The organism is Anaeromyxobacter sp. Fw109-5, assembly GCF_000017505.1.
Classification (GTDB): Bacteria; Myxococcota; Myxococcia; order Myxococcales; family Anaeromyxobacteraceae; genus Anaeromyxobacter.
Genome location: NC_009675.1, coordinates 2142317 through 2367379 on the forward strand (window position 1 = coordinate 2142317; position 225063 = coordinate 2367379).

Genomic DNA, 225063 nt, shown 5'->3' on the forward strand with positions numbered 1-225063 from the left:
CGACGCGAACGGCGCCATCCCGCTGCGCGACGCGGCGGGCGCCACCATCGCCCGCGGCTCGACCACGCCGTTCAGCCCCGAGCAGACCTGCGGCGGCTGCCACGACACCGCGGTGATCACGCGCGGCTACCACTTCCAGCAGGGACGCACCGGTCCGGACAACAACTTGCTCGTCTCCGACAGCTACAACCCGCAGAAGCCGTGGCTGCTGTCGCCCGGCATGTACGGCAAGACTTGACCCCCGTCGTCTGACTCGAGCCAGTTGGCTCGAAAGAGCAACACCAGCACGACGGCGATGGACAAGACCTCCTACTTCTTCACCTTCCAGTGCGGCATCTGCCACCCGGGCGGCGGCCCCACGCAGTACGACCGCGACGGCCGCAAGTACTTCGACGGCACGAACTTCGGCTACGGCGGCGGCGTGGCCGCGCTTCCCCCCGAGGCCAAGCTGGACGGCGACTACGGCTTCATCGTCCCCAAGGACTCGGCGGACGGTACCGTCCTCGCCGGCACCCCGGTGCTCGCGAACGGCTGGAAGAAGAACGGCGTCCTCGAGCCCGACTGCCTCCTCTGCCACCTGAGCGGCTACAGCTGGAAGAACCGCGCGGCGACGCTCGTCGGCGGCCAGGGGATCACCGGCGTCGCGGCGTTCAAGGTCGCGCCGGCCATGGGCGCGGGCTTCGGCAGCGTCACCGTGGCGGCCGCTCCGGCCTTCCCGCCCACGGCCTCCGCGGTCGGTCCGGTCGACTACGAGCTCGGCATCGCAGCGGGTACGCTCGAGGTGAACGGGAGCAACCAGCTGCAGATCAGGCTCGGCAAGGTCGGTCCCACGCCCGAGGCGAACTGCCGGGGCTGCCACTCGACCCCCGACACCAAGAAGTCTGGCCGCACGCTCCTCGATGCGACCGACGTGCACAAGCTGAACGCGGTGAACTGCACGGCCTGTCACACGAATGCCGGTAACGCGCTCGAGCACCAGTTCGGCAAGGGCGACGTGACCATCGGCTCGGTCCGGGACGACCTCGACAACACCGTCCGGTCCTGCGCGGACTGCCACCTGAACGGCGCCGCCCCCGCTGGGCTCATCGCGCCGGATCCCACGCGTGCCCACGCCTCCATCCCGAGCCTCCACTTCTCGGCGATGAAGTGCCAGGTCTGCCACATCCGCTACATGGAGGACGATCCCGTGACCGCCGGGATGCAGGTCCCCGAGCTCATCGTCGAGATGTCGACGAACGGCACGCAGACCATCTCGACCTGGGAGAAGTACTTCAAGACGAACCCGCTCGATCCGTCGCAGAACGACGCCGCCCTGTCGGCCGTGACGAGCACGTACCGCTGGTACCCCGCGATCCGCTGGTACAAGGGGAAGCTCCAGACGGTGAAGCCGCTCCTCACCGCCTACTACGGCGACTGGATCAGCGGCACGGGCGACACCGCCATCATCCGGCCGATCCCGCTGCGCATGGTGCGCAAGGCGCTCGGCGACAAGTACGGCGTCGGCACGCCGCGTCTCGGCACGCTGCCGGTCACGCCCGGCGGCCTGGACCCGGCGAACCCGATCCCGTTCAAGAAGGCCGAGATCAAGGCGCTGCTCGAGGCCATCGGGAACGCGAACGACACGGCGAACCCGGATCCTGCGGCGAACAACGACATCGCCGTCCGGCCGGTGCTCATCCGCGCGGAGAAGGTCTACTACCTGAACGACGTGGGCGAGGTGGAGTTCTTCGAGAGCGCGGTGGCCGAGTCGCACGACTTCGCCATCAACCACAACGTCGTGCCGAAGCGTGACCCGGCGAACCCGATCCTCAAGCCCGGTCCGTACGGCGCGGGTGGCTGCACCGACTGCCACTCCCCCAGCTCGACGTTCTTCTTCGGCAAGCAGCTGATCGAGCCCGCCGAGTACGAGTTCCTCGACGAGCACGGCACGCAGCCGAACCCGAACGCGGGCAAGCCGCACTACGTCCCGCACTACGTGGCGATGGGCTACAGCGACTACAAGGTCGCGAGCCTCACGGGCGACCGCATCGCGGTCAACGTGCGCGTCCTCGGCTGGGGTCCGGGCAGCACCGTCACCGGTGACGGCCTCGACTGCGGCTTCGGCGGCGGCCTGTGCGTCACCACCGTGGCCGAGAGCGGCACCCTCGCGCTGACGGCCAACCCCGGCGTCGGTGCGACCGTGAGCTCCTGGGACGGCTGCGCGCCGTCGGCGGACAAGCTCACCTGTTCGCTCTCCGTCGGCGGCGCGTCCGGCCTGGGCTCGACGAAGGTCGTGGTCGTGACCTTCGGTCAGCCGGCGTCCACGCCGATGCCGACCAGCTCGGGCGTCGCCCTGAGCGTGATCGGCTCCGGCTGGGGCAACGTGAGCGGCGCGGGCCTCAACTGCAACATCGGCTCGCAGGGCGCCTGCGGCGCCGAGCTCGCGAACGGCACGCTCGTGACGCTCGTCGCGACGCCTGACCGGTACACCTGGGTCGAGAGCTGGACGGGCTGCACGCCGGACGCGGTCGATCCCAACAAGTGCACCGTCAGCGTGAGCGGCGTGAACGCCGTCAGCGCGCTCCTGTCGAACGGCTCCGGCGGCGGCCCTTACTCGCCGACCCAGTCGCTCATGGTGCGCGTGTTCGGACCGGGGACCATCACGGGCCCCGGGCTCAGCTGCCGCGCCGAGAACGGCGGCTGCCGCATCGACGTGCCCACCGGTGACACGGTGACGCTGACGGCGACCGGCGACTCCGGCGCCACGTTCGCCGGGTTCGCGGGGTGCACCTCGACCACGGGGAGCACCTGCAGCATCACGATGACGGAGCCGTCCGCCGTCGTCGGCGAGTTCACGCGGTGAGGTGATCGCTAGGGCGCCGCCTCCGGGCGGCGCTCCTCTTCAGGGCCCGGCCGGCATCCGCCGGCCGGGCTTTTTTCGTGCGCCGCGCCTCGGCGCGCCGCGGGCGGCGCCGTGTGCAGCGAGAACCCCCTCCCTTCCGGTGGCCCGTTGCGTTAGAACACGCGACGTTTTCGCGGTGCGCTCGGCGGTCGCCCGCCGGCCCCACGCTCGAGGGAAGGAACGCATGTCCGATCTCGTGAAGGTGACGCTCCCAGACGGCAGCCAGAAGGAGGCGGCGCGCGGCACCACCGTGCTCGACTTCGTGAAGACGGCCATCGGGCCGGGGCTCGCCAAGGCGGCGTACTTCGCCAAGCTCGACGGCGAGCCGGTCGACCTCTCGCGCCCGCTCGACCGCGACGCGAAGCTCGAGGTCGTGACGACGAAGAGCCCGGAGGCGCTCGAGGTGGCGCGCCACGACGCCGCGCACGTGATGGCGTCGGTCGTCCAGAAGCTCTATCCGGGCACCCAGGTCACCATCGGCCCCGCCATCGAGGACGGCTTCTACTACGACTTCGCGCGCGAGACGCCCTTCACGCCGGAGGACCTCGAGAAGATCGAGAAGGCGACGAACGAGGCCATCGCGGCGGACCTGCCCTTCGTGCGCGACGAGATCTCGATGGACGCCGCGCTCGGGCTCTTCGAGGGCCTGGGCGAGAAGTACAAGGTCGAGATCGTGAAGGACATCGCCGCGCGCGGGGCGAAGACGCTCACCCTGTACCGCCACGGCGACTGGGTGGACTTCTGCCTCGGGCCGCACGGCCCGTCCACGAAGCGCATCGGCGTGGTGAAGCTCCTCAGCGTCGCCGGCGCCTACTGGCGCGGCGACTCGCGCAACGCGATGCTGCAGCGGATCTACGGCACCGCCTTCTTCGACAAGAAGGAGCTGGAGGCGCACCTCGCCAGGATGGAGGAGGTGAGGAAGCGCGACCACCGCAAGCTCGGCCCCGCGCTCGGCCTCTTCGCCTTCCACGAGGTGGCCCCCGGCGCGGCGTTCTGGCTGCCGAACGGCACCACCCTCTACAACGTCCTCGAGGACGCGATGCGCCGCCTCGTCTCGAAGGGCGGGTACCAGGAGGTGAAGACGCCGCTGCTCTTCAACAAGCGGCTGTGGGAGCAGAGCGGCCACTGGGGCGTCTACCGCGAGAACATGTTCCTCGTGTTCGACAAGGAGTCCGACCCGGCGCTCCCCGTGGACGAGCGGCTCTCGATGAGCCTGAAGCCGATGAACTGCCCGTCGCACCACCTCATCTACAAGATGGGGAAGCGCTCCTACCGCGACCTGCCCATCCGCTACTTCACGGTGGACACCCTGCACCGGAACGAGCTCTCCGGCTCGCTCGGCGGCCTCACCCGCGTCCGGCAGTTCGCGCAGGACGACGCGCACCTCTACCTCATGGAGTCGCAGATCCCGGAGGAGGTGAGCCGCATCGTCGAGCTGATGAAGACGGTCTACGGCGCGTTCGGCCTCGAGTTCTCGCTCCTCTTCTCGACCCGCCCCGTGAAGCCGGAGGACCGCATCGGCGACGACGCGCTCTGGGACAAGGCGGAGGGGGCGCTGCGGGCCGCGCTCGACCGCATCGGCCTGCCGTGGCAGCTCAACCCGGGCGACGGCGCCTTTTACGGCCCCAAGATCGACTTCGTCGTCACCGACTCCCTCGGCCGGAAGTGGCAGACCTGCACGATCCAGCTCGACTACGCGGCGCCCGAGCGGTTCGACCTCACCTACGTCGGTGACGACAACCACGAGCACCGCCCGGTGGTGATCCACCGCGCGGTGTACGGCTCGTTCGAGCGCTTCATCGCCATCCTCACCGAGCACTACGCGGGCGCCTTCCCGGCCTGGCTCGCGCCGGTGCAGGCGCGCGTGGTGACGGTGTCGGATCGCTTCGAGGGCTGGGCGCGCGAGGTCCAGGCGAAGCTGGCGACCGCCGGCTGGCGCGTGGAGCTCGACGAGTCCTCGGACAAGCTCGGCGCCAAGATCCGCAACGCCCAGCTCGCCAAGATCCCCTTCGCGCTCGTCATCGGCGAGAAGGAGGTCGAGGCGCAGGGCGTCGCGCCGCGGCGGCACGGCGGCGAGGATCTCAAGACCATGCCGCTCGACGCCTTCGAGGCGCTGCTGCGCCGCGAGGGGACGCCGCCGTATTAGGGATCGGTCACCCCGAGCGCAGGTCCCGCGAAGCGGGGCCGGAGCCGAGGGGCGCCGCCGAGGCGGGTGGGCCGCTGCCGCCGCGGGTTGACTCGCGAATCGGGCGCTGCCGCGACGGACAGTGAAGTCCCGCGCCGCGGTCGCGTCCTCCCGCGTCTCGCCACGGCCGCTCGCCGGCCCTGCGCTCGCCCCTCCGGAGGGGAGCGGGGCTGTCGCGGTGCGTCCACGTGCGTCCCCGCTTGACAGGTTCGCTCGCGGATCGCTAGGCTCCCGCTTCCGATGTTCTTCGTACGCGCGCAACGACTTCTTCGCCTGGCGGGAGAGGTATCCCGGCCAGGCTAGCTGCCGCGCCGCGACCTCTCTCGCCGAAACCGGCCGGAGAGGTTGCCCCCCGACAGGCGACGCCACTCCGGCCCCAGTGAACAGGAGCCAGGAGACCGCATGTCGACACAGCCGCCCGCCAGCCCCACCGCATCGAACGTAGCCTCCGGGAGTTCATTCACCGCCAGTTCCGAACGCAGCCCGGATCCGCGCCAGCCCCGTTCCCAGCACGACGGAGAAAGCGTTGCCGTGAGAGACGCCGACAGGGTCATCATCTTCGACACCACGCTGCGCGACGGCGAGCAGTCGCCCGGCGCGTCGATGAACCTCGGCCAGAAGCTCCAGGTGGCGCGCGCGCTGCGTGAGCTCGGGGTGGACGTGATCGAGGCGGGCTTCGCCGCCGCGTCCCCCGGCGACCTCGAGGCGATCCAGGCGGTCGGCCGCGAGATCGAGGGACCGACCATCGCGAGCCTCGCCCGCTGCACCAAGGGCGACATCGGAGCGGCCTGGCAGGCGCTCGAGGGCGCGCCGCGCCGCCGCTGCCACGTGTTCCTGGCCACCTCGCCCATCCACCGCGACTTCAAGCTGAAGCTCGCGAAGGACGAGATCATCCGGCGGGCGGTGGACGGCGTGAAGCTCGCGCGCGAGCGCTTCGACGACGTCGAGTTCTCCACCGAGGACTCCGCCCGCACCGAGCTCGAGTTCCTCGCCGAGGTGGTCGAGCGGGTGATCGAGGCCGGCGCCGGCACCGTCAACATCCCCGACACGGTCGGCTACGCGCTGCCGTCGACCTACGCGGAGACCATCCGCTACCTCAAGCAGCACGTCCGCGGCATCGACGGCGTGGTCGTCTCGGTGCACTGCCACAACGACCTCGGCCTCGCCGTCGCGAACAGCCTGGCGGGCGTGATGGCCGGGGCGCGTCAGGTGGAGTGCACCATCAACGGCATCGGCGAGCGCGCCGGGAACGCCTCGCTCGAGGAGATCGTCATGGCGTTCCGCACGCGCCACGACGTCCTCGGGGTGCGCACGGGCGTGAAGACCGAGCGGCTCTACCCGACGAGCCGCCTCGTCTCGCAGGTCACCGGGCTGCACGTCCAGCGGAACAAGGCCATCGTCGGGCAGAACGCCTTCGCGCACGAGGCCGGCATCCACCAGCACGGGATGCTCACCCACCGCGAGACCTACGAGATCATGCGGCCGGAGGAGGTCGGCTTCGCGAAGAGCCAGCTCGTGCTCGGCAAGCACTCCGGGCGCCACGCGCTGAAGGAGCGGCTGGTCGCCCTCGGCTACGGGCTCGACGACCCGACGATCGACAAGGTGTTCCAGGACTTCAAGGTCCTCGCCGACAAGAAGAAGGACATCTACGACGCCGACATCGAGGCGCTCGTGGTCCACGGGCAGATCCTCGCCCAGGGCGGTCGCGCCTGGGAGCTCGACGCGCTCTCCACCACCTCCGGCACCGGGACGCTCCCGGTCGCCTCGGTCGCCCTCCGCTCGCGCGACGGCGAGCAGCACCGCGACGCCGCCACCGGCGACGGCCCGGTCGACGCCGTGTACCGCGCCATCGAGAAGATCACCGGCATCCCGGTGAAGCTCCGCGACTACCAGATCGTGAGCGTCTCGACCGGCGAGGACGCGCAGGGGGAGGTCTCCATCGAGGTCGAGCACGCGACCGGCGTCTACCGGGGCCGCGCGCTCTCGACCGACATCGTCGAGGGGTCGGCGCGCGCGTTCCTCGACGTGGTGAACCGCATCGCGCTGAAGAGCACGCCGGCGGCCGACGAGGCCCGCCGCGAGGAGATGGGTACCGTCTGATGAGCGCCACCGACCCGCGCCCCGCGCGCACGCTGTTCGAGAAGGTCTGGGACGCGCACGTCGTCCGGGCGGAGACGCCCGAGACGCCCGCCGTCCTCTACATCGATCTCCACCTCATGCACGAGGTGACGAGCCCGCAGGCGTTCTCGATGCTGCGCGAGCGCGGCCTGAAGGTCCGGCGCCCGGACCGGACGCTCGCCACCACCGACCACTCCACGCCGACGCTGCCGCGGCTCCCCGACGGCCGCTGGCCGTTCTTCGACGCCCAGAACGAGGCGCAGGTCGCCCAGATCGAGAAGAACGCCCGCGACTTCGGGGTGGAGCTCCACGGCCTCGGCGACCCGCAGCAGGGCGTCGTGCACGTCTTCGGCCCGGAGATGGGCGCGACGCAGCCCGGGATGACGGTGGTCTGCGGCGACAGCCACACCGCCACGCACGGCGCGTTCGGCGCGCTCGCCTTCGGGATCGGGACGTCCGAGGTCGGCCACGTCCTCGCGACCCAGTGCCTGCTCCAGCGCAAGCCGCGCTCGCTCGCCATCCGGGTGGACGGGGCGCTGCAGCCGGGCGTCACGGCGAAGGACCTGATCCTCGCCATCATCGCCCAGATCGGCGTCGGCGGCGGCACCGGCCACGTGATGGAGTTCACCGGTCCGGCGGTCCGCGCCCTCACCATGGAAGGGCGCATGACCCTCTGCAACATGGCGATCGAGGGCGGCGCCCGGGCCGGAATGATCGCGCCCGACGACGTCACCTTCCAGTGGCTCGCCGGGAAGCCGCGGGTGCCGCAGGGCGCCGCGTTCGACGCGGCGGTCGCGAGGTGGCGTGAGCTGCCGACGGACGCCGGCGCGCGCTACGACCGCGAGGTGACGGTCGACGTGTCGCGGCTCGAGCCCATGGTCACCTTCGGCACCAACCCGGCGCAGGGGATCCCGGTGACCGGGCGCATCCCCGATCCGGGCGCCGAGAAGGACCCCTCGGCGCGCGCGACGCTCGAGAGCGCGCTCCGCTACATGGCGCTCGCTCCCGGCAAGCCCATCCTCGGCCAGAAGGTGGACGTCGTGTTCGTGGGCAGCTGCACGAACGGCCGGCTCGAGGACCTGCGCGAGGCGGCGAGGGTGATGCGCGGCCGCAAGGTGAAGACGCGCACGCTCGTCGTGGCGGGCTCTCACGCCGTGAAGAAGGCGGCGGAGGCGGAGGGGCTCGACCGCATCTTCCGCGAGGCGGGCGCCGAGTGGCGCGAGCCGGGCTGCTCGATGTGCCTCGCCATGAACGGCGACATGCTCGAGCCCGGGCAGTACTGCGTCTCGACGTCGAACCGGAACTTCGAGGGCCGCCAGGGGCCCGGCGGGCGCACGCTGCTCGCGAGCCCGGCGACGGCGGCGGCGGCGGCCGTCTCGGGCGCGGTCGCGGACCCGCGCCGGCTGGTGGAGGGCTAGGCCAATGGAACCGATCCGGACCATCGAGAGCCGCACGGTCGTCATCCCGCGCGAGAACATCGACACCGACCAGATCATCCCGGGGCGCTTCCTCAAGGTCACCGACAAGAAGGGGCTCGGGAAGGCGCTCTTCTCGGACTGGCGCTACGACGCCGGCGGGGGGCCGCGCGCCGACTTCGTCCTCAACGGGCCGGCGGCGGAGGGCTGCACCGTGCTGGTCGCGGGCGACAACTTCGGCTGCGGCTCGTCCCGCGAGCACGCGCCGTGGGCGCTCGTCGACTACGGCATCCGCGCCGTCGTCTCGACGCGCGTCGCCGACATCTTCCGCAACAACGCCCTGAAGAACGGGCTCCTCCCGATCGTGCTCGACCCCGCGAGCCACGCGAAGCTCCTCGCGGCGCCCGGCGCGAGCGTCCGCATCGATCTCGCCTCGCAGACGATCTCGCTCCCCGACGGCTCGACCGCCTCGTTCCCGCTGGACGGGTTCGCCAAGTACTGCCTCATGAACGGCGTCGACGAGCTGGGCTTCCTGCTCTCGCAGGAGGAGTCGATCGCCGCGTTCGAGACCCGGTCGAAGGTATAGCGGCGGGCGCCCCGCCCCTCGCGCGCGCGATGGGGCGGGGAGGGCCCGCCGTCGTCCTTGCGGCAACCGCGAACTGGCACGGAACCCCAGCACGCTTCACGAGGTACACATGGCCAAGGAGAGAATCACGGGCGCGACGGCCGTTCGACGCGCGCTCGAGGCCGAGGGCGTCGAGTACGTCTTCGGCATGCCCGGCGGGACGATCCTGCCGATCTACGACGCGCTGTGGGGCTGCGAGCGCCCGAAGCAGGTGCTCATCCGCCACGAGCAGGTGGGCGGCCACGCGGCGGAGGGGTTCGCCCACGCCACCGGGAAGGTGGGCGTGTGCTTCGGCACGTCCGGCCCCGGCGCGACGAACCTCGTCACCGCCATCGCCGACGCGTACATGGACTCGGTGCCGCTCGTCGCCATCACCGGGAACGTCGCGACCTCGCTCATCGGGTCCGACGCCTTCCAGGAGGCGGACATCACGGGCATCACGATGCCCATCACGAAGCACAACTGGCTCGTGACCGACGTCCACGACCTCCCGCGCATCCTGAAGGAGGCGTTCTACGTCGCCCGGACCGGCCGCCCGGGCCCGGTGCTCGTGGACATCCCGAAGGACATCCAGAACACCGAGTTCGAGTTCGAGTACCCGGAGACGGTGGACATCCCCGGCTACCACCCGCCGGTCCGCGAGGAGCCGCGCCTCAAGGACGCCGCGCTCCTCGTCCGCAGCGCCACGCGCCCGATCATCTACCTGGGCGGCGGCGTCCGCATCTCCGAGGCGCACAAGGAGGTCTCCGCGTTCGCCGAGCTCGTCGGCGCGCCGGTGGTCACCACCGTGCACGGGAAGGGCGCGTTCCCCGAGACGAGCCCGCAGTGCCTCGGCATGTTCGGCATGCACGGCTCGCGCTACGCGAACTACGCCGTCCAGAACTCCGACCTGATCATCGCCCTGGGCGCGCGCTTCGACGACCGCGTCACCGGCAAGCTGTCGACGTTCGCGCCCGAGGCGAAGATCGTCCACCTCGACATCGATCCCGCCGAGATCTCCAAGCTCGTCACCGCCACGGTCCCGCTGGTCGGCGACCTGAAGCTGCTGCTGCCGCAGCTCACCGAGGAGGTGCGGCGCGCCGAGGCCGCGCACGGGAAGCCCGACGTCTCGGGGTGGTGGAAGCGCATCGACGACTGGCGGAAGAAGTACCCGCTCAAGTACGAGCAGGAGGGGCAGAAGTACCTCCTCCCGCAGTACGTCATCGACACGCTCTGGAAGAAGACCGGCGGGAAGGCCATCGTCACCACCGGCGTCGGCGAGCACCAGATGTTCGCGGCGCAGTGGTGGAGGACGTCCGAGCCGCGCCAGTTCATCACCTCGGGCGGCCTCGGGACCATGGGCTTCTGCCTCCCGTCGGCCATCGGGATCCAGCTCGGCCGGCCGGGCGAGCTCGTCATCGGCATCGACGGCGACGGCTCGTTCCAGATGACCCTCCAGGACCTCGCGACGGCGGTGGACCTCGAGCTGCCCATCAAGATCTTCGTCCTGAACAACCTGTTCCTCGGCATGGTCCGGCAGTGGCAGGAGCTCTTCTACGAGCGGCGCTTCGCGCAGACGCCGCTCACCGACCGCCCGGATCTCGTGAAGCTCGCCGACGCCTACGGCTGCCTCGGGCTCCGCGCCCGCACGCCGGAGGAGCTCGACCAGGTCATCGACCAGGCCCTCGCGAACTCGAAGGGCCCCACCATCGTGGACGTCCGCGTGCGCCGCCAGGAGAAGGTCTTCCCGATGGTGCCCGCCGGCGCGCCCCTGAACGACATGATCGACGGCGGAGGTGACTAGGATGGAACGCACCGAAGAGAAGCCCAACGGGTCCACCCACACCATCAGCCTCCTCGTCGAGAACAAGCCGGGCGTGCTCCACCGCATCGCCGGCCTCTTCTCCCGGCGCGGCTACAACATCGCGAGCCTCACCGTCGGCCCGACCGAGCGGCAGGAGTACTCGCGCATGACCATCGTGGTGCGGCTGGGCTCGAAGACGGTCGAGCAGGTCGTCCGCCAGGTCCAGAAGCTCGTCCCCGTCGTCGAGGTGCGGGAGCTCTCGGCGTCGGACCTCATCGAGCGCGAGCTCATGCTCGTGAAGATCCACACCCCGGAGCGCAACCACGCCGAGCTCCGGGCCCTCGCCGAGACGTACGAGGCGACCATCGTGGACGTCTCGCCCGACGCGCTGGTCGTCGAGGCGAGCGGCAACGCCGGGAAGCTCGACGCGCTCGAGGACCGGCTGCGCCCCTTCGGCATCCAGGAGATCTGCCGCTCCGGTCGCATCGCCCTCGAGCGCGGGTTCAAGACGCTCGCCCCCCCCAGTCTGAAGTAGGAGAGGACCACCGAAATGGCTGCCACCATCTATTACGACAAGGACGCGAACCTCGAGCTGCTCAAGAAGCGGAAGGTCGCGGTGATCGGGTACGGCTCGCAGGGCCACGCCCACGCGCTGAACCTCCGCGACTCCGGCGTGGACGTCCGCGTCGGCCTCGGGCCGGGCTCGCGCTCGAAGGCGAAGGCGGAGGGCGCGGGGCTGCGCGTCGTCTCCGTCTCGGACGCCGCCCGCGAGGCGGACGTCATCATGGTCCTCATCCCGGACCAGACGCAGAAGAAGGTCTACGACGAGGAGATCGCGCCCCACATGACGAAGGGGAAGGCGCTCCTCTTCGCGCACGGCTTCAACGTGCACTTCGGCCAGATCCGCGCCGCCGAGGGCGTGGACGTGCTCCTCGTCGCGCCGAAGGGCCCCGGCCACATGGTGCGCCGCCAGTACCAGGACGGCCGCGGCATCCCCGGCCTCGTCGCGGTCCACCAGGACGCGACCGGCCAGGCGAAGCAGGTCGGGCTCGCGTACGCGCGCGGCATCGGCTGCACCCGCGCGGGCGTCCTCGAGACCACGTTCAAGGAGGAGACGGAGACCGACCTGTTCGGCGAGCAGGCGGTCCTCTGCGGCGGCGCCTCGGCGCTCGTGAAGGCGGGCTTCGAGGTGCTCGTCGAGGCGGGCTACCAGCCGGAGAGCGCCTACTTCGAGTGCCTCCACGAGCTGAAGCTCATCGTGGATCTCATGTACGAAGGCGGCCTCGCCTGGATGCGCCACTCCATCTCCGACACGGCCGAGTACGGCGACTACACGCGCGGCCCCCGGGTGGTGACGAGCCAGACCAAGGACGAGATGCGGAAGATCCTGCGCGAGATCCAGACCGGGCAGTTCGCGAAGGAGTTCATCATCGAGAACTCGGTCGGCCGGCCGATGTTCGACAAGATGCGCGAGGCGGAGGCCCAGCATCCCATCGAGGAGGTGGGCAAGCGCCTGCGCGACATGATGAGCTGGATCCGCGAGGCCAAGAAGGACTCGTCGGATCCCAACGCGAGGTAGGGGAGGGTGCGCGCCGGGCCCGCCCGAGGGGTCCTCCCCTCGGCGGCGCGCCCGGCGCACCGTCCCGTTTGACTTCGCTCGTGAAATCCTTATCCTACAGCGTCTTTTCCATGGCCCCGCAACCGGGGCCTCGTGTTTTGAGGCCTTCTGCGGAGCGAAGGCGACCGTAGTCGGAGGATCATGGCGATCCAGCAGCGAGACAGCCGAGGCGGAACGAACCGGGACGCGCGCACCAACCGCCGCATCAAGGCGCGCGAGGTCCGTGCGATCGGGCCCGAGGGCGAGCAGCTCGGCGTGCTCCCGATCGAGCAGGCGCTGGCGCGTGCGCAGGAGCTTGGGATGGACCTCGTCGAGGTCAGCCCCATGGCCAAGCCGCCAGTCTGCAAGATCATGGACTACGGCAAGTTCAAGTACCTCGAGAAGAAGAAGCAGAACGAGGCCAAGAAGAAGCAGGTCGTCGTCCAGCTGAAGGAAGTGAAGCTGCGCCCGCGCACCGAGGAGCACGACTACGCGACCAAGATCAAGAAGGTCCGCGAGTTCCTCGGCGAGTCGAACAAGGCCCGCATCACGGTGACCTTCCGCGGCCGCGAGATGTCGCATCGCGAGCTCGGGCAGAAGGTGCTGCAGCGGATCATCGAGGATCTGCGCGAGGTGGCGGTGATCGAGGCGGCGCCCCGCATGGAAGGGCGCCAGATGTTCATGATCCTCGCGCCGAACCCGAGGATGCTCCAGGCCCAGCGCGACCGCGCCAAGGCGGCGGCCCAGGCCGCCCCGGCGGCCGCGCCCCAGCCCGGGGCTCCGGCCGCGCCGCCCGCCGCGCCGGCGCCTGCGCCGGCGCCCGAGCAGACCCCGGAGGCCGGGCCGCGGTAGCCGTCAGGAGATCCGTGCTCGACCGGCTCCGCGGGACCGGACGGTCCGACGGCCGGGCACGATGAACGAAGGAAGAACGAGAAGAAAATGCCCAAGCTGAAGACGAAGAGCGGCGCGAAGAAGCGCTTCATCCCGAAGAAGAGCGGCAAGGTGAAGTTCCGCCGCGCCGGCGTCCGCCACCTCGCGACGTTCGGGAAGACGAAGAAGCAGAAGCGGCACCTCCGGGGCACGGATCACCTCGCCCCGATGGATGCGAAGAAGATCAAGGAGTGCTTCCCGTACGCCCGCTAGGGCGACGGGAGCCGTAACGCCCAAGCGGGGTCCACAAGAGTGCACGGCGCGTCACCGACGGTGACGGGTCGCGGCGCCTCCCGCCGGCAGGAGAAGGAAGATGCGCGTCAAGAAGGGATACAAGGCCCGCCGTCGTCGTAACCGCGTGCTGAAGCTCGCCAAGGGCTTCCGGGGCCGCCGCAAGAACTGCTACCGCCGCGCGAACCAGGCCGTCGAGCGCGCCCTCGACTACGCCACGCGCGACCGCCGCCAGAAGCGCCGCGACTTCCGCGCGCTCTGGATCGTCCGCATCAACGCCGCCGCCCGGCAGAACGGCACGACCTACTCGCGCCTGCTCGCGGGCCTGAAGAAGGCCGGCGTCGCCATCGACCGCAAGATCCTCGCGGATCTCGCGCTCGCGCTCCCCGGCGACTTCGCCGCGGTCGTCAAGGCCGCCAAGGCGTAGGGGAGGGGCCTTGGCCGACCTCCTCGGACAGCTCGAGGCGCTCGCGAAGGGCGCCCGAGAGGCCATCGGCTCCGCAGCCGACGAGAAGGCGCTCGAGGACCTCCGCGTCCGCTTCCTCGGCAAGAAGGGCGAGCTCTCCGCGGTCCTCCGCGGCATGGGCGCGCTCCCCGCCGAGGAGCGGCCGCGCGTCGGCGAGGTCGCGAACCGCGTCCGGGACGAGGTCGAGGCGCTGCTCGCCGGCGCGAAGGGCCGCCTCGAGGCCCGCAAGCTCGAGGCGGAGCTCTCCGGCTCGCCGATCGACGTGACGCTCCCCGGCCGCCGGCTCCTGCCGCGCGGCCACCGTCACCCCATCACGCGCGCCACCGAGGACATCTCCGCCATCTTCGCGCGGCTCGGCTACGAGGTCGCCAGCGGCCCGGAGATCGAGCTCGACTGGTTCAACTTCGAGGCGCTGAACATCCCGCCGGATCATCCCGCGCGCGACATGCAGGACACCTTCTACGTGGAGGTGTCGACGCTGGGTGACGGCGCGCCCGACGGGACGGTGCTGCTCCGCACGCACACCTCGCCCGTGCAGATCCGGGCGATGCAGCGGCTCGGAGTCCCGCCGGTCCGGATCATCTGCCCGGGCCGGGTCTACCGCTCCGACTACGACCAGACCCACTCGCCCATGTTCCACCAGGTCGAGGGGCTCTGCGTCGACGAGGGGATCACCTTCGCCGATCTGAAGGGCACGCTCGCCGCGTTCGCGCGCGCCTACTTCGGCGAGGGCACGCGCACCCGCTTCCGGCCCAGCTACTTCCCGTTCGTGGAGCCCGGCGCCGAGGTGGACGTCTCCTGCTCCATCTGCGGCGGCACGGGGAAGAGGGACGGCAGACGCTGTGGTACGTGCAAGGAGACCGGCTGGCTCGAGGTGCTCGGCGCCGGCATGGTGCACCCGAAGGTGCTCGAGAACGGCGGCTTCGACCCGAAGCGCTACAGCGGCTTCGCCTTCGGCATGGGCGTGGAGCGGATGGCCATGCTCCGCTACGGCATCGACGATCTGCGCCTCTACTTCGAGAACGACCTGCGCTTCCTCGAGCAGTTCTGAGCGCCCCGAATGCGGATCTCTCTCAAGTGGCTGTCCGAGTACGTGGAGCTCCCGGCCGCCGACGAGGTCGCGCGGCGCCTCACCGCCGTCGGCTTCGAGGTGGAGGCGATCGAGCGCGTCGGCCAGGGGCTCGCGGGCGTCGTGGCGGCGCGGATCCTCGCCTCCGAGAAGCACCCCAACGCCGAGAAGCTCTCGGTCACGAAGATCGACGCCGGCGAGGGCGAGCCGCTCCAGGTCGTCTGCGGCGCCAAGAACTACCAGGTGGGCGACGTGGTCCCGCTCGCCACCGTCGGCGCCACGCTGCCGGGCGGCACGAGGATCGAGAAGGCCAAGCTCCGCGGCGTCGAGTCCTACGGGATGCTCTGCTCCGCCCGCGAGCTCGGGCTCGCCGAGGACGCGAGCGGCCTCCTGATCTTGGACCGCGGCATCGCGCCGGGCACGCCCATCGCCGAGGCGCTGGGGCTCGAGGACGTGCTCCTCGAGGTGAACGTCACGCCGAACCGCCCCGACGCCCTGTCGCACGTGGGCCTGGCGCGCGAGGTCGCGGCGCTCCTCGGCCAGCAGGTGAGGCTGCCGCGCCCGGCGCTCCGCGAGGCCGGCGCGCCCGCGGCCGAGGCGGTGAAGGTCCGCATCGAGGCGCCGGAGAAGTGCGCCCGCTACGCCGCGCGCGTCGTCGAGGGCGTGAAGATCGGCCCCTCCCCGCTGTGGCTCGCGCGCCGGCTCGAGGCGTGCGGCGTCCGCTCGATCTCGAACGTCGTCGACGCGACGAACTTCGTGCTGCTCGAGCTCGGCCATCCGCTCCACGCGTTCGACCTCGACGAGGTGGCGGGCCACGAGATCGTGGTGCGCACCGCGCGCCCGGGCGAGAAGCTCGTGACGCTCGACGGCAAGGAGCGCGCGCTCGAGCCGGACGACCTGCTCATCGCGGACCGCGAGCGGGGAAGCGCGCTGGCGGGCGTCATGGGCGGGGACGTCTCCGAGATCTCGGCCGGGACGACGCGGGTGCTCCTCGAGTCCGCCTGGTTCACGCCGGGCGGGATCCGCCGCACCTCGCGCCGGCACGGGCTCAAGACCGAGGCGTCCTATCGCTTCGAGCGGGGGGCCGATCCCGGCATGGTGATCGCCGCGGTCGATCGCTGCGCGGCGCTGATCGCGGAGCTCGCCGGCGGGACCGTCCGGCCCGGGATCGTGGACGCCCACCCGCGTCCCCACCGCGCGCCGGAGGTGCACCTCCGCTGGCGCCGGCCCGGCGAGCTGCTGGGGATCGACGTGCCCCGCGAGGAGGCGCGCCGGATCCTCGGCGGCCTCGGCTTCGAGGAGCGCGCGAGCGACGCCGAGGGCGCCGCGTTCGCCGTGCCGAGCTGGCGCGTCGACGTCTCGCTCGAGGAGGATCTCGTCGAGGAGATCGTCCGCACGAAGGGCTACGACGCCATCCCCGAGACGCTGCCGGCCACCGCCGTGCGCACGCCCGTCGAGGCCGCGGACGCGCAGGTGACCGCGCGCGCCCGGGAGGCGCTCGAGGGGGCGGGCTTCTCGGAGGCGGTGAACTTCAGCTTCGTCGCCGAGCGCGAGCTCGCCCCGCTCGCGGATCCCGCCGCCGCCGTGCTGCGGCCCATCGCGCTCAAGAACCCCATCAGCGCGGACCTGGCGGTGATGCGCACGAGCCTCGTGCCGTCGCTCCTGCGCAACGCCTCGACGAACCGGCGCCAGCGCGTGGACGACGTGCGGCTCTACGAGATCGCGCGCGTCTACCGGCCGGCGCCCGCCGGTTCGGGCGCGCCGGCCGCCGAGGCGGGAGAGCTCGCCGGCGTGCTCGTCGGCCGCCGGAGCCCCACCGGCTGGGCGGCGGCGTCGGACCCCGTCGACTTCTACGACGCGAAGGCCGCGGTGGCGGCGGTGCTCGAGGCGCTCGGCATCGACGGGCGCTGGCGCGCGCGCGGCGGCGCGTGGCTCCACCCGCGGATCTCCGCCGAGGTGCTCGCCCAGGACGGCGAGGTCCTCGGCGAGGTCGGCGAGCTCCACCCGCGCGTCGCGGCCGCGTTCGAGCTTCCGCGCGGCGTGTTCGCGTTCCAGCTCTCCGGGGCCGCGCTCGTCCGGAGCGCGCGGCTCGTCCCGCGCTACGGCGGCATCCCACGGTTCCCGGCCGTGCTGCGCGACCTGGCCGTCGTGGTCGCGGAGGACGTCGAGGCGGGGGCGGTGCTCGCCGCCGTGCGGGAGGAGCCGCTCGTCGAGGACGCGACCCTGTTCGACGTCTACCGCGGGGCCCCCATCCCGGCGGGCAAGAAGAACCTCGCGCTCGCCATCCGCTATCGCGCCGGCGATCGGACCCTCACCGACGCGGAGGCGGACGCGGCCCACGCGCGCATCGTGGGGCGGCTGCGCGAGGCGCTCGGCGCGGAGCTGCGGGGCTAGCGGTGACCGCGGCCCGCCGGCTGCCCTTCGCGGCGCTCGGGTTCGCGGTCGCGGCCGCGCTCTCCTCCTGGAACCCGCTCTCGGCGCCGTTCGCCGTGGTGGTAGGGCTCGCTGCGGCCGTCCTGGCCGTCCGCGCAGCGGTCGAGGAACGGCGCCGCCCCGTGGCGCTCACGGCGCTCGGCCTGGCGCTCGCTGCCGCGGCCGTCGGCGGGCTGGTGCTCGCCCGGACTGCAGGTCTCGGCCGTCGCGGCCCTGGGGAAAGCCTCATCGCGCCCCCATCTGGGGAGACCGTCGAGCGCGACCTGGATGACGCTGCCGGCCGGACGCGCGCGGCGCGCGAGCGGGCGCTCGAGGAGCTGAAGGGAGTCGAGGAAGGGCAGACGCGGGCGAAGCCGCCGCCGGGCGAGCGCGATGCGGTCCGCCCACCGAACGGAGCGGGTCAGCGGTGAAGGTGCGTGGCGTTTGACAGGGTTTCCGAAATCAGCTAACGAAATCGACACTTAGCCGACCCGGGAGCGGGAGCGCGACGTGACCAAGGCCGATATCATCGAGAGCGTCTACGAGAAGGTTGGCTTCTCCAAGAAGGAGGCCGCCGAGATCGTCGAGATGGTGTTCGACACCATCAAGGAGACGCTCGAGCGCGGCGAGAAGATCAAGATCAGCGGCTTCGGGAACTTCATCGTTCGCGAGAAGAAGTCCCGCGTCGGCCGCAATCCGCAGACCGGCGAGGAGATCGAGATCAGCGCCCGGCGCGTGCTCACCTTCCGGCCGAGCCAGGTCCTGAAGAACGCGCTCAACCTGAGCGACATGGTCCAGCCGCCGGTCTAGCGTCGCCGCAGGCTGCCTCCGGAGCCGCCGGGCGCTCTCCAGAAACGTCCTCACGACCTTCTCTCGGCCTGCCGGCAGACGGCAGGCCGAGCACGCGCCCATGGGCCGGAGGGGTCAGCCTCGCCATGAACGGGTTCTCCCGCTGCGGGGCCCCCCAGGCCTAGCTTCCTGGCGAGCGCCACGGCGCGTGAGAGGCATTCAATGGACCGTTGTGCATGCTGTGGAGGCACCCTGGGGCCTCACCCCGTGGGGCTCAAGTATCGCGGACGCGAGACCACCTTCTGCTCGTTCGGCTGCGCGGTCGTGCAGGCGGCGCCGGCGTGCTACGCGTGCGGCGCCAAGGTGCTCGGGCGCGGTCACGTGGTCGGCGACCGGACGTACTGCTCGACCGACTGCGTCCCGGCGCGGCTGACGGCGAGCGCGAGGTGAGCGGAGAGGCTACGGGCCAAAGGCTCCAGGCTTCGGGAATGCCCCTGGCTTGCAAGCCTCTCCTGTTGCCCGCAGCCTGAAGCCCTCCCCGTGTCCCGCCGCGCGCGGCCGAGACGCATGCGCCCCCGAGCTCAGCTGGAGCTATAAGGGGGGTATGGCAGCGATCGACTACACGGACGGCCGCCGCATGCGGCTCGACGTCGAGTTCTACTTCGCGGCGGCCCACCGTCTTCCCCGCTACGAGGGCCCGTGCTTCCGCATGCACGGGCACAACTACCGGTTCTTCGTGGCGCTCGAGGGAGACGTCGACCCGCGCACCGGGATGATCGCCGACTTCGGCGAGGTGAAGCGCATCGTGCAGGAGCAGGTCCTGGCGCGCCTCGATCACCGGACGCTGAACGACGTGCTCGAGAACCCGACGGCCGAGAACATCGCGCGCTGGATCTGGGAGGTGCTCGAGCCGCACGTGCCGGGCCTCGCGGAGGTCCGGCTGTTCGAGATCCCCGACTCCTGCGTGACGTACCGAGGGGGCCGTGGCCGTTAGGCCCCTCCGCTCCGCGCGCGCGCGCGGCTCGAGCGCGGCGCCGGACGCCGCCGCCGCGGCGGAGGCGGTGGAGCGGTTCCTCGACGCGCTCGGATTGCCTCCGCAGGTCCGCGCCTCGCCGGATCTGCAGGGGACCCACCGCAGGGTGGCGCAGGCGTGGCTCGAGGACCTCGTGGACGGGTACCGGCGCGATCCCGCCGAGATCCTCGCCGACGCGATCCCCTCGCCGAGCCGCGATCTCGTGGCCGTGACCGGGATCGCGTTCCACTCCGTCTGCCCGCACCACCTCCTCCCTTCGCGCGGCGTCGCGCACGTCGCGTACCTGCCCGGTGGCAGGGTGGTGGGCTTCGGTCAGCTCGTCCGGCTCGTGGACGCCCTCGCGCACCGGCTGGTGCTCCAGGAGGATCTGGCCCACGGGATCGCCGACGCGCTCGTCACGCACCTGGGCGCGCGCGGCGCGGCGTGCCTGCTGGACGCGGAGCAGCTCTGCATGACGGTCCGCGGCGAGAAGCGCGGCGCGGCCCGCGCCCACGCGGACGCCTGGCTCGGCGCCCTCGCGCGCGGGGCGTCGCGGCAGCGCTTCCTCGACCTCGCCGGGCGCGCCGGCGCGACGCGCCGCCGGCCGGGCGCGGGGAGGCGCCGGAGGTGAGCGCTCGCACCGCCATCGTGACCGGCGGGGGGCGCGGGATCGGCGCCGCGATCGCGCGCGCGCTCACCGCCCGCGGCGTCGCGGTGACGGTGTTCGCGCGGACCGCGGCCGAGCTGGAGCGGGTCGTCGCCGGCGGTGGGGCCGCGCTCGCGGTGGCGGGGGACGTCTCCCGCGAGGCCGACGTGGGGCGCCTGGTCGAGGCCCACGAGCGCGCCCTCGGCCCGGCGGATCTGCTCGTGAACAACGCCGGCGTGCTGGCGCGCGGACTCGCCGAGGAGCTCTCGCCCGCCGCGTTCCGCGCGGTGCTCGAGGTGAACCTCACCGGCGCGTTCCTCTGCGCGCGCGCCGTGATCCCAGGCATGAAGGCGCGCCGGCGCGGGCGCATCGTGAACGTCGCGTCGATCTCCGGGACGATCGGCACGGAGGCGGCGAGCGCCTACAACGCCTCGAAGTGGGGGCTCATCGGGCTCACCAAGTGCCTCGCCGAGGAGCTCCGGCCGCACGCGGTGCAGTGCGTGGCGGTGTCGCCCGGCAGCACCGACACGGACCTGCTGAGGGCCACGCCCTTCGCGCCCGCCATGACGCCCGAGGACGTCGCGCGGGTGGTGGTGTTCGCGGCCCTCGACGCGCCCGCCGCCATCACCGCGGCGAACCTGGAGGTCTACGGATGACCGCCCCCGTCGCCGCCGCGCTGGAAGACCTCGCGCGGGCGTTCCCCGCCGAGCGGCTCGCGCGCGATCCCGAGCGGCTCGAGGCGTACGGGCGCGACGAGTCCGACCTCGGCTCCTACCCGCCGGACGTCGCCGTGCTCGTCGAGTCCGCCGAGGAGGTCCGGGAGGTGTTCCGCATCGCCAGCGCGCACCGCGTGCCCGTGGTGCCGGTCGCGGCGCGCAGCGGCAAGTCGGGCGGGGTGCTCGCGCTGCACGGGGGGATCGCGGTCTCGCTCGAGCGGCTGAACCGGATCCTGGAGATCTCGCCCGAGGACCTCGTCGCCCGGGTCGAGCCCGGGGTGATCACCGGCCAGCTGCAGGCGGCGGTCGAGCAGCACGGGCTGTTCTACCCGCCGGACCCGAACTCGCTCGAGATGTGCACCATCGGCGGGAACGTCGCCGAGAACGCGGGCGGCCCTCGCGCGCTCAAGTACGGCGTCACCCGCGAGTACGTGCTCGGGCTCACCGCGGTCGTGCCGACGGGCGAGATCGTGAAGGCCGGACACCGGAGCATCAAGGGCGTCGCCGGCTACGATCTGACCGGCCTGTTCGTCGGCAGCGAGGGCACGCTCGGGATCGTGACCGAGGTGACGCTGAAGCTCCTGCCCCGGCCGCGGCACGTCTCGACGGCGCTCGTGGTGTTCGACTCCGTCGCCACCGCCGCGCGCGCCGTCTCGCGCGTGCTGGCGCAGGGGGTGATCCCGCGCTGCCTCGAGCTCCTCGACGACGTGTCGCTGGCGGCGGCGGCGAAGACCTCGCCGTTCCGCTTCCCCGCCGGCGCCGGCGCGGCGCTCCTCGTCGAGACCGACGGCAACGACGAGGAGGGCGTGTTCGCCGAGATCGTCCGCGTCGCGGAGATCGTGCAGGGCGACGCCTCGGGCGAGGTCATCGTCGCGCAGAACGAGGCGCAGCGGCGCGACGTATGGGAGACGCGCCGCTATCTCTCCGTGAACCTGAAGGCGCTCCACCCGAAGAAGCTCTCGGAGGACATCGCGGTGCCGCGCTCGCGCATCCCGGAGATGGTGGAGCGCGCGAAGGGCATCGGCGCGCGCCGCGGCCTCGTCGTGGCGACCTACGGCCACGCCGGCGACGGAAACCTCCACTGCAACGTCCTCTTCGACCGCGAGGACCAGCGGCCGCAGGTGGACCTCGCGGTGGCGGAGATCCTGCGCGCGGCGGTCGACCTGGGCGGCACCATCACCGGCGAGCACGGGGTGGGGCTCGCGAAGCGGGACTTCCTCGAGTACGAGCAGGGCCGGGAGCTCGTCGCCCTCCAGCGCCGCCTCAAGGCGGTGTTCGATCCGCTGGGAATCCTGAATCCCGGGAAGATCTTCCCGGGCTGAGCGCGTTCCGGACGGCGAGATCCGATCTCCTGATCAGATTGATTGGGGACAAGCCTGGTCCACAATCCACGCGTCATTTCAGGGGGTTAGGTTTGACTTCGCCGCTCCAGTCCGGCATGTAGTCAAGACCTGTCCTGGCTCAAGTAACGGCCGGGGCCGTTTTTTTTCACGCCGCACCCTTCAGACAGAACGAAAGGACGACATGTCCACGCAAGTCTCCGTGGCAAAGCACAAGGTCGAGCAGGTCGAGACCGTCACCATCCGGTTCGTCGGCGACTCCGGCGACGGCATGCAGCTGACGGGGACCGAGTTCACGCGCGCGAGCGCCCTCGCCGGCAACGACCTCGCCACCTTCCCGGACTACCCCGCGGAGATCCGTGCGCCCGCCGGCTCGCTCGCCGGCGTGTCGGGCTACCAGGTGAACTTCGGGTCGCGGGAGATCCACACCCCCGGTGATGCCCCCGACGTCCTCGTGGCCATGAACCCGGCCGCGCTGAAGACGAACCTGGCGGACCTGAAGCCGGGTGGCATGCTGCTCGTGAACGTGGGCGCGTTCACCCCGGGCAACCTCGAGAAGGCCGGCTACAAGACGAACCCGCTCGAGGACGCGGCGCTCAAGCAGAGCTACAAGATCTTCCCGGTCGACATGAACAAGCTGACCGAGATGGCGCTGGCCGGCTCGGGGCTGTCGTCGAAGGAGGTCGCGCGCTGCAAGAACTACTTCGCGCTCGGCCTCATGTACTGGCTCTACAGCCGCCCCATCGAGGCGCAGCTCGAGTCGATCCAGCGGAAGTTCGCGAAGAAGCCGGAGTTCGCCGCGGCCAACGCCGCCGTCTTCAAGGCGGGCCACGCCTACGGCGAGACGTCCGAGGTGTTCTTCCAGCGCTACGAGGTGCCGAAGTCGAAGCTCGCGCCCGGCACCTACCGCAGCGTGACCGGCAACTTCGCCACCGCCCTCGGCTTCGCCACGGTGGCGCGGCTCACGGGCAGGCAGGTGTTCCTCGGCAGCTACCCCATCACGCCCGCCACCGAGATCCTCCAGGAGATGTCGTACTTCAAGGAGCACGGGGTGGTGACGTACCAGGCCGAGGACGAGATCGCCGGCATCGGCTCCGCCATCGGCGCCGCCTTCGGCGGCGCGCTCGCCTGCACCACCACCTCCGGCCCCGGCCTCGCCCTCAAGACCGAGATGATGGGGCTCGCGGTGATCACCGAGCTGCCCCTCGTGGTCGTGAACGTGCAGCGCGGCGGCCCGTCGACGGGCATGCCGACCAAGACCGAGCAGGCGGACCTGCTCATGGCGCTCTTCGGCCGTCACGGCGAGGCGCCCATGCCGGTCATCGCGGCGCAGAGCCCCGCGGACTGCTTCTGGGCGGCGATCGAGGCGATGAAGATCGCCACCAAGTGGATGACGCCGGTGCTGCTGCTCACCGACGGCTACCTGGGCAACGGGTCCGAGCCGTTCAAGATCCCGAGCCTCGACGAGCTGCCGAAGCTGAAGGTGAGCTACCAGACCTCGCCCAACTACGCGGACGGCACGCAGTACATGCCGTACCTGCGCGACGACAAGCTCGTGCGCCCCTGGGCGATCCCGGGCACGCCGGGGCTCGAGCACCGCGTGGGCGGGCTCGAGAAGGACTCGCTCTCGGGCATGGTGTCCTACGACGGCATGAACCACGAGCGGATGGTGAAGACCCGCGCGCAGAAGATCCGCAACGTGGTGGAGGACGTGCCGGACGTCGAGACCTTCGGCGCGGCGAGCGGCGACCTCCTGCTCGTCTCCTGGGGCGGCACCTTCGGCGCGGTGCGCGGCGCCGCCGAGGAGCTGCAGGCGCGCGGCAAGGCGGTGGGCCACGTGCACCTGCGCTGGCTGAACCCGCTCCCGAAGAACCTGGGCGAGGTGCTGAAGGGGTTCAAGAAGGTGTTCGTGCCGGAGGTGAACGACGGGCAGCTCGCCTTCTACCTGCGCGGCAAGTTCCCGGGCGTGGATCCGCTGCAGTTCAACCGGATCAACGGCAAGCCCATCAAGATCAGCGAGCTCGTGGGCAAGGTCCTCGAGGTCCTGTAGCGAGACGGAAAGGACTACTCACATGAGCACGACGAACACGACCGTGAACACCGCCCTCCCGACCTACACGAAGAAGGACTTCGAGTCCGGCGTCGACCCGCGCTGGTGCCCGGGCTGCGGCGACTACTCGATCATCAACCAGGTGCAGCGGGCGCTGCCCGCCGTCGGGGTGAAGCGCGAGAACATCGTCTTCATCTCCGGCATCGGCTGCTCCTCGCGCTTCCCGTACTACATGAACAACTACGGGATGCACACGCTGCACGGCCGCGCGCCCTCGTTCGCCTCGGGCCTCAAGGTGTCGCGGCCCGAGCTGCAGGTGTGGATCGTGACCGGCGACGGCGACGCGCTCGCCATCGGCGGCAACCACTTCATCCACGCGATGCGGCGCAACCTCGACCTGAAGATGCTGCTGTTCAACAACCGCATCTACGGGCTCACGAAGGGCCAGGTCTCCCCGACCTCCGAGCTCGGCAAGAAGACGAAGACCACGCCGCACGGCTCGCCGGACTACCCGTTCAACCCGCCGGCGCTCGCGCTCGGCTCCGGCGCCACCTTCGTCGCGCGCACCGTCGACGTCGAGGGCGCGCACATGGGCGCGGTCATCAAGGCCGCGGCCGAGCACAAGGGCAGCACGCTCGTCGAGATCTTCCAGAACTGCCCGGTGTTCAACGACGGCGCCTACGACTTCCTCACCGACAAGGCGGTGAAGGCGGACGCGCTGCTGCGGATGGAGCAGGGCAAGCCGCTCCTCTTCGGGAAGGACTCGAAGAAGGGGATCCGCTTCAACCCGCAGAGCGCCGAGCTCGAGGTGGTCACCCTCGGCGAGGACGGCGTGACCGAGAAGGACATCCTCGTCCACGACGCGAAGCGCGAGGACCCGACCATCGCCTTCATGCTGGCGAACCTCTCGACGCGCCCGGGCTTCCCCACGCCCATCGGCGTGTTCCGCGACGTCAGCCTGCCGACGTGCGAGGAGCTGACGTGGAAGCTCATCGACGGCGCGAAGGCGAAGAAGCCGGACGCGTCGCTCGAGAAGCTGCTCGACGGCGGCGACACCTGGACGATCGGCTAGTCCGCGGCGCGCTCGCCCTCCGGCACGCCCGGGGCGAGCCGGCGTGGTCGACGGCCCGCCGCGCGCGGCCAGTGGGCCCTTCCCCGCGACGGGGGAGGGCCCTCGTCTTTTCGCGCCCCTGCGGCGCCCGGGCGCGCCCGCGGGCGCTCCCGTCGCCGCTCCGGCGAGGATCGTGGAGGCGCCGAGTCGATCAAACGTCGAGCAAATGGGTCGATGAAATGCGCAATCGATTCGCGGGGAAATCTCGGCTCGATTGATCTGCGTCCAGGCACCCAAGTGCGGCGACGTAGTACTGAGCGCGGCACTCTCCCAGCGTGACCGGTCCATGGCGGCCCGGACGCTCCAGAGGAGCGCTAATGACGACAGCAGCTGCACCTGCGGCGAAGAAGGACAAGAAGTTCAAAGGCGTCGTGGTCGTGAACCGCGAGAACTGCAAGGGCTGTGGGTTCTGCGTCGAGTTCTGCCCGCTGCACGCCCTCGAGCTCGAGAAGGGCTACAACGCGAAGGGATATCACCCGCCTTTCCTCGCAAAGCCGGAGCTCTGCAATGGCTGCGACATGTGCGGGCTCTTCTGCCCCGACTTCTCGATCTACGGCTACCGCGAGAAGCTCGACTCGGCCGCCGCCTAGGAGCCACGAATGTCAAACGCGACCTCTTCCGGAACCCTCACTGGCAGCCACTACCTGGACGGCGATCACGCCTGCAGCGAAGGCGCCATCGCCGCCGGCTGCCGGTTCGCCGCCGGCTACCCCATCACGCCCTCGACCGAGGTGGTCGAGCGGCTCGCGCAGCGCTTCCCGCTCGTCGGCGGCCGCTTCCTCCAGTTCGAGGACGAGCTCGCCGCGTCGATCGCGCTGCTCGGCGGCGCCTGGGGCGGCGCCAAGGCCTGCACCGTCACGTCGGGCCCCGGCTTCTCGCTCATGATGGAGCACATCGGCCTCGCCGCGATCACCGAGACGCCGTGCGTGTTCTTCGACGTGCAGCGCGCCGGCCCGTCGACCGGTCTCCCCACGCAGCCCGCCCAGGGCGACATGATGCAGGCGCGGTTCGGGTCGCACGGCGACTACCGCCTCATCGCGCTCTGCCCGAACTCGCCGCAGGAGTGCTTCGACCTCACCGTCGACGCCTTCAACATGGCCGAGGAGTACCGCGTCCCGGTCCTCGTGATGCTCGACGAGGTCGTCGGGCACATGACCGAGAAGGTGGTCATCCCGGACGACTCGAAGCTCAAGATCACCGAGCGGCGCTGGACGAAGAAGCCTCCGGGCGAGTTCAAGCTCTTCGCGCCCGCCGAGGGCAGCCTCGTCCCCGAGATGGTGAAGCCGGGTGACGGCTACCGCATCCACGTCACGGGCCTCACGCACGACGAGCGCGGCTACCCGAAGATGACGGTCCCCGAGCACGAGAAGATGCAGATGCGGCTCTGGGACAAGATCGTCCTCAACGCCGACAAGATCGTGAAGTACGAGGCGAAGGACCTGGACGACGCCGAGGTGGTGGTCGTCTCCTACGGCATCACCTCCCGCATCGCCGAGCGCGCCATCCAGCAGGCGCGCGCCGCGGGCGTGAAGGTGGGCTCGTTCCGCCTCATCACCGCCTGGCCCTTCCCGGAGAAGGAGATCCTCCAGCTCTCCAAGAAGGTGAAGGCGTTCGTCGTCCCCGAGCTGAACCTCGGCCAGATGGTGCTCGAGGTGCAGCGCATCGTCGAGGGCCGGACCAAGGTGGTCCCGGTCCCGCACGTGGGCGGCACCGTTCACGATCCGCAGGTCATCACCAACGCCATTGTGGGAGCCGTTCGATGAGCGCGCCGGTCAAGGAGAACCCCGTCAACAAGTACCTGCGCATGGAGCGCATGCCGTCCATCTGGTGCCCCGGCTGCGGCATCGGCACGACGGTGAACTGCTTCGCGCGCGCGCTCGACGAGTCCAAGATCCCGCTCGACAACCTGGCGGTCGTCTCGGGCATCGGCTGCACCGGCCGCGTGGCGGGCTACATGAACGTGGACTCGTTCCACACGACGCACGGGCGCGCCATCCCGTTCGCGACGGGCCTGCAGCTCGCCCGCCCCGACCTGAAGGTGGTCGTGTACTCCGGTGACGGCGACCTGTCCGCCATCGGCGGCAACCACTTCATCCACGCGGCCCGCCGGAACGCCGACCTCCTCGTGGTCATGGTGAACAACTTCACCTACGGCATGACGGGCGGCCAGGTGACGCCGACCACGTTCCGCCCGGCGGTCGCCTCGACCACGCCGTACGGCGCGTTCGAGCAGACGTTCAACATGCCGATGCTCGCCGACTCCTGCGGCGCGGTGTACGTCGCCCGGTGGACGGCGTACCACGTGAAGCAGCTCGCCAAGTCGATGGCCGAGGCCATCAACAAGCGCGGCTTCCGCTTCATCGAGATCGCGGCGCCGTGCCCCACGCTGTACCTCCGCCGCAACAAGCTCGGCGAGGGGCTCGACGAGATGAAGTTCTACAAGGAGAAGAGCGTCATCCGGAACGGCGTCGACACGCGCGAGGTCGCGCTCGACTACCGCAAGGAGATCACGGTCGGCAAGTTCGTCGACCGCGAGCGGCCGACGCTCGAGGACGCGATGGAGCAGCGCTACAAGGAGGCGCTCGGCGCGAAGTACGTGCCGTACGTCTCGCCCGGCGCGAAGGCGCCCGCCACGGCCGAGAAGCCGGCCGCGTAGCTCAGGAGAACAAGGACATGGGTCCCACGGAGATCAAGATCGGCGGGCTGGGCGGCCAGGGCGTCATCCTGGGCGGCATCATCATCGGCAAGGCGGCGGCGCTGTTCGACAGCAAGCACTCGTGCCTCACGCAGGCCTTCGGCCCCGAGGCGCGCGGGTCTGCCTGCAGCGCACAGGTGGTCGTCGACAGCGAGCCGATCCTCTACCCGTACGTGCAGAAGCCGCACATCATGGTGGCGATGTCGCAGGACGCGTTCGCGAAGTTCTCGCCCGAGCTCCGGCCGGACGGGACGCTCCTCATCGAGGAGGAGCTCGTCAAGCCCAACGGCCTGCCGAGCACGGTGAAGGTGTTCTCGGTCCCGGCGACGCGCATCGCCGAGGAGCTCGGCAGGAAGATGGTGATGAACATCGTCATGGTCGGGTTCTTCACCGCCGTGACGGGCCTCGTGAGCGAGGAGGCGGCGCGGGAGGCGGTCAAGGACTCCGTCCCGCCGGCCACCATCGACCTGAACATGAAGGCGTTCCAGCGCGGCTTCGATCACGGCAAGAAGCTCGTCGCCAAGGCGTAAGCCACCGCCTCTCACGTCTCGCGGCCGCACCGGGCGCTCCGGTGCGGCCGTTTCACTTTCTCTATCGGCGCGCCCTCACTCGCAGGCGCGGGCGCCGCGCAGGCTCGTCCGGCAGGCGTCCGCGCCGGGCGACACCTCCAGGCAACGCTCGCACGCCCGGACCGCCTCGTCGCATCGCGCGAGCCGCACGAGCGAGACGCAGAGCCCGTGCAGCGCCTCGTGCGAGCCGGGCTCCAGCTCCGCGGCGCGCCGGTAGCCCGCCTCCGCCCGTTCGAAGCGCCCCTCCACGTAGTCCATGAAGGCGAGGTCGTGGTGCGCCGCGGCGCGATCGGGCGCCGCCTCGAGCAGGTGCAGGTACTCGCGGCGGGCCTCGGCCCAGCGCGCGCCGCGATCGGGCGAGTCCAGGCCGTGGCGGAGGAGGGCGCGGGCGAGGTTCTGGCGGGCGTCGGCGAGGTCGGGATCGATGCGCAACGCGGCGCGGAGCGCGTCGGTGCCGCCACCCTCGCGCCCCGCCGCGAGCAGCGTCTCTCCCAGGTTCGCGTGCCCCTCGGCGAAGTCGGGCGCGAGCCGCACCGCCCGCTCGAACCGCCGCCGCGCGGTGTCGAGGTCTCCCTCGCGGCGAGCGACGATCCCGAGGCCGTTCAGCGCCTCCGGGAAGTCGGGATCGAACTCCAGCGCGTGCGAGAAGGCGACGGTCGCGCGCTCCGGGTCGGCCGCCTCCAGGTACGCGTAGCCGCGCCGGACCTCCTCCGCCGCGCGCGGGTGCACGGCGGCGCGCCCGGCGCACGCGGCGGCGCAGCCGAGGACGAGTACGAGAGGGAGACGGAGAGCGAAGGGCCGGGACGAGGGGAGGGGGGCGTCGGGCGGGCGAGGCGCGGGCATGTCCGCCTTCCTTGCCGCGCGCGTGCCGCACGAAACGCCGGCGGCACAGTCGCCCGCGCCGTGCGCGCCGGCCGTGGCCGAGCCGTCCGGCCGCGCGACGGCCGTCCGCGGGCTCGGGGCGTCATGGGCTCAGCGCTCCGGCGCGCCGGCCTCGACCCCGTCCGGCCTGCCGTCACGGTCGGTGTCGCGCTCGACGCTCACGAGGGAGCCGCGTGCGTAGCGCTCCCAGACGTCGGGCCGCCCATCCCCGTCCGTGTCTCGCTCCTTGCGGACGAGCTCACCTCCCTCGAAGACGCTCCAGGTCGGAGGCACGCCCTCCACGCGGTGGACGAGCTCCTTCCTGGCGAGCGCGCCGCCCTCGAACACGAGCACGACGTCCGGCTCCCCGTCGCGATCGAGGTCGTAGGCGAGGCGGGAGATCGCGCCGTCGGCGCCCCGCGTCACCCACGCGTCGGTACGCCCATCTCCGTCCTGGTCCTGGGGCGTCCCGGTCGGCGCCCCGGCCGGCTCCGAGGTGAAGGGTCGGCCGGAGCTCGCCGGGGAGGAGGCGGTGGGCCGGGCTTGACGGGGCGTCGAGCAAGCGAGCCCCGACAGGGCGGCGATGAGAGCGAGGAGCTTCCGCATGACGTTATTTGACACTATATAGATGGTCACATAGGTTCGCCGTAGCCGCCATGGCCCGGAAAAAGCTCTCGACGACCGTCTACATCACGCCCGAGCAGGACGAGCGCCTCAAGCTCCTGCACGAGCGCACGCGTGTGCCCGTCGCCGAGTACATCCGGCAAGGCATCGACCTCGTGCTGGAGAAGTATCGCCAGGCGCTCCCCGGCCAGCTGACGCTCGATGACATGGGCGCCAAGAAGTAGATTGCACGAGAATGAGCGAAAAGCGCGCGGTCGTCCTCGGGGCGGCAGGGTTCATCGGGAGTCACCTCAGCGATCGCTTCCTGGCGGAGGGGTGGCGCGTCACGGGGGTGGACAACCTCATCACGGGCAACCGGCGGAACCTCGACCACCTCGCGCGCGACCCGCGCTTCGACTTCGTCGAGGCGGACATCTGCGAGCCGCTGGACCGGATCACGGGTCGCGTCGACGCGGTGCTCGACTTCGCGTCGCCCGCCTCGCCCATCGACTATCTGAAGCACCCGTTCGAGACGCTCCGCGTCGGCTCGCACGGCGTGGAGAACGCGCTGAAGCTCGCGAAGCGCGCGGGCGCTCCCTTCCTGCTGTCCTCGACGTCCGAGGTGTACGGCGATCCCCTGGTGCACCCGCAGCGCGAGTCGTACTGGGGCAACGTGAATCCCGTCGGTCCGCGCGCGGTGTACGACGAGGCGAAGCGCTTCGCCGAGGCGATCACGGTCGCGTACCGCCGCTACGAGAAGGTCGACGTGCGGATCGCCCGCATCTTCAACACGTACGGCCCTCGTATGCGGTTGGACGACGGGCGGGTCGTGCCCACCTTCGTTGCGCAGGCGCTCCGCGGCGAGCCGCTCACCGTGTTCGGCGACGGCACCCAGACGCGGAGCTTCTGCTACGTGGACGACAACGTGGAGGGGATCTGGCGGTTGCTGCACTCCCGCTTCCAGGATCCCGTGAACATCGGCAATCCGAACGAGATGACGGTGCTGCAGTTCGCCGAGGCGGTGCAGCGGCTCGTCGGGAGCCACTGCCCCGTGATCCACGAGGCGCTCCCCGAGGACGACCCGCGCGTGCGACGGCCGGACATCTCGCGCGCGAAGGAGCTCCTCGGGTGGGAGCCGAAGGTGGGATTCGATGACGGCATGCGGCGGACCATCGGGTGGTTCCGCGAGCGCGTGTGAACGGTTGGTGAAACGAGGGGAGGCGGGGTGGCGAAGCGGATTCTCATCACGGGCGGGGCGGGGTTCATCGGGTCCACCATCGCGGACCTGTTCCTCGAGGCGGGGTGGGACGTCGCGGTCCTCGACGATCTCTCGTCGGGGAAGCGCGAGAGCGTGCCGCCCGCCGCCCGCTTCTACCCGGTGGACGTTCGCAGCGCGGCGGCGCTCGAGGTGCTGAAGAAGGAGCGCCCGCAGGTGATCTGCCATCAGGCCGCCCAGATCGACGTGCGCCGCTCGATGGCGGAGCCTCGCTTCGACGCGGACGTGAACGTCGGCGGCCTGCTGAACCTCATGCAGGGCGCGGTCGAGGCGAAGAGCGTCGAGCACGTGCTCTTCGCCTCCTCCGGCGGCGCCACCTACGGCGACACCGACCGCGTGCCGACGCCCGAGGATCACCCGCAGCTGCCGGTCTCCCACTACGGGGCGGCGAAGGCCGCGAGCGAGCTGTACCTCAACGTCTACCGCGCCAACTACGGCATCCCGTTCACCGCGCTCCGCTACTCCAACGTGTACGGCCCGCGCCAGGATCCGCACGGCGAGGCCGGGGTGGTGGCGATCTTCTGCGGGCGCCTCCTCGAGGGCCGGCCCTGCACGATCTTCGGGGACGGCTCGCAGACCCGCGACTACGTCTTCGCGGGCGACGTCGCGCGGGCGAACCTGCTCGCCGCCGAGAAGCGGTACGACGGGCCGCTCAACGTCGGGACCGGGGTCGAGACCGACGTGAACGAGCTGTACGCCCACCTCGCCCGGGCGGCCGGCTCCGACCGTCCGGCGGAGCACGCCCCGGCGCGGCTCGGCGAGCAGAAGCGCTCGTGCATCGACCCCTCGCGCGCCGGCGCGGCCGTCGGCTGGAGGCCGGAGGTGAGGCTCGCCGACGGGCTCCGGCGCACCTTCGAGTGGTTCGCGGCGCGGCGCCGGGCAGCCTGAGCTCCGCCCTCGCGCCCACATCGGCGCCTTCCCTGCCACCTGCGCGCGCTGGCATGCTCCGGCGCCGATCGGGGCTGTCGCCCCAGTGGCAGGAGGAGCGATGAGGACGACGCTGGCGCTCGCCGTCGTGCTCCTCGCCGCGTGCGCGGCCGAGGTGCGGACCGACGTGGAGGGCCTGCGCGCGGCGCTGCCGGACGAGGCGGCGATCCGGATCGGGAGCCCCGCGCCCCCGCCCTCGCCGGAGGCCACCACCGCCGAGGTCATCGCGGCCGCCCCGGCGTTCGGCTCCGGCTACGCCCGGACCACCTTCTGGAGCGCCGCCACCGTGAACGCCGGGCTGGCGTGGAGTCTCGGCCGCCTCCGCCTCGTCGTCTCGCTCCCGCCGACCTCCTGTGACGAGCTGGCGTGCTCGTGGGGCCCGTGGATCGATCGGGAGGGGCTGAACGTGTGGCGGCTCGTCGCCCGCCACGACGGCGGCGGTTGGGCCTTCAACCTCGACGCGCGGCCGGGCTCGGCGCCCTCCACCCCGTTCGCGCCCATCGTCGCGGGGGTGATCCAGCGCGGCGCGCTGCCGGGGCGCGGACACGGCTCGCTCCAGATGGACTTCGAGGCAGCCGCCGCCCTCGATCACCCGCCCGGCTGGCAGCAGGAGGACTTCGGTCGCCTCGAGATCCAGTACGACGCGCGCGCGGCGCTGCGGGTGGACGCGACCGCGGTCGGGGTGAGGAGCCGGGATCCCGAGGCCCCCGAGCCCGTGAACGCGGTGTACGCTTTCCGCGCCGCGGAGGGGGGCGGGGGCGGGGAGCTGCAGCTCGCCGTCGAGACGCTGGAGGCCGCGCCGACGACCCTGTCGCTCCGCTCCCGCTGGGACGGCGCCGGCGCTGGGCGCGGAGACGCCGTCTCCTCCGCCGAGCCCGCGAGCGAGAGCGAGTGCTGGGGTGACGCCGCCTCGAGCTTCGCGCTCGTCTACGACAGCGGCGCGAGCCCGCTCGTCGGCTCCGAGGGCGCCTGCGCCTTCCTGCCGGCGCTGGCGGCCACGCTCACGCTCCCGTAGTCCCCGCGGATCGCCGTCAGCCCGCCGCGACCTCGCCACCCGCCGCCGGGGACGGGGGGGACGTCGTCGCCTCGTCTTCCGGGGGCTCGTCGCGATCGTCCGCCGGCGCTGGCCCTGCGAGGATCCGCTCCAGCTCCGCGCTCGCGTGCAGGTGCTCGTCGGCGGAGATGCGCCCGGCCGCGCGCATGCGGTCGAGGAGGCGTCTGCTGCGGCGCCTCAGCCAGGAGGAGGGATGGTCGAGGTCCACCTTCCGCGGCGCGGGGAGGATGGACGCCAGCACCACCGCCTGCGCGGTCGTGAGCGCGGCGGCGGAGACGCCGAACCTCGCGCGGGCGCCCGCCTCGACGCCGAACACGCCGTCGTCCCACTCCGCGACGTTCAGGTAGAGCGCGAGGATCCGGCGCTTCGAGAGCTCGCGCTCGAGCTTCGCAGCGAGCACCGCCTCCCTGGCCTTGCGCAGGAGGCTCTTCTCGGTCCCGAGCCACAGGTTCTTCGCGAGCTGCTGGGTGAGGGTGGAGGCGCCGCGCGCGAACCGGCGGGTCTTGAGGTCGTGCTCGGCGGCGAGGCGGATCGCCTCCCAGTCCAGCCCGTCGTGCCCGAAGAAGTTCGCGTCCTCCGAGAGCAGCACCGCCTCGACGAGCCGCGGCGACACGCGGTCGAGGCTCACCCACACCTGCCGCGCGTGGAAGGGGCGGCGCCTCGCCTTCGCCTCCGCCTGGCGCTGCGCGATGAGGGCGGTGGTGCGCGGGTTCGTGCGCGCGAGCCGCGCGACGTCGGGCGTGGCGAGCCAGAGCCCCGCGATCGAGGCGACCGCGAGGAGGACGACGACGAGGAGGACGAGGGCGATCCGGAGGAGGCGGCGGCGCCCGGGGGGGCGAACCCGGGATGGCATGCGCGGGACCTATAGCACGCGGGACGGACGAGCGTCCGGGCGCGGCGTCCGCTCCTCCGGCGTGCGGCCGATCCAGGCTACGGGCTGCGGGCTACGGGCTACGGGGCCACGGCGACGGGCTCCAGCAAGGTTCGGGATCGAGGGGCGCTTCTCCTGAAGCCCAAAGCCTGAAGCCGATGCCGAGCATTGCCTGACCGTGAATGGTGGTCCCGTCCGGGCCCCCGTTCGGCCCCTTGACGCATCCGGGGCGCGAAACTACTTCCCGCTCACCGAAACGGCACCGCATCGCCGCTCACCGGCTCTCGAGCCCACCGGAGGGAACATGGCTGACGTGAAGCGATACACCCCGCGCGACTTCTCCAAGGTCCGGGGGCTGAACGGCATCTCGGACAAGCAGCTCGAGGAGCACCTGAAGCTCTACGAGGGGTACGTGAAGCGCACCAACGCGCTCACGGAGAAGCTCCAGGCCATCTGCGCCGACGGCAAGGCCTCGGGCGCCGATCCGGTGTTCGCCGAGCTGACCCGCCGCCTGGGCTTCGAGTACAGCGGCATGGTGAACCACGAGTACTACTTCGACAACATGGCGCCCGGCGCGCAGGCCGAGCCTCCGTCCGGCGGCAAGCTCCGCAAGGCGCTCGAGGCGTCGTTCGGCAAGTACGAGACGTGGCTCGCCGACTTCCGCGCCATCGCCACCATGCCGGGCATCGGCTGGGCGATGACGTTCCAGGACCCCACGACCGGCTGGCTCTCGAACCACTGGATCAACCTGCACCAGGACAACGTGCCGGTCGGCTTCAAGCCGGTGCTGGTGATGGACGGCTGGGAGCACGCGTACATGCGCGACTACCTCGCGACGGAGCGAGCGAAGTACGTGGACGCGTTCTTCAAGAACGTGAGCTGGGAGGCGGTCGAGAAGCGCATCGCGTAGCCGGCCGGCCCGCGCACGGACCTCGGCCCGGACCGCGCCGGTTCGGGCCGTTTCTCGTCTCGGGACGCGACGTGGGGGGGAGGGGGACCTCAGCCGCCGCGGATGCGGCGGTAGCGACCCTCCACGACGGCGAAGGCCGCGTAGGCGAGCAGGCCGAGCGCCGCGAGGCCGAGCAGCACCTGCCCGAACGGCTGCCGCGCCAGGGTCTCCAGCGCGCCGTCGAGCCCGGTCGCCTCGCGCGGGTCGCGCTCGAACGCCGCCTGCCCGAAGAAGAGGCCGACGAGCACGAACACCAAGCCCTGCGTGACGAAGCCGATCGCGCCCAGGCGCGGCGCCCACCGGCGCACCCAGCGCCCGGCGGAGGTCAGCTCCACGTGCTTCAGGAACTTCCCGCCGACGGCGTTCCAGATCTGCCGCGCGCCCAGGAAGATCACGATGGCCGCGCCCGCGAAGACCAGCGCGCGTCCGGCGGGGAGCTCGAGCACGCGAGCGGTCCAGCTTCGCGCCGCGGCGTCGCCTCCCCGGCCGGCGCCCTCCCCGAACGCGAGCCGCACCGCGGCGAGCGCCAGCGACGCGTAGCCCAGCCCCGCGATCCCCTGGCCGACGCGCGACAGGATCGCCCAGGCACCCTGGCGCCGCTCGCCGTCGGGATCCGCGAACGCCTGGACCTCGAACCAGAGGGCCATGCCCACGAGGCCGAGCGCCAGGGCCGCGACGAGGGCGCCGCCGAGGGGCGCCTGGGCGACGGTGGCGAGCGCGCCCTTCGTGTCGGTGGTGCGCCCTCCCTCGCCGAGCGCGAGGCGGAGCGCGAGCACCCCGATGACGGCGTACACCGCCCCCTTCGCGACGTACCCCGCGCGCGCGAGCGTCCCGACCCACGGGTGCCGCACCGAACGGCCGCCCGCCCGCTCCAGCTCCGACCACGCCTCGCTCGCTCCTCGCATCGACTTCAACGTGGGCACCCCGCCGCCCGGCTGCCCGCGGACGCCCCCGCCGTTTGACCGCTCCCGGGAGCGGACCCTACGCTGCGCGGCGTGATCGTCCCGTCCGGCCGCCGGGCCGCGCTGCGCCGCCGCCTCCTCGCCTGGTACGACGCCGAGCGCCGCGCCCTCCCCTGGCGCTTCGCGCAGCGCGGGGCGGATCCGTACCGCGTGTGGATCTCGGAGGTGATGCTGCAGCAGACCCAGGTCGCGACCGTGGTGCCGTACTTCGAGCGGTTCGTCGCGCGGTTCCCGACGCTCGAGGCGCTGGCGGCGGCCCCCGAGGACGAGGTGCTCGCGCGGTGGAGAGGCCTCGGCTACTACGCCCGCGCCCGCAACCTCCACGCGGCCGCGCGCGCGGCGCTCGCGCGCCACGGCGCGCTGCCGTCCGCGGTCGACGCGCTGCGCGCGCTCCCCGGCTTCGGCCCCTACACCGCGGGTGCCGTCGCGAGCATCGCCTTCGCGCGGCCAGCCCCCGCCGTGGACGGCAACGTGGCGCGCGTGCTCGCGCGGCTCTTCTGCGTCGAGGGGAGCCTCGCCGCGCCGGCGACGCAGCGCCGCCTGTGGGACCTCGCCGGCGAGCTCGTCCCGCCCGATCGCCCCGGCGACTTCAACCAGGCGCTCATGGAGCTCGGGGCGATGGTGTGCCGCAAGGCCGCCCCTGGCTGCGCGCGCTGTCCGCTGCGGACGAGCTGCGCGGCGCGGAGGCTGGGACGCGCCGAGCAGGTGCCGCCCGCGCGACGGAGAGGCGCTCGCCGGGCGGTGACCATGGCGTGCGCGGTGGCGGAGGTGGGCGGCGCGCTCGTCCTGGTGCGCCGGGCCCCGGGCGGCCTTCTGGGCGGCCTGTGGGATCTCCCCGCGGTGGACTCGACCGGCGCGACGGAGGCGCACGCCGCGGCGGCCCTCCTCCGCGAGCTGCGCGGGCGCTTCGGCGCGCGCGTCGCCGTCGGAGCTCCGCGGGGCGAGGTGACGCGGACGCTCACCCATCGGACCTTGACGCTGCGCGCGCACGCGTGCGTGGTGCCGGCGCGGCGTGCGCACGGGGAGGGCGTCCGGCTCGTGCCCCCGGAGGCGCTCGCCGAGGTCGGGATGTCGGCCGCGACGCGCGCGCTCCTCGCCGCGGCCGGCTGGCCGGGCCGCTCTTCGCGCCGCTGAGGCCTCCACGCTTCCCTGCGGCGGCGCGCGGCGGCGGCGCTCGCGGCCCGCGGGCGAGCGCCTCGTCGAGGGGCCAGCGTGTTCGTCTACGGGGACGGTCGATCGCGCTGGTTCTCGTCCCGGGAGGCGCTCGCCCGCCAGCTCGATCGGAGCGGCTTCGAGATCCGCTACCCACGAGCTGCACGAGCCCTGGCGCGACAGCGTGCACGGCAGGAGGGACGTCTTCCACTGCGTCCGTTGTTCTCCCCGCGCGGGCGATCGAGCCGCGCTCCAGACGCGGTCCGGAGGGCGCCGCGCGCAAACGCGCGGAAGGGCTTGACTCCGGAACGCGCACCCGTATAATCCGCCGCCCTTACGACGGGATTTGTCCATCGCGCCCGGGTCCCACGATTCCGGCGCGTTTTTGCTGGGAAAAGAGCTCGCTCAAGATGCCGACGATCAGCCAGCTGGTGCGCAAGGGGCGCGAGAAGCTCCTCACGAAGAAGAAGGCGCCCGCGCTCAAGGAGTCGCCGCAGAAGCGCGGCGTCTGCACGCGCGTGTACACCACGACGCCCAAGAAGCCGAACTCGGCGCTCCGCAAGGTCGCCCGCGTCCGCCTCACGAACGGCTTCGAGGTGACGAGCTACATCCCTGGCGTCGGCCACAACCTGCAGGAGCACTCGGTGGTGCTCATCCGCGGGGGCCGCGTGAAGGACCTCCCGGGCGTCCGCTACCACATCGTCCGCGGGACCCTCGACGCCGTCGGCGTGCAGGGCCGCAAGCAGGGTCGCTCGAAGTACGGCGCCAAGCGCCCGAGCTAGCCCGAGAAGGATAAGGTCCGATGCCTCGTCGTCGCGAAGTCGAGAAGCGCAAGATTCTGCCCGATCCGAAGTTCCAGGACCGGATCGTGGCGAAGTTCGTCAACAACCTGATGCGCGAGGGGAAGAAGTCCACCGGCGAGCGCATCATCTACGGCGCGTTCGACCAGGTCGAGCAGAAGCTCAAGGACGATCCGCTCAAGATCTTCAAGAAGGCGCTCGACAACGTGAAGCCGGTCGTCGAGGTGAAGAGCCGCCGCGTCGGTGGCGCCACGTACCAGGTGCCCGTCGAGGTCCGCCAGGATCGTCGCACCGCGCTTGCAATGCGCTGGCTGATCGACTACTCGAAGGCCCGCGGCGAGAAGACGATGCAGGAGAAGCTCGCCGGCGAGATCATCGACGCCGCGAACAACCGCGGGAACGCGGTGAAGAAGCGCGAGGACACGCACAAGATGGCCGAGGCCAACAAGGCCTTCGCGCACTACCGGTGGTAATCGCTCGGGCTCGCGGCGGGCGGCCTTCGGGTCGCTCGCGGTGAGCGGGAAGGGTCGAGGGAGGATCGACGGAGAGCAGGGTCGGCTGTGCCGGCCGGGGTTTCGGTAGACGGGCCCGCTTCGCTCTTTGACAGCTCGGTCGGTTTGGCGGTGTCGCCGGAGCTCCGGCGCACCGGTCTTGCGCACGCACGAAGGATTCGAAGGAACGATCAGATGCCCCGTAACAGTCCACTCGAGCGCTATCGCAACTTCGGCATCATGGCTCACATCGATGCCGGCAAGACGACTACGACCGAGCGCATCCTTTTCTACACGGGCGTCACGCACAAGATCGGCGAGGTCCATGAGGGCACCACCGTCATGGACTGGATGGAGCAGGAGCGCGAGCGCGGCATCACCATCACCTCCGCCGCGACCACCGCGTTCTGGCGCGATCACCGGCTGAACATCATCGACACCCCGGGGCACGTCGACTTCACGATCGAGGTCGAGCGCTCGCTGCGCGTCCTCGACGGCGCGTGCGCCGTGTTCGACGCCGTGCAGGGCGTGCAGCCCCAGTCCGAGACGGTCTGGCGGCAGGCCGACAAGTACAAGGTCCCGCGCATCTGCTTCATCAACAAGATGGACCGCATCGGTGCGGACTACTTCCGCGCCGTCCAGACCATCCAGCAGAAGCTGAGCGCGCGTCCGGTGTCGCTCCAGATCCCCATCGGCGCCGAGGACAAGTTCCGCGGCATGGTCGACCTCGTCAAGATGAAGGGCATCACCTTCGACGACGAGACGATGGGCGCGAAGTACCAGGAGATCGAGATCCCGGAGAACCTCCGGGAGCTGGCCGCCGAGTACCGCTCGAAGCTCGAGGAGGCCGCCGCCGAGGTCGACGACGAGCTGATGCACAAGTACCTCGACGGTCGCCCGCTCACGAACGAGGAGCTCCTCCGCGGCCTGCGCAAGGGCACGCTCGAGATGAGGTTCTTCCCGGTCATCTGCGGGACGGCCTTCAAGAACAAGGGCGTCCAGCAGATCCTCGACGCGGTCGTCGACTTCCTGCCCGGGCCGCTCGACGTTCCGGCCGTGAAGGGCGTGACGCTGAAGGGTGAGGAGGTCACCCGCGCCACCTCGGACTCGGAGCCGTTCAGCGCGCTCGCGTTCAAGATCATGAACGACCCGTTCGTCGGGAACCTCACGTTCTTCCGCGTGTACTCGGGGAAGCTCGAGGCCGGGTCCTACGTGCAGAACGCGACGAAGGACAAGAAGGAGCGCATCGGCCGCCTCCTCCAGATGCACGCGAACAAGCGCGAGGAGATCAAGGAGGTCTACGCCGGCGACATCGCCGCCGCCGTCGGTCTCCGCGCGACGACCACGGGCGACACGCTCTGCGACGAGGCGAACCCGGTCGTCCTCGAGCGGATGGAGTTCCCGGAGCCGGTGATCGACGTGGCCATCGAGCCCAAGTCGAAGGCCGACCAGGACAAGATGGGCATCGCCCTGAACCGCCTGCAGATGGAGGACCCCTCCTTCCGCGTCCACACCGACGAGGAGACGGGCCAGACCATCATCGCGGGCATGGGCGAGCTCCACCTCGAGATCCTCGTGGATCGCATGTTCCGCGAGTTCAAGGTCGAGGCGAACGTCGGCAAGCCGCAGGTCGCCTACCGCGAGACGATCACGAAGCAGGTCGAGTCCGAGGGCCGCTACATCCGGCAGACCGGCGGCCGCGGCCAGTACGGCCACTGCTGGCTGCGCCTCATCCCGCAGGAGCCGGGCAAGGGCTTCGAGTTCGTGAACGCCACGGTCGGCGGGTCGATCCCGAAGGAGTTCATTAGCCCGATCCAGAAGGGCATCGAGGAGGCCATGACGAGCGGCGTGCTCGCGGGCTACCCGGTGGTCGACATCAAGGTGGAGGTGTTCGACGGCAGCTATCACGACGTCGACTCGTCCGAGATGGCGTTCAAGATCGCCGGCTCGATGGGCTTCAAGGACGGCGCGGCGAAGGCGAAGCCGATCCTCCTCGAGCCGATCATGGCGGTCGAGGTCACGACCCCCGACGACTACATGGGCGACGTCATCGGCGACCTGAACTCGCGCCGCGGCAAGATCCAGGCGATGAACCCGGGGACGGGCATCCAGGTGATCGAGGCGCTCGTGCCGCTCGCGGAGATGTTCGGCTACGCCACCGACCTCCGCTCCAAGACGCAGGGCCGCGCCACCTACTCGATGCAGTTCAAGCACTACGCGCAGGTCCCGAACAACATCGCGGAAACCATCGTCTCCAAGGCGAAGGGCACCGCCGCGGCCACCAAGTAGCCGCCAGACACTCCGAGAGGAAGAGAGGAAGCCATGGCCAAGGAGAAGTTCGAGCGCAACAAGCCGCACGTGAACGTCGGGACGATCGGTCACGTCGACCACGGCAAGACCACGCTGACGGCGGCCATCACGAAGTACTGCGCGACGCAGGGTCGGGCGCAGTTCATGGCGTACGACCAGATCGACAAGGCGCCGGAGGAGCGCGAGCGCGGCATCACGATCGCGACGGCGCACGTCGAGTACTCGACGGACAAGCGCCACTACGCGCACGTCGACTGCCCGGGCCACGCGGACTACGTGAAGAACATGATCACGGGCGCGGCGCAGATGGACGGCGCCATCCTGGTGGTCAGCGCGGCGGACGGCCCGATGCCTCAGACGCGGGAGCACATCCTGCTCGCGCGGCAGGTGGGCGTGCCGTACATGGTCGTCTTCCTGAACAAGGTCGACATGGTGGACGACAAGGAGCTGCTCGACCTCGTGGAGCTCGAGGTCCGTGAGCTGCTCAGCGAGTACGAGTTCCCCGGGAACGAGATCCCGATCGTGAAGGGGTCGGCGCTGAAGGCGCTGGAGGGGGACAAGAGCGAGCTGGGCGAGCCGGCGATCCAGCAGCTGCTGGACGCGGTGGACAGCTACATCCCGACGCCGAAGCGCGCGACGGACAAGCCGTTCCTGATGCCGGTCGAGGACGTGTTCTCGATCTCCGGGCGCGGGACGGTGGCGACCGGGCGCGTGGAGCGCGGGATCATCAAGGTCGGCGAGGAGGTCGAGGTGGTCGGCCTCAAGCCCACGGCGAAGACGGTGGTGACGGGCGTGGAGATGTTCCGCAAGCTGCTCGACGAGGGGCAGGCGGGCGACAACATCGGCGCGCTGCTCCGCGGCCTGAAGCGCGAGGAGGTGGAGCGCGGTCAGGTGCTGGCGAAGCCGGGCTCGATCACGCCGCACACCAAGTTCAAGGCGGAGGTCTACGTCCTCACGAAGGAGGAGGGCGGGCGCCACACGCCGTTCTTCAACGGGTACCGGCCCCAGTTCTACTTCCGCACGACGGACGTGACGGGCTCGGTGCAGCTGCCGGCGGGCGTCGAGATGGTGATGCCCGGCGACAACATCGGCATGGAGGTGGAGCTCATCACGCCCATCGCCATGGAGAAGGAGCTCCGCTTCGCGATCCGCGAGGGCGGCCGGACGGTCGGGGCGGGAGTTGTGGCCGAGGTCATCCAGTAGGTAGCACCGCCGGCGAACGGCGGAGCCTGACCCTGCAGCTCGGGGGGCAGGCTCCGCGCCGCGCCGAGCGACGGAGAGAAGGCTTTCCGATGGCGACTCAGAAGATTCGGATCCGGCTCAAGGCCTACGACTACAAGCTGCTCGACCAGTCGGCCGGGGAGATCGTCGAGACCGCGAAGCGCACCGGCGCGAAGGTGGCCGGTCCGATTCCGCTCCCCACACGGATCAACAAGTTCACCGTTCTCCGCAGCCCGCACGTCGACAAGAAGTCGCGGGAGCAGTTCGAGATTCGGACGCACAAGCGGCTGCTCGACATCCTCGAGCCCACGCCGCAGACGCTCGATGCGCTCATGAAGCTCGACCTCTCCGCCGGCGTCGACGTGGAGATCAAGTAGTCGAGGGACATCATGGCCAAGTTCGACGTCTACGACCTCGACAAGAAGAAGGTGGGCGAGATCGAGCTCGCCGACGCCGTCTTCGCGGGCGAGGTGAACGAGCACCTCTTCTACGAGGTGGTGAAGGCGAAGCTCGCCTCCGATCGCTCGGGCACCCACGCCGTGAAGAACCGGTCCCTCGTGTCCGGCGGCGGCAAGAAGCCCTGGAAGCAGAAGCACACCGGTCGCGCCCGTCAGGGCTCGACGCGGGCGTCGCAGTGGGTGGGCGGCGGCAAGGCCATGGGGCCGAAGCCGCGCGACTACTCCTACGACGTTCCGAAGAAGGTCCGGAAGGCGGCCCTGCGCTCGGCGCTCGCGCTCCGCAGCCAGGAGCAGAAGCTCGTCATCGTGCAGGAGTGGAAGCCGGCCGAGCCGAAGACCTCCGCCGCGGCGAAGGTGCTCGCGAAGCTCGGCGCGAGGAAGGCGCTCGTGGTGGACGCGGCCGCGAACGCCGCGCTCGCGAGGAGCGTGCGGAACCTCGACGGCTCGGACTTCCTCGCGGCCGAGGGGCTCAACGTCTACGACATCCTGAAGCACGACGCGCTCGTGCTGACGGCCGAGACCGCGAAGATGCTGGAGGCCAGCCTGTCATGAACCTCGCCATCCAGGACGTGGTGAAGCGCCCGCTCATCACCGAGAAGGCCGAGCGGAACCGGGAGGCGAACCGTCAGTTCGCCTTCGAGGTCCACCGGGACGCGACGAAGATCCAGGTGAAGCAGGCGGTGGAGAAGCTCTTCAACGTGCACGTCCTCGACGTGCGCACCGCCATCGCGCGCGGGAAGAACAAGCGCGTCGGCCGGAACGTCGGCCGCCGCCCCAACTGGAAGAAGGCCTTCGTGACCCTCAAGGAAGGCGAGACGATCGCCCTCTTCGAGGGGACGTAGAGGCGAGGGGACGGAGACCAACATGGCCCTCAAACAGTACAAGCCGACGAGCCCTGCCCGACGGGGCATGACGGTGTCGGACTTCGCGGAGATCACGAAGTCCAAGCCGGAGAAGAAGCTCACGAAGCCGGTCCGCAAGTCCGGCGGCCGCAACGCGCACGGCCACATCACGACCCGCCACATCGGCGGCGGCCACAAGCGTCGCTACCGCGTGATCGACTGGCGGCGCGACAAGGACGGCGTGCCGGCGAAGGTCGCGGCGATCGAGTACGACCCGAACCGCACGGCGCGTATCGCGCTGCTGAACTACGCGGACGGCGAGAAGCGCTACATCCTCGCGCCCGTCGGCGTGAACGTGGGCGACACGCTCGTCTCCGGCGAGACGGTCGACATCCGCCCGGGGAACGCGCTGCCGATCAAGGCGATCCCGCTCGGCACCGTGATCCACAACGTCGAGGCCCAGCCCGGCTCCGGCGGGAAGATGATCCGCTCCGCGGGCTCCTTCGGCCAGCTCATGGCGAAGGAGGGGCTGTACGCCCAGATCCGCATGCCGTCCGGCGAGGTCCGCAAGGTCCTGCAGGACTGCAAGGCGACCATCGGCCAGCTCTCCAACGTCGAGAACTCGACCGTCCGCCTCGGCAAGGCGGGCAAGAGCCGCTACCTCGGCCGCCGTCCGACCGTGCGCGGCCTCGCGATGAACCCGGTCGATCACCCGCACGGCGGCGGCGAGGGCAAGTCCGGTCAGGGCAACCCGCACCCGGTCTCGCCGTGGGGCCAGAAGACCAAGGGCCAGAAGACTCGCAACAACCGCCGCACTGACAAGTTCATCGTCTCGCGCCGCAAGCCGGGCCCGCGCAACACGCCCCAGTAGCGAGCGAGAAGGGACAGCGACTCATGGCGCGTTCGATCAAGAAGGGCCCGTTCGCGGACAAGCACCTCACGAAGAAGGTCGAGGACGCGAACAAGGGCAACAAGAAGTCGGTCATCAAGACCTGGTCGCGGCGGAGCACGATCCTGCCGGACTTCGTCGGCCACACGTTCGCGGTCCACAACGGGCGCAAGTTCGTCCCGGTGTTCGTGACCGAGAACATGGTCGGCCACAAGCTCGGCGAGTTCGCCCCGACCCGCACCTTCCACGGCCACTCGGCCGAGAAGAAGGCGGCGGCTGCGCCCGCCAGGAAGTAGCGAGGGAACGGAAATGGCCGAGACCCAGACCACGAAGAAGGGCGCCAAGCGCGTGCGCCAGCCGGTGCCCGCGCGCCGCTCCAAGCCGAACCGGCCCGCGAAGGCGGCGCCGGGCCCGCACGCCTCGCTGAGCTTCCTCCGCGTCGCGCCGCGCAAGGTGCGGCTCGTCGCGGACGAGGTGCGCGGGATGCCGGTCGGCGACGCGCTCGCGGTGCTGAAGTACACGCCGCAGGCGGCCGCGAAGCACCTCTCGAAGCTCATCCGCTCGGCGGTGGCGAACGCCGAGCAGAAGGGCGGCCGCGTGGACGTGGACGTCCTCGTCGTGAAGACCCTCACGGTCGACCAGGGCCCCAAGATGCGGCGCTTCATGCCCCGCGCGATGGGCCGGGCCTTCCGCATCGAGAAGAAGACGAGCCACGTCTACGTCGAGCTCGGGACCGCGCAGTAGCCAGGAATCGAGGAGAGCACATGGGACAGAAAGTCCATCCGATCGGGTTCCGGCTCGGCGTCATCCGGTCCTGGGATTCGAAGTGGTACGAAGAGAAGAACTACGCCAAGTGGCTGCACGAGGACATCCACCTCCGCGAGTACGTGAAGGAGAAGCTCGGCCAGGCCGGCATCTCCCGCATCGAGATCGAGCGCGCCGCGAACAAGGTGAAGATCAACGTGCACACGGCGCGGCCGGGCATCGTGATCGGCAAGCGCGGCGCGGGCATCGAGACGATCAAGAAGGAGCTGCAGGGTAAGACCGACAACGAGGTCTACCTGAACGTCGTCGAGGTCCGTAAGGCCGAGACGGACGCGCAGCTCGTCGCCGAGAACATCGCGACCCAGCTCGAGCGCCGCATCGCGTTCCGCCGCGCCATGAAGAAGTCCGTCCAGACGGCCCTCAAGTTCGGCGCGAAGGGGATCCGCGTGGCCTGCTCCGGCCGCCTCGGCGGCTCGGAGATGGCGCGGTACGAGTGGTACCGCGAGGGCCGCGTGCCGCTGCACACGCTGCGCGCGGACATCGACTACGGGTTCGCCGAGGCGAAGACCACCTACGGGAAGATCGGCTGCAAGGTCTGGATCATGCGGGGCGAGGTGCTGCCCCAGTCCGCCAGCGCGCGCCCGCCGCGCAGCGCCGGCGGCGCCCGGCCCTGATGCCGCGCCCAGCACACCTCTAGGAGACGCACATGCTTCAGCCGGCGCGAACGAAGTACCGCAAGATGATGAAGGGCCGCATGCGGGGCAAGGCCTACCGCGGCTCGGACCTGAACCAGGGCGAGTACGGCCTGCAGGCCACCGAGTGCGGCTGGCTCACCGCGCGCCAGATCGAGGCCGCCCGCGTGGCGATCACCCGCTACGTCAAGCGGGGCGGCAAGCTCTGGATCCGGGTCTTCCCGGACAAGCCGATCACCAAGAAGCCCGCCGAGACGCGCATGGGCACCGGCAAGGGCAACGTGGAGTACTACGTGGCCGTCGTGAAGCCCGGCCGCGTGCTCTACGAGCTGGCGGGCGTCGACGACGAGTCGGCGAAGAAGGCTTTCCACCTCGCCGCCCACAAGCTGCCCGTCGCGACGAAGCTCGTGAAGCGCGGCAGCACGCTGTAGGAGGGAACGAGCGATGGCGACCGTCAAGGAGCTGCGCGAGCTGGAGCGGAACGAGCTTCTCGCACGCGCGGCGGAGCTGAAGCAGACGCTCTTCGATCTCAAGAACAAGCACTCGACCGGCGTGCTCGACTCGACCGCCGATCTCGCCAAGACCAAGCGCGAAGTCGCGCGGATCCTCATGGTCGCCCGCGAGAAGGAGATCTCCGCGGCCAAGGCCGCGACCCCCCAGGGGGCCCCGAAGATGAAGGCGGCTACGCCGCGTCGAACCGATCTCGAGGCGAAGGAGTGAGCGACATGGAGCGCGGCAACCGCAAGTCCCGTATCGGCGTGGTCGTCTCGAACAAGATGGCGAAGACCGTCGTCGTCAAGGTCGAGCGCCGGGTCGCCGATCCGAAGTACGGGAAGATCGTGAAGCGCGCCGAGAAGTACAAGGCGCACGACGAGAACAACGCCTGCCAGATCGGCGACAAGGTCCGGATCGTCGAGACCCGCCCGATGTCGAAGGACAAGCGCTGGCGCATCGCCGAGACCCTCGAGAAGGCGGAGGTCTAGGTCATGATCCAGCAGCAGACCATGCTCGACGTCGCCGACAACTCCGGCGCGAAGAAGGTCCAGTGCATCAAGGTGCTCGGGGGTAGCCGCCGCAGGTACGCCTCGATCGGCGACGTGATCGTCGTCTCGGTCAAGGAGGCGATCCCCCAGGCCAAGGTGAAGAAGGGCGAGGTCGCCCGCGCCGTCATCGTGCGCACGAGCCGCGAGGTCAAGCGGCCGGACGGCAGCTACATCCGCTTCGACGGGAACTCCGCGGTCCTCATCAACAAGGACCTCGAGCCCATCGGCACGCGCATCTTCGGGCCGGTGGCGCGCGAGCTCCGCGCCCGGAAGTTCATGAAGATCATCAGCCTCGCGCCGGAGGTTCTGTAGCCATGCCGGGCATCCGCAAGGGCGACACGGTCAAGATCATCTCCGGCAAGGAGAAGGGGAAGCAGGGCAAGGTCCTCGAGCTCCTCCCGGAGAAGGGTCGCGTCCGGATCGAGAAGCTGATGCTGGTGAAGCGCCACCAGAAGAAGGGGCGCAGCCAGGCCACGCCGGAGGGCGGGATCATCGAGAAGGAGGGCACCGTCGCCATCTCCAACGTGATGGTGCTCGTGGGCGACAAGCCCGTCCGTCGCGAGAAGATCAAGCGCGAGCTCGGCGCGAAGGAGAAGGCCAGGGCCGACCGGCGCAAGACCGCGAAGTAGGCGCGGGCTCGCCAGTCGGGATTTGGACGGCAGGGGTGGTTCGTAGGAAAACGCATCGCCCGGCACGCGAAGAGGCCGGCCGAAGGCAAGGGAGAGAACGATGGCAGCGCGTCTGAGGGAGCGGTACGAGAAGGAGATCCGCTCCGAGCTGATGAAGGAGCTCGGGTTCGCGAACCCGATGCAGGCCCCGAAGCTCGAGAAGATCGTCGTGAACATGGGGCTCGGTGAGGCGATCAACAACGGCAAGATCATCGACGCCTCCGTCGAGCAGCTCTCCGCCATCACCGGCCAGAAGCCGGTCGTGACGAAGGCGCGCAAGTCCATCGCGAACTTCAAGCTGCGCCAGGGCCAGTCGATCGGGGCGATGGTCACGCTCCGCGGCGACCGCATGTACGAGTTCTTCGACCGCCTCGTCTCGATCGCGCTCCCGCGCGTGCGCGACTTCAAGGGCGTGTCGCCCAAGGCGTTCGACGGCAAGGGCAACTACACGCTCGGCGTTCGCGAGCAGATCATCTTCCCCGAGATCAACTACGACAAGGTCGAGAAGATCAAAGGGATGAACATCACGGTCGTCACGACCGCGCGGAACGACGAGGAGGGCCGAGCGCTCCTGCGCCACCTCGGCATGCCGTTCCGTCAGTAAAAGGAGATCCCATGGCGAAGCTTTCGAAGATGGCGCAGGCCAAGCGCAAGCTGAAGTTTCCGGTCCGGCAGTACAACCGCTGCCCCCTCTGCGGCCGGCCGCGCGCGTTCCTGCGCAAGTTCCAGATGTGCCGTCTCTGCTTCCGCAAGCGCGCGCTGCAGGGCGAGATCACCGGCGTCATCAAGTCGAGCTGGTAAGGGAGACGCGAGATGAGCTTCACCGATCCCATTGGCGACATGCTGACGCGCATCCGCAACGCGTCGAACGCGCGTCACGAGAAGGTCCTGGTCCCCGCCTCCCGGTTGAAGGTCCGGATCGCGGAGGTCCTCCGCGACGAGGGCTTCATCAAGGACTTCGTCCGGCACGAGGACGGGCCCCAGGGCGCGATCACCATCGTCCTCAAGTACAGCGGCGACCGCGAGCCGGCCATCAGCGACATCAAGCGGGTGTCGAAGCCGGGCCTGCGGCGCTACGTGCCGACCGACTCCATCCCGCGCGTGCTCAACGGCATGGGCATCGCGATCCTCTCCACGTCCAAGGGCGTGATGGTCGATCGCGAGGCGCGCAAGCAGAAGGTCGGCGGCGAGCTGATCTGCACCGTCTGGTAAGGGAGCGACCGAGATGTCTCGCATCGGCAAGCTGCCCGTGAAGATCCCGGAGAAGGTGAAGGTCTCCGTGGACGGCAACCTCGTGAAGGTCGAGGGGCCCAAGGGCAAGATGTCCTTCCCCACGAATCCGCGCGTGAAGGTCGCGGTGGACAAGGGCGAGGTGCAGGTCACGCGCCCCGACGACTCCCCCGAGTCGAAGGGCTTGCACGGCCTCACCCGCACGCTGGTCAAGAACGCGCTCGACGGCGTCGTGAAGGGCTACGAGCGTGGCCTCGAGATCAACGGCGTCGGCTTCAAGGCCGAGGTGAAGGGGAAGGAGATCCACTTCGCCCTCGGCTTCTCCCACCCGGTGGTGTTCAAGCTGCCGGAGGGCGTGACCGCCGAGGTCGACGCGAAGCAGACGAAGCTCACGGTGAAGGGCGTGGACAAGCACGTCCTCGGCCTCACCGCCGCGAAGATCCGCGCGCTGCGCCCCCCCGAGCCGTACAAGGGCAAGGGCATCAAGTACGCGGAGGAGATCATCCGCCGCAAGGAAGGCAAGACCGGCGCCGCCTAGGCCCGGCAACCACCCCGCTCATGCGGCGGCTGTTCCCTCGCCGCCGCAAGGAGGAACGTCATGGCGAAGCACGTCACGCCGCGCGAGAAGCGCCGGGCCCGCATCCGCCGGAAGATCTCCGGCACGGCCGCCCGCCCGAGGCTCACCATCTACAAGAGCCTCAAGCACATGTACGCCCAGCTCGTGGACGACACGACGGGCACCACCATCGTCTCGATCGCGACGAACGCGAAGGCGCTCAGGGACGAGGTCAAGGACGACGACAAGACCGCCGCAGCGAAGCGCGTGGGCGAGGCCCTCGCGAAGGCGGCCATGGCGAAGGGGATCGAGGCGGTCGTGTTCGACCGCAACGGGTTCGACTACCACGGGCGCGTCGAGGCGGTGGCCGCAGCCGCGCGCGAGGCTGGGCTCAAGTTCTAGGAAGGTAACGAATGGCTACTCCCATCAACGCGAACGAGCTCGAGCTCCAGGACAAGGTCGTCCACATCAACCGCGTGGCGAAGGTCGTGAAGGGCGGCCGCCGGTTCAGCTTCTCGGCGCTCGTCGTCGTCGGCGACGGCAACGGCTACGTCGGCGTGGGCCTCGGGAAGGCGAACGAGGTCCCGGAGGCGATCCGCAAGGGCGGCGACCAGGCGAAGAAGAACCTCTTCAAGGTTCCGCTCGTCGGGACGACCATCCCCCACGAGGTGCTCGGCCACTTCGGCGCGGGCTGGGTGCTGCTCAAGCCCGCGGGCGAGGGCACCGGCGTCATCGCCGGCGGCACCGTGCGCGCGGTCCTCGAGGCGGCGGGCATCCGGAACGTCCTCACGAAGTGCCAGGGCTCGCGCAACCCGCACAACGTCCTCAAGGCGACCGTGGCGGGCCTGAAGCGCCTGCGCTCGGCGGACGACGCCGCCCGCGCGCGCGGCAAGCAGGCCGGCGAGCTCGGCGGGGCGTAAGGAGACATCATGGCTGCCATCCAGGTGAAGCTCGTCCGCGGGCTCGCGGGTTGCCCCGCGGCCCACCGGACCATCGTCGCGGGCCTCGGCCTCAAGAAGCGCGACTCCACGAAGATCCTGCCCGACACGCCGCAGACGATGGGGATGATCGCGAAGGTCTCCTACCTCGTCGAGTGGGAGCGGGTGGACCAGCCTGCGCCCGAGGGGCGGAAGGCCAGGAAGGCGAAGGCGGCGGCCCGGCAGGGTTAGACAGCCGCGCGCCCCGTGTTAAAAGGAGACTGTTCCATGTCGCTTTCCAAGCTCAAGGCGCCCAAGGGCGCGAACCGCGAGCGCACGCGCGTCGGCCGTGGCCAGGGATCTGGCCTCGGCAAGACCGCGGGCCGCGGCGGCAAGGGCCAGAAGGCCCGCTCCGGCAACATGCACTTCGAGGGGTTCGAGGGCGGCCAGATGCCGCTCCAGCGCCGCCTCCCGAAGTTCGGCTTCAAGAACGTCTTCCGGCGTGAGTTCGAGGAGGTGAAGGTCGGCGACCTCGACGGCCTCTCGGGCGTCGTGGACCCGGCCGCGCTGAAGGGCGCGGGCCTGGTGCGCGGGAACCGGGACGGCGTGGTCGTCCTCGGCGGCGGCGAGCTCAAGAGCGCCGTCACCGTGAAGGTGCACCGCGTCACCGCCGGCGCGCGCGCGGCCATCGAGAAGGCGGGCGGCACGGTGGAGCTCATCCCCGCGCCCGTCACGATGTACGAGAAGGCCAAGGCCGCCAGGAAGGCGCAGGCGAAGAAGTAGGGCGGGACGTCGCACGGCGGCGGCGTGCCCGCGTGGCGCGCCGCCCGCCGAGCGCAGGTGAAAGGGAAGCGCATGGCAGTCAGCGGGCTTGTGAACATCTTCAAGATCGCCGAGCTGCGCAAGCGGCTCCTCTTCACCCTGGGGATGCTCGCCGTCTACCGGCTCGGCATCTACGTCACCACCCCGGGCGTCGACCGGCAGGCGATGCAGAACGTCGTCTCGTCGGGGAACCTGCTCGGCCTCCTGAACTTCTTCTCCGGCGGCGCCTTCGAGCAGCTCTCGATCTTCGCGCTCGGCATCATGCCGTACGTGTCGGCGTCGATCATCCTGCAGCTGCTCACGGTGGTCGTGCCGGCGCTCGAGAAGCTCCAGAAGGAGGGCGAGCTCGGACGGCGCAAGATCACCCAGTACACGCGCTACCTGACCGTCGTCCTCGCCGCGATCCAGGGCTACGGGATCGCCACCTACCTCGAGACGCTGCGCGATCCGTCCGGCCTCTCGGTGGTGGCAAATCCGGGCTGGGGCTTCCGGCTCCTCACCATGATCTCCCTCGCCGCCGGCACCTCGTTCATCATGTGGATGGGCGAGCAGATCACCGAGCGCGGCGTCGGCAACGGCATCTCGCTCATCATCTTCGCGGGCATCGTCGCGCGCGCCCCGTCCGCGGCGTGGGCGACGTTCCAGGGGTTCAGGGCGCCCGGCTCGCAGATGAGCGAGCTCGGCCTCGTGATCCTCCTCGGCATCATGATCGTGGTGATCGGCGCCATCGTCTTCGTGGAGCGCGGCCAGCGCCGCATCCCGATCCAGTACGCGAAGCGCGTGGTGGGCCGGAAGCTCTACGGCGGCCAGTCGACCCACCTCCCGCTCAAGGTGAACACCGCGGGCGTCATCCCGCCGATCTTCGCCTCGTCGCTGCTGATGTTCCCGGCGACGCTGGGCGGCTGGATCCCGGCGCTCAGCCAGCTCTCCAACGCGCTCCAGGCGGGCAGCTGGATCTACAACGTGCTGTACATCGCCCTCATCGTCTTCTTCGCCTACTTCTACACCGCGGTGACGTTCAACCCGGTGGACGTCGCGGACAACCTCAAGAAGTACGGCGGGTACATCCCCGGCATCCGGCCCGGCAAGAAGACGGCGGACTACATCGACTACGTTCTGTCGCGCATCACCTTCGGCGGCGCGATCTACCTCGCCGCCGTCTGCGTGCTGCCGACCATCCTCACGAACGAGTTCAACATCAACTTCTACTTCGGCGGCACCTCCCTGCTCATCGTGGTGGGCGTGGCCCTCGACACGGTCCAGCAGATCGAGGGGCACCTCATCACGCGGCACTACGAGGGCTTCACCGGTCCCCGCGGGCCGCGGATCCGGGGCCGCAGGGTCTCGACCGGGCAGGCCGTCAACGCGTGACGCGCCGCTGGGCGCCGCTCGGCGCGGGACCCAGGGCGTCTCGGAGATCGCGATGATCCTCATCCTCCTCGGCCCCCCGGGGGCCGGCAAGGGCACGCAGGCGAAGCTCCTCGCGGCCGAGTACGGCGTCCCTCACATCTCGACCGGCGACATGTTCCGCGACCACAAGGCGCGCGGGACGGAGCTCGGCAAGACCGTCCAGGCGATCATGGACGCCGGCGGGCTCGTGACCGACGACATCACGAACGAGATGGTGAAGGACCGGCTCTCCCGCCCCGACGTGGCGAAGGGCTTCATCCTCGACGGCTATCCGCGGACGAGCGCGCAGGCGGAGTACCTCGACGGCCTGCTCGCCTCGGCGGGCCGGGCCATCTCCCGCGTCCTCTCCTACGAGGTCGCCGAGGAGGCGGTCGTGGAGCGGATCAGCGGCCGGCGCAGCTGCCCGAAGTGCGGCGCCGTCTACCACGTCTCCGCCAACCCGCCGCGGCGCATGGGCTACTGCGACCGCGACGACGCTGGCCTCGTGCAGCGCGACGACGACAAGCCGGAGAACGTGAAGAAGCGCATGGCCGAGTACGCCGCGAAGACCGAGCCGCTGAAGCGCTTCTACTCGGCGCGCGGGCTGCTCGCGACCGTCGAGGGCATCGGCACGCCCGAGGGCATCCTCGCGGTCACCAAGCGGGTCCTGGCGAGCTAGCGCCGGCCCTCGCCGGACCGGTCATGGACGGGCGCGCGCGCGACCGCATCGAGCTGCGGACCCCCGGGGAGATCGCGCGTATCCGCGAGGCCTGCCTCGTGGTGAGCGACGTCCTCGACGAGGTGGCCGCGGCGACCGTGCCCGGGGTGACGACGGCGGAGCTCGATCGGCTGGCCCGGACGCGCGCGCGGGAGCGGGGCGCCCAGCCGGCGTTCCTCGGCTACCACGGCTTCCCGGCGTCGCTCTGCGTCTCGGTGAACGACGAGGTCGTGCACGGGATCCCGTCGGAGGGGCGCGTCCTGCGCGACGGCGACGTGGTCGGCCTGGACTTCGGCGTCGTGCTGGACGGCTGGTTCGGCGACTCCGCGCGGACCGTGCCGGTGGGGAGGGTGGGCGCGGGTGCGGCGGGCCTGCTCCAGGCCACGCGCGAGGCGCTCTCACGCGCGATCGCCGCGGCGGTGCCGGGCGGACGGCTGGGCGACCTCGGCGCAGCCGTCCAGGCGCACGTCGAGCCGCGCGGCTTCTCGGTGGTGCGCGACTTCGTCGGGCACGGCATCGGGCGCAGGCTGCACGAGCCGCCGCAGATCCCGAACTTCGGGGTACGCGGCACGGGGCCTGCCCTCCGTCCGGGGATGGTCCTCGCCATCGAGCCGATGGTGAACGCCGGCGACCACGGCGTGGAGACGCTCGAGGACGGCTGGACGGCGGTGACCTCCGACGGGAGCCTGTCGGCTCACTTCGAGCACACCGTGGCCATCACCGCCGCGGGGCCGGAGATCCTGTCCTCGCGCGAGGGGCTGCGAGCGGGCGCCGGGACGGGCGGGGGAGGCTAGGAGAGGCGGTGGCGGCCGCCGCGAGTCTGCACGACCCGCTTGCAGCCGCGATTCCGCTATGTTATAGGGCCGCCTTCGCGAAGCCGCTCCCGTGGGGCGGCCTTCCGGGAAAGCCCGGAGAATACGGGCGGCTAGGACGGGGGTGCGATGGAGCGCTCCCGGGCCGCCAGTCCCGCCGGCCGTAGCGGCGGGGTTTTTCGTCTTTAGGGAAAGGCGTCGGTCATGAAGGTCCGCGCGTCGGTCAAGAAGATTTGCGACAAGTGCAAGGTCATCAAGCGCAAGGGCACCGTGCGGATCATCTGCCCGGCCAACCCCCGCCACAAGCAGCGCCAGGGCTAGGGCCCGGCGAGTAACGGAGAGACGGAATGGCTCGTATCGCCGGCGTCGACCTTCCCCGCGAGAAGCGGATCGAGGTCGCCCTCCAGTACATCTACGGCATCGGCAAGACGACCGCGCAGGCCATCTGCCACCGCGCCAACGTGGATGTCACGACGCGCACGAAGGACCTCACCGACGACGAGGTCCGCCGCATCCGCGAGACCATCGAGCAGGCGGTGAAGGTCGAGGGCGATCTCCGCCGCGAGATCTCGCTCAACATCAAGCGGCTCATGGACCTCGGCTGCTACCGGGGCCTCCGCCACCGCAAGGGCCTTCCGGTCCGCGGGCAGCGGACCCACACGAACGCGCGCACGCGCAAGGGGCCGAAGAAGGGCCTCGTGCGCAAGGCGGCCGCGCCGGCGCCGAAGTAACCGCTACGTCCTCAGACCGGAGATCTCAGAGTGGCTGACGAGAAGCAGCAGACGAAGAAGCCGGAGGAGGCCGCGGCCCCCTCGGCGCCGAACCTCGGCGGCATCGAGCCGGTGACCGCCTCCCCCGTGACCCCGAAGAAGGGGAAGAAGCGGGTCAAGAAGAACATCGCGACGGGCATCGTCCACATCGCGTCGACCTTCAACAACACGATGATCACGATCTGCGACGCGTCCGGGAACGTGATCTCCTGGTCGAGCGCGGGCGCGCGCGGCTTCAAGGGCTCGCGCAAGTCGACCCCGTTCGCCGCGCAGGTCGCCGCCGGCGACGCCGCCGCCAAGGCGATGGAGCACGGCCTCAAGACCGTCTCGGTGGTCGTGAAGGGCCCCGGCGCGGGTCGTGAGTCGGCGCTCCGCGCCCTCTCGGCCGCCGGGCTCAAGATCACGCTCATCCGGGACGTGACCCCGATCCCGCACAACGGCTGCCGGCCGCCGAAGCGCCGCCGCGTCTAATCGAGGAGAACCACCACGTGGCTCGCTACAACGAAAGCGTCTGCCGGCTCTGCCGCCGGGAGAACCTCAAGATGTACCTGAAGGGCGACCGGTGCTACACCGACAAGTGCGCCATCGAGCGCCGCCCTTATCCCCCGGGCCAGCACGGCCAGGGGCGCGTGAAGTTCTCGGAGTACGGCGTCCAGCTCCGTGAGAAGCAGAAGGTGAAGCGGATGTACGGCCTCCTCGAGGCCGGCTTCCGCCACGCGTACCAGAACGCCGCCGCCGCGAAGGGCAAGACCGGCGAGAACCTGCTGCAGACGCTCGAGCTCCGGCTCGACAACGTCGTGTTCCGCCTCGGCTTCGCCGACACCCGCAACGAGGCGCGGCAGCTCGTCCGCCACGGCCACTTCAAGGTGAACGGCCGCAAGGTCAACATCCCGAGCTACCTCTGCCGCGCGGGCGACAAGGTCGAGCTGCGGGATCGCTCGAGGAAGGTCGTCCGCATCAGCGAGGCGCTCGAGGCGGTGGACCGCCGCGGCGTCCCGGGCTGGCTCGAGCTGGACAAGGGCGGCTTCAAGGGCACGGTGAGGACCCAGCCTTCGCGCGAGGACATCACCATGCCGATCCAGGAGCAGCTCATCGTCGAGCTGTACTCGAAGTAACGGCACGCACCCTCAGGCCCGCCCAGGCTCCTCGGAGCCTCGGCGGGCTCGGGCGCGGGCCAGCCACGGCTCGGGCTCGCCGGTCCTGCGACGGGGCACGGGGCGAGCGGACCGATGGCGGAGTCACCGGGCGGGCCGGGCACGAGGGGCCGGCCCGCTCATCACACAAGCAGTCGCGCGTCCCACGGATCCCCGACCGCATGGCTGAGCGGAAGCGGGGAGGGGGCGGCGGCGGAGGAGACAGCCCATGGTCGATCCCATCGTCACGAAGAACTGGCGCGACCTCATCAAGCCGCGCGGCCTGGTCGTGGACCAGGAGAGCCTCTCCAACACCTACGGGAAGTTCGTCGCCGAGCCGCTGGAGCGCGGCTTCGGCATCACGCTCGGCAACTCGCTGCGCCGCGTGCTCCTCTCGAGCCTGCAGGGCGCCGCCATCACCTCGGTGAAGATCGAGGGCGTCGAGCACGAGTTCATGACGATCCCGGAGGTGGCCGAGGACGTCACCGACATCATCCTCAACCTGAAGGAAGTCCTCCTCCAGATCCACACGAACGAGGTGAAGACCCTCCGGATCGAGGCGGACGGTCCCCGCGAGATCAAGGCGGGCGACATCATCGCCGACGGTCAGGTGGAGATCCTGAACCCCGGCCACCACATCCTCACCATCAGCGAGGGTGGTCGGGTGCGGATGGAGATGACCGCGCGCCGCGGCCGTGGCTACGTCCCGGCCGACAAGAACAAGGTGCCGGGCCAGCCCATCGGGACCATCCCCATCGACGCGCTGTTCAGCCCGATCCGGAAGGTCAACTACCAGGTCACCAACGCCCGCGTCGGCCAGCAGACCGACTACGACAAGCTGTCGCTCGAGGTCTGGACCGACGGGTCGGTGGCGCCGAACGACGCCGTCGCCTACGCGGCGAAGATCGTGAAGGAGCAGCTCTCCATCTTCATCAACTTCGACGAGGCCGAGGAGCCCGCCGAGGAGGTGAAGCCGGTCGAGGAGCAGAAGCTCAACGAGAACCTCTTCCGGTCGGTGGACGAGCTCGAGCTCTCCGTGCGGAGCGCGAACTGCCTCCAGAACGCCAACATCAAGACGATCGGCGATCTCGTCCAGAAGACGGAGGCCGAGATGCTGAAGACGAAGAACTTCGGCCGGAAGTCGCTCAAGGAGATCAAGGAGATCCTGGCCGAGATGGGCCTCTCGCTCGGGATGAAGCTCGAGAACTGGCCGCCCAAGGCGGCCCCGCAGGGCGCGCCCAAGGTCTAGCGCACCTGGACCGATAGGAGACACCCAAGATGAAGCACCGCGTCGTCGGCCGCAGGCTCGATCGCACCACAGAGCACCGCACGGCCATGCTGAGGAACATGGTGACCTCGCTGCTCCGCCACGAGCGGATCGTCACCACCACGCCGAAGGCGAAGGAGCTGAAGCGCTTCGCCGACAAGGTCATCACGCTCGCCAAGCGCGGCTCCGCGCACCACCGGCGGCTCGCGAACCGCGAGGTGAAGGACGTCGAGGTGCTGAACAAGCTCTTCGACTCCATCGCCGGGCGCTTCAAGGCGCGGCCGGGCGGCTACACGCGCATCGTCCGGGTCGGGCGCCGCGCGGGCGACAACGCCGACATGTCCGTGATCGAGCTCGTCGACCGCGCCGCCGCCGAGGCAGAGGGCGGCGAGGAGAAGGCCGAGCAGAAGACGGAGAAGAAGGCCGCCAAGGCGAAGGAGCCCAAGGCCGCGAAGGCGCCGAAGAAGGCCGCCGCGAAGCCGAAGGCGAAGGCCGAGAAGAAGGGCGCCGAGGAGTAGCCTCGGGCAGCCCCGACGGTCGAGAGGGCCGCGCGCGACTCGCTCGCGTGCGGCCCTCCTCGTTTCGGGCGGGGCGCGACCTTCCGCGCGCCAGCCTGCGCTGGTAAAACGGACCGCCCAGATGCCGCCGCTCTACGCCCAGGACCCGCTCGGCGCGGCGAACGCGGCGCTGCAGTCGCGCGCGCTCGACCTGCCCGCGGCGGCGCTGCTCGTCGCGTGCGAGCCGTGGATGCTCGTGCTGGTCGCGCTCGCCCTCTACTCCTGGCTGGACGGAGAGGTGCGCGGCGCGCTGAAGGCCTTCGCCCCCGCCGCCGCCGCCATCCTCGCGGCGGTGGCCGTGGCGCTCGTCGCGCGGGGGGCAGGCGCCGCGCCCCGGCCGCTCGAGGCGAGCGGGGTCGCGCAGCTGCTCCGGGCGGCCTTCCCCGCGCCTCACGCCGCCGGGGTCTCAGCGCTGGCGGTCTTCTCGCTCCTCGCCTATGGCCGCCGCGCGCTGCCGGTCCTCGCGCTCGCCGGGGTCTGCGCCTGGGTGCGCGTGCGGGCCGGAGCCCACTGGCCGGTCGACCTGGCGGCCGGGGGGATGCTCGGCGCCTTTTGCGCGGCGCTCACCTACGCGATCGCCCTCCGCTCGTTTCCGGCGGGCCACCTCGCCGCGCTGCGCCAGGGCCGTCTCCGGCGGGGGGAGTCCGGCGAGCCGCGCGCCGACGGCCCGCAGGAAGACGCGGGCTCGGACGCCGGCGCGGCTTGACACCCGACCTAAGTTGGCGTAAAGAAACCCACTTTTCGTGGAGCCCCCGCCGCCCCTGGCCGGGGAAAACGCTCCGCGTTCCAAGGATTTAGGAGGCGGAACTCATGGCGGTTGTTCTTCGGCTCTCGCGCGCGGGCACGCACAAGGCGCCCTTCTATCACGTGGTCGCCACCGACTCGCGCAACGCCCGCGACGGCAAGTACATCGAGGACGTGGGCATCTACGATCCGACGCAGCAGCCGGAGCGGATCGAGCTCAAGGCCGAGCGCATCGAGCACTGGCTCAAGGTCGGGGCCACGCCCAGCCAGACGGTCGCGATGATCCTCAAGCGGGCGAAGAAGACGGCCCAGCCCGCGGAGAAGAAGGCGTAGGCTCGCGATGCGCGACCTCGTCCTCTGGCTCGCCCGCGAGCTCGTCGAGAGGAAGGACGGCGTGAAGGTCGAGGTGCTCGAGCGCGATCGCTCGACGGTCCTCGAGCTCTCCGTCGCCCCCGACGATCTCGGGCGCGTCATCGGCCGGGGCGGCCGCACCGCGAAGGCGCTGCGGACCGTGCTCGACGCCGCCGCACGCCGGGAGGGACGGCGCGCGGTGCTCGACATCCTCGACTGACGTGGCGCGCATCCGGCTCGGCAAGGTCGTCCGGGCCGTCGGCCTGAAGGGCCACCTCGGGGTGGCCGGGAGCGAGGGCGCGCTCGCGACGGTGCGCAGGATCGCGCTGAGGCGCGAGGGCGAGCCGGAGCCGCCGCTGCAGGAGGTGCTCGAGGCGCGCCCGCAGGGACGCCTCTGGGCGGTGAGGATCGAGGGGGTCTCCGACCGAACGTCGGCGGAGGCGTGGGTGGGGGCGGAGGTGCTCGCGCTTCGGGAGGATCTTCCGGAGGCGGGCGAGGCGCGGCACTACTGGGCCGACCTCGAGGGGCTTCCGGTGGTGACGGTCGCGGGGGCGGCGATCGGCACGGTGACCGGGCTGTACGAGACGGGCGGCGTGGACGTGCTGGTGGTGACGACGGAGGAGGGCGGAGAGAAGCTCGTGCCGCTCGCCCCGTACGTCGAGGTGGACGTCGCGGGGCGGCGCGTGGTGGTGGATCCGCCCGAGGGGCTTCTGGACTGATCGAAGGGAAGGAGGCCGCAGGAGACGAGGACGTGCGGTTCGGCAGGTTCACGACGGGCGGGGATCCCGCGGAGGCGCGATGAGCGCGCGGCTCGAGGTGGAGATCCTGACGCTGTTCCCGCGGATGTGCGAGGGCTACCTCGCGGAGAGCATCCTCGGGAAGGCCCGCGAGGCGGGGATCGTCTCGGTGAGCGTGTCGGACGTCCGGGAGCATGCCCGGGGCAAGCACCGCGTGGCCGACGACGCGCCCTACGGCGGCGGCGCCGGCATGGTGATGAAGCCCGAGCCGCTCACGGAGGCCATCGAGGCGGCGCGGGCGCGGCTGCCCGGGGCGCTCGTGGCGCTGACGAGCCCGCGGGGCGCCCGGCTCGACCAGGCCCTGGCGCGGCGGCTCGCGACGCACGGCAGGCTCGTGCTGGTCTGCGGCAGGTACGAAGGGGTGGATGAACGGGTGCTGGCGGCGGTTGACATGGAGGTCTCGATCGGAGACTTCGTCCTGACGGGCGGCGAGCTCGCGGCGCTGTGCGTCGTGGACGCCGCCGCGCGGCTCGTGCCGGGCGTGCTCGGCAACGAGGCGTCCGCCGGCGCCGAGAGCTTCGCGGGCGAGGACACGCTCCTCGAGTACCCGCAGTACACGAGGCCCCCGGACTTCCGGGGGATGAAGGTCCCGGAGGTCCTCCTCTCTGGAGACCACCGGCGCATCGAGCGGTGGCGGCGTCGCGAGGCGCTGCGGGTCACGCGCGAGCGTAGGCCGGACCTCCTCGAGAGGGCGCGCCTCACTGAGAACGACCTCCGGCTCATCGACGCCGGAGACGACGAGCTGTAAAGGAGAGCATCGATCATGCTGCGCAAGGCGATTGCCGACATCCAGGCGAAGTACGTGCGGAAGGACGTCCCCGAGCTCCGCTCCGGGGACAGCGTCCGCGTCCACACGAAGATCAAGGAGGGCGACAAGGAGCGCATCCAGGTCTTCGAGGGCGTGGTCATCGCCTACCGGCGGGGCACCCCGGGCTCCTCGATGTTCACCGTGCGGAAGATGAGCTACGGCGTGGGCGTCGAGCGCATGTTCCCGGTCCACAGCCCGCGGATCGACCGGATCGAGGTCACGGGCCACGGCGAGGTCCGCCGCTCGCGCCTCTACTACCTGCGCGGTCTGCAGGGGAAGGCCGCCCGCCTCCACCAGGAGGAGGGCCCTTCGTCCGCCGCCCCCGCCTCGACGCCGCCTGCGGCCGCGCCGCAGGCGTGAGGTCGTGAGTCGATCTCCGGACCGAGCCAGGCCGACGAGACGCGAGCAGCGCGAGGCGCGACGACCGAGCATGCCCGCAGGGTGTGCGAGGGAGGAGCGACGAAGCGATGCGACGCGCATCGCCGGCCGCGGCGACGGAGGGGATCGCTTCACGGCCTCCTGGGTCTACCTCGGCGACGTGGTGGGAGCGCGCCCCCGGTCAGCGCTCTCGCCCTGCTCGTTCGCGCGCGTGCGCGCCTTCCCGGGCACTGCGCCGGGCGCTAACATGCGCCCCCGAGCGTGATCCTCCTCGAGTTCGCAGCGCAGGGGGTGCGTGGCGTGGCGCCGTCGGGCGGCCGCGCGACGCTCCGCCCTGGCTACAACGTCGTGGCCGCGGACGGGCCGGTCCTGCGGCGCCTGTTCGAGGCGCTGCTGTACCCGGACCCGCGCGACGCGGAGGCGCTCCCGCGCGCGAACGCGGGGCCAGCCGGCGCGCCCATGCGCGCCGGGCTCACGCTCGTCGGCGATGATCGCGTCACCTACCGGCTCGTGCGTGACTTCGCCGCCGGCTGCCAGCTGCACCGGTTCGACGCCGAGCGGCGGGCGTTCGCGCTCGTCTCGCAGGACCTCGCCGAGATCCGCGAGCTCTTCCGCTCCAGCGTCGGCGTGCCCACCCCTGGACGCCTCTCCGCGCTGCTCGCCCTCTCCGCCGCGGAGCTCCCCTCGCGGCAGGGAACGGGCGAGCTCTCGCGCGCGCCCGCGAGGGCCGCGCTCTCCCCGGACCAGGCGCGGCGCCGCATCGCGCAGCTCGAGGCGGAGCTCGTGCAGGCGCGGGCCGCGGAGGCCCTGCAGGAGCGCGTGGACGCTCTGCAGGCTCGGCTCGCGGCCGCCGGCGAGGGCCTGCGGGGCGGTGACCGGATCCGCGAGGGGCTCGAGCGCGCGCTCGCCGCGCGCGGCGAGCTCGACGGGGCCGCGCGGGCGGCCGCCGCGCTCGGCGACGCGGAGGCGAAGCTCTCCCTCTACGAGCGTGCCAGCGCGAGGCGCGCCGAGGTGCTCGCGCGCACCGCCGCGGAGCGCTCGTCGCTCGACGAGGTGGACGCGCGCGGCGCGCCGGGCGCGCCGTGGCGCGCCGCGCCGTTCTGGGGCGCCGGCGCGGCCGGCGTCGCCCTGGCGATCGCGGGCGCGGCCGCCGCCGCGGCGGGCTCGGAGCTGCGGCACGCCGCGCTGCTCGCCGTGCCCGCCTTCGGGACCGCCGCGTGGTTCGCCTGGGACTGGATCGGCCGGCTCGAGGCCTGGGAACGCGCGGCGCGCCGCCGGCGCGTGGTGGACGACTGGGAGCGCAAGGCGGTGGACTCGTTCGAGCGCGACGCCGCCGAGGTCCGCGCGGCGATCGCGGCCGCGGGCGTACCGGGGGTGGCCGAGCTGCGGGAGGCCGTCGGGCGCGTGGCCGACGCCGACGCCGTGGTGGCGGAGTGGCGCCGCCGCATGGCCGAGTGGCAGGCCTCGCCGGAGGCGATCGAGGCGGCCGCGGAGCGGCAGCGCCTGGAGGCGGAGCTGCGCCAGGCGGAGGGTAGGCTCGCCGAGCAGGTCGGCGGGTTCACGCGGGACCCGCAGTCGATCGAGAGCGAGCTCCGGCGGCTCGAGGCCGACGCCAAGGGCTCGGGCGGCGCCGCGCCGGCCCCCCTCCCGCGCGCCACCCCCGCGCCGGGAGGCGACCCCCTGCGCGCGCTCCTCGAGCGGGCGGGCGCCGAGCTCGGAGCAGCGCCGGCGGCGCTCGCGCGCGGGCTCTCCGGGAGGGCCTCCCAGGCGCTCGCCGGGCTCTCGTTCCAGCGGCTGCAGGCCCTCGCCGTCGACGACCGCGTCCAGCTCGCGGTCCAGACCGGTGGCCGCGCCGCGCCGGTGGCCTCGCTCCCACCCGCCGATCGCGATCTCGTGTACCTGGCGCTGAAGCTCGCGCTCCTCGAGCAGGCGCTCGCGGGCGGGAAGGCCGTGGCGATCCTGGACGAGGCGTTCGGGGGGCTGTCGGACGGCGCGCGCCGCTTCGCGGCGCGCCTGCTGAAGCAGCTCGCTCGCCCGGGGCAGGTCCTGCACGCGACGGCCGATCCGGCCTTCCGGGAGGCGGCGGATCACGCCGCCTGAGCGCATGACGGACGGAGAGGGAGAGGCCGGCGATCGCCGCGCCCGCGGACGCGAGGCCGAGCGCATCGCGGAGGCGTTCCTCTCGCGCGCGGGCTTCGAGATCCTGGACCGCAACCACGCCACGCGCCGGGGAGAGGTGGACCTCGTCTGCCGCGAGGGCAGCGTCGTCTGCTTCGTCGAGGTGCGGAGCCGCACCTCGACCGCCCAGGGCGGCCCCGAGGAGACGGTGGGGCGCGGCAAGGCGCGGAGGGTCGTGGCGGCCGCCACCGACTGGGCGCTCCGGAACGGCGGCCTCGAGCAGGAGATGCGCTTCGACGTGGTCGCGGTCACCTTCGAGGAGGCCGGACCGCGCGTGGCGCTCTACCGCGGGGCGTTCGACGGCGAGGGGAAGCCGGGGCTGTGGTGAGCGAGCGGGGAGAGCGGCGAGCGGCGGGGCCGGGCACGCTGTACGTGGTGGCCACGCCCATCGGGAACCTCGGGGACCTCTCGCCGCGCGCGGCCGAGGTGCTCCGGGGCGTGCGGGCCGTCGCCGCCGAGGACACCCGGCGCACGCTGAAGCTGTTCGCGCACCTCGGCGCGCCCGCGCCGGCGCTCGTCTCGCTGCCGGCGTTCGACGAGCGCGGCCGCGTCGCGACGATCGTGGAGCGGCTGCTCGCGGGAGAGTCCGTGGCGCTGTGCACGGACGCGGGGACGCCGGGCGTGTCGGACCCGGGCGCCGCGCTCGTCGCGGCGGCGTGGGCGGCGGGCGCGAGGGTCGTCCCCGTCCCGGGGCCGAGCGCGGCGCTCGCCGCGCTCGCCGCGTCCGGGTTCCCTGCCGACCGGTTCCTCTTCGCCGGCTTCCTGCCGCGGAAGGGCGCCGGGCGCGCCGAGGCGCTGGGCCTCCTCGCCGCCACCCCCGCCACGCTCGTGCTGTACGAGGCCGGCAACCGGACGAGGGAGACGCTCGCGGACCTCGGCGCGGCGCTCGGCGATCGCGAAGCCCTCGTCGCGCGCGAGCTGACGAAGCTGCACGAGGAGCTGCTGCGCGGGCGGCTGTCGGCGCTCGCGGCGCGGCTCGAGGGCGAGGTCCGCGGCGAGGTGACGCTCGTCGTCTCCGGCGAGGGCGCCGCGCCGCGCGCGAGCGCAGCCCCGGAGATCCCGCTGGAGGAGGAGCTCGCGCGCCGGCTCGCCGCGGGCGAGGCGCCGTCCGCGATCGCCCGCGAGGTCGCCCGCGCGCGCGGGCTGAAGCGCGCGGACGTGTACTCCGCGCTCGAGCGGCTGAAGAAGGGCGGGTAGCGCGCCGCCGGCGGGAACGACCTCACTCCTCGCTTCGCGGCGCGGGAGCGCGCCCGGCGGCGGCGGCGCGGTGGAGCACCATCTCCGTGGAGGGGCCGGAGCGGGGGCGGCTGGCGGCGTCCACGAACCCGAGCCCGGCGTAGAGGCCCTGCGCCTCGCGCGTCACGAGGCGCACGACCCCGGCATGGCGCACCGCCGGGTGGTCGAGGAGGAGCTCCGTCACGCGCCTGCCGAGGCCGCGTCCGCGCCAGGGCGGGGCCACCACGACGTCGTAGAGCCAGGCGCACCTCCGGTCCGCCAGCGCCCGCCCCGAGGCGATCAGCGTGCCGTCCGGCGCGCGCGCGCCGACCCACGCCGTCGCCTCGCGGTGAACGGAGGCGATGAGCGCTCGCGGATGTCCTTCCCACCAGTACTCTCCGGCCAGGAGGGCCTCCACCGCCGGGCCGTCCTCCGGCGCGAGCGCGGCGTGGAGCGTCACCCCCTCGGCGGCGAGGAAGGGCGGGTCGGCGACGCCGGGGTTCGCCTCCCGGATGGCCTCGATCGCCTCCGCGTCCCCCGGCGCGCCGCGCTCCCACAGGCCGCGCAGGACCCGCCCGATCTCCTTCGGGCCGAGGTTCTGCAGGAGCTTGAACTTGCCCTCCACCCGCTCGAAGGGCACGGCGAAGACGAGCACGCCGGCGATCGGCCCGCCGTAGAGGGGGTCCCCGGCCGCGAGGGGCCGGTAGCGGCCCTCGGGCTGCCACCGCCTCATGAGCGCCTCGAGCGCGCGGGCCTTCGCGGCGGGCTCCTCGATCTCGGTGAGCGTCCCGTGCACCTGCACGCTCCGGAACAGCGTCGTGGCGGGGCATGCGCGCACCGGATCCCGCATCCAGCTCGGGACGCGGGTCACGACCTCCTCGGCGGAGACGACCGCGGGCCGCCCGAGGCAGGCCGCCTTCTCTCCGGCGCGCGCGCCGTGGAAGTAGACGCCGTCCTCGAGCACCGCCGCGTCGAGGGCCCGCAGCACGGGAGCGCCGGCGGGGGTGGTGGTGGCGAGGTGCACGACCGGGGCGCGCGCGAGGAGCGGGAGCGCGCGGCGGGCGTCGACCCGGAACTCCGCTCGTCTCATGCCCGCAGCGTATCAGCCCACCGGCTTTGCCGGTGGGGAGGGACGCGGCCGATGGTCCACTGCTGATCGTGCCGTGGGAGGGCCCCGCGCGAAGCGCGGGAGGGGCGAAGCCCCTCCGGCGGGGAACCTGCGCGCACCCGCGCCAGCGGGCGCGCAGGTTCACGGGCCCCGCCGAGCAGGGGAGGGGCCCCACCGGCTTTGCCGGTGGGGAGGGGGACGCAGTCCCCCGTGAGATCAGAACTGCAGCACCCCGGCGACGGACAGCGCGAAGACGCTCGTCTCGCTGAAGCGGAACCGCCGCCCGGGCGCATCGTAGCGCCAGTCGAAGTTCGGGTTGAGGGCGGCGTTCGGCGTCAGGCCGGTGACGTCCCCGGCTTCGACGCCGGCGCGGCCGAGGGACTCGCCGCTCAGGAAGTGGGCGGTCTGCGTCGCGAGCGAGCCGCTCGCGTGCAGCGACACGAAGCGGGACGCGCGGAGATACAGGCCGAACAGTCCGCCCATGGTGAGGTAAGGCTCGGTGGCGTGGAGCTTGCCGCTCATGTCGCTGAGCGGGTTGTAGAAGCGCTGCGACGAGGTGTAGTCCGCGAAGGCGCGCACGTCGATCGAGACCTTCTGATCCGCGGAGCGGTTCTCGTAGGGCACGAGCTCGGTGCCGAAGGTGACGCCCGCGATCCACGGCAGCCGGGCGGCCGAGTCGTCCTCCCAGCCCTGGTCGGCGCAGTTCGCCGCGCCCGCCGGGGTGGCCTCGCCGAGCGCGGGGTCCGCGAGCGCGGCCATGCGATCGCAGTTGGAGTACGTGCCGCTCGAGCGGCGCATGCCGGTGACGTGCGCCTTGAAGTACGGATCGATGGGCCCGAGCCGCCGCGAGAGCACGGTGTAGAGGTCGTACTTCCACACCTTGTCCCCGAAGGGCGCGGGGTTGCCCGACGAGACGTGAGGCGACGCCCAGCCGGCGGACCTCGGCCCGGCCGCGGGGTCGTACATGGACGCCGTCGGGAAGGTGAGGTCGGCGCCCACGAGCCAGAACGGCTTCGTGTCGTCTCTGGCGTCGCTGAAGATCCCCCACGCGAAGCCGGCCTTCACGTCCCCGGCGCGACCGCCGTGGTAGACGGTCGTGCCCGATCCGACCGGGAAGAGGGGACAGGCGGCCCCGCTCGGATCGCACAGCTGGCCCGTCGCGTCGATGTCGTTGTTCGCGATGGTGGAGTCGCGCTCCACCGAGAACCCGTTCACGATCGCGTAGCGCCAGGAGTGATCGTCCGCGAGCACGTAGGGCAGCTCGACGTGGAACTCCACGTCGCGGTGCAGCCCCACCGCGAAGCGCGGGACGAGCGCGTTCGTCACGCGCGTGTAGCGGAGCTCGTCCACGTCCACGACCGCGCCGAAGGGCGGGTTGAGCGACGGATCGGCCTGCTCGCGGGTGATCTTCCCGCGGAGCTGGGTGCGGTCCCAGCGCAGCGACACGTGCAGGTCGAAGAGGTTCCCGCCCTCGCTCGTGGCCACGCGGGCGATCTCGGCAGCCCCGGCGGGGCCGGCGAGCGCGACGAGGGTGCAGGCCGCGAGGGCGCGCAGGCGAAGCCGCCGCATGTCTCTCCTCCGTGAGGCGAGCGAAGGCCGCGAAAACGCGGCAAAACCGCGCCGACGCTAGCAGCGGCCCCCTGGACGGTCAAGTTGGCAAGCCCCTGCCTGGTGCGTGCGAGTGCGCTCCCGGCGTCAGGCCACCGGCTCACGCCGAAGCGTTCGCTCCGGGCGGCGCCTCTCCTCGAGCCTGAAGTCCGGAGCCTGTAGCCCTGGAGCGACTACTCGTCGCCGTCCGTCGGCTCGCGGAGCCCGAGCTCCTTCATCTTGACCTGGAGCGACTTGCGGCTGATCTGGAGCCGCTTCGCCGCGCGGGTGACGTTCCCGCCGGTCTCCTCGAGGGCGCGCGTGATGAGCTCGCGCTCCAGCTCGGCCTGGGCGTGGCGCACGATCTCCTTCATCGACGCGCCGCTCGGCGCGGCGATGGCGCCGAGCGGGCCCATCGCCGCGATCGGCACCGGCGGCTGGGGGCCCCGCTCGCGCAGGGCGTCGGGCAGCGCGCTCGCCTGGATGAGCGGCCCGTCGGCGAAGAGCACCGAGCGCTCCATCAGGTTCTCGAGCTCGCGGATGTTCCCCGGCCAGGCGTAGCCGAGGAGCACCTGCAGCGCCTCGTCCTCGATCCCCTCGACCTTCTTGCCGAGCCGCTGGTCGTACTTCTCGATGAAGTGGCGCACCAGCAGCGGGATGTCCTCCCTGCGCTCGCGCAGCGGGGGCAGGGCGATGGGGACGACCGCGAGGCGGTAGTAGAGGTCCTCGCGGAACCTGCCCTCGGAGATCATCTGCTTCAGGTCGCGGTTCGTCGCAGCGATGAGCCGGACGTCCACGCGGAGGGTCCGGATGCCGCCGACGCGCTCGAACTCCTGCTCCTGGATGGCCCGGAGCAGCTTCACCTGCATCTCGACGGGGATCTCGCCGATCTCGTCGAGGAAGAGGGTGCCGCCGTCGGCGAGCTCGAACCGCCCCGGCTTCGCGCCCACCGCGCCGGTGAACGCGCCGCGCTCGTAGCCGAACAGCTCGCTCTCGACGAGGTCCTTCGGGATGGCCGCGCAGTTCACCTTGATGAGCGGCTTGTCGCGGCGCGACGAGCCGCGGTGGAGCGCCTTCGCGATGAGCTCCTTGCCGGTGCCGCTCTCGCCCGTCACCAGCACGGTCGACGGCGAGTCGGCGACGCGCGCGACCATGTCGTAGATGGCGCGCATGCACGCGGACTCGCCGACGAGCGGCGGGCGATCGCCCTCGCCGAAGCTCGAGTGCACGTTCTGGCGCTCGAGGTCGTGGGCCCGGGCCGCCTTGGCGATGACCTTCTTCAGCTCGTCCTGCTCGAACGGCTTCGTGATGTAGTCGAAGGCGCCCGCCTTGAGCGCCCCGACGGCGCTGTCCACCGAGCCGTGCGCGGTGATCATGATCACGGGCACGTCGGGGAAGTCGGCGCCGACGCGGCGGAGGAGCTCCATCCCGCCGACCTTCGGCATGACGAGGTCGGTGACCACCACGTGCACCGGCGTCTTGTGGAGGACGCCGAGGGCCTGCTCGCCGTCAGCGGCGGTGGTCACCTCGTAGCCCTCGCGCTTCAGCATGGCCGCGAGGACCCGCCGGATGTTCACCTCGTCGTCGACGATGAGGACGTGGGGCACGGAGGTGCGTTACCACAGGTGGGCCGTCTCCGCACGCGCGGCGGAGGCCGCCGTCAGGCCTGCTGCTTCCTGCGCCGCTTGCGCCGCCGGCGCAGCCGTGCCTCGGCGCTCTTGCGCCGCTGCTCGCGGACGCGCTGCCGCTCCTCCTCGTCCACCGGCGGCTTCGGCGCGTCCGGGGGGCGCTCCTCGCGGAGCCCCGGGAGCGAGACGAGGAACTCGGCCCCCTCGCCCGCCGGCGCGGGTCGCACCTGGATCGTGCCCTGGTGGGCCTTCACGAGCCGCTGGCAGATGGCGAGGCCGAGCCCGGTGCCCTTCTCCTTCGTGGTGTAGAAGGGGACGAAGATCCGGTCGCGGGCCTCCTCCGGGACGCCCGGGCCGCTGTCGCGGAAGCGCACCTCGACGAGGTCGGCCTTGCGCGACCCCTCCCGCCAGAACGCGAGCTCGTCGCGGGTGAGCCGGGTCGACACCACCAGGCGCCCTCCCGCGGGCATCGCCTGGAACGCGTTCAAGGCCAGGTTCAGGAACACCTGCTTCAGCTGCTCCGCGTCCGCGTTCACGCGCGGGAGCCACTCCGCGAGGGCCAGCTCGACCGAGATGGACTGGGGGACCTCGGCCTGGAGCAGCCTGAACGTCCGCTCGAGCACGTCGTTCACGTCGGTGGGGGCGAGCGCGGGCTTCAGCGGGCGGGAGTAGTCGAGGAACTGGGTCACCACCCCGTTCAGCCGGTTCACCTCCTCGATGACGATCTCGAGGAACTCGCGGTCGTCGCCGGGCAGCTTCGACGGATCCAGGAACTGCACGGCGCCCTTGATGGCGGCGAGCGGGTTGCGGATCTCGTGCGCGAGGCCGGCCGACATCTCGCCGAGGGCGGCGAGGCGGTCGCGCTCCTTCATGTGCTGGTAGAGCTTGGAGTTCTCGATGACGAGCGCGCAGCGGTCGGCCACCTCGATGAGGGCGGCGATCTCGTCCGACGCGAAGGCCTCGGGCACGCGCTCGTCCCAGCAGGCGAGGAACCCGACCGCCCGGTCGCCGGCGAGGAGCGGCATGCAGATGCCGGCGCGCATCGAGCTCATCACCGCCCGGGCGTCGCTGAGCCGCTTCAGCTCCTCCGCGACGGCCGCCGGCGCGCCGCGACCGCCGCGGGTCTCGTGCTCCGCCGGGCCGGGAGGAAGGAGCGCGCGCAGCTCCGCCACGCGCCGGTCGATGTTCTCGAGCAGGATGGCCTTCTGCGTCGAGGCGGAGGCGCCGAGGAGGGCGCGCGCCGTCGCGGGCTCGAGGAAGGGGACGGGCGGCGGGCCCCGGAAATCGAGGAGCCGGTACCCGGGCCGGTCGTCGGCGACGAGCCACAGGGAGGCGTGGGTCACCCGGCGCGTCTCGACGAGCCCGTCGAGGACGACCTCGGCGAGCCCGGCGGGCTCGATGACGTTCCCCGTCCGGTGGCGCAGCAGCTCGAGCTTCCGCACGAGCTCGTAGCGCTCGTGGAACAGCGTCGCCACCACCCACTCCTCGACCCGCTCCCGCAGCGGCTCGAACAGCGACAGGATCACGAACGAGGCCACGATGGTGTTGAAGTAGAAGAGCTCCGGCCTGTCGCCCACCCAGGACACGAGCCCGCCGTAGATGGCGACGAGCACCAGCCCGAGGGCGGTGACGACCACGATCTTCCCGAGGAACTCGTGCAGATCGAGCAGGCGGTGGCGCTGCAGCGTCTGCGACAGGAAGAACATGAAGACGGTGAGGGTGATCGAGCCGAGCCCCTCGGGCGGGTAGGGCAGCCCGAGGCGCGGCAGCATGTCGAGCGTCGACAGGAGCACCGCGACGAGCGCGCCGACGAAGAGGTACTGCAGGCGCGCGCGCTCGACCCGCGTCTGCGAGGCGTGCATCTTGCCCCACAGGGTCGAGAGCACCGCGGCGAGGCCGCCGACGACGTAGGCGGCGACGAGGAGCTTCGCGACCTTCACCTGCACGAGCGGCGTGGCGGCCACCACGATGCCGGTGAGCGAGCCCGCGAGCATGGTGTTCCGGGCGCGCCGGGCGGGGCGGCGCGCCACGCCGAGGAACTCCAGAAAGAAGGCGAGCGCCGCGGCGGGGACGAGGGCGCCGGAGGCGACCGCGAGCCGCTCCCACCAGCCCACCCCGAACGCCTCCGACCAGCGGAGGAAGAAGCTCGAGAGCGAGAACAGGAAGAGGTCCGCCGCGAACACCGCGAACAGCGTGAACACCCGGGAGCGGTTGTCGCGCAGGAGCGCGGCCACCGAGAGGGCGAGCGTCACGATCGCGGCGAGGAGCGCCGCCTGGGTACGGATGTCCACTCCGGGAGATCCTAGACGGTTTCGGCGCCGGTTGCCCGCCCTGGAATCGCCTGGCCGTCTCGGTGGATGCCGGCGGCGACGTGCCCTCCGGAGCGCCGCGAACGGGCGGGCCCTTGACTCGACCCCGGCGCGATCCGCACTCTGCTCCGGCCCCCCATGATCGCCGCAGCGCTCGCCGCCGTCCTCGCCGCATCGGTCAGCCCGTCCGACGCCGCCCTCGATCTCACCCCCTACTTCCGGAGCGGCCCGGCCGCCCAGGCGAAGACCGCGTTCGACGCCGGACGGTACGCCGAGGCCGCGGCGAAGCTCGCGCGCGAGGGGACGCCCGAGGCGCGGCTCCTCCGCGCGATGGCGCTCGTCGAGGCGGGCAGGGCGGCCGAGGCGGTCGAGCCGCTCGCGGCGCTGGAGGCGCGCCTCCCCGACGCCGCGGACCGGATCGCGCTGCTGCGCGGCCGCGCGCTCGAGGCGGCGGGAGCGGCGCGCGAGGCCCTGGCGTCGTTCGCGGCGGTGCCGGACGGCTCGCTCGTGTCCGGCGAGGCGAGGCTCGCGCGGGCACGGCTCGCGCGGCGGCTCGGGGAGCGCGCCCTCGCGCTCGACGCCCTCGCGCCGCTCGTCTCCTCCCCGCCGCCGGAGGCGGGCGCGGCCGACCTGGGCGCGGCGGCCCTGCTGCTCGCGGGACGGATCGCCGGCGAGGGCGAGCGCCCCGATCCCGCCGCGGCGCGGCGCGCCTTCTCGTCCTGCTGGGCGGACCACCCGCTGGCGCGCGAGGCCGGAGAGTGCCTCGCGGCGCTGCGAGGCCTGCCCGCGCCTCACGGCGGCGAGCCGGGCGTGGCCGAGCAGGTTCGGCGCGCCGAGGCGCTCCTCGAGGCGAACCTCAACGAGGCGGCGGCGGAGCTCCTCCGCCGGGCGGTGCCGGAGCTCGCCGCGGCCGCGCCAGGAGAGGACCTCGCGTGCCGTGCCCGCGCCGCCCTCGGCCGCGCGCACCGCAAGACGCGCAGCTACGCGGACGCGGTGGAGGCCCTCCGGCCGGTCGTCGAGAGCTGCGACGATCCCTCCGTGCGCGTGCGCGCGCTGTATCTCGTGGCCGGGGCGACCGCGAACACGGGGGACAAGGAGGGGGCGGTCGCCCTCTACCGGCGCCTCGCCCGCGACTACCCGCGCCACACCCTCGCGGACGACGCGCTCTTCTTCGCCGCCGACCTCCTCCTGCGCGCGGAGCGCGAGGGGGAGGCGCGCGAGGCGCTCGCCGCGATCGTCCGCGACCACCGGGGCGGCGACCACTGGGACGAGGCGCGGTTCCGGCTCGCGTGGCTCGCGCGCCGCGCGGGCGATCACGACGGCGCCGTCGCGCAGCTCCTCGCCATCGAGGAGAGCGAGCGCGAGCTCGATCCGTACGAGCACGCGCGCGCGGCGTACTGGCGGGCGCGGATCCTCTCCGCGCGCGGCGAGGCGGGCGCCCGTGCCGCGCAGGCGATCTGGGCGGACCTCTCCGCGCGCTACCCGGGCGACTACTACGGGCTGCTCGCCCGCGCGCGCCTCGCCGGCGGCGCGGACGGCGCCGACGTCGGCGCCCGCGCCGTGCCCGCGAGCGCGCAGCCGCGCGCCGGCGCGCCCTCGATCGTCCCGGCGGTGATCGGTCCCCAGCCGGCGTGGCGCGCCGGCCCGCTGGCGGCGGACGCGCACTTCCGCGCCGGCGTCCTGCTGCTGCGCATGGGCTTCCCGCGCGAGGCGAGCGCGGAGCTCGCGGCCGTCGAGCCGCTCCGCCTCGCCGATCCCGACGCGCCCGACGCCGCGCTCGTGGTCGCGGATCTGCTCGACCGCGCCGGCGACCACCGCAACGCGCACCAGCTCCTCCGCACGCGGGCCCGCGTCGCGCTCCGCCAGGTGCCCTCGTCCGAGAACCTCCGCGCCTGGCGCATCGCCTACCCGCCGGCGTTCCGGGACCACGTGCAGCGCTGGGCGCCCCCGGCGGGGGTCCCGGTGGAGCTGCTTCAGGCGCTGATGCGCGAGGAGAGTGCGCTCGATCCGCGCGCGGTCTCCCCGGTGGGCGCGGTCGGCCTCACGCAGCTCATGCTGCCGACCGCGCGAGAGGTCGCCCGGCAGCTGAAGCTCCGGCGCCCCTCGCGCGCCGACCTGATGGACGGCGCGCTCAACATCCGCATCGGCGCGCGCTACCTCGGCCAGCTGCTCCGCCGCTTCGACGGGCGCGTGGCGCTGGCGCTCGCAGCCTACAACGCCGGGGGCGGCGCGGTGTCGCGCTGGCTCGAGGCCCGGGGCGACCTCGAGCTCGACGAGTTCGTCGAGGAGATCCCCTACGAGGAGACCCGGGGCTACGTGAAGCGCGTGCTGCGCTCCTATGCGGCGTACCGGCTCCTCTACGGCGATGGAGCGCCCGCCGAGGGGTTGTTCCGCGTGGCCGGCCGCTAGCTGCGCGGCGCGCGCCCGGACGGCGCCAGGCGGGCGTGGGCAGCCCCGACGTGCGGGGGCGGGAGCGCGGCGCTAGGTTACGCAGGATGCTCGACACCGGGGTGCTCGTCCTCAACCGGGTGTACCAGCCGGTCCACGTGACCTCGGTCCGCCGCGCCTTCACGCTCCTGTACCAGGGCGTCGCGCGCGCCATCGACGAGCAGTTCCAGCTCTTCGACTTCGCGAGCTGGAGCGAGCTCGCAGCCGCCGAGCACGACTCCGTCGGCACCGTGACCCGGCGCATCCGCGTGCCGCGCGTGATCGTGCTCCTCGCCTACGATCATCTGCCCAAGGGCCGGGTGCGCTTCTCGCGGTTCAACATCTACGCCCGCGACGACAACACCTGCCAGTACTGCGGGGGTCGCTTCCGGCGGGCCGAGCTGAACCTCGACCACGTGGTGCCGCGCTCCCGCGGCGGCTCCACCACGTGGGAGAACGTCGTCTGCTCCTGCGTGTCGTGCAACCTGCGCAAGGGCGGGCGCACACCGGAGGAGGCGCGCATGCGCCTGCTCCGCGCACCCACACGTCCGCGCTGGACGCCGGTGTTCCGCTCCGCGGCGCGCCGGGCGCTGTACCGGGAGTGGCGGCCGTTCCTGTCGCTCGCGGACGCCGCCTACTGGAACGCCGAGCTTTTGGAGTAGGGGCGGGCGTTCGGCTAGGATGCGCGCGATGGGCGACGCGCCGACGCTCAAGCTGGTGAAGACCGTCCCGGAGCCGCGCCGCCACGCAGCGCCGGCGCCCGTCCGCGCGCGCCGGCTCATCTCGGTCGGCGGCGGCAAGGGGGGCATCGGCAAGAGCCTCATCTCCGCCAACCTCGGCATCGCGCTCGCGCGGCGGGGCAAGAAGGTCGTGCTCGTCGACGTGGATCTCGGCGGCGCCAACCTCCACACGACCCTCGGGATCGACGTCCCGAAGCGCACGCTCTCCGACTTCATCGATCGGAAGGTCGAGCGCATCGACGACGTCATCACCCCTGCCGGCATCGAGAACCTCGGCCTCGTCTCGGGAGCGCTCGACCAGCTCGACGTGGCGAACCCGCGCCACGCCCAGAAGATGCGGCTCCTGCGCCACGTGCAGCAGCTCGACGTCGACTACGCCATCCTGGACCTGGGCGCCGGTACCCACACGAACGTCCTCGACTTCTTCCTGGTCTCGGATCACGGCCTGCTCGTGCTCGTCCCGGAGCCCACGGCGGTGGAGAACGCCTACCGGTTCGTGAAGGCGGCGTTCTGGCGGCGCATGCGCACCGTCGCGCAGGTCTTCGGCTACGACGCGCTGCTCCGCTCGGTGATGGGCAGCGGCACCTTCAAGAGCCCCGTGGAGCTGGTGGCCACCGTCACGCAGCGCGACCCGGAGGCGGGCCGGAACCTCGCCCGGCAGCTCGCCTCGTTCCGGCCGCGCCTGGTGGTGAACCAGGCGCGCACCGGGCAGGACGCCGACGTGGGCAAGGCGGTGGTCGCCGCCTGGCGGAAGTACTTCGGGCTCGAGATGGACTACCTCGGCTTCATCCACTACGACGACGAGATGTGGCGGGCGGTGCGCGCGCGGAAGCCGCTCCTCGTCGAGCGGCCGGACGTGCCCGCCGCGCGTGCGTTCGCGGGGATCGCGGACGGATTGCTCGCGCTCGACGCCGCAGACCCGGGAGCCAGGAAGTGAAGCCGCTCGCGCAGCAGTCCCTCTACGAGATCCTGGAGGTCGCCCCGGACTCCTCCGTGGGCGAGATCGAGGCCGCCTACGCGCGAGCGCGCGAGACGTACGCGCCGGGCTCCATCGTCACCTACACGCTCATGTCGCCGGAGGACGCCGAGCTCCTCGCGGCGCGCCTCGACGAGGCGCGGACGACGCTGCTCGACCCGGCGGCGCGCGCCGCCTACGACTCCCGCCTCGGGTCGCAGGAGGAGCCCGCGCCGAGCCCCTGGCCGCCGGCGTTCCCGCCGGTCATCCCCGCGCTCGTGCTCGCGCCCTCCAGCCCGGACGACGAGGACGACGAGGACGACGCCCCCGCCGGCGACGCGGTCGGGCGAGACGGCCCGGCCCCGGCGGAGGCGCCCCCGGTTGCGCGGCCGGAGCCGATGGCACGCCCGACGCCGCTCCCCATCCGCCTCGAGCGCGAGATCCCCGCGCCGGCGCGCACGCCGCCACCGGTCCGGGCTCCGATCCCGCTCCACACGCCGGTGCCGGTCGCGTCGCCGCCGGTGGCGCGCGAGGCCGCCGTGCCCGACGGCACCGCCTGGACGGGCGAGGTGCTCCGCCAGCTCCGGGAGGCCCGGGGGATCTCCATCCAGCAGATCTCCGAGCGCACCAAGGTCACGCGGCACCACATCGAGAACATCGAGGCGGACCGCTACGGGCATCTCCCCGCGCCCGTGTACCTGCGCGGCATCCTCCTCGGGATCGCCCGCGAGCTGCGGCTCGACGGCCAGAAGGTCGCGCGCTCGTACCTGGAGCGGATGGCCGCGGCGGCGGGCAACGCGCCCGGGGCGCGTCGCTGAAGCGGCTCGTTCGTTGACCACCACCGGGTCGTCACGTACGATCCCGGTCCATGGCCCTCATCGACTCACCCGAGGCAGCGATGCGCCTGGCGCGGGCCATCTGCTCGGACGTGTCGCTCTACAACGAGGAGAAGATCGTCCGGGGGATCGAGCAGGACCGGTTCTTCGACGCGCTCCAGGACGAGCTGGAGGAGGGGCGAGAGCTGTACCGCTCCCGCGTCTCGCCCGAGCTGTTCGCGCGCACGAACTTCTACGACCGGGCCATCGTCGACGTGATCCTCCGCTCCAAGGGGCACGTGAAGTCGAAGATCTGGTAGCCGGAGACGCTCGCATCGACCGCAGGACCTTCGTCGCTCCTCCCGAGGTCGCCGGCGCGCGCCTCGACGTCGCGCTCGCGCGTCTCGCGCCCGAGCTCTCTCGCGCCCGCGTGCAGCGCCTCGTCGAGGAGGGACGCGTCCGGGTGGACGGCCGCGCGGCGAAGGCGTCGGCGCGGTTGCGCGGGGGCGAGACGGTCGACGTCGAGATCCCGCCCCCCGAGCCGAGCGGCCTCGTCGCGCAGGAGCTGCCCCTCGCGGTGCTGTACGAGGACGCCGACCTCCTCGTGCTCGACAAGGCCGCCGGCATGGTGGTGCACCCGGCCCGCGGCGCGCCCCACTCCACGGTGGTGAACGCGCTGCTCCACCGCCTCGGCGTGGGGGCCGCCGCGCCCGCCGAGGGGCTCCGCCTCGGCCTCGTGCACCGGCTCGACAAGGACACCTCCGGCTGCCTCGTGGTGGCGAAGACGGAGCCCGCGCTCGCCGCCCTCCAGGCGCAGTTCAAGGGGCGGACCGTGGAGAAGCGCTACCTCGCGCTGTGCCACGGGCTGCTCGCGCCCGAGGGGCGGCTCGACACGCCGTACGGCCGTCACCCGCGAGACCGGATTCGCTTCACGACCCGGGTGAAGAGCGCGCGGCGCGCGGTGACCGAGTGGCGCGCGCTGGAGTCGTTCCCGGCGGGAGCCACGCTCGCCGAGGTGACGCTGCTCACCGGCCGCACGCACCAGATCCGCGTCCACCTCGCGGAGGCGGGCCACCCGCTCCTCGCCGACGCCGTCTACGGGGGCACCCGCCGCGAGGCCCGGCTCCCGCCCGAGCACCCCGTGCGCCTCGCCGCCGGCGCGATCGGTCGCCAGGCGCTGCACGCCGCGCGCCTCGCCTTCGATCACCCCCGCACTGGCCGGCGCCTCGCGCTCGAGGCGCCGCTGCCCGACGACCTCCGCCGCGGCCTGCAGGTGCTCCGCGGCGCGGCGGCGACGGCGCGGCCTCGCTGAGAGGACCGAGCCAGGCCGGCGAGACCCGAGCAGCGCGAGGTCCGGCGACGGGCGGCGACGGCAAGGGGTTGTGTTTCACGGCCTCGCGGGGCCCGTCACGGGCGCGGGGAGCCGGACGCGAGCCGGCACTGCCGCGCGTAGGCGTCGAGCCGGACCGCGAGCTCGCGCCGTGCCTCCGGCGGCGCGCGCTCGGGCAGCGCGTCGATGGCGCGCTGCTGCACGGGCATGGCGGCGGCGCACTGACCGAGGTCCGACAGCACCGCAGCGAAGCCGGCCAGGATCGCGGGGCTCCACGGCGCCACGTGGACCGCGCGGCGCGCGACCGGGAGGGCCTCGCCCGAGCGGCCCTGCGCCAGCAGCTCGGAGGCGAGGTTGTGCAGCGCGGCGGCGTTGGCGGGCGCGAGGTCCGCGGCGCGGCGCAGCGCGTCCTCCCGCTCCTCGGCGCGCGGCGGGCCCCGGAGCGAGAACGCGAGGAAGGTCCAGGCGCGCGGGTCGAGCGGGTGGGCGTCGACCGCCGCGCGCGCGAGGCGCACGGGATCCTCCCCCCACAGCGCGGCGCGGTACTGGAGCGCGATGGGGTGGGCGCGGTCCTCCGCCAGGGTCTCCTCCACCTCCGCGCGCAGCGCGTCGAGCGGCTTCGCGGGCCCGTGCTGCCACAGGGCGAGGCGGATCGCGTGGACCTCCGTCGAGGGGATGCGCTGCTCGTAGTAGCCGATCGCCGCCGGCACCGGGATCTCTCGCGCGTCCGCCTCGAGCGGGCGGCGCGCGTGCGCCGCGAGCGCCGCGTCGAGCTCCTCGAGCGCGCCGGGCCGGGCCGGGTCGAGCTCGGGGAGCGCGGAGCGCCAGGCCTCCCCGGGTGAATCGCCGGAGGCGAGCCGGCGCTGGAGCGCGGTGAACGCCTCCGCGCGCTCGGACGAGAGGTAGCTCACGAGGAGCCAGCTCGCGGCGTACCAGTCGAGCACGTCGCGGGCGCCGGCGGTCCCGTCCCACGCGAGCAGCTCACGCGAGGGGACGGGGAATCGCCGCGCGCGCGCCAGCCGCGCCGCGGGGGGCGTGCCCGGCGCGGGGGCGTCGTCGCCGAGCGCCTCCATGGCGACCGCCAGCCCCTCGGCGAACCAGCGCGGCTGCCGCCGGAAGGTCCCCGCGAGGAAGTGGTGAGCGATCTCGTGCGCGAGGAGGGCGCGCTGGTCCGGGCGCAGCGTGCCAGCGAGCACGATCCGCGGCGGACCGCCCTCGCTGCGGAGGTAATAGCCCTCCGCGCCCTCGGGCGCGAACGGCGCGTACTCCGCGGCGGTGCGGAAGGCGATGACCTCGACGCGTCCCGGGGCGGGCGGCGCGGCCGGGAGCGACGCCGCCACGGCCGCGTGCATTCGCTCGAAGCGCCCGATCAGCGCCCCGGCCCCGGCGGCGTCGAGGTCGGTGCGCAGCACGAAGTGGTCGCTCGCGAGCTCGCGCCACTGCGCGCCACCTCGGTCGGGACAGCGGAACGGCCGTGGTCCACCGGCGCAGGCGCCGAGGAGCGCGAGCGAGCCGAGGACGACGAGCGCGACGCGAGGCCGCACGGAGGGATCGTAGCTCCGCCGCGGGACGCCGGCGCAAGAGGGGGCGGCCGAGCGTTACGGGGCCCCGAACGAGCTCCGGACGTCACTGCAGGCATCGATCGTCTCGAAGCCGAGGGCCACGCGGTCGTTCATGGCGGCGTGCGTCACCGCTGCGCGCGCGGCCCTCACCCCGCCGCGTCCGCCCCGGCCGGCTCGGCGGGCGGGTCCGCAGGCTCGTCCGACTCGTCCTGCTCCGCTGCAGCGGGGGGCTTCTGCGGCGAGCTGCCGGCGTCCCATCCCCTGAACTGCACCTCGACCCGGAACGTGACCGCGTACTGCGGCGCGCGGCCAGCCTCCGGAGTCCACGGCCAGAACACCTCGGGCTCGGCCTCCACGAAGAGCCAGCGCCGGTACACGTCCGTCCGGAGGCGGGTGGCCACGCGGTAGCGATCGATCTCGGGCCGCAGATCCGTGGCGCCCCTCATCCCGACGCCCACGGAGCCGAACACGGTGCGGGTGAACGCACGCAGCGCCATGAGCTCGGTGGACCACTCCACCCCGGGGCTGACCTCCGTGAGCTGGGCCGAGCCGCTGAGGCGGAGCAGCGCCGCGCGCTTGATGCCGCGCTCGAGGTGCGCGTCCACGGAGGTCCCGAAGTGCGTGTCGGTCCGCCAGAACCCGGTCGTCGCGAGCCGGGTGAGGAAGAGGTCGCCGACGGGGATGGCCCAGCGCAGGCGCGCCCGCGCGAACCCGCCGGGAGGCAGCTGCAGCAGGACGCCGGCGCCCAGATCGCCGTGCGCGATGAGCCCCTCCCAGAACCTGAGCCGTAGCTCCGCGCCGCCGGATCCGGCCGGCTCGGGCTCCTCCGTGTCCTCGCCGAACATGGTGGTGAACGCGTCGCGGGTCTGCCCCTCCACCACCAGGCGCAGCCGCCGCAACAGGCGGTTGAAGCCGGGCAAGCGGAGGTCGGCGCGCAGCGCGGTGGTGTAGGTGGGCACGCGCCCTTCCTCGAGGCGAAGCTCGTTGCGCCAGCGGAAGAACGACGTCGATCGCTCCGCGTCCAGGGCGGTCTCGTCGGAGAAGAATCGGTCGAACACCAGCACCGGCGCGAAGAGCTGCTCGGCGACGAAGGCGTGGGTCGCGTCGAGCCAGTTGTCCTCGAGGGCGGCCCGCTCCCGCGCCCGTTCCTCCGGTTGCTCCTCGGGGATGGCCGGGGGGGCGCCGGGCGCCTCCGGCGCCTCCTTGCGCGGGAGCTTCAGCCCGAACCGGGCCCTCGGGGCCGACGGGGCGACCTCTTCCACGGGGGAGACCAGCGCCGGCGGGGGTGGCGTCGCGGGCTCGACCGCGCCGGCCCTCGCCCCCGGCTGGGCGAACGCCAGCCGAGGCGCGACGATGGTGAGGGGGGCGAGGGCGGCGAGGAGGGGCAGGCGACTCGGCACGGTCGCCTGCACGTTAACCCGCGCGGGCCCCGCCGGACAGTGGAGCACCCGACCGTCGCGGCGGGACGGAGGAGGGGCACGCGCTACAGGAACAGGCGAGCGTAGACGGAGAGGAAGCGCTCGTCGCCGCGGCTGCGATTCTCGGCGAGGAGGCCGCGGGAGCGGGGGAAGCGCTCGAGCGGCAGGAATCCGGAGCTCGTCCCGTCGTCCTTCCCGACCAGGTTCGAGAACTTCACGTCGGCGCCCACCGTCACGTTGTGGACCGGGGTGAGCTCGAGCCCGGCGCTCACCGGCCCGGCCATGCGGGCGTCGAAGTCGGAGCGCTCGTTCAGGGGGATGTCCACGCCGACGTTCCCGAACGCGGAGAGGCCGGGGAAGATCTGGAGCTGCAGCCCGAGCGCGGCGGCGACGGCGTCCGTGAACGCGACGGCGTCGCGATCGTTCAGGAACGAGGTCCAGTCGACGTCGGCGAGGACGGCGAGGCTCGGCCCGAGGGTGCGCTTGTAGAGCAGCCCCACCGCGCCGGTCCAGAGGGAGTCCGAGAAGTCGAACACGTTCACGCGGGCCTCGATCGCGACCTGGGCCTCGGAACCCATGCGCACGAACCCGAAGCGGGCGCGGCCGCCGATGTCGTCGTACGTCTCGTCGCAGTCGCCATCGTCGCCGGCGAAGCACAGGCCGGTGGAGTGGATGACGCCGAGCTGCAGGTCGTCCGAGACGCCGAAGTCGATGCTCGCAGGGAGGCTCCAGTCCGCCACCCGGGGATCGTTCCTGTCCGAGATCTCGAACCGCACCGGCACCCCGAGCTCGATGAGCCCCCGTGACAGGGTGAGCGGCTGACGGACGAGCTCCTGCGTCGGGTAGGAGTCCTTGGCGTACCGTGTGCCCGCCCCCTCGTCGAGCTGCGCGCGCGCGGGTGCGGCGGCGAGCAGGAGTCCGACGGCGGCGACGGCGAAGCGCAGGTTGGCGTTCTTCACGGCGTGCTCCCTTTCTCCCAGGGTCACTTCCACGCTCGTTCTATGAAGCCGCGCACGCCTGGTCCGCAACGGCATGCGGCCGCACCCCGGCGGGCAGTCACCTCACCGGCCGCGACGGCTCCGACGCAGGCGCGCTCGCCGAGCCCTCGGGCGGCCGCGCCTCGAGGCGGCGCATGACGCCCCGTGATCGGATTGACGCAGGGTCGATCTCGAAGCCTGCGTCGTGGAGGGCACGCTCCGTCTCCCGGTTCGGGTGGCAGCCCCCCGAGATCGTGGTCCAGGCGGGCTGCGTCCGATCCTGGAGCGCGCCCAGCGCGCCGCCGCCCCGCACGTGCTCGAGCGCCCGCAGCGTGCCGGAGGGAGCGAGGACGCGGCGCACCTCGGCGAGCGCGCGCGGTACGTCCTCCACGCTGCAGAGCACGAGCCCCGAGACGACCGTGTCGAACGCGCCGTCGCGGAACGGCAGCGCCTCGGCGCGCGCGAGGACGAGGGGGACCCGGGGCGCGCGCCGCCGGGCGCGGGCCAGGTTCGCCCGGTGGGGATCGACCGCGATGGCCGCCGCGTCGCGCGGCAGGAGGGGGAGGTTCCGCCCGGTGCCCGTGCCGAGGTCGAGCACTCGGCCGCGCGCGCCGCCCGCGAGCCAGGCGCGCCACCGGCCGAGCCCCCCGCGCTCGAGGAGCGCCAGGCCGAGATCGTAGAGCCAGGGGATCTGCTCGAGGCCTCGCATGTGGGACCGCTCGCGTGGGGCTGCCGTCCGGGACGTTACTCCAGGTAGCCCTGCGCCTGCAGCCGGAAGAGGTGGGCGTAGCGGCCATGGCGCGCCACGAGCTCGCGGTGGGTGCCGAGCTCCTCGAGCCGGCCCCCGTGGAGCACGGCGATCCGATCGGCGATGCGAACCGTGGAGAAGCGGTGCGAGATGACGATGGCGGTCCGGTCCGCCGCCAGCTCCTTGAAGCGCTGGAAGAGCTCGTGCTCGGCCTCCGCGTCGATGGCGGCGGTCGGCTCGTCGAGCACGAGCACCTCGGCGTCCTCGCGCATGAACGCGCGCGCCACGGCGAGCTTCTGCCACTGGCCGGAGGAGATCTCGTGCCCCGCCTCGAACCAGCCGCCGAGCACGGTGTCGTAGCCCTGCGGCAGCGCCTCGACGAGCGCCGCGGCGCCGCCCCGGCGCGCGGCCTCCGCGATGCGGGCGCGATCCTCGACGAAGGCCGGGTTCCCGAGCCCGATGTTCTCGGCGGCGGTGAACTGGTACCGCACGAAGTCCTGGAACACGGCGCCGATGCGCTGGCGCAGGTCGGCAGGATCCATGTCGCGCAGGTCCACGCCGCCGTAGCGGATCTCCCCCTCGGTCGGATCGTAGAGGCGGAGGAGCAGCTTCACGAGCGTGCTCTTCCCGGCGCCGTTCTCGCCCACGAGCCCGAGCTTCTCGCCCGGCGCCAAGGTCAGGCACAGATCCCGCAGGGCCCAGGCGGTCTTCCCCGGGTAGCGGAAGGAGACGTGCCGGAGCTCGATCTCCGCCGGCCGGCCCCGGGGCGGCCTCCGCGGCGGCCGCTCGCGTGGCTCCTCGCCGCCGGTCGGGATGTGCAGGTACCCGAAGAGATTGGACATGAAGAGCGCGTCCTCGTACATGCCGCCGACCGCCGAGAGGATCGCCTGCACCGATCCCTGCCCCTGCCGGAACACGGCGATGTAGAGGGTGAGGTCGCCGAGCGAGATGTCGCCGCGGGCCGCTCGCCCGGCCATGAGCGCGTACATCCCGTAGAACGCGAGGAGCGAGACGAGGCCGAAGGAGAGGCCGGCGCGGAGGCGCCGGACCGCGAGGCGCCGGTCCTCGTCGAAGAACTTCCGGAAGAGCGCGCGGTAGCGGTCGAGCACGAGCGGCCCCAGCCCGTAGAGCTTCACCTCCTTCACGTGGCTGTCGCGCGTCAGGATCCACTCGAGGTAGTTGAGCCGCCGCCCCTCCGGGGCGCGCCAGGTCCAGAGCCGGAACGACTCGCCCGAGAGGCGCGCCTCGGCGAGGAAGGCCGGCACGGACGCCGCCACGATGACGAGGACGCTCACGGGCGAGAGGCGGAGCAGGAGGCTGGAGAGCGCGACCAGGGTGACGGCGTTCTGCCCGATCGCGAACGCCTGCATGACGAGCGAGAGCGGCCGCGAGGACGCCTCGCGCCGCGCGTTCTGCATCCGGTCGTAGACCTCGGCGTCCTCGAAGTGGCGCAGCTCGAGCTCCAGCGCCTTCTCCAGGATCCGCTCGTTGATGCGGTTCCCGAGCGCGCCGCGCAGGAGCTCGCGGCGCAGGGCGAGGAGGCGCCCGGCCGCCATCTGCGCGGACATGAGCCCGAGCTCGATGGCGACGAGCCACAGGACGCGCTCGCGGTCCGCGGCGAGGCCGCTGCGGGCCGCGGCGACCACCCCGTCGACGATGAGCTTCCCGGCCCAGGCGATGCCCGCGGGGAGCAGCGCGAGGACCAGCGTGAGCGCGCCGACGAGGAGCGCGCCGCGGCGATCCGCCTCCCACACGAGCCGCATGGTCCCCGGCACCTGGCGGAACACCACGCGCATCCCTTGCAGCCGCTCGCGGAGCGTCTCGCGGGTGGCGCGGGGCGGCGGCGGGAGAGGGTGGGAACGGGCGGCGGGCACGGCGCCCGCTATAACCCAGCCGACGAGCGAGATCGACGGCACACCCGCTCGATTTCTCCGGCGCGCTGTCGTAGATCAGCGGGCGATGAACATCCCGGAACGTCGGAGCGACGCGACGACGGCGATGGCACCAGCCGAATGGTCCATCGACCGCGCGACCCAGTTCTACAACATCGCCGGATGGGGGGCCGGCTTCTTCTCGGTCAACGAGAGGGGGCACGTCGTCGTCCACCCGATGGGCCAGCCCGGCCCCGTCATCGACCTGATGGACGTGGTCGAGGACATCCGCGAGCGCAAGATCGGCTTCCCCTGCGTGGTCCGCTTCCAGGACGTGCTCCGCGCGCGCGTGAAGCAGATCAACGAGGCCTTCGCGAAGGCCGTGGCGGAGATGGGGTACGGCGCGCGCTACCTCGGCGTCTACCCGATCAAGGTGAACCAGATGCGCGAGGTGGTCGAGGAGATCCTCGACGCCGGCGCGCCGTACAACTACGGCCTCGAGGCGGGCTCCAAGGGCGAGCTGCTCGTGGTCCTCGGGATGAACACCAACCCCGAGGCGCTCACCATCTGCAACGGGTACAAGGACGAGGAGTACCTGCGCCTCGCGCTCCTCGGCCGCAAGCTCGGCCGCAAGGTCATCGTCGTCATCGAGAAGCTCTCCGAGCTGCCGCAGCTCCTCAAGCTCGGAGAGGAGATGGGCGTCGAGCCGATGATCGGGCTCCGCTCCAAGCTCACCACCCGCGGCACGGGGAAGTGGGAGGGCTCGTCCGGGGACTTCGCCAAGTTCGGGCTCACCGTCCCCGAGCTCATCCACGCCGTACGGATCCTCAAGGACGCGAAGAAGGAGCACTGCGCGAAGCTGCTCCACTTCCACGTGGGCTCGCAGCTCACCGAGATCCGGGTGGTGAAGGACGCCGTGAACGAGGGCGCCCGCGTCTACGCGAAGCTCCGCAAGATGGGGCTGCCCATCGAGTACTTCGACGTCGGCGGCGGGATGGGCGTCGACTACGTCGGCGTCCAGACGAACGGGAACGCCCAGCCCGGCACCATCGCCTCTACGGTCAACTACACGCTCGACGAGTACGTCGGCGACGTCGTCTACAACGTCCAGCGCGTCTGCGTGAACGAGGGCGTGCCCGAGCCGAACCTCGTCACGGAGTCCGGGCGGGCCATCACCGCCCACCACTCCTGCATCATCATGAACGTCTTCGGCCACATCGAGATCGGGTCGGCGGAGGAGATCGCCGCCGCCTCGGCGCCGAAGCCGGACGAGCCGAAGCTCGTGCGGGAGATGCGCGAGATCGTCTCCTCGATGACGCCGCGAAACCGGGCGGAGGCGTACCACGACGCCGCGGCCAAGAAGGAGGAGGCGCTCCAGATGTTCAAGCTCGGCATCCTCGGCCTCGAGGAGCGGGCGGTCGTGGAGAGCCTCTTCTGGAAGCTGGTGCGCGGCATCGCCGACCTGAACCGCGGCAAGAAGCGGCTCCCGCGCGAGACCCGCGACCTGGCCGACAAGATCGCCGACCAGTACATGGCGAACTTCTCGCTCTTCCAGAGCGCGCCGGACCACTGGGCGTTCGACCAGCTCTTCCCCATCGTGCCCTTGCACCGGATGGGCGAGGTGCCGACGAAGGACTGCACCATCGTCGACATCACCTGCGACTCGGACGGAAAGATCGATCGCTTCATCGAGAACGACGGCGTCGACGAGACGCTCTCGCTCCACTCCCTGCGCCCCGGGGAGCCCTACTACCTCGGCATGTTCATGACCGGCGCCTACCAGGACATCATGGGCGACATGCACAACCTGTTCGGCCGGGTGAACGAGATCCACGTGTTCGTGGACGACGAGGACCCCGAGGACTTCTACATCGAGGAGGTCATCCCCGGCGACACCATCGAGAAGGTGCTCTCGCGCCTGCAGTACGAGCCCGCCGAGCTGTCGCGCCGGGTGAAGGGCGCGCTCGACGGGAAGGTGAAGGAGGGCGCCATCCGGCCGAAGGAGGGCGTGTCGCTCGCCGACTTCTACGAGTCGGTGATGAAGGGCTACACGTACCTGGGGGGCGTGTGACCCGCGCGATCGGTTGCGCCGCGGGCGTCCCGCGGTAATCGAAGCGAGGTGGCGGAGCGCTCCCGAAAGCCCGGGGAGACCTACGAGTCCTACGCCGAGCGCCTCATCCGCGAGGCGCAGGAGGAGGGCGCCTTCGACCGGCTCTCCGGGGCGGGCAAGCCGCTGCCGCTCTGCGGCGGGGCGCTCCCCGAGGCGTGGTGGATCAAGGAGAAGCTCCGGCGGGAGCAGCTGTCGAGCCTGCCGGACTCCATCGCCATCCGCCACGAGGCCGAGGCGGTGCTCGCCGCCGTGGCGCGCGAGGGCGACGAGCGGCTCGTCCGCGAGCGCCTCGAGGCGCTGAACGCCAGGATCCGCCGGCTGAACGCGACCTTCACCGGCTGGCCGCCCACCACGCTCGCGCCCCTCGACGTCGAGGAGGTCCTGCGACGCTGGCGAGCAGGGCGGCTCGACCCGGCCGCCGCGAGCGCGCCCTGATCTCGGAGGAGCTCCTCGCGTGAAGGTCCCCGCCCTCGCCTCCTCGGTGCCTCGGCGGCGGCCGGACGACGAGCTCGAGGCGGCCCGGGAGAGCTCGCTGCGCGCGCTCGGCTCGTCGCGGTGAGTGCGGGTCGGGTCCCCCACAGGGCCGCGCGCGCAGGACGTGGCGGCGCCATGGTGGGCGGACCACCACGGGCGGCGCCGCGCCGCCACGAGGAGCGCGCATGAGCGGGATCTACAAGAAGATCGAGATCGTCGGCACGTCGCCCACGAGCTTCGCCGAGGCCACGCGAATGGCCGTCGAGCAGGCGTCGAAGTCGATCCGGCACATGGCGTGGTTCGAGGTCGTCGAGCAGCGCGGGGCCATCAAGGATGGCAAGGTCTCGGAGTTCCAGGTCACGCTGCGCGTCGGGTTCAAGCTCGAGTGAGGGGATGAGCGCCGCGGGCGCCGGGAGCGCGGGCGTTCTCCCTCGGTGCATGAGGGACGTCCGCACGCGACTCTCGGTGAGCGGTGGGGGTGCTCACGCAGGGTGATCTCGGGTGGTCTCGGAGCCGACATGCCGACCCGGCCTCTGCCGCGCGACGTCTGGGCCGTAGGAGCGGCGTACGAGGCCTATGTCGGCCGCTGGAGCGAGCTCGTCGCGCGCGAGTTCGTGCGCTGGCTCGGCGTGCCCCCGCATCGCCGCTGGGTGGACGTCGGTTGCGGAGCGGGAGCGCTGGCGCGGGCGATCGTCGAGCTCGCCGCGCCCGAAACCGTGGTCGCGGTCGATCGCTCCAAGGGCTTCGTGACCCATGCACGCGCGGGCGCAGGCGATCCTCGGGTGGCGTTCCACGTCGGAGACGCGCACTGGCTGGCGGTTCCGTCGAGCAGGTTCGACGTGGCCGTCTCGGGCCTGGTGCTCAACTTCGTGGCGGACCCGGGGAAGATGGTGTCCGAGATGGCGCGCGTGGGCCGGCCGGGGGCCACCGTCGGGCTGTACGTGTGGGACTACGCCAGCGGCGTGGAGCTGATGCGCCGGTTCTGGGACGCGGCGACGAGGCTGGACCCAGCGGCGGCAGCGCTCGACGAAGCCGTCCGCTTTCCGGGCTGCGCGCCCGCGCCGCTGGCGGCGCTCCTCGGCGCGGCGGGCCTGTCCGACGTCGAGACGCGCGCGATCGACGTGCCCACCCACTTCCGCGACTTCGACGACTACTGGTCGCCCTTTCTCGGCGGGCAGGGCCCCGCGCCGGCGTACGCCATGTCGCTGTCCGAGGACCGTCGCGTCGCGCTGCGCGAGGCCATCCGCGCGTCGTTGCCGGTGGCATCCGACGGGTCGATCGCGCTCACCGCACGCGCATGGGCGGTGCGCGGATCCAAGGCGCACGTCACGGCGCCGCCGTGAGGTGAGACGGTGCGGTCCACGCGCCGAGGCCCGGACTGTGCGAGCCGGCGGGGTCGCGCTCCTCGTCGGTGGGACGCTGCGGCGCGCGTCCCGACACCCGCGCGCGCGCGGCGTTCGCGGAGTGTCATCGGCTCGCCGTTGCTGAAGCGGCGCACCACCACCACCTTCATGGAGCGGGGAGCCTTCCCGCGGCGAATCGAGCGACGTTGGAAGGGGGCGCGCGCATGACGAAGTATCTTGCTGTGCTGGCGGGCGTGCTCGCGTTGGTGAGCTGTGCCTCTTCGAAGCCGTCGGAAAGACAGGAAGCCCCTACCACCGCGGCGGCCCCTTCGGCGACGCTGCCTCGGGCGAGCGCGCCGTCTCCCTCTCCCGGCGCGCCCGATCAGGCGAACGCTGACCTCGCGAGCGCGCAGGCGCGTCTCGAGGAGGCGCAACGTGAGCTGGAGCGGGCCAGGTCCGAGTGGGCCGCTGCGGACGCGGAGGCGCAGAGCGCGAAGAACCAGATGGACATGGCGAACAAGGGCGCGGACAGCGTGGCTCAGGCGCGCGCCGCCGAGCTCGCCCGCGCCGCCGAGGCGCACCAGCGCAGCGCCACCACGCACCTCGACTACGCGAACAAGCTCGTGGCAGCGCGCCGGGCCGACGTGGAGGTCGCGCAGCTCCACCTGCGCACCGTCGAGGCGGGAGGCGACGCCGCCGCGTCGACCTACCCGAGCCAGCAGACCGATCCGAAGCTGGTGGCCGCTCAGGACGCGGAGAAGGCCGCGCGCACCCGGGCATCGGAGCTCGGCCGGGCAGCGCTCGCCGCCCAGCGCGCGTGGGAGGACGCGGCCGGTCGCGCACGCGCCGGCGCCCCGACCGATGTGACGACCAGCGGCACGGGGCTCGGTGACGCGACGGACACCGGCGGGCTCGGTGAAGGCACGGACACCGGCGGGCTCGGTGAAGGCACGGACACCGGCGCAGCCACTCCCGCGCCGAGCCCTCCGGCGCCGGAGCCGGGGCGCTGAGCGGCATAGGGTTCCGACGTTCGTTGCGGCCGCACCAGCGGCGCGAGGCGGGCCGGCGCGGCCGGTAGAGCGAGACGAGCGCGGGCATGCGCGCTGCTCGCCTACGTCTGCGTAGCACAGCACGCTCGGGTCAGGTCGCGTCGGGATTGACGGCAGAGCAGGGGAATCGAACCCCCCAACAGCGCCTCTCAGCACCATCCACCGGTTTTGAAGACCGGGCCCGGCACCAGCCTAGGACGCTCTGCCGCCCGTGGGTTTACGCGCGCCCCGCGGCAGCGTCAAGCGGCGGCGCGCCCTACTTCGACGCCTTCGACACGCGCGAGGGCCGGTCGCCGGCGACCGGGGCGGCGTGCTCGTCGCCCCACGGCGAGATGCGGGTGGGCGCGGCGCGCTCGTGCGGCATCGCGGCGCGGGGTGAGCGGAAGTACTGGATGGGCGAGTAGAAGACGAAGTTCGAGGCGCGGCTCGTGTACACGCAGGCGTAGTTCTCGACCTGCTCGGCGAAGCGCGAGTTCTCGTGCCCTTCCTTGAAGGTGAGCCCCCAGTAGGCGTTGAAGCCCTCCTCCACGGAGCGCTGCAGCTCGCGGATCCGGTCGTCGGCGTCCCGGCGGGCGTGCCGGAGCACCTCGAGCTCGGCCTTGTCGTGCCGCCGGGTCTCCTGAAGCCGCTCGCGCGCGCGGGGGTCGGGGGCGCGATCGATGCGCCGGTCGAGCGCGTTCAGCGCGGCCCGGTGCACCGAGATCTCGTCCTCGACCCGCACGCGCACCGCCTCGAGGCGCGCCAGCTCGGCCAGCGCGTCCTGGCTCTTCTCGAGCCAGGCCAGCTCCCGCTCGAGCTCCTCGACGACCATGCAGGTCCGCCAGAGCGAGCTCTTCTTCGACCGCAGGATGTCGCCGTAGATGTGGTCGCCGACGTACAGGATGCGGTCGCCGCCGATGCCGATGAGCCGCTCCAGCGTGGGCAGGTCGCCGCCCTCGTACCAGCGGCCGCGCTCGAGGGCGGTGGCCTCCCCCGCGCGCGAGCCGTCCGGCGCGAGCGCGTAGAGCGGCCGCCGGTCCGAGAAGAAGGCCGGCTTCGCCGCGCCGGTGATCACCGCGTCGAAGTAGTTCCGCCAGCTCGGGTACTCGGGCAGCACGCCGTCGAGGATGTACGACATCACCGCGTCGGTGTAGTCCCACAGGGAGTTCGTGAGGACGAAGAGCTTCTTCCCGCCGGAGCGCAGCTTGTGCAGCGCCGGCCCGAGCTCGGGGTCCTTCAACAGGTATCGAGGCAGGTCCTTCTTCACCTCCGCCTTGAGCGTGCCGTCGCGGTGGACCGTGTCGATCGACTCGCGGATGTCGTCCCAGAGCTTCGAGTAGTCGACGCGCTGGCCGCCACCCTCGAGCAGCTCGATGATCTCGGCGAAGAGGCACGCCTCGGGGAGCGCGAAGAGCGTGTCGATCCAGGCGAAGCGGGGGGAGGAGAGGTGGACCTTCTCGTCGCGGTAGAGGCGCCGCTTCTCCTCGGGCGGCAGCGGCCGCCGCCCGTGGTAGCAGCGGCCCACGTGGTTGTGGCGATCCATCTTGAAGATGTTGCCGTGCAGCTTGTCCATCACGAGCCCGCGGATCACGAAGACGGGGTCGTAGCGGAGCGCGCCGATCTGCGCGGGGTAGCCGAGCGCGGAGATCATGCGCGCGAGGGTCATCCCGAAGGCGAGCTCCTCGAGCCGCTGCAGGTGGTACATCGCGAGCGTGTAGTCCATGTCGAAGCCGACGAGCTCGATCTTGTCCATCCGGAGGTTCCGGTTGACGAAGATCTCCCGCGCGCGCGGCACCTCGCGGCCGGCGTGCGGCGTCTCGAGCAGCCTCAGGATCTCGGGCGCGTCGTACGCGCGCCCGCCGGCCGGCGCGACGGGCGCGTCCTGCAGGCCCGCGCCGGCGTGCGGCCCCCCTCTGGTGGTCGACATGTGAGACCGTGATAACCCGTCGCGGGCACCTGCTCAACGGCGGCGTTTCCCGGCGTCGCGCGGCGCGACCGGGAAAGTTGACCGCGCGGCCGCGCGTGGCAGCCTCGGACACCGTGCCGAGGACGCGCCCCACGCTCGCCGAGCTTCTCGCCCGAGTGGAGGCGCTCGAGGATCGCGTCGCGCGGCTCGAGGCCGGGCGGGCACCGCCGGGCGACGGGCGCGCGGCCAAGGTGAAGCGGGAGCGCGAGGTGAAGCGCTGCCCCGGCTGCGGCCTGCCGCTGCGACGGCGCGCCGGCCGCTGCGCCGAGTGTGGCCGCCCGCTCGACTCCCTGTGACGGACCCTAGTCGTCGGCGACGATGCTGGAGGCGGGGATCCCCAGCGCCCGCGCGATGGCGACCACGGTGGTGTAGGGCGGGTTCCGGCCGCCGCGCTCGATGAGGCTCACGTACGCCACGGACAGGTCGAGCGCCTCGGCGAGCGCCTCCTGCGTCAGCCCGCGCGTCCGGCGCTGCTCTCTGACGCGCTCCCCGAATCGGCGCAGCTCGTCGCGGCGGGGGTCTCGCTGTGACTTCGTCTTGGCCATGCTGGGAGGCGATCTCCTGAGGTGTTGGGAAACACCATAACGATCCGATACACCAACGGACCGCTCCTTTAGGGCCAGTTCCGGGCTGGCGTCCACGGACCCTCCGTTCAGCCTCCGCCGAGGTGCGCCACGTTCGGAGCGCCCCGCGCTCGCTCGATTTCGCCGCGGGTTCACGGCCTCTCGCGTGGACGCTGCGCCGCACGGCGGCTATGTTCGCGCGCGTACATGGCCACCCACCGCGCGCACACGCGCGTCCTCGACCTCGACAAGGTGAGGGCGCACACCCTCCCGAACGGCCTCCGCGTCCGGCTCCTTCCCGACCGGAGCGCACCCACCGCGAGCTACTACACCTTCTTCCAGGTCGGCTCGCGCAACGAGCGGCTCGGCACCACCGGCATCAGCCACCTCTTCGAGCACATGATGTTCAACGGGGCGGCCAAGTACGGGCCGAAGGAGTTCGACCGCGTCCTCGAGTCGCGCGGCGGCCACTCGAACGCGTACACGTCGAACGACGTGACCGCGTACTACGAGGACTTCGCGCCCGACGCGCTCGAGACGGTCATCGATCTCGAGGCGGACCGCATGCGGTCGCTCCGCCTCACCGCCGAGTCGCTGGAGCAGGAGCGCGAGGTGGTGAAGGAGGAGCGTCGCCTCCGGACCGAGAACTCCATCTTCGGGCTCATGGAGGAGCAGCTCGAGGCGCTCGTCTTCCTCGCCCATCCCTACCGCTGGCCGGTGATCGGCTGGATGGACGACATCGAGCGGATCACGCGCGACGACTGCGAGGCCTTCTTCCGGACCTACTACGCGCCGAACAACGCGGCGATCTACGTGGTGGGCGACCTCGACCCGGACGCCACGCTCGCGCTCATCGAGGGGCACTACGCCGACATCTCGGCCGGCCCGCGGCCCGCGCCGGTCGCGCAGGGGGAGCCCCCGCAGCGCGGCGAGCGGCGGGCGGTGGTCCGCTACCCGGCCCAGGCCCCGGCGCTCCTCGCCGGCTGGCGCGGCCCCGCGGCGCGCAGCCCCGACTCCGCGGCCCTGGACGTCCTCCAGGTGTGCCTGGCGGTGGGGGAGTCGTCCCGGCTCCGCCGCCGCCTCGTGCAGGACGAGGAGGTCGCGGTCTCGGTGTCCATCGGCTGGGGGTGGCGCATCGACCCCGGGGTGTTCCTCGCGTTCCTGGAGCTCGCGCCGAAGGTGAAGAGCGCCCGCGCGGAGGCGATGCTCTGGGAGGAGATCGACGAGGTCGCGACGAAGGGCGTCGCCACGGCGGAGGTGCGCCGCGCGCAGGCGCTGCTGCGCAGCTCGGTCCTGCACGAGCTCGCCACGCACCACGGCGTCGCCCACGCCCTCGGCCAGGCCGAGGCCCTGCTCGGCGACTGGCGCGAGGCCGCGCGCGCGCTCGAGCACTACGCGGCGGTCGGCCCGCGCGACGTGAAGCGCGTCGCGGCCGAGTACCTCGACCCGGCGAGGCGCTGCGTGGTCGCGCTGGATCCCGAGGTGAAGCGGTGAGCGCGCCCATCACCCTGCCGCCCATCCACCGGGAGAGCCTGCCGAGCGGCCTGTCGGTCGTGATCGCCCAGCGGCCCGGCGTGCCGCTCGCGGCGGTGCGCCTCGTGCTGCGCGGCGGCTCCTCGCTCGACCCCCCGCGCCGCAGCGGCCTCGCCCACCTCGTCGCGCTCGCCGCGCGCCGGGGCACCCGCCGCCGCACCGGCCCCGAGATCGATCTCGCGGTCGAGTCGCTCGGGGCGGAGATCGGCGCCGGGGTGGACGAGGACGCCACGTACTTCGGCCTGTCCGCGCCGCTCGAGGAGCTGCCGCGCTGCACGGACATCCTCGCCGACCTGGCCACCCGCCCGACGTTCCCGCCGGCGGAGGTGAAGCGGCTCCAGCGGCGCGAGATCGCCGCGCTCGCGCACGACCTCGACGAGCCCTCGGTGGTCGCCGACCGCGCGATGCTCGCGGCCGCGTTCGGCGATCATCCCTACGGCCACCCGCCCGAGGGGCGCGTGCGCGATCTCTCCGACGCGCGCCGCGCCGACGTCGTCGCCTTCCACGGCCACCACTACCGGCCCTCCGAGGCGATCCTCGTGGTGGTCGGGAAGGTCGAGGTCTCCGAGGTCCTCTCGCTCGTCCGGCGCCGCTTCGGCGCGTGGCGCGGGCCCGACGGCGCGGCGACGCCGGTGCGCGCCCCGGCGCCGCCGGAGACGCAGGTCGTCGTGGTGGACAAGCCCGACGTCACGCAGTCGCAGGTGCGCATCGCGTCGCCCGGCTTCCCGCGGAAGAGCCCGGACTACGTCCCCGGGATCGTCGCGAGCGCGCTGCTCGGCGGCGGCTTCACCTCGCGGCTCATGGAGGCGATCCGCGTGAACCGCGGCCTCTCCTACGGCGTGCGCAGCCGCTTCGCCACGAGCGCGTCGGGCGGCGTCTTCTTCGTCTCCACCTTCACGAAGGTGGAGACCACCGCCGAGATCGTCCAGGTCGCCCTGGACGAGACGGCGCGCTTCGCCGAGGAGGGCCCCACCGGCGACGAGCTGGAGCGCACGAAGAGCTACCTCTGCGGCCTCTTCCCGCTCTCGCTCGAGACGCACGATCAGCTCGCCGAGAAGCTCGCCGACCTCGCGCTGTTCGATCTCCCCGACGACGACGTCCGGCTGTTCCGCGATCGCGTCCGGGCGGTCGGGCCGGACGAGTGCCGGCTCGCCGCGCGCCGCTACTTCCCCCTCGAGCGGCGGGTCGTCGTGGCGGTCGGCCCGGCGAAGGCCATCGCGCGCTCCCTCGAGCGCTTCGGGCCGGTGACGGTGATCCCCGCGAGGAAGATGGTGTGATGGTGGCGCCATGAGCGCGGGCGCGGAGGCGGGCGGGCCGCGGGTCCTCCTCGCGGACGCGGCGCTGCTCGTCGTGGACAAGCCGGCGGGGCGCCTCGTCATCCCCGGCCGCGGCGGCGACGAGCTCAGCCTGCGCGAGGAGCTCGAGGCGGCGCACGGCCGGCTCTGGGTGGTGCACCGGCTGGATCGTGGCACCACCGGGGTGCTCGTGTTCGCGCGGACGGCGGAGGCGCACCGCGCGCTGAACCTCGCCTTCGATCGCGGGGAGCCGCGCAAGCGCTACGCCGCGATCGTGCGCGGCGATCCGCCCGCCGAGGCGTGCCTCGACGCACCCATCGCGCCCGCGCGGCGCGGGCGGATGCGCCCCGCGCGCCCGGGAGACCCGCGCGCCAAGGCCGCGGTGACGCGGATCCGGACCCTCGAGACCTTCCCGCCGCGCGCCTGGGCGGGCGGCGCGCTCGCCCTCGTCGAGGCGGCCCCGGAGACGGGGCGCACCCACCAGATCCGCGTCCACCTCATGCACGCGGGGTACCCGCTGGCGGTGGACCCGGACTACGGCGACGAGGGCCCCTTGCACGGCCCGGACGCGCGCGTGCTCCTCTCCCGCACGCCGCTACACGCCTCCCGGCTGGAGCTCCGGCACCCCTCGACCGGCGCGACGCTGGTGCTGGAGGCGCCGCTCCCGGCCGACATGGCGGAGGCGCTCCAGGCGCTGCGGGCGGGGTGAGCGTCGTACGCGGGCGCGATCCGGGATCACCCGCGGTGCCACACGGTGCGACGCGGAAGCTCAGGCGCGGCCGTGCACGAGCACCTTCACGTCCGAGCGGAACGTCACCTCGATCTTGCCCGCGTCGCGGACCGCCGAGACGAAGCCGCGGCCGAAGGTGGGATGATCGACCACGTCGTTCTCGGCGTAGGTCCGCTTGGGCGAGTACGGCTGGGCGCCGGAGAGATCCTTGCCGGCGAGCAGGTCCTCGAACGCGACCACCGCCGCCTTCTGGCGCGGGAGGCGCTCGGCCCGCGCTCCGGCCGGACGAGGGGTCGCGCGCCCGGGCGGATCCCGGTAGCGGTGCACCCCGTGGCAGGTGTTGCATTCCACCTTCACAGGTCGCCCGGAAACCACAGCGTGCACCGTGTGCGCGAGCGTGAGCTGGCACTTCGTGCAGAACGCATCGACCTCGCCGCCGACCTTGACCATGGGGCGCGGGAGTATAGCGATGGGCCCGCGCGCTGCAACCGGCTCCCCGGAAAGCGGCGCGCCGAGCGCCGGCGTGCGATAGTGCGCGCCGATGGGTCGCCTCAAGGCCGGGCTCGAGGACCTCGGGCGGATGCTCATGTTCGCGGGCGAGATGGTCGGATGGGCCGTCCGGCCGCCGTTCCGGCTCGAGCTCGTGCTCGCCCAGATGGCCTTCATCGGGGTGGGCTCGGCCTTCATCGTCGGCGTCACCGGGACCTTCGCGGGGATGGTGTTCGCCTTGCAGATGAACTTCGCGATGAAGCAGTTCGCCGCCGAGGGCTACGTCGGAGGCTCGGTCGCCTTCTCGCTCGCCCGCGAGCTCTCGCCCGTGTTCACCGCGCTCATGGTGACGGGCCGCTCGGGCAGCGCCATCGCGACGGAGCTCGGCACCATGCGCGTCACCGAGCAGATCGACGCGATGGAGTCGATGGCGGTGAACCCCATCCAGTACCTGGTGGTGCCCCGGGTGATCGCCTCGCTGATCATGTTCCCGTTCCTCACCATGCTCTTCAACTCGCTCGGCTACGCGGGCGGGTTCGTGATGGGCGTGTACGTGGCGGGGATCCCGATCGGCCCGTACCTCGCGCACACCCAGGAGTTCATGGACGTCGGGGACATCCTCCACGGCCTGTTCAAGGCGGTGGTGTTCGGGCTCATCGTCTCGGTCATCACCACCTGGCGCGGCTACGCCGCGTTCGGCGGCGCGAAGGGCGTGGGCGAGGGCACGACGCGCGGGGTGGTGGCGAGCTCGATCACGATCCTGCTCGCCGACTACGTCATCACGTTCATCTCGGTGGGGACCTGAGGCGTGATCGAGGTCCGCGATCTGTGGAAGTCCTTCGGGGACAACCAGGTGCTGAAGGGGATCGACCTCACCATCCCGGAGGGCACCACCTTCGTCGTGCTGGGCGGCTCCGGCTCGGGGAAGACCGTGCTCATGAAGCACGTCATCGGCCTGCTCAAGCCCGACCGCGGCACCGTGCGGGTCGGCGGCGTCGAGATCTCGGCGCTCCACGGGAAGGAGCTCACCGAGGCGCGGCAGATGTTCGGGATGGTGTTCCAGGGCGCGGCGCTCTTCGACTCGATGACGGTGTTCGAGAACGTCGCCTTCCCGCTCACGGAGAAGCGCCGCGGCGAGCGGATCCCCGCGGCGGAGGTCCGGCGCCGCGTCATCGAGAAGCTCCGCGTGGTCGACCTGGGGGAGGAGGTCCTCGAGCGCTGGCCGTCCGAGCTCTCCGGCGGCATGCGCAAGCGGGTCGCGCTCGCGCGCGCGCTCGTGTCGGACCCGCAGGTGGTGCTCTACGACGAGCCGACCACGGGGCTCGATCCCATCACCACCGACTACGTGGACGGCATGATCCTCAACGCGAAGCGGGCCCTGGGGATCACGAGCATGGTCATCTCCCACGACATCGCGAGCGCCTTCAAGGTGGCCGACCGGCTCGGGGTGCTCTACGATGGGCACCTCGTCGCCGAGGGTACCCCCGCCGAGGTGCGGGAGAGCCAGGACCCTTTCGTGCAGCGATTCCTCTCGTTGTGGTTCGAGAAGCAGTAGGAGTCCACGAGGACGCATCGTGAAGCCGGCCGTCAACAGGGCGCTCGCCGTAGGCATCCTCGCAGCCGTCACCGGCCTCGCGTTCCTCGTCGCCATCACCTTCTTCCGCAAGGGTGGGTTCTCCGATCGCGACAGCTACCTCGTGCACGCGTACTTCCGGGACGCGACCGGCCTCACCTGGAAGAGCCGCGTGCAGATCGCCGGCATCCAGATCGGCGAGGTGGACGACATCCGGCTCGAGGGCGCCCGCGCGCGCCTCGACATCCGGGTGAAGAACGACGTCGAGCTCCACAAGGACGCCTGCCTCACCAAGATCTACCCGTCCGCGTTGCTCCCGGACGCCGTCCTCGAGGCGGTCCCCGGCTCCGACGCGTCCCCGAAGCTCAAGGACCTGCCCGAGGAGGAGCGCGAGATCGCGTGCGCGCGGGCGGCGGCGACGGCGCAGGAGCTCATGGACTCGATGGCGAAGATCGCCTCGGACGTCCAGACGATCACGGGCGACCTGGCGGACACGGTCAAGGGAGACCAGGGGAGCCTCCGCGAGATCGTGGAGAACCTCGCCCGCATCACGCGCCAGGTGGACCAGGTCGTCGCCGAGGAGGGCCAGACGATCTCGGAGATCCTGGCCAACACCCGGGAGTTCACGGGCGCGCTCGCGGAGATCTCGGCCCGCGACAAGGAGCGGATCCACAACATCGCCCGCAACGTCGAGGACCTCACCTCGCGCCTCAACGTGGTCCTCGCCAGCGTGCAGGACATCCTCGACCCGCAGGGCGGCGGGGCGCCGGGGACGCCGGGGGCGAAGGGCGTGCCGGGAGCGCCTGGTGCGCCGGGCACGCCTGGGGCGCCGGGTGCTCCGGGGACGCCGGGGGCTCTCGCCGGCACTCCCGAGCAGCGCGCGCAGGCGCAGGCCGAGGCGCGCGGCGTGAAGCAGGCGGTGGATCGGCTGAACACCAGCCTCGCGAGCCTCGACAGCATGCTCGAGAAGGTGAACGAGGGGAAGAGCCCGGCGGGCAAGCTCCTCGTGGACGAGCGGCTCGGGCGCAAGGTCGGGGAGGCCGTCGAGGGGATCAGCGACTACGTCGATCGGCTCGTGAAGCTGCAGATCCAGCTGCAGCTCCGCTCCGAGTGGCTGCTCAACCAGACCGTCTCCGAGGGTCGCCCCGGCTCCAAGATCTACTTCGGCGCGCGGCTCATGCCCCGGCCGGACAAGTACTACCTCATCGAGCTGGCCTCGGATCCGCGCGGCGTGAACACCGTCACGACGGAGACGATCACCACGCGCCCTCCGGGCACGAACGTCGAGACCACCACGCTCGTCACGCGCACGCTGAACGAGGAGAAGCTCACCTTCTCGCTGCAGCTCGCGAAGCGCTACGGAATGGTCACCTTCCGCGCCGGCCTCATCGAGGGCTCGGGCGGCGTCGGCTCCGACCTGCACCTCCTGAACGACGCGCTTCAGCTGTCGGTGAACATGTACCAGTTCTCGCGCCCCGGCCGCTCCGTGTACCCGCGCGCGAAGATCTGGGCGAACTACCACTTCTTCCAGCACTTCTACGTGACCACGGGCGTCGACGACTTCCTGAACCAGTGGGAGACGGGCAACTACCCCGGCGGCCGGAGCTTCAACATCGGCAGCGACGTCTTCTTCGGCGGCGGCCTGTACTTCACCGACGACGACCTCAAGACGCTCATCTCCACGGGCGCGGCGTCCGCGGTGCCGTGAGCGCGGGCCTCCGGCGGCGACCGCGTGCCGCGACGCGGCAGCGCGTCACCGCGGGCGGGCCGGCACGTCGCGCGCGAGCCACGCCTCGCCGCCGCGACCGTCGCGCAGGATGACCCAGATGGTGAACGGCCCGTCGGGCGCCTCGAACTCGACCGGATCCCCGGTGGCGTTCCCGACGCCGTTGAACTCGGGGAACTTCCCCGCGGTCACGTACCACTGCCAGTCCATGGACTCGAAGTACGGCGTGCGAGAGCCGTCGGGCGCGCACTGGTTGTAGGGCGGATCGACCGCGCCGGGATCGGGGCGCGCGCAGAGCACCCCGCGGCCCTGCGGGAACGTGCCCGCGCAGTAGCCGTCCGGGCCGCAGGCCAGCCCGCCGCAGGGGGTGTCGTCCCGGCACGGCACGACCACCGGCGCGCCCTCGCCGCAGGGAACGTCCTCGTTCGCGACGCGGCGCACCGCCAGGGGGGCCGGATTCGAGTTCTTCACGTAGGCGCCGGCGAGGTCCGTCCCGTCGATCTCGCGGCCGGGCGTGAGCCGGACGCGCTTCACCGCCACCTGCTGCGCCTCGCCGGCCTCGGCGACCACGAGCACGGGCAGCTCGAGGTACAGGCTGCAGGCGTAGGCGGGCTCCGCCTCTGCGCGGGCGATCAGCCGATCGAACGCGCCGCTCACCTGCGGCACGCTCACCTCGATCTCGGCGCCCTCGCCGAGCGCGACGACGCCCGGTTCGGCGAGCAGACGGTCCACGTCGCGGAGCGCGTCGGGGTCGAGGCAGGGGGGGAGCGCCTCCGTGCCGTCCGGGATGCAGGTCGCCCAGCGCACGCGCACCGGGGATCGCCCGAGCGGGTTCGCGACGAGCGCGGTGAGCCGCACGGTCTCGCCGAGGTCCGCGTCGGCGGCGAGGCTGCCCACCACCTGAGCGCGGACGGCCAGGATGCGGAGATCCTCCACCCGGTACTGCGGGGCGAACCCGGTGTCGCACGCGGAGGCGGCGAGGGCGAGCGCGAGGGCGAGCGGCAGAGCGGGGCGGGCCATGGGTCACCACTCGGCGCGCAGGCCGAACGCGGGCAGCACGGGGACGGAGGGGATGGCGTAGGTCTGCGAGCAGTCGTAGCTCGGGAAGCGGAACTCGGCGTTCTCGCGGTTCGTGACGTTCTGCACGTCGAGGTACACGGACAGCATCCAGGAGCCGTACACGAAGCGCTTGTCGACGCGCGCGTCCGCCTGGAAGAAGCCCGGCAGGCGGCCCGCGTAGCGCCGCGCGGAGGGGATGCACTGGTAGCGGCCGGAGTCGGCGTCGTAGACGCTCCCCTCGAACGGCGTGTAGGGGTTGCCGCTCACCCCGCGCACCCGCGTCCCCAGGATCCAGTCACCCGGCAGCCGGTAGCTGAGCACGAGGGAGAAGATGTGCGTCTGGTCGAGAGGGAAGGGGTGCCACTCCGGGTACGAGGGCATGCTCGGATCGTCCTGGCGGATCGAGCGCGACCACGTGTACGAGAGCCAGCCGAAGAGCCCGCGCGCGAGCTCCCGCCGGGCCATCACCTCGAGCCCGAGCACCTCGCCGCGTCCCTCGTTGGACACCTGCTGCAGGTCCCCGTTCTCGTCGGTGGCGCGGGTGACGACCACGAGGTCCCACAGCCGCTTGTAGAAGCCGGTGACCTCGAGCCGCGCGGACCACGGCAGCGCCTGGCGCACCCCGAGCGCGAGGTGGAGCGCGCGCTGCGGGCCGACGTCGGGGTTGCCGAACGTCTCGGTGGCGTCCTGGGGCTGGGGCGCGGAGCCGAACAGGCCGGCGGCGGCGGAGAGCGTGGTGCCGGGCCGGAGGTCATAGAAGGCCGAGGCGCGCGGGTCGACCCAGGCCCTCCGCCCGCGCAGGCGCGAGTCCGCGTCCACGCGCAGGCCCGCCACGAGCCGGAGCCGCCCGGTCGCGCGCCAGTCCGCCTCGACCCAGCCGCCCGGCGCGAGCCACGAGATGCGCGTGCTCTCGCCGACGGTGGTCTCGGGACGCTCCTCGTCGAACTCGCCGATCGTGCCGGGCGCCGAGAGCGGCGGCGCGTAGATGGAGTAGTCGAGGGAGCGGAGGATCGCGTCCACCCCGGCCTCGAGCGTGAGCCGCTCGGAGGCGCGCCAGGCGAGCGTGTCGCGGACCGTCAGGGAGCGGACCTCCGTCAGCACGCCGAAGTTCGACGACTGGAGCACGTCGAAGCTCTCGCGCCCGAGGGCGAGGACCAGATCGTTGTTGGCCGCGCCGAGGGGCCTTCGCCAGCGCGCGCCCAGGCGGTGGAACACGGTGGAGAGGTAGAACGTGGGGCGCCCGCTCGACTCGCCGCTCTCGACGAACTCGAGCTTGTCGTCGGAGCCGTAGGCGAGGAGCGTCACGGTGCCGCCGAGCGCGGGCCGCGAGAGCTTCGCCTGGTAGTCCCAGTAGCGCGGCGCGACGCGCAGCTCGTCCGCCGTGTCGGGCGCCACACGCGGGAGCGCCAGGGCGAGCACCGCGTCCACCCAGCTGCGCCGGACCGCGACGAAGCCGGTCCCGCCCGCGACGGGCCCCTCGATCTCGAGGCGCCCGTCGAACAGATCGAGCTGCGCCGCGCCGTGAAAGGCGTCCCGGCCCTCGCGCGTGCGGAGGTCGACGGTGCCACCGAGCGCGCGCCCGAAGCGCGCCGCGAAGTTCCCGGGGAGGAACTCGAGCGTCTCGATCACGTCGGAGGAGACGACGGAGGTGACCCCGCCGAAGTGGAAGAGCAGGGGGACGGGGATGCCGTCCAGGTAGACGTTGGTCTCGGACGGCTCCGAGCCCCGCACGACGAGCAGCCCGATGCCGAACGGGCTGCGGGCGACGCCGGGAAAGTTCTGGAGGACCTTGAGCGTGTCGCCCTGCGTGCCGGGGAGGGTCCGGATCTCCTCGACCTCCATCGTGTGGACGCTCACCTCGCGGCGCGGGCGCTCGCCCCGGACCACCGACTCGTACGGATCGTAGCTGCGCCTGGACAGGCGGTACTCGACCTCGCGGCGCTTGCCCGCCTCGATGAGCTCCTCCAGCTGAAGGGGCTCGTGCTCGGGGGCGACCACGCGCACGCGCGCGACGCCGGGGGCGACGCCGCGCACCTCGAAGCGGCCGTCGGCGTCGGTCTCGGCCGCGACGCCGCTCACGTCGATGGAGGCGCCGGCCACCGGTGCCCGCGTGCCGCGCTCGATGACCCGGCCGCTCAGCACGAGCGGCGCCGGCGCCGGCGGGGGAGGCGGGGCGCGGCGCAGCACGAAGTCGTAGCGGTAGGTGATCTCCACCGGCGCCGGAGCGCCGTCGATCTCGGCGGGGCGGAAGCGGAACTGCTGGACCGCGTGCAGCGCCGCCGGCGCGAAACCCGGGTGCGGGCCCGGATCGATCACCACGGCCTGCTGCACCTCGCCACGCTCGTCGATCACGATCGCGAGCTCGACCGACCCCTCGATTCCCTTCTCCTCCGCGTCCGGCGGGTACTCGGCGGGGACGAACGCGAGGAGCTCGGGCGCGCGCGTCAGCACGCCCGCGGCCGGAGGCTCCTCGGCGCTCGGCGTCTGGGCCGCGGCCGGGAGGGCCGCGAGTGCCGCTCCGAGGAGTAGCGCGTGAATCCTCATCGAGCCGCGTGGATCTTACGGTCTGGCGCACGGAGGCGCCTATACTTTCCTGCCCATGCGGAACTGGACCAAGCTCGCCATCCTCGCCGTCGCCGCGCTGCTGGTGACGCAGCTCCTGCTGCGCAAGTCGGCCCCGCCGGTCGCCTCGGGGGAGCCTTCGCCCCCGCTCGTCCTGCCGGACCTGGCGGGGCGCTCCGTGGATCTGGCCGCGCTGCGCGGCAAGGTGGTGGCAGTGAACTTCTGGGCGACCTGGTGCGGCCCGTGCCGGGAGGAGATCCCGGAGTTCGCGGAGGTCTGGCGTGCGCACCGCGGCCGCTGCTTCGAGATCCTGGGGGTGGCGGAGGAATCGGCGCGCGAGGACGTCCTGAAGATGGCGCCGCAGATCCCGTATCCGGTGCTGCTCGACGAGCGGGCCGAGGCGCTGGAGCTCTGGAACGTCCAGGGCTATCCGCGCACCTACCTCGTGGACGCCGAGGGGAAGCTGCGGCAGACGTTCGAGGGCGGGATGCGCGGCGCGGAGCTGGAGGAGGCGATCCGGCCCCTCCTTCCGGCGAGCTGCCCGGAGTCCTGAGCCCCCGGGCCGGCCCGCGACGATCGTGATGCGCGGAGCGGGGCGGACGCGGTAGATCGGTCCCGTGCCGCGCGCCTGCTCCATCTGCGGGAAGCCCGTCCCGCCCCGCAGCGAGAACCGCTCGTTCCCGTTCTGCTCGCCTCGGTGCCGCTTGCTCGACCTCGGCAAGTGGCTCGGCGAGGAGTACCGTATCCCGGGCCCGCGCCCGGGCGACGGCGCCGAGACGCCTGCCCAGCCGCCGTCGCACGAGGAGGACGACGCGTGAAGCCCGTGCTCTACCTCGTCCGCGCGCTACCCGGCGGAGAGCTCGCACCGCTCCGCGAGCTCTTCGAGGTGCGCGGCGGCGCCCCTCGCCCCCCGCCTCGCGAGCGCCTCGTCGAGGAGGCCCGCGAGGCGGCGGTGCTCGTGCCGACCTACATCGACCGGGTGGACGCGGCGCTCGTGGACGCGCTCCCCGCCCTCCGGCACGTCGCCTCCTACGGGGTGGGCGTGAACCACCTCGATCTCGACGCGTGCCGCCGGCGCGGCGTCCTCGTCACGAACACGCCCGGCGTCGTCACCGACGCCACCGCCGATCACGCGATGGCGCTCCTCCTCGCCGCCGCGCGCCGCGTCGTCGAGGGCGACCGGGTCGTCCGCGCCGGCGGCTGGACGGAGGTCGATCCGGCCTGGATGCTCGGCACCGAGGTGACCGGCAAGACCGTGGGCGTGGTCGGCTTCGGCCGCATCGGCCAGGCGTTCGCGCGCCGCGCGCGGGGCTTCGACACCCGGGTGCTCTACACGAGCCCGCGCGACGCGGGCGTCGCGTGGGCGGAGCGGGTCGGGCTCGAGCGGCTGCTCGCGGAGGCCGACTTCGTGTCGCTGCACGTTCCGCTCGTCCCGGCCACCCGCAACCTCCTCTCCCGCGAGCGCCTCGCCCTCCTCAAGCCCGGCGCGATCGTGGTGAACACCGCCCGCGGCGGGGTGCTCGACGACGCCGCGCTCGCGGAGGCCCTCGCGGACGGGCGGATCGGCGCCGCGGGGCTCGACGTCTTCCCGGACGAGCCCCGCGTGCCCGAGGCGTACCTCCCGCTCCCGAACGTCGTCCTCACCCCGCACCTCGGCTCCGGTACCCGCGAGACGCGGGCGGCCATGGCGCGGCGGGTGCTCGAGGACGTGGAGCGCGTCGCCCGCGGCGATCCGCCGCGCTACCCCGTCTCCTGAGCGTGGGACCAGGCGTGGAGGGGCCCTGGCCGGGGCGCCGTTCGCGTGGTATCACCGCCCACCCGCGGCAGCGTCGCTGGACCGTTGCGACGCCGGCGCTCGAGGGAGCCCGCGCCCGCGGCCTCGCCGGAGGAGCATGCGTTGAGACGCATCGTGCAGGCGCTCGTCGGGATCGCGATCTCAGGCCTGGCGCTGTGGCTCACCCTCCGAGGCAAGGATCTCTCGGCGATCGTGCACGAGATCCGCGCGGCGGACTACCGCTTCCTCGCGCCGTACGTGCTCATCCTGCTGGGCATCCACCTCGCGCGGACCGTGCGCTGGGGCATCCTGCTCGAGCCCGTCGCGAAGCTGCCCTTCTCGCGGCTCAACGCGGTGTCGGCGGTCGGGTTCATGGCGCTCGTCGTGCTGCCGTTCCGGCTGGGCGAGTTCGCGCGGCCGTATCTCGTGGCGGAGCGGCCGCGCCTGCGGGTCTCGTCCGCGCTGTCGTCGGTGGTCGTGGAGCGCGTGGTGGACGGCCTCTTCACGGGCGTCCTGCTCGTGGTGATGCTCCTCGCCCTGCCGGACGGTACGCCCGGCGTGCAGCTCCTGAGGACCGCCGGCCTGGTCGTGTCGCTCGCCTTCGGAGGGCTGCTCGCCTTCCTCGTCGTGGCCTACCGCAACCGCACGCTCGCCGTGCGCATCGCGGAGGCCGTGCTGCGGCCGCTCTCGCCGAGGCTGGCGGCGCGCGCGTCGGGCATGCTGGACGCATTCATCCACGGGCTGCGCCTCGTGCCCAGCCGCTCCAAGCTCGCGCAGTTCTTCCTGCTCACGGCGATCTACTGGGGCCTCAACGCGTGGGGCATGGCGCTCCTCGCGCGCGGGTTCGGCTTCGAGCTCGACGCCGCGCAGGCGTGCACGCTGCTCGGCGTGCTCATCGTGGGGGTGATGATCCCCGCCGGCCCGGGCATGATCGGGACGTTCCAGGGGGCGATCGTGTTGGGGCTGTCGCTGTTCGCGCCGCGCCAGGTGGTGGCGACGCAGGGCGTCGCCTTCGCGAACGTGCTCTGGGCGGTGCAGCTCGCGCAGCAGGTGGGGCTCGGGCTCTTCTTCCTGTTCTCGCGCCACATCCAGCTCGGGCGGATCCTCGCAGCGCCGTCCGAGATCGAGACCGGCCTCGAGGCGGAGGAGGCGGAGTACCAGGCCGAGCCGGACGAGCGCGCCGCGCGCGAGCTGTCGCGGGACTAGAGGGCGCTGACCGAAGCTAGGCGATCGACGCGGCGGCGAGCTGCTCGCGCGCGCGCTTCACGCGCTCGAACGCATCGGCCAGGTCGGAGAGGAAGGAGGCGTCCAGCGCGGCGTCGATCTCCTCGACGACCTCGTCGAGCGGGGAGGGCGACTCGTCGTCGAAGGGCAGCAGCTCCAGCATCACATCTCCTCCTCGAGCCAGCGCAGCAGGGCTTCCTTGATGCGGTCGGCGGGGCGCTGCGGAGGTCGCGGCGCCGGGCGGGGTGGGTCCTCGGGGACCTTCAGGGGAAGCTCTCGGGGCGTGAACTCCTGCGTCCGCGTCGAGATCGACGTCTGCGCCTTCCCCATCCGAAATCCTCCGATATCGCCCGACGTACCCGTGTACCACGTCGAGTAAGATGAGCAAGAAAGCCATCCCGTCGCGAGCGGGGGTCGGGCGACGGAGGTGGGTATCACACTCGTCTGACACGGAGCACGGCCGAGTGAAGTGGCAGAGCGGAAGCCGCCGCTGTCGTCAGCCTCCAGGTCCGTCAGAACTCGCCAGCCCGGGCGCGAGCACAGGGCAGCGCTGCGCCACGCGGCCCGTGCTCGCGCTCGAACGCGCCTCGAGGTGACCTCAAGGGCACTGCAACATGTCGTGAACGTCCGCGGCGAACGCGACGAGATCCTGCGACTGATCTCGCGTGATCCGCTTCTCGCTCTGCGCGCTCACCGAGTCGCGGAACGACGCGAGGACCTCACAGGCCGCCGGGATGTCCCCCGCTGCGAGCGCGGCGTTCGCAGCAGCGAGCTTCCTCTCCAGGCTGGTCTGCGTCCCGAACGGCAGCGCCATGCGGTCGATCGTCTGAACCAGCAGCTCGATCTCGGCGACGGGATCGGTCTTCCAGAGCACGGCGTGCCACGAACCGTCCGCCAGCTGACTCTCGCCAGCGATCTGTCCGCTCTCGTTGATCGCGAACGCCTCGCTGCGGCCTCCGCCGAGCGCACCGAGATCGATCATTCCGCCCGCCTGGGTCCACGAGAAGGCGCGGACGGAGCCGTCCGAAGAGGTGCCCGTGCCCACCACCTGACCCCTGTCGTTCACCGCGCGCGCCTCGCTGCTCTCCATCCCGGCGAGCGTTCCCAGATCGATCATCCCGCCATCCTGCGTCCACGAGAATGCGTGCCGTGGGCCCGTGTCAGGGTAGCCGGGACCCGTCATGCTCCACCCCACGACCTGGCCGCTGTCGTTGACCGCGGAGGCTTCGGACAACCATCCACCGGGGAGCGTTCCGAGATCGATGAACCCGCTCTCTCTCGTCCAGGAGAACGGTCTAGAGGTCCAATGTCCCCACCACGTCCACCCGACCACCTGGCCACTCTCGTTCACGGACGAGGCTCCGCTGTAACCGCCGTATTGAGGGATTAGATCGATCATGTTGCCGGAGTCCCAGAAGAACACGTGATACTCCGTGTACCACCCGCTGATGCCGATGACCTGGCCCGCGTCGTTGATCGCGGTCGCCCCGGCCGAATCCTTCACGTTCAAAGACTCTGGATTGCGCAGCGCCCCCAGATCAGTCATCCCGTCTTCCTGCGTCCACAGGAATGCGTGGGAATGAGCATAGAGGTCATCCGGTGGCATCCAGCTTTCGCCGACGACCTGACCGCTCTCGTTCACGGCGGAGGCGTGGCTGTTCGTTCCGCCGAGCGTCCCCAGATCGACCATGCCTCCCGCCTGCGTCCACGAGAACGCGTGCGAAGAGCCGTCGGCCAGGGCGCTCGCCCCGACCACCTGGCCGCCGTCGCTCGCCGCGGACGCCTCGCTGCGGCCGCCCCCGAGCGTCCCCAGGTCAACCATGCCGCCGGCCTGCGTCCACGAGAACGCGTGGAGCGAGCCGTCCGCCAAGGTGCTGGTTCCCACCACCTGGCCCGTCTCGGTCAACACCCGCCCTGTCGCAGTCAACGCCTGGGGGGGCGCAGAGGTGTAGCTCTCCGTTCCCCCGAGCGTTCCCAGGTCGATGATCACCGGGACGGTCTGCCCCAGCGCGCTCGTCGCCAATGACACCGATGCGCCCACCGCCACCATGAGAATTGCGCGCCTCATGAACCCCTCCCGCCACGAGTGTCTCGCCCGAATGCAGCGATACGGAGCGACTCTCGCAGACGGCGTGAGCGTTCGCCCAGCGGCCGCGCGGAGACGTGAGTTCGGGGGGCGATATGAAGGACGCTACGAATGGTGTGGTGGCGTCGATGGGGGACGTGCGCGCGCGTGGACGTTGGAGCGTTTCTGCGCGCGCATGCCGCGCCAGAAGGCGGGAGCCGCGCGGGGAAGGTCGCATTGCTCGGGCACCCAGATCGCCGAGCGCGACGGGGAGCCTCCCGGAGTGAAGCGGGGTTGCGCTACGTGAGCGAAGTGCAGCTGAGCCAACCGCAGTCTGTGCCACGCGGCGTGGGCGCTCTCGGTCCGACGCAGGTGGCGGGACCGACGGCGGCGCTTCGCCTTGTGCCCGTCTTCGAAGTCGGGCGGCGCTGCCCCAGGCGCCCCAAACAAACAAGAAAGGCCGCCTCGCGGCGGCCCTGGAGTGGTGAGGGGGAGAATCGAACTCCCGACCTAGGGATTATGAGACCCTCGCTCTAGCCGACTGAGCTACCTCACCAAAGCGTTCAAGAGACGCGGGTTTATAGGGCCTCGCGCGCGAGCGGTCAAGCGCGTACGGCGCGGTGGGAGAGGCTTGCGGGGAGGCGAAGCGGCCCCCCGTCCTGCTACCATTCGGGGCCATGCGCCTCCTCGCCCTCCTGACGCTCCTCGCCGCCAGCGGCTGCGCCGCCCCGAGCTTCGTCGGGAACACCGGCCGGGTCGCTCCGAAGGGCGCGTTCCGCGCCGGCTTCGGCTCGGGCTACCAGGTCAACACGCAGGCCGCGGAGATCGTGCGCGACGGCAGGGACCTCGCCGAGAACCTCCGCTCCAAGGCGACGAGCTGCCCGAACGGCGCGGACCAGTGCTGGAACGTCGCGGACGTCGAGCCCGTGGTGGACGCGGCGTTCCGCTTCGCGCTCGTCGCGCCGCTGTCGTCCCACAGCGAGGTCTCCGTCCGCTACGGCTTCGCGCCGGGCTTCGACGCGGGGATCCACTGGGGGCCCGACTCGAAGGCCATCGACCTCGGCTTCCAGGCGTTCGGTCCCCGCGACGCGAGCGCGGAGGGGTGGGCGGGCACGGTGCTGCTCGGCGGCGGCACGCGCGACCTCGGGACGTTCGGCGACGTCATCGAGAGCGTGCTCCACGGGGAGGCGGGGCTCACCGACTACCAGCTCGCCTTCGTGGCCGGGCGCCAGTGGCGCGAGATCGCCCACACCTACGTCGGTGCGCGCTACACCCTCACGCGCTGGAAGGTCCAGGTCATCCCCGATCTCCCCATCGTCTACGACGGCGGCGAGGCGCAGAAGACGCTGCTCGGGACGGACGCGAGCGGCCTCGTCCACACCTCCGGCGGCGTGCTCGGCGCGGCGATCGGCTACCGGCATGTCTTCGTCGGCGCCGAGCTGAACCTGCTCTACACCGCGGGCACGGCGGAGGTGCTCTTCCGCGAGCGCGATCTCGGCGCGTTCGGCGTGATGCCCGCCGTCTACCTCTACGGTCAGTACTGAGAGCCCCTCGTCGCTCGGGTCGACGCGCCGAGCCTCGCGGCGTCTGCGCCGCGAGGTGCCTCCTGGTGCGAACCTCCTCCTCGGCGCGGTCCTCGGCGATCCGGCCTCTCGCGCCGACCCCGTCCCCGCCCGGGCCTCCTGCGCCCATCGCGTGCCAGGGCTAGATGTCCTGAGCACCCGGGAGCGGAGGTCTCATGGCGAAGGCGGCGAAGGAGCTCGGTCCCAAGGAGGCGTCGAACCGCAAGGAGACCCCCGCTGCGCCCGAGCGCGCCGAGCACCCGACGTTCGCGCGCGAGGAGCTGGAGCGGATCCTCGCGGAGCGCGAGTCGTGGACGCAGGGAGAGCTCGCGGAGGTCCTCGGCAAGCTCGCCCGGCGCAAGGCCCGCTTCGAGACCGACTCGGGGATCCCCATCCCCGACGTCCTAGACCCCGCGAGCGTGCGGGAGAGCGACTACCTGCGCGACGTCGGCTACCCGGGCCGCTACCCGTTCACCCGCGGCCCGCAGGCCTCGATGTACCGCGGGCGGATCTGGACGATGCGCCAGTTCGCCGGCTTCGGCAGCCCCGAGGACACGAACCGGCGCTTCAAGTACCTGCTGCAGCACGGCGTCCACGGCCTCTCGACCGCCTTCGACATGCCCGCGCTCATGGGCTACGACGCGGACCACCCGATGAGCCGCGGCGAGGTCGGCAAGGAGGGCGTCGCCGTCTCGACCCTGCGCGACTTCGAGCTCCTGTTCGACGGCATCCCGCTCGGCGACGTCACGACGTCGATGACCATCAACGCCACGGCGGTGATCGCGCTCGCGATGTACGTCGCCGTCGGGGAGAAGCAGGGCGTCCCCCGCGCCAGGCTCGGCGGCACGCTGCAGAACGACATGCTGAAGGAGTACATCGCGCAGAAGGAGTGGATGATCCCGCCCGCTCCCGCCGTGAAGGTGAACTGCGACGTGATCGAGTTCTGCGCGAGGGAGATGCCGCGCTGGAACCCGGTGTCGATCTCCGGCTACCACATCCGCGAGGCGGGGGCGACCGCGGTGCAGGAGCTGGCCTTCACCCTCGCGGACGGCATCGAGTACGTGCAGGAGTGCGTGGACCGGGGCCTCGAGGTGGACGCGTTCGCGCAGCGGCTCAGCTTCTTCTGGGACGTGCACAACGACTTCTTCGAGGAGGTCGCGAAGCTCCGGGCGGCGCGCCGCATCTGGGCGCGCACCATGAGGGAGCGGTTCGGGGCGAAGCGCAAGGAGTCGCTCCTGCTCCGCACGCACGCGCAGACCGCGGGGGTCTCGCTCACCGCGCAGCAGCCCTACAACAACGTGGTGCGCACCGCGCTGCAGGCCTTCGCGGCGGTGCTCGGCGGCACCCAGTCGCTGCACACGAACTCGCTCGACGAGACGTACGCGCTCCCCACCGAGGAGGCGGTCACCATCGCGCTCCGCACCCAGCAGATCATCGCCCACGAGTCGGGCGCCGACCGCGTGGTGGACCCCCTCGCCGGCAGCTACTACGTCGAGTGGCTCACCGGCGAGATGGAGCGGCGCGCCCTCGAGCACATCCGCCACATCGACGAGATGGGCGGGATGCTGCGCGCGGTGGAGGAGGGCTACCCGCAGCGCGAGATCGCGGAGAGCGCCTACCGCTACCAGCGCGACATCGAGGCGGGCGAGCGGATCGTGGTCGGGGTGAACGCGTTCCGCGGTGAGCAGGAGGCGCCGATCACCATCCTCAAGATCGACGAGACGGTCGCGCGCGGGCAGGTGGAGCGGCTCCGGCAGGTGCGGGCCTCTCGCGACGCGGCGCGGGCCGAGGCGGCGCTCGCGGCGGTGGAGCGGGCGGCCAAGGAGGGGGCGAACGTCGTCCCCCCCGTCATCGAGGCGGTGAAGGCGTACGCGACCCTCGGCGAGATATCGGACGTGTTTCGCAAGGTGCACGGCGTCTATCGCGAGGACGGACGCTTCTAGCGCCCCCGGGAGAGGGTGCCGGAGCGCAGCGGTCGTCATCCCCGACAGGCGCTCGGGTGGCGAAACGCGGCGGAGATGGGGTAAACCACCGGAGCGCTGGATCTGGTCGTTTTCTGAACGGAGACGAAGGCATGAGCCCCGCGAAAGAGCGTCCCCTCCGCATCGTCGTCGCGAAGCCCGGCCTCGACGGCCACGACCGCGGCGCGAAGATCATCGCGCGCGCCCTGCGCGACGCGGGCTTCGAGGTCATCTACACCGGCCTGCACCAGACGCCGGAGATGATCGTCGCCGCCGCCATCCAGGAGGACGCGGACGCGATCGGCCTCTCGATCATGTCCGGCGCCCACATGACCCTGTTCCCGGCGGTGGTCGAGCTCCTCGGCGAGAAGAACGCCAGGGACGTGGTCGTGTTCGGCGGCGGGATCATCCCGCAGGACGACGTGCCCAGGCTGAAGGAGAAGGGCGTCGCGGAGGTGTTCCTGCCCGGCTCGCCGACGCACGGCATCATCGACTGGATCCGCGCGAACATCCATCCGCGCGCGGCGGCGTAGCTACCCGCCGGACCCGATCATCGGCAGCAGCCCCGACCCGCCGCGGGGCATCTCGTGCTTCTCGCCCTTGGCGAGGAGCGCCGCGCGCACCGCGGCGGCGATCTCCTCGTCGGACGCGCCCGCGCGGATGAGCTCGCGCAGGGGCGCCCGATCCCGCCCGCCCAGGCAGGCGCGGAGCGAGCCGTCGGCGCCGACGCGCACGCGGTTGCAGCCGTCGCAGAAGTTCTCGGTCATCGCGCCGATGAAGCCGACGAGCCCGCTCGTCGCCTCGCCGCCGACGGCGGAGGAGCCGCGCATGTGGTAGGCGGGCCCCCAGCCGCGGGTCGCGTCCGGCTCGAGGCGGATCCCCTGCGCCTCGAGGAGGCGCTTCACCTCGGCGGTCGGCACCGGCTTCCCCGGCCCGAAGGGCATGAGCTCGATGAACCGCGCCGTCGCGCCGAAGCGCCAGGCGAAGCGCGCGAGGTTCCCGAGCTCGTCCTCGTTCTCGCCGCGGACCACCACCACGTTCAGCTTCACCGACGCGAAGCCCACGCGGAACGCGGCCTCGATGCCGGAGACGATCCGCTCGAGCGTCGCGGCGCGGCCGGAGATGCGCTGGAGCTTCTGCGGGTCGAGCGTGTCGAGCGAGACGTTGAGCCGAGTCACGCCGGCCTCGCGCAGGAGGAGCGCGTGCGTCGCGAGCGCGTGGCCGTTGGTGGTGAGCGCGATCTCCTCGATCCCGGGCGTCGCCCTCACGTCGCGAACGATGTCGAGGAGCTCGCGGCGGAGCGTCGGCTCCCCGCCGGTGAGCCGCACGCGCCGGATGCCGAGCCTCGCGAACACCCCCACGACCCGCGCCAGCTCCGGCCGCGTGAGCGGGTCCTCCTGCCGGTCCGGGCCCATCGGCGCGCAGTAGGAGCAGCGGAAGTTGCAGCGATCGGTGAGGGAGAGCCGCAGGTACTGGATCTTGCGGCCCTGCCCGTCGAGGAGGGGTCCGTTCACCGGGGGCGCACCGTCGGGCTGGGACACTGGCCCGTTATACCCGATAGGCGCGGTCCAGATCATCTGCGGCGGGAGGAGTGATACCTAGATCGGCCGGACCTCGGTCGTGCGCGCCAGGTCCGCGAGCTCGTCCGGGGTCATGGAGAGGAACGCGTCGGCGCAGCGGGGGTCGAACTGCGTCCCGGCGCAGCGCGCGATCTCGGCGCGCGCGGCGTCGACCGAGCCGCCCTTGCGGTAGGGGCGGTCGCTCGTCATCGCGTCGAAGCAGTCGGCGATCGCGAAGATCCTCGCGCCGACGGGGATGGCTTCGCCGGCGAGGCCGCGCGGGTAGCCGCCGCCGTCGTAGCGCTCCTGGTGGCTGAGCACGATCTGCGCCGGGGTGTCGAGGAACTCGACCGACTGCAGGATGTTGAAGCCGATCTGCGGGTGCTTGCGCATCTCGGCCCACTCGGCGGGCGTGAGCTTCGCGGGCTTCAGGAGGATCGCGTCCGGGACGCCGATCTTGCCGATGTCGTGGAGGAGCGCGCCGCGGCCGATGTCCGGCAGGTCCTTCTCCGGGATGCCGAGCCGCCCCGCCACCGCGAGCGTGTAGCGCACCACCCGCTGCGAGTGATCGCTCGTCTCGTGCTCGCGCGCGTCGAGCGCCGCGACGAGGGACCACAGCGTCTGGGAATAGGTGGCCTGCAGGTCGCCGAGCGTCCGCGAGAGCTCGGCCGTCTTCTCGCGCACGCGGTTCTCCAGGCTGCGCCGGTAGCGGTGCCGCGCGAGCTCGAGGCGCCGGCGCCCGAGCGCCCGCTCGATCGCGCGGATGAGGTCGGTGACCTTGGGCGGCTTCAGGAGGTAGTCGGCGGCCCCGTTCCGCAGGCACTCGACCGCCGCCTCGGTGTCGCCGAAGGCGGTGAGCATGATGACCGCGGTGTCCGGGTGGAGCTCCCTCACTCGCTCGAGGAGCCAGAACCCGTCCTTGCCGGGCATGCGCACGTCGCTGATGACCAGCGAGAAGTCGGTCAGGCGCGCGGCGTCGAGGGCGGCCTCGGCCGAGGAAACCGCCGTGACGGCGTAGCCCTCCTCGCCCAGCAGGACCGCGATGACGTCGCGCACCGAGGTGTCGTCGTCGACGATGAGGATGCGGGTCGGCTCGGTGGGGGACTCCGCCATCCGGTGATTCCTCGGCGAAGGTGGAGCGCCCAGGAGGGGCGCTGCGCGAAACTATACCATGCGGCATACGCCCCCAATGCGTAGGATTCGCCCAGCGGTCGCCCGTTTGAGCGCCGTGTCTTGACCCAGCACCAGAGCGCCGCTACATCCGGCGCGGCATCATGTCCGACTCCCCGCGCAGCAGCCTGCCCGTCCTGGGCCCCTCCGGTGAGCCGCCTACCGATCGGCGGTCCATCCTCCAGTCTTTTCGGGAGCAGGGCGTACCGATGACCGCGCGGAAGCCTGGCTGGCTGCGGGTCAACGTCCCCGGCGGCGCCCGCTACCAGCAGGTGCGCGACACCGTGAAGGGGCTGGCGCTCCACACCGTCTGCGAGGAGGCGCACTGCCCGAACGTGGCGGAGTGCTGGGGCGGCGGCACCGCGACCGTGATGCTGATGGGCGACGTGTGCACCCGCGGCTGCCGCTTCTGCAACGTGAAGACGGACGCCCACCCGCCTCCGCTCGACCCGGACGAGCCTCGCCACCTGGCGGAGGCCATCGCAGAGCTGGGGCTCGACTACATCGTCGTGACGAGCGTGGACCGCGACGACCTGCCGGACGGCGGGGCCGGCCACTTCGCGGACGCCATCCGGCGGCTCAAGGACATCCCGCAGCTCCTCGTGGAGGTCCTCACGCCCGACTTCCGCGGCGACGCGGAGGCGGTGCGCACGGTGGGGCGCGCGCGCCCCGACGTCTTCGCGAACAACCTCGAGACCGTGCGCCGGCTCACGCCGGTCGTGCGCGACCTGAAGGCCGGCTACGACCAGACGCTCGCGGTGCTCGCGCGCATGAAGCGCGAGTTCCCGCGGATCGTGACGAAGTCGTCGATCATGGTCGGCCTCGGGGAGACCGAGGACGAGCTCCTCGAGGCGATGGGGGACCTGCGCGCGGCGGGGGTCGAGATCCTGACCTTGGGGCAGTACCTGCGCCCGAGCGCCTGGCACCTGCCCGTCGTCGAGTACGTGAAGCCCGAGAAGTTCGCGGCGTGGCGGGAGGCGGGCCTCGGGCTCGGCTTCCGGTACGTGGCGAGCGGACCGCTCGTACGGTCCAGCTACCGCGCCGCCGAGCTGTTCCTGAGGGGCGAGCTCGCCTCGCGACCCCCAGGTCCCTGACCGGAGCGACGCATGCGTCGAGAGCACGAGGTGGGGGCGGTACCGAGGCGGCAGCGCGGTAATCACCGGGAGTGGGAGCCGGGCCGCTTCGTGAAGGAGTTCCCGCTGTACCGCCTCGTCGCCGAGGACGGCGAGCTCGTCGGCGCGCCCGACGAGGTCACGCTGCCGGACGCCGAGGTGCTGCGGCTCTACCGGCTGATGGTGCTGAACCGCTCGCTCGACGAGCGGATGATCACGCTCCAGCGCCAGGGCCGCATCGGCTTCTACATCGGCTCCATCGGCGAGGAGGCGACCATCCTCGGCTCCGCGGCCGCCATGGCCGAGAGCGACTGGATCTTCCCCTGCTACCGGGAGCACGGCGCGGCGCTCATGCGCGGCATGCCGCTCGTCACCTTCCTGTGCGACCTGTTCGGCAACGCCGGGGACGCGATGAAGGGGCGGCAGATGCCCTGCCACGAGGCGTGGCGTCCGGGCCGCTTCACCTCGATCTCCTCGCCCATCTCCACGCAGATCTCGCACGCCGTCGGCGCCGCCTGGGCGGCGCGCCTGAAGGGCGACGCGATGGTCGCGCTCACCTACTTCGGCGAGGGCGGCACGAGCGCCCACGACTTCCACACCGGCCTCAACTTCGCGGCCGTGCGGAAGATCCCGGTGGTGTTCGTGTGCCGCAACAACGGCTGGGCCATCAGCGTGCCGCGCGAGCGCCAGACCGGCTCGGAGACCATCGCCCAGAAGGCCATCGCCTACGGGATGCGCGGCGAGCGCGTGGACGGCAACGACCTCCTGGCCGTGCACGCCGCGACCCGGCGCGCCCGCGAGCGGGCGGAGGCGGGCGAGGGGCCGACGCTCCTCGAGTGCGTGACCTACCGCGTCGAGGGCCACTCCACCTCGGACGACCCGCGGGCGTACCGCCCCGCCGAGCTCGTCGAGCCGTGGAAGAAGCGCGACCCCATCCTGCGCATGCGCCGCTACCTCGTGCGCCGCGGCGCCCTCGCCGAGGCCGAGGACGAGCGCATCCGCGCCCAGGTGCGCGAGGAGCTGCAGCGCGTCCTCAAGGAGGCGGAGGCGTTCGCGCCGAAGCCGCCGCTCGAGAGCCTGTTCGAGGACGTGTACGCGGAGCCCCTGCCGCAGCTGCGCGAGCAGCTGGCCGAGCTCGAGGCGGCCGTCGCGGCGGACCCCCGCGTCGCCAACCCGCGCCACTCCGACGCCTGACCCCGGCGAGGCCCACATGCCGACGATGAACATCATCCAGGCGGTGAACGACGCCCTGCGCCTCGAGATGCGCCGCGACCCCGACGTCGTGGTGCTCGGCGAGGACGTCGGGAAGTTCGGCGGCGTCTTCCGGGCGACGCAGGGGCTGCAGGACGAGTTCGGCGCCGATCGCGTGATGGACACGCCGCTCGCCGAGGGCGGCATCGTGGGGACGGCGGTCGGCATGGCGCTCTACGGCCTGCGGCCCGTCCCGGAGATCCAGTTCGCCGACTTCATCTTCCCGGCGTTCGATCAGATCGTGAACGAGGTGGCGAAGTACCGCTACCGCTCCGGCGGTCAGTACGCGTGCCCCATGGTGATCCGCACGCCGTACGGCGGGGGCATCAAGGGCGGCCACTACCACTCCCAGTCGCCGGAGACGCACTTCGTCCACACCGCCGGCCTCAAGGTGGTGGTCCCCTCGAACCCCTACGACGCGAAGGGCCTGCTCATCAGCGCCATCCGCGATCCCGACCCGGTGCTGTTCTTCGAGCCGAAGCGGATGTACCGCGCCGCGAAGGGCGAGGTGCCGCAGGGCGAGTACGTCGTGCCCATCGGCCAGGCGAGGGTGACGCGCGAGGGCAGGGCGGTGACGCTCGTCGCCTGGGGCTCGATGTGGCACGAGGTCGACCAGGCCGCCCGCGAGGCGGAGGCGGAGGGCATCGACTGCGAGGTCATCGACCTGCGCTCGCTGCAGCCGCTCGACACCGGGACGCTCGTCGCGTCGGTGAAGAAGACCGGCCGCGCCATCGTCGTGCACGAGGCGCCGCGCACCTGCGGCTTCGGCGCGGAGCTCGCGGCGATCCTGCAGGAGCGGTGCTTCCTCCACCTCGAGGCGCCGATCACGCGGGTGACCGGGTTCGACACGCCGTTCCCGTACACCCTCGAGATGGAGTACCTGCCGCGCGCGCCGCGCGTGCTGAAGGCGATCCGCGAGGTGGTGTCCTACTGAGGGGTCGCCGCCCGCGCCGGGGCGCCGGCGCGAGCGGTATCCCGACCCGAGCCGGAGGGCGGTCCATGGCGTACAAGCTCGAGCTCCCCGACATCGGCGAGGGCGTCGTCGAGGCCGAGGTCCAGCAGTGGTTCGTGAAGCCCGGCGACGACGTCGCCGAGGACCAGCCGCTCGTCGAGGTGATGACCGACAAGGCGACGGTCGTCATCCCATCGCCGAAGCGCGGGCGCGTCGTGAAGCTGTTCTTCGGCGTGGGCGACCTGGCCAAGGTGCACTCGCCCCTCCTCGAGCTGGAGCTGGAGGGGGCGGTCGCGGGGGCGCCGGAGGGGCCGGAGGGGCCGCGCGCGAAGGCGACCGTCGAGGCGCCCTCGGTGGCGAGCGCCCCCACGCCGTCGGGCCAGCGCGGTGCCGCTCCCCCGGAGCTTGCCGAGGCGCGGCCGGCGGGCGCCGGCGGGGAGGGGCCTCCCCGCGCCTCCGGCCAGAAGTCGCTCGCGACGCCGGCGGTGCGCGCGCTCGCGCGGGAGCTCGAGATCGACATCAACGCCGTGGCGGGCTCGGGTGCCGGCGGGCGCGTGACGAAGGACGATCTCGCCGCGTACCGGAGAGGCACGAACGGGCACGGACGGCCGGAGCTGCGGGCCGCGCCGGCGGGCGAGCTCGCGCCCGCCTCCCGCGCCCCCGCGGCGCCGCCGTCGCCCATCCCGCTCCGGCCGGAGTCGGGCGGCGCGGCCGACGAGCGGGTCCCGCTGCGTGGCGTCCGCAAGCGCATCGCCGAGAACATGGCCCGCTCCAAGCGGACCGCCGCGCACTTCACCTTCGTCGAGCAGTGCGACGTGACGGAGCTCGCGCGGGTGAAGGAGCGGATGGCGGTCGCCGCGAAGGAGGAGGGGGTGAAGCTCACCTTCCTCCCGTTCGTCGTGAAGGCCGTGGTCGCCGCGCTCCGCAAGCACCCGAAGCTGAACGCGACGATGGACGACGAGCGGGGCGAGCTGGTGCTGCATCGCCGCTACGACGTCGGCATCGCCTCCGCCACCGACGCAGGGCTGGTCGTGCCGGTGGTGCGCGGCGCGGACCGGCGCTCGCTCGTCGAGCTCGCCCGCGAGATCGAGCGGCTCGCCCAGGACGCGAAGGCCGGCCGCGCGCGGCCCGAGGACATGGGCCGCTCGACCTTCACCATCACGAGCCTCGGCGCGCTCGGCGGGATGTTCGCGACGCCGGTGCTCAACTACCCCGAGGTCGGCATCCTCGGGGTGCACCGGATCCGGCCCACGCCGGTGGTGCGCGACGGGCAGGTGGTCGTGCGAGACGTCATGCACGTGTCCGTCACGAGCGACCACCGCGTCGTCGACGGGCACGAGGCGGCGGCGTTCTGCTACGAGGTCATCCGGACGCTCGAGGATCCGAACCTGCTCTTCATGCACCTGGCGTAGGCCCGCGCTGATCGACACCCACTGCCACCTCGACAAGCTCGAGTTCGCGCCCGATCGCGACCGGGTCGTCGAGCGCGCGCGGGCGGCGGGCGTCTCGGAGCTCGTCGTCCCGGCGATCGGCCCCGAGGGCTGGGCGGGGCTCGCGGGCTACGCCCGCGCCACGCCCGGCGTCCACTTCGGGCTCGGCATCCACCCGCAGCTCCTCCCCGAGATCGATCCGCGGGACGACGACCGGCACCTCGCCGACCTCGACGCGGCGCTGGCGCGTGGCGGCGCGGTGGCGGTGGGGGAGTGCGGGCTCGACGGGGGGAGCGTGGCCGCCGGCGCGTCGCTCGTGCGCCAGGTGCGCGTCCTCGGCGGGCACCTCGCCCTCGCGCGCAAGCACCGGCTGCCGGTGGTGCTCCACTGCTTGAAGCTCCACGATCCCCTGCTCGCGCTCCTCCGCGCGGAGCCGCTGCCCGCGGGCGGGGTGCTCCACAGCTACTCCGGCGGCGCGGAGCAGGTGAGGGCGTACCTCGCGCTCGGGCTGTACCTCTCGTTCGCGGGCCCCGTGACGTACGAGGGCGCGCGGCGCCCCCTCGCCGCCGTCCAGGCGGTCCCGCCGGACCGGCTGCTCCTCGAGACCGACGCGCCGGATCAGACGCCGCGGCCGCACCGCGGCCGGAACGAGCCCGCCTTCCTCCCCGAGATCGCCGCGGCCGTCGCGCGCGCGACCGGCCGCACGGTCGCGGAGGTGGACGCCTTCACGACCGCGAACGCCCGGGCGCTCTTCCGCCTGCCGCCGTAGGACGGTAGAAGGGCGGGCCATGGACTGTCGCCGGGTCTCGCTCCGCGTCGATCGCACCGCCCGCCTCCTCGGCCCGGACGCGATGGAGCGGCTCGCCGGGGCGCACGTGGTCGTGCTCGGCGTGGGCGGGGTCGGGAGCTTCACCGCGGAGGCGCTCGTGCGCGCCGGGGTCGGGCGGGTCACGATCGTGGACGGCGAGCGCGTCGACGAGACGAACGCGAACCGGCAGCTCCACGCGCTCGAGGGGGCGTTCGGCGCGCTCAAGGTCGAGGAGATGGCGGCCCGGCTCGCGCGGGTGAGCCCGGCCGTACAGGTGGACGCGATCGCCGAGTTCTACTCGGAGGAGAGCGCGGAGCGGATCGTCCCGCCGGGCGTGTCGTTCGTCGTCGACGCGATGGACACGGTCGTGGCGAAGCTGCACGTCATCCAGCGCTGCCTGGCGCTCCGCATCCCGATCGTCACCGCGCTCGGCGCCGCCCGGCGGCTCGATCCCACCGCCATCCAGGTGACGGATCTGTGCGAGTCGCACACCGACCAGCTCGCGAAGGACGTCCGGAAGTACCTGCGGCGCCGGCACGGGATCTCGGCCTCGGAGCCGACCGGCGTCCTCGCCGTCTGGTCGGTCGAGACGCCGCGGGAGACGCTGGCGCTGCCGGGCGACGAGGACGGCGTACCCGGGGCGCGCCGCCGCGCGCCGGAGGAGCGGCGGCGCGATCCGAAGGTCTACGGCAGCGCCGCGTTCGTGACCGGCGCCTTCGGCCTCGCCGCCGCGGGGGCGGTGGTCCAGGGGCTCACCGGCGTCGCGCCGCGCGCCCATCGCGTGCTCTCGGAGAAGGAAGCCGCGCGCCGCCGCAAGCGCTCCCGCAGGCCGTGACGCGTGCCGTGGCCGCCGCTGGGCGAGCGGGCAGGCCCTTCAGAGATCGCTGCTTTCGTGTTGACCGTGCGCCACCCGCCGATAGAGTCCCCGCGCGCGCGAGGACGCGCGGTTATCTCGGCTCCGTCACCCACGAGGGGGATCACTCCATGGCCACCAAGACCTTCGATGCCGTCGTGATCGGCGCCGGCGTCGGCGGGTACCCCGCCGCCATCCGGCTCGCGCAGCTCGGGAAGAAGGTGGCGCTCGTCGAGAAGGAGACGCTCGGCGGCGTGTGCCTGAACTGGGGGTGCATCCCGTCCAAGGCCCTCATCGCCGCGGCGAACCTCGTGGACGAGATCAAGGGCGCCGCCGAGCGCGGCATCGTGAGCGGCGAGCCGAAGGTGGACGTCGCGAAGCTGCGCGAGTTCAAGAACGGCGTGGTGAAGAAGCTCACGAGCGGCGTCGGCCTCCTCGAGAAGGGGAACGGCGTCGAGGTGGTGAAGGGCACGGCCACCTTCGTCTCGGCCACGGCCATCGACGTCGAGCAGAACGGCGAGCGGACGCGCATCGAGGCGCAGGCGTTCATCGTCGCGACGGGCGGGCGCCCCGTCGAGATCCCGGGCTTCGCGTTCGACGGCAAGGACGTGTGGAGCGCGAAGGAGGCCGTCGATCTCCCCGAGGTGCCGAAGCGCCTCGTCTGCATCGGCGGCGGCATCATCGGGATGGAGCTCGGCACGGTCTACGCGAAGCTCGGCGCGCAGGTGACGTTCCTCGAGGCGCTGCCGCAGATCCTCACCGGCGTCGACCCGGAGGCCGTGCGGTTCGTCCAGAAGAACCTGCGGCAGCGCGGCGTCACGGTGCACGTGAACGCGAAGGCGAAGGGGTTCGAGAAGAAGGGCGGCGCGCTCGCCGTCAAGGCGGAGGTGGACGGGAAGGAGACGACCATCGAGTGCGACAAGATCCTCGTCGCGGTCGGGTTCCGGCCGAGCCCCGAGGGCCTGGGGCTCGAGAAGATCGGCGTGAAGATCGCGCCGAAGGGGATCGAGGTCGACGCGCAGTACCGGACGAGCGTCCCGTCGGTCTTCGCGATCGGCGACGTGACGGGCGGGCCGTTCCTCGCGCACAAGGCGTCGAAGGAGGGCGAGATCGCGGCGGAGGTGATCGCCGGGATGAAGTCCGCGCGCGACTGGGTCGCGATGCCCGGCGGCATCTTCACGGATCCGGAGATCGGCACGGTCGGGCTCTCCGAGGAGGAGGCCCGTGCGCTGGGGCACGATCCGATCACCGGGAAGTTCGCCTTCGGCGCGCTCGGGCGCGCGATCGCGATCGACCACACCGACGGGTTCGTGAAGGTGATCGCCGACCGCGCCTCGAAGCTCATCCTGGGCGTGACGGTGGTCGGGCCGGAGGCGGCGGACCTCATCGCCGAGGCCACGCTCGCGCTGGAGATGGGCGCCTACCTCGAGGACGTCGCGCTCACCATCCACGCCCACCCGACGCTCCCCGAGGCGTTCATGGAGGCGTGCAAGGTGGCGCTGGGCGAGCCCATCCACATGCTCAAGCCACCCGAGCGCAAGAAGAAGGGCGAGCAGGCGGCGCCGGCGCGCGCGTGAGCGCCCCTGCGCAGCCCGACGGGCCGACGCGCGGAGAGGCCGCGCCGGTGCGCACGCTCCTCGTCCACCGGCTGGGCCGCGTCGAGTACGAGGACGGCCTCGCGCTCATGCGCCTCGGCGGCGCCGCCGTGCGCGCCGCGACGCCGCCCGCGACCGACCACCTCTTCCTGCTCGAGCACCCGCCCGTCGTGACGCTCGGGCGAGGCGCCGATCGCGCCAACGTCGTGGCGGCGCCCGCGTGGCTCGAGAAGCAGGGCTTCGAGCTGCACGAGACCGACCGCGGCGGCGACGTGACCTACCACGGCCCCGGCCAGATCGTCGGGTACCCGGTGGTCGATCTGGCGGACCGGCCCGACGTGCGCCGCTACGTGGCCGCGCTCGAGGAGGCGATGATCCGGGCCTGCGCCGACTACGGGATCGCGGCGGGCCGGCACGACGAGCACCGCGGCGCGTGGGTGGGCCGCAAGAAGATCGGCGCGGTGGGCGTGCACCTCTCGCGCTGGGTGACCTCGCACGGCTTCGCGTTCAACGTCCGCACCGACCTCACGCACTTCCAGGTGATCGTCCCCTGCGGCATCGCCGACCCGCGCCTCGGCGTGACGAGCCTGGAGGCCGAGCTGCGCGAGCGGGGCAGGGCGGCCCCCGAGCTCGGCGAGGTGGAGGAGCGGCTCGCGACGCACGTCGCGGAGGCGCTCGGCCGCGCCCGCGCCGACGCGGCGCCGGACCTCCGCACCGTCTCGGTCGTGCCGGTCGGCGCCGATGGGCGCGTCCTGCTCCTGCGCCGCAGCGAGGCGCGGGGGGGCTTCTGGCAGCCCGTCACCGGGCGGATCGAGCCGGGCGAGTCCGAGGCGGACGCGGCGAGGCGCGAGCTGTGGGAGGAGACCGGCGCCGACGTGCCGGTGGAGCCCCTCGATTACGCGCACGCCTTCGCCCTCGAGCCGGCCCTCGCGCGGCTCCCCGAGGGCGCGCTGCGGCTCGCCCACGAGACCGCCTTCGCCGCGCGCCTCCCGGCCTCCTTCGAGCTGCGGATCTCCGACGAGCACGCGGAGCACGTCTGGCTCGCGCCGCAGGACGCGGTGGCGCGGCTGCGCTTCGCCGGGCTGCGCAAGGCGGTGCGGCTCGCGACCGGCGCCGCGGTCGCGCGCTGAGCGGGCCCGGCTCCGCCGATGTGGTCGCAGGTGGGTTCGCCGGGCGGCCCCTCGCGCCGTCCCGCGGCCATGGCATGATGCGCGCCGTGGTCGTCACCGAGCGCCATCGCCTGCGCGAGAAGCTCCCCGAGCTCGGCGCCGCCGCGCGTACGCTCGCCATGCGCGGCGTGCCGCGCGAGGTGCGTCTGCAGGGCTGGACCGGCCCGACGTTCTTCTCGTCGGAGCTGGCCGACGGACGGCTCCGCACCCTGGAGCAGTTCGCGGGCGCGGGCGCCGAGGCGGCGGGCGTCGCGGGCTGGGTGCTCGGCTCGATGCGCGATCCCCTGGCCTGGGACGACGAGCCCTCGGCGGTGTTCGTGCTCGAGCGCGCGTCCGGGCGCGTGCTGCTGGTCGACCTGGAGCAGGGGCAGCGGCCGACGTTCGTGAGCTCCAGCGCGGGGCTGTTCCTCGACGCGGTGGACGTGTTCCTGCAGTGGTGGGGCGGCGAGGAGCCGCTCCAGGACCGGCTGAAGCGGATCCGGACCGACCTGGCCCGCATCGATCCGCCGGCGATGGCATCGCCGCAGAATCACTGGCCGCAGTGGCTGGACGACCTGCGGGAGGTGTAGCCGCGCCCCTGCGGCTCACCCCGACCGCCTGCCCGACCGCCCGCGGGACCGTCTTCGTGGCCCCGGAGGGGTTCCGATCGCGGCGCCAGTTGGTATCATCCCGGCTTTCGCCCGGAACCCAACCCCATCCAGCCCGCGGGACCCGTTCGATGATCAGCGTCGAGAAGATCGGTGGCACCTCGATGTCGGCGTTCGAGGACGTCCTCCGCAACATCATGCTCCGCGACCCGAAGCGCGTGTACGGTCGCGTCTACGTCGTGTCGGCGTACGCCGGCGTCACGAACCAGCTCCTAGAGCACAAGAAGACGGGCGAGCCGGGCGTGTACGCGCGGTTCGCCGGCGGCGCGGACTACGCGGCGGCGCTCGAGCAGCTCACCGCCAAGCTGAAGGAGATCAACGCGGGCCTCGCGCCGCTCGGCCTCGATCTCGCGCGCGCGGACGGCTTCATCGAGCGGCGCATGCGCGAGCTGCGCGCGTACCTCGACTCGATGCGCCACGTGCTCGCGAGCGGCTACCTGCGCCGCGAGAACGTGCTGCTCGCCGCGCGCGAGATGCTCGCCGCGATCGGCGAGGCCCACAGCGCGTACAACAGCGTGGAGATCCTGCGCGCGAAGGGGGTCGAGGCCTCCCTCATGGACCTGACCGGCTTCGACGACGACGAGCCGTTCACGATCGACGAGCGGATCCACGCTTCGTTCAAGGGGGTGGACCTCTCGCGCCAGGTGGTGGTGGTCACCGGCTACACCAAGGGGATCGAGGGGATCATGCGGGAGTTCGACCGCGGGTACTCCGAGGTCACCTTCAGCAAGGTCGCCGTGGAGATCAAGGCGGACGAGGCGGTGATCCACAAGGAGTTCCACCTCTCGTCGGCGGACCCGGTGCTGGTGGGCGAGGAGAACGCGGTGCTCGTCGGGATGACCAACTACGACGTCGCCGACCAGCTCGCGGACGTGGGCATGGAGGCCATCCACCCGAAGGCGGCGAAGCCGATGGAGCTCGCCGGCATCGCCATCCGGCTCAAGAACACCTTCGAGCCCGACCACCCCGGCACGCTCATCACGAAGCAGTACGTGGGCAAGCAGGCCCGCATCGAGATCGTCGCCGGCTCGCCGAAGGTCACCGCGGTGGAGATCCACGATCCCTCGATGGTCGGCACGGTGGGCTTCGACTACGGGGTGATGGAGATCTTCCGCAAGCACGGGGTCTCGTACATCCTGAAGGCCACCAACGCGAACTCGATCACGCAGGTGGTCTGGGACAAGTCGGTCACGCCGGGCTTCCTCGAGGAGCTCGAGAACGCCTACGAGGTGGTGACCGCCGCGCCGTCCGCGATCGTGTGCGTGATCGGGACGAACATCGCGTTCCCGGGCGTCCTCGCGCGCGCCACGGCCGCGCTCGCCGAGAACGGCATCAACGTGAACGCCGTCTCGCAGTCCCTCCGGCAGACGAGCATCCAGTTCGTCATCGCCCGCGACGACTACAAGCGGGCGGTGGTCGCGCTCAACGCGGCGCTCTGCCTGAACCCGCCCGTGGCTGCGTAGGCGAGGCGGGCCGGGGCGCGGCGTCCCGCCCACCTCGGCCCTACGACCTCGGCGGCACGGGAGATCTGGTCCTCACCGACCTCTCCCCGCTCGAGGGCGGCCTCGTCCTGCCCGCCGCGGCGGAGGGGCTCTACGTCGTGCTCGACGGCTCGGGCCGAGCCGTCGCCGAGGTGGCGAAGGGAGCCGGCGCGGAGCGGCGGGTCGCGCTCCCGCCCGGGCGGTACACCGTGAAGAAGCGGCTCCCGGACGACTCCGGGCTCCTCGTCGCCCCCGTGTCGGTCGCGGGGGGCGCGCCCGCGGTGGTGGACGACGCGCGCATGGACCGGGTGCCGCTCGAACGCGATCCGCAGAAGGGCTTCTCCGGCTCCCGCTGGGCGCTCGTCGCGGGGCTCGGCGCGCAGCGCTTCTTCGACCGCGCCGCGCGCGACGGGCTGTTCCCGCCCGCGACGCTCGGGGGCCTCGAGGTGGCCGTCCGCGACGACCTGGGCCGCGGGCTGGCCTGGGGGATCGACGCGGCGCTCGGCGGCGGCGCCGGCACGCTCCGCATGCCGGGGGTGGAGCCCATCCCGGTGAAGTTCGCCGAGCTCGCGGGCGGGGCCTCGCTCTGGAAGGACTTCCTGGTCGGGCCGGTGGTGCTCTCGGCGGGCGCGCGGATCGGGCTCATCTGGCTCGGGCGCAGCTTCCCCGCGCGCGAGGAGCTGCCGAGCCAGACCTTCTTCACCGTGACGCCGGGCCTCGTGGGCGGCGCCGCCTGGCGCTTCTCGCCGCGCCTCGCCGCCGTGGCGCGCATGCGTCTCTCGTACCTCATCTACGCCGTCGACGAGGATCGCAGCCTCGGGTTCGCCGAGGGGATGCTGGGGGTGGAGTATGCGCTGGGTGAATAGCCGGCTCGCCGCCGCGCTCGGCCTGTGCCTCGGCCTGTGCGCCTGCGGCGACTACTCGACCGAGGACCTCCGCTTCCTCGCGGCCGTGCCGAGCCGCGAAGATCTGCGCGTCGAGGTCCCCGCGGAGGCGGCCGTCGCCGCCGGCGCCTCGGCGCAGGTCGCGGGGTGCCCGACGCGGCCGGCCGACACCTGGCTGCGCGCGAAGCCCGAGTCCGATCGGCTCAACGCGGGGATCTGCTGGTGGTGACCGCGTCCTTCGACGCCGCAGCGGCAGGTCGCGCCGCGGTCGGCTTCCGCACCGCCCTGGGCGCCACGGGCGGCTTCCGGCAGTGCTGGGACCCGACGGCCTGCCTGGTGTACGTGGACGATCCGGCCGCGTTCAGCTGCGGCGGGGCCGCGTCCTGCTCGTTCGGGGGCGTGGCCGCCTGCCCCGCGGTGCCGTCGCCGCCGTTCTGACGGCGCTGTCCGCGCCGGAGACGGTGAGGTACACCATCGTCTGGTTGAGGAGCTGGTACGCGATCTCGCCGAAGGTGATGGGCCCGACGATGTCGCCCGTGGTCCTGCCCTCGAGCGACGAGTTGACGAAGTTGACGACGCAGTTGCACGAGAGCGCGATGCGCTCGGTGAGCCCGGTGGGAAGCGCCGACACGAGCGCGTCCACGTAGTCGGCGATCGGGCGGGCGTGATGGTAAGGGACGCCCGCGAACACCGGGGCGTAGAACCGGACCTCGCCCCTCGCCCGGTCGACGGCCTGGAAGCTCACGTTGATGCGGGCACCGCAGTAGTCCGCGACCAGGGGGAGGCGCGTGTCGAGAACGGTCTCCTGGACGTACTCGGCGAAGTTGCACAGCCGCCCGTCGACCTCCGCGAGGGTGGCGGAGAAGCCGGTGACGGGGAAGACGATGGCGGGGCCGGTGCCCTTCTCGAAGATGTTCAGGATCGCGATCTCTGCGCGCATCCCGGGCGGCAGGCGGACGTGCATCACGAGCGCGTGCTGCTCCATGGCCTCGGCGGTCGTGCCGTCGAACACCTTGGGCCTCACCTTGCCCACGTCCGAGAGATGGACGCCCGAGATCCACCCGAAGAGCGGGGCCGTCGCGAACTTCGCGAACGTGGGCGCGTTCAGGGCGAACGAGAGGTGCACCCGGCTCGAGAACGGCGCGATCATCACGCCCATCGCATCGGCCGGGAGCTCCGAGTACACCCGCGAGACGTCCTCCGCGTCGTAGCGCCGGACGCCGGCGTACTCCGCGCCCTCGGGGAGAGACTCCACGAAGATGCGCTGGCGATCGACGACCCCGCCTTCCTCCGTCATGAAGTACGGGATCGTCCCCGCGATCCACTTCCCTCTGGGCAGGCGGCTCAGCGGGCTCTCGTCCCCGGCGAGCAGCAGCGTCTCCCCGCTGCGGATCAGCGCTGCGACCTCGTCCACCTGGAGGAGATGCCGCCGCATCGAACACAGCATATTACGGTCGGGAGCGGCCATCCCGCAGCGAGCGGCGAGGACGATCCGCGCGCCGTCATCCAGGCGGGTGCGGGTGCGCCGACTCACCCGGACGGTGCGTCGAGCGAGCCGCGGACAGCGCGGGTGGCCCGACGCGCGAGGCGCTCGGAGGTGCGCGGCATCAGATGATGAACCTGCTCGCACAGCAGCTCCGCGTGAGCGCGCTCCAGGCCGAGGTGAGCCGTTTCCAGCGGTTCGCGAAGGACGCCCCCATCGGCATCCTCTTCATCAGCAGCGACGCCACCGTGCAGTTCGCGAACGACGAGTACCTGCGCATCGTCGGCCGCTCGCGAGAGGAGTTCGACGCCGACCGGTTCCGGGAGGGGCAGGGCCGACCGCCCGAGTGGCTGCACCCCGAGCTCGGGACGCGACACGAGAGCGAGTACGTTCGGAGCGACGGGACGCGGGTCCCGCTCCTCGTGGGGCTCTCCGTCCAGCCGGATGGCGTCGCGGCGTTCGTCATCGATCTCACCGCCGAGAAGGCGGCGGAGCGCGGGCGCCAGGAGAGCGAGGAGCGGTACCGCGCCATCGCCGAGCAGCTCGCCGAGGCGGATCGGCGAAAGGACGAGTTCTTCAGGATCCTGTCGCACGAGCTGCGCAACCCGCTCGCGCCCATCCGGAACGCGCTTCACCTCCTCGGCCGCGCACCCGACGACCCGGCGCGCGCCGCGCGGTGGCGCGAGGTGATCGAGCGCCAGGTCGGGCACCTCTCGCGACTGGTCGAAGACCTGCTCGACCTCACGCGCATCACGGCCGGGCGCATCCAGCTCCGCCGCGAGCCGCTGGACCTCGCGCACGTGGTCGGCCACACCGCCGAGGACCACCGCGCCGGGTTCGAGGCGATCGGCGTGCGCCTCGTCCTGCAGCTACCGCCCGCGCCCGTGCCGGTCGAAGGCGACGAGACGCGGATCGCGCAGATCGTGGGGAACCTGCTCGCCAACTCCGCGAAGTTCACCCCGGACGGCGGCACCGTCACGGTCCGGGTGGCCGAGGCGCCAGGGCGCTCCGCGCTCCTCGACGTGCGGGACACGGGGGAGGGGATCGAGGCCGAGGTCCTCCCCCGCATCTTCGAGCCCTTCTCGCAGGCGGACCGCACCCTGGCGCGCTCCCGGGGCGGGCTCGGCCTCGGTCTCACGCTGGTGAAGCGCCTCGTGGAGCTGCACGGGGGAACGGTGGTGGTCACGAGCGCCGGTCCCGGGGCCGGGACCGAGGTCGCGGTACGCTTCCCCCTCGCCGCCACGCCGCGCGTACCGGCGCCGCAGGTCGGGTCCGGCTCGGGTGCGCGTGGCGCGGCGACCGTCCTGGTGGTGGAGGACAACCTGGACGCGGCGGAGACCTTGCGGGACGCGCTCGAGCTCGAGGGCATGGAGGTCTCGCTCGCCCCCGACGGCGAGGCGGGGCTCGCGGCCGCCCGGCGGAGGCGGCCGGACCTCGTCATCTGCGACATCGGCTTGCCGGGGAAGCTCGACGGCTACGGCGTGGCGCGCGCGTTCCGCGCCGATCCCGCCCTGCGCGACGTCCGGCTCGTGGCGCTCACCGGCTATGCGGGTCCGGAGGACCGGACGCGTGCGTACGCGGCCGGCTTCGACCTCCACCTCGGGAAGCCGGCTGCTCTCGGTGAGCTGCTGCGCGCGATCGCTCCGCTGGTCCGGCCCGGGACCGGCGGCGACGGGGCAGCCCGGGAACCCCGCTGAGGCGGCGCGCCGCCCGACGGCATCGGCTCCGTCCGCCCGGGTCCGCGATCCGGAGCTACCGCGCGCGCCGCTCGCAGAAGCTCCGGTGGAACCGGCCGATCCGCTCCACCACCGCCTCCAGCCGGTCGACCGGCGGCAGGATGGTCGTGCGGAAATGCCAGGTGCCGGGCTGCTGGCCGAAGCCGGAGCCGGGCACCACGCAGATCCCCGTCTCCTCGAGCAGGCCGAGGCACCACTCGGAGTCGGTCGCGCCCTCGGGGAGCGAGATCCGCGGGAAGGCGTACATCGCCCCGGCGACCGGGTTGCAGGTGATCCCGGGGATGGCGGACAGGCCGCGCTCGAGGAGGGCCGCGCGGCGGCGCAGGCTCTCGAGGACCTCGTCCCGCTCGCGGACGTACGTCGCGTGCGACGGCTCGCCGGGCCGCGGCGGCCGCACGAGCAGGTAGGTCACGATCTGCCCGGCGGAGTTCGCGCACAGCGCGATCGACTGGAGCTTCGTGATCTCGTCCATCACCGCGGCCGGCACGTTGCGGCACTCGAGGTAGCCTCCCCGTTGCCCGCACTCGCCGAGGAAGCCCTTCGAGACGGAGTGGAAGCTGAACAGCGAGACGTCGCGGAAGCCGAGCCGCTCGAGCACGCTCGCGAACGACACGAAGCGGTCGCCGGGCAGGTAGACGTTGGCCTGGTAGACCTCGTCGGCGAGCACCGCGAGCCCGCGCTCGCGCGCGAACCTGAGGACGTCCTCGACGTTCGCCTCGTCGAGCACGGCGCCGGTGGGGTTGCCGGGGTTGATGACGCAGATGGCGCGCGGCCGGATGCCCTTCGCGCGGGCCTGGTCGAAGGAGCGCTCCAGGTCGGCGAGGGAGAGCGACCAGCGCGCGCTCTCGTCGAGGTGGTAAGGGATGGCCGTGCCGCCGTAGAGGGTGATCGTCGCGGAGTAGAGCGGGTACTGGGGGATGGGGATGAGGATGCCGTCGCGGGCGTCGGTGACGAGGAGCCGCAGCACCGACTGGACGCCCTTGCTCGCGCCGTCGGTCAGGTACACGTGCTCGGCGTCGGCCTCGATGCCGTCGCGATCGCGGATGAAGGCGGCCACCGCCTCCCGCACGAAGTGGTACCCCTTGCTCTCGGTGTAGGCGCCCAGGCCGTGCTCCGAGCCGCGGAGCACCTCGCGCGCGACGGCGACGACGTCGGCGGCGAACGTGCCGGCGGGCACGCGCTCCAGCAGCTCCGGCCACTCGGCGATCGCGAGCACCTGCCGTACCCACGACAGCGGCCGCTGCCCGAGGGACTGCGGATTGCCGATGTTGCAGTAGATGACCTCGCGCCCCTGCCGCTCGAGCTCCTGGGCGCGGGCGACGATCGGGCCTCGGACGGCGTACTGGGCCTCGCGCACCACCGGCGCGACGTCTTCGATTCGGACGACCATGACCGCGCAGGATACGACGACCCGGTCGGAGCGGCGAGCCCTGGGCCTCCCGCCGGCGCCGGGGCTGGCGGAAAGCCCTGCGGGACAAGGGTGTCGTGAGCACGGACCAGGAGCGCGGGTCGCCCGCCCGCGGGGAGGGGACACGAGTGGTGAGCGACGGCGGGACCGGACGTCCTCTCGCTGGCATCGGCGCGGTGCGTCATGAAATCGCCTCGCCGGGAAGAGTCCCGGAGAAGGATTCCCCAAAATGCCGCGGCTTTCTGCCGCAGAGGGGGGACAGCATACCCACCGGCACCTACGGGCGTTTCCGGAGATCCCTCGCCATGAACCTCTCGCGACGGCAGTTCCTCAAGCTCACCTCGTCGGGAATCGGCGCCACCAGCCTCGGCGTGCTCGGCTTCGCGCCGGACGGCGTGCTGGCCGACGTCCGGAACTTCAAGCTCGCCTCGACGACGCAGACGCGGAACACGTGCCCGTACTGCTCGGTCAGCTGCGGCGTCATCATGTACGGCCTCGGCGATCGCGCGAAGAACGCGCGCATGCGTCTCGTCCACGTCGAGGGGGATCCGGATCACCCGGTGAACCGCGGCACGCTCTGCCCGAAGGGCGCGGCCCTGCTCGACTTCGTGAACAGCCCGCACCGGCTCAAGTTCCCCGAGTACCGCGCGCCCGGCTCGACCGAGTGGCAGCGGGTCACCTGGGAATGGGCGCTCGACCGGATCGCGCGCCTCATGAAGGACGATCGCGACAAGAACTTCATCGCGCAGAACGCGGCCGGCGTGACGGTGAACCGCTGGACCACGGTGGGGATGCTCGCCGCGAGCGCGTCGTCGAACGAGTCCGGCTACCTCACGCACAAGGTGTTCCGCTCCATGGGCATGACCGCCATGGACAACCAAGCACGTGTTTGACACGGACCCACGGTGGCCGGTCTGGCCCCCTCGTTCGGCCGTGGCGCGATGACGAATCACTGGGCGGACATCAAGAACGCCAACGTCGTCGTCGTGATGGGCGGTAACCCCGCGGAGGCTCACCCCTGCGGCTTCAAGTGGGTGACGGAGGCGAAGGCCCACAACAAGGCGCGCCTCATCGTGGTCGATCCGCGCTTCACGCGCACCGCCGCGGTCGCCGATCAGTTCGTGCAGATCAGGCCCGGCAGCGACATCGCGTTCCTGGGCGGCGTCATCAACTATCTCCTCTCGAACGACGCCATCCAGCACGAATACGTGAAGGCGTACACCAACGCGTCCCTGATCGTGCGCGAGGACTACGCCTTCGAGGACGGGCTGTTCTCGGGCTACGACGAGGCCGGCCGCAAGTACGACAAGACCACCTGGACGTACGAGCTCGGGCCGGACGGCTACGCCAAGGTCGATCCGACGCTCCAGGATCCGCGCTGCGTGTTCCAGCTCCTGAAGAAGCACTACGCCCGCTACACGCCGGAGGTCGTGTCCTCGGTCACCGGCGCGGGCAAGGAGGAGTTCCTCCAGGTCTGCAAGACCATCGCGTCCACCGCGCCGCCCGACCGGACCATGACGAGCCTCTACGCGCTCGGCTGGACCCAGCACACCGTCGGGGCACAGAACATCCGCGCGATGGCGATGATCCAGCTCCTGCTCGGCAACGTGGGGATGGCGGGCGGTGGCGTGAACGCGCTCCGCGGCCACTCGAACATCCAGGGGCTCACCGACCTCGGCGTCCTCTCGGACCTGCTGCCCGGCTACCTCACCATCCCGAAGGAGACCGACAAGGACCTCGACACCTACCTCGCGGCCCGCACGCTGAAGCCGCTGCGGCCCGGGCAGATGAGCTACTGGCAGAACTACCCCAAGTTCTTCGTCTCGCTGCAGAAGGCGTGGTGGGGCAACGCCGCGACGAAGGAGAACCAGTGGGCCTACGAGTACCTGCCCAAGCTCGACAAGCTCTACGACATCCTCACCGTGTTCGACCTCATGCACCAGGGGAAGGTGAACGGGTACATCTGCCAGGGCTTCAACCCGCTCGCCGCCGCGCCGAACAAGGGGAAGAACATCGAGGCGCTGGCGAAGCTCAAGTTCCTCGTCGTGATCGATCCGCTCGTCACCGAGACCTCCACGTTCTGGAAGAACGCGGGTGAGTTCAACCCGGTCGACAGCGCGAAGATCGAGACGGAGGTGTTCCGGCTGCCGTCCGGCTGCTTCGCCGAGGAGGACGGCTCGCTCACGAACTCCGGGCGGTGGCTGCAGTGGCACTACAAGGGCGCCGAGCCGCCCGGCGAGGCGAAGACCGACCTCGAGATCATGGGCGAGCTGTTCCACAAGGTCCGCACCCTCTACGTGAAGGAGGGAGGGGCGTTCCCGGACCCCATCGTGAAGCTCGCCTGGCCGTACGCGGTCCCGAACCGGCCGTCGGCCGAGGAGGTCGCGCGCGAGTACAACGGCTGGGCGCTCGCCGATCTCCCCGATCCGAAGGACAAGACGAAGGTGCTGGTGAAGCGCGGTGACCAGCTCACGACGTTCGGGCAGCTCACCGACGACGGCTCCACCGCGTCCGGCTGCTGGATCTACACCGGCAGCTACACCGACAAGAACAACATGGCGCGCCGCGACACCTCCGATCCGAGCGGGCTCGGGCTGACGCCGTCATGGGGATGGGCGTGGCCGCTCAACCGGCGCGTCCTCTACAACGCGGCGTCGTGCGATCCGACGGGGAAGCCCTGGGACCCGCGCCGCGCGCTCGTGAAGTGGAACGGCGAGAAGTGGGTCGGCGCCGACGTGCCCGACTTCAAGGTGGACCAACCGCCCGAATCCGAGTCCGGGATGTCGCCGTTCATCATGAACCCGGAGGGCATGGGGCGGCTCTTCGCCGTCGACAAGATGGCCGACGGGCCGTTCCCCGAGCACTACGAGCCGTTCGAGAGCCCGCTCGTGAAGAACCCGATGCACGAGCGGGCCGTGGCGAGCACCAACCCCGCGGCGCGCATCTTCGCGGCGGACAAGGCCGCGCTCGGCACCTCGGACAAGTTCCCGTACGCCGCGACCACTTACCGGCTGACCGAGCACTTCCACTTCTGGTCGAAGCACGTCCAGATGCTCGCGGTGGTCCAGCCGGAGCAGTTCGTCGAGATCGGCGAGGCGCTCGCGAAGGAGAAGGGAATCCGGAACGGCGAGAAGATCCGGGTGCGCTCGAACCGGGGCGAGATCGTCGCCAAGGCGGTGGTCACGAAGCGCATCCGGCCGCTCACGATCGCGGGGAAGACCGTCCACACCGTGGGGATCCCGATCCACTGGGGCTTCGAGGGCCTCACCAAACCCGGGTACCTCGCGAACACCCTGACGCCGTTCGTCGGTGACGCGAACGTGCAGACCCCCGAGTTCAAGGCGTTCATCGTGAACGTCGAGAAGCTCTCGGTGGCGTGAGGAGGCGGCCATGGCGCTCGAATCGCTCGACATCCGCCGCCGCTCCGCGAGCCAGACGTCGCCGCCCGACGTGCGCAAGCACACCGAGGTCGCGAAGCTCATCGACATCTCGCGCTGCATCGGCTGCAAGGCCTGCCAGGTGGCGTGCATGGAGTGGAACGACGTCCGCGACGACGTCGGCGTCCTCGACGGCACGTACAACAACCCGATCGACCTCACCGACCGCTCCTGGACGGTGATGCGCTTCTACGAGGAGGAGATCGCCGAGAAGGGCCTGCAGTGGCTCATCGTGAAGGACGGCTGCCTGCACTGCGCCGACCCCGGCTGCCTCAAGGCCTGCCCGGCGCCCGGCGCGATCGTGCAGTACTCGAACGGCATCGTCGACTTCAAGCAGGACAACTGCATCGGCTGCGGCTACTGCCAGACCGGCTGCCCGTTCAACATCCCGCGCTACGGCGTCACCGACGGCAAGGCGTACAAGTGTACGCTCTGCTCCGACCGGGTGGGGGTGGGCCTCGAGCCCGCGTGCATCAAGACCTGTCCGACCCAGGCCCTCAGCTTCGGGACGAAGGAGGACATGATCGACATCGCCAACGCGCGCCTCGTGGATCTCAAGGAGCGCGGCTTCGAGAAGGCGGCGGTCTACGACCCGCCGGGCGTCGGCGGGACGCACGTGTTCTACGTGATGCCGCACGGGGACCCCGCGCTGTACCGGATGCCTCGCGACGCGAGCATCTCGCCGCTCGTGGCGCTGTGGCGCAGCGGGTTCGCCCGGACGCTCGGCGTGCTCACCATGGTCTCGGTCGCGGTGGCCGGGTTCTTCCACTGGATGAAGGTCGGCCCGGTCGATCCCGACGCCCGGCCGCCGCGCGAGGAGGAGTAGGACATGGCGAACGAGACGCAGCGGACCTTCACGCCGCCGCCGGCGGTCCCGCCCGGGCCCCAGCGTGGCCCGAGCCATCACTTCGCGACGACCCGGCCGCCGGACGCGATCCAGCGCTACTCGACGACCGAGCGGCTCACGCACTGGGCGGTGGCGCTCCTGTACATCGTGCTGTTCCTGTCCGGCCTCGCGATGTTCCACCCGTTCTTCTACTGGATCTCGTTCCTGTTCGGCACGCCGACGTTCATGCGGATCCTGCACCCCTTCCTCGGGGTCGCGCTCGCCGTGCTGTTCTTCGCCTATGCGGCCCGGCTCTGGAAGGAGAACACCTTCAGCGCCGCGGATCGGCAGTGGCTGCGCCGGATGTTCGCGTACATGAACGGGCGCGACGAGGCGAGGGTGGAGGGCAAGTACAACGCCGGGCAGAAGGCCATGTACTGGTCGATGATCGTGATGGTGCTCGGGCTCCTCGTGACCGGGCTCTTCATCTGGAGGCCCTACATCGCCCCGGCGGTGCCGCTCACCGGCCGGCAGATCGCGGTGGTCCTCCACGCGATCTTCGGCTTCATCATGTTCGTCGGCATCGGCATCCACATCTACGCCGCCATCTGGACGCGTGGCTCGATGCGGGCCATGACGCAGGGCTGGGTGACGCGCCGCTGGGCGCGCTATCACCACCCCGGCTGGTACGAGCGGCACGCGCCCAAGGAGCCGGTGCGTTGAGCCATCCGGAGCTGCCGATCACCCCGGGTGACGTCCCGCCCCCGCTCCGGCTGCCCGAGGCGAGGCTCCTCTTCCGCGGCCGGGCCGAGCGGCTGGAGGCCCTCGCGGAGGGCCACGCCGCGGGCGAGTGGCTGCGCTTCCTGGCCCGGCTCGCCCGCGGCCAGGATCGCGCCGTGCGCGAGGTGGCCGCGGCGCCGCCGCCGCGAGCCGAGGGAGGGCCTCCTCTCGCGGGCGCGCTCGCGCGTCGCGACCCCTCCTGGCGTGACGCCCTGCGGGTGGTGCTCGCCGTGGCGAAGGACGGCGCGCTCCCCGGCGCGGCAGCCGCGGCCATCGCGCGCCTCGAGGGCGCCTCCCCCGAGGCGCTCGAGGCGCTCGCGGACGAGGTGGTGGGCGGCGCGCCGGCCGACCTCGCCGCCGCGCCGTTCGTGGGCGCGGCGCTCCAGGCCCACCTCGCGCGGCTCGCCGGCGGCGTCTCTCCCACGGCGGTCGCGCCGGCGGGGGCGATGTGCCCGGTCTGCGGCGGGACTCCCGTCGCGAGCGTGGTCCTGGGCGACGCGCGGGTGCGCTACATCGTGTGCGGGCTCTGCGGCGCGGAGTGGCACCTCCCGCGCGCGCAGTGCGCGCTGTGCCGCCAGTCGGGAAAGCTCTCCTACCTGGAGATCGAGGGCGGGCCGCCGGGCGTCAGCGCCGAGGCCTGCGCGGGTTGCCACGCGTACCTCAAGGTGGTCGATCTCGCCGAGGCCCACGGCGCCGACGCGGTGGCCGACGACGCGGCGACGCTCGTGCTCGATCTGCTCGTGGGCGAGCGCGGGTTCCTGCGCGCCGGGATGAACCCGCTCGCACCCGCGGGCGAGCGGACCTGACGGGGACCGCGCGAGGCCACGCGCGGCCTCCCCCTTCGCGCGAGCGCTGCGGCCGAGCGGGCGGGCGGCGCGCGCCGCGGATCTCCACCTTTCTCCGAGGGAGGAGACACATGCTCAGGACGATCGCGCTCGCGGCGGCGCTCCTCGCGGGGTCGGCGTGTGCGCAGGAGACGAAGTCGCAGGAGGCGCAGCAGAAGTCGGGGGCGAAGCCGCAGGAGCAGGCGAGCGCGGAGAAAGCCCAGGGCGCGAAGGGCGCGGACACGCAGGAGGCCGGGGCCAAGGACATCAAGGGGTACGGCTACGGCACTCCCTCGGGAGTGGAGGCCGAGAGCGAGGCGCGTCAGGCGACGGACGAGAAGGGCACCCGGGCGAAGACGCCGCAGCAGGAGGAGGGCGCGAGCGTGACGGAGGCGCACGCGCGCGCGGAGGCCGGCACGCTCTCCGGCAAGGTCGTGAGTACGGGCAAGGACCGCCTCACCATCCAGGCGCCGGACGGCATGCGCGACATCCAGGTGACGGGCAAGACCGAGGTGAGCGGCGCCGGCCGCACGAGCGTGGCGCAGCTCGAGCGTGGCGACGAGGTGCGCGTATCGTTCGACGCGAAGGAGGGAGTCTCGGTCGCGAAGCGGATCGAGGTGCGTTCGGCCGGCGCGAAGCGCGGCATGGGCGACGAGGCGCTCACGCCGCCAGCGGGGACCTCCACGCCTCCGGGCTCGACGACGACGCCGAGCGGGACGCCGTCCGGCCCGACGCCGGGGACGAACACGCAGGGCGGGACCACCACGCCCGGCACCGACACGCGGCGGTGAGGAGCCGGGCGACTCGGCTCAGACGTCGAGGCGGCCGCCGTCCACGAGCCGGCAGACCGCCTCGATGTCGCGGTGCAGCTCGCGGTCCTCGTCGAGGCGCGGAACGGCCTCGCGGATCCGCCGGTGCGCCTCGGCGACCTTCGCCGCGGGGCGCAGCGGGGCGCGGAGATCGAGCGCCTGGGCCGCCACGAGCAGCTCGATGGCGAGGCAGGTGCGGACGTTCTCGACCACCTGCCGCGCCTTGAGCGCCGCGGTCATGCCCATCGACACGTGATCCTCCCGCCCCGCCGAGGACGGGATGGAGTCCACCGAGGCGGGGTGGCAGAGGACCTTGTTCTCGGAGACCAGCGCCGCGCTCGTCACCTGCGCGATCATGAACCCAGAGTTGAGGCCATGGCGCGGCGCCAGGAACGGCGGCAGCCCCGAGAGCGACGGGTTCACGAGCTGCTCGACGCGCCGCTCCGAGATGGCCGCGAGGTGCGACGCGGAGATCGCGAGGACGTCCAGCGCGAGCGCCACCGGCTGGCCGTGGAAGTTGCCGCCCGACACGATCTCGCCGGTATCCGGGAAGACGAGCGGGTTGTCCGTGGCCGCGTTCACCTCGCGGCCCAGGGTGGCCCGGCAGAAGGCGATCCCGTCCCGGGCGGCGCCGTGGACCTGGGGCATGCAGCGGAGCGAGTAGGGGTCCTGCACCTTGTGGCATCCGGGCCCCTGGTGCGAGGCGTTCAGCTCCGACGCCGAGAGCAGGTCGCGCAGGCGCGCCGCCGCCGCGATCTGGCCGGGCTGGCCGCGGACGGCCTGGATCTCCGCGGCGAACGGGCGGTGCGAGCCGAGGAGCCCCTCGAGCGTCATCGCGCCGGCGAGGTCGGCGAGCGCGGCGAGCCGCTCGGCTCGGAGCAGCGTGAGCGTCCCGACTGCCGCCATCGCCTGCGTCCCGTTGACGAGCGCCAGCCCCTCCTTCGGCTGCAGCACGACCTGTGCGAGTCCCACGCGGCGAAGCGCCTCCCGCGAGGGCAAGCGCTCCGCGGCGAGGCGGTGGTGCTCGGCGGCGAGCGCAGGGGCAGCCGGATGAGGCTGCCCCGGAGCGAGGGGGGGCCTGGGGGGCGCAGCATCATCGCGCCCCCCAGCGGCGAGCGCAGGGGCAGCCGGATGAGGCTGCCCCGGAGCGAGGGGGGGCCTGGGGGGCGCAGCATCATCGCGCCCCCCAGCAAGAAGAAAGGCCTCCCCCTCGCCGATCAGCAGGAGGGCGAGATGGGCGAGGGGGGCGAGGTCGCCGGACGCGCCTACGGAGCCACGCTCCGGCACGACGGGGATCACCCCGCGCTCGAGGAGCGCGAGCAGGAGGTCCAGGGTCTCCTCCCGGATTCCCGAGACCCCCTTCGCGAGCACGTTCGCGCGGAGCAGCATGAGGGCGCGCGCCTCGGCGAGCGGGAGCGGCGCGCCGACCCCCGCGGCGTGGGAGAGGACGAGGTTGCGCTGCAGCCGCTCGAGGTCGGGGCGGTCGATGCGCACCTCCGCGAGCGTGCCGAACCCGGTGTTGATGCCGTAGTGCGGCTCGCCGTCCTCGAGGCGCGCCTCGACGAGCGCCCGCGACCGCCGCACCCGCTCGCGCGCGCCGGGGGAGAGCTCCGCCCGCGCGCGCCCCAGCGCCACCGCCTCGACCTCCTCCAGCGTGAGGGTGTCGCCGTCGAGGAGGACGTGGGTCCGGATCTCCTTGCCATTCGCGCCGTGGCTCATGTGCGCCTTCCCTATACCCGGGTCTCGGCCTTGTCCCGGGACGTGCGGCGAACGCCCCCTGCGAGGCGCCTGAGGAGGAGAGCTCCGACCGCGCGCCGGGGAGGTGGGAGCGCGTCGCACACCGGCGCGCCTCTTGCTCCGGCCACCGGGCATGGCGCACCGGCTGGCCCTGCTCCTCGTGCTGCTCGCGGCGCTCTCGGCTGCGCCGCTGCGCGAGATCCTGGAGACGCCCGCGGCACCGGGCTCATGCGCGCTCTCCGGACGCGGAGCGTACCCTCGTCACTGGCTCGGCTGCGCCGCGGACCCCGCGCCGGAGCGGCCGCTCGCCTCGGACGAGCGGCTCGCGCTCGGGCTTCCGGTGGACCCGAACCGCGCCACTGCGCGCGAGCTCGCCTTCGTCCCCGGGCTGTCGCGGCGACTCGCCGCCGAGGTGGTCGCGGACCGCACGCGCAACGGGCCGTTCCCCGACGTCGAGTCGCTCCTGCGCGTGCGGGGGATCGGCCCGAAGCGGCTCGCCCGGGCGCGGCCCGCCCTGGCGCTGGAGCCGTAGCGACCGGTCAGGGAGCTGGAGTACCCTGTCCCGCGCAAAAGGGACGGGAGGTAGAGCCTTTGAACATCCGCTGTGAACGCTGCTCGACCCTGTACGAGCTCGACGAGGCGCTGCTCGCGCCCGAGGGCTCGTCGGTGCAGTGCACTCGTTGCGATCACGTGTTCACCGCGCGGCCTCCCGCCCAAAGTGAGGGCCAAGGAGCGCCGCTCGCCGTTGCCGAGGTCCGCGCTCGCGACGACGTCGCCGCCGCTCCGCCTCCCTCGCGCGACGAGCCGGAGGACGTCCCTCCCTCTCCGCCGCGCGCTCCGCTCGCGGAGGGCGCGGGGACCCGCGAGCCGCGCACCGCGCGCGCCTCGACGCCGTCCGTCTATCGCCCCACCCCGGGTCCGGGCGCGGGCGTGCGCGCCCACCCGGTGCTGCGCCGCGACACCGTCGGCGCGTTCGAGTCCCGGCTCCGCTGGAGCGCGCGGTTGCGCTGGCTCGTTCCGGCCATCGCGGTCGGGGCGCTGCTCGTGAGCGCGGCCGGCTGGTTGCTGCTCCGCGGTCGCGTCGATCCCGGCGCGGCGAGCGCGCAGGCGGAGGCGCTCGCGCTCCTCGCCCTCGACGACGAGGGCAGCCTCGAGCGCGCCGTGGCGCGCCTCGACGACGCGCTCCGGCTCGAGCCGGGGCTCCGCTCCGCCGCCGCCGATCGCGCGCTCGTGCAGGTCGCGCAGGCGAGCGCGCTGCGCGAGCGATCGCAGGCCGTCGCCGCGGAGCACGCCGCCGGTCAGGCCGAGCGCGAGCGGGTCCTGCGCGAGCAGGCCCCGGGGTGGGAAGCCGCGGAGCGCGCCATGGCGGCGAAGGCGGCGGCCCTCGACTCCGAGTCCGTCGCCCTGGAGCAGCGCGCGCGGGCCCTGGTCGCCTCCGCCCGAGAGGCGCTGGGGCCGCTCGCGACCGAGCTGAAGGACGCCTCCGCCGTCGTGCGGGCCCGCGCGGCCATGCACGCCGCCGCGGGCGAGCGCGACGAGGCGCTGGCGCTCGCGAGCGCCGGCGGCTCGCCGGGCGAGCGCGACCCGTGGCTGGACCTCGTGGACGCGGCCGTCGACGCAGCGGACGCGCAGCGGCCGGCCCAGGAGCGGGCGGCCGTGAAGCTCGCCGCGCTCACGGCGCGGACCCCCGCGCTCCTCCGCGCCCGCCAGCTGCTCGCCCGCGTCCAGGCCGCGCTCGGAAGACCGGAGGAGGCCGGCGCGACGCTCGACCGCCTGCTCGCCGCGAACCCGCGCCACGAGGGTGCCAGGGCTGTGCGCGCGGCGCTCTCCGCCCGCGCCGCGGCGGCGGGCGCCCTGGCGCCGGAAGGGAACCTCTCGCCACTTCCGAGGAAGCCGATTGCCCAGCGCGCGCCCGGCACTGTCCCTGGAGCGCCCGCCTCGGGGTCCACCACCGCCGCTGCGCCGGTGCCGGATCCGGCCGGCGCCGGAGGCGGAGCGTCAGCCGTGGGTGGCGCGGCCAGTGCCCCCGTGGGCACCGCCGCCTCGACCTCCCGGGGTCCCGCGCAGAGCGGGCTCGCTCCGGCGAGCATCCCGGAGGTCGCTCCGGCCTCCGCGATGCCGCAGATCGCGCCCCCGGAGGTGCCGGAGAGCGGACGCCGACCCTCCCGCGAGCCGGCCGTCTACGACGAGCCGATCGGCGGCGGGTAGCGCCCCGCTGGAGCTCGCGAGCGTGGCCCGCGCGTTGCGAGGGCCAGGCTCGATGTCGACCCTCTTCTGGCTCTCCCTCGGGCTCGTCGCCTTCAGCTACGCCGGCTACCTCCTCGTCCTCCTCGTCTGGGACGGCTGCCGTGAGGCGCTCTCGGCCCTGCGCTTCGTCTCCGGCGGCGCAGATCGGCGCGCGCGGCGGGTCGACGAGGCGTGGCCGCGCGTCTCGATCGTCTTCTCCGCCTTCGACGAGGAGGCCTGCATCCGTCAGAAGATCGAGAACTGCCTCGCCCTCGACTATCCGCCGGACCGGCTCGAGATCGTGGTGGGCTGCGACGGGTGCACCGACGGGACCGCCCGCATCGCGCGCGAGGTGGGCGGGGACCGCGTGACCGTGCACGAGATCGCCCCGCGCGCCGGAAAGCCCTCGGCGATCACCAGGCTCGTGCCCGGCGCGAGGGGCGACATCGTCGTCCTCACCGACGCGAACGTGATGCTCGAGCCGGGCGCCGTCCGCGCGCTGGTGCGCCGCTTCGCCGATCCCGCGGTCGGCGCGGTGGTCGGGCGGCTGCGGCTCTACAACCCGACCCGCGCCGAGTTCGAGGAGAGCCTCTACTGGAAGTACGAGACGGCCCTCAAGTACTACGAGGGGAAGCACGGCGCGGTGCTGGGGGCGAACGGCGGGATCTACGCGATCCGCCGGGTCCTGTTCAGCCCGATCGCCCCCGACACGATCATCGACGACTTCGTGATCCCGGTCCGCATCGCCGTGCGCGGCTGGAAGGTGCCGTACGAGCCGGACGCGGTGGCCCACGAGGAGACGACGGAGGACGCGGGCCGGGAGTTCGTGCGCCGAGCGCGCATCGGCGCGGGCGACTGGCAGGCGCTGGTGCGCGTGCCGGACCTGCTCGACCCGCGCTCCGGGTTCCTCTTCTTCTCCTTCGTCTCCCACAAGCTGCTGCGCTGGATGACGCCCTTCCTGCTCGCGATCGCGCTGGTCACCAACGTGCCGCTGGCGGCGCAGCCGGGCGCCTGGCTCTACCGCGCGCTCCTCCTCGGACAGCTCGTGTTCTACGGCCTCGCGCTGGCGGGTCCGCGCGCGGTGACCGGCAGGCTCCGCCGCGCGGTGTCGCTCGCGCGCTACTTCGTCGCCATGAACGCCGCCCTGGCGGTCGGGTTCTGGAGGTTCGTGCGAGGGACGCAGCGCGCCACGTGGGAGCGCACCGAGCGGGTGGCGCCGCCGCCGGGCGTGCGCGCCGCGTAGCGCGGGGCGCGCCGACCGGCTACAGAGCCGGGGCATGCCGTACGCCCCCGAGCTCCTCGTCCTCGGCCTCCTCCACACCCTCGATCCCGCGCAGCCGCTCGCGCGGGCCGCGCTGGTCCGCGACGGCCGCTTCGCCTGCGTGGGCAGCGTCGAGGCGTGCACGGCGCGGGCGGGCCCGGGGGCCCGACGCCTGGAGGTCGGCAGCGCGGTGCCCGGGCTCGTGGACGCCCACGGCCACGTGATGGGACTCGGGCGCGCGGCGCTCGAGGTGAGCTGCGCCGGGCTGGAGAGCGACGACGCGTGCGTGGCCCGCGCGGCGGAGCGGGCCCGGGCGCTGCCGGCGGGCAGCTGGATTCGCGGCCGCGGCTGGGACCAGAACCGCTGGGCCGGGCAGGCGTTCCCCACCGAGGCGAAGCTCTCGCGCGCGGTGCCGGCGCATCCGGTCTTCCTCGCCCGGATCGACGGGCACGCGGGCTGGGCGAACGCGGCCGCCCTCGCCGCGGCCGGCGTCGGGCCGGACACGCAGGATCCGACGGGCGGGAAGATCGTGCGCGACGCGCGAGGACGGCCGACCGGAGTCCTCGTGGACGCGGCGATGGATCTGGTGCTGAAGCGGATCCCGCCGCCGTCGGCCCTGGAGATCGAGGAGGCGCTCCGGCGCGGGATGGACGCGCTCGTCCGGCTGGGCATCACCGCGGCGCACGACGCCGGCGTGACCCCCGAGGTGCTCGAGGTCTACCGCCGCCTCGCCGCCGAGGACCGGCTGCCGCTCCGGGTGTATGCGATGCTCGAGGGGGAGGGCTCGGTCGGAGACCTCGAGGCGCGGATGGCGCCCTGGAAGGCCACGCCGGAGGTGGGCCGGCTCACCGTGCGCGCCGTGAAGCTCTACGCGGACGGCGCGCTGGGGAGCCGGGGCGCGGCGCTGCACGAGGACTACGCGGACGATCGCGGGAACCGCGGACTCTTCCTCACCGCGCCCGCGCTGCTGCGCGAGAAGGTCCGGGCGGTCGTCCGGGCCGAGTTCCAGCCGGCGGTCCACGCGATCGGCGACCGCGCCATCTCCGAGACGATCGCCGCCATCGAGGCCGCGGGTGAGCGCGGCGCGGTGCGCGCGCTGCGACCGCGGATCGAGCACCTCCAGATCCTGCGGCTCGCCGACGCGCCCCGCCTGGCGGCGGCCGGGATCGTCGCGTCCATGCAGCCCTCGCACGCGACGAGCGACGCACCCTGGGTGCCTGACCGCCTCGACGCCTCGGCCCCGCGCCTCGCCGGAGCCTACGCGTGGCGCTCGGTGCTCCGCGCCGGCGTCCCGCTCGCCTTCGGCTCGGACTTCCCCATCGAGAGCCCCGACGTGAGGCTCGGCCTCGCCGCCGCGGAGACCCGGCTCGCGGCCGGCGCGCCCGCGCCGTTCCTCCCGGACGAGCGGCTCGCGCGCGAGGAGGCGCTCCGCGCGTTCACCGCGGGCGCCGCCTTCGCGGCCTTCGCCGAGGGGCGGCGCGGGATGATCCGAGAGGGGTTCGACGCGGACCTGACGGCGTTCGCGGCGGACGTGCTGTCGGTTCCCGCGAGCGCGCTCCCGGCGCTCCCCGTGACCCACGCCATCGTGGGAGGCCGGCTCGAGCGCGAGCCGTAGCCCGAGCCCCAGCGCGCAGCTCAGCGCGGGGTGGCGTAGCCCACGAGCAGCCGGCCCGTGGTGACGCGCCCGGCTCCCACGATGAGCACGTCGTTCAGCGCCTTGCCCTCGTCGGTGCGCGCCTTCCACGGGCTCGACGCCGTGAGGTGCAGCCGGGCCACGCCGCGCGCCGTACGATGCAGGAAGACGACCACCCCGTCCGCGCCCACCCGCTCCACCAGGCCCACGTGCTCGACCGGGCCGCCGGGACGGTCGGAGAGGAAGACGAGGTCGCCGGGCCGGGCCTTCCCGCGCCGGACGAGCCCGCGGCCCCCGGCGGCAGCGTGCAGGGCGCTCGCGTCCCCCTGCGCGATCGCGATGCCGCCCTCGGCGAGCGCGGCCCGGACGAGCGCGTCGCAGCCGTCGCCGTGATCGACGCCGCCGACGACGATGGCGCTCGCTCCGAGCAGGCCGGCCGCCGTCTCGATGGCGCGCGGCACGGAGACCTGCGAGGCGACGCGCGGCGTCCCCGGGCGGGCGAGTCCGGTCTCCGGACCGGCTCCCGTGAAGGAGCCGGTCCGGATCCCGGGGGCGGGCGGGGGCAGGGGGTCGCGCCTCGCCGCGAGCTCTCGCCCGGCGCAGCCCGTCGCGAGGAGGGCCAGCGCCAGGAGACTTCCGCGGCTCGGCGACATCGACGCAGATGGTACGCACGGCGCGACGTGCGTCCAATTTTCTCCTCGGCGCGCGCGGGTCGCCGCGAGCGCCGGGGAACGAGCCCTCCCGAAGGCTACCCCCGCGCCGCGCGCAGCCGCTTCAGGGAGCGCAACCCGAGGACGAGGACGAGGAGGCCCAGCGAGAGGAACGCGAGGGTGCGCGCGAGCGAGGACTTCAGGTAGCCACGCGAGAGCGCCTCGGTGAAGATCCGCAGCTCGCCGTCGCCCGCGAAGCCGACGCCGAAGCGCTTCTGGAGGAACTCGCGCGTGTACGTGCCGGGCACGAACCCGCCCTCCAGCGGGCCGGCCGCACAGGGCACGTCGCCCGCCCGCTGCACGACGAAGGGCGCGCCGCCGTCCCGCGGCACGGCGAGGTAGAACGTGTGGCTCTTGCTCACCGTGCGTGTGTCGCAGCGGGGCTCGGCGTCCTCGAGCCGCAGCCAGCGCTCCGCCGGCGCGTCGGCTGCCTTCGCGACGAGCGGGGCATCCCCGGAGCGCGACAGGGCCAGCCCGATGTTCGCGGAGAGCCAGCCCATGCCCAGGGTCCAGATGGCGCCGGCGGCGATGAGGAGGGTGCTCGCGAGCTTTCCCATGGCTCGGGCATATCACGGCGCGGGGCGCTGCCGAGGGGCTGGCCGGGCGCGCTCGCCACACGAGACCGGCCGTGGCGGAGGAAGCGGGGCCGCAGACCTGATTGGTGACCAGTCGGGCGGCCGCCGGCGTCCCTGAGCAGCGCCGCAGGGTTGAGGTCCAAGCCGATCCACGACCCGGCGTGCGCAAGTTCGCACGCTGATCTCACCGAGGGTACGAAGAAAGAGCGGCGGGTGATCCTAGCCGATCACCCGCCGCGAACGGCCTGTCGCTGGGTAGGAGCCCGGCGTGAGCCAACGACCCCGAGATCTTACGGGAGGAGATCGGTGAGGGAAAGACGAGTTCGCCGGGTGGCCGGGCTGCTGCGTGCCCGCCTCCCGGAGCTGGACCTTGAGGCGGTGCCCGACGTCCGCGCCAGGGAGGGACGCTGGTCGCTGGCGGAGATCCTCACGGGGGTCCTTCTCGGCATCGTGGCCGGGGCGCGGAGCTTGGCCGAGGCCGAGGAGCTGACCGACGGGATGAGCCCCGCGGCACGCCGGCTCGCCAGCGTGCCACGACGGCTTCCGGACACCACGGCGCGCGACGCGCTCTGCGCCGTGCCGCTCGACGGGCTTCGCGCGGCGCTGCACCGGCTCGTGCGGGCCGCGTGGCGCCGCAAAGCGCTCACGCCGGTGGACCTGCCGGTCGGGGTGGTCGCGCTCGACGGCAAGGTCACGGCGTTGCCGACGCTGAACCATCCGCTCATCCAGAACCAGCACCCCGACGTCGGGCTGCCCTACGGCCTCGCCCGCACGGTCACCTGCGCGCTCGTCTCGGCGCCGGGGCGGCCGTGCATCGACGCGGTCCCGATCCCGGCGGAGACGAACGAGGCGGGTCACTTCCAGCACGTCCTCGCGGGCCTCGTTGAGACCTACGGCGCGTTGTTCCAGGTGGTGACCTACGACGCGGGCGCGCTGTCCGAAGCCAACGGCGCTGCGGTAGTCGCGGCGGGCAAGGACTACGTGTTCGCCCTAAAGAACGATCACTTCACGATGGTGAAGCTCGCGACCGAGCTGCTCGACCCGCACGAGATCGCGGCGCGGCGCGAGGACGTCCTCGACAACGCGACGACGGCAACGCGCGAGATCCAGATCCTCGCCGTGGACCCGAGCCACGGATACGGCGCGGGCAAAGGGCCCGAGGAGTCGGTCTGGTCGCATGCGAGGACCTTCCTGCGCGTGACCTCGACGGTGCGCCGCTCCGGCGTCGTGATCGAGCGTGACAGTCGGCTCTTCGTGTCGAGCCGAGCGGCCGACCAGCTCACGCCGGACCAGTGGCTCCAGGTCGTCCGCGCGCACTGGGGTGTCGAGAACAACAACCACCACACGCTCGACACCGCCTTCGCCGAGGACGAGCGGCCGTGGATCGCCGCCGACGCGAACGGCATGCTGGCGGTGCTCCTGCTCCGCCGCATCGCGTACACGCTGCTCGCGCTCTTCCGGGCGGTGACGCTCCGCTCGGACGACCACCGCGCGATGCGCTGGCTCGCCCTGCTGCGCTGGGTGCGCGACGCGCTCATCGTCCTCTCCGCGGAGCACGTCGAGAACCTGCGTCTTCGCTCGCTCGCCGTCGCCACACGCTGACATCGCCGGGCTCCTACCCGCGGCGAGCGAACATCGAAGGGACCTGAGGGCGGGCGGCGGGCGCGTCGGCGCCGGCCGGCTGCGGCCGCTGCTTGCCTCGACGTCCAGGCCGACCGCCGGCCCGGCACCCCGGAACGAGAGCCTAACCCTGGGATCGGCGTGACCGATCAGGTCTGAGCGGGGCCGGGGCAGGCTGGACCCGTGTCGGACCGCCCTGCTAGGTTGCACCTCCCTGAACGTATGTCCCGGCGTTACCAGCTCAAATCCGCCGCCCCGCCGGCGCGCGCCCTCAACTACCAGGGGCTGCTCAACGACCAGCAGATCGCCGTCGTCGAGGCGGGCGACGGGCCGATCCTGGTGGTCGCCGGCGCGGGCTCCGGCAAGACGCGCACGCTCACCTGGCGCGTGGCGCGGCTGCTCGCGGAGGGCGCCTCTCCCGAGTCGATCCTCCTCCTCACGTTCACGAACAAGGCGGCGCAGGAGATGCTCCGCCGCGTCGGGGAGGTCTGCCGGCTCGACACCCGTCAGATCACGGGCGGAACCTTCCACCACGTCGCCCACCAGCTCCTGCGCGAGCACGGGGGAGAGCTCGGCTACCGCAAGGGCTACTCGATCCTCGACCGCGAGGACTCGAGCGACGTCATGAGCGCCGCCATCGCCGACTGCGGCCTCGCCGTCGGCGCGCGCCGCTTCCCCAAGGCGGACGTGCTCATCGACCTCGTGTCGATGGCGGTGAACACCCAGACGCCGCTCGCCGACGTCCTCGCCGACCGCCGCCCGCAGTTCGTCCCGCTCACCGACGACGTCCTGCGCGTCGCGCGCCGCTACGCCGAGCGGAAGCACGAGCTGAACGCGATGGACTTCGACGACCTGCTCCTCAACTGGAAGATCCTGCTGGCCGAGCGCGAGGCGGTCCGGCGGGCGGTCGCGGGCCGCTACCGTCACGTGCTCGTGGACGAGTACCAGGACACGAACCGGCTGCAGGGCGACGTGGTGGACCTCGTCGCGGGCGAGCACCGCAACCTCTGCGTGGTCGGCGACGACGCGCAGAGCATCTACGCCTTCCGGGGCGCGCACTTCGCGAACATCCTCGAGTTCGAGAAGCGCTACCCCGACGCGCGCCGCTACGACCTGACCGTCAACTACCGCTCCACCCCGCAGATCCTCGGGCTCGCGAACGCCTCCATCGCGGCGAACGTGCGGCAGTTCGAGAAGGAGCTCACGAGCGTCCGCCCCGACGGCACGCTCCCGGCGGTGGTGCCCTGCCGCGAGGTCCAGCAGCAGGCGGCGTTCGTCGCGCAGCGCGTCCTCGAGCTGCGCGACGAGGGCATCCCGCTGCCGGAGATCGCCGTCCTCTATCGCGCCCACCACCACGCGATGGAGATCCAGTTCGAGCTGGCGCGCCGCGGCATCCCCTTCGTGGTGCGGAGCGGGGTGCGCTTCTTCGAGGCGGCGCACGTGAAGGACGTCCTCGCCCACCTGCGCTTCGTGCGGAACCCCGGCGACGAGCTCGCCCTGAAGCGCTGCCTCAAGATCACGCCCGGCGTCGGCACGGCCACCGCGGAGGGGGTCTGGAACGCGTTCCTCGCCCGGCGGCAGCGGGGGGCCGGCACCGTGGACGAGCTCCTCGCGCCGGACGTGGCCTCTCACGTCCCGCCGAAGGGGCGCGCCGGCTACCGCAAGCTCGCGGAGCTGCTGCGCGCCCTCTCTCGCAAGCCCACCGCCGAGCTGCCCGGAGAGGCGATCGAGAAGGTCATCGAGGGCGGCTACGAGGACTACCTCCGCGCCGAGTTCCTGAACGCCGACTCGCGCGTGGAGGACCTCCGCCAGCTCGCCGAGTACGCGCGCGGCTACGAGGACACGGAGACCTTCCTCGCCGAGATCTCGCTCCTCACCGAGCTCACGGCCGAGACGGTGTCGGAGGGAGGCGACCCCGACGAGAAGATGGTCCTCTCGTCGGTGCACCAGGCGAAGGGCCTGGAGTGGCGCGCCGTGTTCGTGGTGTGGCTGTCCGACGGGCGCTTCCCCTCGGCGCAGGCGCTCAAGGATCGGGACGGCGAGGAGGAGGAGCGGCGCCTGTTCTACGTCGCGTGCACGCGCGCGAAGGACGAGCTGTACCTCACGTATCCCATCCTCGCCGCGCCCCGCGATCGTGAGCGCGTGGTGATGAAGGCGTCGCGCTTCGTGGAGGAGCTCCCCGGAGAGCCGGAGCTGTTCGAGCGCTGGCAGCTCGACGAGCCCGGCGCGGCGGCGCCCGCCCTCGGCGCCGCCCCCGCGCCCTCCGGGCAGCTCCCTCCCCGCGACGCGCGGGTGGTGCCGGCGCTCTTCGGCGCGCCGACGCCCGGCGAGCGGCCGCGGCTCGGGGCTCCCGGAATCGACGCGCGCGAGCTGCCTCCCGCGAACGACGACCCCGGGGACGGGGACGACGTGCCCTTCTAGATTCGTGCTAAGGATCCGGGCACATGGCCGCCGCCCGTGAGAAGCCCGTCCTCGGCATCGACCTCGGCACCACGAACGCCTGCGTCGCCCACGTCCGCAGCCGCATCCCCAAGGTCGTCCCGACCGATCGCGGCAACCTCATCCTGCCGACCGTGGTCGCGCTCTCGGACCGGGGCGACCTCCTCGTCGGCAACGTGGCCAAGGATCAGCTGGTCACGAACCCGAAGAACACCATCTACGGGGCGAAGCGGCTCATCGGGCGCAAGTGGAGCTCGAGGGTGGTGCAGGAGCTGCGCAACTACTACTCGTACGACATCGTCGAGGGCCCGAACGGCGACGCGGCGGTGATGCTCGGCGGCGAGGTGCGCACGCTCCCCGAGATCTCCGCGATGGTGCTCGCGCACGTCCGCAAGATCGCGGGGCAGTTCCTGCAGAAGGACGTCGACGAGGCGGTCATCTCGGTGCCGGCCTACTACTCGGACGCGCAGCGGCAGGCGGTCCGCGAGGCGGGGAAGCTCGCCGGGTTCGAGGTGAGACGCATCGTCAATGAACCGACCGCGGCCGCGCTCGCCTACGGCTTCGGCCGCGCGCTCGATCAGAAGATCCTCGTCTACGACCTGGGCGGCGGCACCTTCGACGTCTCGGTACTGCAGCTCCAGGGGAACGTCTTCGAGGTGCTGGCGACCGGGGGCGACACCTTCCTCGGCGGCGTCGACTTCGACAACCGCATCATCGACTACGTCCTCGAGGACTTCTGGCGGCAGCACAAGATCGACCTCGCCGGCTCTCCCATCGCCATGCAGCGGGTGAAGAAGGGCGCCGAGGCGGCCAAGATCGACCTGTCGCTCATCCCGAACGTCACGATCGACCTGCCCTTCATCGAGGAGAAGAAGGGCCGCCCCCTCGACGTGCGGGTGCCGCTCTCGCGGCAGCAGCTCGACGACCTCTGCCTGGATCTGGTGGACCGGACGTTCGAGATCTGCGACCAGGTGCTGGCGGAGAAGCGGCTCCGGCCGCAGGACATCGACGAGATCATCCTCGTCGGCGGGCAGAGCCGGATGCCGCTCGTGCAGCAGAAGATCCAGCAGCACTTCGGCAAGCCGCCGCGCAAGGGCGTCCACCCCGACGAGTGCGTCGCGCTGGGCGCGGCGATCCTGGGCGACTCGCTCGGGCAGATCGACTCGGTGACGCTCGTGGACGTGCTCTCCATGCCGATCGGCATCGCCACGCCGCAGAGCCTGTTCCGGCGCATCCTCGACAAGAACACGCCCATCCCCGCGGCGAAGAGCTTCCGGCTGCCGCCGCCGCGCGAACCCGGCAAGCCCATCGAGATCGACATCTACCAGGGCGACTCCGACCACGTCGTGGACGACGAGTTCCTCGGCTCGATCCGGCTCCCCGCCGCGGCCACCGGCCGCCGCATCGACTTCCGGCTGGACGAGGAGTGCCTGCTCAAGGTGAGCTTCGACGATCCGGTGAAGGGGATGACCGAGCTCGAGCTCGCGACGCGCGACACGCCCGAGGCGCTCCGGCGCGCGCTCGCGGAGGACGCGCGCGGGCGGGAGGCCGCTGGCGCCGGGGGGCTCGCCCCGGCCGCGAACGACGACGGCGAGCGACGCGGCGGCCTGTTCGGCTGGCTGAAGCGAGGGTAGGGATGCGGTTCGGATCGCGGGAGTGGATCGACGCGGTGATCGCGGCGCTGAACCGGCAGGCCGACCTCTCGAGCGCGCTCGCCGGGCTCGGCGGGGACGCGGCCTTCGTGGTGGAGGCGGAGCGGCCGGTCTGGCCCGCCGACGTCGCGGCCTACGCGCGGCACGCCCGCGGCCGCGTCGTCGACTGGCGGTTCCTCGACGATCCCGACGACATCCTGGAGCTCGAGCCCGCCTACGTCGTCCGCGCTCCCTACGGTGCGTGGAAGGGCCTCTTCAACGGGGCGGACCCCGTGAAGGCCGCGCTCTCGGGGCGCGTCCGGGTCGAAGGTGATCTCGAGGGGCTCGTCCGCCGGAGCGGCTACCGGTACGTGGTCGACGCCGCGCTCGCGGCGGTGGCGACCGAGTTTCCCTGAGCGCGAGGAGGACACGGAACATGGCGCGGAAGGGCTTCACGGAGCGGCTCCTCTCGACGGGCACGCGCCTCGTCACCCAGGCGGCGGAGGCGGTCATGAAGGACCCGCGCGGCCAGGAGGCGGTGGCGCGGGCCGTCGGCGCGGCGCAGCGCGGCCGCAAGCGGCTCGAGGAGGCGCAGACCCGCCTCATGAAGGCGGCGGGCGTCCCCGGCAGGCAGGACTATCAGGACCTCGCGAAGCAGCTCGCCCGCATCAAGCGCAAGGCGCGCGAGCTCTCGCACCAGCTCGACAAGGCGGGCCGGACGGGCGAGGGACCGGGCGGACCGACGTCGCACTGATCGCGTTGACAGGGGTCGGGACCGACGGCATACTCCGCCGCCTCGAACCACCGGGCGCTTAGCTCAGCGGTAGAGCACAGCCTTCACACGGCTGGGGTCGCAGGTTCGAAACCTGCAGCGCCCACAGGGGGTTAGCGGATTTCCGCTGACCCCTTTTTCCTTTTCATGGTCGCAACCATGGTCACAACGGACCGGCCGGTCTCCCGGTCGGCCCGCCCGCAGTACGCGCGCGTTTCGACGCGCCGCGCGAGCCACCAGATCAACGGGTTGAGCAGGATCGCAGTACCGAGCCCGAGTGCGGCTTTGACCCTCGCACCCACCCCGCTCGCGCAGTGAATGACGTGCTCGTTACTGTCAGTACGAGTTTGCCGCCGCCGATTCACGCCGTGATGCGCGGCTCCGCCTGCTTCCCCGGCGCTCGGGCGGTCCGGCGAGCCCGCCGCTTTCGCGAAGCTCGAGGGGATGCCCTCCGCCCGGACCGGACGCAGACTCTTGGGATCGAGAGTAAGGGGGGCCGCGGTGGCCCGAGATGTCGATCAGCTCTCCGTGGCGACCCTCCGCACCCTCGCCATGGACGCCGTCCAGAAGGCGCGCTCCGGCCACCCGGGCACCCCCATGGCGCTCGCGCCGGTCGCGTACGTCCTGTGGCAGCGCTTCCTGCGCTACGACCCGGAGGATCCGATCTGGCCGGACCGGGACCGCTTCGTGCTGTCGAACGGTCACGCGTCGATGCTGCTCTACTCCCTGCTGCACCTCGCAGGCGTGAGGGCGGTCGATCCGGACTACGAGACGCTGGGCCGGCTGGCCGTCGAGCTCGGGGACATCGAGCGCTTCCGCCAGCTGGACAGCAAGTGCCCCGGCCACCCCGAGTATCGGTGGACGAGCGGCGTCGAGACGACGACCGGTCCGCTCGGGCAAGGCGTGGCGACGAGCGTCGGCCTGGCGATCGGCGCTCGCTGGCTCGCCGCCCGCTACAACCGACCGGACCTCACGCTGTTCGACTACGACGTCTACGCCATGTGCGGAGACGGCGACCTCATGGAGGGAGTCTCCGGCGAGGCGGCGTCGCTCGCGGGGCACCTCCGGCTGCCGAACCTCTGCTGGATCTACGACAACAACCGCATCACCATCGAGGGCCGGACCGAGCTCGCCTTCAGCGAGGACGTGGCGTGCCGGTTCGTCGCGCTCGGCTGGAGCGTGACGCGCGTGGGAGACGCGAACGACCTCGACGCGCTCACGCGCGCGCTCGAGCACTTCCGCGCGACCGGCGACCGGCCGACGCTGGTGGTCGTCGACAGCCACATCGCCTGGGGCGCGCCCGGGAAGCAGGACACCCCCGAGGCGCACGGGGAGCCGCTCGGCGACGACGAGGTCCGCGCCGCGAAGCGCCGCTACGGCTGGCCGGAGGACGCGCAGTTCCTGGTCCCCGACGGCGTGCGCGAGCACTTCCGCGCGGGGATCGGCGCGCGCGGCGCCCGGTTGCGCGAGGCGTGGGAGGAGACGTTCGCGGCGTACCGGGCGAGATATCCCGACCTCGCCGCCGACCTCGAGCGGATGCAGCGGCGCGAGCTGCCCGAAGGGTGGGACCGTGGGCTCCCGTCGTTCGCGCCCGACGCGAAGGGGCTCGCCACGCGCGACGCGTCCGGGAAGACCGCGACGGCGGTCGCCGCGAACGTGCCCTGGCTCCTCGGCGGCGCCGCCGACCTCGCCCCCTCCACGAAGACCCGCCTCGCGCTCGATGGCGCCGGCGACCTCGAGGCGGCCACGCCGGGTGGCAGGAACCTGCACTTCGGGATCCGCGAGCACGCCATGGGGGCAGTGACGAACGGCCTCTCGCTGTCGAAGCTGCGACCGTTCGAGTCGACCTTCCTCGTCTTCAGCGACTACCTGCGCCCGGCCCTCCGGCTCTCCGCCCTGATGGAGCTCCCGGTCATCGCGATCTTCACGCACGACTCCATCGGGCTCGGGGAGGACGGCCCCACCCATCAGCCCGTCGAGCACCTCGCGTCGCTGCGCGCCATCCCGGGGCTCGTCACGATCCGCCCGGCGGACGCGAACGAGGTGGTGGAGGCGTGGCGCGTGGTGATGCAGCGTCGCTACGGCCCGGTGGCCCTCGTGCTCACGCGCCAGGCGTTGCCGATCCTCGACCGCACGCGCTACGCCCCCGCGTCGGGCCTCGCGCGCGGGGGCTACGTCCTCGCCGACGCCGCCGGCGGCCGGCCCGAGCTCCTCCTGCTGGCCACGGGGAGCGAGGTGCACCTCGCCCTCGCAGCGGGGGAGACGCTCGCGGCGCGCGGAGTCCGCGTGCGCGTCGTGAGCCTGCCGTCGTTCGAGCTCTTCGAGCAGCAGCCGCCGGAGTACCGCGCGAGCGTGCTTCCACCCCACGTGAAGGCGCGGGTCGCGGTGGAGCAGGCCTCCACGTTCGGCTGGGATCGCTACGTGGGGAGCGGAGGGGCCGTGGTCGGGATGCGGACGTTCGGCGCCTCCGCGCCGCTCAAGGCGTTGCAGACGCGGTTCGGGTTCACCCCGGACGCGATCGTCTCGACCGCCAGCGCGCTCCTCGGGCGTGAAGGGGGCTAGCGGGATGCGAGTGGCCATCGCCGCGGACCACGCGGGCGTCGCCCTGGCGGCGATGCTGCGCGCCGAGCTGGCGGTCCTGGGGCACGAGGTCGTCGATCTCACCCCCCGCGACCAGGGGCCGGAGGACGACTACCCCGACCACGCGGTGAGTGTCGGCGAGGCGATCCGCTCCGGCCGTGCCGAGCGCGGCGTCCTCGTGTGCGGGAGCGGCGTCGGCGTGGCCATCGCCGCGAACAAGCTGCCGGGGATCTACGCGGGCGCGTGCCACGACACCTACTCGGCGCACCAGGGCGTCGAGCACGACGCGATGAACGTCCTCGCGCTCGGAGCCCGCGTCGTCGGCGAGGCGCTCGCCCGGGAGATCCTCGGGGCCTTCCTCGGCGCGCGCCCCTCCGGCGAGGAGCGGCACCGCCGGCGGATCTCCAAGACGCGCGGGATAGAGGCGCGCGCGCTCCAGGGAGCGCCCGGCACCTCGGGGGAGCCGCGTTGAGCGCGCCGGCGCGCGCTCGGGATCCGCGACGCCGTCGGTCGTTCAGCTCGCGTCCGGCGCGCCCGCGCCTCGCTCACCCAGCAGGGCCTCCACCTCGGCGACCGATCCGAGCTCCACGGCCCTCTGCGCGAGATCCCGTGCGTCGTCGAGCCGGGTCTCGCGGATCGCGCTCTTCACCGCGAGCATCTCGCCCGGCGCGACGCTGAACGAGCGCAGGCCGAGGCCCAGGAGGAGCCGGGTGTGGAGCGGATCGCCCCCCATCTCGCCGCAGATGGTGAGCTCGCGGCCGGCGCTCACCGCGGCGTCCGCGACGGAGCCGATGAGGCGCAGCACGCCGGGATGCAGCGGCTGGTAGTAGGGGGCGATGCTCTCGTCCTCGCGATCGGCCGCGAGCACGTACTGCACGAGGTCGTTCGTCCCGAGGCTGAGGAAGGCGACCTCTCGCGCCAGCGTTCGAGCCATCAGGGCCGCCGAGGGGACCTCGATCATCGCGCCGAGGGGGACGTCGGGGTTGAAGGGCCGGCCCTCGGCGGCGAGCTCGGCCTGCACCTGCCGCAGCACGTCGCGGATCTCCCGCACCTCCTCGAGCCCGCCGACGACCGGGAGCAGGATCGAGGCCGGGTGAACCGCGCTCACGCGGAGGAGGGCGCGCAGCTGCGGCTTCAGCACGTCCGGGTGCCGGAGCAGGAGCCGGACGCCTCTCTGCGCGAGCGACGGGTTGCGGGCGGGCGGCATGGGGAAGTACGGCAGGACCTTGTCGCCGCCGAGGTCGAGCAGGCGGAAGACGACCCTGCGCGGGTGGAAGCGCTCGGCGACGCGCGCGAGGGACTCGTACTGCTCGTCCTCCGTCGGGAACGCGGGGTGGATCGAGAACGCGAACTCGGTCCGGTAGAGACCGATCCCGTCGGCCTCGAAGCGCAGCGCGGACTCGGTGTCCGCGAGCTGGCTCACGTTCGCGTAGAGGGGGACCGTCGTGCCGTCGCGGGTCACCGACGGCAGCTCCACGAGGTGACTCAGCTCCTCCTTGCCGGCGCGAAGCTCCGCCTCCAGCCGATCGTACTCGCCCTCCACCGACGGCTCGGGGTTCACGAAGACCACGCCCGCGAGGCCGTCCACGATCAGCCGATCGCCGGTCCTGATCCGGACCGACGCCTCGGGCACCCCCGCGATGGCCGGGGTCCCCAGGGAGCGCGCCAGGATCGAGCTGTGCGAGAACCGGTGACCCCGCTCCGTCACGAGGCCGCCGACGCGGTCGAGCTCGAGGCGAGCCGTCACGGACGGCAGGAGCTCCTCCGTCACCACGATGGCGCCCGCCGGGATGACGAGGCTCGAGGGCCCGCGGCGCTCGATGAGCGTCGAGAGGACCCGCCGGCCCACGTCGCGGACGTCGGCCGCCCGCTCGCGCAGGTAGGTGTCGGGGACCGCCTCGATGATCCTCAGGTACTCGTCGATGACCTCCGAGAGCGCCGCCTCGACGTTGATGCGCTTCTCGCGCACGCGGCGGAGGACCCGCTCGCGCAGCTCGGGATCCTGGACCGCGAGCGTCTGGGCGCCGAAGATCTCGGCCTGGCTCGGGCCGAGCCGCTCGCCCACGTCCTCCTGGAGCGCCGCGAGCTGGGCGGCGGCCGCGGCCAGCGCCGCGTCGAGGCGCAGCCGCTCGCCCTCGGCCTCCGACGGCTGGATGCTGCGCCGCGGCGCCGCGGAGCGGTAGCCGCAGGCGATGACGAGGGCCGTGCCCCGCGCGACTCCTGGCGACACGCCCGTGCCTCTGAGCATTGGAGCGACCCTCTCGCGCCCGGCCCCATAAGCGCGCGGAGGTCGCGACCGCCATCCGAACAGGCCGTCCCCTGGCGAAGCGCGCGGCGAAGGCCGGCGGCTCGATCGCCGGCGCCTCGCTCGCGCGGACGCGCGGCCGCTCGTGCGGCGACGGAGCGGCCGGTGGCTCCTGTCGAGACGTGAACTTCGCCCCCGGGCGGGCGCACCGGCGGCGCCGCCGCTCGGCGCCGCGGGGCCGCGCCCGCGTCCCGGTCACAGCTGATACTCGGTCACGAGCAGGTTCTGCAGCTTGCGCCCCTGCCGAAACGCCTCCTTGAGGACGTGGCGGTCGAGGTCGTTGAGATCCCGCGGGTCCACGCGGTTCGCGCCCTCGCCGGTGGGCCGCGTCGCCTGGTTCCGCAGCCGCAGCAGGTGGATGAAGTAGAAGCCGTCGACCATGGCGGTGACGCTGCCGGCGCCGAGCCGGCCGGCGTCCCCGAGCGCGCGCAGGCGCTCCGCGGTGCTCGTGTGCGCCACCCGGCGGGCGAGCGCGAGGATGCGCGCCGCGTCCACGAACGGCCGCGAGCCGTACATCTTGAGCTCGAGGGTGTGGGGGAACTCCTTCGCGCGATTGTCGAAGACGAAGTCGCGCAGGGTCCCGAGCGGCGGCTGGCACCTCAGGGCGTTGTCCGCCATGAAGCGCAAGAAGATGGGGCGGTCCGCGGCCGAGGCGAGGAGCCACTCGCGCAGCTGCTCGGCGAGCCGATCCGCGCCGTAGACGGGGCGCAGATCGAAGAAGATGGCGGAGTTCAGCAGGTCCTCCTGGTTCGGCTCGTAGATCCAGCGTCCGAAGGCCCGCTGCCACTCCGCCAGCGTGAGGCACCAGCGGGGGTTGCTCGCCATGATGCCGCCCTTGCAGAGGGCGTAGCCGCACGCGTCGAGCTTCTCGTTCACCGAGCGCGCGAACGGGAGCAGCGCGGCGCGCACCTCGTCGGCGTCCTCCTCGGCCGCCTCGAAGACGATGCCGTTGTCCTGGTCGGTGCTGAACGTCTGCTCCAGGCGCCCCTCCGAGCCGAGCGCGATCCAGCAGAGCGGGACGGGCGGCAGCTCGTGCTCGTCGAGGGTCAGCTCGACGACGCGGATGGTGAGCAGGTCCGAGAGCGTCGAGGTGAAGTGCGTGACCGGCTCGGCGCCGACGCCCTGCGCGAGGAGGTCGATGGCCAGGCGGCGGATCTCCGCGGAGGCGCTCCGGAGCGCGGGGAGGTCCCGGGCGGAGGCGATGGCGGCGCTGAGCTCGCCCACGCCGACGCGCTGCAGGCCGAACAGATCGTCTCGCGAGACGACGCCCACGAGGTGGCCCTCGGCGTCCACCACGACGACGTGGCCCATCGCGTTGCGGGCCATGAGCAGCGCCGCCTGGTGCGCGGTCGCCTGCGGCCGGAGCGTGACGAGCCCGCCCGTCATCGCCGCGACGATGGGCTGCTGCAGGTCGCCGCCCGGCAGCGTGACGCGGCGGAGGAGGTCGTGGAGGGTGAAGATGCCGAGGGGGAGGGCGCCGCCCGGATCCGTCACGACGATGGAGTCGATGCGGGTCCGCTCCATCCGCTCGAGGGCCTCGCGCACCGTCGCGTCGAGCGGGACGGTCACCGGCGGACGGCGGACGATCGCCGAGAGCGGGCTGTACATGGACAGCGTCGCGCGACGCCCATCGGTGCCCACGAGGCTCCCTCCCTTCCGAGCGGCCGCCGCTCAGCGGCGCACGCCGAGCAGCTCGTCGATCCGCGCCATGAGATCCTTCGTCGAGAACGGCTTCGTCACGTACGCGTCCGCCCCGAGCCGCAGGCCCCGGGTGACCTCGGTGTCCCTCCCCCGGGCGGTGAGCATGAGGACCTTCGTCCCGCTCCACCGGGGATCGGCGCGGATGCGCTCGCACAGCTCGAAGCCGTTCAGCTTCGGCAGCATCACGTCGAGCACCACCAGATCGGGCGTCCGCTCGGCCAGCGCCGCCAGCGCCGCCTCCCCGTCCGGCGCGACGGCGGTCTCGTGGCCGGCGCGCTTCAGGAGGTACTCGAGCGAGAGGACGATGTTCGGCTCGTCGTCCACGATCAGGACGCGCTTGCTCATCGGCCGGCTCCGGTCCCCTGCGCGGCGCGCCGCGGCTCCTCGGCGGCCTGCGCGGCTGCGTCCAGCGGCAGCACGAACGAGAACGTCGCGCCCCGTCCCAGCTCGCTCTCGACCCACAGCCGCCCGCCGAAGTGCTCCACGATCCTGCGGCTGATCGGCAACCCCAGCCCCGTGCCGCGCGGCTTCCCGGTCAGCGTGTCGCTCACCTGGCGGAACTTCTCGAAGATGATGTCCTGGTCCGCCGGGCTGATGCCGGGGCCGTCGTCCTGTACGTCCACCCGGACCCCCTCCGGCGCCGGGGCGAGCCGGACCTCCACCCTGCCCCCGCGAGGGCAGAACTTCACCGCGTTCGAGAGCAGGTTCATGATCACCTGGACCAGCCGGTCGCGGTCGGCGCGCACGCGCGGCGCCGGCTGCAGCGCCACCGCGAGCTCCACGCCGCTGTCGCGGAAGAGCTGGCTCGTCGCCTCGACCGAGTCCTGGATGGCCTCCCGCACGTCCAGCTCCGCCGCGTGCCACTCCGCGTTGCCCGACTCGATCTTGGCCATGTCGAGCAGCTGGTCGATGAGGCGGGTCAGCCGCTCGGACTCCTTCACGATGATGGCGAGGAACCTCACCCGCTCGGCGATCGGGGCCTTGGGATCGTCGCGGAGGATCTCCGAGAAGGCCCGGATCGAGGTGAGGGGCGTGCGGAGCTCGTGCGTGACGCTGGACATGAACTCGTCCTTCATCCGATCGAGCTCCTGCAGCTGGGCGTTTGCGGCGCGGAGCTCGGCGGAGGCGGTCTCGAGGGCGCGCGACTTCTGCTCCAGCTCGCGGCTGTAGGCGCGCACCTGCGAGGCCTCGTCGAGGATGTCCATCACCTCGTCGAGGCCGAGGGGCTCCTCCTGCACCACCGAGGCGACGAGGACGCGCGCCGAGGCGCCGCCGATGGCGCCGGCGAGCTGGGTCTCCGCGAAGTGGACGAGGTCCGCGTCCGCGGGCAGCGCTTCGAGGGAGCCGACGCCGCGCCGCCGCGCGTAGGCGAGGAAGGCCTCGCGCGCCCGCTCCGGTCCGAGGAAGCGCCCCGTGAGCGGCAGCAGGTCCTGCACCGAGGCGCTGCCCCGCCACAGCCGCGAGCGGTCGAAGGCGTGCGTGCGCTCGAACACGTCCACGAACAGGGCCGCCTGGCTCGTCTCCGAGACCCCCGGCCGGCTCGCGACGGACACCGCGACGTACAGGCCGACGTTGGCGAGCATGCTCCAGAACAGGGCGTGCGGGATCTCGTCCATGCCCGTCAGCCCGAACAGCTGCTGGGGCTTCAGCAGGGCGACCCCGAGGAGCCCCTCGCTGAGGAAGCTCGCGGGCAGCCAGCCCGACTTGGCGAAGGAGGGCAGGAGCAGCGTGTACGCCCAGACCGCGAAGCCCGCCGAGAGGCCCGCGAACGCGCCGGCGCGGGTGCCGCCGCGCCAGTAGATCCCGCCGAGGATCGCCGGCGCGAACTGCGCGACCGCGGCGAACGAGATGAGGCCGATCGCGACGAGCGCGTACGCCTCGCCGGCGACGCGGAAGTACGCGTAGCCGAGGAGCAGGATCGCGCCGATCGCCAGCCTGCGGATGGAGAGGAGCAGGCCGGAGACGTCGCGCCACTCGTTGAGGCGGAGCGACCTCATGCGCAGCAGCACCGGCATGACCAGGTCGTTGCACACCATGGTGGAGAGGGCGATCGTCTCGACGATCACCATGCCGGTGCCGGCGGAGAGGCCGCCGATGAAGGCGAAGAGGGTGAGGGCCTCCTCGCGCCGGAACATCGGCAGGGTGAGCACGAACGTGTCCGCGTCCACCCTCGCGCCCGAGAACAGCGCGAGCCCGCCGATGGCGATCGGCAGGACGAAGACGTTGATGAGCAGCAGGTACAGCGGGAACAGCCAGATCGCCTTGCCCAGGTGGCCCTCGTCCACGTTCTCCACGACGGTGATCTGGAACTGCCGCGGCAGGAAGAGGATCGAGAGCATCGAGAGCAGCGTGAGGAACGTCCAGCTGACGTAGCTGCCGCTCGTGGCGGGCACGGTCAACAGCCCGCGCAGCTCCGGCGTCTTCGCCGCCTGCCCGAGGACGTCGCCGAAGCCCCGGTAGACCGCGAAGGTCACGAACGCCCCGACCGCCAGGAAGGCGGCGAGCTTCACGACCGACTCGAAGGCGATCGCCGCGACGAGCCCCTCGTGCCGCTCGGTCGCGTCGAGGTGGCGCGTGCCGAACAGGATCGTGAAGGCCGCCAGCATCAGCGCGATGTAGAAGGCCGTGTCCTGCAGGAACGGGAGCGCCAGCGCCTTGGCCGGCATGACGACGTCCGGGTAGTGCCGCAGGATGGTGAAGCTGCCGGAGATCGCCTTGAGCTGCAGCGAGATGTAGGGGATGACCCCGACCACCGCGATCACGGTGACGAGCCCGCCGAGCAGCTGGCTCTTGCCGTAGCGCGACGCGACGAAGTCGGCGATCGAGGTGATGCGGTAGGCCTTGCTGATGCGGATGATCTTCCGCATCACGTACCACCACAGCGGCACCATGAGGGTCGGCCCGAGGTACACCGGAAGGAAGCCGATGCCGCTCGACGCGGCGCGACCCACGCTGCCGTAGAACGTCCAGGTGGTGCAGTACACCGCGAGCGACAGCGCGTAGATGTACGGGTTGGCGATGATCGAGCGGCCGGCCTCCGCCCGCTTGTCGCCCCAGTACGCGATCGCGAAGAGCACGCCCAGGTAGGCGAACGAGGCGACGACGATCACCCAGCCCTGGAGCATGCGCGGCTCCTACTCCCGCCGTCGCTCGATCACGAGGGCCATGAGCCCGATGACGAGGCTCCACACGCCGAAGACGTACGCGTACAGGAGCGGGAGCCCCGCGATCTCGCTGGGCCGCGCGAACAGCGAGAGGATCGGGTAGTTCAGCAGCGCGCCGCCCATCAGGAAGATGGCGACCAGCCGCGGCCCCGTCGTACCCGAGCGGTTCATCGACGCCTCCGGCGGCAGGATAGGGCGACTATAGCGCGGTGCGCCGGGGTGCGCAGGTGACGCGCTCACCCGGATGGTCCCCTGCGGATGGTGACGACACACGAAGGCGCCACGCTCGCGTGGAGGACACCCTCGCGGCACCGCTGATGACTCACAGAAAGAAGCGGGCCCGGCGACCGGTCGCCGGCGTGCTGGCGCGGGCGTGGCCGGAACCCGTTTGCGCTATGGTGCGCCGGAGGGGACCCGTCCCGCGCGGAGGAACGGAATGCACATGGAGAGCGTCGAGCGCTGGCAGCACGATCACGCGTTCGTCGGGCGCGAGCCGGCGCGCGCCGAGCGGCGTACCCGCTGGGTCGTCGCGCTCACGCTCGGCATGATGGTCGCGGAGATCGTCGCCGGGACCCTGTTCCGGTCGATGGCGCTCCTCGCCGACGGCTGGCACATGGGCACGCACGCGGCGGCCCTCTCCGTCGCGGCGTTCGCCTACGCCTACGCACGCAAGCACGCCGCGGACCCTCGCTACACGTTCGGGACGGGCAAGGTCGGCGCGCTGGGCGGGTTCGCGAGCGCGGTGGGGCTGGCGGTGATCGCGCTCCTCGTCCTGACGGAGAGCGCCGTCCGGCTCGCGTCGCCGGTGACGATCCGTTTCGACGAGGCCATCCTCGTCGCCTGCGTGGGGCTCGCCGTGAACCTGTTCTGCGCGTTCTTGCTGCGGGACGAGGAGCACGGGCACGCCCACGGGACGGACCACCTCGACGCCCACGACGGTCGAGAGGACCACGACCACGACCACGTCCATCGCGGCCATGGCCACCGGGACCACAACCTCCGCGCCGCCTACCTCCACGTGCTGGCCGACGCGATGACCTCGGTCCTCGCCATCGTGGCGCTCCTCGCGGGGAGGACGCTCGGCTGGAGCTGGATGGATCCGGTGATGGGGATCGTCGGCTCGGTGGTGATCGCCCGCTGGTCGTACGGCCTGCTGCGCGACACCTCGTCGGTGCTGCTCGACGCCGAGGCCTCGGCGGCGCGCCGCGCCGAGATCCGTGGGGCGCTGGAGCAGGGAGGGGATCGGGTCGCCGACCTGCACGTGTGGCGGGTCGGTCCGAGGCACCTCGGCGCCATCGTGTCGGTCGTGAGCGACGCGCCGCGCCCACCCGCCGCCTACAAGCAGCGGCTCGCGGCGTTTCCCGATCTCGTGCACGTCACGGTCGAGGTGCACCGCTGCGACGGTTCGGAGACGCGCGGCGTCGCCTGAGCGGTCAAAACGCGCGGCTCTGCCCGCCGTCCACCACCCAGCACGCGCCGTTCACCCAGCTCGCCCGCGCCGAGAGGAGGAAGGCGACGACGGCCGCCACCTCCTCCGGCCGGCCGAAGCGCCCCCCGGGGATCTCACGGCCGACGAAGTCGGCGATGCCCTCCGGATCGGAGAGCCGGCGCCGCTCCCACCCGCCGCCGGGGAACGCGATCGATCCCGGCGCGACGGTGTTCACGCGGATGCCTTCCCGCGCGAGCTCCCGCGCGAGCGCCTTCGCGAGGCTCACCTCCGCCGCCTTCGCGACGTTGTAGGACGGGCCGCCCCCGGCCTCGCGGCCCCAGATCGAGGAGATCATCACGATGGCGCCGCCGCCGCGGCGGCGAAGCTCCGGGATCACCCGGAGGCTCGCGCGCAGCGCGGGGAAGAGGTTTCGATCGAGCACCGCGCGGAAGTCCGCCTCGTCGGCCTCGGCGACCGTCCTCGCGCCCGAGCCGCCCACGTTGTTCACGAGCAGATCGACGCCGCCGAGCCGCTGCACCGTCCCGGAGACGAGGGCGTCCACCCCGCCCGCGGTGGTCAGATCGCAGGGCACGGCGAGGTGAGGGCCCGGACCCGCGGCCTCGAGCGCGCGGAGCGTCTCCGCGAGCGCGTCCTCCCCGCGCGCGCCCACCGCCACCCGCGCGCCCTCGCGGGCGAGCTCGAGCGCGATGGCGCGTCCGATCCCGCGGCTCCCCCCGGTGACGATCGCCGCCTTTCCGCCCAGTCCCAGGTCCATGAGGCGAGTGTAGCGCCGGGGAGGAACGTCCGGTCCGCCCTCGTCACCCCTCGAGCGGAGCGAGCGGGTGGCGCACGATGGTGCGCAACGCCTCGGGCGGCGTGGGCGGGCCGTTCAGGTAGATCTCGTGGATGGGGGGCGCGAGCCGCCGCCCCGCCTCCCGGGCGGCCGCCTCGAGCCGCGCGACCGCGGGCCCCACCGCGTCGTACGGCCCGCGATGCAGCGTCTGCACGCACTCGCCCTCGTTCAGCTCCTGGACGCGGACGGCGCGCGAGGCTTCCTGGTCCTGGATGGCGGCGGCGACCTCGGCGAGCTCGGCGCGGCCGATCGTCACGCCGGGACCGAGCCGGAGGAGCAGCTCCCAGGTGAATGGCCCATGCGTCACGTCGGGCGTCCACCAGAGCGCCTCCAGGAACGCCGGCTCGACCGCCACGCCGCGGCGCGCCAGCTCCTCCGCGACCGTGCAGAGCGCCGCCACGTCCGCCTGGAACACGGCGCCCCCGGGCTCGCCGCGACCGACCTTGGCGAGGAAGCGGGCCGGCGCGACGGTCACGAAGCGCGGCGTCTCCGCTGCGGCGTACTCCCCCCGTGCAGGCGGCGACGGCGACTCGGCCGCGCGTGCGATCGGCATGCGTTCACCCCCGTGCTCCCCAGGAAAACACGCGCACGATGGGCCCGAGGCGCAACTGCGACGAGCCGGCGCGAGCCCCGTGCGCCCCCCGGTCTGCGGGGCGGGCCTGCCGACGCTCGCACGCCGCTCAGCGGGGCAGAGGCTGCGCCGGGGCGCCGCACCGCGATGCGTGCAGGCGGTCGTCACGCTCGACGAGCCGGCGCCGGCACTCCACGCAGGTGACCGTGTCCCGGAGGATGGTGCACCACCGCGCGTCGGCCGCGCCGCAGAGCGCCGAGTCCTTCGTGACGAAGTGGATGGGGTCCATCGGTTCCTCCGGACATCGTGGGTGACGCCAGACCGGGTCGCGGAACCAACAGTGCGAGTATTCGCCCAGTACCCACGGTCCGGGAGTCCCACGTTCCAGGGCGTAGTCCAGTGTGCGACGCGGTGGTCTCGCAGCGATCTCGCGCGCCTGCGGACGCGGCGCGGAGCCGCGCGGCGCGAGGCCGCGAGCTCATCTCAGCGTTGACCGGTCTCCACGGGCTTCCCGGCCGCGATCCAGCCGGAGATGCCGTCGGTCATCACCCACAGTGTCCTGTAGCCGAGCTGGGCCGCCTCACGGGCGGCCTCGTGACTGGCAGTTCACCGCGGACCCGAGCAGTAGAAGACCAGCCTCGCGTCGCGATCCTCCGGCAGCACCTCGCGCAGCGGCCCGTCGCCGGCGAACCGCGCGCCGGGGAGGTGATGCCGCTCGAACAGATCGCGGACGTTGGCGTCGACGATCGTCACGCCGGGGGCGCCGAGCATCTTCTCCACGTCCGAGATGGACGCGACGCGAAACGGCTCGCTGCCGCCGCGCGAGCCGCAACCGAGCGCCAGCGCGATGACGACCCCCAGGCTCCGACGCATCTGCACCTCCGGGGCAACCTCTAAACGACCGTGCGCGATTCGGAAACAGCGCGGCGAAGCCGCGCCCGCGGGACGGCGCGCGAGCCCCGAGGGGCGAAGCGCGCCCGGGCCCCGCGTAGCAGGGGTGGGGCCCCGACGAGCTTCGCTCGGCGGGGCGGGGGCGCAGCCCCCGTCAGAACATGGCTAAACCATGGCGTGATTCGCGACACCGAAGGTGATCGCGAATCACGAACCATGGTTTAGCGCACGGCCCCGCGCGGTGCCAGCGGACGGTTCCTGGAGGCGCGAGCGCGCCCTGCCTCAGGCGGTGGCGCCGGACTCGAGATCCGTCTCGGCCGACCACCTCGGCCCCGCGATGGGGATCTCGACCTCGTCCTCGATCATCTCCAGGCCGAAGCCGGCGAGCAGGCGGGCGTGATCGGGTGTGCCGGGCAGGAAGGAGACCCGCTTGGTGCGCCGCGCTTCCCGGGCGAAGTTCGCGAGGATGCTCGCCGCGAACTCGAACGCCTCCACCGCGTGGGTGAGGTCCACGACGAACCGCGCGGCGTCGGACTCCTCCATGGCGAGCCGGAGCGCCCAGGCCGAGGCGCCGTCGAACGCGCCGTGTACGGCCAGCACGACCGCATCTCCCGCTTGCCATCGAACGATAGACGCGCCGGTCATCTCGAAACGAACGTTAGGCACTCCGCGCGCGGCGCAAAGGGAGAATTTGCACTATGCTCCGGGTCTCTTGTCGGAACGGCCTCCGATCGCCATTCTCTTCGACCTCGACGGCACGCTCGTCGACACGGTGCCCTTCATCCTCGCCTCCGTGCGTCATGCGTTCGCCGGGTACGGGGACTGTCCGACGGACGCTCAGTGGATCGCGGGCATCGGCACCCCGTTGCGGGCGCAGATCGCCTCCTTCGCTCGTCACCCCGAGCACGTGGACCCGCTCGTGGCCCGTTACCGGCAGTACTGGGTCGAGAACCACGACCGCATGACACGCCCCTTTCCTGGCGCCCTCGAGGTGGTCGAGCTCCTCGTTACCAGGGGGCACCCGGTCGGCGTGGTGACGGCCAAGACCGAGGAAGGTGCGCTGCGGACCCTCCGGCACACCGGGCTCCTGCGTTACATGCGAGCGATCGTGGGCGCGGATACGTGTCTCCGGAGCAAGCCGCACCCGGAGCCGGTGCACGTCGCGCTCGCGCGGCTGGAGCGGCCCCCGCCGGAGGCCATCCTCGTCGGCGACTCGCCGCACGATATCGCGGCTGCACGAGCCGCGGGGGTCCGGGCCATCGGGGTACTGCACGGCGCGTGCGATCGCGAGCGCCTCTTCGCGGCCGGCGCGGAGACGCTGCTCGAGGACCTCGGGCCGCTGCCTGCGCTCGTCGCCGCGACCGGTTAGCGCGCCCCCTCCGAGCGGCTCCGGACGCGCCCGGAGGCCCGCACGCCGAGCTAAGCTCCCGCCGGTGGCAAGGTCGTGGCGGCTCACGCCCGCCGCCCGATGGGGAGGACGCATGGTGAACGGGCTCGAGGCGACGCGCCGGGCCGGCGGCCTGGCGAAGGAGTTCCGGGAGTTCCTGCTGAAGCAGAACGTGATCGCCCTCGCGGCCGGCGTCGTGATCGGCGCCGCCATCGGCAAGGTGGTCAGCGGGATCGTGGATTTCGTGGTCATGCCGGTGGTGGGGCTCCTGCTCCCGGGCCAGGACGAGTGGCGCCAGGCGAAGCTCGACATCGGCGGGGGCAACGCCATCGGCTACGGCGAGGTGGTGGGGCGGCTCGTCGAGTTCGGGATCATCGCGCTCGTCGTGTTCCTCGTCCTGAAGGCGTTCGTGCGCGCGCCGCCGCCGCCCGCGCCGACGAAGGCCTGCCCGCAGTGCCTGGAGACGATCCCGGCCGCGGCCCTCCGCTGCCGCGCCTGCACCTCGGAGGTCTGAGCTCGAGCGCGTCCGGCCGTCCCCGCGCCGCGGGCGTGGTAAGAGTCGGGGATGCGCATCGCGTACCTCGGCCCGCCGGGCACCTTCAGCGAGGAGGCGGTGGCGCGCTGCGATCTGGCGCGCGGCGAGGCGGTGCCGCAGCCGACCTTCGCAGACGCGTACCACGCGCTCCGGCGGGGCGAGGTGGACGGCGCGCTCCTCCCCATCGAGAACTCCATCGAGGGGAGCGTCGGCGCGACGCTCGACCTCCTCGTCGGCGAGCCCGGCCCGCTCATCCGCCGCGAGCTGCTCCTCCCCGTGCGCCAGCACCTCCTCGCCCCTCCGGGCACCCGCCTCGAGGACGTTCGCCGCGTCCTCTCGCACCCGCAGCCCTTCGGCCAGTGCAGCCGCTTCCTGCGCGAGCGGCTCCCGGGCGCGGCGCTCGAGCCGACCCACTCGACGGCGGAGGCCGCGAGAAAGGTCGCCGCGGGCGAGGCCGGCGCCGCGGCGATCGGCTCGCGGGCCGCCGCCGACCGCTACGGCCTCGCGCTGCTCGCCGAGTCGATCCAGGACGTCGACGAGAACTTCACCCGGTTCGTCCTGCTCGCGCAGGCCGACGAGGCGCCGACCGGCGCGGACCGGACCAGCATCGCCTTCACGCTCGACCGGGATCGCCCGGGTGGCCTGTACGAGGTGCTGGGCGAGCTCGCCAGCCGCGGGATCAACCTCTCCAAGGTGGAGAGCCGCCCGATGAAGCAGGCCCTCGGCCACTACGTGTTCTTCCTCGACTTCGAGGCGCACCGGCTCGAGCCGGCGGCGGCCGAGGCGCTCGCGGGCGTCCGCGCGCGCGTGCACCGCCTGTGGCTGCTCGGCTCGTATCCGCGCGGCGGGGCGCCGTAGCGCCGTCAGCGAGGAGCCCGCCATCCCGCGGCGAGCGCGCGCAGGTGATCCCCCGAGGCGCCGCAGCAGCCGCCGACGAGCGCGACCCCGGCAGCGAGCGCTGGCCGGAGCTCCGCGGCGAAGGCGTCCGGCGAGCGCACCGCACCCGGGAGCCCGGGGCTCGGCTTCGCGACGAAGGGGACGGGGAGGGTGGCCTTCGCCCAGGCGGCGAGCGCCCCGAGCGCTGCGCCGGGCGCGCCGCAGTTCACCCCGACCGCGCTCGCGCCGAGCGACGCCATCGCGAGCAGGGCCTCCTCGACCGAGGTGCCGTCGGAGAGCGTCGCGCCGTCGCCGAGCGCGGTGAAGGTCACGACCGCGTCGAGCCCGGTCGCGCGGGCGGCCACGAGGGCGAGGCGCGCCTCGGCGCGGTCGTGCTGCGTCTCGAGCCAGAGCAGGTCCGCGCCGGCCGCCGCCAGGGCGCGCGCGGCCCGTCCGTAGCCGGCCGCGAGGCTCCGGATCGGCGCGGGCCGACCGGGCGCGGCCAGCCCCGTCGGCCCGAGCGCCCCGGCGACACGCGCGCCGGGCGCCGCCCCGCGCGCCAGCCGCACGGCGATCGCGGCGAGCTCCTCGACGCGCGGCGGGTCGAGGCGCTGCGCGAGGCGCGGCGCCGCCAGGTTGAACGTGCAGGTGAGGACGATCTCCGCGCCCGCCCGGGCGTGATCGGCGTGGACCTCCGCGATCGCGTCGGGGCGGGCGAGCAGCCACTCCTCGGGGAGCGCACCCTGCGGGAGCCCACGCGCGACGAGCGCGGTGCCCATGCCGCCGTCGAGCAGCGTCGGCGCGCCGGGCGCCTCGTGGAGGCTCGTCACAGCGCGAGCTCCTCGAGGTGGGCCGGGACGTGCGCCCTCCAGCCGAGCCCGTCCATGCGCGCCTTGGCCGCGGCGAGCGCCGCGGGCTCGCCGTGGACGAGGAGCGTCCGGGCCGGCGGGGAGGGGAAGGTCGCGAGCCAGCGCGAGATCTCCGCCTCGTCGGCGTGCGCCGAGAAGCCGCTGATCGTCGCCACGCGGGCCTTCACCGGCACGTCCTCGCCGTGGATGCGCACGGTCGGCGCCCCGCTCTGCAAGGTCCAGCCGCGCGTGCCCGCCGCCTGGAAGCCCACGAGCAGCACGGTCGTGCGCGGATCGGGGAGGCGGCGGGCGAGGTGGTGGAGCACGCGGCCGCCGGTGGCCATGCCCGACGCCGACAGGATGACGCACGGGCCGCGCACGTCGTTCAGGGCCTTGGACTGGTCGGTGCTCCGGCAGAAGGAGAGCTTCGCGGGGCGGAGCGGCTCCTCTCCCGCCTCGATGAGGCGGGTCGTCTCGTCGTCGTGGTCCGCGCGGTGCGCGAGGAACAGCGCGGTCGCGTCCACCGCCATCGGCGAGTCCACGAAGACCGGGAGCGCCGGGATCTCGCCCCTCGCCTCGAGCGCACGGAGCGTGAAAAGCACCTCCTGCGTGCGGCCGATGGCGAAGGCGGGGATGATCACCGCGCCGCCCGCGCGGACGGCGCGCCGGATCTCCTCGGCGAGCGCGGCCGCGGGCGAGGCGTCCGGGTGGGCCTTGCCCGCGTAGGTGCTCTCCAGCACGAGCGCGTCGGCGGGGGAGCCGGGATCGGGATCCGGGAGGATGGGCGCGCCGTAGCGGCCGAGGTCGCCGCTGAAGAGCAGCCGCAGCGGCCGCGGCCCGTCGAGCGCGAGCTCGACGAGGGCGCTCCCCAGGATGTGGCCGGCCCGGCGGAAGCGAACGCGCACGCCCGGCGCGATCGCGCGCTCCTCGTCGTAGGGGAGCGGGGAGAGCCGCGGCAGCGCCGCGAGCGCGTCTGCCTCGGAGTAGAGCGGGGCCGCGTGCGGGGCGTGCTTCGAGTACCCCCTCCGGTTCGCGAAGCGCGCCTCTTCTTCCTGCAGCCGCCCCGAGTCCGGCAGGAGGAGCCCGGCCAGGTCACGCGTGGCGGGCGTGCAGTGCGCGAGGCCGCGGAATCCGTCCCGGACCAGCAGCGGCAGCGCCCCCGTGTGGTCCACGTGGGCGTGCGTCAGCACCACCGCGTCGATGGAGGAGGGCGGCACGGGCCAGGGCGCGCGGTTGCGGAGCCGCAGCTCCTTCTGCCCCTGGAACAGGCCTGCGTCGACGAGGACGCGGACGGACCCGGACTCGACGAGGAAGCGCGAGCCGGTGACCGTACCCGCCGCGCCGAGGAAGCGGATGGACGCCATGATGCGCCGATTCTACAATTCACCGGGGTCGGCGCGTGCCCGACCTGAGCTCGACTGCGCAGCGCGAGCGCCTCCGGGCGGCTCGGCGGAGACAAACGGAATGCGCCGCAAGATCCGGGTCGTCGGGGCGATGATCGAGCAGGACGGCAAGTACCTCATCACCCAGCGGCCGCCGCGGGCCTCCTTGCCGCTGCTGTGGGAGTTCCCCGGCGGCCGCGTGGAGGCGGGCGAGACGGATCCCGCCGCGCTCGCGCGAGAGCTGCGCGAGGAGATGGGCATCGGGGTCGAGGTCGGCGACCGCGTGATCCACGTCGAACACGCGTACGAGAGCTACGACATCGACTTCTGCGTGTACCGCTGCCGGCTCGTCACCGGGCCCATCCAGAACCTCCGCGTGCACGCCCACCGCTGGGTCCGACCCGACGAGCTCGACCAGTACGAGTTCCCCGCGGCCGACGAGAAGACCATCGCGAAGCTCCTCGGCCTCTAGCGCCCGGCCACCCGCCCGCTTCGCGCGCGCCTCAGCACCCATCCGGCCTCCCCGGAAGTCCCGACCCCGGATCGGGGCGCTCCAACGTGAGGCGGCGGATTGCCCGCTCCCCCGACATGCACAGATTCCTTGCGAAGAGGGGCGGGAGGCCCAGTGCCGGACGACAAGAAGCCACACGGACAGCGGGGCGAGCGGGGCTCGCGCCAGGGACCGCAAACACGGGTGCCGCTCGCCTCACCGGCGGCCTGGCTCGTGCTCATCGCGCTGGCGGTCTTCCTCTTCCGCGCGTTCCAGGACGTGGGCGTCCGGCGCATCCCGTACTCCCAGTTCAAGGACATGGTCCGCCAGAGCTCGTTCGAGCGCGTGGTGATCGGGCCGGACTGGGTGCGCGGCATCCCGAAGCCGGTGGAGAGCGGCTCCGAGGGAGCGAAGGCGGAGGGCGAGAAGAGCGAGAAGGGCGGCCAGGCGCTGCCGTACGTCGCGACGCGCATCCCGGGCGGCGACAGCGAGCTCGTCCCGCTCGTGGAGAAGGCGGGCGTCCCGTACGACGCCGTGTCCGGCGGCGGCATGGGCGACCTCTTCTGGGTCTGGGTCGCGCCGATCGCGCTCGGGCTCCTGTTCTGGGCGTGGATCATGCGGCGCATGTCCGGGCAGATGGGACAGGGCCCGCCGGGCGTGATGGCGTTCGGCAAGTCGCGCGCGCGCGTCCACATGGAGCCGGACACCGGGATCACCTTCCAGGACGTCGCCGGCATCGACGAGGCCGTCGAGGAGCTCCAGGAGATCGTCGAGTTCCTGAAAACGCCGGAGAAGTACCGGCGGCTGGGCGGGCGGATCCCCAAGGGCGTGCTGCTCGTCGGTCCCCCCGGCACCGGCAAGACGCTGCTCGCCCGCGCCACGGCGGGCGAGGCGGGGGTCCCGTTCTTCTCGCTGTCCGGCTCGGAGTTCGTCGAGATGTTCGTCGGCGTCGGCGCCGCGCGCGTCCGCGACCTCTTCGCCCAGGCGACTCAGAAGGCGCCGTGCATCGTCTTCATCGACGAGCTCGACGCGCTCGGCAAGTCGCGCAACTCCGGCGTGGTCGGCGGCCACGACGAGCGGGAGCAGACGCTGAACCAGCTGCTCGCCGAGATGGACGGCTTCGACGCGCGCGCCTCCCTCATCGTCATGGGCGCGACGAACCGGCCGGAGATCCTGGACCCCGCGCTGATGCGCCCGGGCCGCTTCGATCGTCAGGTCCTCGTGGACCGTCCCGACAAGCGCGGCCGCGAGAAGATCCTCCAGATCCACGCGAAGAACGTGAAGCTCGGCGCGGACGTGGACCTCCGCTCGATCGCGGTGCGCACGCCCGGCTTCGCCGGCGCCGACCTCGCGAACGTGGTGAACGAGGCCGCGCTGCTCGCCGCCCGCCGCAACAAGAGCGCGGTGACGCGGTCGGAGTTCGAGGAGGCCATCGAGCGCGTCGTGGCGGGGCTCGAGAAGAAGAGCCGGCGCATCAACGAGCGGGAGAAGGAGATCGTCGCGTTCCACGAGGCCGGGCACGCGCTCGTCTCCTGGATGCTGCCCCACGCCGACCGGGTGACGAAGGTGTCGATCATCCCGCGCGGCCTCGGCGCCCTCGGCTACACGCTCCAGCTGCCGATCGAGGATCGCTACCTCCTCACGCGCTCCGAGCTGCGCGACCGCATGGCGGGGCTCATGGGCGGGCGCGTGGCCGAGGAGGAGGTGTTCGGCGAGCCGTCCACCGGCGCCTCGAACGATCTCCAGCAGGCCACCGGCCTCGCCCGCATGATGGTGCGCGACTACGGCATGAGCGAGGCGCTCGGCCCCATCGCGCTCAACGAGGAGCGCGCGCCTTCCTTCCTCGGCAAGGCGTTCGAGACGCGCACCTACTCCGAGCAGACCGCGCTCGAGGTCGACCGCGAGGTGCAGTCGCTCGTGCTGGAGGCGCAGCAGCGCGCGCGAGAGACGGTGCGGCGCAACCGCGAACGGCTCGACGCGATGGCCGCCCGGCTGCTCACGGCCGAGGTGGTGGAGGAGGAGGAGATGACGCGCCTCTGGGGCCCGAAGGTGGCTCGGCCGGACACGATCCACGGCCCCGGGCACACCGAGGCGCCCCCCGAGCACCCGGCCCGTCCCGTGGCGATGGCCGAGGAGCACCGCGACACGTGGGGCGCGCCGCAGGCGGTGGCGGGCACCGCGCCCGGGGACCACGAGTGAAGCACGGGTCGGAGAGCCACGAGGCCCGCAAGGTCCTCTTCCAGACCGGCATCCGCCGCGGGCACCTCTCCCTCCAGGAGATCGACCGGGCGCTTCCGCAGGGGAGCCTCTCGCCGGCGGAGCGGTGGCTCCTCTTCTACAGCCTGCGCGCCGCGGGGGTGGAGATCCGCGACGGACGCGGCGACACCGTCCAGGAGCTGCCGGGAGAGCCGCCGATCCCCTGAGAGATCGCCGGGGAGGGCGGCACCGCTCCGGCCTCCTCGACCGACCCCGGTGGCGCGTCGCCGCCGGGGGCTTCGACGTTTGACAGCCCCGAGCGTGTGGTTAGGTTCGCGGCCGGAGGTCACGACAAGGCATGTCCGAAGAGCGACGCGGCGCGCCCGCCCCGGAGGCCGGCGAGCCGCAGGTGAAGGTCGTGGATCGTCGGCGGTTCCGTCCCGACGGCAGGCCGGTGGAGGGGGATCCCGAGCAGACGCCGGGCGCCGGCGCCGACGCGCCGTCCGAGGAGGCGGCGGCGCCGGAGACGGCGGCCGATCCGCGCGAAGCGCAGCTCGCGGCCCAGCAGGCGCGCATCGAAGAGCTGGCGCGGGCCTATGCGGCGCTCGTGGAGGACAACAAGGCGTTCCGCCAGCGGCTCGAGCGCGAGCGGGCGCGCGTCGTGGAGGCGGAGCGCGTCAACGTGGCGCAGGCGCTCCTCGAGGCCGCCGACGACCTGGAGCGCGCGCTCGCCGCGGTGAGCACCGCGGGTGAGGGGCAGGGAGACGCGCTGCGGAACCTCGCCGAGGGGGTCCGGCTGTCGCTCGCGTCGCTGCACAAGCGCATCGCCGAGCTGGGCGCGCAGCGCATCCCGGTGCAGGGTCAGCGCTTCGACCCGCACGTCGCGGAGGCGATCGACACCATCGCCGTCGCGGACGCGGAGCAGGACGGTGTCGTGCTGCACGAGATCCGCCCCGGATATCGCATCGGCGAGCGCGTTCTTCGCCCCGCGCGGGTCCGGGTCGGCCGCCTTGCCCAGGCGTAGCATGCGCGCGGTCCGCCGGAGCGGCGGGCGCGCGGGAATAGTTTTCCCGGCCGCACGTCTTTCGGGCGGATCCGGATCACTTGCCCGAGGAGAGGGTATGCGCCGCATCATCCACCGAAGCATCGCCACCACGTTCGTCGCGGCCCTGATCGCGTGCTCGCAGGACGGCCGCGCGGCCACCGAGCCCCAGCGTCCCGGCGTGAACGGCGCCCCGCTGTTCCAGGACGCCTCCCAGCAGGCGAGCCCGCAGCAGCCTGCGGAGGCCGCGGTTCCCCCTCAGGGCTCGCTCGCGCCGCTCATCGAGAAGGTCAAAGGCGCCGTGGTGAACATCTCCACGACGACGGTCATCAAGCACCCGCAGACCCGCGGGATGCCCAACCCCCACGGCCAGGCGCCGGGCGGTCGCGGCGGCCCCGGCGACGAGGAGTTCCAGGACTTCTTCGAGCGGTTCTTCGGCGGCCGCCCCGCGCCGCGGATGCCGGAGGAGTTCCGCGGCTCCTCGCTCGGCTCGGGCTTCGTCATCAGCCCGGACGGCTTCATCCTCACGAACAACCACGTGGTGCAGGACGCGACGGACATCCTCGTCCGGCTCACCGACGGCCGCGAGCTCAAGGCCGAGACGGTCGGCCGCGACCCGGCGACGGACGTCGCCCTCATCAGGCTCGTGAACCCGCCGAAGGACCTCCCGAACGTCGTGCTGGGCGACTCCGATGCGCTCCGGCAGGGCGACTTCGTGCTCGCGCTGGGCAGCCCGTTCGGCCTGCGCGACACGGCCACGCTCGGCATCGTCTCCGCGAAGCACCGCCGCGAGGTGAACCCCACCGGCACCTACGACGACTTCATCCAGACGGACGCGGCCATCAACTCCGGCAACTCGGGCGGCCCGCTGTTCAACCTGCGCGGCGAGGTCATCGGCATCAACACCGCCATCGTCTCGCCACAGCTCGGCTCCGGCGTCGGCTTCGCCGTGCCCATCAACCTCGCGAAGTCGATCCTCCCGCAGCTGCGCGAGAAGGGGAAGGTGACGCGCGGCTACGTGGGCGTCTCGATCACCGATCTCAACCGCGACCTCGCCCAGGGCTTCGGCCTCCCTCCGGATCAGAAGGGCGCCCTCATCCAGGCCGTCGTCCCCCGCGGCCCCGCCGCGAAGGCGGGCGTGCAGCCCGGCGATGTCGTCGTCGCGGTGAACGGCAAGCCCGTGACCTCCGGCGGCGATCTCACGCGCGCGGTCGCGCTGGTCCAGCCCGGCAGCAAGGTGGATCTCACGGTCGTGCGCAGCGGCCAGAAGAAGCAGTTCAGCTTCGCGGTCGCGCAGCGGCCCGATGACGAGGAGGCGATCGCCCGCGGGCAGGGCGGCGAGCAGGAGGAGGGCGGCGACAAGGCCCCGAAGCTCGGTGTGACCCTCGGTGATCTCACCCCGCAGATCGCGCGGCAGCTCGGGATCGAGCCGGGGGAGGGCGTGCTCGTGCGCGACGTCGCCCCCGCCGGCCCGGCCGGGCGCGCCGGCATCGAGCCGGGCATGGTCATCGTCGAGCTGAACCGGAAGCCGGTGAAGACGGTGCAGGACGTCGCGCAGGCCATCGCGAAGATGAAGGACGGCGAGGTCGCGCTCCTGCGCGTTCGCCGCGGTCAGGATCTCTTCTACGTGGCGGTCCCGGTGGGCGGGCGCCAGTAGCGAGCCTCGAGCCCGCGGGGCCGCAGCGCCGTGCAGACGATCGAGGGCCGCCCGGCGGATCGGGCGGCCCTCGCCGTACCGAAGGAGTGAGGTCGCCGCCGGGTGCCGCTACAGGACCCGCGAGGCGATCTCGTTGCCGGTGCGTGCGTCGACGACGCGGATCGCCATGAAGCGCGCCGCGACGCCCTCCATCATCCCGCCCTCGCCCCGCCGCCGCAGCTTCCAGCTCTTCTCCGGCCGGAAGACGATCTCGAGCTCGATGGCGCCGGTCCGGAACGGTCCCTGGAACTCCAGGTCCATCACGCCGGGCGGGAGCTTTCCGCGGATCGGGATGAGGTTCATGAGGGGGTTGCCGGCCGCGTCCTGGCGGGCGGGCGTGCCGTGGGTGAGGGCGAGGCCGCCGCCGTCCACGAAGGGAGTCACGAGGAGCACGAAGCCGTCACCCTGGAGCTCGGCGCGGACGAGGGTCGCCGCGTCCGTCACACGCACGGTGAACGTCTTCCCGGAGAGCGCCCGCCGCGACGCGAGCACGTTCGCCTCGCAGGTGGCGCGCGTGTACACGTCGGTGCAGTGGCCGACGTAGCGCGTGAGGAAGGGCTCGAGCGCGTCGAGCCGCTCCGCGCCGGTGGCGAGGGCGTCGAAGCGCTCGCCAGCCAGGGCGGAGGGGGAGGAGGCGAGGAGGAGGACCACGGCCCAGAGAAAGCGCATGTGTTGGGATCCCCTTGGTGCGCGGGCGATGCGCCCGGACGGGTACCGCGAGTGTAACGCGGGGCCGCTCTGCTCGACCAAAAGTTAGGCCGTCGGCGTGCGACCGGGAGGCGCATGAAGGGCGAGGTGGCTTTTTTGACTACATGCGCCCACCGGCCTAGCCTGTCGGGCAGGTCGGGAGGCGGACGACATGCTCAACAGCCGCAGGGACGGACGCAGGCCGATGCCGGTGGAGCGCCGCGCGGCGCCCCGTCTCGACAAGGTCTTCCGGGTCTACCTCGAAGGCGATCGGGGCATGGGCCTCGGCATCGCGCGCAACATCTCCGAGGGCGGCATGTTCGTCGAGACGCGCGTCCCCCATCCCATCGGCTCGCAGGTCCGGGTCACCTTCCCGTCCGACGCCGGCGAGATGACCGCCGTCGCGGAGGTCCGCTACGTCTGCCACCTCGTCGGTCGGGGACCGGTCGACGTCGAGCGGCCGGCGGCGCTGCGCGGGATGGGCGTGAAGTTCCTGTACTTCGAGGACGACGCCGTCCACGCCGACCTGCAGTGACCGAGCCCGCAAGGTCGCCCGGCGGCCCGGCGCGACCGGTCGACCCGAGGTAGATCTGCTCCCGTGACGCTCGCGATCGAGACGGAGGGGCTGACGCGGCTGTTCGACGGCCGCGTCGCCGTGGAGGGGCTCGCGCTCGCCGTGCCGGTGGGGGCCTTCTACGGGTTCCTCGGCCCGAACGGCGCCGGGAAGAGCACCACCATCAAGATGCTCACCGGCCTGCTCTCGCCCACGTCCGGGCGCGCGCGCGTGCTCGGGATCGAGCTCGACCGCGATCCGCTCTCCGTGAAGCGCCGCATCGGCGTCGTGCCGGACGGCCTCGCGCTCTTCGAGCGGCTCTCCGGCGCCGAGCAGCTCCGCATCCACGGCCAGCTCTACGGCCTCGATCGCCGCGAGGCCGGGCGGCGCGCCGACGAGCTGCTCGCGGCGCTGGAGCTGGTGGACGACGCGGGGAAGCTCGTCGGCGAGTACAGCCACGGCATGAAGAAGAAGCTCGCCCTCGGGTGCGCGCTCATCCACGGTCCCGAGCTCCTTTTCCTCGACGAGCCGTTCGAGGGCATCGACGCGGTGGCCGTGAACGGCATCCGGCGGCTCCTGCAGGACCTCGTCGCCCGCAGGGCGATGACGATCTTCCTCACGAGCCACGTGCTCGAGGTGGTGGAGCGGCTCGTGTCGCACGTGGGGATCGTCCGCGACGGCCGGCTCGCGGCGCAGGGCACGCTCGCCGAGGTCCGCGGCGCGTGCACGCTCGAGGAGGTGTTCATCCGCACCGTCGGGGAGGAGCGCGAGGTGCGCGGGCTGTCCTGGCTCGGCGAGGGCGCGTGACGCGGGCCGGGGGCGGCGAGGCCGGCGCGGCGGAGCCGGTCCCGGCGCCCGCCCGCGCGGACGGGTGGGCCACGCTGCGCGCGCTCGCGGAGCTCCGCTGGCTCCTGCTGCTGCGCCGCCTGCGCCGGCCGGGAGGGGTCGCCGAGATCGTGGCGCGCGTCGCGCTGTACGTCGTGGCGATCCCGGCGGGGCTGGCCTTCGCCGCGCTCGCGGGCGCGGCGTCCTTCCAGGCCGTGCGCGTCGGGAGAGGGCTCCAGGCCTCGGTCCCCGTCGCGGCGCTCTTCTTCGGCGTCTGGCAGACCTGGACCGTCGTGTCGCTCTCCATCTCCGAGCGCGACGCGCTCGACCTGCGCCGCCTCCTCGTCTACCCGCTCCCCCCGGGCCGCGTGTTCGGTTACGGCCTCGTGGCCTCGCTCGCCGGCGACCCCTTCGCCGTGTTCTGGTGCCTGCTCCTCGCCGGGGCGTTCGCCGGGGCGGCGGTGGCGCGGCCCGGCGCGTGGCTCCTGCTGCTCGCCCTCGTGCTCGTCGCCTTCGTCGCCGCCACCGTGGCGCTCGTCGCCCTCATCCAGGAGGTCCTCGCCCGGCTCCTGCGCGCCCGCAGGGCGCGAGAGCTGCTCGTCGCCGCCGTGTACCTCGGCGTGGCGCTGCTGCTCGCCTGGACCGCGGGCCAGCCCGGCACGATCCTTCGCGTCCTGCGCGGCGCGCGCGCGCTCCGCTGGGTCGCTTACCCCGCCGCCCTGGCGGAGGGCGCAGTGCGCGAGCTGTACGCGGGCCGTGTGCCGGCGGCGCTGCCCTGGCTCGGGGCGCTGGTGGCCGCCACCGTCGCGACGGCCTGGGCCGCCTACCGGCTCGCGCTGGCCTTCGCGCGCGACGGAGAAGGCGGCGCACCGCGCGCCGCGGCGACGGGCGGGAGCGGGTGGCGGCTGCCGGGCCGCCTCGGGGCGCTCGTGGAGAAGGAGGCGAAGTACGTCCTGCGCCACCCCCTGGCGACGCTGCTCGCGCTGGTGCTGCCGCCGTTCGCCGCGCTGGTCGCGTGGAAGGTCCCGCCCCGCATCCCGCCCGAGGCGGGAGAGATCGTGCGCGTCTTGCCGGTGCTCGGCTTCGCGCTCTACGCGCACATGGCGGCGCAGATCTTCTGGCTGAACGCCTTCGGCTGGGAGCGCGGAGGGGGCCGGGTCTGGTTCCTCGCGCCCGTCGCGGCCGGGGAGGTCCTCCTCGCGAAGAACGTCGCCGCCTACGCGTTCTCGGCGGGGCTGTTCCTCGCCGCCGCGGGCGCGGCGATCGCGGTCGGCGGGGCGCTGCCGGGCTGGGCGCTCGCCGCCGCCATCGCGCTGCACGCCGGCGTGGCCCCCTGGCTCCTCGCCGCCGGGAACTTCGTGTCGGTGCTGAACCCGCGAGCCGCCGCGAACACCGTCCAGCGCGGCGGCGCGCTGTCCCCGCTCTCCTCGCTCGCCGGGATGCTGATCGTGGCGGGCGCAGCCGCCGCCTTCGGCGTGCCGGCCTTCCTCGCCGTGCGGCGGGGGGCGCCCTGGCTGCTCGTCGCCGGGTGGGCGGCGCTCGGGCTCGCGGGGGCGGTCGCCTACCGCGTCGCGCTCCCGTTCGCGGCGCGCCTGCTCGAGCGCCGGCGCGAGGCGCTCCTCGCCGCGGTCGCGGGCGACCAGGACTGACCGCCGGCCTTGCGAGCGGATCCGGCGATGGGTGCGCGGAGCCTGGCGCGGACGAGGGCGCCGAGCGCCGCGAGGAGCCCCGCGAGCTCGCCGCCGCCGCCTGCGGACGCGCAGCCACCGCCCCCTCGCGGCGGTGCGCCGCCGCCGGCAGGCGGCGGAGGCTCGGAGATCCCGGTCGGATCGCGCGTGCACACCCCGCCGATGCACAGGCCGATCGAGCAGGGCGTCCCGTCCGGCAGCGGAGAGGACGTGCAGCCTCCCGCCGCGATCTCGCACGCCGCCGCCGTGTGGCATTCGCCCGCGGGCTCGCACGTGACCGGCGCTCCTCCCCCGCACGCGCCGCCGGCGCAGGTCTCTCCGATGGTGCAGGGGTCCCTGTCCTCGCAGGCGCTGCCGTCCGGCACCGGGACCGCGAGGCAGGTTCCGCTCGGGGCGCTGCACGTCGACGCGGCGCACGGGTCGGGCGAGTCGCAGGCGAGCGGGTCGGAGCCGAAGCACGTCCCGGCCGCGCAGGCGTCGGCCCGGGTGCAGGCGTCGCCGTCGTCGCACGGGGCGCCGTCCGGCTTCGCCGGGTAGACGCACGCGCCGCTCGCGTCCACCACCGCCTCGTGGCAATCGTCGGCGGCCGGGCACGCCGTCGAGGTGAAGCGCGCCGTCACCGCGACCTCGCCGCTCACCCGCAGAGCACAGTCGCCCGTGCCCACGCACGCGCCCGCCCAGCCGTCGAACCGCGAGCCGGGATCGGGCTCGGCGGTGAGGGTGACGTCCATCGCCGACGCGTACGTGGCCGAGCACGTGCTCCCGCAGTCGATCCCCGGCGGAGCGGAGACGACGCGGCCGGACCCGCTCCCGAAGCGCGTCACGACGAGCCTCGGCGGCGCCCCTCCGGGGCCGCCGAAGGCGCCGATGTCCGCGCGCGTGCCGTCCACGTCGCTGTACGACGCGGCAGGATCGCCGGCGTCGATGCAGGCCGAGCCGGGCGAGAGCCGGTAGTCGCCCGCGTCGGGGTCCACGAACGCCGGATCGGCGAGCACGTCGCTCGAGCCGGGACCGGAGCCGTCGACCGCGGCGATGTCGACGCCGTTGCGCGCGAACGCGTTGTAGCCGAGGTCACCGGTGGAGGACGTGCTCGCGAGGACGGCGTAGTCGTTCCGGAAGAAGGCGTTGTTGCGGATCGTCGGGACGAACCCGTCGTAGTACGTGATCATCAGCCCGTACGTGTTCCCGTCGAACACGTTGTTCGTCACCCGCGCCACGCGCGAGTCGCGGTTCCAGCTCGGAGGCCATCCCTCCCAGAGCGCGATGGCGGTGTAGAACCCGACGAACGCCGAGTTCGTCACCGTGAACGCCGTGGAGTAGCCCTGCTGCAAGGCGTCGCCTCCGAACGCGTCGGCGCCTGCGGCGGCACGAAGGGTGAATCCGGACACGGCGCTGTCCTCGCCCGGCATCACGAGGGGGCGGGCGTCGAGTGCCTCCAGGATCGATTGCCCCGGCCCCGCGCCTGCGAGCGACACCGCGTCCGGAAGGCGCACGAGCTCCCGGAACGTGCCTGCCGGCACCCGCACCGTCGACCCCGCGGGCGCCATGGCCAAGGCCGTGAAGAGGGTGGGGTGGTCGCCCGTGCCGTTCACGGTGATCCCGACGCCCCTCCGCCACGAGACCACCGCGTCCGCGTGCACGTCGTCGCCGTCCTCCACGATGCCGGTGAGCTCGAACGAGCAGCTCCCGTCGTAGTCCGCGCTGCTCGGAGTCGTGGCGCACGTCAGCGCGCCCTCGGTCCGGCCGCCCGGGAACGGCGTCCCGCCCGCCGAGGTGGAGGCGGGAATCCCGTCCGCCTCGACGAGATCCAGGATCCAGTGGTCGCCGGTGGTGTAGCTGGCCTGGGTCTCGTCCACGTGCCACACGAGCATGCCGTGGCCCGGCAGGTGGGTGTCGAAGCCCACCCACTGCCGGTTCTCCAGCAGGAACGTGGAGCGCTCGGTCAGGACCTCGAACGCGGCGGGCGCCGAGGCGACCGGCGGGAGCCGCAGCGGACCCGCGAAGCCGCCGGCGAGCCGCTCCGGCCGGAGCCAGCCCAGGCGCTTCTTCTCCCACGCCCCGACGTGCGGCGGGGTCCGGCCCGCGTCGAGGTAGTTCCCGCTGCCCATGAGCCCCCAGGTGCCGATGTTCCCGGCGCCGTAGTAGAGGTCGGGCAGGCCCAGCACGTGGCCGAACTCGTGACAGTGGGTGCCGACGCCGGCGAGGTCCACGCCGAGCGCGGTGCTCGAGTAGAACGTCTCGGACATCACGTACCAGTTCCCCGGCGCGTTCGGCCAGAGCGCGCTCGACTGGACCTCGCCGGCATAGACGAGCGCGTAGCCGTCGAACTGCGACAGATCGACGCCCGAGCCCGCGATGGCCTCGTCGCGGAGGCGCCACGAGTCGTTCAGGTACTCCGATCGCGGCGCCGCCGCGCGCACCCAGTCGAACACCTCCCCCGTGACCGAGAGCTGACCGTACGACACCTCCGCCCAGTACTCGCGGAGGCTGCCCGTCACGTCGTAGCCGAGCGGCGACTTGCGGTACGTGCCTTCCGAGAAGAACAGCGCGCGGAAGGCGTCCGCGCCGTACGTGTGGGGCACGTCCGGGAACTCCACGAGGAGCACGGCGAGGCGGAACGAGGCCGGGGGCACGGCGGCGAGCAGCGCCCGCCCGGCCGCCTCGCCCCCGCCCGGGCGGGAGGCGGCGAGGCCGTCGAGCGCGCGCGCCCGGTCGCGCAGCGCGGGGAGCGGCGCCCGGGCGGAGTTCGCGTCGCGGCGACGGACGTCCATCTCCCGCAGGGCGGCGGGCGCGGGGCGCAGGTGCGGGGCGAACCCCGCGCGCGCCGCGTGCGCCGCCCGGTCGGAGGCCACGAGGCGTCCCTCGGGCGCGAGGCGCGCGAGGCGCCACTCGCCGGTGGCGGTCTGCGCGAGCGCGTAGCCGTCGAGCGTCTCGAAGACGATCCCGTGCTCGTCCCCGTACGCCCGCACGGCGAGCGGCGAGCCGTCCGGCTGCCGCACGGAGAAGGCGCCGGGCGGCGCGGGGGCGGCCGCCGCTGCGGCGGACAGGAGCGCGGAGGCGAGCGCCGCGACGCGACGGGTGACCACCCGGAGTGATGACGGCATGCGCGGTCTCCTCGGCGCTCGACACGCCTAGGATCGGCATGCACTGGGCGTGGAGCGACGCCCCGCCGGTGCGGCGCTCCGTCGGGGAGCCCGAAGCAGCGCGACGGGGCGCCGAAGCGCCCCGTCCCTGACGGCTCGCAGGTGCCGTGACGCGGCGCCGGCGAGGCCGGCTACTGCGAGAACCCCTCGATGAGGTAGTGCGCCTCGATGCGCTTCAGCGCGAGCACCATCGCCGCGGTGCGCACGTCCGTCTCCTTGCCGACGCAGAACGGGCGCGAGTCGTAGTGCGGCGTCCGCTGCGGGCGGTTCCGCGCGATGTCCCGGATGATGGCGTAGTTCTTCTTGATGGCCTGCTCGAGGCGGCGGTTCACGTCGCCCTCGGTCCAGTGCTCGAGCCGCTGGTTCTGCAGCCACTCGTAATACGAGACGGTGACGCCGCCCGCGTTGCAGATGATGTCGGGGATGAGGTCGATCTTGCGGCCCATCATCACGCGATCCCCGTCGCGGGTGGTCGGGCCGTTGGCGCCCTCCGCCACGAGCTTCACCTTGAGCCGCTCGGCGACGTCGCCGGTGATCTCCTCGCCGAGCGCGGCCGGGAGGCAGATGTCGGCGTCCACCGACCAGAAGTCGTCCTTGGAGATGGCCTTCGCGCCGGGGAACCCCGCCACGCTGCGCCGCAGGTTCTCCTTGTTGCCGTGCACGTACTGGACGAGCGCCGCGACGTCGAGGCCCTTGTCCTCGTGGATCGTGCCGTTCACGTCGTTCACCGCGACGATCTTCGCGCCGTGGGCGGCGAGGATCTCCGCGGCCGAGGAGCCCACGTTGCCGAACCCCTGCACGATGACGCGCGCGCCCTTGAGATCGAAGCCGCGGTCCCGCGCCCACTCCTCGATGCAGTACACGACGCCCTGGCCGGTGGCCCGCACGCGCCCCTCGGAGCCGCCGATGCGGACGTCCTTGCCGGTCACCACGCCGCGGAGCTTGTGGTGCTCCCGTTCGCCGTCGGTGAACTGACGCATCATGTAGGCCATGATCTCCCCGTTGGTGCCGACGTCGGGCGCGGGGATGTCGAGGAACGGGCCCATGAAGTTCTTGAACTTGTAGACGTACCGCAGCGTGATGTGCTCGATCTCCTCGCGGGAGTAGTTGAAGGGATCGAGCTTGATGCCGCCCTTCGCGCCGCCGAACGGGATCTCCGCGATCGCCGTCTTCCAGGTCATGTCCGCGGCCAGCATCTTGAAGAGGTCGAGCGACACGTCCTTGTGGTAGCGGATGCCCCCCTTGTACGGGCCGCGCACCTGGTTGTGCTGGATGCGGTACGCCTTGAACTTGCGCGGACCGCCCTTCTCGACGCGGAAGAGCCCCATCTTCGGGATGTTGATGACGCCCTGGCGCATGTGGATGTCGGAGCGGAGCAGGGCGCGGCGGTGCAGGATGAAGTTGCCGTTCGCGAGCGGCTCGAGCGCGTCGGCGGCCTTCATGTCCGACGGCTGCAGGTCCTTGAACTTGGGCACGTCCTCGGCGGCGAGCGGCACGAGCCGATCCCGCAGCTCCGTCGTGACGTAGAAGATGTGCTCGAAGTCCGGCTCCTCCAGCTCCATCCGGACGCGCGGGTTCATCTGGATGAGCTCTGCCGCGCGATCGAACGTCTCCATCGCCTCGTCGTAGAAGCTCTTCTTGCCGTTTCGACCGGCCATGCTGTCGACCTCGGTTGGTGGGGACCCCGTGCTTCGCCGGACGGCGAAGTCGGGCGCATGCTAGCCCCGCATAACTCTCGCGGTCAAAAATTGCGAATCGTCGGGAATCATCAGTGGAGACGCGCGATTACGGTGTGATCATGAGCGCGATCCCCGGCTTCGGCACCCGCCGCGAGGGGCATCCGCAGGCGGCGGAAATCTAACTCCGGACTGCCCGCGCCGATAGCTCCGGGAGCGGCTCGGAAAGGGGCCAGGCGGGCGAGGGCGCGGGTCCGGTGCCCCCGGCGGGCACGCCCCGAACGCGTGCTATCATCCCGCCCCCCACGCATCAGGAGAAGGCACCCGTGCAGACCGTCTGTCTCGACCTCGAGGGCGTCCTCGTCCCGGAGATCTGGATCGCCTTCGCCGAGCGCACCGGCATCGCGGAGCTGCGTCGAACGACGCGAGACGAGCCGGACTACGACAAGCTCATGCGCTTCCGGCTCGACCTGCTGCGCCGGCACGAGCTCGGTCTGCCCGACATCCAGAAGGTGATCCGCGAGCTGGGCCCGGAGCCGGGCGCGAAGGACTTCCTCGACGCGCTGCGGACCCGCTATCAGGTCATCATCCTGTCCGACACCTATTACGAGTTCGCCATGCCCCTCATGGCGCAGCTCGGCATGCCGACGCTGTTCTGCCACCGCCTCGAGACGGACGAGCGTGGCTTCGTGACCGACTACCGGCTGCGCATGCCCGACCAGAAGCGCGCCTCGGTGCAGGCGCTCCGCGGCCTCAACTTCAAGGTCATCGCGGCGGGCGACTCGTACAACGACACCGCGATGCTCTCCGCCGCGGACGCGGGGATCCTCTTCCGGCCGCCCGACAACGTCATCGCCGACTTCCCGCAGTTCCCGGTGGTGCGCGACTACCCCGCGCTCACCGCGGCGATCGCGGAGGCGAGCCGGCGCATCGGGGAGTAGGGCGCCCGCCGCCCTGCGCGGCGCACCCGCGGCTCATCACCCCGTCGCCTCGAAGCTCGTGCGGACCGGCGTCGCCTTGACGAGCGCGAGGTAGACCGGGCAGCGCTCGTGCCACGCGCGGGAGAGACGCGCGACGGCGTCGGCTCCGTCCGGCGAGCGGATGCGGACGTCGAGGCTGAGGTCGGTCAGGTCGGCCGCGACTCCGCCGATGCCGAGGAGCCCTCGCGCGTCCGCGTCGCAGCGCGCCTCGGCCTCCACCGAGTCGACGCGGATCCCCATCTGCGGCGCGAGCGTCTCGCGGATGAACACCACCGCGCACCCCGCCAGCGCCCCGAGGAGCAGCGCCGTGGGGCTCGGCGCCGCGTTGCCGCCTCCGAGCGGCGCCGAGAGGTCGGCTTGCCACTTGAACGACCCTGCCTCGAGGGTCGCGGTCGCACCGTCGAAGCGAGACTTCACGATGGGACTCGATTTCGCTCGCTCGGGCTCCGACTGCCACAGCCGGGTCGTCTCCTGGATGCGCTCGGGTGTCACTCGCCGACCTCCGTGTCCGCCGCGGTCGCGGCGCTTATGACGGGTTGCCGACAGCGCAGCCCGCGCGGCAAGGGTGCGCGCGCCCGAGAGAGAGGGCCATGAGCCTCGCGCCGGATCAGCTGACCGAAACGCCTTTTCGCCGGGCGGTTCCCGGACCGGCCGCGCTCGACGTCCTCTCCGACGCGCTCCGCGTGGTGCGGGCCTCCGGAGCCCTCTTGCTGCGCGGCGAGTTCACGGGCTCGTGGGCGGTGGCGACCCCCGACTCCTCCGCCATCGCGCGGATCGTCTGCCCCGGCGGCGCACGCCTCGCCATCATGCACCTGCTCGCGGAGGGCGACTGCTGGATCGCGCTGCCGGGACGGGAGCGGGTCCGCCTCGCGACGGGCGAGCTCGTCCTGTTCCCGCGCGGGGACGCGCACCTGCTCGGGTCGGGCGATCACGCTGCGGTCGTGCCCGTGTCGGCGCTGCTGCCCCCGGCGCCGTGGACCGAGCTCCCGGTGCTGCGGCACGGCGGCGGCGGCGAGCGCGCCCGGATCGTCTGCTGCTACCTGCGCTGCGACGACCTGCTGTTCACGCCCTTCCTCGAGCCGCTGCCGCCGGTGCTGCACCTGCGGGCGGACGGCGGCAGCACGCACGAGTGGGTGAGCGCGAGCATCCGCTACGTCATCGCCGAGTCCACCCGCGGCGGCCCGGGGTCCGGCGCGCTCGTGGGGAAGCTGACCGAGCTCCTGTTCATCGAGGCGCTGAGGCGCGAGATGTGCAGCCTCCCCGAGACGAGCGTGGGGTGGCTCGCGGCGCTGCGCGACGAGTACGTCAGCCGCGCGCTGCAGGCGTTTCACGCGCGCCCCGGTCGTGCCTGGACGGTCGAGGGCGTGGCCCGGGAGGCGGGACTGTCCCGCTCGGCGCTCGTCGCTCGGTTCCAGCGCGTGCTCGCGAAGACGCCGATGCAGTACCTCACGACCTGGCGCCTGCAGCTCGCGGCGAATCGCCTCCTCGCGACGTCCGAGACGGTCGCCGCGATCGCCCACGCGGTCGGCTACGGGTCGGAGGTGGCGCTCAGCCACGCGTTCAAGCGGGTGACGGGCGTCTCGCCGGCGGCGTGGCGGCGCTCGCACCGGCGGTCCGGTACAACCTGAGGATGCGAACGCTCCTCGCCCGCGTCGTCGTGCTGCTCCTCGTGCCCTGGTCCGCCGCGCGGGGGGAACCCGAGACCGACCTCGGCGACCGCGTCCGGGCGCGCCCGCTCTCGGCCCACGCCTGGCTGATCCGGTCGGTGAGCGCGCTCGAGGGCTTCGGCGACGTCGAGTCGAACGCGGTGCTGGTGACGGGGGCGACGGAGTCCGTGCTCGTCGACACCCCCGCCACGGACGAGCAGACCGCGCCCGTGCTCGCCTGGGCGGAGAAGACGCTGCGCCGACCGGTGCGCCACCTGATCGTCACCCACTGGCACGCCGACCGGATGGGCGGGATCGGCGCCGCGCGGGCGCGCCAGGTCGCGACCTACGCCTTCGGCAGGACCCGCGCGCTGGCGCGGCAGAAGGGGCTCGTGGTTCCGGAGCACGAGCTCGGACCCGCAGAGCGGCTCACGCTCGCGGGCCTATCTCTGGCGACCTGGTATCCCGGCCACGGGCACACCGCGGACAACATCGTCGTGTGGCTGCCCGAGGACGGGGTGCTCGTCGCGGGATGCTTCGTGAAGGACGCAGCGGCGGGGACGCTCGGCAACGTACGGGAGGCCGACCCCGTCCAGTGGGCGACCGGGGTGGCCGCCCTGCGGCGGCGCTACCCGGGGGCTCGTATCGTCGTCCCGGGCCACGGCGCGGCCGGAGGCTCCGAGCTGCTCGCCCGAACGACGGCGCTGCTCGAGGCGCACGGCAGTCGGGGAGTTCCGGCCTCAGGCCGGTGAGGAGCTCCCTCCGTTCGTCACCGATCGCGACTCCGCGGGTGGCGCGTCGGGTCCGGGCCGGTCGTTGTAGCCGCGGTCACCGTAGGGCTGCAGCCGCTCCAGCCACGCCTTCTCGAGCTGCCGCACGGCGTCCCGCGGGAACACGACGCCCTCGTCCTTCTCCGGCAGCACCTCGAGGATCTCGACCACGAACGCCTCCGGGCCGAGCGCGCTCACGTCCGCGCGGAGTTGCGCGTTCCTGTGCCATCCGCGCGCGAGCTCCATCCGCCTGCCGTTGAGGGTCTTCAGGTTCAGCGTGCTCTCGACCAGGATCCGCCCGCTCCGGACGTTCCTGATCTGGTACACGCCGGCCTCGGGCCTCGTCTCGCGCGCCGCGCGCTTCAGCTCGGCTCTCCGATCCATCGCCTCTCCTTCTCCTCAGCGGCCGCGAGGGTTCGCACGGGTTTCGACCGAAGGCGGACGCTCGAGCCGTGCCGCTTCTTCCGACAGGGCCAGCAGGTGAGCGCGGACGTCCTTCGGCCAGGTCCGGACCAGCGTCCCGAGCCGCTTCGCGTCGCCGGCGTACAGGGCACGCGAGGCCTCCTCGAAGCCGGGCAGATCGCCTGCCATCGCCCACATGAAGCGGCCCGCGGCCTCTCTGACCCGCCGCGCGCGCGCCCGATCCGGCTCGCGCTTCCTCGCCTCGTCCACCAGGCGCCGCAGCGCCGCCGAGCTGCCGTTGGGCTGTTGCTCCAGCCACTCCCAGTGACGGGGCAGGAGCGAGACCTCGCGGCTCACCACCCCCAGCTTCGGCCGGCCCGGCCCGGCCCTGGGCGCCGCCACGCGCGCGACGACCTGCTCCGGAGTGCCCCGCAGGTCGAAGTCGAGCTGCCGCCCGGTCGCGTCCTCGAACACCAGCACCGGGTCTCCGCCGGCGTCGTGATGCGCCTTCACCGCGAGCAGCACGTCACGCCTCGCGCCCGACGCGAGGAGCCGGACGCCAGCGAAGGCCGTGTAGCGGGGCTCGTCCATCGTCTCTGACATGTCCGCCCTCGCTGATCGGGCGGATTCCACCCGGGTAAAATTCAGGGAAGAGCTACCGCAGACCCGCTCGCGGATCAATATCACCCGGGTGAAAAGCGCGGGGCGGAGCCGGAGCACCGAGGACGGGATGGCGACGCGCGCGGCGTACGGGGCGCGCCGCCCGCCAAAAGGAACGGGCGCTCGACCGGGAGGCCGAACGCCCGCAAATTCTGGAGCCGACACCCAGACTTGAACTGGGGACCTACTGATTACGAATCAGTTGCTCTACCAGCTGAGCTATGTCGGCGAAACGGGCGCGTTGTTTAGCACCGCCGGAGCCGGCCTGCAAGAGCGGAACTCACAGGCTCGCGGCGGGTCGCTCGCGCCCATGACGCTCCGCGCCTAGCTTCGAGACATGAGGAAGAACCAGCCTGGATCGGCGAAGCGCGCGATGGGACAGCAGGAGGCGGCGTTCCGCCGCGGCGCGCCCGGGAAGCAGCAGTTCATCGGAGGCGCCTCCGCTAAGCAGAGCCAGGCGGCCCGCCAGGCGCAGAGGCGCAAGGTCGAGCGCATGGCGGAGGTCGACTCCGCCACGCGCAGGGCGGACGAGCTGGGGACGCCGGTCTCGGCCATCCTCGCCGAGCTGATCCAGGACACGGTCCGCCTGGCGCGCACCCTCGCCCTGGCGCCGTTCCGGATCGCCTCGGCCCTCGTGCGGCGACCGCGCGAGGCGTAGCGGTGCGCCCGGCTCAGAACGACGCGCCGAGCACGACGTAGGGATAGACCTCGTCGGGCGCGATCGCCTCGTCCGCCGCGCGCCAGCCGTCGAAGGGCGCCCCCATCGCGCGGGCGAGCCCGAGGCGCAGGTCGGTGCGGATGTAGTAGCCGAGCACGAGCTCGAGGCGGAGCTCCGCGCCGAGGCCGAGCCGGAGCGCGCCGGCGTCGAGCGGGTTGCCGGCGAGGATGGGCTCGCCCGGCCGATCGAAGGTCTCGCCGAGATCCGCGAACACCGCGCCGTGCAGCCGCCGCAGGAAGAGCGGCCAGGTCGTGCGCCCCAGCTCGGGCGCGCCGAGCGGGAACCGCAGCTCGGCGTTGGCGAGGACGAACCCGGTGCCCTCGAAGGTCCCCACGTCGTAGCCGCGCAGCGCGTCGGGCGGCATGCCGGAGCCGAGCGCGACGGAGAGCAGGCTCGGCTGCGGGACCCCGCCCAGCTCGTACGGCTCCCGGCCGCCGAGCGTGCCGCGCGCGAGGCCGCCGGAGGCCCGGAGGGCGAGCACGGTCCGGCCCAGGCCGGGGACCCGCAGGTACTGCCCGACCGACCCTCTCACACGTGCGAGGTCGTAGTCGCTGCCGGTGCCGGACCCGGCGTAGCTCAGGCTGACCGCCGCGCTCCGGCCCTCCTCGGGCGAGATGGAGCGCACGAAGCGGCGCGCGTCCGAGTACGAGAGCAGGAGCGACACGTCCGACAGGAAGCCGTCCTCGAACGGGAAGGGGAGCCGCGGGTCGGGGCCGGGCTCGCCCTCGAGCGTGTCGTAGCGCGTGCCGCTCCAGCCGAGCCGCAGCGCCAGCGCGCGGGAGAGGCGGGTGAACGTGAACGTCGCGCCGGCGTCGGCGAGCGTCCACACGGAGAGGAGTCGATCGCCGGGGTCGGGAGAGTCGCCGACGAAGCGCGACGACGAGAGATCGAGCCGTGGCCAGGACCAGCCACCCTGGTACGCGACGGCGTAACCGGGCTCCTGCGTCTGGGTGCTCCAGAAGGCCTGCGCCGCCCAGGCGTGCCGGCGCAGCACGTCCGCGCCGCCGGTCGTCGCGCCGAAGACCGTGCCGGCCGCGTCCGCGGCCAGGAACGGGAGCCAGTAGGTCGGGCCGAGCGTGTCGAGGGCGCGGTAGCGGCGGGAGGGGAGGTCGGAGGGGACGGGCTCGGGATGAGCGGCCTCTTTCCCGGGCGATTCCGGCACAGGGTTGGCGGTCGGGGTCGCGGTCGTCCCTCGACTACGCTCCTCCGCTGACGCGGAGTCGCTACGCTCGGGATGAGCGGCCTCTTTCTCCGGCGATTCCGGCACAGGGGTCGCGGTCGAGGTCGCGGTCGAGGTCGAGGTCGGGGTCGCGGTCGAGGTCGAGGTCGAGGTCGGGGTCGCGGTCGCGGTCGGGGTCGGGGTCGGGGTCGAGGTCGCGGTCGGGGTCGAGGTCGCGGTCGGGGTCGCGGTCGGGGTCGCGGTCGGGGTCGGGGTCGCGGTCGGGGTCGCGGTCGGGGTCGCGGTCGCGGTCGAGGTCGAGGTCGAGGTCGGGGTCGAGGTCGCGGTCGCGGTCGCGGTCGCGGTCGGGGTCGGGGTCGGGATCGGGGTCGGAGTCGAGGTCGGGGTCGTCCCTCGACTACGCGCCTCCGCTGACGCGGAGTCGCTACGCTCGGGATGAGCGGCCTCTTTCCCCGGCGATGCCGGCACCGAGGTCGCGGTCGGGTTCGAGGTCGCGAGGGATCCCGCTGCGTCCGGCGCCGCCCTCCCTTCGACAGGCTCAGGGCGAGCGGCTGCCGTCGCGGGGCGGGGCTCCGCCGGCAACGGCTCGAGCCAGCCCTCCGGCGCGAACGGGATCGTCGCGACGTCGTACCCGGCGCGCGAGTAGAGCAGGAACGCGATCGTCCGGCCGTCGGGCGAGACGTCCGGCTGCAGCGCTCCCGTCTCCACGTTCGTCACCTGCGCGACGTCGCCGGTCGCGGCCTCCCAGGCGTACAGGTTGTAGAGGCCGCCGCGGTCGGAGGCGAAGAGCAGGTGGCGGCCGTCGGGCGTCCACGCCGGCGAGGTGTCGAGGGCGCCGTCGTCGGTGATGCGCGTGACGCGGCCGTCCTCCCACAGCGCGAGGTCGCGCCGTCCCTCCTCCTGCAGCTCGAACGCGATGCGGCGTCCGTCGGGTGAGACGCGCGGCTGGTACACCTCCGCGCCGCGCCGCGAGAACAGCACCTCGCGCGCGCCGAGCCGGCCGGCGGCGTCGAGGGGACGGCGCACGAGCGCGAGCGCGCCCGGACCGGTGCGCTGCACGTACGCGAGGAACGCGCCGCCGGGCGCGAGGTCGGGATCGGTGGCGCGCTCGCCGCGCGTGAGCCGAGTGCGGCGGCCGGTGCGCAGATCCACGCGGTGGAGATCGTCGTAGACCCGGTACTCGCGGTGCACCTCGCCGATCGCCGCGATCGCCTGGTCAGGCGACCGAAGGGTGAGCGTCCCGTTCGCGTCCACCGTCGTGACGGCGCCGAGATCCCTCCCGTCGGGTGACACCCGGTAGAGGGCGGGCCGTCCGTCGAGCGGGCGCCGCCAGTAGGCGAGGAACGTGCCGTCTGGGCTCCAGCGAGGGTTCTCGGCCCGGCCGCCGCGGGTGGTCAGCCGGCGGGGGCGGGTGACGGGCCGCGCGCGCACCGCGGCCACCACCTCCTCGGCGCGGCGCCGCTCGGCGTCCGCGTACTCCGCCCAGAGCTGGGCGAAGGTTCGGCCGCCGAAGAACCGGCGCCCCACCCACGACGGCGCGTACGGCCAGAGCTGCGCGCCCTGCCGGCCGACGTAGCCCGCGATCGCGCCGTCGCCGTAGCGGGCCTGGAGGTAGGCCATGAAGCGCCCGCCGAGCAGGTAGGGCGCGGTCCCCACCGGCCACTCGAGCAGCGGGTTCGAGGCGTCGTCGAGCGGCGGGAACCCCGGCGGCTCCAGCGCGAGGGAGCGCGCGTACATCGCGTGCAACGCGCTCGCGTTGCGGCCCGTCTCGGGGTCGCCGTTCGACTCGTGCAGCACCGCGAGCCCCTCCACCATCCACGGCGGCACGAGCCCGTTCGGCACGAGCAGCTTGCCGAACACGCGGTTGAAGAGCGCCGGGAACCCGCCGATCCGGTCGAGGTGGAGGATGTGGACGTACTCGTGGAAGACCAGGGCGTCGAGCCAGTCGCGGTAGTCGTTCAGCTCGGAGAACGAGGACGGCGGGACCGCGTAGAGCCGGACCGTGTCGTAGGGGAGCGGCGTCGCCGAGCCGTTCGCGTCGTCGGCGTCGTCGGAGAGCACCACCTCGGTGCGCCGCGGCTCGTACCCGAGCAGTGGGGTCAGCGCCGCGTGCGCGCGCTCGGCGGCGCGCGCGACGTCCTGCGCGAGCGCCTCCTCCCCCTGGTGGAAGTGCACGCGGAAGTGCGGCGTGTCGAGGGTGTGCCAGCGGTAGCGCGGATCGTAGGGCTGCGGCGCGCCGCGCGCGGGCACGAGCGCGGCGAGGAGCGCGACGAGGAGGAGCGCGCGGCGCAGGGGGCGCTCGCAGCACCCCGATCTCGGCGAGGCGAAGGAGGCTCTCGTGGAGCCCGTCCCGGCGTGCGTCGCAGCAGGCTCCATGCGAGGGGGTGGCGCCATCAACGGGCGCGCGGTCCGTTTCCTCGGGGGCGCCGCGCGCGAGGCGCGGACGCGACCCCGTCCGCCTTCGCGGCGCGGCGGCGGGGCTTGCTCGCGGCGGCGCCCGCGGCGGTCGCGGCGGTCGCGGCGGTCGCTCCCGCGCGGCGCGGACGCCGGACCGGCGCGTGCACGCCCAGGAACGCGAGCGTCCGCTCCCCCACGAGCTCGGGGTCCTCGAGGGGCGCGACGTGGGTGCCGCCGGGCACGACCAGCAGCTCGCTCCCCGGGATGGCGTGATGGATCGCCTCGGAGAGGCGCAGGGGCGTGAAGCTGTCGCGCTCTCCGGCCACCACCAGGGTGGGCGCCGTGACGTGGGGCAGGTGCGGGCGCGTGTCGTGGTCCTCGGCCGACGCGAGGAGCCGGACGAACAGCGCCGGATCCACCTCGGAGAGGTCCTCCAGGTAGCGCTCCAGATCGGCCCGCCGCACGCGCGCGCCGTCCACCTCGAAGGTCATCGCGTACGAGAGGGCGAAGTCGGTCGGCACCACCGTCCGGAAGGCGAGGCGCGCGAGGTCCGGGTAGCGGAGCACGAGCTGCTTCGCCCAGGGGAAGGCGTAGCGGAGCACGGAGGAGTCGTGGAAGGTGTCGAGCAGGTGGCCCGGTGCGCCGCACAGGAGGAGGAGGCCGGCGACGCGGTCCGGGTGGCGCCGCTGCAGCTCCAGGGCGACCTGCACGCCCATGGAGTGGCCGGCGAGCACCGCGCGCTCCTCGCCGGCCGCCTCCAGCACCGCGAGCAGGTCGGAGACGCAGTCGTCCACCGTCATGCGCTCGGGATCCGACGGCGCGGCGCTGCGCCCGTGCGCCCGGTAGTTCCAGTGGAGCACCCGGCGCTCGCGGGCGAGCAGCGGCTCGAGCGCCCGCCACACGTAGCCGGCGCAGCCGATGCCGTCGCAGAGGACCACGGCGGGCCCGCCCGCGCCGGCGCTCGTCCAGTGGAGGCGGGTGCCGTCGAGGGCCGTCGCCCGGTGCTCGGTCTTCTCCATGAGCGTCCGCCGTGCCGCGGAGAGCGGCTCGGCCGGGGGCGGGCGGGCGTGTGGCGCCCGCCGCCTGCCCGTCCTTAGGACCATGGCGTAGACTGAGGGGCTCGGAGGTTCAAGCGGAATGTCGCGCGGTCACTCCCACGGGCGGGGGGCACACGGACGGAAGCACGAGGCGCCGCACGGTGAGCGGTGCGACGGGCACGGGCACGGGCACCGGCACCCCGAGCACGAGCACGACCACGGCGAGCACGTGCACGGGATGGGCGGCCACCACGCCGGCGCGAGCCTGCGCCGCCTCGCCGCCTCGCTCGCCATCACCGGCGGAGTGATGATCGCCGAGGCGATCGGCGGGTGGCTCTCCGGCTCGCTGGCGCTCCTCTCCGACGCGGCGCACATGCTGACCGACGCCGGCGCGCTGGGGCTCGCGCTCGTCGCCGCCTACCTGGCCACCCGCCCCGCCAACGACAAGCGCACCTACGGCTACCGGCGGGCGGAGGTGCTCGCGGCGCAGCTCAACGTCGGGGCGCTGCTCGTGCTGTCCGTCTGGATCGTGTGGGAGGCGGTGGAGCGGCTGCGGCAGCCGCACGCCGCCATCGACCTGCGCCTCATGGCGAGCGTCGCGGTGGTCGGCCTCGCCGCGAACCTCGCCATCCTGTGGTTCCTGCACGAGGAGCACACCCTCAACGCGCGCGCCGCGTTCCTGCACGTCCTCTCGGACACCGTCTCCTCGGTCGCCATCCTCGGCGGCGCCGGGGCCATGGCGCTGCGCCCGGACCTGCGCTGGCTCGATCCGGTGCTGTCGCTGGCCATCGCGGCGCTCATCTTGTGGGGCGCGCTCCGGCTCATCTTCGAGATCACCGACATCCTCATGGAGGGCGTGCCGCGGCACCTGGACGTCGCGGCCGTGACCCGCCAGATGGAGTCCGCGCACGGCGTCTCGGCCGTCCACGACCTCCACATCTGGACGATCTCCTCCGGGATGTACGCGCTCTCCGCGCACCTCGTGGTGCACGCGGAGTCGATCGGGCGGAACGACGACATCCTGAACGAGGTGAAGCACGGCCTCCGCCGCTCGTTCGGCATCGACCACACCACGCTCCAGATCGAGTCCGTGGAGTACGAGCACCTCCACGACGTGCACAGCCATTGACCGGCGCCGGCGCCGGCGAGCGGCGGCCGCGTGCTATACCGTCCCCGTGAGCTCGCGCCTGTCCGCGTTCCGGCCCGCCCGCACCGTGCAGCGGCTCGCCCCGCGGAGCGCGGCCTGCCCGCTCTCGGCGCGCGACCTGCTCGCGCCCGCCACCGAGCTCGGCCTGCTGCTGCCCTTCGTCCGCGCGCCGTCGGCCCACGTCGCGCGCGGCGCGCTCGTGGCGGCGAAGGCGCTGGGGAGCGCGCTCGGGCTGGTGCTGCCGAGCGGGGGGCGCGCGGATCGCTGGTTCGCCGAGGTGACCGCCGCGGCGGACGAGCTGGCGGCGGCGCTCCCGCTCGTGCTCGCCGGCGAGGTCGCCGTCGCGGGGGAGGGCGCCCTCGCCGTGGAGCGGGCGTCCGCCGAGACGTGGGCGCTCGTGGACGCGGGGCTCACGCACCTGGCGCTCGACGCCGCCGCGGTGGCGCCGGCGGACCGCGGCCGCGTCCTCTCCGAGGTGGCCGGGCCCGCGGTCGAGCGGGGCCTCGGGATCGAGTGGATCGTGTCCCTGGAGGACGCGTCAGGGAGCGCGGCGCGGGCCGTGGCCGGGCTGGAGGCGCTCGCGCGGCGCGGCTTTCGCCCGGATCTCGCCGGGGTCCGCTGCCCGGCGCCGGCCGACGAGGAGGAGGCGCGCGCGCAGGCGGACGCGCTCGCCCGGCTCGCCCTCGCGCTGCGCGGCACGCCCGTCATGCGGCGTGGCCCCGTGACCCCGGCGCTGCTCGCCGCGCTGGCGCGCTCGCCGGTGCGCGCCTGCGAGGACGGCGGCGCCGCCGCGGAGCGGGCCCTCGGGGGCGGCGCGCCGGCGGCGGGGCAGGGTGAGGAGGCCGAGCGGGCCGAGGCGCGCGCGTTCGCGGAGACCACCGACCTCGTCGAGGGCCTGGCCGCCGCCGGTTCCGCCGCGGCGCTCGCCGCGGCGATGCTGCGCCGCGTCGAGGGTCGCCACCCGTGACCCGCATCATCGCGGGGAGCGCGCGCGGCCGCCGGCTCGCGGCGCCGCGCGGCGAGGCGACCCGGCCGACGAGCGACAAGGTCCGCGGCGCGGTGTTCAACGTCCTGGGCCAGTTCTTCGAGGGTGGGGACGTCCTCGACCTCTACGCCGGGACGGGCGCCCTCGCGCTCGAGGCGCTCTCCCGCGGCTGCGCGAGGGCCGTGTGCGTGGAGGCGGACCGCGGGGCGGCGGAGCTCATCGGACGGAACGCCGCGGCCTGCGGCTTCGAGGGGCGCGTCGACGTGCGGCGGGGGCGGGTGGAGGAGGTCGTGCCACGGCTGGCGGCCGGGGCCTTCGCGCTCGCCTTCGTGGACCCACCGTACGCGGAGGGCCCCGAGGCGGCCCTCGCCCTGGCGGCGCGTTGCCTCGCGCCGGGGGCCCGCGCCGTCGCGGAGCACGACGCCCGCAGGCCGCCGCCGGAGCGGATCGGCGGCCTCGCGCTCGCCGATCGGCGGAGGTACGGTGGCACGGGGATCTCGATCTACGTTAGGGAGTGAGGGATACTCCGCGCCCGCATGCCTCGCCGGACCGCCATCTACCCTGGTTCCTTCGACCCGCTGACGAACGGGCACCTCGCCATCATCCAGCGCGGGCTGAAGGTGTTCGACCGGCTCATCGTCGCGGTCGCGAACAACCCGCAGAAGTCGCCGCTGTTCACGGCGGAAGAGCGGAAGGCGCTCATCTCCGAGGCGGTCGGGAACGACCCGCGCGTCGAGGTGGACTCGTTCAACGCCCTGCTCGTGGACTACGTGCGGACGAAGGGCGTGTACACGGTGATCCGCGGGCTGCGGGCCGTGTCCGACTTCGAGTACGAGTTCCAGCTCGCCAACATGAACCGCAAGCTCCTGCCCGAGTTCGAGGCGGTCTTCGTCATGACCGGCGAGGACTACTTCTTCGTCTCGGCGCAGCTCGTGCGCGAGGTCGCCACGTTCGGCGGCGACGTGACCGGGCTCGTCCCGCCCAACGTGGCGCAGGAGCTGCGGCGCAAGCTCGGCACCCCGGCGCACCGCTAGCCACGCGCTCCCGCGTTCGGGGCGCGTTCCCCATTTCGGTTCTGCTATCCTCGCCGCTTTGGCCGTCCCGGAGGGCGGCCCAAGGCACCTCTGCCCGAGGAGACAACGACCATGAAGCTCGCGAAGCGGCTCGACGCCGTGAAGCCGTCGCCGACCCTGGCCATCACCGCCAAGGCCCGGGAGATGAAGCAGAAGGGGATCGACGTCGTCGGGTTCGGCGCCGGCGAGCCGGACTTCGACACGCCCGCGATCATCAAGGACGCGGCCAAGAAGGCGATCGACCAGGGCTTCACGAAGTACACCCCGACGAACGGCATCCCCGAGCTGCGCGAGGCGATCGCGGCGAAGATCCAGAAGGAGCACCGGATCTCGTACAAGGCGACGGAGGTGCTCGTCTCCTGCGGCGGCAAGCACGCGCTCTACAACCTGTTCCAGGCGCTCCTGAACGAGGGCGACGAGGTCGTCATCTTCACGCCGTTCTGGGTCTCCTACGCAGACATGGTGCGCGTCGCCGGCGGCGTGCCGGTGCTCGTCGAGACCACCATGGACACGGGCTTCGACCCGGCGCCGGAGCAGATCAAGAAGGCCATCTCGCCGCGGACCAAGGCGATCATCGTGAACAGCCCGTCGAACCCGACGGGCGCGATGCTCTCCCGGCGCACGCTCGAGGCGGTGATCGCCGAGGTGAAGGGCAAGGAGATCCTCGTCGTCACCGACGACATCTACGACAAGCTCGTCTACAAGGGCCGCTTCGAGAACGTCCTCGACCTCGACCCGTCGCTGCAGCCGCAGGTCGCGCTCGTGAACGGTGCGTCGAAGACCTACTCGATGACGGGCTGGCGCATCGGCTGGACGGCCGGCCCGCAGGCCCTCATCTCGGCGATGCAGAAGCTGCAGGACAACTCGACCTCGAACCCCACCTCCATCGCCCAGAAGGCGGCGCTCGCCGCCCTCACCGTCGCGGGCGTGGACGAGGAGGTCGAGAAGATGCGCAAGACGTTCGACGAGCGGCGCAAGCACATCGTCGCGCGGCTGAACGCCATCCCCGGGGTGCGCTGCTTCGATCCCGGCGGCGCGTTCTACGCGTTCCCCGACGTGAGCGCGCTCCTCGGCCGCAAGGCGCCGGGCGCCGCCGAGCCGCTCGGGACCGACGGCAAGCTCATCGACCTGCTGCTCGAGAAGCACCTCGTCGCCGCGGTCCCGGGCTCGGCCTTCGGCGCCCCCGGCTACATGCGGCTGTCGTTCGCGACCTCGATGGAGCAGATCGACAAGGGCTGCGACCGCATCGCCGAGATGGCGAAGAGCCTCACCTAGCGTCCCGCATCCAGCCGTCTCCAGGCGCCCCGCCGGCCCCGGGCCGCGCGGGGCGTCGCCGTCTCCGGCGCCGCGCTACGGGCTCGCGGTGAGCGCGCGCAGACGCTGGTACGACGCCGCGCTGGACGGATCCGCGCCCAGCGCGGCGCGGTAGCTCTCGATCGCAGCCCGCGAATCGCCCAGCTGCTCGTACGCGAGCCCGAGGTTGTGGTACGCCGGGGCGAACCGAGGCGCCAACCCGATGGCGGCGCGGAGCGGCTCGATCGCCGCCGCGCCCCGGCCCATCTTCACGTACGTCGCGCCGAGGCCGTTCAGCGCCGTGACGTTCGCGGCGTCCCAGTAGAGCGCGCGTCCATAGGCGCGGAGGGCGTCCTCGTCACGCCCGGCCGCGTGGTACGCCGCGCCGAGGCTCGTCCACGCGACCGGGCTCTCCTCGAGCCGCAGCGCGGTCTCGTACTCGGCGATCGCGCGTGGCAGGTCCCCGGCAGCTTCCAGCGCGACCGCGAGGTTGTAGCGGGGGATCGCGGCGCCGGGCGCCTTCGCGGCCGCGTCGCTCCAGAGCGAGACGTCGTCGCGCCAGGCGGGTTGGCGCGCGGCGACGCCCCAGGCCCACGTCGCGCACAGGACGACGGCCGCGGCGCCGAGCGCAGGCGCGAGACGGGGCCTGGCCGCGACGAGCCGCTGTCCCGCGATGGCGAGGAGCCAGATGAATCCGAGCGACGGGAGGTACAGGTAGCGCTCGGCGAACGGGTTCTCGCCGAGGCGGGTGAGCCACAGGCTCGGGAGGAGCGGCAGCAGCAGCACCGCCAGCGCAACGAGGACGGCGCCGCTCCTCCTCCGCCAGGCGATCGAGACGAACGCCACCACCAGCGCCAGGGCGACGAGGCCCGCGAGCGCACGCGGGTCCGCGATCGACACCACCGGGTCGAAGGGGTGGAACGCGGAGAGGCCCGACGGCACGACGAGCTTCGCGAGGTAGGCCCCGAACAGCGCGCAGACGTTGAGAGCAAGCTGCAGGGTCGTCAGCTCCTGATGCCGCGAGATGGAGGCGAAGCCCCCCAGCGCGCTCCAGCGCAGCAGGAAGTAGAGCCCGATCACCCCGGCGAACGGCGCGTACGCCGCGAGCCACCGCACCCGAACGACCGCGTGCCGCCGGAAGGAGACGTCCCAGGCGACGAGGATCCCCGGGATGACGAGGGCGACCTCCTTGGTGAGGGTCGCGATCGCGAACGCGATGACCGCCCACAGGTAGCGGGGAGAGGCGGAAGGGACGCGCTCGGGCGGGAGCGTGGCGTACGCGTGCAGCGCGGACAGCGCGAGCAGGGCGACGCAGAGATCGGTCGTCGCGGAGATCCAGCTCACCACCTCGGTGTGGATCGGGTGGGCCGCGAACAGGAACCCGGACGCCGCGGCGAGGACGCGCGAGCGCGCCGGCGAGGCTCCGGGCGCCGCACGCAGCACCAGGAGTGACGTGGCGTAGACCAGCACGGAGACTGCCGCGTGCAGCAGGAGGTTGAGGAGGTGAAACCCTCGGGCATCCAGCCCGAAGAGCGCGTTCGCCGCCGCGTAGACGACGTGCATCATCGGCCGGTAGTAGTTGCTGTGGATCCCCAGGTACCCCCAGGCGTCGGACGTGAACGCCGCGAGGAGGCTCGAGGCGTCGCGGATCCAGGGATTCTGCACGACCTGTGGGATGTCGTCGTACACGAACCCGTTGCGCAGCGCGCCGGCGTAGATGGCCAGCGCGAACGTCGCGATCGCGGCGGCCATCGCCACGGAGCGGAACCTCGACCAGGGGCGCCCGGCCGCTGTCGTGCTCGAGCTCGAAGGGATCATGTCGGCGCTTCTCTACCGTGAGCGTCCACCAGAACACCACAGGCGCGGCCGGTCGTCACGCCCGGCCGCCCAGCCGCCTCCTCGCGCCACGGCGTTCGGCGTCGATGTAGGCGCTCGCGATCCGCAGCGGCGCGCGGCGTGGCTCGCCGGGGCGCGGCCCCTTTTTCTTCGCTCGCTCGCCATCCGGGGCTAGAGTCCCGCCACCAACGACGCACCGACCGTGCGTGAAAGGAAAGGAACAGCATGAAGAAGCTGATGTTCGCACTCGCCGCCCTGGCGCTGTCCGCCACCGCCGTCCAGGCGCAGGAGGCGCAGGCGCAGGCGCGGCGGCCCTTCGGCCTCGGCATCGCCATCGTCCCGCTCGAGCCGTGGAACGTCGAGATCTACGCGCCCCTCGCCGTCGCGCCGAACATCCGCGTGGAGCCGTCGCTCGGCGTGTCGACGCGCGACGAGTCCGCCGGCGGCCAGGACACGCGGGACGTGACGATCGGGGTCGGCCTCTTCTACGTGGCGCCCGTCGCGACGGCCTTCGACCTCTACATGGGCGGCCGCCTCAAGCTGAACTTCGCGAAGGTCGACAACGGCGTCAACGACGAGAGCGGCACCGACGTCTCCCTCGCCGCGGCGATCGGTGGCGAGCACTACCTCGCGACGCACTTCTCGCTCGGCGCCGAGGCGCAGCTCGGGTTCTACTCGGAGTCCGATGTCTCCGGCGACGCGTCCGGTCTGTACACGACCGGCCTCGCCTTCCTGCGCTTCTACTTCTAGCGAGGCTTCCCGCGCGGCCCGCGCGCGGTCGGCTCGCGCAGCACCCGACGCCCCGCCGGCTCGCGCCGCGCGGGGCGCCGCCGTCTCCGGCCCGTGTCGGGCGAGGAGGAGGCGGCGCCTACATCACCCGACGATGAGCGCGCTCCGCCGACCGACCACGAGGGGGTGTTTCACGGAAAGGCGATCACCGCGCGATATGCTCCGGGTCCGGTGCGCGCCGGAGGCTCCCGGGACTCGGAGCCCGCCGGGCGCGACGCGGGGTGCGAGGCCGAGCGTCCCTCCGGCCCGCGAGAGGGAAGATGAGCGACTCGCAGCGAGCGCCGGAAGTGGACGCCAAGGGCGGGGATCTTCCCGGTCCCGGCTCGACCCAGGACCGGCGCGCCTGGCTCGCCTGGCTCGCCGCCGCGGCGCTCGTGCTCGCGGTCGGCGGCGGCTGGACCGCCTTCAGCCGCGGGGGGCCCGGCCAGCCAGGGGGCGCGCCGGCCACGCAGGCCGCCGCACCGGAGCGGCCCGACGAGGTGGTGGTCGAGCGGTCCCAGGGCACCATCGAGCGGCTCGGTCCGGCGGGCTGGGAGCCGCTCGCCGAAGGGCAGCTCCTCCTCGAGGACGACACCATCCGGACCGGGCCCGCCGCGAGCGCCAGCCTCGCGATCGGCGACCGGTCGCGCGTCATGGTCTCCGACGCGACGCAGCTCACCGTGCGCGAGAGCGCGGCGGCGGCGCAGCGCCTGCGCCTCTCGCGCGGCCGGATCTCGGTCGATCATCGGCCGGACGGTGCGCGCATGCTCCTCGTCGAGAGCGACGACGGCGGCGCCGTGGCCCGGGCGGCCACCGCCCGGTTCAGCGTGCTCGCGAGCGGGACGAGCCTCGCCGTCGCCACCGAGACCGGCGTCGTGCGGCTCCAGGCGGCGGGCAGGGCCGTCGAGGTCGGGGCCGGGCAGCAGGCACTGTCCTTCCGGGGGAAGCCGCCCGATCCCTCCCTGCCGATCCCCGCCGCGGTCCTGCTCAAGATCGCGCGGACCGCGATGGGCGAGGGGGTGTGCATCGTCAGCGGGCTGGGAGAGCCGGGCGCGGAGGTCCGCGTCGAGGGCCGCCTCGCCGAGGTGAGGCGGGATGGCCGGTTCTCGGTCCGGCTGGCCGCCCGGCGCGGGCTGCGCGCCACGGTCGTCACGCGGGACGCCGCTGGTCACGTCGCGGAGCGTCACGTCGAGTGCAAGCCCCTCCTCGCGGACGACGACGTGTCCGACTTCGCGGTGCGCTGGGGACAGGATGCCTCGCCGCGCCACGCTCGCTAGCTGGACCGCGGCCGCGGTCCTCGCGTCGTCCCAGGCGGCGGCGCAGGGGAGCGTGTCGCTCAGGGCGCCGGATCGCCTCGTGCTGGGGCGGAACGCGAGGGCCGCCATCCAGGTCGAGGTCGAGGGCGCCGGCGACGCGCCGCCGACGCTCACCGTCAACGTCGGCCGGATCGAGCGCCTGCGGCGCGCCGGCGCGGGCCGGTTCGTCGCGGACTACGTCCCTCCCGCGGAGCAGTACCCGCAGGTCGCCATCGTCGCGGCGGGCGCCGGCGACGCCTGGGCGTGGACCGCCCTGCCGCTCTACGGCCGAGGCCTCGCCCTCGCGCGCTCCGTCCCCCACGCGCGCATCCGCGTCACCATCGGCGACGTCCCGTTCGGCCCGGTGACGGCGGACGCGACCGGCGAGGCCCGGGTCCCGGTGGTCGCGCCGCCGGGGGCGCGGTTCGCGTATCACCGGGACAAGCCGCTCGACCTCGAGGTCCCCCCGGTCCTCCACGTCCACCTGGCGCTCGGGCGGGCCGCCGCGCGCGCCGACGCGGCGCACGACGTTCCGCTGAGAGCCTTCGCCGTCACTCCCGCGGGCGCGCCGCGCGCCGGCGCCCCGCTCCGGATCGAGGTGAGCGAAGGCCGGGTCGTGGAGCTCGCGGAGGCGGGGCCGGGGAGCTGGGCCGGCACCTGGCGCCTCGAGCCCGGGCGGGCCGGCGTCGCGAGCGCGACGGCCACCCTGGCGGACGAGCCCGGCCTCGCGGCGGTCGCGCAGCTCCCGCGGGCGCCGGGCCCGCTCGCGCGCCTGTCGGTGCAGCCCGCCGCACGGCGGGTGACGGCAGGCGACGCGGTCCTGCTGCGCATCGGAGCCGCGGACGCGGCGGGAAACCCCGTCGAGGTGGCCCCCGTGGTCGAGGCGACGCACGGCGCGCTCACCAGCCTGGCGCGGGTGGCGGCCGGGACATGGGAGGCTCGCCTCGCCGCGCCGACGCAGCTGGGTCCCCTCCGGCGGGCCGGCCTCGTCGCGCGCGTGGGCGCGGTGGAGGAGCGCGCGGAGCTCGAGCTCGCCGCCGGCCCCGCCGTGGCGATGGAGGTCGCGGCCGAGGCACCCGGGCTCGTCGCGGACGGCGGCGCGGCGGCGCGCGTGCGGGTCCGGCTGCGCGACCGCTTCGGCAACCCGGCGGACGCTGGGGCGCCCGAGGTCACGGCCACGCGGCGCGGGGAGCTGACCGCCGAGCCGGATGGGCCCGGGGCGTGGGTGATCCGCTACCGCCCGCGCCGCGCGCGGGAGGATCGCACCGACACCGTCTCCGTCCGGGCGGGCTCGCTGGCGGGCGAGGCGCAGCTCGCGATCGTCGCGCCGGAGCGGCGGCTGGGGATCGCGCCGAAGCTGGGGATCGCCGCGTCGTCCGCGGGGCTGCTCGCGCCCTACGGTGCCCTCGAGGCGACGTATCGCTCCCGCTGGCTCGACGGTCGGCTCGCCCTCGGGCTCGAGCTCGGACGATTCGTCCACGAGCGGACGGACGCGTCGCGGGTGGGTGACGTCGCGCTCTCGATCCACGGCCGCGCGCGCTACCTGCCGGCGCTGCTGACCGCGCGCTGGCAGGCCTGGGGCCGCGGACGCCAGTCGCTCTGGGCGAGCGCCGGCGGCGGTCTCGCCCACGTCGGGTCGGAGGTGTCGGCGGACGGCGGACCGGCGGCGCTGGAGCAGGGGCTCGTGCCGGTCGTCCACGCCGGGGCGGGGTGGGCGATGGCGATGCGTCGCGGCGGCCCGTTCGTGGAGGCGCGCCTCGCGCGCCACGGCGATCCCGGTTTCGAAGCGCTGCGGGGATCCCTCACCGTGCTCCTCGGCGGACTGGGCTGGCGGTATGACGCGTACTGAGCACGCCCACCTGGCGATCGCGCTCGCGGTCGTCCTCGGTTGCCAGGCGGCGCAGCCGTCCGTCCCGCCGTCCCCGAGCGCCGTGGAGCCGCCGCAGGGCTTCGAGGGGTCCAGCACGACGATCGAGATCGTGGGCACCGGGTTCCACGTGCGTGCGGTCCAGCGCGTCGGCGAGCGCGAGAGCAGGGTGGTGGCGAGGTACCGCGCGTGGGTCGTCGCCTTCGAGGAGGCGTTCGAGCTCGAGGAGGTCGTCTGGCTCGGCCCCACGAGGCTCCGTGCTCGCGTGCCGGCAGGGCTGCCCGTGGGGCGGTACGACGTCGCCGTCGAAGGGCCGTACGGCCGGGGCTCCGTGGCCGGCGCGTTCGAGGTGCTCGCGGGCTCCGCGCCGGCGCTCTCTGCCGCGCTGATCTTGCCGCCTGCGGTGAACGTGGGGCAGCAGCTGCTGGTCGAGGTCACCGCCGACAACGCGGGCGACGCGCCGCTACAGGCCGTCCGCGCGGAGGTCGCCCTCGGAGGGACCGGCGCGCTCGCTCCCGTGATCGCCGGCGCCGGCGACCTCCCCCGGGACCTCGCGCCCGGGGAGCGGAAGACCTTCACGGCGAGCTATCGCGCCGAGACCACCGGCAGCGTGTCCGTGCAGGCCTCCGTCCTCGGCTCGGACCCCCGGACCGGCGCCACGGTCGCTGCGAGCGCGGGCGGGGAGGTGCTCGTCCAGCGCCCGGCGACGCTGGTCGCCACGCTGAGCGCGCCCCCGGGGCCGCTCGCGGTCGGAGAGCTCCCGCTGACCGTCACGGTCACGAACAGGGGCGAGGCGACGGCGGTGGGCGTGCTCCCGGTCGCGCTCACCGACGGCGGCTCGACGGCGGCCCTCGTCGCCGGCCCGGCGCCCTCGGAGCCCGTCTCCCTCGCCGCGGGAGCCAGCGCGACGTTCACGTGGACGAGCCGCGTCGCCGCCACCGGCAGGCTGACGGTCACCGCCACGGTCAGAGGCCTCGACGCGAACGACGGCGGCGTGCGCACCGCGGCCGCGACGGCCAGCCTCGGGTCGATCGCCCACACGACGGAGGTGATCGCCCCGGATCCCTTCAGGGATGGCAGCCCGTTCGCCTTCGTCGCGCCGCTCCGCGGGCAGGTGTACGTGGGCCCGAGCAGCACCGGAACCGGGATCGTGCGCATGCAGCGGGACGGCTCCGCGCCCGAGTCGCTCGAGCTGTCGTTCGCGCTGGACACGGCGGGGAACGCCATGGGCAACACGGCCACGCCGCATCGGTCCATCGGCTACTACGGTTGCCAGACCGACAGCCTCGCCGAGGCATGCGGCCCCGACGACGAGGACGGGCGCGGGCTCCTCACCTCGGTGTCGTTCGCGGGAGAGGAGTGGCTCGTCCTCGGCGGCGCCAGGCTGAGCGGCGACCTCGACTACGTCTACCTGGGCCGCGCCTCGGCGTCCCCGCTCGCGTTCTCGTACGTGGACCTCTCGCAGCTCCTCGGCGGGAACACACGCGGCTTCTCGGCCGCGTTCGCCCGCGGCGAGCGGCTCTACCTCGGCTTCCCCGACAACGGCGGGAACCGCCCGTACGGCGTCGCCCTCCTCGCGCCGCCGCCGGAGGGCGGTGGCCTCGACGCTCGCGCCGGGATCGACGCGATCGATCTGAACCTCCACGACGCGTACGCCGCCTGGAGCGCGAGCTTCGCGAGCGTGTCGATGGTGGACGCGATCGCCGAGCTGGGCGGTCGCCTCTACTTCTTCAACGACGCGGGCTGCCTGGTCTCCACGAGCGCGGCCCCCGCCACGAAGGACGACTTCCGCCCGTGCTCCCCCGCGTCGGGGGCGGAGTACGACCGGAGGAGCTCCGTGGAGCCGACCCGCCAGCACGACCTCGAGCCGGGCGACAGGGCGTGGCCGCAGGCCGTGGCGTGGCAAGGGCGGCTGTACGCCATCCGCAACACGTACACCGGGCCGCAGCTCTGGACGTGCGACCCGGCCGGCGGGGGCACGGATCCGGTCGCGTGCGAGGCGGCGGAGTGGAGGCTGCTCGCGGCAGACCCGGCGACGCTCCGGACGAGGTTGGGGCATCCCGGGGTCACCGCCGCGTCGATGCTGCTCGCCACGCCGACCCACCTCTACGTCGGGCTCGACGATCCCGTCGCCGGCCTCCACGTGCTCCGCACGCGCGCCGCGCTGCCGGCCATCTCGGACTTCGAGGGGCTGGGTGGCGCCGTCTTCGGCGCGCCCGGCACGACCCTGAAGCGGATCTTCGACGCGAAGGTCGTCACGGGGGCGGACGGGCGCGCAGACGTGTTCCTGACGGCCGGCGACGGCAACTCCGCGGTCAGCGTGATTCGCATGGACCCGTAGCGCGGGCGCGCGTCGCCGCGCCCGAAGCGTCGCGGCCCATGTCCGGTGGTCGCCCGTGTGCCCGGTGTGCTGGCGTCCCGGCGGGACGGCGACCCCGCCGCGCGAGGTGTGCTCCTCGCCGTCCGGGAGCCGAGAGGCGGCGGTCCGGCTCGGCGGATAGGCTCCCCGGGAGCTCCCGGGGAGCTCCCGGGGAGAGCTCCCGGGGGCCGCCGGCGGGGGCTCCGACGCGACGCGGCGGGTTCCTCCCCCGGCCGTGTCGAGGTCGCCTCCAGTGTGCTAGGTTCCCCGCCCCATATGCCGCGCCGCACCGACATCCGGAAGATCATGATCGTGGGCTCCGGGCCGATCGTCATCGGCCAGGCCTGCGAGTTCGACTACTCGGGCACCCAGGCCTGCAAGGCGCTGAAGGAGGAGGGCTACGAGATCGTCCTCCTCAACTCGAACCCGGCCACGATCATGACGGACCCGGGCTTCGCCGACCGGACCTACGTCGAGCCCATCACCCCCGCCGTCGCCGAGCAGATCCTCGCCCGCGAGAAGCCGGACGTGCTCCTCCCGACCCTCGGCGGCCAGACGGCGCTCAACCTCGCCGTGGCGCTCGCGAAGAACGGGGCGCTGGCGCGGCACGGGGTCGAGCTCATCGGGGCCCAGCTCGAGGCGATCGAGAAGGCCGAGGACCGGCTCCTCTTCAAGGCCGCGATGGAGCGCGTCGGCGTCGAGCTGCCGAAGTCCGGCTACGCGACGAGCTGGGAGGAGGCGCGCGCCATCGCCGAGGACATCGGCTTCCCCATCATCATCCGCCCCTCGTTCACGATGGGCGGCGAGGGCGGCGGCGTCGCCTACAACCGCGAGGAGTTCGAGCCGCTCGCGCGGCGCGCGCTCACCCTCTCCCCGACGCACACGATCCTGTGCGAGGAGTCGATCATCGGGTGGAAGGAGTACGAGCTCGAGGTGATGCGCGACCGCAACGACAACGTCGTCATCATCTGCTCGATCGAGAACTTCGACCCGATGGGCGTCCACACCGGCGACTCGATCACCGTCGCGCCGGCGCAGACGCTCACCGACAAGGAGTACCAGCGGATGCGCGACGCGGGCATCCGCATCATCCGCGAGATCGGCGTCGAGACCGGCGGCTCCAACATCCAGTTCGGCGTGCACCCCCGCACCGGGCGGATGGTGGTCATCGAGATGAACCCGCGCGTGTCGCGCTCCTCCGCGCTCGCCTCCAAGGCGACCGGCTTCCCGATCGCCAAGATCGCGGCGAAGCTCGCGGTGGGCTACACGCTCGACGAGCTCAAGAACGACATCACCCGCTACACGCCGGCGTCCTTCGAGCCGACCATCGACTACGTGGTCACGAAGGTGCCGCGCTTCGCGTTCGAGAAGTTCAAGGGCGCGAACGACACGCTCACCACGCAGATGAAGTCGGTCGGCGAGGTGATGGCGATCGGGCGGACCTTCCAGGAGAGCCTGCAGAAGGCGATCCGCGGCCTCGAGATAGACCGCTGCGGGCTGGAGTCGCCCCTCGGCAAGCGCCCGGGCGACGCGTACGCGTCGGAGGAGCTCGAGCGGATCAAGGCGGAGGTGCGCGTGCCGCGCGACCGCCGGGTGTTCTGGGTCGCCGAGGCGCTCCGCGCCGGGCTCTCCGTCGACGACGTCCACGCGCTCACCTACATCGACCCCTGGTTCCTGCGGGAGATGGAGGAGCTCGTCCACGCCGAGGAGGCGCTCGCGAAGGGCGTCCCGCAGGGCGCGGAGCCGCTCCGCGCCGTGAAGCGGATGGGCTTCTCCGACAAGCGCATCGCGCAGCTCGCGGGGACGACCGAGAAGGCCGTGCGCGAGGCGCGCTGGCAGGCGGGCGTGCGGCCGGTCTTCAAGCGCGTCGACACCTGCGCCGCCGAGTTCGAGGCCTACACGCCGTACCTGTACTCCACCTACGAGGAGGAGTGCGAGGCGACGCCGACCGACCGCCGGAAGGTGATGATCCTCGGCGGCGGCCCGAACCGCATCGGACAGGGCATCGAGTTCGACTACTGCTGCGTGCACGCGTCGTTCGCGCTGTCCAGGGCCGGGTACGAGACCATCATGGTCAACTGCAACCCGGAGACGGTCTCGACCGACTACGACACCTCCGACCGGCTCTACTTCGAGCCGGTCACGCTCGAGGACGTGCTCGAGATCGTGCACGTCGAGAAGCCGGAGGGGCTCATCGTCCAGTACGGCGGGCAGACGCCGCTCAAGCTCGCGGTGCCGCTCCACGAGCTCGGGGTGCCGATCTTCGGGACGACGCCGGACGCCATCGATCGGGCCGAGGACCGCGAGCGCTTCGCGGCGCTCATCGAGAAGCTGGGGCTCCGCCAGCCGCAGAACGGCGTGGCGCGCAGCGCCGACGAGGCGTTCGCGGTGGCGCGGCGCATCGGCTACCCGGTGATGGTGCGCCCCTCGTACGTGCTCGGCGGGCGCGCCATGGAGGTCGTCTACGACGACAAGGACCTCGACACCTACCTCCGCGAGGCGGTGCAGGCCTCGAACGAGCGCCCGGTGCTCGTGGACCGCTTCCTCAGGGACGCGGCCGAGGTGGACGTGGACGTCGTGTCGGACGGCGAGGACGTCGTCGTGGGCGGCGTCATGGAGCACATCGAGGAGGCGGGCATCCACTCCGGCGACTCCGCCTGCGCGCTGCCGCCCTTCAGTCTGGCGCCGGAGAGGGTCGCGGAGATCGAGCAGCAGTCGATCGCGCTGGCGAAGGAGCTGGGCGTCGTCGGCCTCATGAACGTCCAGTTCGCCATCCAGGGGAACGACGTCTACGTGCTCGAGGTGAACCCGCGCGCGAGCCGCACCGTGCCTTTCGTCGGCAAGGCGACGGGCCTGCCGCTCGCCAAGGCGGGCTCGCTGTGCATGGTGGGCAAGAGCCTCGAGGAGGCCGGGGCCCTCGTCGACGGCCGGCGGGGCCACATCTCCGTGAAGGAGGCGGTGTTCCCGTTCGCGCGCTTCCCTGGCGTGGACACGATGCTCGGGCCCGAGATGCGCTCGACGGGCGAGGTGATGGGGATCGACCAGGACTTCTACCGCGCGTTCTTCAAGGCGCAGACCGCGGCCGGGAACACGCTGCCGGCCTCCGGCGCGGGCCGCCGCGCGTTCGTCTCGGTGAAGGACTCGGACAAGCCCGCCATCGCCGAGCTCGCCCGGCGGCTCGTCGCGCTGGGCTTCGAGGTGCTCGCCACCGCCGGTACGAGCGCCTACCTCGGCGCCCGCGGCGTCCCCACCACCCTGGTCCTGAAGGTGCACGAGGGGCGCCCCTCCGTGGTGGACCGCATCAAGGACGGGGACGTGCACCTCGTCTTCAACACCACGGCCGGCAAGCAGGAGATCGCGGACAGCTACTCCATCCGGCGCGAGACGCTCATGAAGGGCCTGCCGTACTTCACGACCCTGACCGGCGCCCGCGCGGCGGTGGGGGCGATGGAGGCCGCGCACGGGGGCGCACCGAGCGTGCGCTCGATCCAGGAATACCATGGTGAGGGGCGCCAGGCGTCCCGTTGACAGCAGGCCCGAGGCGCTCTACTGAAAGGTCTGGAGGCGGCCGCCCCGGGCTTCTCGGGCCGGCCGCAGTCATTTTTTCGGAAGGTGGATGATGTCCGAGCGCGTTCCCATGACGAAGGGCGGCCTCCTCCGGCTCAAGGAGGAGCTCAAGCGGCTCAAGAACGTCGAGCGCCCCAAGATCGTGAAGGAGATCGCCGAGGCGCGCTCGCACGGGGACCTCTCCGAGAACGCGGAGTACCACGCGGCCAAGGAGAAGCAGAGCCACATCGAGGGCCGCATCCTGCAGGTCGAGCACTGGATCGCGAGCGCCGAGGTGATCGACGTCTCGAAGCACGCGGGCGACCGGGTGGTCTTCGGCGCGACCGTCTCGCTGGAGGAGAGCGAGTCGGGCGACCACGTGACCTACCGGATCGTCGGCGAGCTCGAGGCCGACCTCAAGCAAGGCCGGATCTCCGTCACGAGCCCCATCGCCCGCGCCCTCATCGGGCGCGAGGAGGGGGACGCGGTCACCGTGCGCACGCCGGGCGGCCAGAAGGAGTACGAGATCCAGTCCATCTCGTTCGTCGAGGAGGAGCTGCCCGCCGAGTCCGGCGAGTAGTCGGACCGCGCTGGTAGCCTCGCCCCGTGGAGCCGAGGGGCCACCAGGGCGACGCGCCCGCCGCGGGGGAGAGCTCTCCCGGCCTCGCCGCCGCGCAGCGTGCGCTCGCGGCGCTCGTGCCGCCGCTCCGCTTCGCCGTCAAGGACGGGTTCGCGGGCGCGCCGCGGCTCAAGGGCTTCGGCGAGCTCGCCCGCGGCGCCATCGCGCGTGCGCGCGCGGCGGGCGCCCCCGACACCCCCGCGCTGCAGCGGCTGGCCATCGAGGCCGAGGCGTTCGACGCGCTCCCCGCCGACGAGCGCCGCGCCGCCCTGGCCCGGATCGCCGGCGGGCTCTCTGCGCTCATCCCCGTGCCCGAGGAGCTGCGCGAGGTCGCGCGGCTCGGGCGGACCGGCGTGGCGGCGGGCACGCGGCAGGGGCGGGGGACCTCGACCTCGGCCGGCCCCGTCGAAGCCGGTCCTTCCCAGCGAAGCTCCGCGGCGTCAGCGGCCGAGCGGAGTCGAGGTACGACCGCGACCGCGAGCCCCGCCGCAACGGGAGCTCACGAGGCCGCTCATCCCGAGCGCAGCGCCGTCCTGAGCCTGCCGAAGGACGGCGCGAGGTCGACGGACACCTGGACCGAGGCTCCACCGCCCAGGACGCCGGAGGAGCGCGCGGCTCGTCGCAAGAAGCTCGCGACGCCGCTCGCCGAGCTCCCGCGCACGCACCCGTCGACGCGCGCGCAGCTCGAGGAGCGCGGGCGCCTCACGGTGGAGCAGGGGCTGGAGTTCTTCCCGAAGGCGTACCAGGACCGCACGCAGGTGCGGCGCATCGTGGAGCTCCGCGCCGGCGACGAGGGGATCGTCCACGGGACCGTCGGTCACGTCCGCGTGCAGCGGATGCGCAACGGCCGTCCGCTCCTCAAGGTCGGCCTCTCCGATCCGTCGGGCGCGCTCGAGCTCGTCTTCTTCAACCCCCCGCCGTGGCGCGCGCGGCAGTTCGCCGCCGGAGACGCGCTGCTGTGCTCGGGGAAGGTGACGGAGGGCTTCGGCCGGCGCTTCCAGATGAGCCAGCCGGAGGTCGAGAAGCTGCAGGCCGGAGACTCGGCGAGCTTCGGCCGCATCGTCCCCATCTACGCCGGGCCCGCCGACTACCAGCATCCCGCGCTGCGCAAGCTCGTGAAGCGGCTCGTGGACGAGTACGCCCCGCTCGCGGTGGACGACCTGCCGCCGCAGGTGCGCGCGCGGCGGGGGCTGCTCTCGCGCGCCGAGGCGCTGCGCGACGCGCACTTCCCGGGCGCCGGCACCGACCTGGTGGCCGCGGCCGAGCGGGCGACGCCGGGGTTCCGGCGGCTCGTCTTCGAGGAGCTGTTCTTCCTCCAGCTCGCGCTCGCCCTGCGCCGGCGGGGGGTGCGCGCCGAGGCCGGCATCGCGTTCGACGCCTCGCCCGCCGCGATCGCCCGCGCGCTCGAGCTCCTCCCGTTCCGGCTGACCGGGGCGCAGGCCCGCGCGCTCGACGAGATCGCCCGCGACATGGCGCGGCCCGAGCCGATGAACCGGCTGCTGCAGGGGGACGTGGGCAGCGGCAAGACCGCGGTCGCCTTCGCGGCGATGATGCTCGCCGTGCGCTCCGGCCACCAGGCCGCGATCATGGTCCCGACGGAGCTGCTCGCCGAGCAGCACGCGCGCACGCTCGCAGGCTGGCTTCAGGGGACCGGCGTCGAGGTGGCGCTCGTCGCCGCCGCCGCCCGCGGCAAGGGGCAGAAGGAGACCCGCGCGCGCGTGGCGGACGGGACGGCGCGGATCGCGGTGGGGACGCACGCGCTCCTCGAGCAGGACGTGGCGTTCGAGCGGCTGGGCCTCGTGGTCGTCGACGAGCAGCACCGGTTCGGCGTGCTGCAGCGCGCGAAGCTCATCTCGAAGGGGCATCGGCCCGACGTGCTCGTCATGACCGCCACGCCGATCCCGCGCACCCTCGCCCTCGCCTTCTACGGCGATCTCGATCAGTCCAAGATCGGCGAGCTCCCCCCCGGCCGCACGCCGGTCGCGACGAAGGTGTACGGCGACTCGCAGCGCCGGGGCGCCTACGAGGTGGCTCGCCGGGAGCTCGAGGCCGGGCGGCAGGTGTACGTGGTCTACCCGCTCGTCGCCGAGTCCGAGAAGTCGGACCTCGCCGACGCGACGAGCGGGGCCGAGGAGCTGCGCCGCGTCTTCGCCGGCCACGAGGTGGGGCTCCTCCACGGCAAGCTGAAGGCCGACGAGAAGCAGGCGGTGATGGATCGCTTCCGGACCGGGGCGCTGCGCGTGCTCGTGGCGACGACGGTCATCGAGGTCGGCGTCGACGTGCCGAACGCGAGCGTGATGATCGTGGAGCACGCCGAGCGGTTCGGGCTGTCGCAGCTCCACCAGCTGCGCGGACGCGTGGGGCGCGGCGCCGCCCGCAGCCACTGCCTGCTCATCGCCCACTTCAAGCGGGTGGGCGACGAGGCGCGCGAGCGGCTACAGGCCATGGCCGAGACGCAGGACGGCTTCGAGGTGGCGCGGGTGGACCTGCGCATCCGCGGCCCCGGCGAGCTGCTGGGGACCCGCCAGTCCGGCCAGAAGCTGTTCGAGATCGCCGACCTGTACCGCGACGAGGCGATCCTCGAGGAGGCGCGGGAGGACGCGTTCGCGCTCGTCGACGCCGATCCGGAGCTCGGCCGGCCCGAGCACCGGGCGGCCGCCGAGGCGCTCGAGGGGCGGTGGGCGGGGCGGCTCTCCCTCGCGCAGGTGGGGTGAGGCGCCGCCCGGCGATTGGTACGATGGAGCGTGAGCGCCGAGCTGTCGCGCGCGGTGGCGGCGATGGGGATCCGCGATCCGGCGGTCCTCCGGGCCATCGCGGAGGTGCCGCGTGACCTGTTCGTGCCGCCGCGCCTGCGTCACCAGGCCGGCGCGGACCAGGCTCTCCCCATCGGCTTCGGCCAGACCATCTCGCAGCCGTTCGTGGTCGCGTTCATGACCGAGCGGCTGCACCTGACCGGCCTCGAGCGCGTGCTGGAGGTCGGGACGGGCTCGGGGTACCAGACCGCGATCCTCGCCCGGCTGGCGGCGGAGGTCTTCTCCATCGAGATAGTCCCGGAGCTCGCCGCGCGCGCCCGCGCGGCGCTGCTCGAGACGCTTCACCTGCGGAACGTGCGGCTGCGGACGGGCGACGGCGCCGCAGGCTGGCCCGAGGCGGCGCCGTTCGATCGCGTCCTCGTCACCGCCGCGGCGCCCGAGGTCCCGCCGGCGCTCACCGCGCAGCTCGCGCCGGGCGGGCGGATGGTGGTGCCGGTGGGCGCCGCGCCCGGGCTGCAGGTGCTGCGCGCCGTCGACAAGGGGAACGACGGCGTGGACCTCTCGACCGACCTCATCCCGGTGCGCTTCGTTCCGCTCACCGGGGCGAGCGGCTAGCGGAGCCCGCCTGGTCGAAAGTCGCGTCGCAGCAGCGCATCGGGCGGTGGTCTTCGCCCTGGTGCGTTAGACTCGCGAGCGATGATCATCTGTCCGCTGTGCGAGCACGCTCAGCCCGAGGCGGGCGAGTGCGAGATCTGCGGGTACGCCCTCGAGTCCTCCGGTGACGCGGCGCGGCCGCCGCCGCTGGAAGGGCTCGAGCGCGCCGGGTACGCCCCGGCGCCCGCGCTGCACGCCCTCCCGGTGGACGGCCTCGAGCCGACGGCGCACGCGCGGGTCGGCCCGGTCGTCGCGCCGCCGCTCGAGCTCGAGCCGACGGGCGCCGCGCCGCTCGACGTGGACGCGCCCGCGCTGGACGGGCTGGAGCGGACCGCGGCGGACCCGGTGGACGATCCGACGCCGATGTCGGCCTTCGTGGCCTGTCGCTACTGCAGGACTCCCGCGCTGCCCGGCGAGCGGATCTGCGGCCGGTGCGGGATGCGCCTGTCGCTCGCCGCGGGCGGGAGCGCAGAGCGGGAGGGAGGCGCGGGGCGAGCCTGCGGCTGCGGCGCGCTCGTCCGCGGCCGCGCGTGCCCGTCGTGCGGCGCGCGCGCCTGAGCCCGGCGACGATCGCGCGCTCGGCCGCGAGCACCGCGACGGCGCTCCGGCCGGCCGGAGCGCGATCCCGCGACCCCTTGAAATGGAGGCCTGGTCCCGGCAAATTGGCGGGTCCTCCATGAAGACGTTCCACGATCCCGAGGTGTTCGGCCGCGTCCGGCGGCTCCCCGTCCCGGTCTCCGCCGTCGTCGCCCGGCTCCGCGACGAGGCGCTCGCGCGCGGCGTGGACGTCGTGGATCTCTCGAGGGGAGGCCTGGACCGAGGCGCGTCGCCCGCCGTCGTGGAGCGGCTCCGCGAGGCGGTGGCCGACCCGCGGCTTCACGGTCACGCCGGCCCGCTCGGCCTGCCCGAGCTCCGTGCGGCGGCCGCTCGCTGGTGGAGCCGGCGGCACGGCGTCGAGGTGGACCCCGAGCGCGAGGTGCTCGTCACCCCCGGCTCGGAGGCGGGCCTCGGGCACGCGCTGCTCGCCCTCCTCTCCGAGGGCGACACGGTCCTCGTCCCCGCGCCGGCGTATCCCCTCCACGCGTACGGGGCCGTGCTGGCGGGCGCCGAGAGCATCCCGGTGCGCGCCGGGCCCGGGGTGGACTTCTTCGAATCGCTGATGGAGGCGACCGAGAAGGCGGAGAAGCGGCCGAAGGGCATCGTGGTGAGCTTCCCCGCCAACCCGACGGCGGCGGTCGCCACGCCGGAGCTGCTCGAGAAGGTCGTGAGGTTCGCGGAGGCGCGGGGCCTGTTCGTCCTGTCGGACCTCGCCCACGGCGAGCTCGTGTTCGACGGGGGGCGCGCCCCGGCGATGCTCTCCGTCCCCGGCGCGCGCGAGCGGACGCTCGAGTTCGTGTCGCTGGCGAGCAGCCATGGGATGGCGGGCTGGCGAGTCGGGTTCTGCGCCGGGAACCCCGCCCTCGTGGCCGCGGCCGCCCGCGTGACGGGTCACCTCGGCGGCGGCCCGTTCGGCGCGACTCAGCTCGCGGCGGTGACCGCGCTCGACGAAGGCGACGCCGGCGTCGCCGCGACCCGCGAGCGCACCCAGCGGCGGCGCGACGCGCTCGTCGCCGCCCTCGGCGCGGCCGGGTGGCGGATCCCGCCCCCCGCCGCCACCCCGTTCGCGTGGGCGCCCGTCCCGGAGCCGTTCCGGGCGCTCGGCTCCCTCGAGTTCGCGCGGCGGCTGGTCGACGAGGCCGGGGTCTGCGTCGCGCCCGGCGTGGGCTTCGGCCCGGCCGGCGAGGGGTTCGTCCGCATCGCGCTCGCGGCGGACGAGCCGCGCCTCCAGCTCGCCGCCGAGCGCATCCACGACTTTCTCCAGAAGGGCAGGTGACCATGACCGCTCCCGCACCCTCGGCCTGGTTCCGCTGCGCGGAAGGCTGCGACTTCCGGGCGGAGCTCGTCGACGTCGTCTACGAGTGCCCCCGCTGCGGCGGGCTGCTCGAGGTCGAGCACGACCGCGCCGCGCTCGCCGCGCGCTCCGGCGACGAGTGGAGGGCGCTGTTCGACGGCCGCTTCAAGCTCGGGGCCTGGCCGTACGGCTCAGGGGTGTGGGGCAAGAAGGAGTGGGTCTACCCCCAGCTCGCGACCGAGAACGTGGTCTCCATGTACGAGGGCGGCAGCCCGCTCCTCCGGGTGGATCGCTACGCGCGCGAGCTCGGCCTCGAGGACGTGTGGGTGAAGGAGTGTGGCGTCACGCACACCGGGTCGTTCAAGGACCTGGGCATGACGGTGCTCGTCTCCGCGGTGAAGGAGATGCGCGCGCGCGGCCGTGAGGTGCGGGCCGTCGCCTGCGCCTCCACGGGCGACACCTCCGCCGCGCTCAGCGCCTACTGCGCCGCCGCCGGCATCCCGAGCGTGGTGCTCCTGCCGCGCGGCAAGATCTCGACGGCCCAGCTCGTCCAGCCCATCTCGAACGGTGCGCTCGTCCTCGAGCTCGACACCGACTTCGACGGCTGCATGCGCGTCGTGCGGGACCTCGCGCGCACGAAGGACATCTACCTCGCGAACTCGATGAACTCCCTGCGCATCGAGGGGCAGAAGACCGCCTCCATCGAGATCGCGCAGCAGCTGGGCTGGACCACGCCGGACTGGATCGTCATCCCGGGCGGGAACCTGGGGAACGCGAGCGCCGTGGGGAAGGGCTTCCAGCTCATGAAGGAGCTGGGGCTGGTCGACCGGCTGCCACGGCTCGTGGTCGCCCAGGCGGCGCAGGCGAACCCCCTCTGGAAGGCCACCAGCGGCGCTGGGGTCAAGCCCACCACGGCGGTGACGGTCGAGCCCGTCCCGGCGCAGCGGACGCTCGCGTCGGCGATCCAGATCGGCGCGCCGGTCTCGGCCCGGCGCGCCCTGCGCGCGCTCGAGGCGCTCGACGGCGTCGTCGAGCAGGCCACCGAGCAGGAGCTCGCGGACGCCGCCGCGCGGGCAGATCGCGCCGGCCTCTTCACCTGTCCGCACACGGGCGTCGCCCTCGCGGCCCTCGAGAAGCTCGCGGCGCGCGGCGCCGTCCGCCGCGGCGAGCGGGTGGTGGTGATCTCCACCGCGCACGGGCTCAAGTTCTCGGACTTCAAGGTCGGTTACCACGACGGGACGTTGCCGGGGATCGCGTCGCCGCTGCGGAACCCGGGGGTCCGCCTGCCGGCGACCCTCGGCGCCGTCCAGGACGCGATTGCCGCCCGCTTCGGGCGGGGGTAGAAACGGCCCCGATGGAGACCGCGTCCCACCCTCAAGACCCCGCCGTGCTCCGCGTCGAGCACGACGCGCTCGCCGCACGCCTCGAGATCCGCCGCTCGGTCGACCACGTCCGCCGCGGCGCGTACGTGGGGTTCGCCGCGGTCATCGCCTTCGGCCTCGCGGTGAAGCTCGCCTGGGACCGCTGGGGTACGCCGGCGCCCGGCGTCGTCCGCAAGATCCCGACGGGCCCGCCGCTCTTCTTCTACGTCGCGGCGCTCATCGCGGTGGTCCTCGTCGTCCTCACCGTCAGGGAGCTCGTCCGCGCGCGCAGGCTGATGCGCGAGGAGGACGCCCTCTTCGCGCGGCTGGTCGCGCTCCGCGACGCCCTCGGGCTCGAACGCTGACATGCCCGCGCGACGCGATCGGCGGGGCCGCTTCATCGTCCTCGAGGGGCTCGACGGGGCGGGGACGACGACGCAGGCGCGCCTGCTCGGGGATCGCCTGCGCGCCTCCGGGCGCTCGGTGCACGTCACCGCCGAGCCCTCCGGTGGCCCAGTCGGCAGCCTCGTCCGCCAGGTGCTCTCGCGCCGCGTGGTCGGCGGGCGCGGGGAGGGCGAGCTCGACGCCGGCGCCCTCGCGCTGCTGTTCGCGGCCGACCGGCTCGACCACGTGGCGGCCGAGATCGCCCCCAAGCTGGCCGGCGGCGTCGACGTGGTGTCCGACCGCTTCACGCTGTCGTCGCTCGCCTACCAGGGGCTGACGACGGGCGACCTGCCCTGGGTCGAGGCGATCAACGGGCGGGCGGCCACGCCCGACGTGACGCTGTTCCTGCGCGCCCGCCCCTCGGTCGCGCTGAAGCGGCGGCGCGCGGCCTCCATCGATCCGGAGCTGTACGAGGTCTCCGAGTTCCAGCGCGCGGTGGCGCGCAGCTACGACCGCGGCATCGAGCGGCTCCGCGCGGCGGGACAGCGAGTCGTGGAGCTGGACGGCGAGGCGCCGGTCGAGGCGGTGTCCGCCGCGGTGTGGGCCGAGGTAGAGGCGCTCCCCTGAATCGAGCTCTCCGGCAGCGCGCCCCGTCGGCGCTGTTTGCGCGGCGAGCGACCGTCCCCTAGGTAGAGGGAATGCCCGGTCCCACGGCCATCCTCGTCGTCGTCGGCAACGAGGTGCTCTCTGCCAAGGTGCAGGACGAGAACGGCCCCTGGGCGGCGAGGCGCCTGCGCGAGCTCGGCGTCCGGCTCGACGCGATCCTGACCCTGCCGGACCGGCTGGACGACGTGATCGAGGCGGTCGATCGCGCCCGCCGGCGTGCCACCTGGGTGTTCACCTCCGGTGGCGTCGGGCCCACCCACGACGACGTGACGGTCCCTGCCGTGGCACGCGCGCTCGGGCGGCCGCTGGTGCGCTCCGGCCCGCTCTGCGAGAGCATCCGCGCGATGCACCGCCGCCACCACGACGGCGCCGAGGCGCCCGAGGCCGCGCTGCGGATGGCGGACGTGCCCGAGGGGACCCGCCTCCTCGGCGATCCGTCCTTCCCGACGCTGGCCGTCGAGAACGTGGTGATGCTCCCGGGGGTCCCCCAGTTCTTCCGCTGGCAGTTCGACCGGATCGCGCCCCTGCTCGCCGCCGCGCCGTTCCACCTCGCCTGCGTCTTCCTCGCGCTCGGCGAGGACGCGCTCGCGCCCGCCCTTTCGCGGGTCGCCGAGGCGCACCCGTGGGTCGAGATCGGCAGCTACCCGCGCTTCGACGACGCGGACCACCGCGTGAAGGTCACGATCGAGGCGAAGGACGGCGCGCGCGTCGACGCCGCGCTCGCGGCGCTGCTCGCGGCGCTGCCGGAGGGAGCGGTCGTGCGTACGGAGCCGCGGTGACCCCGCGGGAAGGGCGGAGCGCGGCCGGGGGGACCTCGGAGCCGGCTCAGGGCTCGAAGCGCTCGATCTTGCCGGCCTTCTGCAGCACCTCGAGGGCGCCGAGCGTTGCCTTCTCCTTGTCGTTGCCCTGGATCTTGACGACCAGGGGCGCGGCGCCGGGCGGGTACACCGCGACGGCCCAGCTGTCGCCGAGATCCTTGTCCACCAGGACCCGGCATTCCATGCTTCCGATGAACGCGCGTGCCATGCGGGATCGCTCCTCCGGGGTGCGCGCACGGTATATCCCGAAAGGCAGCCGATGAGAAACCCGTGCTTCGTCCTCCTGCTCGCGGCCGCGGCCTGCTCCTCGTCGGGCCCGCGGCTCCCGCGCGCCGCGACGGGGGCGCAGGTGATCGAGATCCGCGGAGCGCTGGAGGAGGGTCCGTTCCTCCTCGGCGAGGCGGACCTGGCCGCCCTGCCGCGCCGCGCCGTTCGCGGCCTCGACCCCGTCACCGGTCGTGAGGCGAGCTGGGAGGGGACGCCCCTGGCGCTGCTCATCTCCGACCGCGCCGCGCCGAAGAAGGGGACGGACACGGTGATCGTGCGCACCGCCGAGGGCACCGCCGTGCCCATCCCGCTCACCTTGATCCGTCAGCTCCGGCCGGTGCTCGCGGACCGGGCCGACGGGGCGCCCATGGCGACGCGGGTCCTCGCGTGGCCGAACCTGGAGCGGGCGGGCCTCCCCACCGATCCACGACAGGGGTCCTGGTGGGCGCGCGGTGTGCGCACGCTCGAGATCGTGTACTGGCAGGGGACGCTGGGGAACGCGCTCGCGGCCCCGGCCGGGGCACCCGACCGCGCCCGGCTCGGCTCCGACGAGTACGGATCGCGCTGCGTCGCCTGCCATCGGCTGCGCGGCGCCGGCGGCGAGCGTGGGCCGGATCTCACCCGCGTGGCCGACCGCCTTCCCCACGATCGCTTCATCGCGCTGCTGGAGCGTCATCCGCTCCGCGCGGACGGGGGGAGCGAGCCGCCCGGGTCGGAGGCGAGCGAGGATCTCTGGGTCTTCCTTCGCGCGGTCGCGGCGACGACGGACGGGCAGGGCGCCACGCCGAAGCCGGCGGCCGCGGCGGCGGGGATGCCGGACCCACCGTGAAGTACGCTAGACGGCCCAGATGAACCCGATGCGGACGCCCACCAGCTCGGCGATCTGCTTCGCGATCTGCTTCCCGTCGCGCCCCGCCACCCAGCGCGGGATCACCACGTGGAACTCTCCCCCGGTGAGCTCCGCCGCCGACGCGAAGAGCTGCCAGCGGCTCGCCACGTCCTCGAGCGTCACCGGCCCGGGCGAGAGGACGTCGAGGAACACCGGCTTGGGTGACTCGCAGAACAGCGCCGGGCGGTGATCGCGCATCGCGCCGTGGATGACCTCCGGCTGCTCCCAGCCCGGGAGGTCCGCGCGGACGCCCGCGTAGCCGGCCAGCGGAAGGGTCTCGGCCATCAGCCGGATGAACGCCTCCTTCTGGACGTCGTTCACCGCCTCGACCGTGGTGCTGGTTCCGAACGTCTCCATGGCGCTGCCAGGCGGTGAGCGGCGGCTTCCCGCGGTCCTGGCCTCCACACGAACGGTGGGCCTCGCCCGCGCACGGCGCATCCCCCGGGGTCCGGAGACACGCGCCCGCTCGCGCGCTCGCGGTGACCCGCCCATGACGGCCGCTCGACAGATCCACGGCTGCACATGCCTGCCACCCGAGCTGCCGATGTCGACGCGATCGCCTGGACCCGCTCGCTCCCCTTCTTCGCCGTTCACGCCGTCGCCCTGGCGACGCCCTTCCTCGCGCCCGTCGAGGGGCGATGGGTCGCCCTCGCGATCGGTCTGTACCTGACGAGGATGTTCGGCATCACCGCCGGGTACCACCGCTACTTCTCCCACCGGGCCTTCCGCACGTCGCGCGGCTTCCAGCTCGTCCTCGCGGTGCTCGGCGCCTCGTCCGCACAGAAGGGGCCGCTCTGGTGGGCCGCCCACCACCGCGACCACCACCGGCACTCGGATCGCCCCCCCGACATCCACTCGCCGCTCGAGCGGGGCTTCTGGTGGAGCCACGTGGGCTGGATCCTCGCGCGCCGCCACGACGCGACCAAGCTCGAGCGCGTGAAGGACCTCGCCAGGTACCCCGAGCTTCGCTGGCTCGACCGGTGGCACCTCGCTGCGCCGCTCGCGCTGGCGGGCGTCCTGCTCCTCGCGGGCGGCGTGCCCGCGCTGCTGTGGGGCTTCTTCGTCTCCACGGTGCTGCTGTGGCACGGCACCTTCGCCATCAACTCGCTGGCGCACGTGTTCGGCCGCAGGCGCTACGAGACGGGGGAGGGGTCCCGCAACGGCCTCCCCCTCGCGCTGCTGACGCTCGGCGAGGGCTGGCACAACAACCACCACTTCTACCCGTCGAGCGCGAACCAGGGGTTCTTCTGGTGGGAGGTGGACGTGACCTACTACGTGCTGCGCGGGCTGTCGGTGCTGCGCGTCGTGCGCGATCTGCGCACGCCGCCCGACCGAGTCCGGTACGCCCATCGCGCGGCCGCGGAGCCGGCGGCCCGCTCCGTGGTCCTGCAGGACGCGGGCTAGGAGACGCCCGGTTCACCCACGGGGGTGGGGCGCGATCGTGACCTCGCCACGGCGCCGCCTCGCGCTTAGAGTGGCGGCGCACCGGAGGCGCACATGGAACGGCTGTCACTGGACGTGAACGGTTGCTTCGACCCCGCCGCGGGCGGCCTCGCGGTCCCGGCGCTCGACGCGCTGGCGCCCGCCGCGCGCGCGGCGTTCGAGGGGTTCGAGGCGCGGCGCCGCTCGGGAGAGCTCGGCTTCGCGGACCTCCCCGCCGATGGGGCCGCCGCGGACGCGAGCGTCGCGCTCGCGCGTGAGCTGGCGGAGCGGTTCGAGAACCTGGTCGTCCTGGGGATCGGCGGCAGCTCCCTCGGTGGCCGCGCCATCGTGTCCGCGCTCGCGCACCCGTACCACAACCTGCTGCCGCGCGATCGTCGCGGCGCCCTGCGCGTGTTCTTCCCGGACAACTCGGACCCGGCCACCTTCGAGGCGCTGCTCGGGACCCTCGACCTCGAGGAGACCTGCTGGGCGACGATCACCAAGTCCGGCGGGACCGCGGAGACCATGGCGCAGCACCTCGCGCTGCGCGAGCGCTGCATCGCCCGCTTCGGCGAGGACGGCTACCGGGAGCGTTGCGTCCTCGTGACCGATCCGTCCAAGGGCGCGCTGCGCGCCATCGCGGACGCCGAGCGGCTCCGCGCGCTGTCGGTCCCTCCCAGCGTGGGGGGGCGCTTCAGCGCGCTCACCGCGGTCGGCCTGCTGCCCGCGGCCGCCGCCGGCGCGGACGTCACCGCCCTCCTCGCGGGCGCGGCCGCGATGGAGTCCCGCTGCCGATCCGCTTCCCTGCGGGAGAACCCGGCGCTCCTCTACGCCGCGGTGCTGCACCTCATGGATCGCGAGAAGGGCCGCCACGTCCACGTGCTCATGCCGTACGCGGACGGGCTGCGCGACACCGGCGACTGGTTCGTCCAGCTCTGGGCGGAGTCGCTCGGGAAGCGCCCCGACGTCGGCCCGACGCCGTTCCGCGCGGTGGGCGCCACCGATCAGCACTCGTCGGCCCAGCTGATGATGGAGGGCCCGCACGACAAGGTCGTCACCTTCGTGCGCGTGGTGCAGCCGCGCGCCGACGTCTCCATGACGGTCCCGGACGTCTACCGGGGGCACGCGGAGATCGCCTACCTGGACGGCCACACGATGGGCGAGCTCATCGAGGCGGAGCGGCGCGCCACGGAGGCCGCCCTCCGCAAGGCGGGCCGCCCGACGATCTCCGTCCAGCTCCCGCGCCTCGACGCCCGGGCGATGGGCGAGCTGCTCATGCTCCTCGAGCTCGCGACCGCGTACGCGGGCGGCCTCTACGGGGTGAACGCGTTCGATCAGCCGGGGGTGGAGGCCGGAAAGCGCTACGCCCAGGGGCTCCTCGGCAGGCCGGGCTACGAGAAGGCGCGCGACGAGCTGCTCGCGCGGGCGAGCCCGGCGCCGGAGCTCGTCCTGGCGTAGCTCGGCTAGAGGTAGACGGACCGCCGGCCCGCGAGGTCCTCGTCGAGCATCGCCTGGAGCGTCCCGCGGACGCGCTCGGCGAGGGCGTTCACCGCCGCGGCGTCCTCCGCCCCGGCCGCGCCGGCGCTCCCAGGATCGATCGGGTCGCCGAAGCGGAGCGACCAGCGCGACGGGAGCGGCAGGAGCGCGGCAGAGCCGAGGTGGAGCGAGCTCCCGGGGAGCCCGCCGAGGCCGAGCGTTCCGGCGAGCCAGCCCGGCCGCGAGATGCCGGGCGAGGCCTCCTCGCTCCCGACGATCGCGCACGGGACGATGGGCGCCCGGGCCCGGAGCGCGATCTTCACGAACCCGCCGCGCCCGAACCGCTCGATCCGATAGCGCTCTGCCCACGGCTTTCGCGCCACGGCGCTCCCCTCCGGGAAGACGCCGAGGAGCCCGCCCTCCCGCAGGATCCGCTCGGCGGGCTCCGGCGCCGCCCGCACCGCGCCGAGCCGGATCGCGAGCGGCCCGAACACGGGCAGCTCGGCCTCACGGTCGTCGATGAGCGGCCGGAGGTCGCGCCGGGCGGGGTGATCGCGGTGGAGCGCATGGCGGAGGACGAGCGCGTCCCACGGCACCACCCCCGCGTGGTTCGCGACGACGATCGCGGGGCCGCACTCCGGGATCCGCTCGATCCCGCGGACCTCGGCGCGCCACCACGTGGCGTACAGGAGCTCGAGCAGCGGCAGGGCCCGTTCGTGGAAGCGCGGGTCGAGGCCGTAGCGGTCGAGCCGCTCGGGTGGCTCGAGGAGCCGCGCCAGATCGACGGCCGTGCCCAGCGCGTGCTTCACCTTCGGCAGCAGCCGGGCCAGGGTCTCGCGCAGCTCGCCACCGGCGGAGGCGATCCCGGCCATCGCCGCGAGCTCGGCGAGCCGGTGCTCGAGCCCGGCGAGGGTACTCTCCATCCGGTGCTCGAGCTCGCCCAGCCTCTCGCCGGCGGTCGTCCGTCGACCGTCCACCGCTGACGCGGCGGGGCGCGGGGTCGGGGTCGGGGTCGGGGTCGGGGTCGGGGTCGGGGTCGGGGTCGGGGTCGGGGTCGGGGTCGGGGTCGGATGCGCTCCGCGCATCACGGAGGGTGCGGGCTCTCGCGGCGCCGCGCCTCGGGCGAACGGGTCGTTCCCGAGCACCGGCTTCGCCGGGCGGGCGGCGGCGCGGGCGCGTGGCTCGCCCGCGCGCGCGGGCGTGCGCTTCCCGGTTCCGCCCTTCCTCCGGCTCTTCTCCGCCACGCCGACCCCTATAGACGTGCGCCCGGCAGGCGTCAAACGGGCGGACGGGGTTCCGGCGGCGCGGCGGTCCGCCCCCTGTGATACGACAGCGCCGTGCCGCGCATCCAGGTCCTGCCCCCCGGGCTCGTGAACCAGATCGCCGCGGGCGAGGTGGTCGAGCGCCCCGCCTCCGTCGTGAAGGAGCTCGTCGAGAACGCGCTCGACGCGGGCGCCACGTCCGTGTCGATCGACGTGGAGGAGGGCGGGCTCGCGCTCGTGCGGGTCGCGGACGACGGCTGCGGGATGAGCGCCGACGACGCCCAGCTCGCCCTGGAGCGCCACGCGACGTCGAAGCTGCGCGACGCCGAGGGGCTCGCGGCCATCGCCACAATGGGCTTCCGGGGGGAGGCGCTCCCCGCGATCGCCTCGGTGGCGCGCTTCCGGCTCGACACGGCGCCGGCCGAGGACGGGGCGGGCACGCGGGTGGAGGTCGAGGGCGGCGGGCGGCCGTCGTCCGGGCCCGTGGCGCGCCCGCGCGGTACGACCATCGAGGTCCGCGACCTGTTCTTCAACACGCCGGCCAGGCGCAAGTTCATGCGCGCCGCGGCGACGGAGTCGGGGCACGTGACGGAGGCGGTCGTCCGGCTCGCGCTCGCGCGGCCCGACGTGGGGTTCACGCTGCGGTCCGCGGGGCGCCTCGTCCTCGGTTCGCGGGCC

At 72.8% G+C, this 225063-nt stretch carries 220 protein-coding genes and 4 tRNA genes (2 of these 224 only partly in view); 169 read left to right on the forward strand and 55 right to left on the reverse strand.

The window, feature by feature from the left end; genetic code table 11:
• The 27 genes from ANAE109_RS09540 to ANAE109_RS09670 form a co-directional block, all read left to right on the forward strand.
• Window positions 1-238, forward strand: partial view of a hypothetical protein gene (locus ANAE109_RS09540; RefSeq protein ID WP_041448246.1) — the 3' portion only. It extends 107 nt beyond the left edge of the window; 238 of the gene's 345 nt are visible here — the last part of the coding sequence; the start codon falls outside the window, past its left edge; it ends in the stop codon at window positions 236-238.
• 57 nt (window positions 239-295) lie between these two features.
• A complete protein-coding gene (locus ANAE109_RS09545) occupies window positions 296-2842 on the forward strand; it encodes a multiheme c-type cytochrome (RefSeq protein WP_012096653.1) in 2547 nt (848 codons plus the stop codon).
• A 223-nt stretch (window positions 2843-3065) separates the two neighbouring features.
• Entirely contained in the window at window positions 3066-5027 is a 1962-nt protein-coding gene (gene thrS, locus ANAE109_RS09550; protein WP_041448247.1) for a threonine--tRNA ligase, read from the forward strand.
• A 570-nt stretch (window positions 5028-5597) separates the two neighbouring features.
• Window positions 5598-7166 (forward strand): 2-isopropylmalate synthase, encoded by a 1569-nt coding sequence (locus ANAE109_RS09555; RefSeq protein ID WP_012096655.1) that lies wholly within the window; start codon window positions 5598-5600, stop codon window positions 7164-7166.
• Window positions 7166-8602, forward strand: coding sequence for a 3-isopropylmalate dehydratase large subunit (gene leuC, locus ANAE109_RS09560; protein ID WP_012096656.1), 1437 nt, complete (start codon window positions 7166-7168; stop codon window positions 8600-8602). Before ANAE109_RS09555 ends, leuC begins: the two co-directional genes overlap by 1 nt.
• 4 nt (window positions 8603-8606) lie before the next feature.
• Window positions 8607-9185, forward strand: a complete 579-nt coding sequence (gene leuD, locus ANAE109_RS09565) for a 3-isopropylmalate dehydratase small subunit (protein ID WP_012096657.1) — start codon at window positions 8607-8609, stop codon at window positions 9183-9185.
• A gap of 109 nt (window positions 9186-9294) precedes the next feature.
• Complete coding sequence (ilvB, locus tag ANAE109_RS09570; protein ID WP_012096658.1) at window positions 9295-11007, forward strand: biosynthetic-type acetolactate synthase large subunit; 1713 nt, start codon at window positions 9295-9297, stop codon at window positions 11005-11007.
• Window position 11008: 1 nt separating this feature from the next.
• A complete protein-coding gene (gene ilvN, locus ANAE109_RS09575; RefSeq protein WP_012096659.1) occupies window positions 11009-11542 on the forward strand; it encodes an acetolactate synthase small subunit in 534 nt (177 codons plus the stop codon).
• A 15-nt stretch (window positions 11543-11557) separates the two neighbouring features.
• On the forward strand, window positions 11558-12586 hold the full coding sequence (ilvC, locus tag ANAE109_RS09580; RefSeq protein ID WP_012096660.1) for a ketol-acid reductoisomerase: 1029 nt from the start codon (window positions 11558-11560) through the stop codon (window positions 12584-12586).
• 180 nt (window positions 12587-12766) lie between these two features.
• Window positions 12767-13456 carry a translation initiation factor IF-3 gene (gene infC / locus ANAE109_RS09585; protein ID WP_012096661.1) on the forward strand — a complete coding sequence of 230 codons (690 nt, stop codon included), beginning with the start codon at window positions 12767-12769 and terminating at the stop codon, window positions 13454-13456.
• 87 nt (window positions 13457-13543) lie between these two features.
• Window positions 13544-13747: a 50S ribosomal protein L35 gene (gene rpmI / locus ANAE109_RS09590; RefSeq protein ID WP_012096662.1), complete on the forward strand. Its 204-nt coding sequence runs from the start codon at window positions 13544-13546 to the stop codon at window positions 13745-13747.
• A gap of 100 nt (window positions 13748-13847) precedes the next feature.
• A complete protein-coding gene (gene rplT / locus ANAE109_RS09595) occupies window positions 13848-14192 on the forward strand; it encodes a 50S ribosomal protein L20 (RefSeq protein ID WP_012096663.1) in 345 nt (114 codons plus the stop codon).
• 10 nt (window positions 14193-14202) lie between these two features.
• Complete coding sequence (pheS, locus tag ANAE109_RS09600) at window positions 14203-15282, forward strand: phenylalanine--tRNA ligase subunit alpha (protein ID WP_012096664.1); 1080 nt, start codon at window positions 14203-14205, stop codon at window positions 15280-15282.
• Between the two features lie 9 nt (window positions 15283-15291).
• Window positions 15292-17694, forward strand: coding sequence for a phenylalanine--tRNA ligase subunit beta (gene pheT / locus ANAE109_RS09605; RefSeq protein WP_012096665.1), 2403 nt, complete (start codon window positions 15292-15294; stop codon window positions 17692-17694).
• 2 nt (window positions 17695-17696) lie between these two features.
• Window positions 17697-18143, forward strand: coding sequence for a hypothetical protein (locus ANAE109_RS09610; RefSeq protein WP_012096666.1), 447 nt, complete (start codon window positions 17697-17699; stop codon window positions 18141-18143).
• 79 nt (window positions 18144-18222) lie between these two features.
• On the forward strand, window positions 18223-18522 hold the full coding sequence (locus tag ANAE109_RS09615; protein WP_012096667.1) for an integration host factor subunit alpha: 300 nt from the start codon (window positions 18223-18225) through the stop codon (window positions 18520-18522).
• A 246-nt stretch (window positions 18523-18768) separates the two neighbouring features.
• On the forward strand, window positions 18769-18951 hold the full coding sequence (locus tag ANAE109_RS09620; RefSeq protein ID WP_041448248.1) for a hypothetical protein: 183 nt from the start codon (window positions 18769-18771) through the stop codon (window positions 18949-18951).
• Window positions 18952-19105: 154 nt separating this feature from the next.
• A complete protein-coding gene (gene queD / locus ANAE109_RS09625; RefSeq protein WP_012096668.1) occupies window positions 19106-19495 on the forward strand; it encodes a 6-carboxytetrahydropterin synthase QueD in 390 nt (129 codons plus the stop codon).
• Window positions 19485-20144, forward strand: a complete 660-nt coding sequence (gene folE / locus ANAE109_RS09630; RefSeq protein ID WP_012096669.1) for a GTP cyclohydrolase I — start codon at window positions 19485-19487, stop codon at window positions 20142-20144. Before queD ends, folE begins: the two co-directional genes overlap by 11 nt.
• Complete coding sequence (locus ANAE109_RS09635) at window positions 20141-20815, forward strand: SDR family NAD(P)-dependent oxidoreductase (protein ID WP_012096670.1); 675 nt, start codon at window positions 20141-20143, stop codon at window positions 20813-20815. The genes folE and ANAE109_RS09635 overlap by 4 nt, the downstream gene beginning before the upstream one ends.
• On the forward strand, window positions 20812-22197 hold the full coding sequence (locus ANAE109_RS09640; RefSeq protein ID WP_012096671.1) for an FAD-binding oxidoreductase: 1386 nt from the start codon (window positions 20812-20814) through the stop codon (window positions 22195-22197). The genes ANAE109_RS09635 and ANAE109_RS09640 overlap by 4 nt, the downstream gene beginning before the upstream one ends.
• A gap of 202 nt (window positions 22198-22399) precedes the next feature.
• Entirely contained in the window at window positions 22400-24265 is a 1866-nt protein-coding gene (locus ANAE109_RS09645) for a 2-oxoacid:acceptor oxidoreductase subunit alpha (protein ID WP_012096672.1), read from the forward strand.
• A gap of 22 nt (window positions 24266-24287) precedes the next feature.
• The gene (locus ANAE109_RS09650) at window positions 24288-25337 is read left to right on the forward strand and encodes a 2-oxoacid:ferredoxin oxidoreductase subunit beta (RefSeq protein WP_012096673.1); all 1050 of its coding nucleotides are present in this window, start codon (window positions 24288-24290) and stop codon (window positions 25335-25337) included.
• Window positions 25338-25693: 356 nt separating this feature from the next.
• Window positions 25694-25966 (forward strand): ferredoxin family protein, encoded by a 273-nt coding sequence (locus ANAE109_RS09655; protein ID WP_012096674.1) that lies wholly within the window; start codon window positions 25694-25696, stop codon window positions 25964-25966.
• Window positions 25967-25975: 9 nt separating this feature from the next.
• Entirely contained in the window at window positions 25976-27139 is a 1164-nt protein-coding gene (locus ANAE109_RS09660) for a 2-oxoacid:acceptor oxidoreductase subunit alpha (protein WP_012096676.1), read from the forward strand.
• Window positions 27136-28032 (forward strand): 2-oxoacid:ferredoxin oxidoreductase subunit beta, encoded by an 897-nt coding sequence (locus ANAE109_RS09665; RefSeq protein ID WP_012096677.1) that lies wholly within the window; start codon window positions 27136-27138, stop codon window positions 28030-28032. Before ANAE109_RS09660 ends, ANAE109_RS09665 begins: the two co-directional genes overlap by 4 nt.
• Before the next feature lie 17 nt (window positions 28033-28049).
• Window positions 28050-28601: a 2-oxoacid:acceptor oxidoreductase family protein gene (locus ANAE109_RS09670; RefSeq protein ID WP_012096678.1), complete on the forward strand. Its 552-nt coding sequence runs from the start codon at window positions 28050-28052 to the stop codon at window positions 28599-28601.
• Between the two features lie 75 nt (window positions 28602-28676).
• Here ANAE109_RS09670 and ANAE109_RS09675 read toward each other — a convergent pair whose 3' ends face one another.
• Both ANAE109_RS09675 and ANAE109_RS24835 read right to left on the reverse strand, forming a co-directional pair.
• A complete protein-coding gene (locus ANAE109_RS09675; protein WP_012096679.1) occupies window positions 28677-29483 on the reverse strand; it encodes a tetratricopeptide repeat protein in 807 nt (268 codons plus the stop codon).
• A gap of 129 nt (window positions 29484-29612) precedes the next feature.
• Window positions 29613-30107: a hypothetical protein gene (locus ANAE109_RS24835; protein ID WP_012096680.1), complete on the reverse strand. Its 495-nt coding sequence runs from the start codon at window positions 30105-30107 to the stop codon at window positions 29613-29615.
• Between the two features lie 50 nt (window positions 30108-30157).
• Between ANAE109_RS24835 and ANAE109_RS09685 the strand changes: the two genes are divergently transcribed.
• From ANAE109_RS09685 to ANAE109_RS23400, 4 genes are all read left to right on the forward strand, one after another.
• Window positions 30158-30349: a ribbon-helix-helix domain-containing protein gene (locus ANAE109_RS09685; protein WP_012096681.1), complete on the forward strand. Its 192-nt coding sequence runs from the start codon at window positions 30158-30160 to the stop codon at window positions 30347-30349.
• Window positions 30350-30360: 11 nt separating this feature from the next.
• Window positions 30361-31302: a UDP-glucuronic acid decarboxylase family protein gene (locus ANAE109_RS09690; protein WP_012096682.1), complete on the forward strand. Its 942-nt coding sequence runs from the start codon at window positions 30361-30363 to the stop codon at window positions 31300-31302.
• 27 nt (window positions 31303-31329) lie between these two features.
• Window positions 31330-32268 (forward strand): NAD-dependent epimerase/dehydratase family protein, encoded by a 939-nt coding sequence (locus tag ANAE109_RS09695; protein WP_012096683.1) that lies wholly within the window; start codon window positions 31330-31332, stop codon window positions 32266-32268.
• Between the two features lie 100 nt (window positions 32269-32368).
• Entirely contained in the window at window positions 32369-33322 is a 954-nt protein-coding gene (locus ANAE109_RS23400) for a hypothetical protein (RefSeq protein ID WP_012096684.1), read from the forward strand.
• Between the two features lie 16 nt (window positions 33323-33338).
• Here the strand turns inward: ANAE109_RS23400 and mtgA are convergent, their stop codons facing one another.
• A complete protein-coding gene (gene mtgA, locus ANAE109_RS09705; RefSeq protein WP_012096685.1) occupies window positions 33339-34214 on the reverse strand; it encodes a monofunctional biosynthetic peptidoglycan transglycosylase in 876 nt (291 codons plus the stop codon).
• 322 nt (window positions 34215-34536) lie between these two features.
• Between mtgA and ANAE109_RS09710 the strand changes: the two genes are divergently transcribed.
• The gene (locus ANAE109_RS09710; protein WP_012096686.1) at window positions 34537-35142 is read left to right on the forward strand and encodes a superoxide dismutase; all 606 of its coding nucleotides are present in this window, start codon (window positions 34537-34539) and stop codon (window positions 35140-35142) included.
• A gap of 89 nt (window positions 35143-35231) precedes the next feature.
• Here the strand turns inward: ANAE109_RS09710 and ANAE109_RS09715 are convergent, their stop codons facing one another.
• Window positions 35232-36086 carry a DUF1206 domain-containing protein gene (locus ANAE109_RS09715; RefSeq protein WP_012096687.1) on the reverse strand — a complete coding sequence of 285 codons (855 nt, stop codon included), beginning with the start codon at window positions 36084-36086 and terminating at the stop codon, window positions 35232-35234.
• Window positions 36087-36176: 90 nt separating this feature from the next.
• Between ANAE109_RS09715 and mutY the strand changes: the two genes are divergently transcribed.
• The 43 genes from mutY to rsmI all read left to right on the forward strand — a co-directional run bounded on the left by mutY (window position 36177) and on the right by rsmI (window position 64098).
• Window positions 36177-37277 (forward strand): A/G-specific adenine glycosylase, encoded by a 1101-nt coding sequence (gene mutY, locus ANAE109_RS09720; protein WP_012096688.1) that lies wholly within the window; start codon window positions 36177-36179, stop codon window positions 37275-37277.
• 428 nt (window positions 37278-37705) lie between these two features.
• On the forward strand, window positions 37706-38077 hold the full coding sequence (gene rpsL, locus ANAE109_RS09725) for a 30S ribosomal protein S12 (RefSeq protein ID WP_012096689.1): 372 nt from the start codon (window positions 37706-37708) through the stop codon (window positions 38075-38077).
• Between the two features lie 20 nt (window positions 38078-38097).
• Window positions 38098-38568 carry a 30S ribosomal protein S7 gene (rpsG, locus tag ANAE109_RS09730; protein WP_012096690.1) on the forward strand — a complete coding sequence of 157 codons (471 nt, stop codon included), beginning with the start codon at window positions 38098-38100 and terminating at the stop codon, window positions 38566-38568.
• Between the two features lie 213 nt (window positions 38569-38781).
• Complete coding sequence (gene fusA, locus ANAE109_RS09735; protein ID WP_012096691.1) at window positions 38782-40875, forward strand: elongation factor G; 2094 nt, start codon at window positions 38782-38784, stop codon at window positions 40873-40875.
• Window positions 40876-40908: 33 nt separating this feature from the next.
• Entirely contained in the window at window positions 40909-42099 is a 1191-nt protein-coding gene (tuf, locus tag ANAE109_RS09740) for an elongation factor Tu (protein WP_012096692.1), read from the forward strand.
• A gap of 89 nt (window positions 42100-42188) precedes the next feature.
• Complete coding sequence (gene rpsJ, locus ANAE109_RS09745) at window positions 42189-42494, forward strand: 30S ribosomal protein S10 (protein ID WP_011421000.1); 306 nt, start codon at window positions 42189-42191, stop codon at window positions 42492-42494.
• 12 nt (window positions 42495-42506) lie between these two features.
• The gene (gene rplD / locus ANAE109_RS09750; RefSeq protein WP_012096693.1) at window positions 42507-43127 is read left to right on the forward strand and encodes a 50S ribosomal protein L4; all 621 of its coding nucleotides are present in this window, start codon (window positions 42507-42509) and stop codon (window positions 43125-43127) included.
• Entirely contained in the window at window positions 43124-43417 is a 294-nt protein-coding gene (locus ANAE109_RS09755; protein ID WP_012096694.1) for a 50S ribosomal protein L23, read from the forward strand. The genes rplD and ANAE109_RS09755 overlap by 4 nt, the downstream gene beginning before the upstream one ends.
• A 22-nt stretch (window positions 43418-43439) precedes the next feature.
• Window positions 43440-44288: a 50S ribosomal protein L2 gene (gene rplB / locus ANAE109_RS09760; RefSeq protein ID WP_012096695.1), complete on the forward strand. Its 849-nt coding sequence runs from the start codon at window positions 43440-43442 to the stop codon at window positions 44286-44288.
• Window positions 44289-44311: 23 nt separating this feature from the next.
• Complete coding sequence (gene rpsS / locus ANAE109_RS09765; RefSeq protein ID WP_012096696.1) at window positions 44312-44602, forward strand: 30S ribosomal protein S19; 291 nt, start codon at window positions 44312-44314, stop codon at window positions 44600-44602.
• Window positions 44603-44615: 13 nt separating this feature from the next.
• On the forward strand, window positions 44616-45050 hold the full coding sequence (gene rplV, locus ANAE109_RS09770) for a 50S ribosomal protein L22 (RefSeq protein ID WP_012096698.1): 435 nt from the start codon (window positions 44616-44618) through the stop codon (window positions 45048-45050).
• A gap of 20 nt (window positions 45051-45070) precedes the next feature.
• On the forward strand, window positions 45071-45745 hold the full coding sequence (gene rpsC, locus ANAE109_RS09775) for a 30S ribosomal protein S3 (RefSeq protein WP_012096699.1): 675 nt from the start codon (window positions 45071-45073) through the stop codon (window positions 45743-45745).
• Between the two features lie 32 nt (window positions 45746-45777).
• Window positions 45778-46194: a 50S ribosomal protein L16 gene (rplP, locus tag ANAE109_RS09780; protein ID WP_012096700.1), complete on the forward strand. Its 417-nt coding sequence runs from the start codon at window positions 45778-45780 to the stop codon at window positions 46192-46194.
• Between the two features lie 13 nt (window positions 46195-46207).
• Entirely contained in the window at window positions 46208-46483 is a 276-nt protein-coding gene (gene rpmC / locus ANAE109_RS09785) for a 50S ribosomal protein L29 (protein ID WP_012096701.1), read from the forward strand.
• A gap of 5 nt (window positions 46484-46488) precedes the next feature.
• Window positions 46489-46746 (forward strand): 30S ribosomal protein S17, encoded by a 258-nt coding sequence (gene rpsQ, locus ANAE109_RS09790; RefSeq protein WP_012096702.1) that lies wholly within the window; start codon window positions 46489-46491, stop codon window positions 46744-46746.
• 3 nt (window positions 46747-46749) lie between these two features.
• Window positions 46750-47118: a 50S ribosomal protein L14 gene (gene rplN, locus ANAE109_RS09795; protein WP_012096703.1), complete on the forward strand. Its 369-nt coding sequence runs from the start codon at window positions 46750-46752 to the stop codon at window positions 47116-47118.
• A 2-nt stretch (window positions 47119-47120) separates the two neighbouring features.
• Window positions 47121-47435: a 50S ribosomal protein L24 gene (gene rplX / locus ANAE109_RS09800; protein WP_012096704.1), complete on the forward strand. Its 315-nt coding sequence runs from the start codon at window positions 47121-47123 to the stop codon at window positions 47433-47435.
• A gap of 100 nt (window positions 47436-47535) precedes the next feature.
• Window positions 47536-48078: a 50S ribosomal protein L5 gene (gene rplE, locus ANAE109_RS09805; protein WP_012096705.1), complete on the forward strand. Its 543-nt coding sequence runs from the start codon at window positions 47536-47538 to the stop codon at window positions 48076-48078.
• 11 nt (window positions 48079-48089) lie between these two features.
• On the forward strand, window positions 48090-48275 hold the full coding sequence (locus ANAE109_RS09810) for a type Z 30S ribosomal protein S14 (protein WP_012096706.1): 186 nt from the start codon (window positions 48090-48092) through the stop codon (window positions 48273-48275).
• A gap of 12 nt (window positions 48276-48287) precedes the next feature.
• The gene (gene rpsH / locus ANAE109_RS09815) at window positions 48288-48686 is read left to right on the forward strand and encodes a 30S ribosomal protein S8 (RefSeq protein ID WP_012096707.1); all 399 of its coding nucleotides are present in this window, start codon (window positions 48288-48290) and stop codon (window positions 48684-48686) included.
• Between the two features lie 13 nt (window positions 48687-48699).
• The gene (gene rplF, locus ANAE109_RS09820) at window positions 48700-49242 is read left to right on the forward strand and encodes a 50S ribosomal protein L6 (protein WP_012096708.1); all 543 of its coding nucleotides are present in this window, start codon (window positions 48700-48702) and stop codon (window positions 49240-49242) included.
• Window positions 49243-49302: 60 nt separating this feature from the next.
• Window positions 49303-49662 carry a 50S ribosomal protein L18 gene (gene rplR / locus ANAE109_RS09825; protein WP_012096709.1) on the forward strand — a complete coding sequence of 120 codons (360 nt, stop codon included), beginning with the start codon at window positions 49303-49305 and terminating at the stop codon, window positions 49660-49662.
• 11 nt (window positions 49663-49673) lie between these two features.
• On the forward strand, window positions 49674-50180 hold the full coding sequence (gene rpsE / locus ANAE109_RS09830; RefSeq protein WP_012096710.1) for a 30S ribosomal protein S5: 507 nt from the start codon (window positions 49674-49676) through the stop codon (window positions 50178-50180).
• 9 nt (window positions 50181-50189) lie between these two features.
• Window positions 50190-50429, forward strand: a complete 240-nt coding sequence (rpmD, locus tag ANAE109_RS09835; protein WP_012096711.1) for a 50S ribosomal protein L30 — start codon at window positions 50190-50192, stop codon at window positions 50427-50429.
• A 36-nt stretch (window positions 50430-50465) separates the two neighbouring features.
• The gene (gene rplO, locus ANAE109_RS09840; protein ID WP_012096712.1) at window positions 50466-50960 is read left to right on the forward strand and encodes a 50S ribosomal protein L15; all 495 of its coding nucleotides are present in this window, start codon (window positions 50466-50468) and stop codon (window positions 50958-50960) included.
• A gap of 72 nt (window positions 50961-51032) precedes the next feature.
• On the forward strand, window positions 51033-52370 hold the full coding sequence (gene secY / locus ANAE109_RS09845) for a preprotein translocase subunit SecY (protein WP_012096713.1): 1338 nt from the start codon (window positions 51033-51035) through the stop codon (window positions 52368-52370).
• A 52-nt stretch (window positions 52371-52422) separates the two neighbouring features.
• Entirely contained in the window at window positions 52423-53067 is a 645-nt protein-coding gene (locus ANAE109_RS09850; protein ID WP_012096714.1) for an adenylate kinase, read from the forward strand.
• Between the two features lie 23 nt (window positions 53068-53090).
• Window positions 53091-53900, forward strand: a complete 810-nt coding sequence (map, locus tag ANAE109_RS09855) for a type I methionyl aminopeptidase (protein WP_012096715.1) — start codon at window positions 53091-53093, stop codon at window positions 53898-53900.
• A 222-nt stretch (window positions 53901-54122) separates the two neighbouring features.
• Window positions 54123-54239: a 50S ribosomal protein L36 gene (rpmJ, locus tag ANAE109_RS24110; protein WP_011420977.1), complete on the forward strand. Its 117-nt coding sequence runs from the start codon at window positions 54123-54125 to the stop codon at window positions 54237-54239.
• Between the two features lie 26 nt (window positions 54240-54265).
• Complete coding sequence (gene rpsM / locus ANAE109_RS09860) at window positions 54266-54649, forward strand: 30S ribosomal protein S13 (protein WP_012096716.1); 384 nt, start codon at window positions 54266-54268, stop codon at window positions 54647-54649.
• A 126-nt stretch (window positions 54650-54775) separates the two neighbouring features.
• Window positions 54776-55159: a 30S ribosomal protein S11 gene (rpsK, locus tag ANAE109_RS09865; RefSeq protein WP_200860916.1), complete on the forward strand. Its 384-nt coding sequence runs from the start codon at window positions 54776-54778 to the stop codon at window positions 55157-55159.
• 17 nt (window positions 55160-55176) lie between these two features.
• Window positions 55177-55803, forward strand: coding sequence for a 30S ribosomal protein S4 (gene rpsD / locus ANAE109_RS09870; protein WP_012096718.1), 627 nt, complete (start codon window positions 55177-55179; stop codon window positions 55801-55803).
• Between the two features lie 247 nt (window positions 55804-56050).
• The gene (locus ANAE109_RS09875) at window positions 56051-57070 is read left to right on the forward strand and encodes a DNA-directed RNA polymerase subunit alpha (protein ID WP_012096719.1); all 1020 of its coding nucleotides are present in this window, start codon (window positions 56051-56053) and stop codon (window positions 57068-57070) included.
• 29 nt (window positions 57071-57099) lie between these two features.
• Entirely contained in the window at window positions 57100-57606 is a 507-nt protein-coding gene (gene rplQ, locus ANAE109_RS09880; RefSeq protein WP_012096720.1) for a 50S ribosomal protein L17, read from the forward strand.
• A gap of 121 nt (window positions 57607-57727) precedes the next feature.
• On the forward strand, window positions 57728-58351 hold the full coding sequence (locus ANAE109_RS09885; protein WP_012096721.1) for a phosphatase PAP2 family protein: 624 nt from the start codon (window positions 57728-57730) through the stop codon (window positions 58349-58351).
• A gap of 104 nt (window positions 58352-58455) precedes the next feature.
• Complete coding sequence (gene rpsP, locus ANAE109_RS09890; protein ID WP_012096722.1) at window positions 58456-58722, forward strand: 30S ribosomal protein S16; 267 nt, start codon at window positions 58456-58458, stop codon at window positions 58720-58722.
• Between the two features lie 7 nt (window positions 58723-58729).
• Window positions 58730-58960 carry a KH domain-containing protein gene (locus tag ANAE109_RS09895; protein ID WP_012096723.1) on the forward strand — a complete coding sequence of 77 codons (231 nt, stop codon included), beginning with the start codon at window positions 58730-58732 and terminating at the stop codon, window positions 58958-58960.
• Between the two features lies 1 nt (window position 58961).
• A complete protein-coding gene (gene rimM, locus ANAE109_RS09900; RefSeq protein ID WP_012096724.1) occupies window positions 58962-59459 on the forward strand; it encodes a ribosome maturation factor RimM in 498 nt (165 codons plus the stop codon).
• 79 nt (window positions 59460-59538) lie between these two features.
• Entirely contained in the window at window positions 59539-60285 is a 747-nt protein-coding gene (gene trmD, locus ANAE109_RS09905) for a tRNA (guanosine(37)-N1)-methyltransferase TrmD (RefSeq protein ID WP_012096725.1), read from the forward strand.
• Between the two features lie 15 nt (window positions 60286-60300).
• Window positions 60301-60705 (forward strand): 50S ribosomal protein L19, encoded by a 405-nt coding sequence (rplS, locus tag ANAE109_RS09910; RefSeq protein WP_012096726.1) that lies wholly within the window; start codon window positions 60301-60303, stop codon window positions 60703-60705.
• Between the two features lie 279 nt (window positions 60706-60984).
• A complete protein-coding gene (locus tag ANAE109_RS09915; protein WP_041448250.1) occupies window positions 60985-62823 on the forward strand; it encodes a hypothetical protein in 1839 nt (612 codons plus the stop codon).
• A 4-nt stretch (window positions 62824-62827) separates the two neighbouring features.
• Window positions 62828-63229 (forward strand): YraN family protein, encoded by a 402-nt coding sequence (locus tag ANAE109_RS09920; protein ID WP_012096728.1) that lies wholly within the window; start codon window positions 62828-62830, stop codon window positions 63227-63229.
• Complete coding sequence (gene rsmI, locus ANAE109_RS09925) at window positions 63226-64098, forward strand: 16S rRNA (cytidine(1402)-2'-O)-methyltransferase (RefSeq protein ID WP_012096729.1); 873 nt, start codon at window positions 63226-63228, stop codon at window positions 64096-64098. The genes ANAE109_RS09920 and rsmI overlap by 4 nt, the downstream gene beginning before the upstream one ends.
• A gap of 22 nt (window positions 64099-64120) precedes the next feature.
• Here rsmI and ANAE109_RS09930 read toward each other — a convergent pair whose 3' ends face one another.
• From ANAE109_RS09930 to ANAE109_RS09945, 4 genes are all read right to left on the reverse strand, one after another.
• Complete coding sequence (locus tag ANAE109_RS09930) at window positions 64121-65206, reverse strand: GNAT family N-acetyltransferase (protein ID WP_012096730.1); 1086 nt, start codon at window positions 65204-65206, stop codon at window positions 64121-64123.
• A 234-nt stretch (window positions 65207-65440) separates the two neighbouring features.
• On the reverse strand, window positions 65441-66793 hold the full coding sequence (locus ANAE109_RS09935) for a hypothetical protein (protein ID WP_012096731.1): 1353 nt from the start codon (window positions 66791-66793) through the stop codon (window positions 65441-65443).
• A 212-nt stretch (window positions 66794-67005) separates the two neighbouring features.
• Entirely contained in the window at window positions 67006-68418 is a 1413-nt protein-coding gene (locus ANAE109_RS09940) for a sigma-54 dependent transcriptional regulator (RefSeq protein ID WP_012096732.1), read from the reverse strand.
• Between the two features lie 53 nt (window positions 68419-68471).
• On the reverse strand, window positions 68472-70730 hold the full coding sequence (locus tag ANAE109_RS09945; RefSeq protein ID WP_012096733.1) for an ATP-binding protein: 2259 nt from the start codon (window positions 70728-70730) through the stop codon (window positions 68472-68474).
• 156 nt (window positions 70731-70886) lie between these two features.
• Between ANAE109_RS09945 and ANAE109_RS09950 the strand changes: the two genes are divergently transcribed.
• The 6 genes from ANAE109_RS09950 (at window position 70887) to ANAE109_RS09975 (ending at window position 76997) form a co-directional block, all read left to right on the forward strand.
• Window positions 70887-73157 carry a transglycosylase SLT domain-containing protein gene (locus ANAE109_RS09950; RefSeq protein ID WP_012096734.1) on the forward strand — a complete coding sequence of 757 codons (2271 nt, stop codon included), beginning with the start codon at window positions 70887-70889 and terminating at the stop codon, window positions 73155-73157.
• An 86-nt stretch (window positions 73158-73243) separates the two neighbouring features.
• The gene (locus ANAE109_RS09955; protein ID WP_012096735.1) at window positions 73244-73837 is read left to right on the forward strand and encodes an HNH endonuclease; all 594 of its coding nucleotides are present in this window, start codon (window positions 73244-73246) and stop codon (window positions 73835-73837) included.
• A 28-nt stretch (window positions 73838-73865) separates the two neighbouring features.
• Window positions 73866-74852, forward strand: a complete 987-nt coding sequence (locus tag ANAE109_RS09960; RefSeq protein ID WP_012096736.1) for a P-loop NTPase — start codon at window positions 73866-73868, stop codon at window positions 74850-74852.
• Window positions 74849-75688 carry a helix-turn-helix transcriptional regulator gene (locus ANAE109_RS09965; RefSeq protein ID WP_012096737.1) on the forward strand — a complete coding sequence of 280 codons (840 nt, stop codon included), beginning with the start codon at window positions 74849-74851 and terminating at the stop codon, window positions 75686-75688. Before ANAE109_RS09960 ends, ANAE109_RS09965 begins: the two co-directional genes overlap by 4 nt.
• A gap of 50 nt (window positions 75689-75738) precedes the next feature.
• Window positions 75739-76005, forward strand: a complete 267-nt coding sequence (locus tag ANAE109_RS09970) for a hypothetical protein (protein ID WP_012096738.1) — start codon at window positions 75739-75741, stop codon at window positions 76003-76005.
• On the forward strand, window positions 75999-76997 hold the full coding sequence (locus ANAE109_RS09975) for an RluA family pseudouridine synthase (RefSeq protein ID WP_049768711.1): 999 nt from the start codon (window positions 75999-76001) through the stop codon (window positions 76995-76997). Before ANAE109_RS09970 ends, ANAE109_RS09975 begins: the two co-directional genes overlap by 7 nt.
• A gap of 95 nt (window positions 76998-77092) precedes the next feature.
• Here ANAE109_RS09975 and ANAE109_RS09980 read toward each other — a convergent pair whose 3' ends face one another.
• From ANAE109_RS09980 to ANAE109_RS10000, 5 genes are all read right to left on the reverse strand, one after another.
• Entirely contained in the window at window positions 77093-78559 is a 1467-nt protein-coding gene (locus ANAE109_RS09980) for a hypothetical protein (protein WP_012096740.1), read from the reverse strand.
• 164 nt (window positions 78560-78723) lie between these two features.
• Window positions 78724-79977 (reverse strand): hypothetical protein, encoded by a 1254-nt coding sequence (locus ANAE109_RS09985; RefSeq protein ID WP_143827941.1) that lies wholly within the window; start codon window positions 79975-79977, stop codon window positions 78724-78726.
• An 83-nt stretch (window positions 79978-80060) separates the two neighbouring features.
• A complete protein-coding gene (locus ANAE109_RS09990) occupies window positions 80061-80954 on the reverse strand; it encodes a hypothetical protein (RefSeq protein WP_041448251.1) in 894 nt (297 codons plus the stop codon).
• A 97-nt stretch (window positions 80955-81051) separates the two neighbouring features.
• Entirely contained in the window at window positions 81052-81681 is a 630-nt protein-coding gene (locus ANAE109_RS09995; protein WP_012096743.1) for a class I SAM-dependent methyltransferase, read from the reverse strand.
• Between the two features lie 35 nt (window positions 81682-81716).
• A complete protein-coding gene (locus ANAE109_RS10000; protein ID WP_083776843.1) occupies window positions 81717-83516 on the reverse strand; it encodes an ABC transporter ATP-binding protein in 1800 nt (599 codons plus the stop codon).
• Between the two features lie 202 nt (window positions 83517-83718).
• On the opposite strand from ANAE109_RS10000, the gene speA reads away from it, so the two are divergent.
• The 5 genes from speA to ANAE109_RS24840 all read left to right on the forward strand — a co-directional run bounded on the left by speA (window position 83719) and on the right by ANAE109_RS24840 (window position 88528).
• The gene (speA, locus tag ANAE109_RS10005) at window positions 83719-85662 is read left to right on the forward strand and encodes a biosynthetic arginine decarboxylase (protein WP_234945279.1); all 1944 of its coding nucleotides are present in this window, start codon (window positions 83719-83721) and stop codon (window positions 85660-85662) included.
• Between the two features lie 48 nt (window positions 85663-85710).
• Entirely contained in the window at window positions 85711-86136 is a 426-nt protein-coding gene (locus tag ANAE109_RS10010; protein WP_012096746.1) for a DUF1992 domain-containing protein, read from the forward strand.
• A 224-nt stretch (window positions 86137-86360) separates the two neighbouring features.
• Window positions 86361-86564, forward strand: coding sequence for a dodecin (locus tag ANAE109_RS10015; protein WP_012096747.1), 204 nt, complete (start codon window positions 86361-86363; stop codon window positions 86562-86564).
• Window positions 86565-86693: 129 nt separating this feature from the next.
• Window positions 86694-87518 (forward strand): class I SAM-dependent methyltransferase, encoded by an 825-nt coding sequence (locus ANAE109_RS10020; RefSeq protein WP_012096748.1) that lies wholly within the window; start codon window positions 86694-86696, stop codon window positions 87516-87518.
• Window positions 87519-87742: 224 nt separating this feature from the next.
• Window positions 87743-88528: a hypothetical protein gene (locus ANAE109_RS24840; RefSeq protein WP_012096749.1), complete on the forward strand. Its 786-nt coding sequence runs from the start codon at window positions 87743-87745 to the stop codon at window positions 88526-88528.
• A gap of 150 nt (window positions 88529-88678) precedes the next feature.
• Here ANAE109_RS24840 and ANAE109_RS25140 read toward each other — a convergent pair.
• Window positions 88679-88774, reverse strand: a tRNA-Sec gene (locus tag ANAE109_RS25140).
• Window positions 88775-88823: 49 nt separating this feature from the next.
• Entirely contained in the window at window positions 88824-90473 is a 1650-nt protein-coding gene (locus ANAE109_RS10030) for an HAD-IG family 5'-nucleotidase (RefSeq protein WP_012096750.1), read from the reverse strand.
• 113 nt (window positions 90474-90586) lie between these two features.
• On the opposite strand from ANAE109_RS10030, the gene ANAE109_RS10035 reads away from it, so the two are divergent.
• Window positions 90587-90808, forward strand: a complete 222-nt coding sequence (locus tag ANAE109_RS10035; protein ID WP_041449059.1) for a hypothetical protein — start codon at window positions 90587-90589, stop codon at window positions 90806-90808.
• Window positions 90809-90814: 6 nt separating this feature from the next.
• Here the strand turns inward: ANAE109_RS10035 and ANAE109_RS10040 are convergent, their stop codons facing one another.
• A complete protein-coding gene (locus ANAE109_RS10040; protein WP_041448253.1) occupies window positions 90815-91057 on the reverse strand; it encodes a helix-turn-helix domain-containing protein in 243 nt (80 codons plus the stop codon).
• 225 nt (window positions 91058-91282) lie between these two features.
• Here ANAE109_RS10040 and ANAE109_RS10045 point away from each other — a divergent pair, with 225 nt between their 5' ends.
• The 3 genes from ANAE109_RS10045 to ANAE109_RS10055 are packed head-to-tail and all read left to right on the forward strand — an operon-like array spanning window position 91283 to window position 94612.
• Window positions 91283-92569: a pitrilysin family protein gene (locus ANAE109_RS10045; RefSeq protein ID WP_012096753.1), complete on the forward strand. Its 1287-nt coding sequence runs from the start codon at window positions 91283-91285 to the stop codon at window positions 92567-92569.
• Window positions 92566-93885, forward strand: coding sequence for a pitrilysin family protein (locus ANAE109_RS10050; protein WP_012096754.1), 1320 nt, complete (start codon window positions 92566-92568; stop codon window positions 93883-93885). The genes ANAE109_RS10045 and ANAE109_RS10050 overlap by 4 nt, the downstream gene beginning before the upstream one ends.
• Before the next feature lie 10 nt (window positions 93886-93895).
• Entirely contained in the window at window positions 93896-94612 is a 717-nt protein-coding gene (locus ANAE109_RS10055) for an RluA family pseudouridine synthase (RefSeq protein WP_012096755.1), read from the forward strand.
• Between the two features lie 60 nt (window positions 94613-94672).
• On the opposite strand, the gene ANAE109_RS10060 is transcribed toward ANAE109_RS10055, so the two are convergent.
• Window positions 94673-95083, reverse strand: coding sequence for a hypothetical protein (locus ANAE109_RS10060; protein WP_012096756.1), 411 nt, complete (start codon window positions 95081-95083; stop codon window positions 94673-94675).
• Between the two features lie 91 nt (window positions 95084-95174).
• On the opposite strand from ANAE109_RS10060, the gene ANAE109_RS10065 reads away from it, so the two are divergent.
• The 3 genes from ANAE109_RS10065 to ANAE109_RS10075 are packed head-to-tail and all read left to right on the forward strand — an operon-like array spanning window position 95175 to window position 98403.
• Complete coding sequence (locus tag ANAE109_RS10065) at window positions 95175-95927, forward strand: ABC transporter permease (RefSeq protein ID WP_012096757.1); 753 nt, start codon at window positions 95175-95177, stop codon at window positions 95925-95927.
• A gap of 3 nt (window positions 95928-95930) precedes the next feature.
• Window positions 95931-96677, forward strand: a complete 747-nt coding sequence (locus ANAE109_RS10070; RefSeq protein WP_012096758.1) for an ABC transporter ATP-binding protein — start codon at window positions 95931-95933, stop codon at window positions 96675-96677.
• Window positions 96678-96696: 19 nt separating this feature from the next.
• Entirely contained in the window at window positions 96697-98403 is a 1707-nt protein-coding gene (locus tag ANAE109_RS10075; RefSeq protein WP_012096759.1) for an MlaD family protein, read from the forward strand.
• Window positions 98404-98448: 45 nt separating this feature from the next.
• On the opposite strand, the gene ANAE109_RS10080 is transcribed toward ANAE109_RS10075, so the two are convergent.
• Both ANAE109_RS10080 and ANAE109_RS10085 read right to left on the reverse strand, forming a co-directional pair.
• Window positions 98449-99441, reverse strand: coding sequence for a hypothetical protein (locus ANAE109_RS10080; protein WP_012096761.1), 993 nt, complete (start codon window positions 99439-99441; stop codon window positions 98449-98451).
• 3 nt (window positions 99442-99444) lie between these two features.
• A complete protein-coding gene (locus ANAE109_RS10085; protein ID WP_012096762.1) occupies window positions 99445-102024 on the reverse strand; it encodes a TonB-dependent receptor domain-containing protein in 2580 nt (859 codons plus the stop codon).
• A 55-nt stretch (window positions 102025-102079) separates the two neighbouring features.
• Here ANAE109_RS10085 and ANAE109_RS10090 point away from each other — a divergent pair, with 55 nt between their 5' ends.
• The 4 genes from ANAE109_RS10090 (at window position 102080) to ANAE109_RS10105 (ending at window position 105022) form a co-directional block, all read left to right on the forward strand.
• On the forward strand, window positions 102080-102595 hold the full coding sequence (locus ANAE109_RS10090; RefSeq protein WP_012096763.1) for a TlpA disulfide reductase family protein: 516 nt from the start codon (window positions 102080-102082) through the stop codon (window positions 102593-102595).
• Window positions 102596-102659: 64 nt separating this feature from the next.
• Window positions 102660-102860, forward strand: coding sequence for a DNA gyrase inhibitor YacG (locus ANAE109_RS10095; protein ID WP_012096764.1), 201 nt, complete (start codon window positions 102660-102662; stop codon window positions 102858-102860).
• The gene (locus tag ANAE109_RS10100) at window positions 102857-103798 is read left to right on the forward strand and encodes a D-glycerate dehydrogenase (RefSeq protein WP_012096765.1); all 942 of its coding nucleotides are present in this window, start codon (window positions 102857-102859) and stop codon (window positions 103796-103798) included. The genes ANAE109_RS10095 and ANAE109_RS10100 overlap by 4 nt, the downstream gene beginning before the upstream one ends.
• A 141-nt stretch (window positions 103799-103939) precedes the next feature.
• Window positions 103940-105022 carry a lysylphosphatidylglycerol synthase transmembrane domain-containing protein gene (locus ANAE109_RS10105; RefSeq protein ID WP_012096766.1) on the forward strand — a complete coding sequence of 361 codons (1083 nt, stop codon included), beginning with the start codon at window positions 103940-103942 and terminating at the stop codon, window positions 105020-105022.
• A gap of 16 nt (window positions 105023-105038) precedes the next feature.
• Here the strand turns inward: ANAE109_RS10105 and ANAE109_RS25520 are convergent, their stop codons facing one another.
• From ANAE109_RS25520 to ANAE109_RS10115, 4 genes are all read right to left on the reverse strand, one after another.
• On the reverse strand, window positions 105039-105203 hold the full coding sequence (locus tag ANAE109_RS25520) for a hypothetical protein (RefSeq protein WP_200860894.1): 165 nt from the start codon (window positions 105201-105203) through the stop codon (window positions 105039-105041).
• Entirely contained in the window at window positions 105203-105370 is a 168-nt protein-coding gene (locus ANAE109_RS25525; RefSeq protein WP_200860895.1) for a hypothetical protein, read from the reverse strand. Before ANAE109_RS25525 ends, ANAE109_RS25520 begins: the two co-directional genes overlap by 1 nt.
• Window positions 105371-105638: 268 nt before the next feature.
• Window positions 105639-107090 (reverse strand): HAF repeat-containing protein, encoded by a 1452-nt coding sequence (locus ANAE109_RS10110; RefSeq protein ID WP_158305883.1) that lies wholly within the window; start codon window positions 107088-107090, stop codon window positions 105639-105641.
• Between the two features lie 497 nt (window positions 107091-107587).
• Window positions 107588-107661 (reverse strand) — tRNA-Met (locus ANAE109_RS10115).
• Between the two features lie 121 nt (window positions 107662-107782).
• Between ANAE109_RS10115 and ANAE109_RS10120 the strand changes: the two genes are divergently transcribed.
• The 3 genes from ANAE109_RS10120 (at window position 107783) to ANAE109_RS10130 (ending at window position 111161) form a co-directional block, all read left to right on the forward strand.
• Window positions 107783-108649, forward strand: a complete 867-nt coding sequence (locus tag ANAE109_RS10120; RefSeq protein ID WP_041448254.1) for a hypothetical protein — start codon at window positions 107783-107785, stop codon at window positions 108647-108649.
• 194 nt (window positions 108650-108843) lie between these two features.
• Entirely contained in the window at window positions 108844-110610 is a 1767-nt protein-coding gene (locus ANAE109_RS10125) for a methylmalonyl-CoA mutase (RefSeq protein ID WP_012096770.1), read from the forward strand.
• 131 nt (window positions 110611-110741) lie between these two features.
• A complete protein-coding gene (locus ANAE109_RS10130; RefSeq protein WP_012096771.1) occupies window positions 110742-111161 on the forward strand; it encodes a cobalamin B12-binding domain-containing protein in 420 nt (139 codons plus the stop codon).
• Here the strand turns inward: ANAE109_RS10130 and moaA are convergent, their stop codons facing one another.
• Together moaA and ANAE109_RS10140 are read right to left on the reverse strand one after the other, a co-directional pair.
• Window positions 111162-112205, reverse strand: a complete 1044-nt coding sequence (gene moaA / locus ANAE109_RS10135) for a GTP 3',8-cyclase MoaA (protein WP_049768564.1) — start codon at window positions 112203-112205, stop codon at window positions 111162-111164. It abuts the gene before it with no gap.
• 21 nt (window positions 112206-112226) lie between these two features.
• Window positions 112227-113300 carry an HD domain-containing phosphohydrolase gene (locus ANAE109_RS10140; protein ID WP_012096773.1) on the reverse strand — a complete coding sequence of 358 codons (1074 nt, stop codon included), beginning with the start codon at window positions 113298-113300 and terminating at the stop codon, window positions 112227-112229.
• Window positions 113301-113566: 266 nt separating this feature from the next.
• On the opposite strand from ANAE109_RS10140, the gene lipA reads away from it, so the two are divergent.
• From lipA to ANAE109_RS10200, 12 genes are all read left to right on the forward strand, one after another.
• A complete protein-coding gene (gene lipA / locus ANAE109_RS10145; RefSeq protein ID WP_012096774.1) occupies window positions 113567-114451 on the forward strand; it encodes a lipoyl synthase in 885 nt (294 codons plus the stop codon).
• Window positions 114452-114463: 12 nt separating this feature from the next.
• Complete coding sequence (locus ANAE109_RS10150; protein ID WP_012096775.1) at window positions 114464-115663, forward strand: thiamine pyrophosphate-dependent dehydrogenase E1 component subunit alpha; 1200 nt, start codon at window positions 114464-114466, stop codon at window positions 115661-115663.
• A 16-nt stretch (window positions 115664-115679) separates the two neighbouring features.
• Complete coding sequence (locus tag ANAE109_RS10155; protein WP_012096776.1) at window positions 115680-116654, forward strand: alpha-ketoacid dehydrogenase subunit beta; 975 nt, start codon at window positions 115680-115682, stop codon at window positions 116652-116654.
• A gap of 65 nt (window positions 116655-116719) precedes the next feature.
• Window positions 116720-118084 (forward strand): dihydrolipoamide acetyltransferase family protein, encoded by a 1365-nt coding sequence (locus ANAE109_RS10160; protein WP_012096777.1) that lies wholly within the window; start codon window positions 116720-116722, stop codon window positions 118082-118084.
• Window positions 118085-118094: 10 nt separating this feature from the next.
• Window positions 118095-118871 (forward strand): TatD family hydrolase, encoded by a 777-nt coding sequence (locus ANAE109_RS10165; protein WP_234945331.1) that lies wholly within the window; start codon window positions 118095-118097, stop codon window positions 118869-118871.
• 19 nt (window positions 118872-118890) lie between these two features.
• A complete protein-coding gene (locus tag ANAE109_RS10170; RefSeq protein ID WP_012096779.1) occupies window positions 118891-119745 on the forward strand; it encodes a ThiF family adenylyltransferase in 855 nt (284 codons plus the stop codon).
• Window positions 119746-119894: 149 nt separating this feature from the next.
• Entirely contained in the window at window positions 119895-121340 is a 1446-nt protein-coding gene (gene lpdA / locus ANAE109_RS10175; protein ID WP_012096780.1) for a dihydrolipoyl dehydrogenase, read from the forward strand.
• A 47-nt stretch (window positions 121341-121387) separates the two neighbouring features.
• Window positions 121388-122488 (forward strand): lipoyl(octanoyl) transferase LipB, encoded by a 1101-nt coding sequence (lipB, locus tag ANAE109_RS10180; protein ID WP_041449061.1) that lies wholly within the window; start codon window positions 121388-121390, stop codon window positions 122486-122488.
• 20 nt (window positions 122489-122508) lie between these two features.
• Window positions 122509-123096 carry an SUKH-4 family immunity protein gene (locus ANAE109_RS10185; RefSeq protein WP_012096782.1) on the forward strand — a complete coding sequence of 196 codons (588 nt, stop codon included), beginning with the start codon at window positions 122509-122511 and terminating at the stop codon, window positions 123094-123096.
• A gap of 149 nt (window positions 123097-123245) precedes the next feature.
• The gene (locus ANAE109_RS10190; RefSeq protein ID WP_012096783.1) at window positions 123246-124637 is read left to right on the forward strand and encodes an aspartate kinase; all 1392 of its coding nucleotides are present in this window, start codon (window positions 123246-123248) and stop codon (window positions 124635-124637) included.
• Between the two features lie 137 nt (window positions 124638-124774).
• A complete protein-coding gene (locus ANAE109_RS10195; protein WP_012096784.1) occupies window positions 124775-125521 on the forward strand; it encodes a hypothetical protein in 747 nt (248 codons plus the stop codon).
• Complete coding sequence (locus tag ANAE109_RS10200) at window positions 125514-125768, forward strand: hypothetical protein (RefSeq protein WP_143827942.1); 255 nt, start codon at window positions 125514-125516, stop codon at window positions 125766-125768. Before ANAE109_RS10195 ends, ANAE109_RS10200 begins: the two co-directional genes overlap by 8 nt.
• 132 nt (window positions 125769-125900) lie before the next feature.
• Here ANAE109_RS10200 and ANAE109_RS10210 read toward each other — a convergent pair whose 3' ends face one another.
• On the reverse strand, window positions 125901-126974 hold the full coding sequence (locus tag ANAE109_RS10210; protein ID WP_049768565.1) for a hypothetical protein: 1074 nt from the start codon (window positions 126972-126974) through the stop codon (window positions 125901-125903).
• 176 nt (window positions 126975-127150) lie between these two features.
• Here ANAE109_RS10210 and ANAE109_RS10215 point away from each other — a divergent pair, with 176 nt between their 5' ends.
• Window positions 127151-128719: an ATP-binding protein gene (locus ANAE109_RS10215; RefSeq protein ID WP_012096787.1), complete on the forward strand. Its 1569-nt coding sequence runs from the start codon at window positions 127151-127153 to the stop codon at window positions 128717-128719.
• A 55-nt stretch (window positions 128720-128774) separates the two neighbouring features.
• Here the strand turns inward: ANAE109_RS10215 and ANAE109_RS10220 are convergent, their stop codons facing one another.
• The gene (locus tag ANAE109_RS10220; protein ID WP_012096788.1) at window positions 128775-130148 is read right to left on the reverse strand and encodes an aminotransferase class I/II-fold pyridoxal phosphate-dependent enzyme; all 1374 of its coding nucleotides are present in this window, start codon (window positions 130146-130148) and stop codon (window positions 128775-128777) included.
• A 323-nt stretch (window positions 130149-130471) separates the two neighbouring features.
• Here ANAE109_RS10220 and fdnG point away from each other — a divergent pair, with 323 nt between their 5' ends.
• From fdnG to ANAE109_RS10250, 5 genes are all read left to right on the forward strand, one after another.
• Window positions 130472-133546 (forward strand): formate dehydrogenase-N subunit alpha, encoded by a 3075-nt coding sequence (gene fdnG, locus ANAE109_RS10230; RefSeq protein ID WP_143827943.1) that lies wholly within the window; start codon window positions 130472-130474, stop codon window positions 133544-133546.
• Window positions 133547-133556: 10 nt separating this feature from the next.
• Window positions 133557-134429, forward strand: a complete 873-nt coding sequence (fdxH, locus tag ANAE109_RS10235; RefSeq protein ID WP_012096791.1) for a formate dehydrogenase subunit beta — start codon at window positions 133557-133559, stop codon at window positions 134427-134429.
• 3 nt (window positions 134430-134432) lie between these two features.
• On the forward strand, window positions 134433-135152 hold the full coding sequence (locus ANAE109_RS10240; RefSeq protein WP_012096792.1) for a formate dehydrogenase subunit gamma: 720 nt from the start codon (window positions 134433-134435) through the stop codon (window positions 135150-135152).
• Window positions 135149-136015, forward strand: a complete 867-nt coding sequence (fdhE, locus tag ANAE109_RS10245) for a formate dehydrogenase accessory protein FdhE (protein WP_012096793.1) — start codon at window positions 135149-135151, stop codon at window positions 136013-136015. Before ANAE109_RS10240 ends, fdhE begins: the two co-directional genes overlap by 4 nt.
• A gap of 110 nt (window positions 136016-136125) precedes the next feature.
• Window positions 136126-136824: a hypothetical protein gene (locus ANAE109_RS10250; protein WP_012096794.1), complete on the forward strand. Its 699-nt coding sequence runs from the start codon at window positions 136126-136128 to the stop codon at window positions 136822-136824.
• 18 nt (window positions 136825-136842) lie between these two features.
• Here the strand turns inward: ANAE109_RS10250 and hutH are convergent, their stop codons facing one another.
• Window positions 136843-138714, reverse strand: a complete 1872-nt coding sequence (gene hutH, locus ANAE109_RS10255; protein WP_369730527.1) for a histidine ammonia-lyase — start codon at window positions 138712-138714, stop codon at window positions 136843-136845.
• Here hutH and ANAE109_RS10260 point away from each other — a divergent pair.
• From ANAE109_RS10260 to ANAE109_RS10275, 4 genes are read left to right on the forward strand one after another with little or no spacing between them, the layout of a single operon-like run.
• Window positions 138713-139111 (forward strand): helix-hairpin-helix domain-containing protein, encoded by a 399-nt coding sequence (locus tag ANAE109_RS10260; protein ID WP_041448260.1) that lies wholly within the window; start codon window positions 138713-138715, stop codon window positions 139109-139111. The genes hutH and ANAE109_RS10260 overlap by 2 nt on opposite strands.
• A 59-nt stretch (window positions 139112-139170) precedes the next feature.
• Window positions 139171-140787 (forward strand): zinc-ribbon domain-containing protein, encoded by a 1617-nt coding sequence (locus ANAE109_RS10265; protein WP_012096797.1) that lies wholly within the window; start codon window positions 139171-139173, stop codon window positions 140785-140787.
• A gap of 52 nt (window positions 140788-140839) precedes the next feature.
• Window positions 140840-142048 (forward strand): glycosyltransferase family 2 protein, encoded by a 1209-nt coding sequence (locus ANAE109_RS10270; protein WP_012096798.1) that lies wholly within the window; start codon window positions 140840-140842, stop codon window positions 142046-142048.
• Window positions 142049-142082: 34 nt separating this feature from the next.
• Window positions 142083-143681, forward strand: a complete 1599-nt coding sequence (locus tag ANAE109_RS10275) for an amidohydrolase (protein WP_012096799.1) — start codon at window positions 142083-142085, stop codon at window positions 143679-143681.
• A 20-nt stretch (window positions 143682-143701) separates the two neighbouring features.
• Here the strand turns inward: ANAE109_RS10275 and ANAE109_RS10280 are convergent, their stop codons facing one another.
• Together ANAE109_RS10280 and ANAE109_RS10285 are read right to left on the reverse strand one after the other, a co-directional pair.
• The gene (locus ANAE109_RS10280; protein WP_012096800.1) at window positions 143702-144352 is read right to left on the reverse strand and encodes an NlpC/P60 family protein; all 651 of its coding nucleotides are present in this window, start codon (window positions 144350-144352) and stop codon (window positions 143702-143704) included.
• Window positions 144353-144447: 95 nt separating this feature from the next.
• Window positions 144448-144966, reverse strand: a complete 519-nt coding sequence (locus ANAE109_RS10285) for a hypothetical protein (protein WP_012096801.1) — start codon at window positions 144964-144966, stop codon at window positions 144448-144450.
• Window positions 144967-145290: 324 nt separating this feature from the next.
• On the opposite strand from ANAE109_RS10285, the gene ANAE109_RS10290 reads away from it, so the two are divergent.
• The 8 genes from ANAE109_RS10290 (at window position 145291) to ANAE109_RS10330 (ending at window position 154498) form a co-directional block, all read left to right on the forward strand.
• Complete coding sequence (locus tag ANAE109_RS10290) at window positions 145291-146586, forward strand: ISAs1-like element ISAnsp9 family transposase (protein WP_011985640.1); 1296 nt, start codon at window positions 145291-145293, stop codon at window positions 146584-146586.
• A gap of 240 nt (window positions 146587-146826) precedes the next feature.
• Window positions 146827-149025, forward strand: coding sequence for an ATP-dependent helicase (locus tag ANAE109_RS10295; RefSeq protein WP_041448261.1), 2199 nt, complete (start codon window positions 146827-146829; stop codon window positions 149023-149025).
• A gap of 23 nt (window positions 149026-149048) precedes the next feature.
• Window positions 149049-150677 carry an Hsp70 family protein gene (locus ANAE109_RS10300; RefSeq protein WP_012096803.1) on the forward strand — a complete coding sequence of 543 codons (1629 nt, stop codon included), beginning with the start codon at window positions 149049-149051 and terminating at the stop codon, window positions 150675-150677.
• A gap of 2 nt (window positions 150678-150679) precedes the next feature.
• Window positions 150680-151090, forward strand: a complete 411-nt coding sequence (locus ANAE109_RS10305; protein ID WP_012096804.1) for an SCP2 sterol-binding domain-containing protein — start codon at window positions 150680-150682, stop codon at window positions 151088-151090.
• Between the two features lie 20 nt (window positions 151091-151110).
• The gene (locus tag ANAE109_RS10310) at window positions 151111-151428 is read left to right on the forward strand and encodes a hypothetical protein (protein WP_012096805.1); all 318 of its coding nucleotides are present in this window, start codon (window positions 151111-151113) and stop codon (window positions 151426-151428) included.
• 52 nt (window positions 151429-151480) lie between these two features.
• Window positions 151481-151552, forward strand: a tRNA-Val gene (locus ANAE109_RS10315).
• Window positions 151553-151890: 338 nt separating this feature from the next.
• Window positions 151891-154008, forward strand: a complete 2118-nt coding sequence (gene tkt / locus ANAE109_RS10325) for a transketolase (protein WP_083776846.1) — start codon at window positions 151891-151893, stop codon at window positions 154006-154008.
• Between the two features lie 4 nt (window positions 154009-154012).
• Complete coding sequence (locus ANAE109_RS10330) at window positions 154013-154498, forward strand: RpiB/LacA/LacB family sugar-phosphate isomerase (RefSeq protein ID WP_012096807.1); 486 nt, start codon at window positions 154013-154015, stop codon at window positions 154496-154498.
• Between the two features lie 42 nt (window positions 154499-154540).
• On the opposite strand, the gene ptsP is transcribed toward ANAE109_RS10330, so the two are convergent.
• The 5 genes from ptsP to ANAE109_RS10355 form a co-directional block, all read right to left on the reverse strand.
• Window positions 154541-156274 carry a phosphoenolpyruvate--protein phosphotransferase gene (gene ptsP / locus ANAE109_RS10335; protein ID WP_012096808.1) on the reverse strand — a complete coding sequence of 578 codons (1734 nt, stop codon included), beginning with the start codon at window positions 156272-156274 and terminating at the stop codon, window positions 154541-154543.
• Between the two features lie 252 nt (window positions 156275-156526).
• On the reverse strand, window positions 156527-157939 hold the full coding sequence (locus tag ANAE109_RS10340) for a DUF294 nucleotidyltransferase-like domain-containing protein (RefSeq protein ID WP_143827944.1): 1413 nt from the start codon (window positions 157937-157939) through the stop codon (window positions 156527-156529).
• A gap of 63 nt (window positions 157940-158002) precedes the next feature.
• The gene (locus ANAE109_RS10345) at window positions 158003-158377 is read right to left on the reverse strand and encodes a response regulator transcription factor (protein ID WP_012096810.1); all 375 of its coding nucleotides are present in this window, start codon (window positions 158375-158377) and stop codon (window positions 158003-158005) included.
• On the reverse strand, window positions 158374-161157 hold the full coding sequence (locus ANAE109_RS10350) for a sensor histidine kinase (protein ID WP_012096811.1): 2784 nt from the start codon (window positions 161155-161157) through the stop codon (window positions 158374-158376). The genes ANAE109_RS10345 and ANAE109_RS10350 overlap by 4 nt, the downstream gene beginning before the upstream one ends.
• Window positions 161158-161166: 9 nt before the next feature.
• A complete protein-coding gene (locus tag ANAE109_RS10355; protein ID WP_012096812.1) occupies window positions 161167-161367 on the reverse strand; it encodes a hypothetical protein in 201 nt (66 codons plus the stop codon).
• A 265-nt stretch (window positions 161368-161632) separates the two neighbouring features.
• Between ANAE109_RS10355 and dmeF the strand changes: the two genes are divergently transcribed.
• Window positions 161633-162625 carry a CDF family Co(II)/Ni(II) efflux transporter DmeF gene (gene dmeF / locus ANAE109_RS10360; protein ID WP_012096813.1) on the forward strand — a complete coding sequence of 331 codons (993 nt, stop codon included), beginning with the start codon at window positions 161633-161635 and terminating at the stop codon, window positions 162623-162625.
• Between the two features lie 4 nt (window positions 162626-162629).
• On the opposite strand, the gene ANAE109_RS10365 is transcribed toward dmeF, so the two are convergent.
• From ANAE109_RS10365 to ANAE109_RS10385, 5 genes are all read right to left on the reverse strand, one after another.
• On the reverse strand, window positions 162630-163400 hold the full coding sequence (locus tag ANAE109_RS10365; protein WP_012096814.1) for an SDR family NAD(P)-dependent oxidoreductase: 771 nt from the start codon (window positions 163398-163400) through the stop codon (window positions 162630-162632).
• 43 nt (window positions 163401-163443) lie between these two features.
• The gene (locus ANAE109_RS10370) at window positions 163444-164031 is read right to left on the reverse strand and encodes a GyrI-like domain-containing protein (RefSeq protein WP_012096815.1); all 588 of its coding nucleotides are present in this window, start codon (window positions 164029-164031) and stop codon (window positions 163444-163446) included.
• 127 nt (window positions 164032-164158) lie between these two features.
• A complete protein-coding gene (locus ANAE109_RS10375; protein WP_041448263.1) occupies window positions 164159-164338 on the reverse strand; it encodes a hypothetical protein in 180 nt (59 codons plus the stop codon).
• Window positions 164339-164655: 317 nt separating this feature from the next.
• Window positions 164656-164922, reverse strand: coding sequence for a rhodanese-like domain-containing protein (locus ANAE109_RS10380; RefSeq protein WP_041448264.1), 267 nt, complete (start codon window positions 164920-164922; stop codon window positions 164656-164658).
• Window positions 164923-165222: 300 nt separating this feature from the next.
• The gene (locus tag ANAE109_RS10385) at window positions 165223-165540 is read right to left on the reverse strand and encodes a hypothetical protein (RefSeq protein ID WP_049768566.1); all 318 of its coding nucleotides are present in this window, start codon (window positions 165538-165540) and stop codon (window positions 165223-165225) included.
• 112 nt (window positions 165541-165652) lie between these two features.
• On the opposite strand from ANAE109_RS10385, the gene ANAE109_RS10390 reads away from it, so the two are divergent.
• From ANAE109_RS10390 to pheA, 3 genes are all read left to right on the forward strand, one after another.
• Window positions 165653-166309 (forward strand): HAD family hydrolase, encoded by a 657-nt coding sequence (locus tag ANAE109_RS10390; protein WP_041448265.1) that lies wholly within the window; start codon window positions 165653-165655, stop codon window positions 166307-166309.
• 112 nt (window positions 166310-166421) lie between these two features.
• A complete protein-coding gene (mscL, locus tag ANAE109_RS10395; RefSeq protein ID WP_012096819.1) occupies window positions 166422-166841 on the forward strand; it encodes a large conductance mechanosensitive channel protein MscL in 420 nt (139 codons plus the stop codon).
• Between the two features lie 51 nt (window positions 166842-166892).
• Window positions 166893-167720, forward strand: a complete 828-nt coding sequence (pheA, locus tag ANAE109_RS10400) for a prephenate dehydratase (RefSeq protein ID WP_012096820.1) — start codon at window positions 166893-166895, stop codon at window positions 167718-167720.
• A 5-nt stretch (window positions 167721-167725) separates the two neighbouring features.
• On the opposite strand, the gene ANAE109_RS10405 is transcribed toward pheA, so the two are convergent.
• A complete protein-coding gene (locus ANAE109_RS10405; RefSeq protein WP_012096821.1) occupies window positions 167726-168568 on the reverse strand; it encodes a homocysteine S-methyltransferase family protein in 843 nt (280 codons plus the stop codon).
• On the reverse strand, window positions 168565-169950 hold the full coding sequence (locus ANAE109_RS10410; protein WP_012096822.1) for an MBL fold metallo-hydrolase RNA specificity domain-containing protein: 1386 nt from the start codon (window positions 169948-169950) through the stop codon (window positions 168565-168567). The genes ANAE109_RS10405 and ANAE109_RS10410 overlap by 4 nt, the downstream gene beginning before the upstream one ends.
• Window positions 169951-170050: 100 nt before the next feature.
• Between ANAE109_RS10410 and ANAE109_RS10415 the strand changes: the two genes are divergently transcribed.
• The 5 genes from ANAE109_RS10415 to ANAE109_RS10435 all read left to right on the forward strand — a co-directional run bounded on the left by ANAE109_RS10415 (window position 170051) and on the right by ANAE109_RS10435 (window position 175353).
• The gene (locus ANAE109_RS10415; protein ID WP_012096823.1) at window positions 170051-170440 is read left to right on the forward strand and encodes a (deoxy)nucleoside triphosphate pyrophosphohydrolase; all 390 of its coding nucleotides are present in this window, start codon (window positions 170051-170053) and stop codon (window positions 170438-170440) included.
• 153 nt (window positions 170441-170593) lie between these two features.
• Window positions 170594-172657, forward strand: coding sequence for an ATP-dependent zinc metalloprotease FtsH (gene ftsH / locus ANAE109_RS10420; RefSeq protein WP_012096824.1), 2064 nt, complete (start codon window positions 170594-170596; stop codon window positions 172655-172657).
• A complete protein-coding gene (locus ANAE109_RS10425; RefSeq protein WP_012096825.1) occupies window positions 172654-172881 on the forward strand; it encodes a hypothetical protein in 228 nt (75 codons plus the stop codon). The genes ftsH and ANAE109_RS10425 overlap by 4 nt, the downstream gene beginning before the upstream one ends.
• A 131-nt stretch (window positions 172882-173012) precedes the next feature.
• Window positions 173013-173678 (forward strand): nucleotide exchange factor GrpE, encoded by a 666-nt coding sequence (locus ANAE109_RS10430; RefSeq protein WP_012096827.1) that lies wholly within the window; start codon window positions 173013-173015, stop codon window positions 173676-173678.
• 97 nt (window positions 173679-173775) lie between these two features.
• Window positions 173776-175353, forward strand: a complete 1578-nt coding sequence (locus ANAE109_RS10435) for a trypsin-like peptidase domain-containing protein (RefSeq protein ID WP_012096828.1) — start codon at window positions 173776-173778, stop codon at window positions 175351-175353.
• A gap of 108 nt (window positions 175354-175461) precedes the next feature.
• Here ANAE109_RS10435 and ANAE109_RS10440 read toward each other — a convergent pair whose 3' ends face one another.
• The gene (locus tag ANAE109_RS10440; RefSeq protein WP_012096829.1) at window positions 175462-176061 is read right to left on the reverse strand and encodes a DUF6066 family protein; all 600 of its coding nucleotides are present in this window, start codon (window positions 176059-176061) and stop codon (window positions 175462-175464) included.
• A gap of 190 nt (window positions 176062-176251) precedes the next feature.
• Between ANAE109_RS10440 and ANAE109_RS10445 the strand changes: the two genes are divergently transcribed.
• The 3 genes from ANAE109_RS10445 to ANAE109_RS10455 all read left to right on the forward strand — a co-directional run bounded on the left by ANAE109_RS10445 (window position 176252) and on the right by ANAE109_RS10455 (window position 179106).
• The gene (locus ANAE109_RS10445) at window positions 176252-176614 is read left to right on the forward strand and encodes a PilZ domain-containing protein (protein WP_012096830.1); all 363 of its coding nucleotides are present in this window, start codon (window positions 176252-176254) and stop codon (window positions 176612-176614) included.
• Window positions 176615-176677: 63 nt separating this feature from the next.
• The gene (locus tag ANAE109_RS10450; RefSeq protein WP_012096831.1) at window positions 176678-177439 is read left to right on the forward strand and encodes an ABC transporter ATP-binding protein; all 762 of its coding nucleotides are present in this window, start codon (window positions 176678-176680) and stop codon (window positions 177437-177439) included.
• A complete protein-coding gene (locus ANAE109_RS10455) occupies window positions 177436-179106 on the forward strand; it encodes a hypothetical protein (RefSeq protein WP_012096832.1) in 1671 nt (556 codons plus the stop codon). Before ANAE109_RS10450 ends, ANAE109_RS10455 begins: the two co-directional genes overlap by 4 nt.
• Here the strand turns inward: ANAE109_RS10455 and ANAE109_RS10460 are convergent.
• Both ANAE109_RS10460 and ANAE109_RS10465 read right to left on the reverse strand, forming a co-directional pair.
• Complete coding sequence (locus tag ANAE109_RS10460) at window positions 179019-182249, reverse strand: M6 family metalloprotease domain-containing protein (protein ID WP_012096833.1); 3231 nt, start codon at window positions 182247-182249, stop codon at window positions 179019-179021. The genes ANAE109_RS10455 and ANAE109_RS10460 overlap by 88 nt on opposite strands.
• A gap of 170 nt (window positions 182250-182419) precedes the next feature.
• Window positions 182420-183946, reverse strand: coding sequence for a Glu/Leu/Phe/Val dehydrogenase (locus ANAE109_RS10465; RefSeq protein ID WP_012096834.1), 1527 nt, complete (start codon window positions 183944-183946; stop codon window positions 182420-182422).
• A gap of 344 nt (window positions 183947-184290) precedes the next feature.
• Between ANAE109_RS10465 and thrH the strand changes: the two genes are divergently transcribed.
• Window positions 184291-184905, forward strand: a complete 615-nt coding sequence (thrH, locus tag ANAE109_RS10470) for a bifunctional phosphoserine phosphatase/homoserine phosphotransferase ThrH (RefSeq protein WP_012096835.1) — start codon at window positions 184291-184293, stop codon at window positions 184903-184905.
• A 36-nt stretch (window positions 184906-184941) separates the two neighbouring features.
• On the opposite strand, the gene ANAE109_RS10475 is transcribed toward thrH, so the two are convergent.
• Complete coding sequence (locus ANAE109_RS10475) at window positions 184942-185361, reverse strand: OsmC family protein (RefSeq protein WP_158305884.1); 420 nt, start codon at window positions 185359-185361, stop codon at window positions 184942-184944.
• A 173-nt stretch (window positions 185362-185534) separates the two neighbouring features.
• On the opposite strand from ANAE109_RS10475, the gene ANAE109_RS10480 reads away from it, so the two are divergent.
• Window positions 185535-186572: an AraC family transcriptional regulator gene (locus ANAE109_RS10480; RefSeq protein WP_012096837.1), complete on the forward strand. Its 1038-nt coding sequence runs from the start codon at window positions 185535-185537 to the stop codon at window positions 186570-186572.
• Window positions 186573-186574: 2 nt separating this feature from the next.
• Window positions 186575-187342 carry a subclass B1 metallo-beta-lactamase ANA-1 gene (locus tag ANAE109_RS10485; protein ID WP_041449074.1) on the forward strand — a complete coding sequence of 256 codons (768 nt, stop codon included), beginning with the start codon at window positions 186575-186577 and terminating at the stop codon, window positions 187340-187342.
• On the opposite strand, the gene ANAE109_RS10490 is transcribed toward ANAE109_RS10485, so the two are convergent.
• The 3 genes from ANAE109_RS10490 to ANAE109_RS10500 form a co-directional block, all read right to left on the reverse strand.
• Window positions 187331-187744, reverse strand: coding sequence for a GIY-YIG nuclease family protein (locus ANAE109_RS10490; RefSeq protein ID WP_012096839.1), 414 nt, complete (start codon window positions 187742-187744; stop codon window positions 187331-187333). The genes ANAE109_RS10485 and ANAE109_RS10490 overlap by 12 nt on opposite strands.
• 15 nt (window positions 187745-187759) lie before the next feature.
• Window positions 187760-188365 (reverse strand): DUF2239 family protein, encoded by a 606-nt coding sequence (locus ANAE109_RS10495; RefSeq protein ID WP_012096840.1) that lies wholly within the window; start codon window positions 188363-188365, stop codon window positions 187760-187762.
• 210 nt (window positions 188366-188575) lie between these two features.
• Window positions 188576-188651: transfer RNA gene (locus ANAE109_RS10500), tRNA-Thr, on the reverse strand.
• Between the two features lie 108 nt (window positions 188652-188759).
• On the opposite strand from ANAE109_RS10500, the gene ANAE109_RS10505 reads away from it, so the two are divergent.
• Window positions 188760-189080 (forward strand): hypothetical protein, encoded by a 321-nt coding sequence (locus tag ANAE109_RS10505; protein ID WP_012096841.1) that lies wholly within the window; start codon window positions 188760-188762, stop codon window positions 189078-189080.
• A gap of 13 nt (window positions 189081-189093) precedes the next feature.
• On the opposite strand, the gene ANAE109_RS25765 is transcribed toward ANAE109_RS10505, so the two are convergent.
• Both ANAE109_RS25765 and ANAE109_RS10515 read right to left on the reverse strand, forming a co-directional pair.
• Window positions 189094-192696, reverse strand: coding sequence for a PD40 domain-containing protein (locus tag ANAE109_RS25765; protein ID WP_143827948.1), 3603 nt, complete (start codon window positions 192694-192696; stop codon window positions 189094-189096).
• Between the two features lie 17 nt (window positions 192697-192713).
• Window positions 192714-193736 carry an alpha/beta fold hydrolase gene (locus tag ANAE109_RS10515; RefSeq protein WP_143827949.1) on the reverse strand — a complete coding sequence of 341 codons (1023 nt, stop codon included), beginning with the start codon at window positions 193734-193736 and terminating at the stop codon, window positions 192714-192716.
• Window positions 193737-193854: 118 nt separating this feature from the next.
• On the opposite strand from ANAE109_RS10515, the gene ANAE109_RS10520 reads away from it, so the two are divergent.
• From ANAE109_RS10520 to ANAE109_RS10540, 5 genes are all read left to right on the forward strand, one after another.
• On the forward strand, window positions 193855-194883 hold the full coding sequence (locus ANAE109_RS10520) for a cation diffusion facilitator family transporter (protein WP_012096844.1): 1029 nt from the start codon (window positions 193855-193857) through the stop codon (window positions 194881-194883).
• A 46-nt stretch (window positions 194884-194929) separates the two neighbouring features.
• On the forward strand, window positions 194930-195868 hold the full coding sequence (locus tag ANAE109_RS10525) for a hypothetical protein (protein WP_012096845.1): 939 nt from the start codon (window positions 194930-194932) through the stop codon (window positions 195866-195868).
• Window positions 195865-196404 (forward strand): 16S rRNA (guanine(966)-N(2))-methyltransferase RsmD, encoded by a 540-nt coding sequence (gene rsmD / locus ANAE109_RS10530; protein ID WP_012096846.1) that lies wholly within the window; start codon window positions 195865-195867, stop codon window positions 196402-196404. Before ANAE109_RS10525 ends, rsmD begins: the two co-directional genes overlap by 4 nt.
• Before the next feature lie 18 nt (window positions 196405-196422).
• Window positions 196423-196920: a pantetheine-phosphate adenylyltransferase gene (gene coaD, locus ANAE109_RS10535; protein ID WP_012096847.1), complete on the forward strand. Its 498-nt coding sequence runs from the start codon at window positions 196423-196425 to the stop codon at window positions 196918-196920.
• 111 nt (window positions 196921-197031) lie between these two features.
• Window positions 197032-198234, forward strand: a complete 1203-nt coding sequence (locus ANAE109_RS10540) for a pyridoxal phosphate-dependent aminotransferase (protein WP_012096848.1) — start codon at window positions 197032-197034, stop codon at window positions 198232-198234.
• Between the two features lie 75 nt (window positions 198235-198309).
• Here the strand turns inward: ANAE109_RS10540 and ANAE109_RS10545 are convergent, their stop codons facing one another.
• Window positions 198310-200004 carry a tetratricopeptide repeat protein gene (locus tag ANAE109_RS10545; RefSeq protein WP_234945333.1) on the reverse strand — a complete coding sequence of 565 codons (1695 nt, stop codon included), beginning with the start codon at window positions 200002-200004 and terminating at the stop codon, window positions 198310-198312.
• Between the two features lie 309 nt (window positions 200005-200313).
• Between ANAE109_RS10545 and ANAE109_RS10550 the strand changes: the two genes are divergently transcribed.
• The 14 genes from ANAE109_RS10550 (at window position 200314) to ANAE109_RS10615 (ending at window position 219030) form a co-directional block, all read left to right on the forward strand.
• Entirely contained in the window at window positions 200314-200838 is a 525-nt protein-coding gene (locus ANAE109_RS10550) for an outer membrane beta-barrel protein (RefSeq protein ID WP_012096850.1), read from the forward strand.
• 299 nt (window positions 200839-201137) lie between these two features.
• On the forward strand, window positions 201138-202133 hold the full coding sequence (locus ANAE109_RS10555; protein ID WP_012096851.1) for a FecR family protein: 996 nt from the start codon (window positions 201138-201140) through the stop codon (window positions 202131-202133).
• Entirely contained in the window at window positions 202108-204000 is a 1893-nt protein-coding gene (locus tag ANAE109_RS10560; protein WP_012096852.1) for a hypothetical protein, read from the forward strand. The genes ANAE109_RS10555 and ANAE109_RS10560 overlap by 26 nt, the downstream gene beginning before the upstream one ends.
• Window positions 203987-206359: a hypothetical protein gene (locus ANAE109_RS10565; protein ID WP_012096853.1), complete on the forward strand. Its 2373-nt coding sequence runs from the start codon at window positions 203987-203989 to the stop codon at window positions 206357-206359. Before ANAE109_RS10560 ends, ANAE109_RS10565 begins: the two co-directional genes overlap by 14 nt.
• Before the next feature lie 294 nt (window positions 206360-206653).
• The gene (gene carB, locus ANAE109_RS10570; protein WP_012096854.1) at window positions 206654-209905 is read left to right on the forward strand and encodes a carbamoyl-phosphate synthase large subunit; all 3252 of its coding nucleotides are present in this window, start codon (window positions 206654-206656) and stop codon (window positions 209903-209905) included.
• 91 nt (window positions 209906-209996) lie between these two features.
• The gene (gene greA / locus ANAE109_RS10575) at window positions 209997-210503 is read left to right on the forward strand and encodes a transcription elongation factor GreA (RefSeq protein WP_012096855.1); all 507 of its coding nucleotides are present in this window, start codon (window positions 209997-209999) and stop codon (window positions 210501-210503) included.
• A gap of 26 nt (window positions 210504-210529) precedes the next feature.
• Window positions 210530-213256 carry an ATP-dependent DNA helicase RecG gene (recG, locus tag ANAE109_RS10580; RefSeq protein ID WP_012096856.1) on the forward strand — a complete coding sequence of 909 codons (2727 nt, stop codon included), beginning with the start codon at window positions 210530-210532 and terminating at the stop codon, window positions 213254-213256.
• 15 nt (window positions 213257-213271) lie between these two features.
• Window positions 213272-213910: a protein-L-isoaspartate(D-aspartate) O-methyltransferase gene (locus ANAE109_RS10585; RefSeq protein WP_012096857.1), complete on the forward strand. Its 639-nt coding sequence runs from the start codon at window positions 213272-213274 to the stop codon at window positions 213908-213910.
• An 81-nt stretch (window positions 213911-213991) separates the two neighbouring features.
• Window positions 213992-214507, forward strand: a complete 516-nt coding sequence (locus ANAE109_RS10590; RefSeq protein ID WP_012096858.1) for a hypothetical protein — start codon at window positions 213992-213994, stop codon at window positions 214505-214507.
• A 118-nt stretch (window positions 214508-214625) separates the two neighbouring features.
• The gene (locus ANAE109_RS10595) at window positions 214626-215822 is read left to right on the forward strand and encodes an aminotransferase class I/II-fold pyridoxal phosphate-dependent enzyme (protein ID WP_012096859.1); all 1197 of its coding nucleotides are present in this window, start codon (window positions 214626-214628) and stop codon (window positions 215820-215822) included.
• A gap of 2 nt (window positions 215823-215824) precedes the next feature.
• Window positions 215825-217183 carry a threonine synthase gene (gene thrC, locus ANAE109_RS10600; RefSeq protein WP_012096860.1) on the forward strand — a complete coding sequence of 453 codons (1359 nt, stop codon included), beginning with the start codon at window positions 215825-215827 and terminating at the stop codon, window positions 217181-217183.
• A gap of 11 nt (window positions 217184-217194) precedes the next feature.
• Window positions 217195-217566 carry a hypothetical protein gene (locus ANAE109_RS10605; RefSeq protein WP_012096861.1) on the forward strand — a complete coding sequence of 124 codons (372 nt, stop codon included), beginning with the start codon at window positions 217195-217197 and terminating at the stop codon, window positions 217564-217566.
• 1 nt (window position 217567) lies between these two features.
• The gene (tmk, locus tag ANAE109_RS10610) at window positions 217568-218212 is read left to right on the forward strand and encodes a dTMP kinase (protein ID WP_012096862.1); all 645 of its coding nucleotides are present in this window, start codon (window positions 217568-217570) and stop codon (window positions 218210-218212) included.
• A 71-nt stretch (window positions 218213-218283) separates the two neighbouring features.
• Window positions 218284-219030: a molybdopterin-binding protein gene (locus ANAE109_RS10615; RefSeq protein ID WP_012096863.1), complete on the forward strand. Its 747-nt coding sequence runs from the start codon at window positions 218284-218286 to the stop codon at window positions 219028-219030.
• Between the two features lie 46 nt (window positions 219031-219076).
• Here the strand turns inward: ANAE109_RS10615 and ANAE109_RS10620 are convergent, their stop codons facing one another.
• Complete coding sequence (locus tag ANAE109_RS10620) at window positions 219077-219253, reverse strand: hypothetical protein (RefSeq protein WP_234945281.1); 177 nt, start codon at window positions 219251-219253, stop codon at window positions 219077-219079.
• 75 nt (window positions 219254-219328) lie between these two features.
• Between ANAE109_RS10620 and ANAE109_RS10625 the strand changes: the two genes are divergently transcribed.
• Complete coding sequence (locus ANAE109_RS10625; RefSeq protein WP_012096865.1) at window positions 219329-220165, forward strand: hypothetical protein; 837 nt, start codon at window positions 219329-219331, stop codon at window positions 220163-220165.
• Between the two features lie 6 nt (window positions 220166-220171).
• On the opposite strand, the gene ANAE109_RS10630 is transcribed toward ANAE109_RS10625, so the two are convergent.
• Entirely contained in the window at window positions 220172-220582 is a 411-nt protein-coding gene (locus ANAE109_RS10630; protein WP_041448270.1) for a hypothetical protein, read from the reverse strand.
• Window positions 220583-220747: 165 nt separating this feature from the next.
• Between ANAE109_RS10630 and ANAE109_RS10635 the strand changes: the two genes are divergently transcribed.
• Together ANAE109_RS10635 and ANAE109_RS10640 are read left to right on the forward strand one after the other, a co-directional pair.
• A complete protein-coding gene (locus ANAE109_RS10635; protein WP_012096867.1) occupies window positions 220748-221629 on the forward strand; it encodes an acyl-CoA desaturase in 882 nt (293 codons plus the stop codon).
• A gap of 93 nt (window positions 221630-221722) precedes the next feature.
• Window positions 221723-223105 carry a hypothetical protein gene (locus ANAE109_RS10640; protein ID WP_012096868.1) on the forward strand — a complete coding sequence of 461 codons (1383 nt, stop codon included), beginning with the start codon at window positions 221723-221725 and terminating at the stop codon, window positions 223103-223105.
• 5 nt (window positions 223106-223110) lie between these two features.
• Here the strand turns inward: ANAE109_RS10640 and ANAE109_RS10645 are convergent, their stop codons facing one another.
• Window positions 223111-224367 (reverse strand): lysophospholipid acyltransferase family protein, encoded by a 1257-nt coding sequence (locus tag ANAE109_RS10645; RefSeq protein WP_234945282.1) that lies wholly within the window; start codon window positions 224365-224367, stop codon window positions 223111-223113.
• A gap of 93 nt (window positions 224368-224460) precedes the next feature.
• Here ANAE109_RS10645 and mutL point away from each other — a divergent pair, with 93 nt between their 5' ends.
• Window positions 224461-225063: the beginning of a DNA mismatch repair endonuclease MutL gene (mutL, locus tag ANAE109_RS10650; RefSeq protein ID WP_012096870.1), read on the forward strand. Its footprint extends 1203 nt past the window's final position; 603 of the gene's 1806 nt are visible here — the first part of the coding sequence; its start codon is at window positions 224461-224463; the stop codon falls past the right edge of the window.

Bases quoted from the DNA above. Each gene is read 5' to 3' on its own strand.
- ANAE109_RS10590 (WP_012096858.1), top strand. From the start codon at position 213,992: ATGATCATCTGTCCGCTGTGCGAGCACGCTCAGCCCGAGGCGGGCGAG.
- ANAE109_RS10440 (WP_012096829.1), bottom strand. From the start codon at position 176,061: ATGCGCTTTCTCTGGGCCGTGGTCCTCCTCCTCGCCTCCTCCCCCTCC.
- rpsQ (WP_012096702.1), top strand. From the start codon at position 46,489: ATGGAGCGCGGCAACCGCAAGTCCCGTATCGGCGTGGTCGTCTCGAAC.
- ANAE109_RS10605 (WP_012096861.1), top strand. From the start codon at position 217,195: ATGGAGACCGCGTCCCACCCTCAAGACCCCGCCGTGCTCCGCGTCGAG.
- ilvN (WP_012096659.1), top strand. From the start codon at position 11,009: ATGGAACGCACCGAAGAGAAGCCCAACGGGTCCACCCACACCATCAGC.
- ANAE109_RS09665 (WP_012096677.1), top strand. From the start codon at position 27,136: ATGAGCGCGCCGGTCAAGGAGAACCCCGTCAACAAGTACCTGCGCATG.
- tuf (WP_012096692.1), top strand. From the start codon at position 40,909: ATGGCCAAGGAGAAGTTCGAGCGCAACAAGCCGCACGTGAACGTCGGG.
- fdxH (WP_012096791.1), top strand. From the start codon at position 133,557: ATGGCGCTCGAATCGCTCGACATCCGCCGCCGCTCCGCGAGCCAGACG.
- ANAE109_RS09675 (WP_012096679.1), bottom strand. From the start codon at position 29,483: ATGCCCGCGCCTCGCCCGCCCGACGCCCCCCTCCCCTCGTCCCGGCCC.
- ANAE109_RS10170 (WP_012096779.1), top strand. From the start codon at position 118,891: ATGGACTGTCGCCGGGTCTCGCTCCGCGTCGATCGCACCGCCCGCCTC.
- ANAE109_RS10560 (WP_012096852.1), top strand. From the start codon at position 202,108: ATGCCTCGCCGCGCCACGCTCGCTAGCTGGACCGCGGCCGCGGTCCTC.
- ANAE109_RS10495 (WP_012096840.1), bottom strand. From the start codon at position 188,365: ATGTCAGAGACGATGGACGAGCCCCGCTACACGGCCTTCGCTGGCGTC.
- lpdA (WP_012096780.1), top strand. From the start codon at position 119,895: ATGGCCACCAAGACCTTCGATGCCGTCGTGATCGGCGCCGGCGTCGGC.
- ANAE109_RS10625 (WP_012096865.1), top strand. From the start codon at position 219,329: ATGAGAAACCCGTGCTTCGTCCTCCTGCTCGCGGCCGCGGCCTGCTCC.
- rpsE (WP_012096710.1), top strand. From the start codon at position 49,674: ATGGCTACTCCCATCAACGCGAACGAGCTCGAGCTCCAGGACAAGGTC.
- ANAE109_RS10375 (WP_041448263.1), bottom strand. From the start codon at position 164,338: ATGGACCCCATCCACTTCGTCACGAAGGACTCGGCGCTCTGCGGCGCG.
- ANAE109_RS09645 (WP_012096672.1), top strand. From the start codon at position 22,400: ATGTCCACGCAAGTCTCCGTGGCAAAGCACAAGGTCGAGCAGGTCGAG.
- leuC (WP_012096656.1), top strand. From the start codon at position 7,166: ATGAGCGCCACCGACCCGCGCCCCGCGCGCACGCTGTTCGAGAAGGTC.
- rpsC (WP_012096699.1), top strand. From the start codon at position 45,071: ATGGGACAGAAAGTCCATCCGATCGGGTTCCGGCTCGGCGTCATCCGG.
- ANAE109_RS10150 (WP_012096775.1), top strand. From the start codon at position 114,464: ATGCGTCGAGAGCACGAGGTGGGGGCGGTACCGAGGCGGCAGCGCGGT.
- ANAE109_RS09670 (WP_012096678.1), top strand. From the start codon at position 28,050: ATGGGTCCCACGGAGATCAAGATCGGCGGGCTGGGCGGCCAGGGCGTC.
- ilvB (WP_012096658.1), top strand. From the start codon at position 9,295: ATGGCCAAGGAGAGAATCACGGGCGCGACGGCCGTTCGACGCGCGCTC.
- thrC (WP_012096860.1), top strand. From the start codon at position 215,825: ATGACCGCTCCCGCACCCTCGGCCTGGTTCCGCTGCGCGGAAGGCTGC.
- ANAE109_RS09950 (WP_012096734.1), top strand. From the start codon at position 70,887: ATGATCGCCGCAGCGCTCGCCGCCGTCCTCGCCGCATCGGTCAGCCCG.
- ANAE109_RS10065 (WP_012096757.1), top strand. From the start codon at position 95,175: ATGGGTCGCCTCAAGGCCGGGCTCGAGGACCTCGGGCGGATGCTCATG.
- ANAE109_RS24840 (WP_012096749.1), top strand. From the start codon at position 87,743: ATGACGAAGTATCTTGCTGTGCTGGCGGGCGTGCTCGCGTTGGTGAGC.
- ANAE109_RS09995 (WP_012096743.1), bottom strand. From the start codon at position 81,681: ATGCGAGGCCTCGAGCAGATCCCCTGGCTCTACGATCTCGGCCTGGCG.
- mtgA (WP_012096685.1), bottom strand. From the start codon at position 34,214: ATGCCATCCCGGGTTCGCCCCCCCGGGCGCCGCCGCCTCCTCCGGATC.
- ANAE109_RS25520 (WP_200860894.1), bottom strand. From the start codon at position 105,203: ATGCTGGAGCTGCTGCCCTTCGACGACGAGTCGCCCTCCCCGCTCGAC.
- ANAE109_RS10520 (WP_012096844.1), top strand. From the start codon at position 193,855: ATGTCGCGCGGTCACTCCCACGGGCGGGGGGCACACGGACGGAAGCAC.
- ANAE109_RS10540 (WP_012096848.1), top strand. From the start codon at position 197,032: ATGAAGCTCGCGAAGCGGCTCGACGCCGTGAAGCCGTCGCCGACCCTG.
- ANAE109_RS10640 (WP_012096868.1), top strand. From the start codon at position 221,723: ATGGAACGGCTGTCACTGGACGTGAACGGTTGCTTCGACCCCGCCGCG.
- ANAE109_RS09970 (WP_012096738.1), top strand. From the start codon at position 75,739: ATGGCCCTCATCGACTCACCCGAGGCAGCGATGCGCCTGGCGCGGGCC.
- ptsP (WP_012096808.1), bottom strand. From the start codon at position 156,274: ATGCTCAGAGGCACGGGCGTGTCGCCAGGAGTCGCGCGGGGCACGGCC.
- ANAE109_RS10040 (WP_041448253.1), bottom strand. From the start codon at position 91,057: ATGGCCAAGACGAAGTCACAGCGAGACCCCCGCCGCGACGAGCTGCGC.
- ANAE109_RS09920 (WP_012096728.1), top strand. From the start codon at position 62,828: ATGACGGACGGAGAGGGAGAGGCCGGCGATCGCCGCGCCCGCGGACGC.
- ANAE109_RS10045 (WP_012096753.1), top strand. From the start codon at position 91,283: ATGGCCACCCACCGCGCGCACACGCGCGTCCTCGACCTCGACAAGGTG.
- ANAE109_RS09850 (WP_012096714.1), top strand. From the start codon at position 52,423: ATGATCCTCATCCTCCTCGGCCCCCCGGGGGCCGGCAAGGGCACGCAG.
- rpsJ (WP_011421000.1), top strand. From the start codon at position 42,189: ATGGCGACTCAGAAGATTCGGATCCGGCTCAAGGCCTACGACTACAAG.
- ANAE109_RS10280 (WP_012096800.1), bottom strand. From the start codon at position 144,352: ATGTCGCCGAGCCGCGGAAGTCTCCTGGCGCTGGCCCTCCTCGCGACG.
- ANAE109_RS23400 (WP_012096684.1), top strand. From the start codon at position 32,369: ATGAGGACGACGCTGGCGCTCGCCGTCGTGCTCCTCGCCGCGTGCGCG.
- rplR (WP_012096709.1), top strand. From the start codon at position 49,303: ATGGCGAAGCACGTCACGCCGCGCGAGAAGCGCCGGGCCCGCATCCGC.
- ANAE109_RS10305 (WP_012096804.1), top strand. From the start codon at position 150,680: ATGCGGTTCGGATCGCGGGAGTGGATCGACGCGGTGATCGCGGCGCTG.
- rpsH (WP_012096707.1), top strand. From the start codon at position 48,288: ATGAGCTTCACCGATCCCATTGGCGACATGCTGACGCGCATCCGCAAC.
- ANAE109_RS09955 (WP_012096735.1), top strand. From the start codon at position 73,244: ATGCTCGACACCGGGGTGCTCGTCCTCAACCGGGTGTACCAGCCGGTC.
- ANAE109_RS10090 (WP_012096763.1), top strand. From the start codon at position 102,080: ATGCGGAACTGGACCAAGCTCGCCATCCTCGCCGTCGCCGCGCTGCTG.
- hutH (WP_369730527.1), bottom strand. From the start codon at position 138,714: ATGCCCGGTGGCCGGAGCAAGAGGCGCGCCGGTGTGCGACGCGCTCCC.
- ANAE109_RS10615 (WP_012096863.1), top strand. From the start codon at position 218,284: ATGCCCGGTCCCACGGCCATCCTCGTCGTCGTCGGCAACGAGGTGCTC.
- ANAE109_RS10350 (WP_012096811.1), bottom strand. From the start codon at position 161,157: ATGCTCCAGGGCTGGGTGATCGTCGTCGCCTCGTTCGCCTACCTGGGC.
- ANAE109_RS10030 (WP_012096750.1), bottom strand. From the start codon at position 90,473: ATGTCGACCACCAGAGGGGGGCCGCACGCCGGCGCGGGCCTGCAGGAC.
- ANAE109_RS09960 (WP_012096736.1), top strand. From the start codon at position 73,866: ATGGGCGACGCGCCGACGCTCAAGCTGGTGAAGACCGTCCCGGAGCCG.
- ANAE109_RS10055 (WP_012096755.1), top strand. From the start codon at position 93,896: ATGAGCGCGGGCGCGGAGGCGGGCGGGCCGCGGGTCCTCCTCGCGGAC.
- infC (WP_012096661.1), top strand. From the start codon at position 12,767: ATGGCGATCCAGCAGCGAGACAGCCGAGGCGGAACGAACCGGGACGCG.
- ANAE109_RS10595 (WP_012096859.1), top strand. From the start codon at position 214,626: ATGAAGACGTTCCACGATCCCGAGGTGTTCGGCCGCGTCCGGCGGCTC.
- rplB (WP_012096695.1), top strand. From the start codon at position 43,440: ATGGCCCTCAAACAGTACAAGCCGACGAGCCCTGCCCGACGGGGCATG.
- ANAE109_RS10240 (WP_012096792.1), top strand. From the start codon at position 134,433: ATGGCGAACGAGACGCAGCGGACCTTCACGCCGCCGCCGGCGGTCCCG.
- carB (WP_012096854.1), top strand. From the start codon at position 206,654: ATGCCGCGCCGCACCGACATCCGGAAGATCATGATCGTGGGCTCCGGG.
- ANAE109_RS09930 (WP_012096730.1), bottom strand. From the start codon at position 65,206: ATGAGACGAGCGGAGTTCCGGGTCGACGCCCGCCGCGCGCTCCCGCTC.
- rpsL (WP_012096689.1), top strand. From the start codon at position 37,706: ATGCCGACGATCAGCCAGCTGGTGCGCAAGGGGCGCGAGAAGCTCCTC.
- rpsM (WP_012096716.1), top strand. From the start codon at position 54,266: ATGGCTCGTATCGCCGGCGTCGACCTTCCCCGCGAGAAGCGGATCGAG.
- lipA (WP_012096774.1), top strand. From the start codon at position 113,567: ATGACCGCGCGGAAGCCTGGCTGGCTGCGGGTCAACGTCCCCGGCGGC.
- rpmC (WP_012096701.1), top strand. From the start codon at position 46,208: ATGGCGACCGTCAAGGAGCTGCGCGAGCTGGAGCGGAACGAGCTTCTC.
- ANAE109_RS09545 (WP_012096653.1), top strand. From the start codon at position 296: ATGGACAAGACCTCCTACTTCTTCACCTTCCAGTGCGGCATCTGCCAC.
- mscL (WP_012096819.1), top strand. From the start codon at position 166,422: ATGGTGAACGGGCTCGAGGCGACGCGCCGGGCCGGCGGCCTGGCGAAG.
- ANAE109_RS10410 (WP_012096822.1), bottom strand. From the start codon at position 169,950: ATGGCGTCCATCCGCTTCCTCGGCGCGGCGGGTACGGTCACCGGCTCG.
- ANAE109_RS09935 (WP_012096731.1), bottom strand. From the start codon at position 66,793: ATGCGGCGGCTTCGCCTGCGCGCCCTCGCGGCCTGCACCCTCGTCGCG.
- ANAE109_RS10060 (WP_012096756.1), bottom strand. From the start codon at position 95,083: ATGGTCAAGGTCGGCGGCGAGGTCGATGCGTTCTGCACGAAGTGCCAG.
- speA (WP_234945279.1), top strand. From the start codon at position 83,719: ATGGCACCAGCCGAATGGTCCATCGACCGCGCGACCCAGTTCTACAAC.
- rpmJ (WP_011420977.1), top strand. From the start codon at position 54,123: ATGAAGGTCCGCGCGTCGGTCAAGAAGATTTGCGACAAGTGCAAGGTC.
- ANAE109_RS09655 (WP_012096674.1), top strand. From the start codon at position 25,694: ATGACGACAGCAGCTGCACCTGCGGCGAAGAAGGACAAGAAGTTCAAA.
- ANAE109_RS10130 (WP_012096771.1), top strand. From the start codon at position 110,742: ATGAGCCCCGCGAAAGAGCGTCCCCTCCGCATCGTCGTCGCGAAGCCC.
- ANAE109_RS10275 (WP_012096799.1), top strand. From the start codon at position 142,083: ATGCCGTACGCCCCCGAGCTCCTCGTCCTCGGCCTCCTCCACACCCTC.
- tkt (WP_083776846.1), top strand. From the start codon at position 151,891: ATGCCCTCCGCCCGGACCGGACGCAGACTCTTGGGATCGAGAGTAAGG.
- coaD (WP_012096847.1), top strand. From the start codon at position 196,423: ATGCCTCGCCGGACCGCCATCTACCCTGGTTCCTTCGACCCGCTGACG.
- ANAE109_RS10545 (WP_234945333.1), bottom strand. From the start codon at position 200,004: ATGGCCGCCGCGATCGCGACGTTCGCGCTGGCCATCTACGCCGGCGCG.
- ANAE109_RS10365 (WP_012096814.1), bottom strand. From the start codon at position 163,400: ATGGACCTGGGACTGGGCGGAAAGGCGGCGATCGTCACCGGGGGGAGC.
- rplO (WP_012096712.1), top strand. From the start codon at position 50,466: ATGTCGCTTTCCAAGCTCAAGGCGCCCAAGGGCGCGAACCGCGAGCGC.
- rplP (WP_012096700.1), top strand. From the start codon at position 45,778: ATGCTTCAGCCGGCGCGAACGAAGTACCGCAAGATGATGAAGGGCCGC.
- ANAE109_RS10125 (WP_012096770.1), top strand. From the start codon at position 108,844: ATGGCGAAGGCGGCGAAGGAGCTCGGTCCCAAGGAGGCGTCGAACCGC.
- ANAE109_RS10215 (WP_012096787.1), top strand. From the start codon at position 127,151: ATGATGAACCTGCTCGCACAGCAGCTCCGCGTGAGCGCGCTCCAGGCC.
- ANAE109_RS10505 (WP_012096841.1), top strand. From the start codon at position 188,760: ATGAGGAAGAACCAGCCTGGATCGGCGAAGCGCGCGATGGGACAGCAG.
- ANAE109_RS10565 (WP_012096853.1), top strand. From the start codon at position 203,987: ATGACGCGTACTGAGCACGCCCACCTGGCGATCGCGCTCGCGGTCGTC.
- rplT (WP_012096663.1), top strand. From the start codon at position 13,848: ATGCGCGTCAAGAAGGGATACAAGGCCCGCCGTCGTCGTAACCGCGTG.
- ANAE109_RS09690 (WP_012096682.1), top strand. From the start codon at position 30,361: ATGAGCGAAAAGCGCGCGGTCGTCCTCGGGGCGGCAGGGTTCATCGGG.
- leuD (WP_012096657.1), top strand. From the start codon at position 8,607: ATGGAACCGATCCGGACCATCGAGAGCCGCACGGTCGTCATCCCGCGC.
- ANAE109_RS09895 (WP_012096723.1), top strand. From the start codon at position 58,730: ATGCGCGACCTCGTCCTCTGGCTCGCCCGCGAGCTCGTCGAGAGGAAG.
- rplS (WP_012096726.1), top strand. From the start codon at position 60,301: ATGCTGCGCAAGGCGATTGCCGACATCCAGGCGAAGTACGTGCGGAAG.
- ANAE109_RS10435 (WP_012096828.1), top strand. From the start codon at position 173,776: ATGCGCCGCATCATCCACCGAAGCATCGCCACCACGTTCGTCGCGGCC.
- ilvC (WP_012096660.1), top strand. From the start codon at position 11,558: ATGGCTGCCACCATCTATTACGACAAGGACGCGAACCTCGAGCTGCTC.
- secY (WP_012096713.1), top strand. From the start codon at position 51,033: ATGGCAGTCAGCGGGCTTGTGAACATCTTCAAGATCGCCGAGCTGCGC.
- ANAE109_RS10380 (WP_041448264.1), bottom strand. From the start codon at position 164,922: ATGCGTCGGAGCCTGGGGGTCGTCATCGCGCTGGCGCTCGGTTGCGGC.
- ANAE109_RS10460 (WP_012096833.1), bottom strand. From the start codon at position 182,249: ATGCCGTCATCACTCCGGGTGGTCACCCGTCGCGTCGCGGCGCTCGCC.
- ANAE109_RS09875 (WP_012096719.1), top strand. From the start codon at position 56,051: ATGGTCGATCCCATCGTCACGAAGAACTGGCGCGACCTCATCAAGCCG.
- rpsS (WP_012096696.1), top strand. From the start codon at position 44,312: ATGGCGCGTTCGATCAAGAAGGGCCCGTTCGCGGACAAGCACCTCACG.
- ANAE109_RS10330 (WP_012096807.1), top strand. From the start codon at position 154,013: ATGCGAGTGGCCATCGCCGCGGACCACGCGGGCGTCGCCCTGGCGGCG.
- ANAE109_RS10465 (WP_012096834.1), bottom strand. From the start codon at position 183,946: ATGGCCGGTCGAAACGGCAAGAAGAGCTTCTACGACGAGGCGATGGAG.
- ANAE109_RS10485 (WP_041449074.1), top strand. From the start codon at position 186,575: ATGCGAACGCTCCTCGCCCGCGTCGTCGTGCTGCTCCTCGTGCCCTGG.
- ANAE109_RS10355 (WP_012096812.1), bottom strand. From the start codon at position 161,367: ATGAACCGCTCGGGTACGACGGGGCCGCGGCTGGTCGCCATCTTCCTG.
- rplD (WP_012096693.1), top strand. From the start codon at position 42,507: ATGGCCAAGTTCGACGTCTACGACCTCGACAAGAAGAAGGTGGGCGAG.
- ANAE109_RS10260 (WP_041448260.1), top strand. From the start codon at position 138,713: ATGGCGCACCGGCTGGCCCTGCTCCTCGTGCTGCTCGCGGCGCTCTCG.
- ANAE109_RS10295 (WP_041448261.1), top strand. From the start codon at position 146,827: ATGTCCCGGCGTTACCAGCTCAAATCCGCCGCCCCGCCGGCGCGCGCC.
- ANAE109_RS10160 (WP_012096777.1), top strand. From the start codon at position 116,720: ATGGCGTACAAGCTCGAGCTCCCCGACATCGGCGAGGGCGTCGTCGAG.
- ANAE109_RS10555 (WP_012096851.1), top strand. From the start codon at position 201,138: ATGAGCGACTCGCAGCGAGCGCCGGAAGTGGACGCCAAGGGCGGGGAT.
- ANAE109_RS10085 (WP_012096762.1), bottom strand. From the start codon at position 102,024: ATGAGGATTCACGCGCTACTCCTCGGAGCGGCACTCGCGGCCCTCCCG.
- ANAE109_RS09640 (WP_012096671.1), top strand. From the start codon at position 20,812: ATGACCGCCCCCGTCGCCGCCGCGCTGGAAGACCTCGCGCGGGCGTTC.
- map (WP_012096715.1), top strand. From the start codon at position 53,091: ATGGACGGGCGCGCGCGCGACCGCATCGAGCTGCGGACCCCCGGGGAG.
- ANAE109_RS09660 (WP_012096676.1), top strand. From the start codon at position 25,976: ATGTCAAACGCGACCTCTTCCGGAACCCTCACTGGCAGCCACTACCTG.
- ANAE109_RS10310 (WP_012096805.1), top strand. From the start codon at position 151,111: ATGGCGCGGAAGGGCTTCACGGAGCGGCTCCTCTCGACGGGCACGCGC.
- queD (WP_012096668.1), top strand. From the start codon at position 19,106: ATGGCAGCGATCGACTACACGGACGGCCGCCGCATGCGGCTCGACGTC.
- rplN (WP_012096703.1), top strand. From the start codon at position 46,750: ATGATCCAGCAGCAGACCATGCTCGACGTCGCCGACAACTCCGGCGCG.
- thrS (WP_041448247.1), top strand. From the start codon at position 3,066: ATGTCCGATCTCGTGAAGGTGACGCTCCCAGACGGCAGCCAGAAGGAG.
- pheT (WP_012096665.1), top strand. From the start codon at position 15,292: ATGCGGATCTCTCTCAAGTGGCTGTCCGAGTACGTGGAGCTCCCGGCC.
- fusA (WP_012096691.1), top strand. From the start codon at position 38,782: ATGCCCCGTAACAGTCCACTCGAGCGCTATCGCAACTTCGGCATCATG.
- ANAE109_RS10220 (WP_012096788.1), bottom strand. From the start codon at position 130,148: ATGGTCGTCCGAATCGAAGACGTCGCGCCGGTGGTGCGCGAGGCCCAG.
- ANAE109_RS10430 (WP_012096827.1), top strand. From the start codon at position 173,013: ATGTCCGAAGAGCGACGCGGCGCGCCCGCCCCGGAGGCCGGCGAGCCG.
- ANAE109_RS10190 (WP_012096783.1), top strand. From the start codon at position 123,246: ATGATCAGCGTCGAGAAGATCGGTGGCACCTCGATGTCGGCGTTCGAG.
- ANAE109_RS10445 (WP_012096830.1), top strand. From the start codon at position 176,252: ATGCTCAACAGCCGCAGGGACGGACGCAGGCCGATGCCGGTGGAGCGC.
- ANAE109_RS10635 (WP_012096867.1), top strand. From the start codon at position 220,748: ATGCCTGCCACCCGAGCTGCCGATGTCGACGCGATCGCCTGGACCCGC.
- ANAE109_RS10340 (WP_143827944.1), bottom strand. From the start codon at position 157,939: ATGTACAGCCCGCTCTCGGCGATCGTCCGCCGTCCGCCGGTGACCGTC.
- ANAE109_RS09710 (WP_012096686.1), top strand. From the start codon at position 34,537: ATGGCTGACGTGAAGCGATACACCCCGCGCGACTTCTCCAAGGTCCGG.
- ANAE109_RS10000 (WP_083776843.1), bottom strand. From the start codon at position 83,516: ATGCGCGTGGTGTTCCGCCAGGTGCCGGGGACCATGCGGCTCGTGTGG.
- rpsP (WP_012096722.1), top strand. From the start codon at position 58,456: ATGGCGGTTGTTCTTCGGCTCTCGCGCGCGGGCACGCACAAGGCGCCC.
- ANAE109_RS10300 (WP_012096803.1), top strand. From the start codon at position 149,049: ATGGCCGCCGCCCGTGAGAAGCCCGTCCTCGGCATCGACCTCGGCACC.
- ANAE109_RS10515 (WP_143827949.1), bottom strand. From the start codon at position 193,736: ATGGAGAAGACCGAGCACCGGGCGACGGCCCTCGACGGCACCCGCCTC.
- ANAE109_RS25525 (WP_200860895.1), bottom strand. From the start codon at position 105,370: ATGGGGAAGGCGCAGACGTCGATCTCGACGCGGACGCAGGAGTTCACG.
- ANAE109_RS10250 (WP_012096794.1), top strand. From the start codon at position 136,126: ATGCTCAGGACGATCGCGCTCGCGGCGGCGCTCCTCGCGGGGTCGGCG.
- ANAE109_RS10155 (WP_012096776.1), top strand. From the start codon at position 115,680: ATGCCGACGATGAACATCATCCAGGCGGTGAACGACGCCCTGCGCCTC.
- ANAE109_RS10550 (WP_012096850.1), top strand. From the start codon at position 200,314: ATGAAGAAGCTGATGTTCGCACTCGCCGCCCTGGCGCTGTCCGCCACC.
- ANAE109_RS10120 (WP_041448254.1), top strand. From the start codon at position 107,783: ATGCGCCTCCTCGCCCTCCTGACGCTCCTCGCCGCCAGCGGCTGCGCC.
- trmD (WP_012096725.1), top strand. From the start codon at position 59,539: ATGAGCGCGCGGCTCGAGGTGGAGATCCTGACGCTGTTCCCGCGGATG.
- rpmD (WP_012096711.1), top strand. From the start codon at position 50,190: ATGGCTGCCATCCAGGTGAAGCTCGTCCGCGGGCTCGCGGGTTGCCCC.
- ANAE109_RS09810 (WP_012096706.1), top strand. From the start codon at position 48,090: ATGGCGAAGCTTTCGAAGATGGCGCAGGCCAAGCGCAAGCTGAAGTTT.
- ANAE109_RS10015 (WP_012096747.1), top strand. From the start codon at position 86,361: ATGAGCGGGATCTACAAGAAGATCGAGATCGTCGGCACGTCGCCCACG.
- rplF (WP_012096708.1), top strand. From the start codon at position 48,700: ATGTCTCGCATCGGCAAGCTGCCCGTGAAGATCCCGGAGAAGGTGAAG.
- tmk (WP_012096862.1), top strand. From the start codon at position 217,568: ATGCCCGCGCGACGCGATCGGCGGGGCCGCTTCATCGTCCTCGAGGGG.
- ANAE109_RS09650 (WP_012096673.1), top strand. From the start codon at position 24,288: ATGAGCACGACGAACACGACCGTGAACACCGCCCTCCCGACCTACACG.
- ANAE109_RS10285 (WP_012096801.1), bottom strand. From the start codon at position 144,966: ATGGGAAAGCTCGCGAGCACCCTCCTCATCGCCGCCGGCGCCATCTGG.
- ANAE109_RS09715 (WP_012096687.1), bottom strand. From the start codon at position 36,086: ATGCGAGGAGCGAGCGAGGCGTGGTCGGAGCTGGAGCGGGCGGGCGGC.
- ANAE109_RS09755 (WP_012096694.1), top strand. From the start codon at position 43,124: ATGAACCTCGCCATCCAGGACGTGGTGAAGCGCCCGCTCATCACCGAG.
- ANAE109_RS10345 (WP_012096810.1), bottom strand. From the start codon at position 158,377: ATGAGCAAGCGCGTCCTGATCGTGGACGACGAGCCGAACATCGTCCTC.
- ANAE109_RS10620 (WP_234945281.1), bottom strand. From the start codon at position 219,253: ATGGAATGCCGGGTCCTGGTGGACAAGGATCTCGGCGACAGCTGGGCC.
- rpsG (WP_012096690.1), top strand. From the start codon at position 38,098: ATGCCTCGTCGTCGCGAAGTCGAGAAGCGCAAGATTCTGCCCGATCCG.
- dmeF (WP_012096813.1), top strand. From the start codon at position 161,633: ATGCACATGGAGAGCGTCGAGCGCTGGCAGCACGATCACGCGTTCGTC.
- ANAE109_RS09685 (WP_012096681.1), top strand. From the start codon at position 30,158: ATGGCCCGGAAAAAGCTCTCGACGACCGTCTACATCACGCCCGAGCAG.
- rplE (WP_012096705.1), top strand. From the start codon at position 47,536: ATGGCAGCGCGTCTGAGGGAGCGGTACGAGAAGGAGATCCGCTCCGAG.
- ANAE109_RS10020 (WP_012096748.1), top strand. From the start codon at position 86,694: ATGCCGACCCGGCCTCTGCCGCGCGACGTCTGGGCCGTAGGAGCGGCG.
- moaA (WP_049768564.1), bottom strand. From the start codon at position 112,205: ATGATCTGGACCGCGCCTATCGGGTATAACGGGCCAGTGTCCCAGCCC.
- ANAE109_RS10630 (WP_041448270.1), bottom strand. From the start codon at position 220,582: ATGGAGACGTTCGGAACCAGCACCACGGTCGAGGCGGTGAACGACGTC.
- ANAE109_RS10370 (WP_012096815.1), bottom strand. From the start codon at position 164,031: ATGCCGATCGCACGCGCGGCCGAGTCGCCGTCGCCGCCTGCACGGGGG.
- ANAE109_RS10110 (WP_158305883.1), bottom strand. From the start codon at position 107,090: ATGGTGGCGGTGGGCGCATCGGTGTCATTGGCGACGAGCGCGCTGGGG.
- ANAE109_RS09885 (WP_012096721.1), top strand. From the start codon at position 57,728: ATGCCGCCGCTCTACGCCCAGGACCCGCTCGGCGCGGCGAACGCGGCG.
- ANAE109_RS10270 (WP_012096798.1), top strand. From the start codon at position 140,840: ATGTCGACCCTCTTCTGGCTCTCCCTCGGGCTCGTCGCCTTCAGCTAC.
- ANAE109_RS10490 (WP_012096839.1), bottom strand. From the start codon at position 187,744: ATGGATCGGAGAGCCGAGCTGAAGCGCGCGGCGCGCGAGACGAGGCCC.
- ANAE109_RS10210 (WP_049768565.1), bottom strand. From the start codon at position 126,974: ATGCGGCGGCATCTCCTCCAGGTGGACGAGGTCGCAGCGCTGATCCGC.
- greA (WP_012096855.1), top strand. From the start codon at position 209,997: ATGTCCGAGCGCGTTCCCATGACGAAGGGCGGCCTCCTCCGGCTCAAG.
- ANAE109_RS24835 (WP_012096680.1), bottom strand. From the start codon at position 30,107: ATGCGGAAGCTCCTCGCTCTCATCGCCGCCCTGTCGGGGCTCGCTTGC.
- rpmI (WP_012096662.1), top strand. From the start codon at position 13,544: ATGCCCAAGCTGAAGACGAAGAGCGGCGCGAAGAAGCGCTTCATCCCG.
- ANAE109_RS10415 (WP_012096823.1), top strand. From the start codon at position 170,051: ATGCGCCGCAAGATCCGGGTCGTCGGGGCGATGATCGAGCAGGACGGC.
- rplQ (WP_012096720.1), top strand. From the start codon at position 57,100: ATGAAGCACCGCGTCGTCGGCCGCAGGCTCGATCGCACCACAGAGCAC.
- rplV (WP_012096698.1), top strand. From the start codon at position 44,616: ATGGCCGAGACCCAGACCACGAAGAAGGGCGCCAAGCGCGTGCGCCAG.
- ANAE109_RS25765 (WP_143827948.1), bottom strand. From the start codon at position 192,696: ATGGAGCCTGCTGCGACGCACGCCGGGACGGGCTCCACGAGAGCCTCC.
- ANAE109_RS10080 (WP_012096761.1), bottom strand. From the start codon at position 99,441: ATGGCCCGCCCCGCTCTGCCGCTCGCCCTCGCGCTCGCCCTCGCCGCC.
- ANAE109_RS10140 (WP_012096773.1), bottom strand. From the start codon at position 113,300: ATGGCGGAGTCCCCCACCGAGCCGACCCGCATCCTCATCGTCGACGAC.
- rplX (WP_012096704.1), top strand. From the start codon at position 47,121: ATGCCGGGCATCCGCAAGGGCGACACGGTCAAGATCATCTCCGGCAAG.
- pheA (WP_012096820.1), top strand. From the start codon at position 166,893: ATGCGCATCGCGTACCTCGGCCCGCCGGGCACCTTCAGCGAGGAGGCG.
- ANAE109_RS10480 (WP_012096837.1), top strand. From the start codon at position 185,535: ATGAGCCTCGCGCCGGATCAGCTGACCGAAACGCCTTTTCGCCGGGCG.